Below are 180,481 nucleotides of genomic sequence, written 5' to 3'. Positions count from 1 at the left end.
CTCCCCCCCCCCCCCCCCCCAGCTACTGCCCTCCCCCCCCCCCCCCCCCCCCAAACCCCCCCCCCCCCCCCCCCCCCCCCCCCCCGGCGGGCCGGGCCGCCCCCCCCCCCCCCCACGGCCGGGTCTCCTGGCGCTCCCGGTTGACCCGCGCGGACATGAGGTTCGCGCCGTACTTCTTCATCGCGCCGTTCTTCGTCCTGTTCGGTGTCTTCGGGGCGTTCCCGCTGGTCTACACCGGCTGGGTGTCGCTGCACGACTGGCACCTGATCGGTGAGCACACGTTCGTCGGGCTCGACAACTACACCGCGCTGTTCTCGGATCCGGACTTCTGGAACGCGCTGAAGAACACCGTCGGCATCTTCGTGATCGCGACCGTCCCGCAACTGATGGTCGCGCTGTCGGTGGCCAACCTGCTGAACCGCAAGATCCGGGCCCGCACCTTCTTCCGGATGGGCGTCCTGATCCCCAACGTAACGTCGGTCGCGGCGGTCGGCATCGTCTTCGGGCAGTTGTTCGCCCGCGACGTCGGCCTGGTCAACTACGTGATCACCGCCTTCGGACTGGACGCGGTCGACTGGCAGGCCAACTGGTGGTCCAGTTGGATCGCGATCGCCGTGATGGTCGACTGGCGCTGGACCGGCTACAACACGCTGATCCTGCTCGGCGCGATGCAGGCGATCCCCAAGGACCTGTACGAGTCGGCGTCCCTGGACGGGGCCAAACCCTGGCAGCAGTTCTGGCGGATCACGGTCCCGTTGCTGCGCCCGACGCTGGTGTTCACCGTCATCATCTCCACGATCGGAGGCCTGCAGTTGTTCACCGAGCCGGTGATCTTCGGCAACGGACGGATGCTCGGCGGCACGCTCGGGCAGTTCCAGACGGTCACCATGTACATGTACGAGACGGCGTTCCAGCGCTTCCAGTACGGGTACGGCGCCGCCATCGCGTGGTCGCTGTTCGGGCTGATCGTGATCTTCTCGCTGATCAACCTGCTGATCGTCCGGCGGGCCGCCCGGTGAGCGCGATGAGAGCCGCCTCGATCCGGCTGTGGCGCACCAGCCCGGCGACGTACCTGGCGCTGATCGTCGCCTGCGCGCTGTCGATCTTCCCGATCTACTGGATGGTCGTCGTGGCCACCCGCTCCAACGACGTCATCAACGACGTGCCGCCGCCGCTGCTCCCGGGCGGTGAGCTCGCCGCGAACGTCGGCCGGGTGTTCGCCAACGAGCACGCGGCGTTCGCCTACGGCCTGGTGAACTCGGTGGTGATCTCGAGCGTGGTGACCATCTCGGTGGTCTTCTTCTCCACCCTGGCCGGCTTCGCGTTCGCGAAACTGCGGTTCCGCGGCCGCAGCGGTCTGCTGCTGCTGATCGTCGGCACGATGATGGTGCCGGTCCAGCTCGGCCTGATCCCGCTGTACATGCTGATGGTGAAGATCGGCTGGAACGGCCACCTGCAAGCGGTGATCGTACCGTTCCTGGTGAGCGGTTTCGGCGTCTTCATGATGCGCCAGTACGCCGCCGAGGCGATCTCCGACGAATTGGTGGAAGCCGCCCGGGTGGACGGCTGCTCGACCTTCCGGATCTACTGGAACGTCGTACTGCCCGTACTGCGACCGGCCGCCGCCGTACTCGGCCTGCTGACCTTCATGCAGACCTGGAACGAGTTCATCTGGCCATACGCCGTGCTCGACGCCAACACCCCGACCGTACAGTTGTCGCTGAGCCTGCTGGCGACGGCGTACTACACCGACTACGCACAGGTCTTCGCTGCGACGGCGCTGGCCACCCTGCCCCTGTTCGCGGTGTTCATCCTGTTCGGCCGCCAGATCATCGGCGGCATCATGGAAGGTTCGATCAAGTCGTGACAACTGACAGCCAGACCGAGCCCGGTACCGGACTGGAGTTCCCGACCGGGTTCCTGTTCGGTGCCGCGACCGCCGCCTACCAGGTGGAGGGCGCGGCGACCGCCGACGGGCGCGGGCCCTCGATCTGGGACACCTTCTCGCACACGCCGGGCCGGGTGCTGGGCGGCGAGACCGGCGATGTCGCGATCGAGCACTACCACCGGTACCGCGAGGACGTCGCGCTGATGGCCGACCTCGGGCTGCAGGCGTACCGGTTCTCCATCTCCTGGCCCAGGGTCCAGCCGAACGGCCGCGGCGGCCTCAACCAGGCCGGTGTCGACTTCTACTCGCGGCTGATCGATGAACTGCTGGCAGCCGGTATCGAGCCATGGCCGACCCTGTACCACTGGGACCTGCCGCAGCCGCTCGAGGACGCGGGCGGCTGGCCCGAGCGGGACACGGCCGAGCGGTTCGCGGACTACGCGGGCGCGATCGCCGCAGTACTGGGCGATCGGGTGCGGCAGTGGACGACCTTGAACGAGCCCTGGTGTTCGGCCTTCCTGGGCTACGGCTCCGGCGTGCACGCACCGGGTCGGCAGGATCCTGCTGCGGCGGTACAGGCGGGGCATCACCTGATGCTCGGGCATGGGCTGGCTGCCGGCCTGCTGCGGTCCGCCGGGCATCAGGTCGGCGTGACCATCAACCTGTACGACGTAGTACCGGCGAGTGAGCGGGCGATCGACCTGGACGCGGCCCGGCGGATCGACGGGCTGCAGAACCGCTTCTTCCTCGACCCGGTGCTGCGCGGGTCCTATCCGGCGGACGTGGTCGCGGATCTCGGCCCGGTGACTGACTTCGCGCACGTACGGGACGGGGATCTGGCCGTCATCTCCACGCCGCTCGACGTCCTGGGCGTGAACTACTACACCCGGCACGTGGTGACCGGCGAGGCGACCGGCGGCGACGATGGTCACGGCGGAGGGGGCGGCGCTTCGCCCTGGCCCGGTAGCTCGCAGGTGGGCTTCCTGAAGGGGGATCTGCCGGTCACTGCGATGGGATGGGAGATCCACGCCGAGGGGCTCACCAGCGTCCTCGAACGGGTCGCCCGGGAGTATCCGGCAGTACCGCTCTATGTCACCGAGAACGGCGCGGCCTTCGCGGACGTACCGGACGCGGACGGTCTGGTCCGCGATCCCGACCGGGTCGGCTACCTGGACGGCCACCTGCGGGCGTGCCGGACGGCGATCGACGCAGGGGTGCCGTTGCGCGGCTACTTCTGCTGGTCGCTCTTCGACAACTTCGAGTGGTCCTGGGGCTACTCGCGGCGGTTTGGCCTCGTCCACGTCGACTACGCGACGCAGACACGCACCCCGAAGAGCAGCGCGTATTGGTACGCCGATCTGATCCGAGGCAGGCTAGCTACATGACCGAACCCCGTCCCACCATCGAAACCGTTGCGGCAAGGGCGGGGGTGGGGCGGGGGACCGCTTCGCGGGTGGTCAACGGGTCGTCCCAGGTCAGCCCGGCGGCCCGGGCGGCGGTGCTGAAGGCGATCGACGAGCTGGGGTACGTACCGAACCGGGCGGCCCGCAATCTGGTCACCCGGCGTACCGACTGCGTGGCGCTGGTGATCTCCGAACCGGGTGAGCGGCTCTTCACCGAGCCGTACTTCGCCGGCATCGTCCGCGGGATCAGCTCGGCGATGGCCCAGACCCAGCTGCAGCTGTGGTTGTCGATGGTGCAGAGCGCGAGCGAGCGAGAGCGGACCGGCCGCTTCCTGACCAGGGAGCACGTCGACGGGGTGCTGATGCTCTCCCAGCACGCGGACGATCCGTTGCCGGCTCAGGTCCGGGCCAACGGGTTGCCGTTGGTGCTGTGTGGGCGGCCGCTCGCGGGGCCGGACAACCGGCCGGTCGGGGACATCGCGTTCGTCGATGCCGACAACGCGACCGGCGGGCGGCAGGCGGCGCAGTACCTGGTGAATCAGGGGCGGCGCCGGATCGCTTGTATCGCTGGACCGCAGGACATGTCTGCCGGGGTCGCGCGACTGCTGGGGTTTCGCGACGTCATCGGCGAGGACCTGGTCGAGTACGGGGACTTCAGTGAGGACAGCGGCGCGAAGGCGATGGCGGCCCTGCTCGATCGGGCGCCGGGGCTGGATGCCGTTTTCGCTGCCTCCGATCCGATGGCCTTCGGGGCGATGCGGGTGCTGAAGGCGGCCGGCCGGCGGATACCGGAGGATGTGGCGGTGATCGGGTTCGACGGCTCGCCTGGTGGCCGGCACTCCGATCCGCCGCTGACCTCGGTGTTCCAGCCGACCGAGGAGATGGGGCGCGAGATGACCCGGCTACTGCTCGCTCAGTTGAGCGGGGAGCAGCCGGCGGAGGCTCAGGTCATCGTCGAGACCAGGCTGGAGCTGCGGGGCAGCGCCTGAGCCCGGCCGTTCGAGGCAGCGCCTGGGCCCGGCTGTTCGAGGCAGCGCCTGGGCCTGGCTGGGGGGCTTGAGCTGGTCAGGCGTAGGGGTCGGTGATTTCGCGGAGCTTGGTGAGGGCCCGCCGGAGCTGGGCTGCTTGGGTGGCGCCCAGGTGGGCGATCCATTCGGCCTCGATCTCGGCGACCTCGGCTGCGGCGATGGGGATGGTCCGGGCGCCGTGCTCGGTGATCTGGACGAGCCTCGCGCGGGCGTCGCTCGGGTCGGGGACGCGGCGGACGTAGCCAGCCTTCTCCAGTTGGTCGACCAGGAAGCCGGCGGTCTGCTTGGTGACCTGGGCCTGCTCGGCGAGCTCGGTCAGGCGGGTGCCGTTCGGGCCGATTCGCTGGAACACCCGGGCCTGGGCGGGGGTGATGTCGTAACCCGCGTCGGCGAGCCGCTGGAAGACGCGATTCTCCAGCGACCGGTAGGGGATGAACAGCAGCAGTCCGAGATTCAGCTCGTCGTCCGGCACCTGACCATCTTGACTGGTAGTCAGAGAAGCTGTCTAATTTGGTCAGAGAGGCTTACTGGTTTCCTGGGGTGGAGCGATGGAGAGCGAACAGATCTGGCGGTACGTCGATGTCGAGCGCGCAGCGCTGGCCGACCTGCTCGCCGGGCTGACCGAGGCCGAGTGGTCGACGCCGTCGGTCTGCCCGGGCTGGACGGTCCGCGACGTCGCCGCCCACGTGATCTCGTCACCGCAAGCGCGGGTGCTGCCGGTGATGGGCGGGATGGTTCGCGCGCGGGGCGACTTCAACCGGTTCGTGTTCGAGGAGGCGCGGCGGGCGGGCGCGAAGTACTCGGGGGAGGAGATCGTCGCGCAGTACCGGCGGTTCGCCGGGTCGCGCCGCCGGCCGCTCGGTACCACCGTCGTCGACCCGCTGCTCGACGTATTGATCCACACCCAGGACATCGTGCTGCCGCTCGGGCGTCGTCATGAGATGCCTGCCGAAGCTGCGGTGGTCGCGGCCGACCGGATCTGGGCGAAGTCCTTTCCCTTCAAGGCTCGCAAGAGGTTGAGCGGCTCGCGATTGGTTGCCTCCGACATCGATTGGTCGGTGGGTTCCGGCGCGGAGATCAAGGCTCCGATCGCCGAGTTGCTGCTGTTGCTCAGTGGGCGGCAGCCGGAGCGGCTTCAGCGTCGTTGAGTGGGGTTTTCCTGGCTGGGTACGGTGGAGGGGCCGAGGAAATGACCCCATGACCCCGACGAACCAGGTGCTGAATGATGAGCGCTCTCGCGCAGGAACCGACCAGTGGTGTGGCCGGTTGGGCCATCGGCCTGATGGAGAAGCTGGGGGCTCCGGGGGCGGGGCTCGCGGTGGCGCTGGAGAATCTGTTTCCGCCGTTGCCCAGTGAGGTGATCCTGCCGCTGGCGGGATTCGCGGCCAATCGCGGGGATCTGGGGTTGATCAGCGCGATCTTGTTCACGACGCTCGGGTCGGTGGTGGGGGCGCTGGCGTTGTACGGCGTCGGCGCCGGGCTGGGCAGGACGCGCACGCGGGCGCTGGCGGCGCGGCTTCCGTTGGTCAAGGTCGAGGATGTCGACAAGGCGGAGGCGTGGTTCGACCGGCACGGCGCCAAGGCGGTGCTGATCGGGCGGTTGGTGCCGGTGGTGCGGAGTCTGATCTCCGTGCCGGCCGGGGTGGAGCGGATGACGGTGCCGTTGTTCGTCGCGTTGACGGCGCTCGGGAGTGCGGTGTGGAACACGGCGCTGATCGTCGCGGGGTATGCGCTGGGCGAGAAATGGCATGTCGTGGAGTCGTCGGTGGGAGTGCTGCAATACGTCGTACTGGGTGGTGCGGCGGCCGCGGTGGGCTGGTTCGTGGTTGTCAAGGTGAGGGCCAGACGTTCACCTGCTGAGAAAGTCAAGTAGCTCGCTCGACTTTGGTTAGGCTCGAGATCTCACTGCCGAACCTCTCAGGAGTTGGGTCCCGATGCCCTCAACCGTCTTCGAGCCGCGGATCGTGCCGGATCCGCCGGTCTGGCCGCAATCCGTCGTCACCGTGGTGGGGAACCCCAAAGCCGGGTCCCGGACGGCGGCGGCGGCCGCGTCGGTGGCCGAGTTGCTTGCTTCTGAGCTCGGTACGCCGTACCGGATCGACGAGCTGATCGACCTCGTCACGTTCGCGCCGGCCATCTTCCAGGGGGAGAGTGCGGCCGACGTCGATCGCGAGGCGTTGGACAGCGCGATCGAGTTGGTGTCGTCGGCTTCGGTGATCGTGCTGGCTACGCCTGTTTACAAGGGGAGTTATACGGGGTTGCTGAAGAGCTTCCTCGACGTACTGCCGCATCTGGCGCTGGCTGGGTCGGTCGTCGTGCCGGTCACTGTGTCGGCGGCGCCCAGCCACAAGCTGCTGGCTGATCTGCATCTTCGCCCGGTCCTCGCCGAACTCGGCGCCAGCGTGCCGACGCCGCCGGTTGCTTTGGAGGAGAAGGACTTCGAGGACCTGCAGCTTCCGGTGTCCGCTTGGCTGCGTAGGCACGCTGGACTGGTGCAAGCGACCACCATCGCTCTCCAGCCAGTAGCCGAACCGACCCCCGCCAAATAACACCGTCCGCACCGCGCTGCGCGCGGTGCGGACGGTGGGTGGGGTGTGTGGTGTCCGCCGGGTGGGTGTGTGGCTGGGTGGAGTGCGAGGTGCTCGCGGGGGTGAGTGTGTGGATGGGGCATGAACTGGAGTCCTCGGACAGGGGTGCTGTCGGCGGACCCAGTCCTGCGCGAGGCGCCGGCGCAGGGGTCAGTCGGCGCGGGCGGCGGCCTCGGCGGGTCTGGTGGAGAGGGACTTGGTGGCGGGGATGAGGGTGGAGAGCATGGTCAGGGTGAAGGCGATGGCGATGATGGCGAGGTAGATCCAGATGGGGCCTGAGGGGGTTGCTGAGGTGGAGACTGCGGAGGCGTAGGGGAGGAGGGTGGCCAGGGCTACCAGGGTGCCCAGGACTATGCCGGAGAGGGCTACCAGGATGCCTTCTGTGGTTAGCATTCTGAGGACTTGGCCTCGGGTGGAGCCGGTCAGGCGTTGGAGGCCGAACTCGCGGCGGCGGCGGACCGTGGCCGAGGCCAGGGTGTTGACCACCGAGACTGCGGTGTAAGCGATCAGCATGCCGACCAGGAGGTAGTTGATCCAGGCCTGGGTCTTCAGGTCCTCGTTGTTGCCGGCGATGAGAGAGTCGCGGTTGGCTACCTGTACGCCGGGAGTCGCGGCGGCGAGCTTGGCCAGGGCCGGGCCGATCGAGGCGCCGGGCTCGGCGCGGACGAGGATCTGCGGGCGAGGCGATCGGTGGTGTGGGCGGCGACCAGGTCGGCGGGAAGGACGATGCTCTCGTACCCGCGTTCGGCTGCGAAGGTGGCGACAACGCGGAGGTCGACGGAGGCTCCGTCGCCAAGCGTCATCTTGATCGACGTACCGACCGGGCGCTTGATCTTGTTGGCTACCAGGTCAGGGAGCGCGACCGTGTTGCCGGTCAGCCCCTCGAGGGAGCCGGTGGTCAGACGTACTGGCGCAGTACCGTCCGCGCCCTGAGGTGAGACGCCTTGCAGCAGGGCGCCGTCCTCGTCGAAGGGCGCGTTCCGCGGCTCGTCGATGACGCCGAGGCTGGTGACGTAGGCGGACGCGCTCGCCACCCCCTTCAGTGCCTGGACCTGGGGGAGAAGCGACGGTGAGAGACCCGAAGCGGTGGAGACGAGGACCGCGTCGGCCCGCAGGTCCTTGGTGAAGGCCTTCGAGGCCGCGTCCACGTTGGTGGTCTGCATGTAGATGTTTGCGGTGGCGATCCCGACGGCCAGCATGACCGGCATCACCGCGGCCGACATGGCGACGGATCGTGCTGTCACGTTGAGGATCGCGAGCCGTCCGTTGACCCGGCTCACCGCGTACAGCGGCCAGCGGAGGATGCCGAGGATCAGCTTGGTGACCAGCGGGCCGAGCACTGCGAGGCCGATCGCCCAGCAGAGCACCGCGGGACCGGCGGTCGCACCGGCCAGCGGTCCGCTCATCACGGCGCCCGTCACGATCATCAACGCGAGACCGCCGCCGACGAAGAGCAGGCCGATCACCAGCCGTACCCAGCTGAACCACTTGGTCTGCAGCGAGGACTCGACCAGCGCCTCGACCGGCCGGATCTTGGCCGACCGGCGCGACGCCATGAACGCCGCACCGACCGCCGCCAGTACTGCGGCTCCCGCACCGGCCGCGAACGGGATCAGACCTTGATAAAAGGTCACGTCGGGTGACGCCACCCCGTTCTTCGAGAGCTGATCGAAGAGGAAGCGGCCAAGCAGCGCACCGGGAATCACACCGGCCAGTACCGCCGGCAGCGAGACCAGCATCGCCTCGCCCAGAATCATCCGGCGGACCTGGCCCGGCGTGGTCCCGATGCTGCGCAGCAAGGCGAACTCACGCTGCCGGTGCTGCGCGGCCAGGGCGAGGGTCGAGGCGACGACGAACATCATCGTCATCGTCGCGATCCCACCGAACGAGCCGGCGACCGAGATCAGAATGGTCTTCTTGGCCGCCGCGTCCGGGTGCTCGACCTGGCCGCGGTCGATGCCGATCAGTGCGGACACATCGGCGGTCTTCTCGATCTGCTTGCGCAACGCCTTCAGATCGGTGCCAGGGGCAACGAGTACGCCGAGGGAGGAGAACTGGCCGGGCCGGCCGGCCAGGCGGCTCGCGTCCTCGTCGGCGAAGAAGGTGTTGCCGGCGGGGCCGGAGGCGATTCCGTCGACGGTGAAGGCGGACTGCCGGCCGCCGACCAGCAGGTTCACCTTGCCACCGAGCTTCGCGTCGAGGTCCCGCGCGGTCGTTGCGTCGATGACGACAGCGCCGGGGCGAGGCGCAGTACCGGCGGTGAGGTGGAAGGGGGCCAGCGTGGCGGCTGACCAGTTGTGGCCTTGACCTTTGGTGAAGCCTTGGCCCTGGGGGACCGGCGCCGGGAAGGTCTGGTCGCCGATGACGTCGGTGACGCCTGGCAGGGAACGGATCTTGGCGGCGACCGAGTCGTCGACGCCGACCTGCTCGGTGAGGTGGGTGACGTCTTCCTTGCCCGGACGGAGGTGGGTGAGCTTGCCGGTGACGACGATCGGCGCCGCGGCCAGGCGTTCGGGGGCGACGTTGGAGCGGATGCCGGTCTCCATCAGGCCGCCGCAGGCGAGCACGATGGCCGTGCCGAAGATGACGGCGACGAAGGTGGCGATGAAGCCGCTCTTGCGGTAGCGCAGGGTACGGACGGCCAGGCGCATCATCGTGCTGCCCCGGCGGCTTCGCGAGCTGCCTGGGTGGCGCTGGCGGCTTCGGCGCGGGCTGCCTCGGCGGCGCGGGCTGCGCGGGCGCCGAGGTGGGTGAGGCGGTCTGCTACCTGCTCGGCGGTCGGTGAGAGCAGGCTGCCGGCCAGTACGCCGTCGGCGAGGAAGACCACCTGGTCGGCGTACGAGGCCGCGACCGGGTCGTGGGTGACCATGACGACTGTCTGGCCCTGGGTGCGGACTGGCTCGCAGAGCAGGTCGAGGACGTCGGCGGCGGTCTGGGTGTCCAGTGCGCCGGTCGGCTCGTCGGCGAAGATCACTGCTGGCCGAGCGACCAGGGCGCGGGCAATGGCGACGCGCTGCTGCTGGCCGCCGGACAGTTCGCCAGGGCGGCTCTTGTGCTTGCCGCTGAGGCCTACCCGGTCCAGTACCTCGCGGACGGCGGCCTTGTTGGTGCGGCGGCCGTCGAGCTCCTGCGGCAGCGTGACGTTCTGCCAGACCGTCAGAGCCGGCAGCAGGTTGAACGACTGGAAGACGAAGCCGATCCGCTCGCGGCGCAGTTCGGTGAGCTGCCGCTCGCTCAGGCCGGCCAGCGGTACGTCGTCGATCGAGACCGTACCGGCGGTCGGCCGGTCGAGTCCCGCGGCGCAGTGCAGAAAGGTGCTCTTGCCGGAGCCCGACGGGCCCATCACGGCGGTGAAGGTGCCCCGCGCGAAGCTGATGGTGACGCCGTCCAGCGCAGTCACGGCGTTGCCGCCCTTGCCATAGACCCGTCGTACGTCCTGCAGCACGACCGAGTGGTTCGATCTGGTGAGTACTTCCTTGTTGCGCCTCATGGCTGACCCCTTGTAGCTGTCCCGACTGACGAGATCGACGCTACGGAGACGTGGACGCCGTCCCCAGGGAGTTGGGCAGCCTGCGGGGGTAGTGCTAGGTCCCCTCTTTGCGGAGGAGGTAGTCGCGGAAGCCGGCCCGCACCTGGTGCACCAGTGGCTCGGTCCAGTCGGTGCCGTCGGCACTGAAGTGGCCAGTGAGTACGCCGTCCGTCCTGGTGCGGACACGGATCGCCAGGGCGTCGGCCAGCCCGGTGTCCTTGGGACCTGCGGCTGTAGCGACCTCCGCTTTGACTGTGCCGAAGGTGAAGCCGGTGGGCCATTGCTGGGGGACGTACTCGAAGAACGGGGTGCGCTGGGGGTCAGTGACTGTCTCGTAGATCGCTGAGGCTGGGTAGCGGGCGTAGCGGCTGCAACCGACTACGGCGTCCCGTACTGCGGGTATGTCGGCGGCTAGTGAGCCGGTGACGCGGGGGATGGCCAGGTAGGAAGGGACGATGCAGGGGCCGAGCAGGTGCTGCCAGGCCGGGCGGTCTCGCTTGCCGAAGAGGGTGGTGAAGGCCAGGGTGTCGCCAGGGCCGACGTGCGGGTCCATGCCGTGGGCTAGTGCGGCTAGGTAGGTGACCAGAGGGGTGCTTCGGTGCTGCTTGGTCAGGACGTCGACGGCGGCAACCTCTTGGGTGCTGAGCAGGGCGTCGCGAAAGGCCAAGGCGCTGGCGGGCGGGGCGGAGGCGGACGGGGCCGCCGGCTGCGGCTGCGGCTGCGGTTGCGGTGAGACCTTGGCGTCCCGGATGCGGGAGTGCCACCAGGCGGCGGCTTCGGTGCTGGTACGGCGTACCTGGTCTGTCTCTGCTGCCGTGTAGTCGGCGTACTGGGCAGGTGGTGGTAGCTCTTGACCGGTATAGAGGGCGGCTAGCTCGGTGACTGTCTCCCAGAGGGTTACCGGGTCGGAGACCATGTGGTGCAGGTGCAGTGCGAGCTGGTTGCCGGCTAGGCGCAGTCTGATCGGGCGGGCGATGTCTACCGGGGCATGCGAGCTGACCTCGTCGACGAGTTCCAGGGATGAGCGGGGCTCGGGGTGAATGAGTTGGAGGCGGTCGTCGCTGACCTCTGTGCGCAGTACCTGATGGCGCTGCTGTAGTCGCTGGAAAGCCTCAGCTAGTCGGTCGGCGTCCAGTTGGTCGGCGAGCGTCAGCACTGTGTTCATCGTGAACCAGGGGCCCTTGGCGAAGCCGGGGCGCTTCTCGTCCATCTCCAGGGCGAATGTCTGCCACAGCGAGGTCGGGTGAGTCACAGCAGCGCCTGCGAGTAGTCGGGGACGTCTGCGGCGACCAGTGCTCTGTGCAGGTCCTCCAGTACCTCCACAGCGAACCCCTTCTGCTGCCACTGCTCGAACGAGATGCCGAAGCCCAGTTCGATCCACAGGTCGGCATTGCGCTGCTCATGTGGGCCGAAGGGCTCTAGCAAGACGGTCGGAGTCGCAGACCACAGCGAGTCGAGCAGTGTGCCTCCACCAGGCTTGCTCACCGTGGCGAGCGCTTGGCGGCACAGGTCGAAGGAGCCGTGGTGCCCTGTCCGCTGGTGGAAGGTGGTCGGCTTCCCTGCTTCTACCTCGCCGAAGGGCGGATAGCCGTCGTCGAGCCACGGGTGCCACTCGGGGTCGATCATGAAGTAGCGCACGCGCTCGGTGGAGAGGTCCCGGTCCTCGTAGGCGACTACGTCCAGCTCGAAGCCGGCCTGGAGCAGGTCGTCGGCCCGCTCGCGGTAGGTCCCCATGCCCCAGCCACCACCGTGCACCAGCAACCGCTGATCCCTGTGCTGCCAGGACACGGGTTCATCCCGGCTGACCGGGATGCTGCAGGGGATCGTCAGGTTGTCGGCGTCCGCGAGCCAGATGTGCCGCACCGGCAGCGTGGTCGGCCCGGCCTTGTCGAAGGACGGGGACTGGACCGAGTCGACATGGCACACGTCTACGGGCACTTCGCCGTACTGGGCGATGTACCGCTCGACCAGTGGGAGCCAGAAGCCGGAAAAGACCACGAAGCGGGTCACTCCCCGCGCCTGCCAGCCTGCGAGGAGGGCGGTGACAGCTGTCTCCTCCGTGGCGACCGAGGCGTCGCGGGCGAGCTTCTGGCCGGCCAGGGCGATCCGGAAGTCGCGGTGGAAGGCCTGCTTGGAGCGGGCCGTGGTCGCGAGGGTCTCGGGCGGCATCAGGCGCTCCAGCACGGAGACGTTCGCCGGACGGCCCTGCTCCTTCAGGCGGTCGGCCAGCAGGAGACCAGGCACGTGGACTCCGAGCGCCACACCAGAGGTGAGGATTTCGATCACAGGCGGTCCAGCTCTTTGGTCAGGTGCCGCAGGACCAGCTTCACCGTCGCATCATGGTCAGGCCCCTCGTAGCCGCGCGGGGTGCCCTCGATCAGCATGATCAGATACAGGTAGATCCGGTACAGCCCGAGCGTCTCGCCCAGCTCGATCTCGCCGTACCCGGCGAGCAACTCGGCATCCACCGACGAGCTGAACAGCGTGAGCGAGACGAACTCGGCCACCGGGTCACCCCAGAACGCGCGCTCGCCGTCGACCAGCCCGGTGATCCGTCCGTCCTCGACCAGAATGTTGCCGTCCCAGAGGTCGAAGTGGATCAACCGCGGACTCCGTACCTCGTCCAGCCGGTCGAGGCGACTGAGGACGAGCTGGCGGATCTGCTCGGCCGGCCGTGGCAGCTCCACCGCGAACCGGCTGGCATCCGCGAGCAGGTCGTCGACCATGGACAGGAATGCCTGGCTCCAGGTTGCGACCAGACCCTTCTGCGGGTAGCCGAAGCCCGGGCCGGTCACCTCGTGCAGCGTCGACACGATGCCGCCCAGTTCGCGCCGCAGGGCGGGACGCTCATCGGCCGGCACGCCCTGCATCGTCGTACCGGGGAGGGCAGTCATGAGCAGGTAGTCGTCACCCGTGTGCACGACCTCGGGAACGGGCGCCTTGCCGCGGGCGGCCTCGTAGAACAAGGCTTCGGTGTGAATCAAGTCTTGTTCATAAGTCAGAACGGGAGCGCTCGGATCGGGCGAGACCTTGAGGATCAGGTCGGGGCCGATCCGGTAGACCGTGTTGAAGGTGCCCTCGGTGAGTTCGGTGATCTCGGCGTGCGGGCCGCTGGGATCGACGCCGGCTTCCTTCAGGACTTGGTTCAAGGCAATCCGGTCGAGTTGGCGTTTGTTGCTCATCGGGTTCCCTTGCGGCGGCGGGCGTCGGAGTAGATCTCGTCCATCAGGGCGATCCGCGGCGTGGCCGCGTCCAGGTCGTCGGTGGTGCTGTCGAGGATCCGGGTGAGCTGGCGTTCGTAGTAGGAGATTGCCGGGAAGCCGATCACCTGGCGGTCGCCGTCGGTGGGGGTGACGATCAGGTTGAGCGGGATGGCGGCGGCGACCGGGCGGAGGAAGTTCCTGAGTTTGATCGTGGCGTGTTCGAAGGTGAAGACGTGGTCCGAGAGGTGCTGCTCGCCGACGTCCGCGGTCAGCGTCGCCTCGGCACCGGTCGCCCAGCGCAACGAAGCCTCGAAGGAACGGTCGACGCCGTTGGGTCCGTCGAAGTCCGACCTGCCCTCAGCGGTGATCGCGTCCAGCCCGATGGTCGCCTGGACTGCCTGCAGCCAGTAGCTCGCCGTGTCGAAGAAGATGCCGCCGCCGAGCTCCGGCCGATCGCGATACCCGCCGGGAGCCGGTACTGCGAACCTGATCCGGGTCTCCATCTTGACCAAGGGACCATAGATCTCGTCGTGAACAAAGTCGTGAACCGTCTGCTGCCACGGGTGGTCCGCGGTCGCGACCGCCTCATAGACCTTCACGTCCGTGGCGGCGAACGACAGCTCGGCCAGCTCCTCGGCGGTGAGGCAGAGCGGCTTCTCCACGATCACGTGCTTGCCGGCGACCGCCGCGCGCACGGCCCAGCGGTGGTGGGCTGAGTTGTGCAGGGAGATGTAGACGGCGTCGATCGACGGGTCGGCGAGCAGGGCCGCGTAGCTCTCGTGCACCACCGGGATCCCGTGCCGGCTGGCGTATTCCTTGGCGCGCACCGGATCGCTCGCGGCGACTGCGCCGATCGCGATCACCGGCGAGCCTGGCGCGTCCGGTGCCCTGACGCAGGCGCCCTGCTTCAGCAGCGTGCGTTCGGCGATCCCGGTGGCTCCGATCAAGCCGATCTCAAGCGGCATCGGTCATCCCTCGTGGTGTCAGGCCGACCGAGATCAGTTCGGTCAGCAGGCGTTGCCGCCATCGGTGGATCTCACCGGCGGCGCAGAAGATGGCGACGTGGACCCGCCCGCCAGGGGCCGCCAGGGTGCTCCCGTTGAGCACCGTGACGCCTGGCTGTGCGGTTCCGGCGTACCGGATGGTGTCGAAGGCCCGGATCAGGTCCTCGACGGACTCGCCGGGGGCGAGGTTGAGTTCGAGCTGCCAGAGGTGGCCGGTGAGGCCGTGCTCCCTGGCCTGGCGGTCGAGGTGGATCGCGAGCAGGCCGAGTGATTGCCTGGCGTTGATCTCCAAGACGGGGATCACGGTGCCGTCGTCGAGCAGCATGGAGTCGATCCCGACCGGGCCCCAGTAGCCCGCCTCGGTGAGGGCGGGCATGACTTCGGCGACGGTTTCGGCGTACCAGCCCTGGTCGATCAGCGACGGGGTGGCGGGGCTGGAGCCGAAGTGGCGGAAGCCGCGGTTGGTCATCTGCTGGATGCCGAGGAACTCCCAGCTGCCGTCGGGGTCGAGGTGGAGATGGCCGGAGAAGTCGTGTTGCTTGCGGAACTTCTCCTGTACGACGAGCTCGACCCGCAGGCCCTGGTCGACCTGCTTGCGGAGGACTCGCTCGATCGCCTTGAGGACGCCGGGGGAGTTCGCTTCGAGCAGCGCCCGGCCGGAGACGCCGTACGGATCCTTGATCAAAGCCTTGAAATCAAGGGCGGTGACGGCGTCGACCAGTTCGTCGGTACTGCGAACCAAGCGGCCGGCACCTGGCAGTCCCAGGCGCCGGACCAGTTCGTTGGACCAGGTTTTCGAGTTGACCTGAGCAACCACATCCGGTGCCGGAAGCAACTGTTTGGCCAGCGTCCAGGTCTCCGGCAGGACGGCGTACGGCGCGATGGTGGCGCCACGGAGCTGGGTCATGATCGTCTGGTCGGCCAGGATGTGCCGCTCGATCGGGCCGGGGCCGGGGTCGCCGAGGGCGAGGTGGTCGAACCGCAATCCCACGTCTGTAAGGCCTTCTCGTACCGCCGTCGACATCGGGCGTCTGGTGATCAGCAGGTCACCGGGGTCGCAGAAGCCGGCGAGCAGCTCGTCCATGGCGTCGACGGCCGGGTCGCTGCCGCTGTTGCCGATCGCCGGGAGTGCGGCCAGATCGGTCGGCCGCCATCGGGACTCGGCGTCGAACGTACCCAGCCGCACTACGAGATGCTCAGTCATCGCACCGGGGCCGCCAGGTTGGCGACGAAGGTACTGAACTGGCGGACCGAGCGCAGATCGTCCAGCTGCAGGTTCGGGTAGTCGAGCTCGAGGTCGAACTCGTCCTCGATCGCCAGCAGGAAGGTGATGGTCTGCAGCGAGTCCAGGCCGTACTGCTCCACCAGGTCGGCCTCCGGTCCGATCTCCCCGGCGGTGATGCCGTTGTCGAGGACCTTGGCCAGGACGTTCTTGACGCGTTCTTCGATCTCCACCTCAGACTCCGTTCAGATAAAGGAGAATGCACTTCGAGCAGACCGGCATCATGCCGTTCTCGGACATGATCCGGCGGACCTCTTTGAAGGACTGGCTCTGCCACAGCTCCGTCACCGACTGGTCGTACAGGTTGCCGACCACGAACTCCGGGAAGAACTTGCAGGAGCTGACGGCGCCGTCGGCGTGCACCTCCATCCGGTTGGACACCGCGAGGCATTTGCTGCGGTGCTGGGCCGGGCGCGACGTACCGAGGATGAAGTCGTCGACCTCGTCGTCCTCGAGCTGCGGCTGGTAGCGGAGGCGGACGTTCCAGGCGCGGGAGGCCAGGCGGGCCATCGAGTCTTTCAGCGCCGGCAGCTCTTCCTCGGGCAGCTGGTAGGTGTACGAGTGCCAGGTCGGCTTCTTGGTGTCGGTGCTCGGGTTCAGCCAGGAGAACGTCTTCTCGTACAGGGCGTCCATCGAGTCGGCGACCTGGGGGCTGATGTACCAGGGAAACTGGAAGTAGACCGTGTTGACGCCGAGTTCCTCGGCCCACTCCATGAACTCGTACATCTTGTGCACGGTGACGTGGCTGACCATGCAGGACAGCGACAGCTCGCCGTCCCACTCGCCCTTGCGCTTGAGGTCCAGCATCAGCTGGATGTTCTCCATCGTGCGCTTGAAGGTGCCGCGGCCGCGGAGTGCCTCGTGGTCCTCGCCGAGGCCGTCCAGGCTGACCAGCAGGTTGAGGTTCTCGCCGATCTTGAGCAGGTCGTCGAGCTTGCGCTTGAAGAGCAGGCCGTTGGTGCACATGTTGACGGTCCGCGGGTACTTCACGAGGAGGTCCGCGACCTGGTCGAACTTGGTGTGCATGAGCGGCTCGCCGCCCCAGAGGAAGAGCTTCGAGCGGACGGGTGCTGTGGTGCGGAGTACGTCCTCGACGACCTCCAGGTCGAGTTCGGTCTTCTGCTTCTGGATGCTGAAGTCGCGGAAGAAGCCTTGCTCGTTCCACTGGTAGCAATGGGTGCAGCGCAGGTTGCAGCGGTAGGTCAGTTGCAGGCTGACCTCCTGCGGCAGCGGTGCGGCGTAGCTGGGGTCGAGCAGGAGGTTCTTGCGTGCCTTGGAACGGATGGACACGGTGTGTTTGATGTCCGCGAATTCCTTGGTGTTCAGGGTTCGCGTCGTAGTGGGGCGCATACGATCTCCCTCAGGCTTGGCTTGAACGTCGGATCGACAGCACGCTGGCTCCGGTGATCGCACCTCCTGTCGCTAGCACGAGGACGAGACCGGTCGAGGTCCCGAGCTGTCCACCCAGTACGCCGGCCGCGAACCCGCCGGTGAGCGCGCCGAGCGGGATGGTGGAGGAGGTGACGGTCCGGGCAGTCGCGTGGACGGTGCTCTGGAGGTCGGCCGGGGTGACGTTCTGGCGGACGCTGGTGGTCAGTACGTTCCAGACGGGCGACCAGATCGACGCGCAGACGCGAATCACCACGAGGACAATCGCCGGCGCAAACACCAGACTGACCGGAATCGCCAACCAGAACACACCTTCCAGCCCGGTCAGCAGGAGGGTGCGGTGCGTGCCGAACCGGTCGACGAGGCGGTTGGCAGCGAACGCACCCAGCAACCCACCGATGGACCCGGCTGCAATCAACAACCCACCCTGCAGGCTGGACAGTCCGAGCGCGCGATAGGCAAAGAGCAGCAGCACAGCGTCGACCATGCCGGTGCCGAAACTACGCACAGCCGCGCCGATCACCAACGGCTTCAAGACCTCGTGGTCCATCACAAACCGCAAACCGACAGCAATCCGCCGCCGCATCGCCTGCGGCGATGCGACGGCGGGGGATAGGGCGCGGGCTTCAGGCGAGGTGGCCTGGAGCCCGGGGCTGGGGTGCCCCGCTTCGCTTCGCTCGCGGGACGGCGCGGCGCCGGGCGTGGCGGTCGGTTCGAGGGTTTGGATGCGGGTTCGGGTGAGGGCTGAGGCTAGGAAGGGGAGGGCGCTCAGGAGCAGGCCGTAGTACGGGCCGGTGAGTTTCAGGGAGAGGCCGGCTAGGGCGGGGCCTGTGAGTTTGGAGAGGCTGTCGGAGCTTTGGAGGCTGGCGTTGGCGGTTACCAGGGCTCCGGGTGGGACTACGACTGGGAGGTAGGACTGGCCGGCTATGTCTACGAAGACTGTGGCTATGCCGGCTAGGGCTACGACGATGAGGAGTTGGGGGATGGTGACCCAACCCGCCAGGGCGGTCAGGGGGATGGTGGTGAAGAGGGCGAAGCGGGTTAGTTCGCCGGTGATCATTACCTTGCGGCGGGGGAGGTGGGTTAGGGCGGCACCGGCTACCAGGCCGAGGGTGGGGTAGGCGAGCCAGCCGATGGCGGAGAGGATGCCTACCTGGGCAGAGGTTGCGTCGAGGGTCAGGATGGCGATGCTGGGGACGGCGAAACCGGTTAGGCGGTCGCCTACGAAGCTTGCGGTTTGGCTGGTCCAGTACCAGTTGAAGTCCGCCTTGGGCGGAGCTGTCCCCACGGTTGTCCGCATCGCACCTCCGACTCCCCAGCGGCCGTTGTGTGCCTTACCCGCTTAGTTCAAGCTCTGAAATAAGCGGCTCGGCACAACCTAACCGGGTAAGTCGCGAGTCTCAAGCCCTCCGTCACATCTCGATCGCAGACAGTCGCGAAGTGGGAGAAGCCTTCATTTTCTGGGAGTCAGAGCTCGTCGGGGGATCCGATCGGCTTCTTCCGCTCCTGCTGGAGCTGGATCTCGATCCGTGACTCGGCCGCCGTCGGCCGCCACATCTGTTCGAACGGACCCATCATCGAAGCCCCGATCCCGCGCCGGCGCGACCGTGCCGCGGCCCAGGCGAGCAGGACCAGAAACCCCGCCACCACGGCAAGACTCAGGAACAGAATCCAGATGTCGTCGATCGCTCCCACCTCCGTTCGATGGACGTGGGGGAGCCGCCGATCGTTCCCCGGGCTAGACCGGTTTGACGGCCGGTGCGTTCAGCAGGGCGGCCAGGCCGGTGGTGTAGCCCTGGGGGGTGACGTCGCCGAGCAGCAGGCGTTGGAGGACGAAGCCGGGCACCATACCGAAGAGGGCCTGGGCGATCAGCTTGGGATCGGCCTCCGGGTCGACTGTGCCGTCGGCCTGCGCGCGCCGGGCGACCGCCTCGAAGTTCGACCGCAGCATCCGGTACTTCGAGGAGGCCGTCACCATGATCGCGTCGTTGTGCAGCGCCTCGGCCCAGGCCTGGATGGCGACCCGGGTCAGGTCGTTGTCCGGCATCTCGGCGATCCGGAGCACGTGTTCGAGCACTGCCCGCAGCGCGTCGACCGGGGTGACCGGGTCCGGGGAGTTCAGGATGCCTTCGAAGAGCTGGTCGATCGTGCTCAGCGCGTCGTCCGCGATCGCCGAGACGATCTCCTCCTTGCTCTTGAAGTAGCCGTAGACCGCGCCGGCCGAGAGTCCGGACTCGCGGATCACGTCCGCCATCGTCGTCTTGTGGAAGCCCTGGTCCATCACGCACTTGCGCGCGGCCAGGACGATCTCGCGCCGGCGGTTGGCGCGGTGTTCCTCGGTGACCTTCGGCATGCCGCCAACATAAAACGAATGTCCGTTCTTGACAACTGAGGGGTGATCCCGGCAGGCTCGGAACCAATAAAGAACGATCATTCGGTTTGAATGAGGAGCTGAGCCGCGATGTCCGAGCACAAGGCTGTCCCCGAACAGACCAGCCGCGTTCCGGTGGCGGCGGTCGTCACCTTGCTGACCGCGATGCTGACCGTCGTGCTGATCGCGTTCGCCTGGCCGGCCGCGCGGTCGCAACCGCGCGACCTGCCGATCGCCGTCGCGGGTCCGGCGCAGGCCGCCGCGCAGGTGAAGGGTGGACTCGAGCAGGCGATGCCGGGCGGGTTCGAGATCGACTCGGTCGCGGATCGGGCGGCCGCGGTCCAGGCGATCAAGGATCGTGATGTGTACGGCGCGATCGTGCTCGATCCGCAGGCGCCCGAGGTGCTGACGGCATCGGCCGGCGGCCCAGCGGTGGCCCAGATTCTCACCCAGCTGTCGACCAGGCTCGCGGCTGAGAATCCCGGCGTACGGATGAAGGTGACCGATGTCGTCCCGCTGCCCAAGGATGACCCGCGCGGGGCTGGTTTGGCTGCCGGTGCGTTGCCGCTGGTGCTCGGTGGCATCATCGCCGCGGCCGTGCTGACCCAGCGGATCAGAGGCGGCGGCCGCCGGGTCGCGGGGGCGCTCGTCTTCGCTGTGACCGGTTCGCTGGCGCTGGCGGCCGTGCTGCAGTTCTGGCTGGGTTCGCTCGAGGGAACCTACCTTGCCAACGCGAGCGTGATCGGCTTGTCGATCGGTGCGATCTCGCTGACGCTCCTGGGCCTGGAGGGGTTGTTCGGGTTCGTCGGCCTGGGCGCTGGCAGCGCAGTGATGATGCTGCTCGGCAACCCGCTCTCCGGGCTCACCAGTGCGCCGGAGATGCTGCCGACCGGCTGGGGTTCGCTCGGCCAGTTCCTGCCGCCGGGAGCATCCGGTACCGCGTTGCGCTCCGTGAGCTTCTTCGACGGCGCGGGCTCGGGCCGCTCATTCCTGGTGCTCGGGTGCTGGCTCGTGCTGGGGCTGCTGCTCTGCGGATTGGCGGCGACCCGGAGTCGGGGACGGAGTGTCGTACGGGCCCGGCACGAGGCCTCGCCGGTTAGCGTCTGACTGATGTCGGCGCGGTGACCGGATTGTTACGAACCGGTCTCCGCGCAACGGCGTCACGGCGAGGACAACGTTGTCTCTCAACCATTGACTTCACTGGTCTGAGCCTCCTACGGTCACGGAAAGCCCAGGGGGTTTGAGCGGTGGTACCGGGATGACAACGATTGCCCGAAGGTGGACGTGATGGCCATGAAAAACGGTTTCAAGACCGCAGGTGTGCTAGCTGTCGGCGCGCTCCTGCTGGGGGTGTCGGCCTGTAGTCAGGGGTCGACGACCAAGACGCCGGATGCCGGCGGTAGTCAGAGTGCGGGCCCGGCGAACATCAAGATCGCCTACCAGCAATGGGGCCCCGGCACCACGATGAAGAACTTCCTCACCGGCGCAAAGGCCGAGTACGAGGCGGCGAACCCCGGTTCGAAGGTCGAGATCCTCCCTATCGTGGCGAGTGAGAACGACTACTACACCAAGCTGCAGCTGATGATGCGCTCGCCGAACACGGCGCCGGACATCGTCTACGAGGACACCTTCCTGATCAACTCCGACATCACCGCGGGGTACCTGAAGCCGCTCGACGACTACATCAAGAACTGGGCCGACTGGAGCCAGTTCGAGGACACCGCCAAGGGCGCCGCGAAGGGTCAGGACGGCAAGACCTACGGCATTCCGGACGGTACGGACACCCGCGCCCTCTGGTACAACAAGAACTTGTTCAAGCAGGCCGGCCTGCCGACCGACTGGCAGCCGAAGAACTGGGACGACGTGCTGAACACGGCGCGCACGCTGAAGCAGAAGCTCCCCGGTGTGATCCCGATGAACGTGTACTCGGGCAAGCCGATGGGTGAGGCTTCGGCCATGCAGGGCTTCGAGATGCTGATGTACGGCACCAAGGACCCGCTGTACAACTACGACTCGCAGAAGTGGGTCGTCGGCAGCCAGGGCTTCAAGGACTCGCTGAACTTCATCAAGACCGTCTACACCGAGGGCCTCGGCCCGTCGCCGAAGCAGGCGCTCGACCCGAACATGGGCAGCAAGGTCGGTACCGAGCTGCTGCCGGGCAACAAGCTCGCGATCGCGCTGGACGGCTCGTGGATCTACGGCAACTGGCTCAAGACCGGCGCCAAGCCGTGGCCGCAGTGGGCAGACGTGATGGGCCAGACCGCGATGCCGACCCAGGACGGCGGCGGCAAGGGCAAGGTCAGCCTCTCCGGTGGCTGGACCTGGGCGATCCCGGCCAAGTCGAAGTCGCCGGACGCGGCCTGGAAGTTCATCCAGTCGCTGCAGACGCAGAAGAACGCGACCAAGTACGCCACCGACGGCGCGCAGATCGCGGTCCGCAAGGACGTCGCCGCCGACGCCGGCTACAAGTCGTCGTCGAAGAGCACCCAGTTCTTCACCGACCTGGTCTCGGTCACCGTCTACCGGCCGGCGCTGCCGGAGTACCCGAAGGTCTCCAACGAGATCATCACCGCGATGGAGGCCGTGATGACCGGGCAGTCGTCGCCGGAGGACGCGGCCAAGAACTACGACGAAGCGGTCGAGGGCATCGTCGGCAAGGACAAGACGACCGCCGGCAACTAAGCAGAAGTTTTCCGAAAGGGTTTCCCCTGTGACGACAACTGCTCCCGCCGTGCCCGCTCCGATCGGCAGCAAGCCTGCCGATCAGAGCGGGCCACCGCGCGGCGCCAAGCTGTTCAAGATGTTGCCGTTGGCACCGGCCATCGGGCTGATGCTGGTCTTCCTGGCCGGCCCGATCCTGTACTGCGTCTACGCCGCGTTCACCAACATGGCGCTGACCGGGACCGGGGCGGCGAACGTGAAGTTCGTCGGGCTGGACAACTTCCGCAAGGCCTTCGGCAGCCACGCCTTCACCAACTCGATCTGGCTGACGCTGGTCTTCACGCTGATCTCCGCGATCATCGGCCAGAACACGCTCGGTCTCGGCCTGGCGCTGCTGATGCGCCGCTCGACCAAGCTCGTCCGCAGCTTCGTCGGTACCGCCGTGATCGGCGCGTGGGTGCTGCCGGAGGTGGTGGCGGCGTACCTGCTCAGCGCGTTCTTCAACACCGACGGCACGCTGAACGTGATCCTGCACAAGGTCGGGCTGCCCGGCCAGGACTGGTTGTACGCGGCACCGATCATCGCCGTCTCGATCGCCAACATCTGGCGGGGTACGGCGTTCTCGATGCTGGTCTATTCGGCAGCGCTGAGCGAAGTACCGAAGGAGATCGAGGAGTCGGCCGAGATGGACGGCGCGACCGGTTTCCGGCGGCTGATCTTCGTCACGCTGCCGATGATCAGCCGGGCGATCATGACGAACCTGATGCTGATCACGCTGCAGACCCTGAGCGTCTTCGGCCTGATCTTCGCGATGACCCGAGGTGGTCCTGGCACCAAGAGCCAGACGCTGCCGCTGTACATGTACGAGCAGGCGTTCAGCTTCTCGCAGATCGGCTACGGCACCGCGATCGCGCTGGTGATGCTCGCGATCGGCGCGGTCTTCTCGCTGATCTACCTACGTGGACTGAATGCGGAGGCCGCATGATCCCGCGCGACCGGATCAACAAGTTGACCGCGAACCTGATCCTGCTCTTCCTCGGCGTGCTGTTCATCCTGCCGTTGCTCTGGGTGCTGTTCGCGTCGGTCAACCGGACGGCGGGGCTGCGGGTCGAGTTGCCCACCAGCCCGACCTTCGCGAACTTCAAGGCGGTGCTGAACGTCACCACGACGTACCGGCCGGTCCTGAACGGGATCGTGCTGTGCGGCGGGTCGGCGTTGCTGACGATGCTCTGCTCGGTGCTCGCGGCGTATCCGCTGTCCCGCTTCAAGACCAAGTTCAACCGGCCGTTCCTGCTGACCGTGCTGTTCTGTACCGGCTTGCCGATCACCGCGGTGATGGTGCCGGTCTACGGACTGTTCGTGCAGCTCAACCTGGTCGACACGCTCGGCGGCACGATCCTGTTCATGGCGACCTCGTCGCTGCCGTTCGCGATCTGGCTGACCAAGACTTTCATGGACGGCGTGCCGATCTCGCTGGAGGAAGCGGCCTGGGTGGACGGCGCCAGCAACATGCAGGCGCTCCGCCGGATCGTCCTGCCGCTGATGTGGCCGGGCATCGCGGTGGTCGGCATCTTCACCTTCATCGGCATGTGGGGAAACTTCTTCGTCCCCTTCATGCTGCTGCTGTCGCCGGAACGCCTGCCGGCCTCGGTGAGCATCTTCACCTTCTTCGGCCAGTACGGCGAACCGAACTACGGCCAGCTGGCCGCGTACTCCCTCATCTACACGTTGCCGGTCCTGCTGCTCTACCTGCTCCTCAGCAGGAAGCTCGGTGGCGCCTTCGCCCTCGGCGGCGCCATCAAGGGCTGAGCGCAACCCCTGCACCTCCCGGCCCGGCGGGTCGTGGAGGTGCAGGGACCAGTGCTGAGGGCGTACGGTCGGTAACCATGAGCAATGCCGTGACGAGGGCACGGCCGGAGGCCGGAGGTCGCACGTCTGCTGTGACCATGCTGGTCGCCGTGGTCGGCGTAGTGATCACGGTTGCGCTGTTCGCGGCAGGGCAGCGCGCGTGGGAGTACCGGAGCCCTGCGTCGCACCTGGTCCTGGAGACGGTCGACGCCTGTGTCGCGGTGCTCTTGTCGTACCTCGTGTACGGCCGCTTCCGGCGCAGTGGCAGCCGGCAGGACTTGTTGCTGCTGCAGGGATTCGCCTTGCTGGGCGTGGCTAATGCCGGCTTGGCACTGACCTTGGCCCAGACGGACTGGGTGGGTGTGCTGGGGCTGTGGTTGCCCCCGCCGCTCCGGGTGCTGGGCACGTTGCTGATCGCGGCGGCCGCGCTGCTTCCACACCGCTCGGTGCGGTCGGCGTGGCGACGGTGGCTGGCCGCGCCGCTCCTCGGCGTGGTGGTGGTCATCGCTCTCGTACTGCTGTGGCAGCGCGACAACTTACCCGGGACGGACCAGGTGGAGGCCGGGTATCGTCCCCCGATCAGCAGTCATGGTCACCCGGGTCTCCTGATCACGCAGATCGTCACGCTGCTCGCCTTCGCCGCCGCAGCCGTGGCATTCACGGTTGAGGCGCGCAAGCGGGACGACGTACTGCTGCGCTGGCTTGGGCCGGCCTGCGCGTTGGGTGCGTTGGCCAGAGCGAACTACCTGATCTTCCCGGCGAGCGGGCCGGACTGGGTCTACAGCGGCGACGTACTCCGTACCGGCTGCTACCTCCTGTTACTGATCGGTGCCGGCCGGGAGATCAGCCGCTACTGGGCGGCGCAGGCCGTGGCGGCCGTGGCCGAGGATCGGCGCAGAGTTGCGCGGGAGATGCACGACGGTGTCCTGCAGGAGCTGGGCTACATCCGCTCCGAGCTGGCCGCGTTCGCCTCGGTGGACGAGCAACGCGTCGACCGGATCCTCGCCTCGAGCGACCGGGCGCTGGACGAGGCGCGTCAGATGCTGGTCGCGCTCGGCCGGGCCGGCGACGAGCCACTTGCCGACGCCCTGGAACGCGCGCTCGAGCAGATCGCCGAGCGGTACGGCGTTGCGCTGGCGCTGGAGCTGGACGTTTCGATCGCGGCTGATACCGAGCAGCGGCATGCCCTGGTCCGGGTGGCTCGGGAGGCCGTCCTCAACGCCGTACGGCATGGGCAGGCCGAGCGGATCCGCGTGCGGCTCGAGCAGGACGGCGAGGGCCGGCTGCTGGAGGTGACCGACGACGGGACGGGGTTCGAGCCCGCCGGCCGGACTGCCGGCCAACCTGGTTTCGGGTTGATCAGCATGCGCGAACGCACGGAGGCCTTGCCGGGCGTATTCCGGATCGAGTCGAAGCCGGAGGGCGGAACGACGGTGCAGGTCAGATGGTGAACCCCGAACCTCGCCGGGTGGTGATCGCCGACGACCACCCGCAACTGCGCAACCAGATCCGGACCGCCTTGGAGGCAGGCGGTTTCGAGGTCTGCGCCGAGGCCGCGAGCGGTCCGGAGGCAGTGCGGCTGGTGCAGGAGCACGATCCGGACGTGGTGCTGCTGGACGTGCACATGCCGGGCAACGGCATCAGGGCGGCGACCCAGATCGCCCAGTTGCGGCCCGAGGTGGCGATCGTGATGCTGACCGTATCCCGCGACGACTCCGACCTGTTCGACTCGCTCCGGGCCGGCGCATCGGGCTACCTGCTCAAGGACACCGACCCGGTCCGGTTGCCTGCCGCGTTGCGTGGGGTGCTGTCCGGCGAGGCGGCGATCCCGCGGTCGCTGGTGGCCCGCATCCTCAACGAGTTCCGGACGCCTGGCCCTTCCAGGTTCGGTCGCCGGCCGAAGGTGGCGGCCCGGCTCACCTCCCGCGAGTGGGAGGTGATGGAGCTGCTGGCCGATGGGCTGAGCACCGACGAGGTGGCCCGGCGGCTGTTCCTGTCGCCGACCACCGTACGGGTGCACATCTCGTCGGTACTTCGGAAGCTCCGGGTCAAGGACAGGCAGGCCGCGATCGACCTGCTGAGTGACGATTCGTCGTGAGGGCGGACTGCCGCCTCCCCCCTTTCTCCCCCCTCCTGGCCGCCCTCACGCCGTCTAGTTGCGCAGCCCCAGGCGCGCTGAGTCCCTGCCGTCGTTGTCGTCGATGATGCTGATGCCGATCTGGTAGCTGCCGTTGGCGGCGTAGCGGTGGCTCCCGGTCACCGCGCCCCGCCCCGAGGCGGCGAGCGAAGTGCTGCCGTCACCCCAGCGGACGAAGGCCGTGTGCGTGTCCGCCGTTCCCGGATCGCTGTACGGCGCGCTCACCGAAACCGCGAGGGCGCCGAGCCGGGTACTGAGCGGGTGCCCGAGACTGGGTGCGACGTTGGCCGCCGTCCAGCCGAACGACTCGGTGCCGGTCGCGCGCTTGTCGTCAGTCGCCCGGACCACGACGATGCCGGACGCGTCGTCGGCGCTGGTGTACGACCAGGACCAGGTGCCGTCACCGTGGTCGGTCACAGTTCCCGCCCCGCTCGCCCGGGTGACGGTCAGTTTCCGGATGCCCTCGGTGAACGATCCGTGGGTGGTCAACGGCGAGCCCTCGTCGCCGTCGGCGTCGGCGGGCAGGCCGGTCGGGACCGGCCGATCGGCCGTGACCGGCACGTGGCCGGCCACCGTCGTCAGGCCGGCCCCGTCGCTGCCGCTCGGGTGATCGTTGTCGCCGGCGTGCATGATCCCGGCGAACACCAGGGCGGTCACCGTCATGACCACCGCCAGTGCTGCGTGCCGGGTGAAGAAGACGCGCTCGGACATCGAAGACCCTCCGTAGGTACGGTGCACACCCCTCCGCGTGCACCACCTGCCGTAACGCTAAGTAGTGAAGGCCGGGTCGGCCTAGGGGCAAAGGTCCTCTTGAGCGTTCAAATAACTAAACGCCTGCGATCTGTTCGCAGATGGCCCAGGCAGAGCTGCGCAGAACGGCGGCCGTCTCTTCGGGCAGGCCCTTGACCGGCAGGTCCAGCAGGGTGGGGTCTTCCTGGAGGAGCGAGATCAGGAAGACACAGGCAGTGAGGTAGCTGCCTGCGAGGGCCGGATGAGAGTTGTCGGTGTCGTGCAGTGACGGCGTCGGATGGGCCGCCTGGAACTGCTCCCAGACGAGGCCGGCCGGGATGAGGATGGTGCCCAGCTCCGCCGCGATGGTGGCGTAGGCGGTGGTGAAGGGCGCTTGCGGCTGGTTCTTGCGGGACCAGGTCATGTACAGGGCGGTCTGGGCGCCGACCTCGGTGATCGCGGTGTGGAAGTCGCGGATGTTCTCGTGCATCCGGCCCGGGTTCTTCAGCGGGAGGGTGCTCTGCTCCTGCAGGACGACCGTGTCGTAGTTGCCAGTGGCAAGTTCGGCCAGGGCTTTCCCGGCGTTGAGGTGCTGACGCAGCGAGGCGCCCCCGGCCGACATGAGCTTGTGGTCGATGGCGAGACCGCGTGCGGCGGCGAGGGCGGCGATCAGGGCCGGCAGGTTGTTGCGCGAGGTGAAGCTGTTGCCGATGAACAGGATCCGCATCCGGTCAGGATCGCAGTTCGTCCAGGCGGGCGGTCAAGAAGGCAGCCTCGGTGGTGTTGTCGGTGAAGGCCAGGGCTTCCTCGTACGCCGCTGCGGCTGCGGCCGGCTGGCCCGTTTGGCGGAGCAGGTCGGCGCGGGTCGAGGCGTAGTACGGGTAGGTCGCCAGGGCGGGCTCGTCGGACAGGGAGTCGAGTACTGCGAGTGCTGCCGCCGGGCCGTCGGTGTAGCTGAGGGCAACTGCTCTGTTGAGCGACACGACGGGGGAGGGCCAGCGGGCGAGGAGTAGGTCGTAGAGGCCGAGGATCTCGGGCCAATCGGTCTCTGCCCACGTACGAGCTTCGCTGTGTACTGCGGCCACGGCAGCCATCAAGGCGAAGCGGCCGACCCGGGACGGGTGTTGCAGGGACGTGGTGACCAGCGCCAGGCCCTCGGCGATGAGAGCCTTGTCCCACAGGGAGCGGTCCTGCTCGGGTAGGAGCACCAGAGCGTCGCCGGAGACCCGGGCGGACTCCCGGGCGTGGGTGAGCACGAGTAGACCGAGTAGGGCGGTTGCCTCGCTGCTGTCCGGGAGCAGGAGGTGGACCATCCGGGCCAGGTCCAGGCCGCGGCGGGTCAGGTCATGCCGGATCAGTTCGTCGCCGAACTTGGCGGTATGGCCGGCCGAGTAGACCAGGTGGATGACATCGAGGACGGCGTCGATCCGCTCGGGCAGGTCGGCGATACGCGGGATCCGGTAGGGGATGCGCGACTGGGAGATCTTCTGCTTGGCCCGGGTGATCCGCGCCTGCATGGCCGACTCCTTGACCAGGAAGGCCTTGGCGATCTCGGCGGACGACAGACCGCAGACCAGCCGGAGGGTGAGCGCCACCCGTGCTTCCTGAGCCAGGGCAGGGTGACAGCAGGTGAAGACCAGCCGCAGTCTGTCGTCAGGGAAGCCATCGGAGGACTCCACCGGCTCAGGGAGGAGCAGCGGCAGTTTGCGCTGGGACACCTCCGCCCGCCGGCGATGCTCGAGCGCCCGGCGGGTGGCGACCGTGGTCAGCCAGGCGCCGGGCCGCCGGGGGATGCCCTGCTCGGACCAGTGCACGAGCGCCTTGGCGTACGCGTCCTGGACACAGTCCTCCGCCAGGTCGAGGTCGGCCGCCACCCGGGCGGTGGTCGCCAGGACGTTGGCCCACTCCTGCTGATGGGCCTGTTCGACCGCCCTGGCGACCTCGCTGCTTGTCATGTCAGTTGATGATCGGCCGTACTTCGACCCCGCCCATCGGCGACGGCACCTGCTTGGCGATGGCGAGCGCCTCGTCCAGGTCGGCGGCCTCGATCACGTAGTACCCGCCCATCACCTCCTTGGTCTCGGCGAACGTGCCGTCGGTCACCACGAAGCCGCCGTTGCCGTCCGAGCGGATGGAGGTCGCCGTGTTGCTCCCGTCGAGTTGGGCGCCGCCCACCACCGCCGCCTGGTTGGCCTGCACGAACGCGCCGTGATTGACGTGGTTCTGCTCCGCCACCGACGGGTCGGCGGCGTCCCAGAGCGCCTCGTTGTCGTAGATCATCACCAAGTACTTGCCCACAGCTTCGACCTTCCGTCGTCGGACCGGTGGAACTCCACCGCTATCACATCGATGCGCGAGACCGCTCCGGATCGACAATCGGCCCGAAGTTTCTTTCACCGGCCAGCACGTAGGGTGGCTCCATGCCGCTGAACTATCCGCTTGCTGAGCAGACGTTGGACAACGGTCTGCGGGTTGTTGTCAGTTCTGACCGGAACGTGCCGATCGTGTCGGTGAATCTCTGGTACGACGTGGGGTCGCGGCACGAGCCGCCGGGGCTGACCGGGTTCGCCCACCTGTTCGAGCACCTGATGTTCCAGGGTTCGCGCAACGTCGAGTCGGGGCAGCACTTCTCGCTGCTGGAGAGTGTCGGGGCGAGTCTGAACGCGAGCACCTTCTTCGACCGGACGAACTACTTCGAGTCGCTGCCCAGTGGCGGGCTCGACCTCGCACTGTGGCTCGAGGCGGACCGGATGGGCTACCTGCTCGACGCGGTCAACCAGGACAACCTCGACAACCAGCGCGACGTGGTGAAGGAGGAGAAGCGGCAGAGCTACGACAACCGGCCGTACGGCGACTCGTACGAGCGGCTGGTCCGGCTGCTCTTCCCGGAGCACCACCCGTACGCGCACATGACGATCGGCTCGATGGCCGACCTGGACGCGGCGGCGGTCGAGGACGTGCACGCGTTCTTCCGCAAGTACTACGGCCCGAACAACGCCGTCCTGACCATCGTCGGTGACGTCTCCGCCGAGGACGCGTTCGACGCGGCCAAGCGGTACTTCGGGCACCTGCCGGCCATCCCGACGCCGCCGCCCGCACCGGACGGCACGGTCGGCCCGCTCGACGGGGTGTTCCGCGACGACGTGGTCGACGACGTCCCGTCGGACCTGATCACGATGATGTTCCGGCTCCCGGTCGACGGGACGCCGGAGCTCGACGCCGCGGCGCTGGCGCTCGACGTGCTGGCCGGCGGGCAGAGCGGCCGGCTCAACCGGCGCCTGGTCCGCGACGAGCAGATCGCCCAGTCGGTCTCCGGTGGCGCGCTGCCGCTGATCGGTGGCGTCTCGTTCGGCACGCTGACCGGGATCGCCTCGGAGGGTATCGACCTGCAACAGGTCGAGGACGCGCTCGTCGAGGAGGTCGAGAAGCTCGCCAAGGACGGCATCACCGAGGACGAGCTGGCGACCGTGCAGGCACAGGCCGAGCGGGACTGGCTGGAGCAGCTGGCCACCTGTGGCGGCCGGGCCGACGAGATCTCGCACCACGCGTTGCTGTTCGGCGACCCGAGCCGGATCAACACCCGGATCGACGAGCTCCGCGCGGTGACGGCGGATCAGGTCCAGGCGGCGGCGAGCAAGTGGATCCGCGCCGGTTCGCGCGCGCAGGTGACGTACCGACGGCAGACAGAGGCAGCAGAAGCAGCAGAAGCAGCAGGGGAGCAGGAATGAACAGCCAGGCCTTGACCACACCGCCGGCAGTCGCACCGCCGCGCCCGTGGCGCTTCCCGCTGGCGACCAGTACTACGACCCGCTCCGGCACCCCGGTCCACGTGTTCGACCGTCCCGGCCAGTACGTCGCCACCGTGCGCGTCACCGTCGCCATGCCGCTGGCTGTCGAGCCACGCGAGCTGGAGGGCGTCGCGACGATCATGTCGCGCACGCTGGACGAAGGCACCGAGCTGAAGTCGGCCAACGAGTTCGCGGCGGCCCTTGAGCGGCACGGCGCGGCATACGGGGTGGATGTCAGCTCGGACGCGCTGCACGTCGAGATCTCGGTCCCGACGTCGCAACTCGCGCCGGCCGTCAAGCTGCTCGCCGAGGCCGTCACCCGGCCGGCCTTCAACCAGGCCGACGTCGGGCGGCACGTGACGATCCGGCTCGGCGAGATCAACCAGGAGCGGGCCAACGCGGGCTACCGTGCTCGGGAGGCGTTCGCCGCCAACCTGTTCGACCAGTCGTCGCGCAGGTCCCGCCCGACCGCCGGTACGCCGGACACCATCCGGCCGCTGACGAACGTACAGGTGGCCGAGTTCTACCACGCCAACATCGGTCCGGCGCGGGCCCAGATCCTGTTCGCGGGCGACGCGACCGGGGTCGACGTGGCCGCGGTGATCGACGATGCCTTCGGTGACTGGACCTCAGACGCCGGTACTGCGATGGAGACCCCCGAGCCGCTCTACATCGCCGGGAACAAGCTGGTGCTCGTGGACCGGCCCGGCTCGGTGCAGAGCCAGCTGCTGATCGGTTGCCCAGGGCCCGATCGCCGCGAGGACATCTGGGGCGCGGCCGCGGTCGCCAACCATGTCGTCGGCGGCACGATCACTTCCCGCGTGGACACCGTGCTGCGCGAGGAGAAGGGCTACACGTACGGCACCCGGACCAGCTTCACCGCGCCGCGCAAGGGCGGCACGTTCAGCCTGGGCGGCGCAGTCCGTACCGAGGTGACCGGCGCCGCGATCAGTGACGCCCTGAAGATCCTGCTCGACGCCCGCGACGGACTGACGGCCCAGGAGGTCCAGGACGCGCAGGACAGCCTGATCCGTACTGCGCCGCTGCGCTACGAGCAGGCCGACTCGATCGCGCAACAGGTCGGCAGCAACATCGCCGCCGGGGTGCCGCTCGACTTCGCCGATACCTACCTGGCCCAGATCGCCGCAACCACAGCAGAGACGGCCACCGAGGCCTACCGCCGGTACGTCGGAGCCAACGGCCTGCTGGTCGTCGTCGTGGGGGAGGCGAAGGAAGTCCGTGGCCAACTCGCAGGCCTCGGAATCGGCGACATCACCGAGCTGAGCTGAGATCCTCTGCTCGGGGCCAAGCCTCTTTGACCCCGAGCAGAGGAGAACATCAGGTATGCCGGATGACGAGGAGTACCCGCCGGAGGGCTGGCCGCGGCAGTCGCAGTACGTGTACCCGCAGCCGCTGAACCAACGACCGCAGGACAACTCCGCCGCGACCATGTCGATGGTGCTGGGCATCGTCGGGCTGGGTACCTGCCTGGCTTTCCTGTCGCCGTTCGCCTGGGCCAAGGGCAGCCAGGCGCTCGAGGAGATCGACGCGAACCCGGGCGTGTACGGCAACCGCGGGATGGCGGTCGCCGGCCGGATCACCGGCATGATCGGCACCGCCCTGCTCGGCCTCGGGCTGCTCGCCGGCCTGGTGATCGCGGGCGTGCTGCTCGCCTCCTAACCCTGACCGGAACGATCCGGTCAGTCGCTTGCTTTCGATCCTGACAACGTCGGCATCTCGCCGAACCCTGGTGAACCAGGCTCCGCGGATTTAGCGTGTGCCGGGTCAGACTCACTTCAGGGAGGGGATCCGCTCGTGAGAGACGTCCGTAGATCGTTGTGTGCGGCCACCGGCGCCATCGCGCTGGTGGCCGGCGCGCTGGCAGTTCCGGTCACCGCCGGCGCCGGTACGACGGCGGTTGCCGGTGGCACCACGGAGTACACGGTGTTGCTGCAGACCGGGGCCGACCACGCCCAGGCGCTGGCCGCGGTACAGGCGGCCGGAGGCTCGGTGGTGAAGGAGAACACGAACCTGGGCACGATGACGGTGCTCGCTGCCGCGTCCGGGTTCGTCACCAGGGTGTCCGGAGTTGCGGGCATCGAGGGCGCGGCGCGCACCCGCCCGATCGGCCAGTTGCCGCAGGCAAGGCCGATCACGGTCGAGCAGGAGCACCTGAACGCCGTTGCCAAGGGCAAGAGCGCCACGGCGAAGAGTGCGGCCGCGAGCCGGACCGCCGATCCGCTCGACGCCCAGCTCTGGGGCCTGCGGATGATCCGCGCGGATCTGGCGCACGCCAAGCACCCGGGCAAGAAGGCGGTCAAGGTCGGCATCCTGGACTCCGGGATCGACGCGCGCAACCCCGACCTGGCGCCGAACTTCGACTGGAAGTTGTCCCGCAACTTCGTCACGGACATCCCGGAGATCGACGGCCCGTGTGAGTTCCGTGGTTGTGTCGACCCGGTCGGCTGGGACGACAGCGGGCACGGCACGCACGTGGCCGGCACCGTCGGTGCCGCCCTCAACGGCGTCGGTGTCTCCGGTGTCGCGCCGGGGGGCTCGCTGGTCGAGATCCGCAGTGGCCAGGACGGCGGCTTCCTCTTCCTCGGGCCGGTGACGGACGCGCTCACCTACGCCGGTGACGTCGGGCTGGACGTGGTCAACATGTCCTTCTACGTCGACCCGTGGCTCTACAACTGCACGGCCAACCCGGCCGACAGCCCGGAGGCGCAGGCCGAGCAGCGCACCGTCATTAGCACGATGACCCGGGCGCTCAACTACGCGCACAACAAGGGCGTCTCGCTGGTCGGGTCGCTCGGCAACAACCACGAGGACCTCGGCAAGCCGCGGACCGACATCTCCAGCCCGGACTTCGGCGACGTCGCGCCGTACCCGCGGCCGATCGACAACGCGACCTGCGTCGACCTGCCGGTCGAGGGCCCGCACGTGATCGGTGTGTCCGCGCTCGGGCCGTCGGGCAAGAAGGCGGACTACTCCAACTACGGGCTCGAGCAGATCGAGGTGTCGGCGCCGGGTGGCTGGTTCCGCGACTACTTCGGGACGCCGCAGTACCGGACGAACGAGAACCTGATCCTGTCGACCTACCCGGTCAACGTCCTGCAGAACGCGGCGACGCCGCTTGTCGACGCGGCGGGCAACATCACCCCGGCAGGTGTGGCGGGCGGAGTACAGAAGCAGTGCCCGGCCGGTGTCACCGACTACACGAAGTGTGGCTACTACAACTGGCTGCAGGGGACGTCGATGGCGTCGCCGCACGTGACCGGGGTGGCCGCGCTGATCGTCAGCGAGTACGGCAAGAAGGGTTCGCACCACTCGTTCGGGCTGGCACCGGACAAGGTGCGGAAGATCCTGCTGGACAGCGCCCAGGAGCGGGCCTGCCCGACGCCTCGCCTGCAGACGTACGTGAACGAGGGGCGGTCGACCGAGTTCGACGCGCTCTGTGAGGGGCCGCGGACGTTCAACGGCTTCTACGGCAACGGCATCGTCGACGCGTACGCGGCGGTGACCAGGTACTGAGCAACAAGACCGCGGGCCCGGCACATCTGGTGTGCCGGGCCCGTCGTTTGTCTACTTGGGGATGAGCAGACAGGTGGTGCCGCGGTCGCCCCGGCTCCAGGCGGTCTCGTTCGGGTGCAGGAAGAAGACGTTCGACGGCTTGTCCGGTATCTGCTTGAGAGCCTTGAAGCGGTCCGTGCACCCCTTCTCGGCAGCAGCCTGTACGGCGGCCAGGCCGGGCCACTCGCCGGCGGGGAGCTCGAAGATCGCGAACACCTTGCCACCGTTGGGCTGGTCGCAAGGCTGGACCTTGATGTCCTTGACCACACCCTCCTCGACACCGGTGATGCAGTCACCGACCCGGAGCTTGTCCGGCCGCGTGTTCACCGTCGTGGTGACCTGACCGGAGGCGTCGCGGTCGGGCTCGCTGTTGCTGGCGATCAGTCCGATGACGATGAGCCCACCGAGGACGACCCAGAGGCCGCTGATCACCAGACCGGCGATCGCCAGTCCCTTGCCGCGCTGCCCGCGCTTGGGGATCTGGGTCAGCGCGACGATGCACAGGATGATGCTGATCAGCACGATGCCGAAGATGCTGAGGATGAACCCGATGATCGCCGGTGTGCTGGTCCCGCCCGAACCGGGCGGCAGACCGCTCTGCCCGGGGTAGGGCTGGTAGCCCGGGTACCCACCTGGTGGCGGCGGGTAGCCACCCTGCGGCGGCGGATAGCCACCTGGCGGGGGATAGCCGCCCTGAGGCTGGCCGCCGCCTGCGGGCGGCTGACCTGGGTTCTGTGGGGGTGGTGTCGGGTCCATGGACGGAATGTAGACCCGGCCAGGGACAAAACTCGGGAGCTACCTCCCGGCTAGCCCGAGATGTAGTTGGAAAGTTGCTCGCGCTCGAACTCGAGCTCGCCGATCCGGGTCTTGACCACGTCGCCGATGCTGACGATCCCGCTCAGCACGCCGTCGGTGACGACCGGGACGTGCCGGATCCGCTGATCCGTCATCAGCCGCATCAGGTTGTCGACCAGGTCGTCCGGCCCGCAGGTGTGCACCTGCTCGGTCATGATCGCGCTGACCCGGACGTCGCCCGCGTCCGGCGTCCGGTGCAGGAGCCGGACGATGTCGCGCTCGGAGACGATGCCGGCCACGGAGCTGCCGTCGGGGCTGACGACCAGCGCGCCGACGTTGTGCTCGGCCAGCAGCGCGAGGAGTTCGGTGACGGTGGCTTCTGGGGAGATGGTGACGACCTGGTTGCCTTTACCGCGCAGTACGTCGTTGATCTTCACGGAGCCTCCTGGTGATGGAGTGAGCCCAATACCCAAAGGTAGCGAATAGAACCAGTGAGCGGCAGGTCTGGCACAATACAGCCAGTGACCTGGCGTGAGGACCTGTCCGTACTGCGGCATCGCGACGTCCGGGTCTTCGTCAGCGCCCGCTTCATCTCGATGCTGGGCTCCTCGATCGCCCCGATCGCGCTCGTCTTCGCGGTCCTGGACGTCTCCGACGCGGCCAGCGCCGTCGGCCTGGTGCTCGCCGCCCGGAGCATCCCGAACGTCGTCTTCCTGCTGCTCGGCGGGGTGATCTCCGACCGGCTGCCGCGCAAGCTGGTGATCATCGTCGCGAACTCGGTCAGCGGGCTGACCCAGGCGCTCGCGGCCGGACTCGTGCTGTCCGGGCACGCTCAGATCTGGCAGCTGGCCGCGATCGAGGCGGTGAACGGGATCGCCGCGGCGTTCGTGATGCCCGCGATGACCGGCATCCTGCCGTCGATCGTGGATCGCACGGAGCTGCCGCAGGCGAACGCGGTCTCCGGTTTCGCCCGCTCGATCGCGTTGATCGGCGGCAGCGCGGTGGCCGGCGTGATCGTCGGTCTGACCAGTCCCGGCATCGGGCTGGCCGTCGACGCGGTGACGTTCGGCCTGGGCGCGGTCCTGATGTCCAGGCTGTGGCTGGCACCGATCGAACGGTCGGAGACGTCGGTGCTGCACGACCTGCGGGTCGGCTGGACCGAGTTCGTCTCCCGGCAGTGGGTCTGGACCGTCGTGGTGGCCTTCCTGGTGCTGAACATGATCTTCTCGGCCTGCTACTCGACGCTCGGCCCGGTGATCGCCGACGACACCTTCGGCCGGGTCGGCTGGGGTGCGGTGAGCGCCTGCTTCGGCGCCGGATTGATTGCCGGCGGCATCGTGATGATCCGGGTCAAGCCGAAGTACCCGGTCCGGATCGGCATGTTCGGCATGCTGGTGATGGTGCCGATGTACCTGGTACTGGCGCTCGCGCCGTACACGGCCGCGGTCGCGGCGGTGGCGTTCGTGGTCGGCGTCGGGTTCGAGATGTTCGGGATCGGCTGGGAGACCGCGCTCGGCCAGCACATCCCGCTCGACAAGCTGTCGCGGGTCTCGTCGTACGACATGCTCGGCTCGTTCGTCGCCGGGCCGATCGGTCAGCTGATGGTCGGGTACCTCGCTGCCGTCACGAGCGTCAAGCTGGTCGAGCTGTACGGCGCCGGCCTGCACCTGGCGATCGTGGCGGCCACGCTGCTAGTGCCGTCGGTATGGCGGCTGCAACGCCATCAGACCGTGCAGGACCGGCTGCCTGGTCAGCAGCAGGTCCAGGACTCGATCTAGGCTGTCAGGCCTTCACGGCCAGGGCGGCGGCGTAGGCAGTCAGGCCGTCAGGACTTCACGGCGAGGGCGGCGGCGATCAGCCGGGACCAGTCGCTGAGGTCGTCGACCGGCTGCTCCGGGCGCCACTCGACCGACGGCACGATGCCCGGCTCGAGCACGGTCAGGCCGTCGCCGAACAGGGCGAGGATCTCGTCGTCGGTGCGCCACCGGCCGCGGCCGAGCGAGCCCTGGAGCAAGGCCTGCATCTCGGCGCTGCGCGGGTCGTTCTCGCTGCGGAAGTGGCTGATGAAGAAGTAGCTGCCGGCCGGCACCCGGTCGTACCAGAACCGCACGACGCCGGCCGGGTCCTCGTCGTCGTTCAGGTGGTGCAGCACCGCGCTCAAGATGATCGCGACCGGCTTGTCGAAGTCGATCAGCGCCCGGGTCTCCGCGCTGTCGTAGATCGTCTTGGGGTCGCGCAGGTCGGCCTGGAAGACGGCGGTGTTCTCGTTCTCGGCGAGCAGCGCGCGGCCGTGCGCGAGCACCACCGGGTCGTTGTCGACGTAGACGACCTTGGTCTCCGGTGCGTGCCGCTGCGCGACCTGGTGCACGTTGTCGGCCGTCGGCAGCCCGCTGCCCATATCGATGAACTGCCGCACCTTCGTGGTCCGGACGATCTCCCGGACCGCCCGGATCAGCGCGCCACGGTTGTCGAACGCGATCGCCTGCGAGCCGGGCAGGCCGTTGATGAACTTGTCCCCGAGGGCCCGGTCGACGGCGAAGTTGTCCTTGCCGCCGAGCAGGTAGTCGTAGGTCCGCGCGATGCTCGGCCTGGTCGTGTCGACGCCCGGAATCACGACGCCTTCGTTACCTGCTTCGCTCATCGCGGCATGGTCCTTCCGATACGAACTGTTCGACGGTGAACACTTTATGCGATCTACCCCAGCCGGCGGAGGACTTCCTCGTGCAAACGGCCGTTGGTCGCCACGGCGTTGGGACCGTTCGGGCCCGGGGTGCCGTCGACGGAGGTGAACTTGCCGCCGGCCTCGTCGACGATGATGGACAGGGCCGCCATGTCGTACAGGTTGAGCTCCGGCTCGGCGGCGATGTCGACGGCGCCCTCGGCGACCAGCATGTACGACCAGAAGTCGCCGTACGCGCGGGTCCGCCAGGCCGACTCCATCAGGTCCGCGAACTCGTCCTTCTTGCCGAGCTTCTCCCAGCCCTTCAGCGAGGAGTAGGAGAGCGAGGCATCCTCGACGGTCGAGACGTCGCTGACCCGGCACGGCTGGGCGGACATCAGCGCGCGGCCGGTCCACGCGCCGTCGCCGTACGACGCCCACCAGCGCCGGCCGAGCGCCGGCGCGGAGACGACGCCGACGACGACCTGGTCCTCGATCATCAGGCTGATCAGGGTGGCCCAGACCGGTACGCCGCGGATGTAGTTCTTGGTGCCGTCGATCGGGTCGACCACCCAGCGTCGGACGCCCCAGCCGGTGGTGCCCTCCTCCTCGCCGACGAAGGCGTCCCGCGGCCGGGCCCGGGCCAGCGTCTTGCGCATCACGTCCTCGACCTTGCGGTCGGCGTCGCTCACCGGAGTCAGATCCGGCTTGGTGGCGACGTGCAGGTCGAGCGCCTTGTAGCGGTCCATCGTGGTGGAGTCGGCGTCGTCGGCCAGGATGTGGGCGAGCCGCAAGTCGTCGGTGTGCGAGGGCATGCCGGAAGGCTAGCCGGGCGGCGGGCCCGTACTAAGGCCTGGGTAAAGATTGCGGCTAGGTCTCGGTCCGGTTGAACCATCTCGGGTGATTGAACGTGCCACTAGTGTCTGAGAACACAACGACTAGCTGGAGGCCTCATGTTCGAGCGCTTCGGGGATCTGCCGCTGCACGTGCTGGTGATCCACCTGACGGTGCTGGTGCTGCCGGTCGCCGCGCTCACCGCGATCGTCTACGCGGTGGTGCCGAAGTGGCGCTGGTTGCTCCGCTGGCCGACCCTGGTGCTCGGGGTCGGGTCGCTGGTCTGCGCCTTCGTGGCGAAGGAGAGCGGCGAGGCGTTCGTGGCCGCGGTCCCGCAACTGCAGCCGCTGGTCAAGATCCACCAGGACCGGGGCGATCTGCTGTTCTGGTTCGTGCTGGTCTTCGCACTGGTCGCGGTGGCCGCCTTCCTGCTGCTCACCGGGCCATCCGCGCTGGCGAGCGGAAAGGGTGCCAAGGCAACCAAGAGCCGCCCGCTGGAGCTGATCACCAGCGCGGCGATCGTGGTGATCGGCGTGATCGTGATCATCCAGACGATTCGGACCGGCGACGCCGGCGCGAAGGCAGTCTGGGACGGACAGCTCCCGCCGAAGTAGCCAGTACGCCGGCGCGCGGCTGTCCGGAGTACGGGCTAGGTGGTCTCCAGGTCGCGGCCTTCGCGGCTGGCGAGGAGACGGCGGAAGGAGGCGACTCGTTCCGCCTCGACGCGACCCGCGGCGACTGCTTCGTCGAGGGCGCAGTTCGGCTCGGTCTCGGAGTGGGTGCAGCCGCGGGGGCAGTCGTGCGTCTCCTCGGCCAGGTCGGGGAACGCGTTGATCAGCTGATCCGGCTGCACATGCGCCAGCCCGAACGACCGGATCCCCGGCGTATCGACGATCCAGCCACCCTCGGGCAGCCGGAGCAGCAACGCGCTGGTCGATGTGTGCCGGCCGCGACCGGTGTTGTCGTTGACGACGCCGATCGCCCGGTTCGTGCCGGGCACCAACGCGTTCACCAGCGTCGACTTGCCGACGCCCGAGTGGCCGACCATCATGCTCGTCCGGTCGTGGAGCTGCTCTCGCAGTTCAGTGAGATCGCCGTCGATCTGGGTGGCGACGGACTCGACGCCCAGCGGCCGGTAGATCGACAGCAGCGGCCCGGGATCGGCGAGGTCGGTCTTGGTCAGGCAGAGCAGCGGGCGCATGCCGGCGTCGTACGCCGCGACCAGGAAGCGGTCGATCAGCCTGGTCCGCGGTTCCGGGTTGGCGACCGCGACAACGATGACGAGCTGGTCCGCGTTGGCGACCAGCGGCCGCTCGACCGGGTCGTCGTCATCGGCGGACCGGCGCAGCAGTGTCTTGCGGGGGAGCACCTCGACGATCCGGGCCAGCGTGTCCTTGTCGCCGCTGGAGTCGCCGTCGAGCTTGACCAGGTCGCCGACGATGACGCCCTTGCGGCCGAGCTGCCTTGCTTTCATGGCGGTGACGACGCGATCCGACTCGCCGACCCAGCAGGTGTAGCGGCCGCGGTCGCGGGTGATGACGAAGCCGATAACGGCGTTGTCGTAGGTCGGGCGGTCCTTGGTCCGCGGCCGGGTGTGGCGCTTGGGCCGGTCGTACTTGGCTTCCTCGTCGTACTTCGACATCAGTTCACCAGCGCCGACCAGAGCTCGGGGAATTCCGGCAGGGTCTTCGCGGTCGTCGCGATGTTCTCGATCTCCAGACCGGGGACGACCAGGCCGAGCACGGCGGCGGCGTGTGCCATCCGGTGATCGTGGTACGTGCCGAAAAGCCCACTGTGCAAGGGTTTCGGCCGGATCTCGAGGCCGTCGGGGGTCTGCGTCACGTCGCCGCCGAGCGCGTTGAACTCGGTCTCCAGCGCGGCCAGCCGGTCCGTCTCGTGGCCGCGCAGATGGGCGATGCCGCGCAGGTACGACGGCCCGTCGGCGAACGCGGCGATCGCCAGCAGTACCGGCGTCAGCTCGCCCACCTCGCTCAGGTCGAGGTCCAGGCCTTCGATCCGGCCGGTGCCGCGGACGGTCAGCTCGCCGTCGGTGAGCGTGACCTCGGCGCCGAAGCGGGTGAAGATGTCGGGCAGTTGACCGCCCGGCTGGGTGGTCTCGGCCGGCCAGCCGGTCACGGTCACCTCGCCACCGGTGACGATGGCGGCGGCCAGGAACGGCGCCGCGTTGGACAGGTCGGGCTCGATCGCGGTGTCGAGCGCGCGAATGGGGCCGGGGGCAACGAGCCAGCGGTTGGGCTGGCTGTCGTCGACCTGGACGCCGCGCTCGCGCAGCATCGCGACGGACATGTCGAGGTGCGGCTGCGACGGGACGGGTTTGCCGTCGTGGATGATGTCGACGCCTTCGTCGTACCGGGCGCCGGCCAGCAGGAGAGCCGAGACGAACTGGCTCGATCCCGAGGCGTCGAGGGTGACCTGGCCGCCGCGGACGGAGCCGGTGCCGCTCACGGAGTACGGCATCCGGCCGGTGCCGTGGTCCTCGATCTGTACGCCGAGAGCGCGCAGCGCGCCGAGGATGACGTTCATCGGGCGTTCGCGGGCGTACGGATCGCCGTCGAAGGCGATCTCGCCGTCAGCCAGCGCGGCCACCGGCGGGACGAAGCGCATGACCGTGCCGGCCAGGCCGCAGTCGACGCTCGCCGGGCCCTTGAGGGAGCCGGGGGCGACGGTGACCAGGCCGTCCTGCTCGGTGATGCCGACGCCGAGGGAGACCAGCGCTTGGCGCATGAGGTTGGTGTCGCGGGCCACCAGCAGCCCGGAAAGGGTGGATGGACCGTCGGCGATCGCGGCGAGCACGAGCGCCCGGTTGCTGATCGACTTCGACCCGGGCACGGTCACCCGGCCACGGACCGCCACCGTCGCGGAAGGTGCCGGCCACCCCTGCTGCGCTGTCATCTCACTCCCAGCTCTCCGAAGATTCCGCCCCGAGCCTATCGGTCGGGCATGCCGGCCGTACGCGGCGGAACCTCACGAAGTCAGGTTCGAGGCGGTCGCAGCCCCGAACTCGGGCCGGCCCGGAGGTGAGTCCGGCCTTGCCGAGCCGGGTCAGCCGCAGGGCAGGTCGGCCTTGGCTCAGCCGAAGGGGAGTTCTGCCTTGGCGGCGTGGGCGGCCAGCTTGGCCTCGCGGCGGGCGGTGCGGGCGAACTGCTTCGCCTCCCGCTTCGCCAGCTTGGCGCCGCGCTTCGTCTCGCGTTTGGCCGCCTTGGCTCCATGCGTGGCGCGCCAGGCGACGCCCGGCTTGCCCTCGGTGTCGACGGCGGCGAGCAGCAGCCCGCCCATGATGCCCAGGTTCTTCATGAACTGGACCTTCTGAGCCGCCTTCGCGGCCTTGTCGGTCTCCTGCCAGAACGAGTGCCCGGCGAGCGTCGTCGGCACCAGCGAGCCGGCCAGCAGTATCGCGCCGAGCCTGCGGCCCTTGCCGCTGGCGAGCGCGAGGCCGCCGAGCACCTGGGCGGCGCCGTTTAGCCGGACGAGGTTGACCGTGCTCTCCGGGATCCGGTCGCCAACCTGCGCCGGGGTGACCTTCTGGATCAGCGGGACGAACCGGTCCGCGACCGGTTGAGCCTTCGCGACATGCGGCTCCGGGTCCCGGATCGCCTTCGCGCCCTGGACGACGAAGATGGTGGACAGCAACGGCCTGGCCAGTGCGCGCACGACAGTCATGGCTCCTTCTTACCTGGTCCGACAATCCCGGTGGGGCACCAGGTGCCCGTGTGTCTTGTACCCAGCCTGAATCCGTTTGTGCGATCCAGGCTTAGATCGCGCAGCCGTCCGGGCCGCAGGCGGCGTCGTCGGTGCTGCCCGGAGTCGTGATCAGCGTCACCGCCGGACGGTCCGCGGCGGCCCGCCGGATCGCCTCGGTGAAGACCTCGACCGGCTGGGCGCCGCTCACGCCGTACTTCTGGTCGATCACGAAGAAGGGGACGCCGTTCGCGCCGTACGCGAGCGCCTGGGCCTGGTCGGCCGCCACGTCGTCGGCGTACGCCGTACCGGCAAGGACCTCGGTGACCTGGTCCTCGGGGAGGCCGGTCTCGACGGCGAGCCTGGTCAGCGTCGCGTGGTCGCCCATCGGGAGGCCGTCGGTGAAGTAGCCCTTGAGGAAGCGCTCCTTGAGCCGGTCCTGCGTGTCGGCCGGTACTTCGCCCGCCTCAGCGAGCTCCAGCGCGAGGTGGAGGACGCGGTGGGCGTCCAGCGTGTTCGCCGACTTCGCGTCCTCGAGGTGGAAGTCCAGCCCGACCGCGGCGGCGCTCTTGGTCACGTGCGCGTTCGCCTGCTCGCCCCACTCACGCCCCCGGCCGTACTTCTCGCCGAGCCGCAGCGCCAGGTCGCGGGGGTCGTCGTTGGTCGACGACGGGTCCAGCTGGAAGCTGTGCCAGACGACCTCGGCCTGCTCGCCGGAGGCCGTCAGGGCCTGTTCCAGGTGCCGCTTCCCGATGTAGCAGAACGGGCAGACGACGTCGGACCAGATATCTATGCGCATGAAGCTGAAAAACAGTCAGTACTGCCGCTGTATTCCCAAGAACGCCCGGCCCCGAGGATCCGGGACCGGGCGACTTGGGCTGGAAGATGGCGAGTGCCCTGAGTCGGACGCTCGTGCACATCTCCGGCGCCCAGGCACGCACCTCGCGGCACTGGTGAAGCGTCCACGATGCTTCGCATCGAGGACGCTCCTCCAGCACCGCGATGCACGCACCTGACCACCGGAGCTGAAGCACGATCGTCCGACTCAGGACACTAGCGGTTGGTGGCGGCCTGCTCGATCAGCTTGGTCACCGGGGTGGGCTCGGACAGCATCACCAGGTGGGACGCGCCCTGGACCTTGACGGTCTTGGCGCCGGCGCGCTGGGCCATCCAGGCCTCGGCCGCGGGGGCGATGGCGCGGTCCTTCGACGGCAGGATCGCGTACTTCGGGAGGTCGGCCGGGGCGGACTTCTTGATCACCTCGGTGAAGGCCGACGCCGCGATCGGACGCTGGGAGGCGCCGAGCAGCGACTGCTCGCGGTACGGCAGGTCGTCGGCGAAGACGGTGCGGAAGGCCTCGGGCTTCATCGCCAGGTCGACGCCACCGGCGTACGAGATGACATCGGTGGTGTCGGGGCCGATCTCGCTGCCCGGGAACTGGGAGTTGAGTCCGCCGACGGTCTCACCGGCCTGCGGGATGAAGGCCGCGACGTACACGAGGGCCTTGACGTCCGGGGTGGAGGCGAGCTCGGTGATGATCGCGCCGCCGTAGGAGTGGCCGACCAGCACCTTCGGGCCGGGGATGCCGGCCAGTACGCCGGTCAGGTACTTGGTGTCGCTCTCGGGACCGCGCAGCGGGTTGGCGGGGACGACGACCTTGTAGCCGTCGCGCTGGAGCTTCTCGCTGACCTTGTTCCAGCTGCCGCCGTCGGCGAAGGCGCCGTGGACCAGGACGATGGTCGGCTTGGGCTTGCTCGGGTTCTTGTCGGTGTTCGCGGTGGCGGCGGTGGCGCCGGTGGCCAGCAACGCGAGGCTGGCGACGGCTACGAGGGTACGGCGAAGGGGATTCATGATCTGTTACTCCTGTTGGGTGTGAGGATCAGAGCGCGGAGGCGATGAAGGCGGCGACGGTCTTCGGCTGGGAGACCGAGACGGCGTGCGAGGCGTCGACCTCGATCGTGGTGCCGCCGGCGCGCTTGGCCATCTCGCGCTCGCCGTCGGGGTGGATGGCCTGGTCGCCGGTCGCGATCAGGAAGTGGGTGGGCAGGCGCTTCCAGCTGGCCGCGGGGGCCGGCTCGCCGAACGCGGCGGCGGCGATCGGGCGCTGCGAGCGGCCCATCACATCGGCCTGCGCGGCCGGTACGTCGGCCGCGAACAGCTGGTGGAACTTGTCGGTCGCGATGCTCAGCCAGGTCTCTTCGCTGCCGTCCGTGGCCGGCAGGTTGTGCGGTGCGAGGCCGGTACCGAAGTCGGTCGCGGGGAAGCTCTCGTTCAGGCCGCCCAGGGTCTCGCCCTCGTCCGGTGCGAAGGCCGCGATGTAGACCAGGCCGGTGACGTTGTCCGCCTCGTTGGCCGCGGCGGTGATGACCGCGCCGCCGTAGGAGTGGCCGACCAGGACGACCGGGCCGTCGATCTCGCGGACCTGGGCGGCCAGCCGGCTGCCGTCGCGGGCGATGCCGCTCAGCTCGTTGGCCGGCGCCAGCGTGTTGATGCCGCGGGCGGTGAGGTCGGCGACGACCTCGTTCCAGCTGGACGCGTCGGCGAACGCGCCGTGGACCAGGACGACGGTGGTGGCTTTCTCGCTCATCTTTGTTCCTCGTTCTCTTCCGTAGGATTTCCAGCACCGCAATAGAACCCCGGATCGGTGCGCCCCCGAATCGACCGAACAGCGGAAGTCGGATGAACTCTCCGGGCGGGTCAGCTCACCCGGTGCACCCAAATCTCATGCGTTTGGGGGAGACGCGAACCGTTCGAGCACCAGCCGGGTCAGCTGCACCCGCGAGTTGACCCCCAACTTCCCGAACGCCGCCCTCAGGTGGGTCCCGACCGTACTGGCCGACAGCACCAGCTCATCCGCCGCCGACCGGTTCGTATGACCCTCAGCCACCAGCAAGGCCACCCGCCGTTCCATCGGCGTCAGCGCTTCCCACCCCAACTCCGGCCGCTGCTGCACCGCAGCCCACCTCCGCCGCCGTACGCCGGCCGCCTGAAGTATCGCCTGCACCCTGGTCGCCGGTGCGGCCGCACCGAGCTCGGTGAAGGTGGCGAGCGCACTCTCCAGCGCGGCAACAGCCTTCGCGCGCTCCCCGTGCTCCAGTTCGACTCTGCCGTGCAGGGCCTCCGCGCATGCCAGCAACAGCGGCCGCGGCGAGCTCCGCAGGTCGTCGACCACGTCAGCCATTCGGGCCCGGGCAGCAGCCACGTCCTCATCCACCGTGGCGTGGAAGGTCAGGTCGTTCCAGCAGCCGGCCAGCTGGGCCGTGGACCGGAACGTCACAGTGGGGCTCGCCTCGGCCTGGCTTGCCAGGAGCTCAGCTGCCCGGGTGGCGACCTTCACGTCCGAGGTACTGGTGGCCGCATTGAGCAGGAGGGTGTGGCGCTCGGGGTAGTCGAGCGGGGCGTCCAGCAGCCTGGTCGCGGCGGAGGTGTCTCCGTCGGCCACCTCCAGCAGCGCGCGGATCTGGTCGTCGGTGGCTTGTTCGCGGGCCTCGGAGAGGCGGCCCTTGAGCAGGGCCACCAGGGCGAGGATCTGGCGGGCGGGGGTCTGTGACGAGAGGTCGAAGACCTGCGGGCTCCAGCGGAGGCAGGCGTTCGCGGCATCGGCGGCCGCGGCGAGGTTGCCAGTGGCAAGCTCCAGGCGCGCGCGCAGCACCGACAACTGCGGGGCGAGCCAGGAGTCGCTCGTACCGATCAGCTCCTTCAGCCGGGAGAGGGCACCGGCCAGGTCGTCGAGCTGCGCCCGGCAGAACAGTTCGTCGAGCTCGATGAGCATGGCGGGCAGACTTCCGACATCGTCGCCGGTCGCGGCTCGTGCCGCGCGGTAGAGGCCGTACGCCTCCACGTACCGGCCGACTGCCTTGGCGCGCTCCGCCTCGGCCAGTTGCTGTACTCCGGCCGCGACCGGGTCGGTCGTCTCGAACGGCTCTTCCAGCCGAGCCAGCACCCGGTATGCCCGCAACCTGGCGGCGAATGGCGCCGAGGCGCCCGGCACGTCCAGCTCGGACAGCCCTAGCCTCCCAGTGGCCCACATGTGCGGCATCAGTCGCAGCCGGATCGCCGCGCGCAGGTCGGGGGAGACCGGCCCCCGGTAGAGCGCAGTACCGCCCAGCAGGTCGTTCGCGAACGCCTCAGCGGCCGCGAACTGCCGTCCACCGAGCAGTACTTCGACCACGTCCTCGCCGACGTCACCACGAATGGCATCGTCGACAGGTGTGAGCTCGAATGTCTGCTGGATCACGCTGATCGCCGTGATCGACATGGTCTCCAGCAGCTCGTGGGCGGCCTTCCGGAGAGTGCTGATGGCACCGAGGTCACCAGTGGCGGCCGTGGCCAGGATGTGCGGTGCAGCAGCTGACGCACCCCGTCCGTTGGCGAGCAGCTGATCCGCGATCGCCCGGTGCAGAGCCCGCTGGGCCGAAGGTGGCACCTCGGCCAGTACTGCGGACCGCAGCAGCTCGTGCCGGAAGCTCAACGTAGAGCTCCCGTCAGCCAGCAACCCGGCGCGCATGGCCTCGTCCAGCGCGCCGGCCAGCCTGGCGATCGGTTCACCCATCAGCAGGGCGACATCGTCCAGCTGGAACTCGCTGCCGAAGACAGCCGCCGTACGAAGCAACGCCTGGCACAGTTCCGACGTACTGCTGACACGTCGCCGCACGCCCTCCACCAGGCCGTCCGGCAGGTCGGCCAGGTACAGCCCGGCGACCAGTTGCTCAGCCAGGAACGGCACACCCTGTACGCCGCTCAGCCGGACCGACAACGCGGGGTCGACCCGCGTGCCGAGCCGGTCGGCCGCCAGCTCCAGGACGGCCTCCGTGCTCAGCGGAGCCAGCTGGATCGCGTGGACCGGTACCTGGTCGCGGACGGCGTCCACGAGCTGGTCGAACAGGCCACCCGGCGCAGGGCGGGTAGCGAGCAGCCACATCACCTTCGCGCGGCTCAGCCGGGCGATGACAACCCGCAGGACGAAGTTGGTCAGCGGGTCGGCCCACTGGGCGTCGTCGAGAACGATCAGGGCCGAGACGCCGTCCAGCCGCTTGCCGAGCAGGTCCGCGAGCCGCTCGCCCAGCCAGAGCGGTTGAGCGTTGAGGGAGGCCAGCTCCAGGAAGTGTTCGGTACTGATGAGCGGCTCCGGGCCGGACCGGAGCGCAGGAGCCAGGGACGCGAGCGGGCTGAGCTCATCCGTCTGGTGGGCCGCAGCCTGGGCTACCAGCAAGCCGTGCCGCTCCGCCTGCTCCACGAGAGCCCGCACCAGGGCAGACTTGCCGATGCCGGGCTCGCCGGTCACCACCGTCAGCGACGCGTCGCCACTCTCCGCAGCGCGCATGGCCGCCAGCAGTTGCCCCAGCTCGGCTGAGCGCCCCCGCAGCGGTTCCATTGCCACTTTCTACCACTAAGGGAAGGAAGGAAAGCGGAGAGAGAAGGAACTAAGGGAAGGAAGGAAAGCGGAGAGAGAAGGAGGCGGCGTCCTAACCACACCGCCGTAGCGCGAGTAGAGCGTAGGTGCGGGCGCAGTGGAGAACTTCAGCCAATGGAACGTGCTCGTCGGTTGCATGGGCGTAGCGGACGTCCCCTGGGCCGTACTGCAACGTGGGAATACCTGCAGCCGCGTACTGCCGCAGGTCCGACCCATAAGGCCCGCCCTTAACTTCCGGCACGTCAGGAGCACCCGCAGCCGTTGCCGCCTGCAACGTGTGGTCCAGTAGCGGATCGCCCTCTGGGAGCAGCCCGGACGCGAACACCCCACCGGGCCAGCTGACCTTGACCGGGTGCTCGCGCAGCCAGGCGTCGCCCTCACAGGCCTCGGCTACCGCCTGCTCGAACGCCCGCCTGGCGTCAGCGACCGGCTCGCCCAGGCGTACGCCGTACCGGCCCTCTGCGACGAGTAGGTCGGGCACAGTGCTGGCCCAGTCGCCCGCCTGGACCGTGCCGACCGACAGCGGGTTGGCGAGGTCGAGGTGTTTGAGCAGGGGGTGCGGGTCCCGGTTGCGCTCGACCTCCAGCCGTACCAGCGCCTCCTGGATGAGGGCGAACTTCTCGATCGCGCTGACCCCGCGAGTACGGGTCGAGCCGTGCGTCGCGAGGCCAGGGACCTCGAGGCGGAAGGTGAGGGAGCCCGCGTTCGCCGGGATGACGCCACCGGCGGTCGGCTCGGCGATCAGGCAGGCGTCGCCGGTATGCCCGCGCTTGAGCGTCCCGAACGCGCCCAGCCCGCCGTCCTCCTCACCGACCACGGTGTGCACGGCCAGCGGCCTCCGCAGCGTGACTCCGCTGGCGGCCAGAGCGGCGACGGCGCCGATGATCGCGGCCAGCCCGCCCTTCATGTCGCAGGTACCGCGGCCCCACATGATCCCGTCACTCACCCGCCCCGAGAACGGATCCCCATCCGGCCAGAGCGCAAGATCCCCGACCGGCACCACATCGACATGCCCGTTCAGGATCAGCGCGGGAACGGCCCAGGCCGGGTCCGGCCGACCATGGCCCTCGCAATTGGTGACCGTGCTGCCGCCGAGCAAGCCGACGCAGCCCCATGCCTCGGAGCGGTCGACCTCCCAGCCGGGGAAGTCGGGATCCCCGGTGATCGCGGGCAGGTCGAACTGCCAGTGGTCGACGTCCATACCGAGGCCCCGCAGCCGCGCGGCCACCCAGCCCTGGATCTCGTTCTCGACCGCCGTGCCGTCCACGCTCGGGATCTGTACCAACTCCCGCAGGTCCGCCACGATCCGCGCGTCGTCGACCGCGGCCAGCACGGCTTGCTCAGTCTCAGAGGTCATCGTTCGGTCTCCCGATCCTTCGGCCGGCGCGGGCCGGTGCCGCCGGGGCCAGGCCCGGCCGAACCATACACGCGCCGGACCGCCTTCGGTACCACCGATCACCCGTCAACCGAACTACCCGATCGGAGCGCGAAGTCCACCCGACGAGCCGACAGGAACCAATCGTGATCACTGTCACTCTTCGTGATGTCGGTCCGGTCCGGATCGCGAACGAGCTTCCATCGGATCCCCTGACGGGGAGAGGAGAACGACCACCATGCGGAACAAGAAGAAGATCATCCTGGCGGCCGCCGCGGTCGTCGTCATCGGCGCAGGCTCGGCCTTCGCCTACTGGAGCACCACCGGTTCCGGCACCGGCACGGGCAGCACGTCCGCCGGCGGCAGCGACCTCACCATCGCGCAGACCACCGTGTTCACGCCCTTCTACCCGGGCGACTCGGCGCAGACCATCAGCGGCACGGTCACGAACAACGCGGCCAACAGCGCGTACGTCAACTCCGTCACGGTGAGCATCGCCAGCGTGTCCCAGGCCGTGGGCGCGGTCGGCAGCTGTGACGCCAGCGACTACACGCTCGCCTCGCCGGTCATGTCGGTGGCTTCCGACATCGCCGCAGCCGGATCCCATGGCTTCACCGGCGCGACCTTGAAGTTCAACAACAAGGCCGCGGCCAACCAGGACGGCTGCAAGGGCGCGACGGTCAACCTCGCCTACGCCAGCAACTAGCCCCGCGTCTTCCCGGGGCCGGGCGCAGCGTCGCCCGGTCCGGGAACGCGGCAGTTCGTCGTCCCCTCGTGTCATGCCAGCCGAAAGGAGTGAGGTGCAGATGTCGCCCCGGCGCGTGTTTGCGGCCCTTCGGTCTGCCCATGCCGTCACAAAGCTCGTCCTCGCAGGGCTGTTGGTGTTGCTGGCCGCGGCCGGAGTCGCGTACGCCGCACAGCCGGCCAAGCCCGGTATCACCCTCGGGATCTCACCCGCCGGCCAGTCCATCACCCGCGGCCAGGCCGCCACCTACACCGTGGCGATCACCTCGACCGGCGGCTTCACCGGAACGGTGGCGCTGACCGCGAATGGGGTGCCGACCGGCGCATCGGCTGCGCTCAGCCCGTCATCGGTCACGCTGACCTCCGGCAGTACTGGCACCTCGACACTGACTGTCAGCACCACGGCGAGTACGCCGATCGCATCGGGAACGATCACCGTCAAGGGCGCTGCCGCCGGCAACGTGAACGGCACGGTCTCGGCCGGCCTGACGGTGAATCAGCCGTTGTCGAGTTCGCTGACGATGACCACGACGCCGGCCTCCGTCACGATGGCGCCCGGCTCCACCGCGGCGTACGACGTGCAACTGGCCCGGACGAACCTGCCTGCCGCCGTCACGTTCGCGGTACAAGGAGGTCTTCCCGCCGGCGCGACAGCTGTCTTCACGCCGAACCCGGCAACCGGGAACACCGCCACTCTGCAGGTCACCACACCCGCTACGGCGCCCAACGGCACCTTCACCTTGCGGCTCGTGGGCTCCGGCCCGAGCCCGAGCGGCACCACGCAGTACGCGTACTCGAGTGTCGACCTCGTCATCAGCGCGAACGGCAAGCCGTTCACCATCTCGGGGAACCTCACCGAGCCGCTGGCGCCGGGCATCTCCCGTCCGCTGAACCTCATCCTGACGAACCCGAACAACAAGCCACTGGCCATCTCCAACCTGACCGCGACAGTGCAGTCGGTGACGCGGACGGCGTACGCGATCGCCCACAACCAGCCGTGTACCGCGGCGGACTACGCGGTCACGCAGTACAGCGGGCCCTATCCGCTCAGCGCCCCGGCCAACAGCAGTAAGTCCTTGGCCGACCTCGGCGTCGCCCTGTCCGCCAGGCCGAAGGTGTCGATGCTCAACACCGCGCTGAACCAGGACGGCTGCAAGGGCTCCACCCTCACACTCGCCTACTCCGGCTCAGGTCAGGGGAGCTGAACCCATGATCCGCAGACGCTTGCTTCTCCTGCTCGGTGCAACAGTGGCCCTGCTGACGGCGACTGGAGTCGCGCTGGCCTTCTGGGGCGCGTCCGGCACCGGTACGGGCAGTGCACCGACCGGCACCCTGGACCTGCCGACCAATGTCGCCGCTGAAGCGACACCCGGCAGTGGCACGGTCGCCGTCAGCTGGACCGCTTCGGCCCAGTCGACCGGGTACTACGTCACCCGCATCCGCAACAGCGACAGCTCGACAGCCGCCGCGTGCGGTACGTCTCCTGCAACACCTACGGCCGGTACGTCGTGCAGTGACCTCGCTGTGGCAGACGGGATCTACCACTACGTAGTCACCGGCGTGCTGGCCAGTTGGACAGCAGTGAGCGCCCCGAGTGGGAACGTCACGGTCAACAACACCAGGCCCGCGGTCACGGTCAACCAGGCAGCAGGCCAGGCCGACCCGACCAGGATCGCGCCGATCAACTTCACCGCCGTCTTCGACGCCGTCGTCACCGACTTCACCAGCTCCGACGTGACCGTCACACCCGGTACTGCGACAGCGGTCGTCACCGGGAGCGGTACGGCGTACAACATCGCAGTCAGCGGGCTGACTGGTACCGGCAGTGTGAGCGTGTCGATCGCAGCGAACACCGTGCACGACGCAGCGGGCGCCGGCAACACCGCCTCGACCAGCACCGACAACACGGTCCTGTACGACGTAACCGCGCCGACCACCGCCGCACCGGGGGCCACAGCCGCCGTCACCTTCGGCACCAACCCACTGTTCGTCAACAACGAGGTAGTGACCCTCACCGCCGCAGCGACTGACACCGACTCGGGTGTCGCCTCAGTCACCTACTACTACTGCGCCGGCTCCACCGGCGCTTGCACCAGCGCGAACTGGACCGGCATCGGCACCTCCACAGCCTCAGCAACCAACTTCCCGGTCCCCACTGCCGCACCACTCGCGGCAGACGGCCCGTACCGAGTAGTCGCAGTAGCCACCGACGCAGCCGGCAACACCAGCACACCCAGCGCGGCCACGCCGATCACCGTGGACACCACGCCACCAACCGTCACCCGCCCGACTGTGAACGGACACTCCTGATGATGAAGCCCTGGAAGAGCAAGCTGGTGTGGCTGATCGGCGCCGTCGTCGCGACGCTGGTCGGCGTCACCCTCAGCATCGTCGGCGGACCGGCAGCGTTCGCCGCCACCAGCGGCGTCACCTTCGTCGGTTCGTCGCTGACAGCAGGGGCCACGGCCAGCTGGGAGATCGGCTTCACGACCGCCAACGGCAACGCCGGCGATCTCGCCGCCGGCAACACCGTCATCGTGACCTTCCCCGCCGCATTCACCGAGCCAGGCACTCCGGCCGTGACGCTGATCAGCGGGTTCACGAGCTGTACGGCCACGGCGTCGACGAGCGGTGACGTCGTCACGATCCTGCTGGCCGGTAGCACCTGCGCACACACAAAAGGCACTGCGGCCAAGCTCTCGATCGCAGGGATCACCAATGGGTCAGTGGGCACCTATCCAGCCGCCAATTTCAGCGTTGCGACCTCCAATGACGGCACAGCCGGTTCGCCGTCAGCCGCCATCGTCCTGAGCGCGGGGGCACCAGCGCAGTTGGCCTACACCACCGCGCCACCGGCCACCGGTACCTCCGGCTCCCCACTGGCCACCTTCCGGGTTTCCGTCAAGGACGCGGTCGGCAACACGATCACCACCGGGGCCGGCTCCACCGACACCATCACGCTGAGCATCGCCAGCGGTCCGGCGGGAGGAACGATCGACTCAGCACCCGCGACGTACACCAACGTTGCGGCCGCGGCCGGTGTCGCGGCCTTCAGTGGGGTGTTCTTCACCACTGGTGGGACCTACACGCTGACCGCAACGGACACGAGTCGCACAGGGATTACCACGGCGACCAGTGGCTCGATCGTCATCAGCGTGCCGGCCGGGAGCAAGCTTGCCTTCGCACAAGGCCCGTCTTCCGCCTCGGCGGGGTCGGCGATCTCGCCGGCCATCACCGTTCAGGTGCAGGACTCGAGCGGCAACGCTGTCGCCGCTTCCGGGATCAGCGTCACGCTGGCCGTGTCCGCGGGCGTGATCGACGCCGGGGCCACGGCGACCACCAACAGCGCGGGGCGGGCCACCTTCAGCGGCGTCATCATCAACACGGCAGCCACCGGGCTCACCTTGACGGCGTCGGCGAGTGGGCTGACCTCGTCCCCGGCGTCGGGCGCCTTCAACGTCACCGTTGCCGTGAGCAACGGAGCTGCGTTGACCAGCGCCGTGAGCGACGGCAGCGGGTCGGGGGTGAAGACGGTTTCGTACTACCGCTGCTCCGGCTACACCGGCGCGTGCACGAGCGCCAACTGGACGCTGATCGGCTCCTCGACAACGGCAGCAGGGAACTATCCGGTGACCTGGACCAGTCAGCCCGCCAACGGACCGTACCGGCTGGTGATCGTCGGCACGGACAACGTGAACAACGTCAGCCAGGCGAGCGCCTCGATCCCCGTGACTGTGGCCAACTAGTGCCCCGAGTCCGAAGTTCTTTGACGTGAGCGGCGCCCAGGCACGCACCTCGCGGCAGCGGAGAAACGGCCACGATGGAAAAACATCGAGGCCGCTTCTCCGCCACCGCGATGCACGCACCTGGACACCGCTCACTGTCAAACAACTTCGGACTCGGGGCACTAGCTGTTCCTCCGCCGCGCGGAGGAACAGCTAGCCAGTGGCCTACGGTGTGAGCCGGTGCAGGTCGCGCGGGAACAGCGTGACCTCGCGGACGTTCTCCGCGCCGGTCAGCCTGGCCACGAACCGTTCCAGCCCGATCGCGAACCCGCCGTGCGGCGGCATCCCGTGCTTGAACGTCTGCAGATACGACCGGTACGCCGGTGCGTCCGCCGACTCGCCTCGCGCCTCCAGGGCCGCCACGTACTCGCTGTACCGGTGCAGCCGCTGCCCACCAGTAACCAGCTCAACCCCCTTGAAGAGAAGGTCGAACGAGTTGGACCAACGCGGGTCTGACGGCTGCGGATGCGTGTAGAACGGCCGCTTCACCATCGGGTATCCCTCGACCGCGACGAACTCGCTGCCGTGCTCGCGCAACGCCCACTCACCGATCGCGCGCTCGTCGGCCGGCGCAAGGTCGGGCTCGTCCGGGCTCGCGCCGGCCAGCTTCAGTGCCTCGCTGAAGTGCAGGACGGGCACCTCCGTGGGGATCTCCGGCAGCTTGACGCCGAGCCGCTCCAGCGCGCCACCGGCACGCTCGCCGACGGCTCCGAGCATGTCGGAGATGACGTTCCGCAGTACGGCGAGAACGTCGCGGTGGTCCTGGATGAAGCCGAGCTCGGCGTCGAGCGAGACGTACTCGGCCAGGTGCCGGACCGTGTCGTGTGGCTCGGCGCGGAACACCGGGCCGACCTCGTAGACCCGCTCGAACACCCCGACCATCGTCTGCTTGTAGAACTGCGGCGACTGCGCCAGGTACGCCGGCCCGCCGAAGTAGTCCAGGGCGAAGACGTTGGCGCCGGACTCGGTCGCGGTACCGACGATCTTCGGGGTCTGGATCTCAGTGAAACCCTGCCCGTCGAGGGAGCGCCGGTAGCCGTGCAACGCGGCCGCGGCGACCTCCCACCCGGCCCGGACAGCCGGGTGCCTGAGGGCGACCGGCGCGTTGTCCAGTACTACGTGCAGCCCGGCCCCGACCGTCGGGCGCCAGAGCTCGATGGGCGGCGTCTGTGCCGGTTCGGTCAGCGGCTCGATGACTGGGTCGACGATCTCGGCGCCACCCGGTGCTTGCGGGTTGGCGGCGACGGTACCGGTCACCTGGACGACGGTCTCCTCGCCGAGTTCGTCCAGCTGGGCTTGGGTTTCGGCCGTCTTGACGACGATCTGGCTCAGGCCGGAGCGGTCCCGCAGTACCAGGAAGCTGACGGCCGCCAGCCGTCGTCTTCGATGGACCCAGCCGGCCACCGTGACGGTCTGGCCTACTGCTGAGGGGATCTCGTGGTTGAGAATGCGCATCGCTGTATTCACCTCCGTTGGTTTTCTCGAACCCCGGAGGTGTGGGCGAAGGGGAATCTCGCGGTGCCACCACACCTTCACCGGGTCGTCGTCTGACCCGGCCTCTTGCGTTTCATTCGCTCAGGAGTGTCTTCACGCCCGCCCCGCGCATCGCCTTCCCAGCTTCCGGCGACTCTCTCTGGCGCGAGGTGATGGCCGCTACTCGGTTCCTTCACCACGAACGGCTCCAGGGTAGTTCGCCGCTGGAGCCGCACGCAAAACCAATTCAGCGCTTGACCTTGCCCGGGGGGATGACGACGGTGTCGGTGTCGTGGCGGGCAGGTGTGGTTGCGGTGACGGTGACCGTGTTGGCGGCTCCCGAGCCCGGCCAGGCTGCCCACTCGGTGTTCAAGGGCAACTTGTAGTTGGCGGTGGTGCAGGTGGCGCGGCGTACGTCCGTGGTGCGGGAGCAGATCCAGCCGCGGTCGAACCGGGGGAGGAGAGCCAGGTTGCGGCCCCAGGAGATCTCCAGGGTGACTCGCCCGGTGGTGCCGCTGATGGTCAGGAAGCGGTTGTAAACAAGGGGGTTCGGGTCGTGTCGCGGATCCGGTGTGACGATCCGGAGCAGCGACTCGTCCAGTTGCGGGCCGGGGAGTGTTTCGGAGTCGGTGTCGAAGAGCAGGCCGGCCGTGGCCGATACCGAGTACGTCCGAGCTGCCGAGCTGCCGTCCGGTACTGCGAATGAGCCCGGCAGCGGAGCAGGATGCGACGGGTTGGTGGCGGTGCAAGTGCGTGCTGATGGCGTGCACTTCCAGCCGGCCGGGTTCCCGGCGATCGGCCAGGACAGCGACGAGCCGTACTGGATCTTGACCGTCACGCTCGGCCGGGCGCCGGGCGCGATGACGATGGTGCGGAAGTACTCTTCCGGGTCGGTCTTGCCGGCGACCAGCTTCAGCAGGTTCTCGTCGAGGTGCGGCTTCGGCGCGGGCGGCGGAGCGGCGAGGGTTTCGGAGTCGTCGTCGTACAGGCGGCCGGCCTTGGCCGACACGGTGAAGGTGCGCTGCGCGGCCGTCCCACCCTTGGGGTCCGCGAACGAGATCGGCAGCGTCGCCGGTGCCGCAGGGTTGGTGGCCGTGCAGGTGCCGGTCGCCTTCACGCAGCTCCAGCCCGCCGGGTTGCCGCTGACCGGCCACAGCAGCGCCGAACCGTGCTTGATCTTGATCACGACGGGTTTGGCGTTGGCCTCCGGCACCTTGATGGTGATCAGCCAGGGCGAGTTCGCCGACTCGAGGCTCGCGCCGGACTGGTACGACGCGTCCGGCACGCCGCTCGCCCCGTAGGGCCGGCCGTACGCGACTCCGCCCGGTGCACCGCCGCCGGGCGGCATGCTGATCGTCAGCAGCCCCTCGTCGAGGATCGGCGTGGTCGGCTCGGGCGGTGTCGGCGCCGGGGTGGTCGGCGCGCTGGTCGGTGCCGTCGTCGGCTGGGTCGGGTCGGTCGAGTCGACTGGTTCCGTCGGCTCAGGCTGGGGCTTGGTGGTCGGTGGGACGACGGGAGGCTTCACGGTCGGCGGCTTGGCCGATGGTGGCTTCGCGGTCTGGTTGGCCGGCGGGGGCTGGGTCGGCTGCAGCGACGGTGGCTGGCTGATGACTGCCTGGGGCGTGTCGTTGCCGGTGAGCGCCATCGCGGCGATCACGGCGGCAACGGCGACCACTACGACGGCGCCGGCGCCGACCGCGGTACGGGTGCTGTTTTCTGTTGCCTTGCGCCAGCCGGTGACCAGGAAGCCGACGAAGCCGACCTTGACCCCCGAGGCGGCGGCCAGGTAGCCGAGGCCCGCGGTACCGAGTAGTGCCGGGGCGAGCAGCGCTGGTAGTGCGCTGTTGACCTCGACGAGCTCCAGGTAGACCGCAGTGCACTTGGCGCAGTCGTCCAGGTGCTCGCGGACGTTCTTGTTCTCCCGCTTGGTGAGGCCGCCGCGCACGTACGCGCCCAGGCGCTCAGTAGTCCAGCGGCAGCGGTCTCCGGCGACATCCGCCAGGTGCTGCTGCAGGTAGGCCTGCCGCAGACCCTCGCGGGCCCGGTAGGCGAGGGCAGAGACGCCATTGGCGGTCAGGCCGAGCATGGGGGCGATGGTGGCCGGCTTCTCGCCCTCCACCTCGGTGTGCCAGAGCACTGCCTGCCAGCGCTCGGGCAGGGAGGCGAAGGCCTTGGCGGCCGCGCCACTCTCGAACCCGGTCACGGTCGGGTCGTCGAACCCCTGCGGCTCCCGCTCGTACGCCGCGATGTCGTCCGTGGTCTGGACCTTGCGGCCGGAGCGGATCCGGTCGACGTGCACCCGCCGGACGGTGGTCAGCAGGTATGCCCGGAAGGAGATGTCCGGGCCGCCGCCATTGCGCAGGGCATCGAGCACCTTGGCGAAGGCGTCGCTGGCCAGGTCGTCGGCGTCATTGGCCGGTACCAGCTGGCGGGCCATCCGCTCGGCGGCGTGGTGGTGGCGGGCGAACAGCTCGCCGTACGCCTCGAGGTCGCCGGTGCGGACGCGCGCGATCAGCTCCGCGTCGCTCGGCCCTTCCGGCGTCTCCATCCGTGCTCCCCCTGGGTTTGTCACTACATCGTCACCGTCTGTCAGCTAGTTGCCGGGATCAAGGTTCCCACGAGGGACGGATCCGCGCACCTAATGATGACGACGGCGACTGCTGTGAGGTTACGCGAAAAAAGATCCGGAAATCCGCGTCATGAACTCGTCATCAGGCTGTCTCACCTCCAGTACGACGCTTCCGGCCACCCGGTCGGGAGACGAAGGGGCCACCCGAGGAGGGGACATGTCGCTGTTCGCGGACATCCGCAGACGGCTCGACCTGCGTCCCAGCCGGTCCCTGAACCTGGCGGGGTCGCTCGCCCGGGACCGGCCGGAGGCGTCGTCTGCAGAGCAACCGTGCGGAAGGAGGGAGCCGCACGGCACCGCTGGCATCGACCGCAGCGCCTATCTGGCAATCGCAGAGGCGCTGCGTGACGGTGCCGATGTAGTGCCACCGAGTGACGAGGTCGGCCGCCAGTTGGCGGAGGACGGAGTCTCGCTGCTCGAGGCACTGGATGGGCTGGGTGCGCTGTACCGCTCGATCGCCGGGGGCGAGCCTGCCTTCGAAGCGGTACGCGCACTCAGTTCCAGCTGGGCCGAGGCTTCACTCATCTATCTGCACTCGCTGTCCTGCGAGGACCCGCTGACCGGGCTGTCCAGCCTGGCGCACCTGCGGTCCCGGCTCGGCGAGATCTACCGGGAGGCTGAACTCCGTGGAACTTCCGTACCGGCGACCCACGCACTGGTGGTGGTCGAGCCGCTCCACCCGGGCGGCATCACGCCGCTGGAGCGCGAACTCCGGCTCATCGACGTCGCGGAGTGCCTCCGGATCGTGTTCGCGGGCGGTGACGTACTGGGCCGCCTCGGCGCACGCCGCGCGGCGGCGCTCGTCGGCCGCGAGCCGAACCTGCCGGACCAGGTCGAGACGGTACGAGCCCTGATCACCCAGTGGCGGCTGGACAGCGACGAGCCGCAGCTGGCCCGGGTGTGGATCGAAGGACTTCCGGCGGGCGAGCAGTTCGCCGGCCGGGTGCTGGACGAGTTGGCACGACCCGCATAGGACTTGCGTCCGGTCGCCAACAGGGGGACGACCGGACGCAGCGAACCGGTGGCGGATCGCCTATCACGGGGTAGGCGATCCGTCGCCGCTGTCCTTGCGGCCGCGTCTGGTAGTACCGGATTTTGTCGGTGCTGCTGGTTAGGCTGTTTCGCATGTGTGGTCGCTATGCATCGAGCCGTGATCCTGCCGATCTGGTCGTCGAGTTCGAGATCGACGCCGGCAACGTGAAGGAGTCCGTGCAGGAGCTGCCGGACAACTACAACGTCGCGCCGACCGACGAGGTGATCGCGGTCGTCGAGCGGAAGAACCGGGAGAACCCCGACGAGACGGTCCGCAAGCTGACGACGGTCAAGTGGGGCCTGGTGCCGTCGTGGGCCAAGGACACCTCGATCGGCAGCCGGCTGATCAACGCCCGGATGGAGACGGTCGCGGAGAAGCCCGCCTTCAAGAAGGCCTTCGCCGTCCGCCGCTGCATCCTGCCGGCCGACGGGTACTACGAGTGGTACACGGCCGAGGAGAAGGTCAACGGCAAGCCGGTCAAGCAGCCGTACTTCATCCGCCCCGCCGACGGCGGAGTGCTCGCGATGGCCGGGCTGTACGAGATCTGGCGCAACAAAGCAGTAGCCGACCCCGACCGCGACGACGCCTGGCTGTGGTCCTGCACCGTCCTCACCACCACAGCCACCGACGACCTGGGCCGCATCCACGACCGCATGCCGTTGTTGGTCGAGCCCGACCGCTACAGCGCCTGGCTGAACCCCCTCTCCTCAGACCCCGACGAGCTTCTCGACCTCCTGGTCCCCGCAGCCCCCGGCGTCCTGGAGGCCTACGCAGTCTCCAAAGCAGTAAGCAACGTCAAAAACAACGGCCCCCACCTCATCGACCCCCTCCCACCCGACGGCACCGACCCCATCGACAAGCCGGACGAACCCGAGGAGATCACGCTCTTTTGACCTTCCCGGAGTACCTCTACGCACGCGTCGCCGAGGGCGTCGAAGGCTTCGCCGGGTTGGACGTCGACGACATCTACGCAGTCTCGCTGTACTGCTGGTGCAACGACGACGATCTCCGTCAGCCTGCTCTCGTCGTCGGCCACAACTCCGAGACGCAGGTCGCGGCGGTCCTCTCCACGGCCGGCTACCGGCCCGAAGCGGACGAGGCTCGCTGGAACTACGCGTACTGGCTCCAGGACATGCCGGTCGTCGTCGGCGACCCCGATGATCCGACCGGGGTCAGGTTGGCCCGGGAGTGGATCGAGCAGGCCGGGCTCTGGTACTCCGACGAGCAGGAAGAGGCTGACTTCGACACGACGCTGGAGTTCGGTGGCGTGATCGTTCAGCGCTTCTGGGACGAGTGCCTTCGAGTCGCCCGTCGGTTACACGACGACGGGGTGATCACGAAGGTCTTCGGCCGTTCGGTACCGGTGATCGTGCACGACCTGGAGTACGAGGAGTACCACGTCGACGCGGCCCTGGCCGCCAATCCGCCGGAGCTGGTCGCGGACTACATCGCCTGGATCGAGTCGCTGGGCAGCTGACCCCACCGCCCCCGCCAGCGACTCCCCACAAACGGCTGATCGCCCGCATCCCACCCCCACCAACCCCACCCAAGCAACCTGAGCCTGAGCACCCGGTAGCTGAGGGGGTTAACCCCCTCAAATTGTGCGGTGGTGATGTGGGCGCAGACGGTGGGGTGGCAAGGCGGGCGACGGCGCGGAGCGGCCCAGTGGCTGTTGACCGGTCGTACCGGCCGGCGACCAGGGGTGTGAGCTGGCGCGCGGGGCGGCTGGGGAATGACAGGATGGGGGTGTGACCGATGAACGGATTGTGGCTACTCCGCATGGTGAGGCTCGGATTGTGGCGCATCGGGCTCGGCGGCCGGTGGCTACGTTGGCGCTCGGTCATGGGGCGGGTGGGGGGATCGAGGCCGGGGATCTGGCCGCGTTGGCGGCTCGGTTGCCCAAGCAGGACATGAACGTGTTTTTGATCGAGCAGCCTTGGCGGCGGGCGGGGAAGAAGTTGGCTCCGGCGCCGAAGGTGCTCGACGAGGCTTGGATCGCGATTATTGGGCAGCTGCGGATCAGGACGCCGTTGGTGTTGGGCGGGCGCAGCGCGGGAGCGCGGGTTGCTTGCCGGACAGCGGCTGGGTTGGGGGCTTCCGGCGTACTGGCGTTGTCGTTTCCGCTGCATCCGCCGGGCAAGCCGGACAAGTCGCGGGTCGATGAGTTGCAGGGGTCGCGGCTGCCGACGTTCGTCGTACAGGGGGAGCGGGACCCGTTCGGTACGCCGGAGGAGTTCCCGCCGCTGACCGAGATGGCCGTGGTGCCGGACGGTGACCACTCGTTCAAGGTGCCGAAGCGGGCCGAGCTGACCCAGGACGAGAGTTTCGAGCTGCTGGTCGAAGCTGTGTTCGAATGGGTGACCCGGGAGATCTCCGGCTGAAGCCGCCCTTGCAGCCGCCCTGAAAGTCGCCCTGAAAGTCGCCTGGCGGGCTGGGAATGACCCGCCGGCCAGGCGTGTTGTGATGAGCATGACGGCGATGAGTCTGGCTCCTGCGCGGAAGACCGCGAAGACACCGGTATTCTCGATAACGATGCCGACTCCCACGACCACCGAGACACCCGAGCAGCGGACCGAGCGCTTCGAGCGCGAGGCGCTGCCTTTCCTCGACCAGATGTACGCCGCAGCGATGCGGATGACGCGTAACCCGTCCGACGCCGAAGACCTGGTTCAGGACACCTTCGCGAAGGCGTACAGCTCGTTCCACCAGTTCACGCCCGGTACCAACCTGAAGGCGTGGCTGTACCGGATCCTGACCAACACGTTCATCAACGGATACCGCAAGCGGCAGCGCCAGCCCACGCAGTCGCCGACCGAGGAGATCGAGGACTGGCAGCTCACCGCCGCCGAGTCGCACACTCCCGGCGGGCTGAAGTCGGCCGAGGCGGTGGCGCTGGAGCACCTGCCCGACTCCGACGTGAAGTCGGCGCTGCAGTCGATCCCCGAGGATTTCCGGCTGGCCGTGTATCTGGCCGATGTCGAGGGGTTTGCCTACAAGGAGATCGCCGACATCATGGGGACGCCGGTCGGCACCGTGATGTCGCGGTTGCACCGTGGCCGGCGCCAGTTGCGTGAGCTGCTGGCCGACTATGCCCGGGAGCGGGGCCTGATCCCCGCGTCAGACGATGCGCCGGCGGACGGTTCCGCGGCGGCGGCCGAGGAGAAGAAGTCATGAGCTGCGGCGAGAACCACGATGTGGACTGCAGCGAGATCCTGGAACGGGTCTACGTGTTCATCGACAATGAACTCGAAGGCGCGAGCACCGAGGAGATCCAGCAGCACCTGGACGAGTGCGGGCCCTGTCTCGACCAGTACGACATCGAGCGCTGCGTGAAGAAGCTCGTCCACCGCTCCTGCGGCGACGACCACGCCCCCGACGCCCTCCGCCAGAAGATCCTCCTCCGCCTGACCCAGATCCGCATCGAAAGCACCACCACACTCGCGGACTGACCCCCGAGGCCCGGCCGGACGCTTGTCCACCGGGCCTCGCTCTTTGCCCGGCCGCCTGCCCACGGGCGTTCCCAGCAGGCCGCCCGCTGGCTCAGGGCTCCCGTCGGTGTTCGGTGAGGAGTGTCTGGGCGATGGCTTCGTCGTGGGGGAAGTCGTGTAGCGATCTCGCTGCTTGGCGCCAGGCCGTGGTGGCTCCGGTTGGGTCGCCGGAGGCTAGCCGGATGCGGCCGAGCTCGATCAGCAATAGTCCTTCGCGCTGCTGGTTGCCGAAGGAGCGCGCCAGCCTCAGCCCCGCCTCCGCCTGCTCCGCCGCTGCCACGGGGTCGCCCAGGGCCAGATAGCTGGTGGCGAGATGCTGGAGACACTCGGCCTGGGCGTTGCCGTCCTCCAGTTGGGCGAAGATGTCGAAGCTCTTGCGCTCCATCTCCATCGCCGCCTCGTGATGACCCGCCTCCATGTACGCCTGCCCCGCGATCTGGAGCCGCTTGGCCAGCGACCGCGGATTACCCGACTTCTCCGCCAGCACCAGACTCAGGTCGAACGATTCGCGGGCCAGCTCGTACTCCCCACGCCGGCTGTGCAGCCGCCCGAGCGCGAGGTGGCTGATCCCGACGACGGTCTGGTCGCCGATCCGCAGGCTCAGGGCGAGCGCCTCCTCGGCCCACTCCAGCGCCTCGTCCAGCCGGCCCATCAACTCCAGCACGTAGCTCAGCGAAGTACAGCATCGAGCCTGGCCGGGGAGATCCTCGATCGCCTGGAACATCCGCAGGCTGGCACGTAGGTGATCGAGCGACGGGTCGAGGTCGCCGCCCTCGGCATCAGGGATCGCCAGGTCGTGCTCGAGCCAGGCGGCCAGCCGGTCGTACCCGAGGTCGCCGGCGATGTCGCGGGCGAGCCGGTCGATGGTGCGCATCTCGATCCACCGGGACCGGGCTTCGACGTAGCCGAAGAGGGCGATCGCGAGCTCGGGCACGAGCCCACGCAGCTCCGCCGACGCACTGGCCTGCTGGACAAGCGCGAGGATGTTGGCCCGCTCGTGATCGAGCAGAGTCAGAGCAGTCTGTACGTCGGGAAGCACCGGGACCGCCCGGGCGGGCGGGCTCGCCAAGGCATGCCGGCGACTCTCGGGATGGGTGAGCTGCTGACTGCGCCAGGCCACTGCGGTGTAGTGCTGGAGCACCCGGGCCAGCGCGTCGGTGCGAGCGCCCTGGGACAGCGTCTGTCCGGCGCGCTCGCGGGCGTAGGTGCGGATCAGGTCGTGCATCCGGTACCGGCCGGGCACTCCGGACGAGAGCAGGTTGAGGTCGACCAGCCGCTCCAGGATCTGCTCGGCCTCGTCGTCGGAGACGTCGAGCAGCTGCGCTGCCGTGAGCGCGCTCAGGTCCGAGCCGTCGGGCAGGCCGAGCAGGCTCAGCGCCGCCGCTGCCCTGCGATCGAGTCTCTGGTTGCTGTTGGCAAGGAACTCGGCCGTGCCGGCGATGTTGGCCCGGACCCCCGACTCACCGGTGCCGAACTCGTCCAGCCGGCGATGTTCGTCTTTCAGCTGCCGCACCATGTGCTCGATCGGCCAGCTCGGCCGGGCGGCGAGCCGGGCGCCGATCAGCCGGACCGCCAGCGGCAGCCGCCCGGTCAGCTGGGCGATCGAACGAGCCGCGGCATCCTCGGCGGTGACGCGTTGGCGGCCGGCGATCGTGGCCAGCAGCTCGACCGAGTCCTCCTCGGAGAGCGGGGCCAGCGCGATGTGCCGGAATCCGGGCAAGGTGGTCAGCGCCCGCCGGCTGGTCGCGATGACGGCCGAGCCAGGTACGCCGGGGAGCAACGGCAGTACCTGGCTTGCGCTGTTGGCGTTGTCGAGCAGGATGAGGATTCGCTGCCCTGCCAGGCGGGACCGATAGAGACCGGCCAGCTCATTGATGCCGGAGGGGAAACCTCGGTCGTCGTCGAGGCCGAGTGAACGGAGCAGCTGGCTCAGCGCGTCGACAGGGCTGAGCGGAGTACCGGGTCCGTAGCCGCGCAGGTCGAGATAGAGCTGACCGTCCGGGAAGTTGTCGCCGACGAGGTGAGCCACATGCACCGCCAACGTGGTCTTGCCGACCCCACCCATCCCGGTCACCGCCGCCAACTGCACCTTCTCCGGCTGTGTCGCCGCGAACACCTTCACCAGCTCCGCAACCTCGCCGGCCCGCCCGGCAAAGTCCGACAGCGTAGGCGGCAACTGCCTCGGCAGCACCCGCCCCACGTCGCCGCCCGCCTGCCCAACCGCCACCGCACTACCCAGCAGCGACCCCGCACCACCCGCAGCCCCAAAACCCTTGGCGCCCGCCCGTGAACCCTGGGCACCTGCCTTGGCAACGTTCAGCAGCCGGTCGACCTGCTCGGCTCTCAGTCCGAGGGCAATCCCCAACGCCTCGATCGTGTCGACCCGCGGCCGCCGCCGCGTCCCGCGCTCCAGCAAGCTGATCGCCTGCTCACTCAACCCGGCCCTCTCCGCCAGCCCAGCCTGCGTCAGCCCGGCCGCAACCCGGTACTCCCGCAGCAACCCCGCCAACGTATCCACAGTCAGCCTTCTGAACCGTTCCCCGAAACGACCTGCTGCTTGCGAGGAAGATTGTCGGCCTCGGACAGAACACCTTCCGCCTCGAAGATCTCGATCGCCCGCGACCGGGTCTGCCGGGCCGCGGCAGGCTTGGCGGTCGCGTCCTGGATGGCGGCCAGGTCGGCGAGCAGGAGGGCTCGCCGCTGGCTGTCGCTGTTGTTGTAGAGCTCGTTCAGCCGCAACCCTTCCCGGACGTTCCGCTCCGCCTCCGGGTAGTTGCCGCGGGCGAATTCCAGCTGGCCGAGGTAGTGACGGGACTCGGCCAGTCCGGGTGGATCGTCGATCCGGGTGTAGATCGCGAGGGCGGCGTCGAGATGCTCGACAGCGGTGTCGTACACCCCTGCCGCCAGGTAGCTGTTTGCCGCGAGCTTGTGGCGGCGACCCAGTGAACGCTCGTTGTCTGCCAGCTCGATACTGGCGCGGAAGGCAGCGCGCGCTTCCTCCCGCCGCCCGACCCGGTTGTAGAGGATTCCGAGGGCGAGGTGGCTGGTGCCGAGCGGGTTGCGTTCACCTGCTTCGGCAGCCAGTTTCAGGCCACGCTCACCCCACTCGATCGCTTCCTCCACCCGATCGAGACGTTCGCAGACATGGCTCAGTGACGAGCAGCAGCGGGCCACCCCGCCGAGGTCCTGCGCTGCCTCGAAATGCTCCAGAGCGCGGAGCAAGCGGGCACGGCTCTGGTCCAGATGGCCCAGCTCGCTGTCCGGGATGGCGCGGTCGTGCTCCAGCCAGCCCCACGTCACCAGGTCGTCCGTCGGCGGGCCCGAGGCCAGTACGAGGTCGAGGAGGGTCCGCATCCGCAACCAGTACGCGCGGAGCTCCAGATAGCCGAACAGGCCGAGCGCGAGGGACGGACCGTACCGGCGGGCGAGTCCCGGCACCGCCGAAGCCACCTTGTACAGAGCGAGGATCGAGTCGTACTCCGCGTCGAACCAGGCCGGCGTATCGGTGAGGTTCGTGAAGGCCGGTACGCCGGTGGGGTCGAGCGGCCCGACTGGTTGCCGCGGGCTCCAGGGATGGGTGAGCCGTTGTGCCTGCCAGGCCGCCGCGGTGTAGAACCTGAGACCGCGCTCGATCGCGGCGGTGCGCTCGGACTCGCGGTCGCGGACCGCGAGACGCTCGCGGGCATAGGCGCGCAGCAGGTCGTGCATCTGATAGCGCAGCGGACCCAGCGAATCGAGCAGATGCAGGTCGACGAGGCGTTCGAGGCGCTTCTCCGTCGCCCGCAGATCCAGATCCAGCAGCCGGGCGACCAGCGGGACCGAGATCTCCGGACCGTCCGCGAGGCTCAACAGGTCGAACGCGGTGGCGGCATCGCGGTCAGCGGCCAGCGGACTGGCGATCAGCTCGTTCAGCGAGGAGGCGAAGGTCGCCCGGACACCGGAATGGTCGAGCCCGAGCTCGTCCAGGCTTCGGCGCTCGTCCTGCAGCTGATCGACGAAGTGCCGCAGCAACCACTGCGGACGCATGGTCAGCCGGGCGCCGATCAGCCGCAGCGCGAGCGGCAGGCCACCGGTGAGCTCGGACAGCTCCAGGGCGGCGTCCAGCTCAGAATTCACCCGCTCTTCACCTGCCACGCCGGCCAGCAGCCGCAACGACTCCGCGGAGGTGAATGTCGGCAGCCGGACAATCAGACTTCCCGGCAGCGTGGCGAGGAACCTTCGGCTGGTGATCAGAGCCGCCGAACCGTTGCCGCCGGGCAGCAACGGAGTGATCTGGTCGACCGAGCTGGCGTCGTCGAGCAGGATCAGCATCCGTCGCCCGGCCATCCTGGACCGGTACAGCCTGGCCATCTCGTCGAGCCCGTCCGGAACCGCCTCCTGCCGGACGCCGAGCGAGCGGAGCAGCTGTCCGAGTGCCTCGACCGTGGTCAGCGCGACGCCTGGATCGTGGCCGCGAAGCGCGACGTAGAGCTGGCCGTCGGGGAACCGGTCCGCGCTCAGATGCCCTGCGTGCACAGCCAAAGCGGTCTTCCCGACGCCGCCCATGCCGGTGATGACCAGGCAGACGGTCGAGCTCGCCGCGCCGGCCAGGGCGTCGAGCACCTTGCTCAGTTCGCCTTCCCGGGCGGTGAAGTCGGCAACGGTCTGGGGCAGCTCCCACGGAACCTGCGCGGCGGGCGAGGCAGGCAGGGCCGGCGTGCCCGCCGTCCGGACAGAGTCCAGCAACTCCTGCTCGGCTTCGGTGGTGAGCTTCAGCGCGGTACTGAGCGCGTGGACGGTCTCGGCTCGCGGGCGGCGCCTGGTGCCGCGCTCGAGCAGGCTGACGGCCTGCTCACTGAGGCCCGCGAGCTCGGCCAGCGCCGCCTGGGTGTGGCCCGCGGCGAGCCGATGGCGGCGCAGGAGTTCGCTGAACTCGACTGCCATCGCCACGCACCTCCCCGTCGGCCGAATCCACCCTGTATCCGCTTGGCCAACTCTAGGGAAGATCGCCGACAGTGTGCTTGCGGTTATCCACAGTTGGGACCGGACGGCCCGCGGAATCGGGGTCAATGGCGCGGTACATAACAATCAGTACAGGTTTGGTGACAAAAGCATTCCGGTGAATAGCGAAGAGTGTCGAAGCGGGAACACTGAGTACAGGGAACCAGTGCGGTCAAAGGTCTTGTTGTGACATGTGACCAAACTGCAAAGACCCCGGTTTTCACCGGGGTCCTCGCTGTCCGTAGTCGCCTGACTCAGGCGTTGGGGCGCTTGCCGTGGTTCGCGCCCTTCTTCTTACGTGCGCGACGCTTGCGGCCGGTCTTGCCCATTTGAAAGCCTCCTTGTAACAACTGCAAAGAGTCACAGTCTCTCATACCACGAGGGTGTGTTCACCACAGTGCGACGGGTCACGGTCTGGCTTACAGTGTTTCGGCACACGTCAGGCGATGCAAACTTTAGGTACTAGTCAGCGAAGCGCTGTCTGCCCCCTGCACCCGCACATCCCCTGTGGGTTCGAGACTACGCCGCTGATCGGAGGTGACCTAAGATGCTTGATGGCAACTGGGACTGGTGACCAACCGCGAAGGCACTCTATGACGCCAGCCATACACCGAGCGGGACTGCGCATCCTCGTCTCGGCTGTCGCCGTTGTGGCGATCGCGGTTTTCGTCATGGCAGCGTTCACCCTGTCCAGCTACCTGACGGTGGTCGGCCTGTGCCTTCTAGTACTCATCGGTAGTGCTCTTCGCTCGCCCCACGGTCCTACCCAGGGAGCCTCCCTGGCGTCGATCGTGCTCATCTCGGTCTACGTGATCGTGGGACCTGCTGCCGCTGTCGTGGTGGCCGGGATCGGCTCGCTGATCCAGGCCAGGCGGGTCCCGTTGATCAAACGGGTTTTCAGTAGTGCGCAACGAATTCTGTCCGCCGCGGGTGGCGCGCTGGCCTTCATGGCCGTCGACGGCCCGGTCGGGCGGGTTGCTCTGGAGCACGTACCACGAGCCATCCTGGCCGTGACCCTGACCGGCCTGGCCCACCAGGTGGTCAACGCAGTACTGATGTCGTGTGTGCTGTCGCTGGAACGGGGGCCGGCGGTGGTCAGGGCGTTCTTCAGGGAAGTGGTCGTGCCGACCGCCCTGCCGATGCTGGGCTACGGCTTCCTCGGCCTGATCCTGGCCTTCATGTGGCTCGGCGGCCTGGGCATGATCGCCGGTCTGCTGACTCTCGTCCCGCTGATCGTCGCGCGCTGGGCGCTGTCCCAGGACGCCGTCGAGCGGGCCGCGCAGGCGGCGACGATGCGCGCCTTCATCCAGCTGATCGAGACCAAGGACCTGTACACCCGCGGCCACTCCGAGCGGGTCAGCGAAGGGGCCGGCATGCTCGGCCGCCATCTGAGGCTGTCCGAGGACCGCCAGCAGGCGCTCGAGCACGCGGGGCTGCTGCACGACGTCGGCAAGGTCGGCGTCCCGACCAGCATCATTCGCAAGCCCGGCCGGCTGGACGACGCCGAGATGGACGCGATCCGGCTGCATCCGGCCCGGGGCGTCGAACTGATCGGCAACATCCCCTTCCTGGAGGAAGTGAAGTCCGCGGTCCTGCACCATCACGAGAAGTTCGACGGTTCGGGCTACCCGGCCGGGCTGAGTGGCACCAACATCCCGTACTTCGCGAGGATCATCGGCATCGTGGACGCCTTCGACTGCCTCACCTCGACCCGTTCCTACCGGCCGGCCCGCGGCATCGAGGAAACGATCGCCATCCTGGTCCAGGACCGCCACACCCACTTCGACCCAGCCTTGGTCGACGCGTTCGTCGAGGTGATCGAGCAGCAGGGCTGGAAGCCCGCGGCGGCCGACCAGCCGGCGCCGAACGGGACGATCGACGCGGCGATCGACCACGACGACCTCAGCCTCGGCAGCGGCGGCGGAGCGACCGGATCGGCGGCCGGACCGGCATGACGATGGCGGGCGAGACCGATCGGCTGGACCTGAGAAACTTCGGCAGTGGCGTGGTGATCGTGCTCGCCGGTGCCGTGCTCGGCGTGGCCGCGGTCGTACTGACCGCCCGGCGCGGAATGACCGAGTGGCCGGCCGCGCTGACCTTCGGTGGCCTGATCGCCGTCGGGGAGATGGTGCAGTTCCGGGTGGACCGGACCCGCAACCGCGCGCCGATCGCCACCAGCGCTGCCCTCGGGTACTGCCTGTTGCGCGGGCCCGAGGTCGCGATCCCACCCGATGTCGCTCAGATCATCGCGGTCACGGCGGTGGCGACGGCCGCCGGCGTCCTGCCCCGGGTGGTCGCCGGACTGGCGTGGGACGCGGTCGTCTCGAGCCGGCGGCTGTTGTCGGTCGGCGCCGCCGCGGCGGTGTTCGCGGCCATTGCTCCGACCGACCTGGCCTGGAACGGCTCCTGGCGGCACGCGCTGCCGCTGTGCGGGGCGATGATCCTGGCCGTGCTGTCGGCCGCCGTTCTCGACGCCATCGTCGGAGCGGGCCAGGCCACCGAGCGACACAACAAACCGTTCCCGGCGGCCTTGCGGGACGAGTTCGGCGTGATGGGACGGATCGGGATGGCGATGGCCATCAGCGGCATCCTGCTGGCCTCGGGCACCTCGCTGGCCGGGCTGTGGGCGCCACCTCTCGTTCTTGTTCCGTTGCTGCTCACCCAGTTCGCCTTCCGCCGCTATTCGTCGGCTCAGCGGACCTATCGGACGACGGTTCGGTCGATGGCTCGGAGTACGGAGATCGCTGGGTTCAGCAGTCCGGGGCAGAATGCGCGGACTGCGAGTCTGGCGGTGGCGATCGGGAATGACTTGGGGTTGACGCCGGCCCGGATGGAGGCGTTGGAGTATGCGGCGCTGCTGTCGGGGGTCGGGCAGTTGGCGCTGGCGGATCCGTCGCCGGGTGGGGCGTCGTTGCTGCGGAGCCGGGAGGAGCGGCAGCAGGCTGCAGAGATCGGGGCTTCGATCATCGAGCGGTCGGGGGTGCTCGATCATGTGGCCGAGATCGTGCGGCATTCCAACGACCCTTATCGGCAGGGGCGGGCCAGCAACCCGGACATCCCGGTCGAGAGTGGGATCGTCAATGTGGCTCTCGCCTACGAGCAGTTGGTGGGGGAGGGCAGCGGCCAGACGCCGGGCAAGGCGATGGAGAACATCGGGCTGGGCATCGGCGCGGAGTACGACCCGGTGGTGGTCGAGTCACTTCGCCGGGTGGTCGGCCGGGGGTTCCGGTTCTAGGTCTGACCAGCTGGGCGGCCGGTCGACGGGGATGTGGCCGGTGGCTCCCATTCCGGAGTACAGGAGCAGGCCGGCGCCTGCTGCGATGAGGACGTCGCCTGGGCTTACTGCCTGGCCTAGGCCGGGTAGGGCGACCGGTACTACGTCCCCGAGCCAGTGGAGTCGGGTGGAGGCATCGACCAGTTCGTGGCGCGGGTCCTCGGTGAAGCCGGTGATGCCGGCGCGGGCGAGGGTTGCCGGTGATACAGGCATGGCGCCGTTGAGGGCGACTACTAGTGCGTTGCAGGCGAAGCCGGCGGCTAGTAGGGCTACGCCGGGCCGCCGGAGGTTGAGGCGGAGGAAGACGGCTATGCAGACGGCTGAGCCGACCAGGCCTACGGGGTAGGCGACACCGCCGGTCAGAGAGCCCAGGACCTGGCCAGTAGCCGCTGCGGCGAGCCAGTGCAGGCCGGAGAGCGTGTTGTCGGCCAGATCCGTCAGATGCCCGCCGGTCAGCAGCGCTGCCCCCGCGGCGAGCAGCATGACGAGCAGAACCAGCAACATCCTGCTGATTCTGCCCGTCATGTGCTGTCAAATCGGCGTACCCGACTCCTTAGCGTGTCGGACCAACCACTATCTGTTGTACTACGCCTTGGCAGGCGCCGCGCCACCGTCGTCGAGCAGCTCCGGCAGGTCCTTCACGCCGGGATCGCCCGCGTCGGCCAGGTAGTCGGTCGGGTGGGTGGAGTCCGCGCCCTCGGCCACCTTTAGCGCCCGCAGGATCAGCGTCAGCACGACCGTCACGACCAGGTTGATCGAGACCGCGGTGAGCCCGATGTAGACCTGCTTCTCGGTGAACGGGAAGTTCGCCAGCGAACCGCCGAAGTGCTTCTTGGTCGCCGGGTTGATCACGTTGTACGCCGAGATCGTGCCGAACACCATCGCCACCGCCCAGCCGGCCAGCAGCGCCCAGCGGTGGAACCACCGGGTGAACAGGCCGACCACGATCGCCGGGAAGGTCTGCAGGATCCAGATCCCGCCGAGCAACTGCAGGTTGAGCGAGATGGTCTTGTCCATCCCGAGCACGAAGATCAGCGCGCCGAACTTCACCAGCAGCGAGGCCAGCTTGGAGACCTTGGCCTCCTGCGCCGGGGTCGCGTCCTTCTTCAGGAAGTCGCGGTAGATGTTGCGGGTGAACAGGTTGGCGGCCGCGATCGACATGATCGCCGCCGGCACCAGCGCGCCCACCGCGATCGCCGCGAAGGCGATACCGGCGAACCAGGCCGGGAATTCCTGGTCGAACAGCCGCGGAATCGCCAGTTGCGGGTTCGCCAGGCCGTCCAGGCCCTTGATGTTGACCTTTGCGGTGATCGCCATGAATCCGAGCAGGGCGAGCAATCCGAGCAGCAGTGAATAGGCCGGCAGGATGGCCGCGTTCCGGCGGACGACGTTTCGGTTCTTGGTGGACAGTACCGCCGTCACGGAATGCGGATACATGAACAGCGCCATCGCCGATCCGAGCGCCAGCGTCCAATACGCGGAGTATCCGGATTCACCAGGAATGAAGGCGCCGGTCGGTTTTCCGGTGGCCGGGTTCGGCGTCGCCATCTTCTGCTTGGCGGCGTCGAAGATGGTGTCCCAGCCGCCGAGCGCGTGCGGCAGGTAGATGATCGCGACGGCGATCACCAGGTAGATCAGGCCGTCCTTGACGAACGCGATCATGGCCGGCGCGCGCAGGCCGGACGAGTACGTGTAGGCCGCGAGGACCGCGAACGCGATCAGCAGCGGCAGGTCCTTGGCGAGCGTGTTGCTGCCGCCCAGGCCCATCGTCTCGAAGACCGCCTGCATGCCGACGAGCTGCAGCGCGATGTACGGCATCGTCGCCAGGATGCCCGTGATCGCCACGGCCAGTGAGAGTCCGCGGCTTCCGTACCGGCCGCCGACGAAGTCTGCCGGGGTCACGTACCCGTTCCGGTGCGCGACCGACCAGAGCCGGGACATGAAGATGAAGATGATCGGGTAAACCACGATTGTGTACGGCACCGCGAAGAAGCCGCTGATCGCGCCGGTCGCGTACATCGCGGCCGGTACGGCGACGAACGTGTACGCCGTGTAGAGGTCCCCGCCGAGCAGGAACCAGGTGATGAAGGTGCCGAAGCCACGGCCGCCCAGACCCCACTCGTCCAGGCTGTCCAGCTCGCCCGACCGGCGCCAGCGCGCGGCCATGAAGCCCATCACGGTGACGGCGGCGAAGATGACGATGACGATGATCAGCTGGACCCAGTCGACCTTGGTGTTCATCGCTCGCCCTCCTTGCGGCTGGACCCGGCATCGAGGCCCGTCTCGGCCCGTCGCCTGCGCTCCTCGCGGGTCACCAGCTGGTACGAGATGCTCACCGTGATCGCGGAGATGAAGACCCAGAGCAGCTGGTACCAGTAGAAGAACGGGAAACCCCACAATCTGGGTTCGTCCTTGGCGTAGGTGGAGACTAGGAGCGGTACGACCACTGAGGCCGCCAGCAGTACGCCGGCGATCCAGTACGCGGGTCTGACCGCGGCAAGTTTGGACACAGCAACCTCCTCGGGGACACAAGGGCGCGGTGAACGCTACCGCTCGCCGACATACAGCGACTAGACCTTCAGGGTGGGGCATGGATACTGATGCGGCTTGGAACCTGCGGCGGGGCGTCCTTTCCGTGTTGTTCCTCCTGGTTGTTGCTCTGCCCCTGTATCCCGAGCTGTACGGGCTGGACGAGGTCACTCCCTTCACCCAGCTGGTCTCTTTCCGTCCTCAGCTGCTGGTTCTGGTGCTGGTACTCGGGCTGGCGATGCTGCTGCGCTGGAACTGGCGGATCGCGGCCGGTCTGGTGATCCTGCTGGCCCTCACCGGTGGCGCGCTGGTAGCGCCCCGGCAGTTCTCCGAGCCGACGCCGCCACCGGCCGGTACGCGGGCGCTGACCGTGATGGTCGCCAATGTGCTGGGTGGGGGAGCGGATCCGGGTGAGGTGGCGAAGCTGATCAATACCCACCGGCCGGACATCGTTTCGTTGCCGGAGGCACAGGTCGACGTACGGCAGGAGATCGAGTCGCATCTGTCGGGGTTGCGGTACTACGGGTACACGCAGCAGGCCAACGCCGAGGTCGAGAGCGCCACCAGCGTGCTGGTCTCGGCCGACCTGGGCAACGTCCACTTCGACTCCGAGAAACTGGACACCGGCAGCGTCAGCTCACAACAGCCCGGTACCACTTCGAAACCGGGCGCGGGTGATCCGGGTGCGGTGACGATCGGGCCGGTCCAGCAGACGACAACTCAGTTCGGGCACATCATCATCACCGGCGGCAACCTGGGGAAGCTCCGGCTGATCGCGTACCACGGGTATCCGCCGCTGCCGAAGGACGTGACGATCTGGAAGCAGGACCTTCAGGTCGTCAAGCACTGGTGCGCGGCGGGATCCCCGACGGTGGTGGCGGGCGACTTCAACGCGACTGTCGATCACGCGGACTTCCGGTCCGCTCTGGGCCGGGGCTGCAAGAGCGTCGGCCCCAGCGTCGGCGAAGGCTTCCAAGGCACCTGGCCCGCCAACCGCCCGGTCCTCTTCCGCACCCAGATAGACCACGTGGTCATCTCCGACGACATCCTGCCAGGCAAGTTCCAGACGTACGAGGTAGAGGGCTCCGATCACCGCGCCGTGATCACGACGATCGCCGTACCGAAGTGAAACGCATCTACCTGGTGACGCATGCTGAGGCTCAGCATCATGTTGATGGGGTGGTTGGGGGGTGGTACGACTCGGAGTTGACTGGCCGGGGGCGGTTGCAGGCTGAGCGGATCGGTGAGGTGCTGGCCAGCAGGATCAGGTCGCAGGCGGTTGAGGTTCACTCGTCGGATTTGCGGCGCGCTCGGCAGACGGCGGAGCGGATCGCTCGCCGGTTCTCGGTCAGAGTACGGGCTGATGCTCGGCTGCGGGAGAGGTCCAACGGGGAGGCGGACGGGCGCCCGCAGGCGTGGCTCGACGAGCGGCGGATTCCGCTTCCGGAGTACGGGGATCGGCTCGGTCATCACGACGGGCCGGCTGGTGCGGAGACTCGGCTGGCGCTGGTCGAGCGGCTGTACCCGGCGCTCGACGACATCATCGACCGACCGGTCGACAACCAGATCGTGGTCTCCCACGGCTCAGCGTCGAGCTACCTGATCGCCGCCTGGATCGGGATGCCGATGGTGTCGAGCGACCGCGGCTTCTTTCCGCTGAAGTCAGGCAGCATCACCACCCTGGTCCGCAACGACACCCACTTCAGCCACCAAGTCGTCACCCTCAACGAAACCCAGCACCTGCAAGACCTGGCGTGATCACTCGCCTGTTTCGTTGACCGTCCGGCACCAGAGGTCGGTGGTGTCTTCGTCGCCCCACTCGGCGGGGTTGGGGATGATCTCCAGACCGGTGGCGGGGATCTCGACGCCGAACGTCGTCTCGACCCAGTGACGGTAGGGGAGGTTCACGACCTCGCGGCCGGGCTCGGGCACCGGCGGCTCGGACCAGCCGTCGTTCCAGCAGATCTCGTCGTAGCCGATGGCGAGCAGGCGAAGGAAGTCCACGGCGTTCTCGCCCAGGACGCACATAAGCAGCGATCCGCTCCCGGAGGCCAGATGGACGATGAGATCCCGCCCGTCGGGTGCGTGCCACAGAGCAGCCATCGAACCGTCACCACCGGTTCTGCAGAACGGCCACACGACCGGTACTCCATCGCGCACGGGAGCGACCCAGCCGGCTAGCCGATCACCCACCTCGTCGCTGCTGTTACCGCGAATGAGGAGGTATGAGCCGGGCCCGTTGAACGGGTCGTGCGACAGCGAACCCCAGAGTTCGCCGTCCTCGTCCGTGTGGACGAAGCCGTTGAGATCCACCCATTCGAACAACATCCGCAGCGGATCCGGTACGCCGATGGCCGGCGGAACCCTCGACATCGTCACTTCCGCAAACCGGCCCATCCCCGAGACGCTACGGCCCGCGCCAACCACCTGTCGACCGGTCCGGTCAGGGCCTGCTCCTGCTTAGGCGACGTATACGAGATAGGGACGAAAGCGGAAGGCGGTTTCGGGGTCTTCGAGGACTTCGAGGCGGAGTACGAGGTCGCTGCGGCCCTCCTCGGCGGTCCAGAGGTCGACCAGACAGTCCCAGCGGTCGCCTTGCCACCTCGCGACCGAGCTGTCCCAAGTCGTCTCCGGCAGCCGGCTCAAGGTGACCCGTCCATAGGCTTCGACATTCTCGCGACATCGCTTCGACCGGTCCTTGGAGAGGGGATCGACGTTCTCGATGCCGTGGCCGATGCGGACGTCTCCTCGGACGAGTGAGTCGACGATCGCGCCGAGAGTCTCCCGCCATGCGTGCGGTACGGCGGTCTGCACGTCTTCCTTCACTGGCAGTACCTCCTCAACCATCGGAGTCCCTGCGGTCGGCGAGGTTGATCCAGTATCGGCGTACGGGGCGGTCGTCTTTGTGGAGGATGTCGGCGAGTACTCCGCCGTGGTGCTCGATGGTTTTGGTGGATGCGAGGTTGTCGGCGAGGCAGACGAGCATCACTCGGTTCATGCCCAGGCTGCTTGCGTGGTTGAGGATTTCGCCCAGGGCCCAGGTGGCGAGGCCTCGGCCGCGGGCGGAGGGGCGGATGCCGTAGCCGATATGGCCGTGTTGTTCGTGGAGCTGGTGGCGGAGGGCGATACCGCCTTGTACCTGGTCGTTCTCGACGATCCATCGGACTGTTGCGTTCGTCTGTGCGCCCAGCCGGGCGACCCAAGCGGCGAACCCTTCGGCTGACTCGACGTCATCGGAGGCGCCCACGCCGAAGCCGTCCTCATGAAGCCCCGGACCCCACTCCGCATGCCCTTCCAGCCACTCGGCATGCAACCGGACAGTCGGTTCGATCAGTTGCCGCGACACCCCACCAACCTACCGCCCGCAGGTGGCGCGACACCCCGCCAAGCCGACCGCACCGCGTGGTACTGGTGCCAGCCTCAGGTCAGGTGATTGGCACTGGGATAGGCCTGGCCAGCAGACGGTCCAGCGCGTCGGTGATGAAGCGCACCGGCTCCGGCACTGCACCGCTGACCCGCATCGCAACGATCGCGTCCGGTCGCACCAGCATGACCCCCTCATCGGCCAGCCACGGCACAGAAACCCGGTACGCCGGTAAGCCAACCTCGGCCGCCGCCGCAAGCCACCGCTCGCCCCCAGCACCCAGACCACCGCTCCCAACACCCAGACCACCGCTCCCAGCACCCACAGCACCGCTCCCAGCACCCACACCACCGCCCCCAGTGCCGAGGCCGCCGCTCCCTGCGACGACGCCACCGGTCCCGGCGCCCACGCCGCCGCGCCCGGCGCCCGTGCTACCGCCACTGCTCTCGACAGTCATGTGGTTGCTGGGGGCGCCTACTAGGAGGGTCCAGTGGGAGGCGACCAGGTCCAGCGTCGATACCCCGTCGGCCCACGCGTGGGGGACTCGGGAGCCGGGGGAGCCGTCTAGTGCTGCCGCCAGGTCGGTAGCGGACGGTAGTACTGGTTGGGGGTTGATGATGGCGGCCGAGTCGTAGCGCTGGCCGAGGTGCACGACTGGGGCTGCCCAGACCCCCGCCGCCGCTCGTGCTGCGTCGGCTTCTGGTCCGCGACCCCAATGCAGTTGCGGGTCGCCTAGCCGGCGCATTGCCTGGTCGACCGTCGTCGCGGCGACTGGTTCGCGCTCCTGGGCGTAGGTGTCGAGCAGGGCGACGCCTGCCTCGCCGTGGTGGACGGCGGCCAGCTTCCACGCCAGGTTGTGGGCGTCGGCGACGCCAGTGTTGAGGCCGAACGCGCCCAGCGGGGAAACGGTGTGCGCGGCATCCCCAACGAGGTACACCCGCCCGACGGCGAAGCGATCGGCCAGCGAACTCCGGGGTCGCCAGGGAAGTACGCTACGAATCTCCACCTCGAGATCCGGATCGCCCACCGCCGCCCGGATGATCGCGACGCAGCGCTCGGGTGTGAAGTCCTCGGGCCGTTCGCCGGCGTCGACATCGCAGGCCACGTGGAAGACCCAGGTCAACTCGCCGTCCACGGTGACCAGCAGGCCGGGCGCGTCCGGCGTCGTGATCGTGCAGGTGCCGAACGACATCCCCTGCAGGTGAGGCCGCAGATCGGTGCGGAACAGGATGTTGATCATCGACTTGCCCAGGTCACCCGTTCCGGACGTACCAACACCGAGCGCAGTCCGTACCGCGCTATGCCCACCGTCCGCAGCCACCACTCGCGAGCACCGCAGCGTGTAGCGACCCTCCAGCCCCTCCAGCTCGACGTCGACCCCGTCGGCGTCCTGCGTGATGCCGACCAGGTTGGTCGACCAGCGCAGGTCCGCGCCACGGCGTACCAGGTCGGCCGCCACCACGGCGTCGAGCCGGTCCTGCGCGCAGACGCCGCGCAGCTTGAACGGCGTCACATCCAGTTCGCCGGCGGGCGGACTGGGCATGGGCACGGTCGCCACGTCGCCCGCGCCCATCTCGACGACGGTCCGCGCTACCGCCTTGCCCACCGCGCCGGCGCCCTGGAGGTCGACCGCGACGGCGTCCGCGGCCGCGTCGAGACCGAGTTCGCGGAGGATCTCGACCGTACGCGCGCCGACACCGGTGGCACGCGGGTGGATCGACGGCCCGGATCGGCGTTCGACCAGCACGGCCGGTACGCCGTGATGGACGAGCAGCGCTGCGGCGATCAGCCCGACGCTGCCGCCACCGACGACTAGTACCGGCACTTCTGGATACGATGTATTCGTCATGGCTACAGCGTAGCCATAAGCTAGGATGGCGTGTCAACGAGGAAAGGAACCCGCTCGATGACCGACCCCGCGCCCTCGTCGGTGTGGACCAGGCAGCGCCCGCAACCGGCCAGACGCGCTCCCGGCGTCGACCAGTACGTCGCGGCCGCCCTGGCCGTCGCCGACGCGGAAGGCCTGGACGCCGTCTCGATGCGCCGCGTCGCCGGCGACCTCGGCTCCGGCACAGCCACCCTCTACCGCTACATCACCAACCGCGACGAACTGATCGACCTGATGATCGACGCCGTCTACGCCGAAGACCCGCTCCCCGAGCCGCCACTTCCCGGAGACACCGATCGGCCGGACGGGGATGCCGGCAGCGCGGGGGACTGGAGCGCTGGCCTGGCCGCGGTTGCGCACGCGTTGCGCGCGACCCTGCTGCGGCACCCGTGGCTGGCGGGTGAGCTGACGGGCAGGCCCTCGCTCGGTCCCAACTCGTTGCGCCGGTCCGAAGCCGCACTGCGCGCCGCCGTCGCGCTCACCCCCGATATCACCGCGGCCTCGCAAGCGCTCAGCACCATACGCGCGTACGTGCTGGGCTCGGTGGCCGGCCAGCAAGCCGCCCTCCTCGCCGAGCAACGCTCCGGCCTGACCAAAGAGGAATGGCAACACAGCCACGGCCCGTACATCACCCAGATCCTCGCCGCCGGCGAACACCCCATGCTCGCCCGCCGCATCCACGAAGCCGAAGAACCCGACCCCGACCTCGACTTCACCTTCGGCCTCGACTGCATCCTCGACGGCCTCGCGACCCGGTTCGACCGCTGACCCATCCGCACCGGGGGCGAAACTGTCGGAGGGGCCTGCGACGCTGATCGAAGACCAGAGGCTCCTGGAGGTTCGAATGTCGGTGTCGTACCAGCTGGTGATCGACTGCAGATCACCCGAACCGCTCGCTCATTTCTGGGCGGCGGCCTTGAACTACGTCATCGCCCCTCCACCGGCAGGCTTCGACTCGTGGGACGACTTCTACCGATCGATCGGCGTACCAGAGGCAGAGCTCGGTACCGGCGCCGACAGCATCGAAGACCCGAACGGCGAGGGCCCGCGGATCTGGTTCCAGATCGTCCCCGAGCAGAAGTCGATCAAGAACCGCCTCCACCTCGACATCAACGCAAGCGGCGGCCGCGGCTCCTCCCTCGACACCAGGCGCGACCGCGTCGAGGCCGAGGCAACTCGCCTCGTAGCCCTCGGCGCAACCCGCCTGCGCACCATCGCCGAACCGGGCCTGGACCACTACGCCATCGCCATGACCGACCCAGAAGGCAACGAGTTCGACATCAACTAGCAGGCGATCTCAGCCGGGCCGACCGTGGTCTGGCTCAGTCCGGCACGCTGGACCAACGGAGGTAGCCGTCGTCCACACCCGCCAGCTGCGGCGGGAGCCGCTTCTCCGGCGGGACGGCTCCGCTCGCGTACGCCCGGAGAGCTGGACGACCGTCGACGAGCGCGCCTGCGATCTCCTCAAGCATCTGACCAACGCCGGACCACCACGGTGCCGACTCCATGCCACCTTCCGGGTACCACTCCCAGACACACCCGAATCGCTCGCCGTCGCGCAGATCGACGTACAGCAGACCCGCGTCCCACGCGTCCGCGATGGGCAAGAAGCTGTCGAGCCATTCCGTTGTCGGCCGCCCGGCCGGCTCACCCTCGCCCGCCCGAGGACCTGCCCCGTAGACCCGCCGCTGGATCTCCTGCTCCATCTGCCGCCTGGACAGCATTTCCATCACCGGTACGAGGTTGTAAAGCGTCGGAATGAGCGACCCCCGAACCGCCCGATGCTCCGTACCGTTGGCCAACTCCAGCAGCTCGACCAAGTCCCCCGGAAGCGGCCGGTTGACGGCAGCCTGAAGGTAGCGAAGATCCACAGCCGTCGCAGGCGGATTGATCATGGCAGCCATCGCCGGATGGTTAACAGCAAGCCAGCCGGTGATCCGGGCCCAGGACACGGCAACAGTCATAGAAACGATCAGATCCGATCCTCAGCAACAGCAGGCGCACAACCAGCCCGAACCCTACGCAACATCATTGACAATCCATCCGTCCCACTGCGACGGCCACTCTGTGCTTGACCTGAGCATTCAGACGTTGGCGAAACACTCAGGTGGAGCACAAGGTCGCCCGTATCTGCGTTATCGCGGACGTCAGAGCCCATCTGCATCCGCCACACCGCTGGGGGCACCAGTCGGTCGACCACCATGCTCGGCTGCGCCGGGCCGGCGTGCGATCAACCCATCTACATCCAGGTCACCACCCGGGCTGAACCTCAACGGTCGGCCGACCACAGCACGACGCGGCGCCGGGCTGAGCCCGTGTCAACAACAGCACCCGCAGCGCCGGGCTCGCCACCCAGCGCCGTCACCAAGTGGGTGACGGAGGAACCCGCGCTCGGGGGTGGGTGGGAGCTAGCGAACGCGGACGCGACGGAGGAGCGGATGGCGGAGCAGGCGTGGGGAGTCGGTTGGTCAGGTGGTGGTGGCGGCGGGGCGGTAGATGTAGGGCTGGGAGCCTCGGACGGCTTCGGTGAGCAGCAGGAGCATGTCGGCTCGGGCTTCGATGGGGCGGCCGAAGAGTTCGTCGTCGCCGGGGATGGGGAAGCCTTTGACGCCGATTGCGAGTTGGCTGAGCAGAACGTGCAGGACGCTGCGGGCGTTGAAGACGTTGGGGGTCGGCCATTCGGGCAGGGTCTCGTGCATCAGGGGCTGCTGGGCGGCGGTGGCCGCGACGGGCTTGAGCCAGCGCTCCAGTTCGTCGCTGGTCAGCATGTTGCGGTGGAGGATCGTCATCACCGCGTGCGCCACCCGGTCATGCTCCTCGTGCACCCACCGGTACTGCGTTTCCTTCACGATCCGGTCAGCCAGTACGTCGAGCAGTGCCCGAAGCACCCCAGCGTCGCAGTGCCGTGAGCGTGCCAGTGCGCCGATGGCGTCGGCCCCATGCGCCACGGCATGCGCCCACCCGCAATCGGCGACATACCCACGCAGGTCGCGCTCGCGCAGCAACCACGTGGCCAGCCGGTCGCCCCAGCGCATCACCACCTCGTCATGGACGAGGAACTCGGCGTTGTCGCGGTGGATCACCTCCGCCAGCGTCAGCGCGGTGAACGAGCGCCGGAACACCGTGTCGGTGCCGTCCTCCCCGAGCCCGTAGGCGAGTCCGGCGCAGAGACCGTCACCGAATCCAGGCAGCAGGTCGTCGTAGACCCCGCGCTCGAGCCAGGTGGCCAGGGTCGGATAGGCCAGCGCGTCCCGCACCTGCGGGTTCGTACTGGCCAGGCCCCGGACGAGCTCCTCGGTGAGGTCGGTCAGCGCACGGTCGCGGGGTACCGCGTAGTCCGCGGCCATCACGTCCTGCCAGTACGTCGACTCCACCAATGCATCCTTTCACTTGGACCTGCTCAATCAACACCCATCCACCCCATCCTGTCGAGACTGCCCACGCCCGACATCGGCAACCACCCCGTACCCACCCCGGCCAGGCCCACCAGCCCGCAGTACCACCCCGCCAGGCCCACCAGTCGGCAGTACCAGCCACAGCCCATGCCCTAGGCTCAGGGCCGTGCCGTCTTTGAGCGATGTGGCGCGGAACCACACGACGCTGGACCAGGCGGACCTGGACCGGCTGCAGTTGCTGGTGTCCGACTGGCAGATGCTGGCCGACCTGTCCTTCGCGGACCTGGTGCTCTGGCTGCCCGACACCGAAGGGCTCGGCTTCTGGGCGGGTGCGCAGATGCGGCCGACCACCGGCCCGACGGCGTACCTGGACGACATCGTCGGCAGTTTCGTGCCGCGCGACCGCCGCCCGCTGCTCGACCAGGCCTACGACACCGGCCGGATCTGCCGCGAGGGCGACCCCGAATGGCGCGACGACGTGCCGGTCCGGGTCGAGACCATCCCGGTACGCCGCGGCGCCCGGGTGATCGCCGTGATCGCCCGCAACACCAACCTGCTGGGCGTCCGGACGCCCAGCCGGCTCGAGATCGCGTACCTGCAGAGCGCGACCGACCTGGCCCGGATGATCACCGACGGCATCTTCCCGTACGGCGGGGAGCGGCTGCTCTCCACCACGCCCCGGGTCGGGGACGGCTGCATCCGCGTCGATCGTCACGGCATGGTGACGTTCGCGAGCCCGAACGCGTTGTCCGCGTACCGACGGATGGGACTCGTCACCGACCTGGTCGGCAGCCGCTTGAAGGACATCACCGGCGAGCTGATCCACAGTGGGCAGAAGGTGGACGACGTGCTCGCGTCGGTGCTCACCGGCCGGGCCGCCAAGGAGATCGAGATCGAGAACTCCGACGCGACCCTGTTCCTGCGCGCGATCCCGTTGCGGGCCGAGGGCGAGCACGTGGGCGCGCTGATCCTGCTCCGCGACGTCACGGAGCTGCGGAGCCGGGAGCGGGAGCTGGTCACCAAGGAGGCGACCATCCGGGAGATTCATCATCGCGTCAAGAACAACTTGCAGACCGTCGCCGCGTTACTGCGAATGCAGGGAAGGCGCATCACCGTGCCGGAAGCGCAGTCCGCGCTGGCCGAGGCCGTCCGCAGAGTGGGATCGATCGCGATCGTGCACGAGACGCTGTCGGAGTCCTTCGACGAGCACGTCGACTTCGACGACGTCGCCGACCGGGTGGCCGCGATGGTCGCGGACGTGTCGACGATCTCGGCCGAGGTGACGATCAGCCGGACCGGCACGTTCGGCGTACTGGACTCCGAGATCGCGACCCCGCTGGCGATGGTGCTGACCGAGCTGATGCAGAACTCGGTCGAGCATGCCTTCGGCAGCAGGTCGACGGAGAACCCGACCGGCACCATCGAGCTGGCCGCCCAGCGAAGCGTCGGGCGGCTGCGGGTGGTGGTGACCGATGACGGCAAGGGACTGCCGGCCAACTTCGACTCCGAGACGTCCGGCAACCTGGGGCTGTCGATCGTCCGCACGCTGGTGATCGGCGAACTCGACGGACTGCTCGAATTCCACCCACGCACCGACGGCCCGGGCACGACGGTAGTCCTTGACTTTCCGGTCAAGGAGTGAAGAGCGTCCTGAGTGGGAATTTCATGCACATCTCCGGCGCCCAGGCACGCACCTCACGGCACTTGAGCAGCATCCACGATGCTCCGCATCGAGGACGCTCCTCAAGCACCGCGATGCACGCACCTGGACACCGGAGCTGAAGCACGAAATTCCCACTCAGGACGCTGTCGTAATTTCTGAACAGCCGTGGCGAGAAGTCCACAGTTCTTCAGAAACAACGCGAGGTTTTTACCGTCGTACCGCTAGAAATCGAAAGGCCCCGCGGATCCCGCGGGGCCTGCGTCGAAACTCGGGTCAGGCAGTGCGGATGCGAGCGCGGGCGTTGCGGCGCTTCAGAGCGCGTCGCTCGTCCTCACTCAGACCGCCCCAGACACCGTGGTCCTGGCCGGCTTCCAGCGCCCAGGCGAGGCACTGTTCACGCACGTCGCAGCGACGGCACACCTGCTTGGCCTCCTCGATCTGCATGATCGCGGGCCCGGTGTTGCCAATGGGGAAAAATAGTTCCGGGTCCTCATCGAGGCAAATGGCCCGGTGGCGCCAATCCATGGCGGATCCCATCTCTCTCAGTAGTTTGGTGACGCTGACGGCCTGGTCTGTGCCCAAGTCAGCGCGCCTGTACTCGCACGGGGGTGGTGCGGAGCGTTGTGAACGTTTTCACGAACGACTCCATGTTCCCAATCTAGTGTGATCGAAACAAGGGTTCTGGAGTTGTCGATCCGATCACAACACTCTCTTAACACTACGAACCGGTGCACAGCGGTTCACCACGTCCGGAAACCGGACGAGTCAACCTCGGTGCGATCACCCGTTCACTGCAAGTAACCGATCCAACAGCCCTGGGGTTACGCAAAACTTCAATCCCTGTGGGGCTGAGGTTCGTCGACCCTTGAGCTCCCGGGGGAAGAGGGTCGTCGTCCCGGTTGCTCTCCGGCCGGGCGCACTCCTGCTCCGCGCCCAGCACTACGCTGGAGCTCGTGCCGACCGAAACGACGCCGTCCACAGCTCCGCGCCCGCTCAAGTTAGCCGCGGCTGTGGTCGCAGCGGAAGGCCTTGTGCTCGCTGTTCTGGGAATTGTTGAAGCAATAACCATCGACAGAGACCGGCTGGTGCTCGGTCTGACCACCGCCGGCTTCCTGCTCCTGTACGGCGCCGGCCTGCTCTTCGTCGCCCGCGGGCTCTACCGGACCTCGCCCTGGAGCCGCGGTCCGGCCGTCTTCGCCCAGCTGATCCAGCTGTTCATGGCGTACAGCTTCTGGGGCGGCTCGACCAGGTTCGTCTCGGTGATCCTGGCCGTCGCCGCGGTCGCCGTCCTGGCCGCCGTCTTCCAGAAGCCGTCGATGGACGCCCTCAACCGCGAGCCGGGCGACGAGGACCATCCGGTCCTCTGACCGACTACTCCTTGAGCAGGCCTGCCCGCAGTTCGGTGAGCGTGCGGGCCAGCAGCCGGGAGACGTGCATCTGGGAGATGCCGATCTCGTCGGCGATCTGCGACTGGGTCATGCCCCGGAAGAACCGCAGCGTCAGGATCCGCTTCTCGCGGGTGTCCAGCTGGGCCAGCAGCGGCTTGAGCGACTCCCGGTACTCGACGCTCTCCAGCGCCTCGTCCTCGCCTCCCAGGCCGTCCAGGACCGTCGTGGCGTCCGCCTCGTTCTGGTCCGGGGCGTCGAGGGACAGCGTGTTGTAGGCGTTCGCCGACTCCAGGCCCTCGATGATCAGGTCGGCCGGCAGCCCCAGCCGCTCGGACAGCTCCCCGACCGTCGGCGCCCGCCCCTGTTCCTGCGTCAGCTCAGCGGTCGCCGCCGTCAGCGACAGTCGCAGCTCCTGGAGCCGGCGCGGCACCCGGATGGCCCAGCCCTTGTCCCGGAAGTACCGCTTGATCTCACCCAGGATCGTCGGCGTCGCGTAGGTGGAGAACTCGACCCCACGGTCGGAGTCGAACCGGTCGATCGCCTTGATCAGGCCGATCGTGGCCACCTGGACCAGATCGTCGTACGGCTCGCCGCGGTTGCGGAAGCGCCGGGCGAGGTGCTCCACCAGTGGCATGTGCAGCGAGACCAGGGCATCGCGGGCCTGCGTGTGGACCGGATCTCCTGGTGCCGAACCGCCCATCGCCGAGAAGTAGGTGGCGGTCTTGGTGCGTAGGTCGGGTTCCTGGGGCTCGCTCTCCAGGGGTCGATCCTCTGTCACGCCTTCTCCGACGTGGTGGCGGACGACGACACCGTGATGGTCAGCCGCCCGTCGACGGTCTCGGCGGCGGCATACTCCACCAACGCGGTCAGCACCGTCCAGCCGAACGAGCCGGTGTCCGGCTTCCAGCCGTTCGGCACGGTGGCCGTCGTGGAGACCGTCAGCTGTGGCGGGGCGATCTCGAAGAGCAGGTCCAGGACGCCGTCGGAGGCCTGCGGGAGCAGCAGCGCGCAGGCCTCGTCCACCGCGATCCGCAGATCGTCGATCGCGTCCACGGTGAAGTCGTTGCGGGCCGCCAGATTGCCGACGACCGACCGCGGCACCGCTATGTAGGCGCTGTCCGCGGGAATGCTGAGGCGGACCTCGGCGGATCGTCCGTTGCTGCTCACAGTGCTTTGCCTCCCAGGCGCGCTGAACCGATGGGCGCCGGGCCCATCGAGTTACATCTTCCACTCTCCGGCCCAAGATATGCACCGGCGGCTGGTTACGGGTGCTCGTGCTCCGAACGCAGCCGGGTCAGGAAGGTCTTGGTGCGCTGGTGCTGCGGGTTGCCGAGCACGTCGGCCGGGGCGCCGGACTCGACCACCACGCCACCGTCCATGAAGACGACCGTGTCGGCGACCTCGCGGGCGAAGGACATCTCGTGGGTGACGACGATCATCGTCATCCCCTCCGACGCCAGCTCGCGCATCACCGACAGCACCTCGCCGACCAGTTCGGGGTCGAGTGCCGAGGTCGGCTCGTCGAACAGCATCAGCTTGGGCTGCATCGCCAGTGCTCGCGCGATCGCCACCCGCTGCTGCTGTCCGCCCGACAGCTGCGCCGGGTACGCCGCGCAGCGGTCGGCCAGCCCGACGCGCTCCAGCAACTCGACCGCACGCCCGCGGGCCGCCTTCTTGGACTCACCCTTCACCTGCACCGGCGCCTCGGCGACGTTCTCCACCGCGGTCATGTGCGGGAACAGGTTGAACCGCTGGAAGACCATCCCGATCTCGCGCCGCTGGGCCGCGATCTGCTTGTCGGGCAGCCGGTGGAGCTTGCCGTCGCGTTCGGCGTAGCCCATCAGGTCGCCGTCGACCCAGATCCGGCCGCCGTCGATCGTCTCGAGCTGGTTGATGCAGCGCAGGAAGGTGGTCTTACCCGAGCCCGACGGGCCGAGCAGGCAGACCACCCGGCCCTCGTCGACGTCGAGGTCGATGCCCTTCAGCACCTCGTTGTGGTGGAACGACTTGCTTACATTGACCGCGTGAACCAAAGGCTGGGTCATCAGGCGCCTCCCGCCCCGGCCGGGCGGGCGGCTCGCGGAGCCTTGGTCCCGAAGCCCTTGCCGAAGTGCCGCTCGAGGAAGTACTGGCCGACCATCAGCACGCTGGTCGCCGCCAGGTAGTACAAGGTCGCGGCGACGGCGATCGGGAAGGTCTTGTAGTAAACGCTTCCGATCGACTGCAGCTGGTAGAACAGCTCGGTCGTCACCGGTACTGCGATCAGCAGTGAAGTGTCCTTGAGCATCGCGATCGTCTCGTTGCCGGTCGGCGGCACGATCACCCGCATCGCCTGCGGGAGCACGACCCGGCGCATCGCCTTGCCACGGCTCATCCCGAGCGCCTCGCCGGCTTCCAGTTGGCCCTTGTCGACGCTGAGGATGCCGGCCCGGGCGATCTCGGCCATGTAGGCCGCCTCGGACAGACCGAGGCCCAGTACGCCGGCGACGATCCCGGTGAAGACCTGGTTCGCGTCCAGCGTCAGGAACCGCCAGTCACCCGACATCCCCAGCCACTCGATGATCTTCCAGTCGAACGGGACACCGAACGACAGCCCCTGCTTGAACAGGATGCCGAGGGTGGCCATCGTGAACAGCAGGATGTACCGCGGCACGCTCCGGAAGAACCAGGTGAACAGCCAGGCCACCCCGGACAGGATCGGGTTGTCCGACAGCCGCATCACGGCCAGCAGCACGCCGCCGCCGACCCCGACCACCATGCTCAGCACGGTGACCAGCAAGGTGCCCTTGACCAGGCCTTCGAGCACCGGCGACTGGTTCATCGCCTGGAAGACGAACTTCCAGTGGAACTCCTTGTTGGTCACCACCAGGTGCACGAACATCGCGAACAGCACCGCGAGCACGGCGATGGCGACCCAGCGGCCCGGGTGCCGGACCGGGACGGCTTCGATCGCGCCCGGCCGGTCCGCCGCCTCGGTGGCGGGCAGATCGACCGGACGCGAGTCGTCGGTACCTGACGTCATCTCAGGGGTTCACGGCGAAGTCGGTGATGGCGCCCGACTCGTTGCCCCACGTGCTCAGGGCCGCCTTGTAGGAGCCGTCGGCATCGATCGCCTTGAGCGCCTTGGCGAGCGCCGCGGCGAAGTCGGTCTCGGCCTTCGGTACGACGTACCCGTACGGCGCGGCGTCGTAGATGTCGCCGAGCGCCTCGACCTGGCCCTGCGACTGCTTGGCCGCGTACAGCACGACAGGGGAGTCGGCGAGCATCGCGTCGGCCTTGCCGGTGGCGACGTCGGCGGTGGCGGCGTCCTGCTTCTCGCGGATGATGAGCTTGATCTCCGGCTTGCCGGCGGTCTTGCACGCCTTCTGCTTGACCGGGATGTCGTCCTCGAGCTGGGTGGTGCCCTTCTGCACGGCGACGGTCTTGCCGCAGGCGTTCGCCGGGTCGACCTTCTTCGGGTTGCCCGCGGCGGTGGCCCACTGGGTGCCGGCGTTGAAGTAGCTGACCATGTTGACCTGCGCCTTGCGCTTGTCGTTGATCGTGAACGACGAGATGCCCAGGTCGTACTTGCCGCTCTGCACGCCGGTGATGATGGTGTCGAAGCCGGCCGGCTGCCAGTCGACCGTGACGCCGAACTTCTTCGCGACGGCGTCGAACACGTCGACGTCCATCCCGGCGACGGTCTTGCCGCCCTGGAGGAACTCGTTCGGCGGGTAGGTCGCGTCCACGCCGACGGTGATCTTGCCGGCCGTCTTGATCTTGGCCGGCAGCGCCGCCGCCAGTGCCGGGTCCGTGGAGCCGCCGGTGGTCGGCTGGCTCGACGACGAGGTGCTCGTCGACGGGGAACTACCCGACAGGCTGTCCGAACCGCATCCACTCGCGGACAGCACCACGACCCCACACACGGCAAGGGTCATACGCAGAACTGACATCTCTAGGCCCTCCAAGGCAGCTTTTTCCGCATCTTGGCACAGCCCCAGAGGTTCTGCGCACTGATCCGACCTGAATGGAGACCCGATCGTAGTGATGCTCACCGCAGAGCCCGGCAAGCCCTCCTGCCGTGGTACCGGTCGTCAGCCGTTGAACACACTACGTGACCATTCTGGTGACTCCCAGTTTGCAGGAAGTTGCAGTCGGCAACGGTTCCGATGCCGCGCCGGTGGTGTTAGACAGCTTGAGAAGGAATCTCACGAACAAGAATCGGGGTAGTGCAGATGTTCAGCAGCTCACGAAGAGTTCTCGGTGGGATCATGCTCGCGCTCGCGGTGCTGGTGTCGGGCCTGACGGCGGTGACGCCGGCCCAGGCCGACCCGAGCTCGCAGGTCCTCAACTGGAGATGGGGCTACTACGGCACTGGCTCGCCGTGCACGATCAGCATCTCCATCGGACGCTACTCGGTGAACGGCAAGGTGAATCTCCGCGGCAGCTTCAACGGTTGCAGTCCGCGGTCCGGTACCGACGGCCTGGGAGTGCTGACGGTCATCTCGGACGCGCCGGTGAAGCGGCTGGGCGGCTCGGTGAGCGAGGCGGTCTGCTGGCACGACAACTACTGCACGAAGACCGTCGGAATCCCCTTCAGCGGCACGAAGACGTACTGCGGCCACGTCACCTTCTCCGACGACGGGTACTTCCGCCGGCACGGCCAGGATCCCTACCTCTACGCCTGCGCTGAAGTAAGCCGCTGACCCACGGTCCGGGCCGGTCCCGTACTACGGACCGGCCCGGCCACCGTCAGGTCGGTTCGACGTGGGTCGGGTCGAGTACCCGGCGAAGGAAGGTCCGGGTGCGCTCCTGTTGCGGATTGCCGATCACCTCGGCGGGTGGGCCCTGCTCGACGATGACGCCGCCGTCCATGAAGACCACCCGGTCGGCGACCTCGCGGGCGAAGGCCATCTCGTGGGTGACGACGAGCATCGTCATCCCGTCCAGGGCGAGCTTGCGCATCACCGTCAGGACGTCGCCGACCAGTTCGGGGTCGAGCGCCGAGGTGGGTTCGTCGAAGAGCATCAGGGCCGGGTCCATCGACAGGGCGCGGGCGATCGCGACCCGCTGCTGCTGCCCACCGGACAGTTGCATCGGGTACGCGAAGACCTTGTCGTTGAGGCCGACGCGATCCAGGTTGCTGCGCGCGATCTCATCGGCCGTCGACGCGTTGCGCCGCAGTACCGTCGTCTGGGCCACTGTGCAGTTGGCCAGTACGGACAGGTGCGGGAACAGGTTGAACTGCTGAAACACCATCCCGATCCGGGCCCGCGCGGCGTCCAGATGACAGTCCGGGTCGGTGATGTCCTCCCCGGCGACGGTCACGCGGCCTTGCTCCGGTACTTCGAGCAGGTTGACGCACCGCAGCAGCGTCGACTTGCCGGAGCCGGACGGCCCGATGACGCAGACCACCTCACCTTCCTCGACGGTGAAGTCGATCCCGCGCAGCACGTGGTTGCTGCCGAAGGACTTGTGCAGGTCGTTGATCTCAACCAGTGCCATCAGCGCGCCCTCGCAGCCTTCGCCTCGAGCCGGCGGACCAGGATGCCCAGCGGCAGGGTGATGATCAGGTAGCAGATGCCGGCCACGATCAGCGGCGTCAGGTTCGACTCGCTGTTGGCCAGCTCGCGGCCGAACCCGGTCAGCTCGTTGGCCGAGGTCGAGACCCCGATGATGAAGACCAGGGACGAGTCCTTGACCAGCAGGATCAGGTCGTTGGCCAGCGCCGGCAGCACGATCCGGAACGCCTGTGGCAGCACGATCTTGCGCAGCGCCAGGCCGGGCGGCATCCCGAGCGAGCGGGCCGCCTCGACCTGCCCCTTCGGCACCGCCTGGATGCCGGCCCGGATCACCTCGGCCATGTACGCGGCCGCGACGATGCCGAGCGCCAGCCAGACCACGCCGTACGGGTCGAAGGGAATCGTCATCCCCTCGAACGCGAGCGGCAGCAGGCTGAACGCGATGAACACCACGATGGCCGGCAGGCCGCGGAAGAACTCGATGTACGCGGTCGCCAGCCACCGGTACGGGCCGACGGAACTGAGTCGCATCAGCGCCAGGACGGTGCCGCCGACCAGGCCGATGACGAAGGCGCCCGCGGTGTACTCGAGCGTCTTCAGCAGCGCCTCGGGCAGTCCCTCGGTGAAGGCCGCCTTGATCAGCGCCGGGCGGAAGAAGACGTCGCCGATCTGCTTCCAGTTGGCCGAGAAGATCGCGACCACGACCAGCACGACCAGGACGCCGTACTGCGCCAGCCGCCACCGCTGCGAGCGTTGCCGGGGGCTCAGCCCCCGCCGGGGTACGGCGGGGGCGTGGTCGGGCGCGCTCACTTCTTCGGCTCGGTCTTGAACCACTTCTTGTAGATCTCGGTGTAGCTGCCGTCGGATTTGGCCTTCTTCAGCAGCTCGTTGAACTTCTCCACCAGCTTGGTGCCGGACGGGTCGTCCTTCTTGGCCGCGAAGCCGTACTTCTCACCGGTGTCGAACTCCGCGACCACGGCGGTGTCGGGGTTCTCCGAGACGAACGGGTAGAGCACGCCGTTGTCGTTGATCGCGGCGTCCACCCGGCCGGACTTGACATTGTTGGTCTGCAGCGTCAGGTCGGCGAAGACGAGCACGTCGTACCCGTTGGCGGCCTTGTTGTCGTCCGCGTAGTCCTTGCCGGTGGTGTCGGCCTGGACGCCGACCTTCTTGCCCTTCAGGTCGGCGAGCGACTTGTACGGCGAGTCCTTCTTCACCAGCAGCACCTGGGTGGCGTCCATGTACGGGTCGGTGATCGCCAGCGCCTTCTGCCGGTCCGCGCGGATCGTCATCGCGCCCATCCCCATATCGCACTTCTTCGCGGCGAAGGCGGCGCCCGAGGTGATCTGCGACCACTCGATGTTGACCACCTCCTGCTCCACGCCGAGGTCCTTGGCGACCAGGTCGAGCAGGTCGTAGTCGAAGCCGACCACCTTGGTGCCGTCCTTGAACTCGAACGGCTTGTACGGCAGGTGCGTGCAGACGGTCAGCTTGCCGGACTTGACCAGCGTGATGCCGGCCTCCTTGGCCTTGTCCGAGCTGCCGCCACCGCCGCCGGAGTCGTCGCCACCGCAGGCGACCAGGGAGAGGGCGAGAACGGCGGCCGAGGCGGCTGCCACCGTACGGCGGCTCGTGCGCAGAATCTGGTTCATCGCGAGTACTCCTCGTGCCGGTTGTGGAAGGTTCGCATCCTGGCACAGCAGGCAGTCACCTGACGGGTGCAAACGGTGGACGAGACTCGATCGTCACCCGCGGTACTGCTGTGTGGGAACCCTCACAGATAGGACCAGTGTGTCCTGTGGTTTACTCGTAGCGACGGGTGACCCCCTGGCAACGGCGCCGTTCGACGCACCCTCGATCGAACGCTCGCTCCTGCATGTCTTCTGCCTGCATTCCGAAGTGAAGGGTCTCTTGCCATGGTCGCCGAAGTGGTTCCGTCCGCCCCGCAGCCCGATCGGTACGCCGGTGATCCGGTCTTCGAGCTGCATCTCGGCGGCAAGATCGAGGTGACGTCCTCGGTCCACGTGAGCAACGCCGACGAGTTGTCCCGCGCCTACACGCCGGGCGTCGCCCGGGTCTGCACCGCGATCGCCGAGGACCCGGCGCTGGTCCGCAAGTACACCTGGAAGTCCAACGTGGTCGCGGTCGTCACCGACGGCACCGCGGTACTCGGACTCGGGAACATCGGGCCTGCCGCGTCGCTGCCGGTGATGGAGGGCAAAGCCCTGCTGTTCAAGGAGTTCGGCGGCGTCGACTCGGTGCCGATCGCGCTGGACTGTACCGATGTGGACGAGTTCGTCGAGACGGTCGTCCGGCTGGCGCCGACCTTCGGCGGCATCAACCTGGAGGACATCTCCGCGCCGCGCTGCTTCGAGATCGAGCGCCGGCTGAAGGAACGCCTCGACATCCCGGTCTTCCACGACGACCAGCACGGTACCGCGGTCGTCGTACTGGCCGCCCTGCGCAATGCGCTGCGGCTGACCGGCAAGTCCATCTCCGACATTCGCGTGGTGATCTCTGGCGCGGGTGCGGCCGGGGTCGCTTGCGCGCGGATCCTCTTGCAGGCGGGCGTCGGCGACCTGGCGGTGGTGGACAGCAAGGGCGTGCTGCACGAGGACCGCCCGGACCTTAACCCGGTCAAGCTTTCGCTGGCGCAGGACACCAACACGGGCGGTATCTCCGGCCGGCTCGTCGATGCGCTCGACGGCGCTGACGTCTTCCTCGGCGTCTCCGGCGGCACCGTTCCGGAGGAGGCCATCGCGCGGATGGCTCCCGGCGCGATGATCTTTGCTCTGGCCAACCCGAACCCCGAGGTTCACCCCGACATCGCGCACCGGCACGCGGCGGTCGTCGCCACTGGTCGCTCGGACTTCCCGAACCAGATCAACAACGTGCTGGCGTTCCCCGGCATCTTCCGCGGCGCCTTCGACGTCAACGCCAGCCGCATCACCGAAGGCATGAAGCTGGCCGCCGCCGAGGCGCTGGCCGACCTCATCCCCGCAGCCGAGCTCCGCGCCGACTACATCATCCCGTCCCCGTTCGACCCGCGCGTCGCCCCCGCCGTAGCAGCAGCAGTCGCCGACGCCGCCCGCCGCGACGGAGTAGCCCGCGACTGAGGTACGGGTTACTGGTTGGTTCAGGTCGTTCTAGGGTGAGGGACATGCTTGCTGCTTACGCTGCCAGGTTTGATGCGGATGACCCGATCTCTGCGCTGGAGGTGGGGGAGCGGCCCGAGCCGGTCGCGGCCGATGGCTGGGTGACGGTCGATGTGAAGGCGACGGCGCTCAATCACCATGACCTGTGGTCGTTGAAGGGTGTCGGACTGGCGGAGAAGAATCTGCCGATGATCCTCGGCTGCGACGCGGCCGGGATCGACCCGGACGGCAACGAAGTCGTGGTGCATGCGGTCATCTCGGATCCCGCCTGGAAGGGCGACGAGACGCTCGACCCCAAGCGGTCGCTGCTGAGCGAGGTGCATCAGGGCACGCTCGCCCAGAAGATCGCGGTGCCGGCGGCCAACGTCGTACCGAAGCCTGCCGGGTTGAGTTTCGAGGAGGCCGCGTGCCTGCCGACGGCTTGGCTCACGGCGTACCGGATGCTGTTCACGCAGTCGCCACTGAAGCCCGGGGACACGGTACTTGTCCAAGGCGCGGGTGGCGGGGTCGCGTCGTCGCTGATCACGCTCGCGCGGGCCGCGGGGCTGCGCGTCTGGGCGACGAGCCGGGACGAAGCCAAGCGGGCGAAGGCGGTCGAGATCGGGGCGCATGAGGCGTTCGAGTCGGGTGCGCGGTTGCCGGAGCGGGTGGATGCGGTGATGGAGACCGTAGGCCAGGCGACCTGGTCGCACTCGCTGAAGTCGCTCAAGCAGGGTGGCACGGTGGTGATCTCGGGTGCGACGAGTGGGCAGGCGCCAAAGTCGGCCGAGCTGAACCGGATCTTCTTCCTGCAGCTGCGGGTGCTGGGCTCGACGATGGGGACCCGGACGGAGCTGGCGCAACTGGTCCAGTTCATGGCGAACGCCGGCATCCGGCCGCACATCGACAGCACCTACGCGCTCGCCGACGCACGCGAGGGCTTCGCGAAGCTGAATGCAGGTGACGTCTTCGGAAAGATCGTCTTCACTGTCTGAATGGAGATCGAGATCCGCCGCGCGGTCGTCGCCGACGCGGAAGCCGCCGCCTGGTGCCACCTGACCTGCTGGCAGGAGGCGTACGCCGGACTGCTCGAGCCGGAACGGCTGGCGGAGCGGTTGGGTGAGGTCGACCTGCGCATCGCGCGCTGGGTCGAGCGGCTCGAGGACGGTGTGCTGCGCTGGGTTGCGATCAACCCCGATCCGGCGGCCGGCGTACGGGACCGGGTGATCGGGTTCGCTTCGCCGGGGCCGACGCGGGACGAGGACGCGCCGACGCCGTTGGAGCTCTACGCCATCTACGTGCGGGAGAAATGGTGGGGGAGCGGGCTCGGCCACCGGCTGCTGGACGTTGCCATCGGCAAGGAGGCGGCCAGCCTCTGGGTGCTGGCGGGGAACGAGCGGGCGCAGGCGTTCTACCGGCGGCACGGCTTCGCCGAGGACGGTACCCAGGTGGACGAGCCGTTCTTCGGCGTACCGGAGCTCAGGATGGTTCGTCCCGCGCAGTGAGCACCGGGCTTGCCCTGTCTTGATACACGATCTATGTTACATAGACAGTGTTGTATCAGCGGGAGGTGCTCCATGCACGGCACGGACCAGACTGCACGGCGGTTGCTCGACTCCTCGGCACGGTTGTCCCGCGATCCGCAGACGGAGATCGACTGGACGGCGCCGCTCGGCGACGGCTACGGGCTGAGTCCGGAGTGGAGCACGCTCTACGGCACCGCGTACTGGGATGACCTGACCGAGGCGCAGCGCGTCGAGCTGACCCGGCATGAGGCGGCGTCGGTCGCCTCGACCGGGATCTGGTTCGAGATGCTGTTGCAGCAGTTGATTCTGCGCGACATGTACTCCGTGAACCCGGCCGACCCGGAGTTCCAGTGGGCGCTGACCGAGATCGCCGACGAGTGCCGGCACTCGATCATGTTCGCGCAGCTGTGCGGGCGGCTGGTCGATGTGCGGTACCGGCCGGGGCGGACGGCCCGCGAACTCGGGCGGGCGTTCAAGACGGTGGCGGCCGGCGAAACGGCGTACGCCGCGATCCTGGTCGCCGAGGAGATGCTCGACGTGATGCAGCGCGACTGGATGCGCGATCGCCGGGTCGAGCCGATGGTCCGGACGGTCAACCACATCCACGTGGTCGAGGAGTCGCGGCACATGGTGTTCGCCCGGGACGAGACCCGTCAGCGGCTGGCCGGCGCTGGGGCGGTGCGCCGGTCGGTGAATGCGCTGGTCATCTCGCTGGCCGCGGAGATCATCATCAGCAGCATGGTGGGCCGGGCGGTCTACGCGAATGTCGGGCTGGATGCAGACCGGGCGGTTCGGGAGGCTCAGGGCAATGAGCATCACCGGGCGCTGTTGCGGTCCAGTTGCGCCAACTTGATGGACTTCCTGGGCGAGGTGGGGCTGCTGACGCCTGCGGCGAGACGCGTCTACCGGCGTACCGGGGTGCTCTGATGGCCTACGTCATCGCGGGGGACTGCTGCTCGGACGCGAGTTGCGTGGCGGTGTGCCCGATGAACAGCATTCATCCGTCGGGTGGTCTCGATGGGCTGTTCATTGATCCGCGGACCTGTATCGACTGTGGGGCTTGTGCGGACGTGTGTCCGGTCGGCGCGGCCAAGCCGGCTGACCAGGCGACGCCGGTCGAGGTGGAGCTGAATCGGTCGCACTTCGCGTCGACGCCGGCAGTGGATGCGCTCGACCTCGACACCTGGGAGCCGCCTAGCTTCACGGTATGGACTGGTGGGCCGCGACGGGTTGCCGTGGTGGGGGCGGGACCGGCGGGGATGTACGCGACGCGGGAGCTGCTGTTGCGTAGTACCGCCGAGGTGACCGTGTATGACCGGTTGCCGGTGATCGGCGGGCTGGCGCGTTTCGGCGTTGCGCCCGATCATCCGATGACCAAGCAGATCATCTCGACCTTCTCGCGGATCGTCGACCATCCCCGGGTGACCTGGCGGCCTGGTGCCGAGGTGGATGCGTCGCAGCTGGAGGGCCGGTACGACGCGGTGGTGCACGCGGTCGGCTCCTGCACCAGCCGCCGCCTCGGCATCCCCGGCGAAGATCTCGCCGGCAGCTGCCCCGCGTCCGATGTAGTTGCCTGGTACAACAACCGCCCAGGCTTCACCGACTTGCCGGTGGCTCTGCGCGGCCCCCGCGCAGTCATCATCGGCAACGGCAACGTAGCCCTGGACCTGGCCCGCCTACTAGTCAGCGACGCCGACCGCCTGGCCGGCCTCGACATACCGCCCGCAGTCCGCGCAGCCCTCGCAACCAGCGGCATCACCGAGGTGGTCATCCTTGCCCGCAAGGGTCCTGAAGCCGCCGCCTACTCCGCCTCGGCCCTCCGTGACCTACACACCCTCGAAGGGGTCGAGGTGGTGTTCGATCTGTCACCCGAGCTGGACGGGCCGCCGCTCCCTGGGCGGCGGATCGTCCTGCACTTCAACACCATGCCGACTGCGTGGGATCCGGCGACCGGGCTCAGCACCAGCCGGGGAGTCGTCGCGGCGGGCAATCTCTTCACCGCCATCGGCTTCGTTGGTCGGCCGGTTCCTGGGTTGCCGTTCGATGAGGCACTCGGGATCGTGCCCAACGAGGCGGGCGCGGTGCTCGGGCGACCTGGGCACTTTGTGACCGGGTGGATCAAGCGGGGCGCTCGGGGTGGGATCGGGGCGAACAAGGCCTGTGCTGAGGAGACTGTGCGGAGTTTGCTCACGGGGGCGGCAAATCTGGGGCTGGCGGGCGCCCGGATGTGACATTGTCCGGTCGTGACGTTTCATTGCTGAAACATTGCCGTCGCACCGGGGCAACGAGGCTGGCGCACGCTGGTCGTACCGCGGGAAACCCCCCGGATCGATCCGCCCGATCGATGAGCATTGAGCAGGAGTGCCCATGAGGCCGACCTTGACGGTGATCGCCGACCCCGCCGACCGCTGGATGATGCGTGCGGCATGCATCGGCCAGGCGCCGGCGTACGACGAGACCGCGAGCGCCTGGGAGCAGCGCAAGGCACAGGCGATCTGTATGACCGCCTGCCCGGTGATCGAGGAGTGCCGTGAGTGGGCCCGCCGGACCAAGTTCACCGGTACCGCCGCCGGCGAGAAGTTCCTCTCCGGCCGCCGCCGTGGCCGCCCCGGCCCGCAGGAGCGCCGCCGCCCGACCCCGATGGTCGAAGAGCAGCAGGCCAGCTAGACCTCTACCAGTTCCTGTTCCGCTGCAACCTTCGGGGTGCGGCGGAACGGTGATGTCAGGGTCTGTACGACGTACTGGCGGTTGTAGCTGAGTGCCCAGATCGCCAGCGCCAGGTAGATACCCGAGAGCACGTAGCGCCCGGTCTGCCCCGGTACTGCGAACTGCACCGCGAACAACCCCAGCAGCGTCCAAGCAGCCCAGCGCGGGAAGCGCAGACTCAACAGGACCGCCAGGCCGAGCACTGTCTGGGTAGCGGTCAGCAGGAACTCCTCAACCTGGCGACCGTCCAACGGCAGCGCAGCAGAGCCGCCACCGATGCCATAGGCGATCGGGAGGCTGCCGATGAGCAGCGTCCACTGGTTCACCTTGGCGGAGATCAGCAGGCCGAGTGCAGCCGCTCCCTTGCCCCGCCAGGCGAACAGGATCGCCACGATGAACTCCGGCGCCTCAGAGGCCAGCGGGGCCAACCACTGCACGAGCAGGAACTGGTCGATGCCCAGTGCCCGCCCACCCTCGACCAGCGAGTCAGCGAACGGCTCTGCCGACAGCAGGATGATCCCGGCCGACGCCAAGAACATCGCCACGACAGTGATCCGCCGCTGCACCTTGCCGAGTCCACCGATCCGCGCAGCCGGTCCGATGAGGTCCGGCTCGTGCCCGCTGTCGGTCGTGGCGGCGCGCCAGAGGTAGTACGCGAAGAAGGCCAGCAGGGCGATGCCCAGGAGCAAGTGGATCTGCCCGGTGATCGGGATGATGAAGGCGACGACGCTGGCGACGGCCAGGAAGCCCAGCTCGCGGCGGTAGCCCGATTCGAGCACCAGGGCCTTGATGGTGCGGCCGCTGCGCTTGCTGGCGACGTACAGGCTGATCAGTACGACGCTGGACCAGCCGAGACCGAGCAGTAGCCGGTTGGAGCCGGTCATGTTGGCGGCGGCATAGGCCACGTACTCCGGCTGGCTGCCGGCGGTGTGTGCGAAGTACAGGTCGACCGCGTACTCGGGGAGCACCGCGATGACCGCGAGCAGGGCGATCGCCAGGCCGCCGGAGATGTCGACCTCAGCCGCCTCGGCCGCCCAGGCCAGGACGAACGACGCCGCGACCACCCCGAGACCGAAGACAACGATGGCCAACGGAGCCGGCGGATGGACACCGCTGAGCCGCAGAACGATCGCCGGAACCGCCGCGAGAAGCAGCAGAAGGACGGGGCGGAGTGCTCTGATCACGATGTCCAGCCTGCCACCATTTCGATACTTTCGCAATTGCGCAAGTATGAGACCGTACTCACCCTCGGCCTGCCGAGTACCAGGGGACCTCAGGACAGGTCACAATGACTCCGCGATGAGCACACCCCCTGAACCCACCCGAGCCCAGCTCGACGCCGCCGCCAGCACGTTCGCGATGCTCTCGGCGCCGGTCCGGCTGCACCTGGTGTCCCTGGCAGCCCAGGGCGAGTACGACGTAGGCACGCTCGCCGACCGTGTCGGCGTCAGCATCGCCACCGCCAGCCAGCACCTCGGCAAACTCCGGCTGGCCGGCATCATCACCGCCCGCCGCGAGGGCCGCCGCCACATCTACACCGTCGACGACCCCCACGTCCTCAACATGGTCGACCAGATCTTCGAACACATCGCCCCCGACGGCTCCCTCGCCCCCGACCCACCCTTGCGGCGCCGCCCACCCCACACGGACTAGACGATGTGGCGCAGGTAGCGCTCAGGGGCTTCCAGGTAGGCCTTCCAGTTCTGTACCAGCAGTAGGTCGGACCAGGTCGACTCGCGGATGCCCCAGTCGCCGACCTCGAGGATTCTGGCGCCGGGGAGGGAGCAGACGATGGGGGAGTGGGTCGCGCAGATGACCTGGCCGCCGCCGTTGGCCAGTTCGTCCAGGACGCCTACCAGGGCGAGGCTGGAGGAGAACGAGAGGGCGGATTCCGGTTCGTCCAGGCAGTAGAGGCCGGGGCTGTCGAAGCGGCTGCGCAGTACCTCGAGGAAGCCTTCGCCGTGGCTCAGTTCGTGGAAGTTCGGATCACGACCGCCGGGGTTCTGCTCCAGGTAGGTGTAGTACCCGTGCATGGTCTCTGCCCTGAGAAAGAACCCCCACCGCGAGGACCCGGCTCCGCGGGTCAGCAGGATCTCTCGCGCCAGGGAGGACTCAGATGCGCGGGTCGTCAGCCTTGCACCGGTCGAGCCGCCCTCGGGAGACATGCCGAACGCGATGGCAATCGCCTCGACCAGGGTGGATTTGCCGGCGCCGTTCTCGCCTACCAGAAAGGTGACGCCGGGGCTGAGGTCGAGGCCGTCGGTGAGTAGTTGGCGGACGGCGGGGATGGTGTGCGGCCAGTCCGTGGAGACGCCGATGCCCTCCGCCGCGGCAACCCGGCGTACGGGATGGGTGGCGAAGGACATCTGCCAAAGCTAGCCGCCCTCAAGGTCGGAGGGGTTCAGTGCCAATGATGTGGCGCAGGTAGCGGTCGGGCGCGTCGAGGTAGGCGCGCCAGTTCTGGACGAGTTGCAGGTCGTTCCAGGCGGAATCGCGGATGCCCCAGTCGCCGACCTCCAGGATTCTGGCGCCGGGGAGGGCGGCGATGACAGGGGAGTGAGTGGCGCAGAGGACCTGGGAGCCCGACTGCGCCAGACGGTCGAGTACGCCGATCACGGCGAGGCTGGACGAGAACGAGAGGGCGGACTCGGGCTCGTCGAGGCAGTAGAAGCCGCGGCGGGTGAAGCGGTCGCCGATCAGGCTGAGGAAGCTCTCGCCGTGGCTCATCCGGTGGAACGCGATGTCCTCCGGGCCGCTGGGTCGCGGGTTGTCTTCGAGGTAGGTGTAGAAGCCGTGCATCGTCTCGGCGCGCAGGAAGAAGCCGGCCCGCGGAGCCCCGGCTCCCCGGGTGAGGTGGAGATCATCGGACAACGGGGACTCGGTCGCCCGGGTGGTCAGTCGCGCGCCGGTCGAGCCGCCTTCCGGCGACAGGCCGAAGGCGACGGCGATCGCCTCGACCAGCGTCGACTTGCCCGCGCCGTTCTCGCCGACCAGGAAGGTGACGCCGGGGGTGAGGTCGAGGCCGTCGGTGAGTAGTTGGCGGACGGCGGGGATGGTGTGCGGCCAGTCCGTGGAGACGCTGATGCCCTCCGCCGCGGCAACCCGGCGTACGGGATGGGTGGCGAAGGGCATCTGCACAAACTAGTACCAGGTGGGTTTAATCGTCTTCGTCGTCCAGCCTGGCGAGCCAGGTGGCGAAGCGTTCTATCGGGGTTTCGAATTCGGGGTTGAGGTCGACGAACTCGCGCAGGCGTTCGGCGAGCCAGGCCAGCGGGACTTCTTCCTCGCCCCGCCGGCTCTCGAGCTCCTCGATCCCTCTGTCGGTGAAGTACACGTCAGCTGAAGGCCTGCTTCATCAGCGTCGCCTGCTCGGCGACGTGCACGCCGTGCGAACCGACCGACGTCGCGGACATGGCCGGCCGGGACACCCGGTAGAACGGCTTGCCGCCCAGGTGCTCGGTCAGGTTCAGCGCCATGAACGGCCACGGACCCTGGTTGGCCGGCTCGTCCTGCACCCAGCGGATCTCCTGCAGGTTCGGGTACTTCGCCAGCTGCGCCTTGATCTCCTCGGCCGGCAGCGGGTACAGCTGCTCGATCCGCAGTACCGCCGTGCTGATCTTGTCCGGCTCGGCCTTCTTCCGCTCGGCCAGCAGGTCGTAGATGATCCGGCCCGAGGACAGGATGACCCGCTCGACGGCGGCCGGGTTCTGCTCGGCCTCCGCGTCGCCCAGCACCGGGTGGAACGTACCGCTGGTCAGCTCCTCCGGCTGCGACACCGCTGCCTTCAGCCGGAGCAGCTGCTTCGGCGTGAAGACGATCAGCGGGTTGTGCTCCTCCTGCAGCGTGTGCCGCCGCAGCAGGTGGAAGTACGACGCGGGCGTCGACGGCTGGGCCACCGTCATCGCGTTCTCCGCGCACAGCGCCATGAAGCGCTCGATCCGGGCCGACGAGTGGTCGGGGCCCTGGCCCTCGTAGCCGTGCGGCAGCAGCAGCACGACGCCGGACTTCTGGCCCCACTTCGCCTCACCGGCCGAGATGTACTCGTCGATGATCGACTGGGCGCCGTTCACGAAGTCACCGAACTGCGCCTCCCACAGCACCAGCGCGTCCGGCCGGGCCACGGAGTAGCCGTACTCGAAGCCGAGCGCGGCGTACTCGCTGAGCAGCGAGTCGTAGACGTAGAAGTTCGCCTGCTGTTCGTCCAGGTTCTGCAGCGGGACGTAGTCCTGGCCGTTCACCCGGTCGATGACCGCGGCGAACCGCTGGACGAACGTGCCGCGGCGGCTGTCCTGACCGGCGAGCCGGACCGGACGACCGGCGAGCAGCAGCGAACCGAACGCGGTGATCTCGGCAGACGCCCAGTCGACCGGGCCTTGCGTGATCGCCGCGGCCCGGCGCTGCAACTGCGGCATCACCTTCGGGTGCGCGGTGAAGCCCTCCGGCAGCGTGGTGTATGCGTCGGCGATCTTCTTCAGCACCTCGGGCGTGGTCGCGGTCGCGTCCGGGCCCTCCGGCTTGTCGGGGTAGACCGGGACGGTGACGTACGGCGCCGGCGTGTCGGGCTGGCTCTTCGCCTCCCGTACCTCGGTGAAGACCCGCTCGAGCCGCTGCTGGAAGTCGCGCATCGCCTGCTCGGCCTCTTCGACCGTGATGTCGCCACGGCCGATCAGGGCCTCGGTGTACAGCTTGCGGACCGACCGCTTCTGCTCGATCAGGTCGTACATCAGCGGCTGCGTGAACGACGGGTCGTCGCCCTCGTTGTGACCGCGACGGCGGTAGCAGACCAGGTCGATGACGACATCCTTGTTGAACGCCTGGCGGTACTCGAAGGCCAGGTCCGCGACCCGGATGCAGGCCTCGGGGTCGTCGCCGTTCACGTGGAAGATCGGCGCCTGGACCATCCGGGCCACGTCGGTGCAGTACATCGACGAGCGCGACGAGGCCGGCGAGGTGGTGAAGCCGACCTGGTTGTTGACGATCACGTGGATCGTGCCACCGGTCCGGTACCCGCGCAGCTGCGACAGGTTGAGCGTCTCGGCCACCACGCCCTGACCGGCGAACGCCGCGTCACCGTGGACCAGCACCGGGAGTACCGGGAAGGCAGCGCCCTGGTCGAGGATGTCCTGCTTGGCCCGGACGATGCCCTCGAGGACCGGGTCGACGGTCTCCAGGTGCGACGGGTTCGCCGCCACCGAGACCTTGATCTTGTCGCCGAACTCGGAGACGAACTCGCCCTCGGCGCCCAGGTGGTACTTGACGTCACCGGAGCCCTGAACGGTCCGCGGGTCGATGTTGCCGTCGAACTCGCGGAAGATCTGCCCGTACGACTTGCCGACGATGTTGGCCAGCACGTTCAGCCGGCCGCGGTGCGCCATCCCGATGGTGACCTCGTCGAGGCCGGCCCCGGCGGCCTCCTCGCACAGCTCGTCGAGCAGCGGGATGGTGGTCTCGCCACCCTCCAGCGAGAACCGCTTCTGGCCGACGTACTTGGTCTGCAGGAAGGTCTCGAACGCCTCGGCCTCGTTCAGCTTGGCCAGGATCCGGAGCTGCTCCTCGCGCGGCGGCTTGGTGTGCGGCCGCTCGACCCGCTCCTGGATCCACTTGCGCTGCTCGGGGTCCTGGATGTGCATGTACTCGATACCGGTGGTCCGGCAGTACGAGTCGCGCAGGATGCCGAGGATGTCGCGCAGCTTCATGAACCGGCGGTCGCTCTGCTCGCCGAAGGAGCCGGTGGCGAACTCGCGGTCCAGGTCCCACAACGTCAGCCCGTGGGTGGCGACGTCCAGGTCGGGGTGGCTGCGCTGCTTGTACTCCAGCGGGTCGGTGTCGGCCATGATGTGGCCGCGCACCCGGTACGCGTGGATCAGCTCGAGGATGCGGGCCTGCTTGCTGATGTCCTCCTCGTGGCTGTGCGGGAGGTCGGCGGCCCAGCGGATCGGCTCGTACGGGATCCGCAGCGACTGGAAGATCTCGTCGTAGAAGCCCTCGTCGCCGAGCAGCAGCCGGTGCAGCCGGCGCAGGAACTCACCCGACTGGGCGCCCTGGATGATCCGGTGGTCGTAGGTCGAGGTCAGCGTCATCACCTTGCTGACCGCGAGCTTGGCCATCGTCTCCTCGGCCGCGCCCTGGTACGCCGAGGGGTAGTCCATCGCGCCGACGCCGACGATGCAGCCCTGGCCGCTCATCAGCCGCGGCACCGAGTGCTGGGTGCCGATCGTGCCGGGGTTGGTCAGGCTGATCGTGGTGCCCTGGAAGTCGGGCAGCGCGAGCTTGTTGTCCCGGGCCCGGCGGACGACGTCCTCGTAGGCCATCCAGAACTGGGCGAACGTCATCGACTCGGCGGCCTTGATCGACGGCACCAGCAACTGCCGGGTGCCGTCCGGCTTCTGCATGTCGATGGCCAGGCCGAGGTTGATGTGCTCGGGCTGGACCAGCGTCGGCTTGCCCTCGGTCACGTCGTACGACGCGTTCATCTCCGGCAGCGTCTTGAGCGCCTTCACCAGGGCCCAGCCGACCAGGTGGGTGAACGAGATCTTGCCACCGCGGGCGCGGCGCAGGTGGTTGTTGATGACGATCCGGTTGTCGATCAGCAGCTTGACCGGCACCTCGCGAACGCTGGTCGCGGTCGGGACCGTGAGGCTGGTCTCCATGTTCTGCGCGGTCCGTGCGGGCGCGCCGCGCAGAATCCGCCGCTCTGCGTCCGCAGCGGTCGCGGGTGCGGGCTTGGGTTGCGCGCTGGTCGGCTGGTTCACCGTGCCTCCGGTCGGGACGCCGCCTCCGGCGGGCGCTGCCTTCTGTGGGGATGCTGCCGTCTGTGGGGATGCTGGGGTCTGCGGCTGCTTGGCGTGCTGCGCCGCTGTCGGCTGCTGGCCGGCGGCCGGCTGGGCCGGAGCCGGCGCGGCGGGAGCGGGGGCTGCTGCCGCTGCTGCCGCGGCGGGCTGGCTGGAGGACGGGGCCGCAGGCGCCGTACCGCGGCTGGGGGCCTCTGGCGTCTTGTTGTCCGACACCGCGTCCGGACGGGGAGCGTCGGCCGGGCTGGACGTCACCGGCTTCGCATCACCCGGGCTCTTCCCCTTGAAGCTGTCCGACTCGAAGTAAGCGATCCAGGCCGGGTCCACCGACTTCGGATCGGAGAGGTAGCTCTCGTACATCTCGTCGGCCAGCCATTCGTTCGCACCGAAGGCTGCAAAGGGGTCAGATGGTGATGGCTCGGTGGCCACTGGGCAGTTCGCCTCTTCCGATCGGGTCAGATACCACGGGTTATGTCTGTGGGAGTTATGAGGGACTCCCGAGGGCAAGGCTAATAGCTGCCGCAACAGATCCGCAGCCCGGGATCACCGGACCAGTCGATCGAGTGGTTGGCGCCCGCGCGGTTGACCGATCGAGGGCTGAAACACTGCCGTGGCAGGTGTTCCAGCGATTGGTTCGCCCGGCCCGGCCGCCGGGAACTGGACTGACGGTGGATTGACTGCCGGACCCGTTGCAGGGGTGGGGTTCCGGCGGACGTTCCGGTCTACCGGCGACGGTCCGGGGAGCCTTGCTGGCCACAGTATGCAGCCGGGTGATCGCCGGTGGTGAAGGGCTTCTCGTAGTACGAATGTGGCCAACGTCACTCACCGGATCAGTCCAGTTCTCATCGATTGGCCAGCCGGCGGACCAGTTTGAGCCCGGACCAGGTGGCATCGATCGCACACACCTTCACGTCCACCACGCCGAGCGGCAGGGCCAGTTCGCGGACCCCGTTCTCGTCCAGATCGGTCGGTACGCCGGAAGCGCGCTTCGGCCAGGCGACCCAGATCATCCCGGCCGTGGTGGTTCTCGGCAGGAGTAGGGGAAGCCGGGCCGCGAGCCGGGCGCGATCCGGGCAAAAGGCAAGGATCACGTCGTACTGCGCCCTGCCGGGGCGCGTGAGCAGCCTGACGGCTTGGGGCAGGCCTTCGATCGTGAAGCCGGGCGGGGCGTTGTCGAGCACCACCGTGTGCTCAGGCTTGATCCCGAGCTTCGCGGCAAGCGGCTTCCCGGAGTACCCCTGTGTCATACCGTCGATTCTGGCCCCTCGCGACCGGCCGTAGCGGCATACTGACCGAATGGCGTTGACGGATGAGGCGATCGTCAAGATCAAGGACATGATCACCTCGGGGGAGTTGAGGCCGGGCGATCGGCTGCCCAAGGAGGCGGACCTCGCGGCCCGGCTGGGGTTGTCGCGCAACTCGCTGCGGGAGGCCGTGAAAGCGCTCACCCTGGTCAACGTGCTCGACGTCCGGCACGGCGACGGGACGTACGTGACGTCGCTCGACTCCGCGCATCTGCTCGACGCGCTCAGCTTCATGGTCGACCTGCACCAGGACGACTCGGTCCTGCAGTTCTTCGAGGTACGCCGGTTGCTGGAGCCCGGCGTCGCTGCCTTGGCCGCCGTCCGCATCACCCGCGAACAGTTGGCCGACCTCCGCCTCCTGACCAGCGACCTGAGCGCCGACGCGCCGATCGACGACCTCGTCGCCAACGACATGCGCTTCCACCGGGGAATCGCGGAGGCCAGTGGCAACGCCGTCGTCTGCTCACTCCTCGACGGCATCTCCGGCGCCACCCAGCGAGCCCGCATCTGGCGCGGCGTCACCCAGGCCGGCGCCGTCGAACGCACCCTCGCCGAACACACCGCCATCCTCGACGCCATCGAGGCCGGCGACACCGACGCGGCCCGCGCCTGGATGACAGCCCACATCTCCGGCGTAGAAACCTGGCTCCGCAAAGCCCGCTGAACCCAACAGCCAAGAGCAACAGACAGTCCCCGCTGCCACAGTGGTTCAGGCGGCTGCTCGTTGGAGGCGTTCTTCGGCTTGAGCCAGTACTTGGGTGAGGGCGATTGGTTGGCTGTTCCAGAGGTGTTCCGCGCGGGCGTTGTGGAGGGCGGGCCAGAGGCTGGCGGCCCAGGCGACTTCTTTCTCCTCCGGTGTGAAGCGGCGCCGGCGTTCGGCTTCGTAGGCGGTGATGAAGGCTTCGGAACTCCGGATCGGTGCCAGGGTTGGGGTTTCGGCGCTGGCGAAGGCACCGCATGCGGCTCCGACGAGGGCTGCTTCCGGGAGCCACGCGATGCTGTCCCAGTCGTGTACGGCGTACGGGCCGGCTGTGCTCCGGCGGAGGTTCTGGGATTCCCAGTCGGCGTGGCCGAGGACGCGGGGGAGGTGGTCGGCCGCCAGGAGCCGGGCGCGGGTGCGGGTTGCGATCGCGACCAGAGGTGGAGGGAGCCGGGTGGCGAGGGGCCGGTTGTCGTGGCGTTCGTTCGGCGGCCAGCTGCCGGGGCCGGCGTGATCCCAGTTCACCCATTCGGGGTTCGGCAGCGGAGGTACCAGTTGAAGTTGTTCGATGATCGCGGCGAGTTGCGCGTAGAGAGCGGCTGACTTCTCCGCGAGCGCAGGGCTGTCCCCGCGGACCATCTCGCCGCCGGGCCGCCACTCCTCCGCGTGAATCGCGACGTCGTCGACGTAGGTCGCGCTGGTCAGAGGCCGCGCGCAGGGAAAGCCGGCGTCGGCTGCGTGACGCTGGGCCGCGACGCAGGTCTTGGCCCGTCCGGTCGGATCTCTTCGCGATTTGATCACCACCTCGCGGCCGTCGTCCAGGCGGAGGCCTTGTACTTCGGACATCTGCGACGATGCCATCAGCCGCTCCACGGGCACCGCCGCCAGCTCTTGTCGGCACCAGGTCACGAGCCAGGGGGCGAAATCGGTCGGGGCCATGGAGAGACACAACCACAGGTCTCCGAGGGGCGTGTCGAGAATCCGGAATTGGTTCCGACGTTGTGGGTGACAGGGCGGTTGGCGACTGAGTGGAGGATGGGATCGATGGATGAGAAGAACCCCAGTGCTGAGGTTCGGCCGGGAGTGTTTTTGCTGGAGTTGGTGCTGGTGCCGGTGAGTGACATCGATCGGGCGAAGGCGTTCTACGCCGATCAGGCCGGGTTCACCGTCGACGTGGATGTCAGGCCGGCCGAGGGGGTGCGGTTCGTGCAGCTCACGCCGCCGGGGTCGTACTGCTCGATCACGCTCAGCGAGGGCCTGCCGCAGGCAGAGATGCCGGCTGGGTCGTTGCGGGGGCTGCATCTTGTGGTCGCGGATATCGAGGCGGCGCGGAAGGAGCTGATCGGTCGGGGTGTCGACGTCGCGCCGGTCGAGGACCTGGGTGGGGTGTTCTATGCCTGGTTCGCCGATCCGGACGGGAACACGTGGACGCTTCAGCACATGCCCTGGCGCAAGTAGCTTGTTGCTTGGTGCAACTGATCGGAAATGGAGTTGAAGCGCGGGCGGGGCAGCGCCTACGCTTGTCATCGTCACATTGCCGGCGTCAGGGGTTCGGGTTGTCGAACTGAGATCTCTCTTCAGCAGCGGTTGATCGCCACCGATCGGTGGGCGGTCTCGTTCGAGATCTCGGAGCACACCCCATGTCTTTCTCTTTGACCTGTACTGACCTCTCTTTCGCCTGGCCGGACGGCGACGTGCTGTTCGACGGGCTGACCTTCGTGGCGGGACCCGTACGGTCCGGGCTGGTCGGGCGCAACGGCGCCGGCAAGTCCACCCTGCTGCGGCTGATCGCCGGACGCCTCACTCCGCAACGCGGGGCGATCCGGGTCAGCGGCGAACTCGGGTACCTGCCGCAGGACCTCACTCTCGACACGTCGCTGCGGGTCGACCAGGCGCTCGGCATCGACGGGATCCGGGCCGCGATCACCGCGATCGAGGCCGGCGACGCGACCGAGCAGAACTTCGCGATCGTCGGCGACGGCTGGGACGTGGAGGAGCGTGCCGACGCCATGCTCGGCAAACTCGGCCTCGGCGCGATCACCCTCGACCGCAGCGTCGGCGAACTGTCCGGCGGCGAGACCATCCTGCTCGGGCTGGCTGCTGAGTTGCTCAAGCGTCCCGACGTACTGCTGCTCGACGAGCCCACCAACAACCTCGACCTGCGCGCCCGCAAACACCTGTACGACGCGGTCGACGCCTTCCGTGGCGCGTTGCTGATCATCAGCCACGACCGTGAGTTGCTCGACCGGGTCGACCAGATCGGGGATCTGCGCAAGGGCGAGCTGACCTGGTACGGCGGCAACCTCACGGCGTACGAGGAAGCTGTCGCGGCGGAGCAGGAGGCGGCCGAGCGGATGGTCCGCGCAGCCGAGTCCGACCTGAAGAAGCAGAAGCGCGAACTGGCCGAGGCGCGGATGAAGATGGACCGCCGACGGGCGGCCGGTCAGCGTGCCTTCGAGCAGGGCGGCATCCCGAAGATCGTCGCGGGGAACCTGAAACGCAACGCGCAGGTGTCGGCGGCCAAGCACATCGGCATGCACAGCGACCGGCTCGACACGGCCGCGAGCGCGCTGGCCGAGGCGGAGGAGAAGGTTCACGACGACGACACGATCCGCGTCGACCTGCCGAAGACCACTGTGCCGGCCGGGCGGATCGTAGTACGGCTGGAAGATTATGTACTCCGAACCGGCCTGCACGCCGACCTGGAGATCCGCGGCCCCGAGCGCATCGCCCTGACCGGCCCGAACGGCGCCGGCAAGAGCACCCTGCTCCACGCCATCGCCGCGGACGACAAGCCGCTCGTCCCGTGGCGCCTGCTGCCCCAGCGTCTAGACCTGCTCCAGGACTCCTTGTCTGTGGTGGAAAACCTGGCCCTGCTGGCCCCCAGCACGGAGAACCAGTACCGCCGCTCCCGCCTCGCCCGCTTCCTCTTCCGAGGCCGGGCCGCGGACCAGCCGGTCAGCACCCTCTCCGGCGGCGAACGCTTCCGCGCAACCCTCGCCGCGCTGCTGCTCGCCGAGCCTCCACCCCAACTCCTGATGCTCGACGAACCCACCAACAACCTCGACCTGGCCAGCGTCGCCCAACTCCAAGACGCCCTGGCCTCCTACAACGGCGCCCTGGTGATCGCCAGCCACGACCTCCCCTTCCTCCGCGAAATCGGCATCACCCGCTGGCTCCACCTGGACCACAACGAACTAACCGAAATCGAACCGCTCTAGCTTTTCACCGAGGCAGTTCGGCGGCGCACAACACCTGTTCGGCGCCGAACTCCTCGAAGCGTTCGACCTCGACGAACCCCAACTTCTCCAGCAGCCGCAGCGACGCCACGTTGGCCGACTGAGTACCGGCAACAACCTTCTCGTCCGGTACGACGGTTGGCAGCCAGCGCAACACCGCACCAACCGCCTCCTGCGCATAACCCTTCCCCCAGTGCTCCGGCAGCAACAGATAACCGATATCGAGCGCCCTACCCATCGCCCCCGGCCAGTCGTCGTCTCGTCGCTTCAAGCTGACCGCGCCCACAAACTCGCCCGATGCGACTTCCCGAACGACAAACGACCCATGCGTGAGCCCGTACGGCGCCCGCACAGCTGCCTCGGCCTGCTCGCGCGACATCGCCCCACCCAAATACCTGTACGCCTCCACCGACGACAACAACCCGACCAGCCCATCCCGATCGAGTTCCCGCGCTTCCCGAAGTACCAGCCGCTCCGTCCCCAACTCCTCCACAGGCCACCTGTCCAACACCAGCTCAGCCACCCCAAGTCACCTCACAAGCTTGTCGTCGGCATCAACCAGGGCAGGTGCTCATGCGAGTAGCTGTTCGAGGGCGGGTGGGAGGGGAAGGTCCAGGGAGGCGAGGAAGTCGGCGGTTTTGACCTCGACGTAGATCTCGGAGTCGGGGAGGTCTTCGTCGTCTTCCCCGTCCTCGTCTTCGAGATCGAAGGTGTCATGGTCTTCGGCCAGGTAGGGGAGCAGTTCTGCTCGTTTGGATCCTGCGGCTGCCGGGTCCGCGGTGGGGGTGTGGTTGGTCCACCAGGTGGTGAGGGCGGTGGCTTCTCGGGTGGTGTCGGTGCGGGAGTCGTCGTCCTCGGACTCGAAGTACATGCGAGGGGTGTACCCGAGGTAGGCAACGCCGGTGCCGTCGTACTCCGGGCTGTACCTGACGACGGTGAAGTCGCTGTCGTGGATGTCAATCAGCAGCCAGGCGCCGGCCACCTCGACCGCCTGCTCCGGATCGTGCTCGGTCCATTGCTCACCGGCATACAGGTACGTACCGAAGAACCCCACGGTGTTTCCTCCCCAGGTCAAAGCTTCCGGGGCGAAACGATAGCGAGTGGAGTCGCACCCCTCACGTTGCGGTCGCCGGGAGGGCGGCGCCGTTGTGCTTGAAGAGGATCCACTCGAGTTGGCCGGCGTCGATATCGAGGCCCGTTTCGGAGAGTTCGCCGGACCATCGATGCACTGCTTCCACGTAGGCGGAGTATCGGCGGCTCCACAGGCGGCTTCCGGCGAGAGCACGAGTACTTGTGTTCAGAGTCCTGTTGAGAGTTCGAAGGACCCGGTCATCGAGAATGAGCGGCTGCCAGGATCGGTCCGGAACGTAGCCGGCGAAGGCGAACCACTTGGTGAAGAACGAGCGCCGAATTCCCGGCACTCGCCACGCCTGGTAGGCACGCTCCAACGAGCCGCCCTCCAGGGCATCGGCTGACCTCAGTCGCTCGGCGGCTGAGGTCAGCATCTGGTGGGTGGCTTCGGGACGCGCAAGAGCCCAACCGGTATGCCGAATTGTTCGACTGTCCATCCGTCCTGATCCCCAGGCCATGACCAGTACGAGTGCCTGGCGAATGCGCTCTCCCAGTGGGCCGGCCGGATTTCCACGGCATGCTGGTGGCGGGCACTGTACGCGTCGGCAAGCACAGCCAGGCCTGCTGGTCGGGCGGTCATACGAGGGACCATGCTCGGAGGATTTCGGAGATCACTTGGGGGTCCTTGATCCAGCGGCCGACGGGCATCTTGCGGCCGTCGCCCACTGCTGCGCGGACGGGTTCGTAGGGCAAGGAGTCGAGGGTTGAATCGGTGAGGAGGAGCAGCCAGCGGCGCTTGCTGCGAGGGATGGTGATCGTGTCGACGACCTGTTGCGGTGCTGCGAGCTCATAGTTGTCGTCGAGCTCCGAGAGTTGGCAGATGAGGTCGCCGGGTTCGGGTAGTGGGCCGGTACCGCTCCATTCGAACTCCTCGTAATAGAACCGTGGAGGGAAGAGCGAGGAGCGCCTGGCTCGGCGGCGTGCGGCACCGAGTGCTTTGCGGGCTGTTGGAGGTGGCGGTGCGGCAGCTTCGGACTCGACGAGCATCAGGCGGCTGATCTCTTCGTCGGCGTTGTTGTGAAGGTCTTGGATGAACTCCGTCAATGACTCGCGGGTTCGGCGGTCGTCGGTGACGACGACGGCTTCTCTCAACCTCTCGACGGCAGCGCGCGAGGCGTTCGCCGAGCCGATGGCGGCCAGCCGGCTGGTGACGAAAACCTTGGCATGCAGGCCCGGGAAACTGCGCACATCCACCCCCGCGTCCAGCAGCTCTCCGATCGCTGCTGGATCCGTGCCACCGGTTGCGACGGTCTTCGGCTCGGCGTCGACCACCAGCAGATCATCGCGGCGCAACGGCAGAAGATCCGCGCGGGTTACGTATGCCGCCGCCGCAAGCCTGTCCTCGCCGTGGTCGAGCAACGGCGTGAGCTCGCCCCAGACGTTCTCTCCAGCCAACACCCTGGCCATTCGGTCCCCCTCCAAGAGACCAGGATTCTCGCCTAACCAGAGGCAATGCGCGAGCGCGCGATCCACCCCCAGAGATTCAGCCGGGCGTGGGGGCGTCTTCGCGGAGGAGGTTGGCTGACTTGAGGTCGGACCAAACTGCTGCCGGTACTTCGGTACGCGCAAGGGCTGCGTTGGCGTGGACCTCGGTGGCGGTGCGGCAGCCGACGGCGATGCCGGCTACGGCGGGGTGGGCGAGGGGGAATTTGAGGGCTACCGCGGGGAGGGTGACGCCGTGGGACTCGCAGATGTCGGCTAGTTTGTTGGCCTTTTCGAGCAGGGCGGGCGGGGCCGGGGCGTAGTTGAAGGTGGCGTCGGCGGCTGGGCGGGGCTGGGAGAGGAGGCCGGAGTTGAAGATGCCGACGGCAACGACCTGGACGTCGTTCGCGACACAGGCCGGGAGGACGTCGTCGAGGCCGTCGGGGTCCAGCAGGGTGTAGCGGCCGGCGAGCATGATGACGTCGATGTCGACCTGCTCGACGAAGCGGGTCAGCATCGCGGTCTGGTTCATGCCGGAACCGATGGCGCCGATCACGCCCTGGTCGCGCAGCTCGATCAGCGTCGGGAACGCGGTGGCGACGGCCTCGTCGTAGTGGTCGTCGGGGTCGTGGACGAAGACGACGTCGAGCCGGTCGACGTCAAGGCGGCGCAGCGAGTCCTCGATGCTCTTGAGCACACCGTCGCGGGTGAAGTCCCAGCGGCGGCGGCGCTTGGTGACGACGGCGAAGCCTTCGTCGTCCGGAGCGGGGGTGTCGGCTTCGTAGATGATGCGGCCGACCTTCGAGGACAGCACGTACTCCGAACGCGGCTTGCCCGCGAGTCCGGCGCCGAGACGTTCCTCAGCCAGCCCGAGGCCGTAGTGCGGGGCGGTGTCGAAGTACCGCCAGCCCTCGTCCCACGCAGCCTGGACGGTCGCGACCGCCTCGGCGTCGGCGACGGGGGAGAAGAGCCCGGCGAGCGGAGCGCCGCCCAGCCCGATCCGGTTGTCATCCGCGAAAAGCTTCACGACCGAACCTCCGACGCCGAGCTCGAACCCGCACCCGGAGCTGCAGCCGCCCCCGCAGACGGAGCCGCAACCGCAGCTGCGGCCGGAGCAGCCGGGGCAGGGGGTGCTGGGAGGCGGAGGTTTTGCATGCCGCCGTCGACGGCGAGGGCGGTACCGGTGGTGGAGCCGGCCAGCGGGCTGGCCAGGTAGGCAATCGCAGCAGCGACCTCCTCGGCCGTCACCAGCCGGCCCATCGGCTGCCGGGCCTCCAGTGCAGCGCGCTCCGCAGCAGGATCAGTCGCCACATCCAGCAACCGCCCGACCCAAGGCGTATCCGCAGTACCAGGGTTGACGCAGTTGACGCGGATCCCCTCCCGCACATGATCCGCGGCCATCGCCATCGTCAACGCCAGTACCGCGCCTTTGCTCGCGCTGTACAACGCGCGGTTAGGCAACCCAGCCGTCGCCGCGATCGAGCACGTGTTGACGATCGCTGCAGCCGACGACCGCCGCAGGTACGGCAGCGTCGCGCGGGTGACCCGGGCGATCCCGACGACGTTCACGTCGAGCACCCGATGCCACTCGTCGTCATCGTTGCCCGCGACCGTCCCCTGCGCGCCGATCCCGGCGTTGTTGATCAGGATGTCGATCCCGCCGAGCTGCAACGCGGCGGCCGACACCGCGTCGCGGACCGAGCTGTCATCGCTCACATCCGCCGCGATCCCCTTCAGCGGCGCAGGCACGTCCGGCTTCAGGTCGAAGACGATCACCTCGGCGCCACGGCTCGCGAGCAGCGTGGCCGCGGCCAGCCCGATCCCTGAAGCTCCTCCGGTCACCACGGCCTTCAGACCAGCGAAATCCGTCACTTATCGCTCTCTTTCCTCAAGTCGGCCTTAGTCAGCTCAGTCCAGATCTTGCCAGCCGGGTACCGGTAGTCGGCCAAGGTGCGGGCGTCCATCTCGGCGCTGAACCCCGGCCGCAGCGGCGCGACGTAGTTGCCGTCCTTGATCACCACCGGCTCCAGGAAGTGCTCGTGCAGATGGTCGACGAACTCGATCACCCGGTTCTCGGTACTGCCGCTGACCGCGACCAGGTCGAACATCGACAGGTGCTGCACCAGCTCACACAGTCCTACCCCACCAGCATGCGGGCACACCGGTACGCCGAACTTCGCCGCCAGCAGCAAGATGGCGATGTTCTCGTTCACGCCGGCCACCCGGGCCGAGTCGATCTGGACGAACGACAGCGACTCCGCCTGCAGCAACTGCTTGAACACGACCCGGTTCTGCACGTGCTCGCCGGTCGCGACCCGGATCGGCGCGACGGCACGGGCGATCGCGGCGTGCCCGAGGATGTCGTCCGGGCTGGTCGGCTCCTCGACCCACCACACGTCGAACGGTTTCAGCGCCTCGATCCAGGGGATCGCGTCGGCGACGTCCCAGCGCTGGTTCGCGTCGATGGCGATCCGGATGTCCGGTCCGACCGTCTCCCGGGCCAGCCGCATCCGGCGGATGTCGTCCTCGAGGTTCGCGCCGACCTTCAGCTTGATCTGGGTGAACCCCTCGGCGACGGCCTCACGGCACAGCCGGACCAGCTTGGCGTCGTCGTACCCGAGCCAGCCGGGCGTGGTCGTGTACGCCGGGTAGCCCTGCTCGCGCAGCAGCTTCTCCCGCTCGGCGCGACCGGGCTGAGCGGCGTACAGGATCTCCAGCGCCTCGTCGCGGGTGAGGGCGTCGGTGAGGTAGCGGAAGTCGACCAGATCGACGATCTGCTCGGGGGAGAGGTCCGACAACAGCTTCCACAGCGGTACTCCGGCCCTCTTCGCGGCCAGGTCCCAGACCGCGTTGACGACCGCGCCGATGGCCATGTGCATGACGCCCTTCTCGGGCCCGAGCCAGCGCAGTTGCGAGTCGTGCACCAGCGACTTCCAGAACCCGCCGAGGTCGTCCAGCGTCGCGTCGACGTCGAGCCCGACGACGTGGTCGCGCAGCGCCTCGATTGCGGCGGTCTGCACCTCGTTGCCGCGACCGATCGTGAAGGCGAAGCCGTGGCCCTCCAGCCCGTCGCCGGCGTCGGTGCGGATGATCAGGTACGCCGCGGAGTAGTCCGGGTCGGCGTTCATCGCGTCGGAGCCGTCCAGGTCCAGCGACGTGGGGAAGCGGACGTCGTACGTCTCGACCTCGGAGAAGCGCGGCATGCAGAGACCCGTTTCTGGCAGTGATCCGATCTGTCCCGTAGATCCTATAGGATATGTGGGTCAGTGCACACCGGTTGACCTATTTAATTCACCTGCTCAAGAAAACGCAATGGATAGAGTCGGCGCGTGGCTGACGACGAGGCTGGCGGCAGAACCGGGCGCGACGCCGAGAGCGGTGCCGAGGACCGTGCCGGGGGTCGTGCCGAGGGTGGGGCCGGCGATGGGGTGCTGCGGCTGGGCGGGCGCAGTTTCGGGCCGGGGGAGTTCGCCGTGATGGCGATCGTGAACCGGACGCCCGACTCCTTCTTCGACGGCGGCGCGACCTACGCGACCGAGGCGGCGCTCGAGGCGATCGACCGGGCCGTCGCGGACGGCGCCGACGTGGTCGACGTCGGCGGGGTCAAGGCCGGGTACGGCGAACCCGTCAGCGAGACCGAGGAACTCCGCCGGACCGTCGACTTCGTGGCCGATGTGCGCTCGCGGCACCCCGAACTGATCATCAGCGTGGACACGTACCGAAGCGGAGTGGCCCGGCGCGTCGGCGAGGCCGGCGCCAACCTCATCAACGACACCTGGTCAGGCTCCGATCCCGAGCTCGCCGGCGCGGCAGCCGAGGTCGGCGCGGGACTGGTCTGCAGTCACGTCGGCGGACTCGCGCCGCGGACCGATCCGCACCGGATGGCGTACGACGACGTGGTCGCCGACGTCATCCGCACGACGACAGCCCTGGCCGAGCGCGCCGTCGCGGCCGGCGTCCGGCGGGACGCGATCGTGATCGACCCGACCCACGACTTCGGCAAGAACACCTGGCACTCGCTGGAGGTGACGCGCCGGGTCGACGAGCTGGCCGCGACCGGCTGGCCGGTGCTGGTGGCGCCGTCCAACAAGGACTTCCTTGGTGAAAGCCTTGATTTACCGTCTGGAAGAAGGGGGCCGGCGACGATGGCCGCGGTCAGCGTGATGGCCTGGTTAGGCGCCCGGGTCTTCCGGGTACACGACGTCGCCGGAGTCCGGCAGGCGCTCGACCTGATCGCCGTTCTGCAGCGGACGAAACAGCCCGCCTACACGCGAAGGAGCCTGGTGTGATGTATCGCTGGTCCGTCCAGGGCAAGGAGCTGACCGGCGAGGAGCTGATCGCCGCGTACGCCGTACCGGACCGCTCGTCGCGTCGATTGAGGGTCAACTTCGTCACGAGCATCGACGGCGCGGTGACGCTGGACGGGTTGTCCAGTGGGCTGTCGAGCAAGGACGACCAGAACGTGCTCGGGTTGTTGCGTCAGCTCGCGGATGTCGTGTTGGTCGGCGCCGGGACGCTGCGGGCCGAGCAGTACAACGGGCTGCGGTTGGGCAAGGCGCGTCGCGAGTGGCGTGCGGCGCAGGGCCTGCCGGAGAACCCGGTGCTGGCGGTTGTTTCGGCACGGCTCGATCTGAGTGCTGGTAGCTCGGTGTTCACCGAGGCGCCGGTGCGGCCGATCGTGATCACTTGCGAGTCGTCGCCCGCGGATCAGCGCAAGGCGTTGGCGGAGGTCGCCGACGTACTGGTCTGCGGTGATGACGCGGTCGATCTGACCAAGGCGGTCGACGCTCTGGTCGAGCGTGGGCTGCCGCAGATCGTGTGTGAGGGCGGTCCGCATCTGCTGGGGTCGTTGACTTCGGCGGATCTCGTGGACGAGATGTGCCTGACGGTCTCGCCGTTGCTGGCCGGGCCGGGGGCCCGGCGGATCACGGACGGGATCGCGTCGACGCAGGTCCACCAGCTTTCGCCGCTGCAGGTGCTCAATGGCGACGACGGCTATCTCTTCCTGCGGTACGGAAGGAACTGAGGGTGCCTGTCGTCGCGGCCGCGGTCTGCCCGCATCCACCACTCCTCATCCCCGAGCTCGCCTCCGGCGCCGCCTTCGAACTCGATCCACTTCGCGCCGCCTGCTTCGCCGCCGTCGATCGCCTGGCCGACGCGGACACACTGGTGATCGTCGGCTCGGGGCCTTCGACGGGCACCCGGTACGACGCGTCCGCCGCCGGCAGCTTCGGCCCGTACGGCGCCCCGCAGGTGACCGTCGGCGGCCCGGCCCCGGGCTCGGGCTCAGGCTCGGTGTCCGGTTCGGTTTCGGGCTCCGGTACGCCGGTACTGCCGCTGGCACTCGCCGTCGGCGCCTGGCTCGTCGAGCAGAGCAAAGCAGCCGACCTGCCGCGGACCTCGATCACCGTGGCCGCGTCGGCCACCCCGGCGGAGTGCCTCGCGCTGGGCCAAGAGCTTGCTCATGGCAACGAACGGATCGCCCTGCTGGTGATGGGCGATGGCTCAGCGCGACGCAGCGATCACGCCCCGGTACATCTCCACCCACGCGCCGAGATCTTCGACAGTACGGTCGCCGCCGCGCTGGAGCTGGCCGACACGGAGACGCTCGCCGCGCTCGACCCCGACCTCGCGACCGAACTCCACGCCGCCGGCCGAGCCCCTTGGCAGGTACTCGCCGGAGCGGCCTCAGGTCTCCGCGGGCAACTCGGCTACCACGCCGCGCCGTACGGGGTCGGCTACTTCGTCGCGAGCTGGGCACTTTAAGGGTTTCTGAAGCCTCCGGCGGAATCTGTCGGGTAGGGGCCGGTTCGAATCGGGCCGGCCTCCAGATTCCAAGGGGGAGAAGAGGATGCCTGACAAGGACAAACCGGTGGAGACGGGCAACTACCCGGCACCGGAGGACGGCGCGCAGGACCAGGTCGTGCAGACCCGGCTGCCGCAGTACGACGAGGATCTGGTGGACGGTGCGACGCTGGAGTCCGACTCATGACCGGCACGGTGCGGGACCTGCTCACCTGGGCGGCGGCGCAGGTGCGGACGATGGAGCATCCGCTCGGCTCGAACAAGAACCCGTACGCGGCCAAGGCGGGTCATGCGAACGGCCAGGCGTGGTGCGCGACGTTCCTGGTCGCGGGCTGGAAGGTCAACAAGGTGCCGCTGGTGGCGGGGACCGACACCGCGTTCACCCCGACGATGCAGGCCGGCTTCAAGAATGCGGGCCGGCTGTTCAACAGCCCGCGGGCCGGTGATGTCGGCTTCCTGTTCGACCGTGACCTGGGCCGGATCGCGCATGTCTTCTTCGTCGAGCGGGTCGAGGGTGACTTCGTCAAGACGATCGAGGGCAACACGAATCTGGACGGCAGCAGGACCGGCGTCGGGGTGTTCCGGCACAGCCGGCGCTGGACCGGGGGCGCGACGATGATCCGTGGGTTCGGCCGCCCGAACTACAAGGCGGTCGGCCGTGCGACTGCTGTGCGGCCCGGCGTGCCGACGGTGTCGCTGGCGAGGGTGATCGCTGCGGCCAAGAAGGACGCACCGGGTCCCGATGGTGCGACCTCGTTCCCGGCGGAGGTCCGGGTCGTGGAGGCCGCGCTGGTGGCCGAAGGACTGCTGTCGCCGGCCTTCGCCAAGGACGGTTCGTTCGGCACGGTCACGATCAAGGCGTACGCGCAGTTCCAGCGCAGGATGGGCTTCACCGGCAAGGACGCGAACGGCATCCCCGGCCCGGACTCGCTGAAGCGGCTGGGCCTCAAACACGGCTTCAAGTCCGTGGCGTAGCAGCGTCTCGGCTGTCGCGTGGCAGCCTCCGGGGCGTCGCGTGGGGGCTTCAGGGTTGTTGCGTGAGTACTTCGGGCCAGCGGGTCGCGGTGGCTGCCAGGTCATCGTGGCCCGCTTCGGCCAGCTGGTTGACGAGTTCGACCCGGGCGGCCCGCACCGCGTCGGCGGCTTGCTCGGCGGTCGGGTAGGGGCCCGACCAGTTGCAGACTGCGTCACCGGCGTACCAGTCGCCTGTGCGCGACCGCCGTACCTGGGAAGCCGCCAACCGATCCGCCGGCAACGCATCCCCCCGCTCAGCAGCCACCTGCACCACCGCATCCACGGCAACCACGTCCGCCGTCAGATCAGTCAGCGGCCGCAGCTCGACAGCATCAGTACGAACGAACTCGTACCCAACCGGCGCCTGCCCAGCAATCCACTCGAAGGCCACATCCGCCAACTCACCCAACTGCCGGGCAAGGTCCGCATCCGCAATCGTCTGCACTCCCACCAGCCGCGGATCAGTCGGCCGCAGTTCCCCCTGACACCGCCGCATCAACATCTCCTCAGCGGTCGTCTGCCGCCGCCCAAGAATCCGCGACAACCCGACAACATCAAAGTTCAACTCATCCGGCGTCCGCTTGACCCCAGCCTCAAACGGCTCCCCCTCCACCGTCCCACGAGTAGTCCAAGGCCCGACATGCCAACGCTCCAACACCATCCCCCGACCTTACCCACGCAAAGCACCCTCGCCCCCCACCACACCTCAACCACCCCACCCGACCCGCCTTTAGACTGGTGTTATCCCGACAACAGGTGCTCCGGGGCGCCCGAGGTGTGAGCCGAACTGGTGTGTGTAAAGGGCGGTAGGCGGGAGGGCCGCTCGCGAGTCCTGCGATCGAGGACCCACGTAGACCGCACCGGACCCGGGCCGGATCGTAGGGTGGGTGTATGACGTTCACCGCGCGGCGCCTCGCGGACATGGTGGAGGGGGAGGTTTCCTGGCTGTCTGTCCGTGCTGCGTCGTCGGTGCCGGGGCCTGGGTGGATCTCCTGCGAGGCGTTGGTCGGGGAGCAGGCGGCGGGTGGGGATCCGACGTACGGGTGGCGTAAGGCTCTGCTGGACGACTACGGGCGCGAGTATGCGATCGAGCCGCCCGTGCAGGTCGCGGCGATGTTCGTGTTGATGTGGTACGTGTCGGTGCCGGCGATTGTTGCGGGGATCTCGACGGCGTTGACCGGGGTTTCGCCGGAGGTGTCGGCTGCGTCGCTTGCCTTCCGCAAGCATCCGACCGCGCACTATCCGATGGAGGTGGCGTTGCTGTCGGAGCGGATCGTGGGGCTGGAAGAGGCGGCTCGGCAGGTTGAGGAGCACACCCGGGCGTTCACGGACAGCTACCGCCCCGGCGTGAAGATGAGTTCTCGGCAGAAGCGCGGTGCGGTCGAGGACGAACTGCGGGCGGCTCTCCGGCTGCCTGAGGAAGCGGTACAGGCGGCGACAGCGGCTGAGGCCTTCAGGATCGACCTGGAGCAGAAGGTGCGTACGTCGTGCTGCTTCGTCTATGCGCTTCCCAACGTCAACCCCTGCAGCGGTTGTCCGCGCATCAAAGTCTGAAGACAGACGGTACCGATCCCGCGCCGGTCACCAGGTCGGTCAGATAGCGGGCGACCAGCGGTACGAACTTGAAGCCCTCGCCGTGGAAGCCGGCCGCGACACTGATCGGTCCGCGCCGGTCGATGACGAAGTCCCCCCGCACCGTGTTGTCGTAGAGACAGCTGATCGCCTCGGACCGCGCAACATCCACGCCCGGAAACCACTCCCGCACATACCCGATCAGCGCCGCATCCCGCGTCGGCTCCACCTCGAAGTCCCGCTCGTCGAGCGAGATCACCGGCCCGGTCGCATGCAACCCGACCTTCACCCCGCGCCCCTCCTCGAACACCCCGTACGCCGGAGTCGCCGCCCGCCGATGCACGAACACCGGCCACTCAACCGACTCATCCAGCGCAGCAAAGAACCGCGGCTGCTCCTGCGACGCCACAATCGCCGGTACCTCGACAACCCCATCCAGCACGCGCCCCGTCCAAGGCCCAGCAGTCACCACCAACTGCCCAGCCCGTACTACGCCAGCCCCCGTCTCCACCTCAACCCCATCCCCGACAACCCGTACTACGTGAGCCGCGCACCCATCCCGGAACTCAACCCCCAACGCCACCGCCGACTCCCGGATCGCCGCCAACGCCTGCGCAGCCAACGCCCGCCCCGACCCCGGCTGATACAGCACCCGCCCGTCAAACCGCATCCCCGGCCAGCGCTCGCCAGCGGCCTCCGGCGTCAGTACCTCGTGCTCCACCCCGTGCCGCCCAAGCAACTCAGCAGACTCCAAAACCTGCTGCTCGGACAGACCATGGTCCACACCCCCGACCAGGTCGAGCATCTGCACGCCGGTCGCACTCTCCAGCTCGTGCCAGAGCTCGCGGGACCTTGCTGCCCGCAACAGCTCACCCTCATCATCGATCGCCAGCCGAAACAGCCTGGTGCCACCATGCGACCCACCCCGGACATGCCCGAGCTCGTACTGCTCCAGCACCAGCACCTCACGCCCGGCCACCGCCAGTGCACGGGCCGCGGCCGACCCCATCGCGCCGGCGCCGATCACGACCACGTCGAAGGTCTGCATGCGTCCTTCCTACCCGTCCGGATTCCGCTCACCACGGCCGGGGTTTCGCTCAAAGCGGAACGGGCACCGGCGGCTCGTCGCGCGGTCCAGGCGGGGCTGACCGAAGCGCTACAAAAGGGTGCTTGCCGTGCGCGCGAATATTGTCGGTGGCCGCAGGCACGATGTCGATCATGAACTCGACACAGTGTTGGACAGCTCCGGCCCCCGCTGTCACGTCATCGAGGGGTAACCCACTATCGGTTGAACGCGCCCAGGGGCGCGGTTAGGTTCGCTGACGTGAGCGCGTCCGGCGAGTTCCCGGCGGCGACCCCGATCGGCTCCCGCGTGGAGGCAGAGGGCTACGTCGCGATGGTGTGTTTCAAGCACGGTCCTCCGCTGCTGCACGGCGTCGAGCTGGAGTGGACCGTTCATCATGCGGATGATCCGCATCGGCCTCTCGACGCCGACCGACTCAGCAACGCCCTGGGCGTGCACGCCCCCCCGACCCTGGTCCCCGGCAGCCCACAGCTGCCACTCGGCCGGGGTTCTCTGGTCACCGTCGAGCCGGGTGGCCAGGTGGAGATCTCCGGCCAGGCCTCGGACTCCATCCCCAGGCTGATCGACGACACGACGGCCGACGCCGCGCAGCTCACCCAGCTGCTCGCCGCCCAAGGCCTCGTGCCCGGACGGCACGGGCTCGACGCCTACCGCCCACCCCGCCGCATCCTGACCGTTCCCCGGTACGCCGCGATGGAGCGGGCCTTCGCACAGCTCGGTCCGCATGGGCCGCGGATGATGTGCAGCTCGGCCGGTCTGCAGGTCTGCCTGGACGCAGGCGAAGCGGACCAGACCGCACTGCGCTGGCGAGCACTCCACGACTTCGGCCCAGCCCTGGTCGCCTTGTTCGCCAATTCGCGCGACCGTGAAGGCAGCGACACCGGCTGGGCCTCCGCCCGCACCGAGGCAACCTTCGGTACCTGCGCCCCGTTCACCGAGCCGCCGCCGCTCGACGGTGATCCAGCCGAGTCCTGGGCCCGTACTGCGATGGAGGCACCGGTTCTCTGCCTCCGACGAGGCGACAGCTGGGACGCCCCCGCCGGCCTCACCTTCGGAGCCTGGGCCGATGGAGCCCTGGACGGCACCGGCCTGGCGAGCGGCCCCGGACCAGGCGGCACCGGCCTCGGTAGCTCTGGTGCTGATGATCCGCTCGGCGACAGACCGACGTACGGGGACTTGGAGTACCACTTGTCCACGTTGTTCCCGCCTGTGCGGCCGCGTGGGTACCTGGAGGTCCGTTACCTCGATGCGCAGGACGGCGACGGCTGGATCACGCCGACCCTGCTGCTGTCCGCCCTGATGTCAGACCCGGCCGTTACCGACCAAGCACTGGCCGCTGCCGCACCCGCGGCCGGTCGCTGGTTCCCCGCGGCGCGGGAAGGGCTGCACGACAAGCCCGTCCTGCAGGCCGCGCGGGATCTGGTCGAGCTGGCCACCGCCAACCTGAGCCGGACCGGAGTCGATCAAGACCTGATCACCGAGGCCGGCGAGCGACTGCACTACATCGTCGACGACACCCAGAGAAGGCGAGCTTCATGAACCACCAGTTGTCAGATCTGACCGCCGAGGGGCTGCGGTCGTTCGTCGCCGAGCAGCTCGAGCGTTCGCGCGGCCGGACCGTCCAGCTGACCGACGCGGTCGACACCGACGACCTGATCCGGCAGCACTCGAAGCTGATGTCGCCGCTGGTCTGGGACTACGCGCACATCGGCAACCAGGAAGAGCTCTGGCTGGTCCGCGACGTCGGCGGCCGCGACCCGGTCCGGCAGGACATCGACGAGCTGTACGACGCGTTCATGCACGCCCGGGCCGATCGCCCGTCGCTGCCGTTGCTCGGCCCGGCCGAGACCCGGCAGTACGTCGTCGAGGTGCGCGACAAGGTCCTCGACGTGCTCGACCACGTGAAGTTCGGCGGCGACCGGGAGCTGGTCGACAACGGCTTCGCCTTCGGCATGATCGTGCAACACGAGCAGCAGCACGACGAGACGATGCTCGCGACGCACCAGCTCCGCACCGGCGCGCCGGTGCTCGATGCGCCGGCTCCACCGCCCGGACGACGACTGGCCAAGGCCGAGGTGCTCGTGCCCGGTGGCGTCTTCGAGATGGGTACTTCGATCGAGCCGTGGGCTCTCGACAACGAGCGGCCTGCCCATCCGGTGCACGTCGATCCGTATGTGATCGACACTGCGCCGGTGAGCAACGGCGACTACCTCAAGTTCGTCACTGGTGGTGGGTATCAGGATCCGCAGTGGTGGTCGGAGGCCGGGTGGGCGCATGTGCAGAAGGCATCGCTCGTCGCGCCGCGGTTCTGGGAGCGCGAGGACGGCAACTGGGTGCGGACACGGTTCGGGCATCGGGAGTTGCTGCCGCTCGACGAGCCGGTGATGCACGTCTGCTTCTACGAGGCCGAGGCCTATGCGAAGTGGGCCGGCAAGCGGCTGCCGACCGAGGAGGAGTGGGAGTTCGCTGCTCGCTTCGACCCGGCGACCGGGCGGACGCGCCGCTTCCCTTGGGGCGATGAGAGCCCGGGTCCGCAGCACGCGAACCTCGGTCAACGGCATCTGCGCCCAGCGCCGATCGGGGCGTATCCGGCCGGTGCGTCGCCGCTTGGCGTCGAGCAGCTGATCGGTGACGTCTGGGAGTGGACGAGCAGCGACTTCAAGCCGTACCCGGGCTTCCGCGCGTTCCCCTACGACGAGTACTCGCTGGTCTTCTTCGGCAACGACTACAAGATGCTGCGCGGCGGCTCGTTCGGCACCGACGAGATCGTCGCCCGCGGCACCTTCCGCAACTGGGACTACCCCATCCGCCGCCAAATCTTCGCCGGCTTCCGCTGCGCCCGGGACCCCCGTCCGGAGGAACTGCGCTGATGTGCCGGCACCTGGCCTACCTGGGGCCGCCCGTCTCGTTGGCATCGCTGGTACTGGAACCACCGCATTCTCTTTACCGCCAGAGCTGGTCGCCTTCAGACATGCGCGGCGGCGGCTCGGTGAACGCCGACGGCTTCGGCATCGGCTGGTACGCCGAACCTGACGCCGGCCGCGGCCCCGCCGTACCGGCGCCTGTGCGGTATCGGCGGAGTGTGCCGATTTGGGCTGATGAGTCGTTGCCGGGGTTGGCTGCGTCGATCAGTTCGGGGGCGGTGCTGGCGGCGGTACGGAACGGGACGGTGGGGTCGCCGCTGACGGAGAGCGCCGTTGCGCCGTACACGAAAGACCAATGGTTGTTCAGTCACAACGGGCTGATCAGCGGTTGGCCGGGATCGGTGTCCAAGCTGGCAGAAGCTTTGCCGGTATCCGAGCTGCTGACCCTCGATGCGCCGATGGACTCCGCGCTGCTGTGGGCGCTCGTACAGGACCGCCTGCACCTCGGGGCGCCGGAGGCGGTGGCGTCGGTGGTACGGGATGTCGCCGCCGTGGCGCCTGACAGCAGGCTCAATCTGCTGCTGACCGATGGGGAGCAGATTGTCGCCACCACCTGGACGCATTCGCTCTGGGTCCGCCGCACCACAGACTCCGTAGCCGTCAGCTCCGAGCCCTGGACCACCGAAGGCTGGGAAGAGATCCCGGACCGGTCTTTGCTCTTGGCAACTAAAAGCACGCTAGCCGTCACCCCATTGCTGGAAGGACGACAGTGACATCGCTGACCCCACCCCACCACCCCGGACAGGGGACTTCAATAGACATCCACCTGACTCCGGACTACGCCGCTCGTGCTCTGCGGGAGGATGCCCGGGACGGACTGACGGCCGAGCCGAAGTGGCTCGCGCCGAAATGGTTCTACGACGCGCGGGGCAGCGAGCTGTTCGAGGAGATCACCCGGCTGCCGGAGTACTACCCGACCCGCGCCGAGCGGGAGATCCTCGACGCCCGCTCTGGCGAGATCGCCGAGCTGACCGGCGCGCACACGCTGGTCGAGCTCGGCTCGGGCTCCTCGGAGAAGACGCGCTTGCTGCTTGACGGCTTGCGCGACCACGGCACGCTGACCACGTTCGTACCGCTGGACGTCTCCGAGTCGGCGCTGCGCGAGGCCGCCGCCGCGATCAACACCGACTACCCGAGCCTCACCGTGCACGGCGTCGTCGGCGACTTCACCGAGCACCTCGACAAGCTTCCCGGCGAGGCGCCACGCGTGGTGGCGTTCCTCGGCGGGACGATCGGCAACCTTCTGCCCGACGAGCGCGCGGACTTCTACCAGTCTGTCCGCGACGTACTCGAGCCAGGGGAGTGGCTGCTGCTCGGCACCGATCTGGTGAAGGACCCAGCCACCCTCGTCGCGGCGTACGACGACAGCGCCGGCGTGACGGCCGAGTTCAACCGGAACGTTCTGCGGGTGCTGAACCGCCAGCTCGGCGCGGACTTCGACGTGGACTCGTTCAGCCACCGCGCGATCTGGGACCCGGAGAACGAGTGGATCGAGATGCACCTCCGGGCCGACCGCGCGATGAAGGTGCTCATCCCCGAGATCGGCCTCGAGGTGGACTTCGCCGAAGGCGAGGAGCTCAGCACCGAGGTCTCCGCCAAGTTCCGCCGCGACGGCGTCGAGGCGGAGCTCGACAAGGCCGGCTTCACGAACGGCGCCTGGTGGACCGACTCCGAGGACCGCTTCGCCCTCTCCCTGTGGCAGGCGGTCTGATCACAGCCGCCTCGGCAGGCGGGTGCTGATCGTCAGGTTCAGGAGGACCAGGGCGACTAGGGCGGCGACGGTCTCGGCCAGCGCCTTGCCCGGGTCGCCCTGTGCCGTCTCCAGGGACAGGAACAAGGTGCCGACCACGGCTGCGCCGAGCGCCAACGAGGCCTGCTGAAAGGTGACCAGTACGCCGCTGCCGACGCCGGCCCGGTCACCGGGGAGGTCGGCCAGCACGATCCGGAAGAACACCGGGATCTGTGAACCCGAGGCGATTCCCCACAGGGCGAGTGCGGGCGCGAAGTCGAGCGCCGTGAGGTTCGGCCAGCCGCGCAGGACGGTGAAGCCGAGCACGACCAGCGCGATCAGGTGGATGGACGCGGCCACGTGGATGACCCGGCTGCCGAAGCGGCCGATCAGGCGCGGGCTGATGAGCGAGGCGAGCAGGTGGGTGACCGCGAGCGGCGCCAGGGTGAGACCGGCCTGGATCGGGCCGAAGCGCAAGGCCTGTTGCAGGGCGATCGCCATCACGAACATGAAGCCGCCGAAGTTGATCGAGAACGGCACGAGGAGTCCGAGACCGAGCCGTACTCCGCTGAAGCCGAACAGACTCGGTGGGAGCAACGGGAGCCGGCCGGCTCGTTCTTGCCGGCGCTCGACGAAGAGCAGGGTGATGGCGGCGACCGGGCAGACGGCCAGGCAGAGCCAGGACCAGAGTGGCCAGCCTGCTGCCCGGCCTTCGCTGAGTGGTACCAGGAGAGCGGTCAGGGTGATGGCGAGGAGGACGGTACCGGCGAGGTCGACGGGTGCGGGGCGGTCGGAACGGGTGGCGGGGACCGTGCGCCAGGCGAGGACGAACGCGATCAGGCCGACGGGACCGTTGACGAGGAAGACGGCCCGCCAGCCCGCTCCACCGATGTCGGCGGCGACGAGCAGGCCGCCGAGGATCTGACCGGCCACCATCGCGAGTCCTGCCATCGCGCCGTACAGGCTGAGGGCGCGGTTGCGGCGGTCGCCGGCGGTGGTCGCGTGGAGGGTCGCGAGGACCTGTGGGTTGAGAAGCGCGGCCGACGCGCCTTGCAGGATGCGGGCTCCGACGAGCACGGATGCGTTCGGCGCGAGTCCACAAGCGATCGAGCTTGCAGTGAAGGCAGTCATCGCGATCAGCAACAACCTCCGTCGCCCGAAGCTGTCGCCAAGGCGTCCACCAAGCACCAGCAACACGGCGAAGGCCACGCCATACCCAGCCACCACCAGTTCCAGCAGAGCCGGACCAGCCCGCAACTCGCTACCCATCGAGGGCAGCGCGACGTTGACGATGAAGAAGTCGAGAATCGGCAGCGCTGCACAGAGCAGCAAGGCCAGCAGCCCGCCACCCGAGAGAATGGTGGGAATTACAGAGGTCGGGCGTTCGGCAACATCGGTCATGTGGTTGACGATCGCTTGGTTGTCAGGGTGGTACCAGAGCGTCTTTATCCTGGTACAAGAAGTACCTTGTACCAGGATTCTTGATGCGGCATCGTGGTAGTCATGACGGATCAGCGGCGGGAGGAGCTGGCGAGCTTCCTGCGGAGCCGGCGGGAGCGGATCGCGCCGGAGGAGGTCGGGTTGCCGCGGGGGCGGCGGCGTCGGACTCCGGGGTTGCGGCGGGAGGAGGTCTCTCAGCTCGCGGCGATCGGGACGACTTGGTACACCTGGCTCGAGCAGGGTCGCGACATCCAGGTCTCCGCCGAGGTGCTGGACGCGATCGCCCGGACGCTGCGGCTCGACCAGAGCGAGCGGGAGCATCTGTTCGCACTGGCTGGGGCAATCGATCCAAGCCCGGCCGGCGCCTTCACGCCGGTCACCGACGCCCTGCGCGACCTGCTGGATCAGCTTGAGCCGCTGCCGGCCTGCGTACAGAACGGCCGGTACGACCTGCTCGCCTACAACCGCCCGTTCAGCCGGCTGATGTGCGACCTCGACGCGGTCCCGCCCGAGGATCGCAACGTGATCTGGCTCGGGTTCATGAACGAGCAGTGGAAGGCGACCCTGCCCAACCTGGAGCAGACGCAGCGCGCGATGGTCGCCAAGTTCCGCGCCTCGATGGTGGAGAGCCTCGGCGACCCCAGCTGGAAGGCTCTGCTCAAGCGACTCCAGACCGAGTCACCGGAGTTCAGCAAGTACTGGGACGACCACGAGGTACTGCGCCCCGGCAACCAGCTGAAGGTCTACCACCACCCGCTGGCCGGCGTACTGCGCCTGTCGGCGACCAGTCTCTGGACCGAGCCCGGCGCCAACCGTCCGCGCCTCGTCACCTACACCCCCGTCGACGAGGAGACCCGGGAGAAGTTGCACCTTCTCGCCGGGCCTCCTCCGCTGGTGACCGTCTAGCCCCGCCTGATCAACCCTGCCTGATCAGCCCTGCGACTTGATCAGGTCGTTGATCTTCCCGACATAGGCCTGCAGATCGGAGACCGGCTTCTTCCCGCTCAGGATCGGCTGGTACATCGCCGTCGTCAGGTCGCCGACCTGCGAGGCCCACTGGGTAGTGAAGCGAACGCCGACCGTCTTCTCTGCTGAGAGATCCGCTTTGACCGTGTCCACGACAGTGCTCTGATTTGCCTTGGTCAATGCGTTGAAATAACTCTCCTGCGCCGGCGTGTAGGCCGGCGGAGCGACCGGCGAGGCCGGCAGTACGGCGTCCCACACCTTGGTGTTGAAGTACTGCAGCACCTTGTACGTCGCGTCCTCGTCAGCCGTGTACTGCGGCGTGCAGATCCCCACCGAGTCGTACAGCGTGGCCGGCGTCGTCACCTGCGGGAACGGCGCGAACCCGTACTTGATCTTCGGCTTGTCCGTCTGGAACCCGGCCGCCAGCCACTGCCCGCCGAACATCATCGGCACCTTGCCGCCGGAGAACAGCGCCGGCACGTTCGACGCGTCGTACCCGGGCGGCGCCACCGCGCCGGACTTGATCGCCGCGGCGAGCTTCTCCACGCCCTCGACGTACTTGCCGTCGGCCTCCGCCTTGGTCGGGTGGTTCACGTCGTCGGTGAACGGTGCGCCACCAGCGGACACCGCGTACATCGACATCGTGAACGGCGCGTCCGCCGAGGTCAGCTGATCCGCGACCAGCCCGTACTTCGCTCCGTTCTTCCCGGCGAGCTTGCCGGCCGCCGAGTACATGTCGTCCCAGGTCCAGCCCGACTTGGGCTCCGGGATGCCGGCCGCCTTGAACGCGTCGGCGTTGTACCAGACGCCGTACGTGTTCATCAGCGACGGCAGGCCGCCCATCTGCCCGTCGCTCGTCTTCCAGTTCTTCATCGCCGAGCCGACGAAGTCGTCCGCCTTGAGGCCGCCGTCACCGCTGTCGACCCGCTTCGACCAGTCGACCAGCAGGCCCTGCGATGTGTACTGCTGCTCGGTGTCGTTGCCGCACCAGAACAGATCGGGCAGCTTCTTGGCCTGGGTCAGCGACGCGAGCTTGTCGCCGTACCCGCCGCTCGGGGTGTCGACGAGCTGCACCTTGACGTTGTCGTCCTTGAATCCTTCGAGTGCCTTCTTGATGGCGGTGTTCGTCTCGGGGGACTCCCACGTCATCACGGTCACGGTGACCGGCCCGTCGGACTTGCCGCCGGAGTCCGAGCCGCTGCAGGCAGCCGTTGCCGTCAGCAACCCGGCGCAGGCGAGGGTGGTGCCGATGATCGCTTTCACTGTTGTGCTCCTCAGGGGGTGAGTCACTTCTGCGTCGTGCTGCCCAGCGAGCCGAGGCCCTGGATGAAATAGCGCTGCGCGGCGAAGAAGAGGATCAGCGGCGGCAGCATGTAGAGCAGGTTGGTGGCCATGTAGTAGCTCCAGTTCGGCGTCTGCCCGGCGAACGGTGAGACGAACTGCGCCATTCCGACCGACAACGGCCACTTGTCGGCGGAGTACAGGTAGACCAGCGGATTGAGGAAGTCGTTCCAGGACGCCTGGAAGGCGAGGATCGCCATCGTGATCCAGGCCGGCCGGGTCAACGGCAGCATCACGCTGACGAAGATCCGCAGGTGCCCGGCGCCGTCGATCTTGGCCGCCTCGTCGATCGAGTAGGGGATGGCCAGGAAGTACTGCCGGGCCAGGAAGATGAACAGCGGGTTGCCGCCGAAGAAGGCCGGCACGATCAGCGGCAGCCAGGTGTCGTACCAGCCGATCGACTTGTACAACTGGAACAGCGGGATCAGGCCGACCACGCCGGGCAGCAGCATGCTGCCGACGAACAGGTAGAACCACACCTTCCGGCCGGGGAACCGCAGCCGCGCCAGCGCGTAGCCCGCCATCATCGCGGTCATGACGCCGCCGAGCACGCTCAGCACGGTGATGATCGTTGAGTTGAGCAACAGCCGCGGGAAGTGGATCGCCTGCGGGCCGTCGAGGAAGTTGCGCCAGTGGAAGTCGTGCGGCAGCAGCCTCGGCGGCACCTCGAAGACGGCGTTGCGGCTCTTCAGGCCGATCGTGATCATCCACAGCAGCGGGACGATCATCACCGCGCAGATGAAGAGCGCGGTCGCGTACCACGTTGTAGTGCGCAACGGCCTTCTGCCGGTACTACGCCGTGGCCGGTCGACGGCGCGGGTCAGGGCGGGCGCGACGGTCTCGGCGGGGTCAGTCGGGAGTGTTGTCACTGTACGTCCAGAGCGAGGAGAACTTCGCGGTCAGGGCGATCACGGCGATGATGACGATGAACAGCACCCAGACCTGCGCGGAGGCGTAGCCGAGCTGCGGAACCCTGCCCAGGTTGGAGAATCCGTTGTTGTAGATCGACAGCATCAAGACGCTGGTACTGAAGCCGGGCCCACCGTTGGTGAGGATCTTGGGCTGGTTGAAGGTCTGCAGCGCGGCCGTGGTCTGCAGGATCACCTGGAGCAGCATGATCGGGCTGATCATCGGCAAGGTGATCCGGAAGAACACCGAGTACGGTCCGGCGCCGTCGACGCGGGCCGCCTCGTAGAGCTCGGTCGGTACCGCCTGGAGCGCGGCCAGGAAGATGATCATCGTCCCGCCGACGCCCCACAGCATCACGATCACGATCGACGGCATCGACATCGAGGGGCTCTGCAGCCACAGGCTGGTCGGCAGATGCAGCTTGTCGAGGATCGTGTTCGCCAAGCCCACTTGGGGATTGAGGATGAACTTCCACAGCGTGATCGTCGCGACGGCCGGCAGTACCACCGGCAGGTACGCCAGGGTCCGGACGATCCGGACGCCGGCGAAGCGCTGGTTGCAGAACATCGCGAGCGCCAGGCCGAGGGCCAGCGACAGCGGCACGTAGAGGACCACCAGGTACCCCGTTGCCCGCAGCGACGGCCAGAACGCCGGATCGACGGTGAACAGCCGGCGGAAGTTGGCCAGCCCGACGAAGACGGGATCGGTCAGGCCGTTGTACTTGGTCAGCGACAGGTAGAACGAGCGGACCAGCGGATAGACGACGAAGACCGTGAAACCGATGATCGCCGGTGCGATGAACAGATAGGCGGCCTTGACGTCCGAGCCGGCGTTGCGGCTGAATCCACCGCGCCCGCCGCGACTCCGTCCGTCACGATTCATCCTGCCTCCTGGACGGTAACGTTTCCAAAGTTTACTGTGAGGTGACGATGCCGTGCCCTGAGAGGGAAGTCAACCCTGTGTCCGAAACGTTTCCAAGACCAGCCGAGTCCGCCCGGCCGACGATGATCGACGTGGCCAAGCGGGCCGGTGTCGGGTTGGGCACGGTCTCCCGGGTGGTCAACGGCGGAGCCGGTGTGCGGGACGAGACCGCCAGCCGGGTCCGCGCGGCGATCGACGAACTGGGGTTCCAGCGCAACGAGGTCGCCCGGGCGCTGCGGCCGGGCAAGAAGTCGTCGAGCCTGGCGCTGGTACTCGGTGACCTGACCAACCCGTTCTACGCGACGATTGCCAAGGCGTCGCTCGAGGTCGCCGGGCAGGACGGGTTCGCGGTCGTGCTCGGCTCGGTCGACGAGGACCCCGAGGGGGAGCGGCGGGCGATCCAGGAGCTGGTCGGGCGGCAGGTCGCCGGGTTGATGATCGTCCCTGATCAGGGCGACCATTCGTTCCTGTCGGGCGCCGGCGTACCGGTGGTGTTCGTGGACCGGCCGGCGCACGGGATCGAGGCCGACATCGTGATGGTCGACAACGAGGGTGGTGGCAAGCTCGCCACGGATCACCTGCTGCAGCAAGGGCATGAGCGGATCGCGATCCTGCTCGCTCCCTCGTACTACACGACCGGGCGGCGGTTGCGCGGATACCGGCGGGCTTGCCGGGCGGCCGGCGTCGAGGTCGACGAAAGCCTCGTCATCCAGCTCCCGGAGGGCACCGCGGAAGCTGCTGAGAAGGCGACCCGCGAGCTCATGCACCGCCCCGACCCGCCCACCGCGTTGTTTGCCTCCACCAACTTCCTCACCGAAGGCGTACTCCGCGCTCTCCGCGAGGTCGACGCCGAGCCCGCGGTCGTCGGCTTCGACGACTTCAGGCTGGCCGACATGCTCCCCACCCCGGTCACCGTCGTCGCCTCCGACATCGCCGAACTCGGCCGGATCGCGGCGCGCCTGCTGCTGGATCGGGCCGCGAAAGCGGACACCCGCCCACCACAGCGCATCGTCCTGCCTTGCCAGCTGATCCAGCGGGGCTCCGGCGAGCGTTCTGCCACCGGCAAAAAGTAGGCCCGTTCAGCTGGCGGATTGAGTAGCGTCGGCGAGGTGATCAGCCTCGTCGATGACCTGCCCGTGTACTACGAGTCCTTCGGCGCCGGCCGCCCGATCGTGTTCCTCCCCGGCTGGGGCAACGCCAATGGCGAAGGCCGCGACGTCCACGAGCCCATCTTCGCCAGCCATCCCGGCTGGCGCCGCATCTACCTCGACCCACCCGGCACCGGCCAGACCCCGTCCCGCCCCTGGATCAAGAACCAGGACGACATGCTGGATGTCCTCGCCCGAGCAGTCGACGACATCGTGGCCGCCGACCCGGCTCCTGCAACCGCCGACCCGGCTCCTGCAACAGGCGACCCGGCTCCTGCAACCGGCGACCCGTCGGCTGCGCCGTCGTTCGCTTTGGCCGGCACGTCGGCGGGCGCGCTTCACGCGCGGGGAATCGTCCACCGCGACCCGACCCGGATCCTCGGCCTGCTTCTCCGCGTGCCCGGCGTGATCGTGGATCGCGCCAAGCGGACCCTTCCGGCTGACGACCCGTCGGTCTGGGACGACGACTACCGCGCCGCCAACCAACGAAAACAAGCCTTGTATTACGACGTGGCCGAAGCCATGGCCGACCTGCAGTTCCTCGCCGCCATCCAGACCGACGTGGCGAAGTACAGCCTGAGCATCGACCCCCGGACCCGGCTGGATGCGCCGACGCTTATCGTCACCGGCCGCCAGGACGTGATGACCGGCTACGCCGACGCGTGGGGCCTCCTGGAGGACTACCCACGCGCGACGTACGCAGTACTGGATCGGGCCGATCATGATCTCCCCATCGACGACCACGGCTTGTACCAAGCCCTGGTCGACGACTGGCTGACTCGGATGGATCAGAAGTTGGGCCAGGCCCAGCCGAGGTAGGAGTTGAAGTAGGGGAGTTTGGCCAGGCCGATCTTGCCGTTGACGCTGGTGGCCCAGAAGTAGCCGTCGCCGCGGGAGACGCCGACGTGGCCGTAGGGGGCGGCCAGGTCCCAGAAGACCAGGGCGCCCTTGGGTGCGTTCAGGTCGCGGTGGGCGACGCCGCGGGCGACCGCGTCGTTCCAGTCGGCCTTGGCCGAGGCCCAGATGCCGGTCTTGCCGTAGGAGTTCTCGGCGGCCATTTCGCAGTAGCCCTGGAAGGCGGTCGAGCCGTTGCGAGCGGAGTACCAGTTGATCGCGTTGTCGGCGCGCGGGTTGCTCGCGCACAGCGGGGCGACCAGGCCGCTGCTGCCGGTGTTGACGTACGAGTCGGAGATGAAACCCTTGCCGGGGACGTGATCCCAGACCAGGCTCCGGCCGTACTTGCCGGTGACCGGCTCGCCGTAGAGCTGGCAGTCGATCTGGACAGCGCCGTTGGGCTGGGTGCCGACCGAGCCGAAGGTGGTCGCGTTGCCGGAGCGAATCGTCACCCCGAGCCCTGAATCGGTGACGACGGTGCCGGTGGCGGCCTGGGCCGGCAGCGCCGCGCCGCCGAGGACGGCGACACCGCCGAGAAGAGTGGTAACTGTGAGCCTGGCGAAGGTACGGGTGAGGGCGGTCCGCATGGTCGTGGCCTTTCTGGGAGTGATCTGTCGCTCGGAGTGGGCGGATCCTTGGCGATCTGGCACTGCACCCCACAGAATCAGAGCGTCACGGAGTTGTCGCAGTAGGCAACGAAAGCGAGTAACCGAAACCAGGTAGTCTCCGTGAACTAGTGACACTGGGGAGTTCGCCGTGAGGCCAGCGCAGGCGAGGTACGTGATCGGCAGCCGGATGCGAGAGCTGCGAGAGGCTGCCGGGGTGCCGCTCACCCGCGCGGCGGTGTTGTCCGGCTGGGACAAGGGCCATCTGTCGAGGGTCGAACGCGGCCACACCAAGCCCAGCCGTGAACTGATCGAGTGGTACGACGATTCCTTCGGCGCCGGCCGTGCCCTGGTCAACCAGCTGATGGAGCTCGATGCGGCCGTACGGGCCGGCAAGGACATGTCGATGCGCGACCTGCGCCGTCGCGACTCGCTCCCACACCCGACGCTGCTGGGTGGGTCGGTACCGGCCGACCATCATCCCGAGGACCGGGCGGAGCTCGTCGGCGAGACCGTGCCGGACGGCACCCGGGTGATCCGCGATGAGGAGTTCGAGAAGACCTGGGAGATCCGCAACAGCGGCGAGAGCAACTGGCACGACCGCTGGCTCACGAGACAAGGAGCAGCCGGTACGCCGGGGTGGCTCCGCTCGCCGTCACGCGCCCGACTGCCGGACGCCGTACCGGGTGAGGTCGTGACGGTGCGAATGCGGCTGCAGGCGCCGTCCCAGGTCGGCGCGTCCACGGCTTATTTCAAGGTCACCGACGAAGCCGGCCGGCTCTATTACCCAGGCCTGGAATCCCCGCCGGTGTACTGCACGATTTTCACCGTCTACGAGTTGTAGCTCCCACCTCACCACCTTGTTACCTCCCACCTCACCACTTTGTTCTTGCGTGTTTGCCCTTGAGGTTGGGCCAATGGGTGTCGCCGACGGTGCCGGGCCGAATACGTTGACGACTTCCCGTCCGCCTGACACAGGGAGATCTCAGCGTGCCCAGCCCCCGCAAACTCGCGGCCGCCGTTGCCGTCGCATTGCTTGCTCCGTTGCTGACGGCCACTACCGCCGCCACCGCCACCGCCGCCTCCGGGCCCAAGGATCCGGCCGTGCCGGCGATCCCGCAGCGTTATCTCGACCAGCCGATCAACTGGTCGGTCTGCGCGTTCGACGCCACCATCAAGCGGAACTACCCGCAGGCCCCGACCACCAACTGCGCCAAGGTCAACGTGCCGATGGACTGGGCGCACCCGGACGCGCACCCCGACATCCAGGTCGCCATCTCGTACAGCAAGGCCACCGGTACTTCGAAAGGCCTGCTGACCAGCAACCCCGGCGGACCCGGTGGCGCCGGCCTCAACCTGACCGCCAGCCTGGGCGTCTCGAAGCCGCAACTGTTCAGCGACTTCGACCTGTTCGGCTTCGACCCCCGTGGCTTCGGCACGAGCACGCCGCTGCGGTGCCTGGCCTCGGCCGAGGACATCGCGGCGCTGCCGGTGACTCCCGACTACAAGGAACGCACCAAGCTGACCCACCAGGTGGAGGTCGCCGAGGCGAAGTTCTACGCCGACGCCTGCTCCGCGACCGAGTTCGGCCAGTTCGTCAGCAGCCAGCAGACCGTCTACGACATGGACTTTCTTCGGGCCTTGTTCAAAGCCCGGCAGCTGAACTTCATCGGGTACAGCTACGGCACCTGGCTCGGCGGCTGGTACGCCGACACCTACCCGTCGAAGGTCGGCCGGTTCGTGCTCGACTCGAACATGGACTGGACCCACACCCAGTGGGACAACGTGAACTTCGACCCGTTCTCCGGCCAGCGTCGCCGCGACACCCAGTTCTTCCCGTGGATCGCCCGGCACGCCGACCAGATCAGCGGGTTGGGCAGTACGCCGGCTCAGGTCACTGCGAAGTACAACGGAATCCGCGCCTCGCTGACCACGCTGGTGAAGGCGGGGGAGAGCTCGGTCCGCGGGGACAATCTCGACGGGTTGATCTACAGCGCGATCTACAACAACACGCGTTTCATCCGGGCGACGCTGGACGTTCTGGTGCACGACGAGTTCACGAAGGCGCCGACGGCGTCGGGCAAGATCGAGCTGGCGCAGGTCGACGCGGCGTGGGCGCGGCTGTCGCCCGAACTGCAGAAGTTCGACACGCTGGCGGCACTGCGGACCCGGTACGGCGTGACGCCGGCTCCCACGGCGAGTGCTGTCGCGGCGACGCAGGTTGACACCTTGCGGTCGATCATCGCGGACGCCAAGGTCTCGGCGGCTCGCGCCAAGTCGGGTGACGAGCTGGTCAACGTCGGAGCGATCAGCACGACGGTTCGCTGCAACGACACGGCGTGGAGCAAGGACACCAGCTTCTACCTCAAGGAAGCCGATCGGATGGCGAAGAAGTACGACTTCTTCGGCTATCTGAACGGCGTCCCGATGTGCGCCTTCTGGAAGTACGCCCCGCAGGACCGCAAGCTCGACCTGACCGGGTCGCCGCGAATCCTGATCGTCCAGAGCGAGATGGACCCGGCGACCGCCTATGAGGGTTCCCTGCGCACCCACAACGACACCAAGAACGCCACCCGCTTCGTGGCGATCGACGACGAAGGCCAGCACGGCCAGTACATCCTCGGCAACCGCTCCTCCTGCGCCGAGCAGATCGGCGACCGCTACATCTTCACCGGCGAACTCCCCGCCAAAGACCAGTTCTGCGGCACCACCCCGCTACCGGGCGACCTCTCCGTCTACCCCGTCAAGGGCCCAGTAGACGGCAAGTCAGTCCACCTCCCGAAGTCAAAGACGACCGGCCCCAAGGCAAACCCACTGCTCCAGCAGGTAATGGATACCGTCGCAGCCAGCACACTGCGGTAAGTACGGAGTACTAGCTGCCGGGCATCTCGTAGTACGAGGTGCCCGGCAGTTCAGCTGTTGTCTTCTGCTTCTATTTCGGCGTCGATTTCTGCCTTGCGTTTGATCCAGCGGTCGCTGAGGCCTTCGACCTCTTCCTGGATGAACTCGACGAAGCCGATGGTCGCGCGGATTCGGCGGCTCGCTTCGGTGCGGGCGCCGACGTACGGGAGCATCTGGCGCAGGATCTCCTCCCAGCGGCTGAGGCCGCGGTCCTGGCTCATCATCGACTGGTACCAGAAGTCGTCCATCACCACGTAGACGTCGCGCCGGCTGCCCGGCTCCCGCTCGCGGCTGGCCAGCCGGAGTTGCAGCAGGTAGTTCACCGCGCCGGAGATGGCGGCAGGGCTCGCCTTGAGGCGCTCGGCCAGCTCGGCGGCGGTCAGCCGGCCGTCCTCGCTGGCCAGGATGGCGGTGAAGGCCCTGGCCGACATCCGCGGCCAGCCCTGCTCGGCCAGGGTGTTGCCGAACTGCTCGGCGTACCGCTGGACAGCCGCTTCGTCTCGCTCCATCGCTGCACTCACCGCCCCATCATCTCCTCCCGGCACCCAAAAACCTGACGCGTGAGAATCCTGTTAGTAAGATTCACAAACTTCTGAATGAAGTGTACGTTATGAATCATGACATCAGCCATAGTGGTCTCCGGACTGCACAAGTCGTACGGCAGCACGCACGCCCTCGACGGTCTCGACCTCGATGTCGCGACCGGTGAGGTGCATGGCTTCCTCGGCCCGAACGGCGCCGGGAAGTCGACCACCATCAGGGTCCTGCTCGGCCTGCTGAAGGGCGACGAGGGGGACGTGTCGCTGCTCGGCGGCGACCCGTGGCACGACGCCGCGAAGCTGCACCGGCGGCTCGCGTACGTCCCTGGTGACGTGAACCTGTGGCCGAACCTGACCGGCGGCGAGGTGATCGACCTGCTCGGCCGGCTCCGCGGCGGGCTGGACCCGAAGAAGCGCGACGACCTGCTCCGCCGCTTCGACCTGGATCCGACCAAGAAGGGCCGGACCTACTCGAAGGGCAACCGGCAGAAGGTCGCGCTGGTCGCGGCCCTCGCCTCGGACGTCGAGTTGCTGATCCTCGACGAGCCCACCTCCGGTCTCGACCCGCTGATGGAGGAGGTGTTCCGGCAGTGCATCGAGGAGGAGCGGCACCGCGATCGCACCGTGCTGCTGTCGAGCCACATCCTGTCGGAGGTCGAGGCGCTCTGCGACCGGATCAGCATCATCCGGCGCGGCAAGGTCGTCGAGACCGGCACGCTCGGCGACCTGCGGCACCTCACCCGGACGTCGATCCAGGCCGAGCTGGCCTCGTCGCCGAACGGGCTGGCCAAGCTGCCCGGAGTACACAGCCTTGATGTCGAAGCCAATCGGGTGCGCTGTGAGGTCGACACCGCGCAGCTCGACGGGTTGATGAAGCAGCTCGCGGCGAGCGGGATCAAGAGCCTCGTCGCCCAGCCGCCGACGCTGGAGGAGCTCTTCCTGCGGCACTACGAAGACGACGCGGCCCCCTCGCAGGACCCTGTGGCGGCGTCGCGATGAACGACTTCGCTGGTACTTCGACCCTGATCCGGCTCGCGCTGCGGCGGGACCGAGTGCTCCTTCCGGTCTGGATCCTGGTCTTCGTCTCGATGGCCGCGGGTTCGGCCAAGGCATCGATCGACCTCTACCCGGACGTCGCCTCGCGCGTCGAGGCAGCCAACACCTCGAACTCCTCGCCGGCCCTGGTCTCCTTGTACGGAAGGATTTTCGACCCCTCGTCGCTCGGCGAGCTGTCGCTGTTCAAGCTGACCGCGTTCGGTGCCCTGCTGGTCGGACTGCTCGGGGCGATGCTGGTGGTCCGGCACACCCGGGCCGAGGAGGAGAGCGGCCGGCTCGAGTTGCTCAGCGCCGGAGTGCTCGGCCGGTACGCCGCGTTGACCTCAGCGCTGGTCGTCTCGGCGGGAACCGTAGTCGTGCTCGGCCTGCTGACCGCGCTCAGCCTGATCGGTACCGGCCTCCCGGCCGCCGGCTCCTTCGCCTTCGGGCTCACCTGGATCGTTGCCGGGCTCGCCTTCGCCGGCGTGGGCGCATTGGCGGCGCAGCTGACCGAAGGCGCCCGTACGGCCAACGGCATCACTGCGGTCGTGCTGGGCGTCAGCTACATCCTCCGGGCGGCCGGCGACTCGGCCTCCGACGGCGGTACTGCCTGGATCTCCTGGTTGTCGCCGATCGGCTGGGCCCAGCAGATCCGCGCGTACGCCGGCGACCGGTGGCTGGTCGCGCTGCTTCCGCTGGCCTTGCTGGGCCTGCTGGTCACCGCTGCGTTCGCGTTACTGCGCAGACGCGACGTCGGCGCCGGCCTGGTCCGGCCGCGGCCGGGGCCTGCGACGGGTGCGGCGTCCCTGCGGTCACCGCTCGCGCTGGCGTGGCGGCTGCATCGCGGTTCGCTGTACGCCTGGGGAGCCGGCTTCCTGCTGCTCGGCTTCGTGGTCGGCAACATCGCCTCGAACGTCGAGGGCTTCGTCACCAGCGACAGCGCCCGCGACATGGTGGAGAAGCTCGGTGGCGTGAACGGGATCACCGACGCCTTCCTCTCGACCGAGATGGGTATGCTCGGCCTGCTGGCTTCAGCCTTCGGCATCCAGGCGGCGCTCCGGCTCCGCTCCGAGGAGACAGCCCTGCGCGCGGAGCCCTTGCTGGCAACGGGTGTCAGCCGCTACCAGTGGCTGGCCAGCCATGTACTGATGGCACTGCTCGGTACCGGAGTACTGGTCCTCGTAGGCGGCCTCGGCTCCGGTATCTCCAGCGGCGCCTCACTAGGCAACATGGGCCGGCAGGTGCCGCGCATGCTGGCCGCGGCAGCCGTCCAGCTCCCCGCCATCTGGCTGGTCACTGCCCTGGTTGTCCTGCTCTTCGGCCTGGCCCCGAAGTTGGTCATCGGAGCGTGGGCTCTCTTCGGCGCCTTCGTGCTGATCGGCCAGTTCGGTCCGTTGTTCGACCTGCCCCAAGGCCTGATGGACGTCTCGCCGTACGCCCATACTCCTCGTCTCCCGGGCGGCGACTTCTCGGCTACTCCCGTCGTTGTCCTTGCTGCGATAGCCGCCGCTCTTCTGCTGACCGGCGCGACCACCTTCCGCCGCCGAGACATCGGCTGAGGCTTGGCGCTGGTCTGAGGGGTTCAGCGCCAGCGGCCCGCCCTGGGGTACTCCCCGGGGCGGGCCTTCTTCGCGCGTCTACGATCACGGGGTGGAACTGGCGCTGAGTGAACGGTCCGGATCGTTCGTGGACTTCTGGACCGAGCGGCATCTGTGCGTGCTCAGCACGGTGCGCAGGGACGGTACCGTGCACGCGACGCCGGTCGGGGTGACGGTCGATCTCAAGACGGGGATCGCGCGGGTGATCTGCTCGGGCGGTTCGCACAAGGCGCGGCAGATCCGGGCGGCCGGATCGGAGGGCGCGGCGGTCGCGGTCACCCAGTTCGAGGGCCGGCGCTGGTCGACCCTCGAGGGCCGCGCCGTGGTGAGCGACGACCCCGAGCGGGTCGCCGACGCCGTACGCCGGTACGCCGAGCGCTACCGCCAACCTCGCGTCAACCCGGAACGTGTAGTCCTGGAAATCACCATCACAAAGGTCCTCGGCAATGCCTGACCCCCTCACCGTCGTAGGCATCGGCGCCGACGGCTGGCCCGGCCTCTCACCCACCGCCCAACAAACCATCACCACCGCCGAAGTCCTCCTAGGCAGCACCCGCCAACTAGCCCTGATCCCCACCATCACCACTAGCGGGGGGCAGGTGCGGGTGGCTTGGAGTTCGCCGTTGTCGGAGTCTTTGACTGGGTTGCTGGCGACTCATCGGGGGCGGCGGATCTGTGTGTTGGCCAGTGGGGATCCGACGTTTCATGGGATCGGGACGACTCTGACCAGGATGCTGGGGGCTGACGCGGTGCGGGTGATTCCGCATCCGTCGAGTGTTTCGCTGGCTTGTGCGCGGTTGGGGTGGCCGCAGGATCAGGTACAGGTGATCAGCCTCGTCGGGCACCCGCTCGAACTCGTCCAGCCGCACGTTCAGCCGGGACGCCGGCTCGTCATCCTGAGTTGGGGTGCGCAGACGCCGGCCGAGGTTGCCGAGTTGCTGGTCCAACGCGGGTACAGCCGGAGCGCGTTCACGGTGCTCGAGCAGTTGGGGTCGGGGGAGGAGCGCATACGTAATACCAGGGCAGCTGAATGGAGCGGCGAGGTCGACGCGCTCAACGTCATCGGGGTGCTCTGCGAGGCGGATGCCGGGGTGGAGTTGTTGTCGACGGCGCCGGGGTTGCCTGATTCGGCGTACGAGAGTGATGGGCAGTTGACCAAGCGCGAGGTCCGCGCGGTGACGTTGTCGCGGCTGGCGCCGGTACCGGGGCAGTTGCTGTGGGACGTCGGCGGCGGCGCGGGCAGCATCGCGATCGAGTGGCTGCGGCATCACCCGGCCTGCCGCGCGGTAGCGATCGAACAGAACCCCGACCGCGCCAAACGCCTCGACCGCAACGCAGCAACCCTCGGAGTCGCCGTCCGTACCGTCGTCGGCGCCGCCCCTGCCGCTTTGGAAACCCTGGAGTCACCGGACGCCGTGTTCGTCGGCGGCGGCGCGACCGTCCCCGGCGTGATCGAGACCTGCTGGCAGGCCCTGCGCCCCGGCGGCCGCCTCGTGGTCAACGGCGTGACGCTGGAGACCGAGGCGCTGATCGCCCGCTGGTACGCCGAACTGGGCGGCGACCTCGTCCGCCTGGCCGTCCAGCGAGCCTCCGCGGTAGGTACGATGACCGGCTGGCGCCCCGCAATGCCCGTCACCATCTGGAGCGTGACCAAATGACCGCCCACCCCCGCAGCGCGACATCGCCATCCCGTGCATGCAGGAGCGTGGCTACGTGACTGTGCATTTCATCGGTGCCGGGCCGGGGGCCGCCGATCTGATCACAGTGCGCGGGCGCGACCTGATCGCCGCCTCACCCGTCTGCCTGTACGCCGGTGCGCTGGTCCCTCTCGAATTGCTCGACCACTGCCCGCCCGGCGCCCGCAAAATCGACACGGCCGACCTGAACCTCGACCAGATCATCGCCGAACTCGCCGCCGCCCACGAGTCCGGCGCCGACGTGGCCCGCCTCCACTCCGGCGACCCCTCCGTCTTCAGCGCCATGGCCGAGCAGATGCGCCGCCTCGACGCCTTGGAGATCCCGTACGACGTGACGCCCGGCGTACCGGCGTACGCGGCCGCCGCCGCCTCCCTGGCCCGTGAGTTGACCGTCCCCGAGGTCGGCCAAACCGTCATCCTCACCCGCATCGGCGGCCGAGCCACCGCCATGCCGCCCGGCGAAGACCTCGCCACTCTCGGCGCGAGCCAAGCAACCCTCGTCCTGCACCTGGCCGTCCAGCAGATCGACCGCGTAGTCGACGAACTGACCCCCAACTACGGCGCCGACTGCCCGGTCGCCGTAGTAGCCCGAGCCTCCCGCGACGACGAACTCATCCTCCGCGGCACCCTCGCCACCATCGCCGCCCAGGTCCACACCGCCGACATCCGCCGAACCGCCGTCATCCTGGTCGGCAAGGTGCTCGCAGCAACAGCCTTCCGCGACAGCCACCTGTACTCGACCACCCGAGACCGTGCCTGATCACCTCCGCCTTGATGCCAAAGGCCCGGCCAGGTGAAGGTCCTGCTGCTGGGCGGTACCGGCGAGGCACGGCGGCTCGCGGAGGTACTGGCTGCCGAACACGACGTGGTGTCGTCGCTGGCGGGGCGGACCGGGGATGCGCGGCTGCCGGTGGGGGAGGTGCGGCAGGGTGGGTTCGGCGGGGTGGAGGGGCTTACTGCGTGGTTGGCCGAGCACGGCGTGGAGGCGGTGGTCGATGCGACGCATCCCTTCGCCGCAACGATGACTGCCCACGCAGTAGCAGCCACCAGCGCCCTAGACCTTCCTCTGCTCGTACTACGCCGCCCCGGCTGGCGCGAGCAGCCCGGCGACACCTGGCACTGGGCCGGCGACGCTGCGGCTGCCGCAACCCGTCTCCCTGAGCTCGGTCAACGAGTCTTCCTCACCATCGGGCGGCAGGGCCTGGCTGCCTTCGCTGATACCGGCCTCTGGACGCTGGCGCGCTGTGTAGACCCGCCTGACCCGCTGCCCACCTGGTGCGAGTTGCTGCTGGACCGAGGCCCGTACGTGCTGGCCGCCGAGCTAGAGCTACTACAGTCGCGGCGCATCGACGTACTGGTCACCAAGAACAGCGGAGGCGACATGACAGCCGCCAAGCTGACTGCAGCGCGCGACCTCGGCATCCCAGTCGTACTGATCGAACGCCCACCCCTCCCACCCGGTATCGCTGTGGCGGAGACGACAGACGAGGTGCGGGCCTGGCTCGCCCAGTGATCAGCCTGGGCCAGGGCCGCCGGTAGATTGTCGTTTCATGGGAATCCAGATCGCGCCGAGCATCCTCACTGCCGACTTCGCCCACCTGGCTGACGAGGCGGCGGCGGTGTCGAACGCGGACTGGCTGCACGTGGACGTGATGGACAACCACTTCGTCCCGAACCTGACGCTGGGTCTGCCCGTCGTCGAGTCGCTTGCCAAGTCCGTCGCGCAACCGCTCGACTGCCACCTGATGATCGAGGACCCCGACCGCTGGGCCCCCGGTTACGTCGAGGCCGGCGCGTCCAGCGTCACCTTCCACATCGAGGCCTGCCGCGCCCCGATCCGTACCGCCCGGGAGATCCGTGCCAAGGGCGGCCGCGCCGCGATGGCGCTCAAGCCCGCCACCCCGATCGAGCCCTACGAGGACATCCTCGCCGAGTTCGACATGATCCTGATCATGACGGTGGAGCCCGGCTTCGGCGGCCAGAAGTTCCTCGACGTCTGCGTCCCGAAGATCCGCCGCACCCGCGACCTGGCCGCCAAGCACGGCCTGGACCTCTGGATCGAGATCGACGGCGGCATCTCCACCGAAACCATCGAGCGCTGCGCCGAAGCCGGCGCCGACGTCTTCGTAGCCGGCTCAGCCGTCTACAACGCCGACGACCCCAACACCATGGTCGAAAAACTCCGCACCCTGGCCACCAGCGTCTCTAACCACTGAGGGGCCTGTACTTCGTGCAGCGACGACCAGGTACCACCGCCAACTGGGTCGACTCCATGGGCGGCCCGCTGATCGTCGTACCGGTGTCTGCTCTGGACAGCTGGCGTGGCTGCACCGAGCAGGGGGCGATCATCGGCGATGGATCGGTGGTCGACGACTACGACCGTGCTTGCGGGATCGACGACTGGGCTGGGGTGATCGCGGTTGGCGAGCGACAGGCGTTGGTCCTGGGCGACGCCTCCTACACCAGCTGTTACCTGCCTGAGCATCGGGCCTTCATCCGGTGGAACGCTGCCGGTTCCGAGTCGGCGTTGTTCGAGGCTGCTGCGGCGGTGCTGGCTGACGAGAGTACGCCGTGGGTCGACTGCGGTGTGTGGGAATGCGACGGCCCGGCCGTGCTGATGGACTCCGCCGAAGCCGGTGCCGACCTCGGAGTGCCCTATCCAGACGGCCGAGGTACGCCGTCCGAGGCCTCGGTGCTCGTGGAGGCGGGGCGGTGGCGGGTGTGGGCCGTCGACGTCAGCGGGGAGAGTGCAGACGTCGGTGTGGTGCGGCTTTTGCCCGTGTAGGAGAACCGCTCGTCTACGATGCGGAGTGGTTGCCAGGTGTCTAGCGAGGAGTGCAGGGATGAGTGAGCACAAGCCGGTGGAGAGCTGGTTGACCGACATGGACGGGGTGCTGGTTCATGAGGAGCGGGCTATTCCGGGGGCCAGTGAGTTCATCGGGTCGTTGCAGGCTTCGGGGAAGAAGTTTCTGGTACTGACCAACAACTCGATCTTCACGCCGCGGGATCTCCGGGCGCGGTTGCTTGCCGGGGGCATCGATGTGCCGGAGCAGGCCATCTGGACGTCAGCGCTGGCCACGGCTCAGTTCCTCGACGATCAGCGGCCCGGCGGTACGGCGTACGTGATCGGTGAAGCGGGGTTGACGACCGCCTTGCACGAGGTCGGCTATGTACTGACCGAGCGCGCGCCGGACTACGTCGTACTGGGGGAGACGCGGACGTACTCGTTCGAGGCGATCACCCGGGCGATCCGGCTGATCGCCGACGGCGCGCGGTTCCTGGCGACCAACCCCGACCCGACCGGCCCGTCGACCGAAGGGCCGTTGCCGGCCACCGGATCGGTCGCCGCGCTGATCACCCGGGCGACCGGTGTCGCACCGTACTTCGTCGGCAAGCCGAATCCGCTGATGATGCGCAGCGCCCTGAACCGGATCGAGGCGCACTCCGAGACCTCGGTGATGATCGGCGACCGGATGGACACCGACATCATCAGCGGTCTCGAAGCCGGCCTGCGCAGCATCCTGGTGCTGTCCGGCTCCACCGGCGAGCACGAGGTCGAGCGCTTTCCCTACCGCCCGACCCGGATCGTCGAGTCGATCGCCGACGTCGTACCGCTGATCGCCTCAATGTCCTGAGCAGGACACCAGCCGGAACGTGTAGCCACGAGCCTTCAGCGTCCGCAGGATGGTCGGCAGCGCGGCAACCGTCTGGCTGCGATTCCCGCCGCCGTCATGCAGCAGAATGGTCGAGCCGTTGCGGACCGATGCGAGGACGCGACGACTGATCACCTTGGCGCCCGGCCGGGACCAGTCGCGGGGATCCACCGTCCACAGCTTGATCGTCTTGCCGAGCGCGGCCGCCCGTCGCCTGACCGTGGTGTTCACGCCACCGTACGGCGGCCTGAGGCAGCGTGGCTGCGACTTGGTCTGAGCCCGGATGTAGCGGTCCGCGCTCTGCACCTGGGACCGGAAAGTTGCCGCAGGCACCTTGCGCAGATCCGGGTGCGAATAGGTATGGTTCTGGACGCTGTGCCCCTGCTGATGAACCTTGCGCGTGACGGCCGGGTACTTCCGCACGTTCTGCCCGATCTCGAAGAACGTCGCCTTCACTCCGTACCGCCGCAGGATCGCGAGAATCTGAGGCGTGTACGTCGGCCCCGGCCCGTCGTCGAAGGTGATGTACACGTACTTCGTCCCTACCGCGCCCCGGGACGCCGCCTGAGCCCCGACCCCGGGTTGCCGGGCCTCGGACTGCGGACCGCACCCCGTCGTGATCCCCAGCATCGCGATCAGCCCGACCGCCAGCAGCAATCGGGTCATCCGACCGGGCCAGGCAGCCATCCGAACCCCCAGGCGTCGTATGTCTCCACCATGGGCCGCCGGAGTGGATTTGGCTAGAGCACCTGCGAAAGGAACTGCTGCAACCGCGGCGACTCAGCCGCCGTGAACAGCTTCTCCGGTACTCCGGACTCGACCACGACCCCGCGATCCATGAACGCCACCTGGTCAGCCACCTGGCGCGCGAACCCCATCTCGTGGGTCACCACGATCATCGTCATCCCCGCGCCGGCGAGGTCGGCCATCAGCCCGAGGACACCCTTCACCAACTCCGGGTCGAGCGCCGACGTCGCCTCGTCGAACAGCATCACTTCAGGCTTCATCGCCAGCGCCCGGGCGATCGCGACCCGCTGCTGCTGGCCACCGGAAAGGTTGCCCGGTCGTGCCGACTCCTTCTCCTTCAGCCCGACCAGTTCGAGCTGCACCCGGGCCGCCTCGACCGCGCCGTCGGCGGTCAGCTTCTTGATCTTGCGCAGCGGCAGGGTGATGTTCTCCAGCACCGTCTTGTGCGGGAACAGGTTGAAGTGCTGGAACACCATCCCGATCCGCCGCCGCAGCTCGTCGGGGTTGCTCCGCAGTACCGACTCGCCGCCGAGCTTGATGTCGCCGGCAGCCGGTTCGAGCAGCCGGTTGGTGGCCCGAAGCAGGGTCGACTTGCCGGAGCCGGACGGGCCGATCACGCAGGCGGTCTGGCCGGCCGGTACGGCGAGGTCGACGCCGCGCAGTACCTTGTTGTTGCCGAAGGCGAGCTCGATGCCGGTGAGCTCCAGGCTCGCCGCGGCCTCAGCGAATGTCGGCATGGGCGAGCTCCTCGACCTCGAGATCGGCGGGACGGCCTTCGCGCAGCCGCTTGTCGAAATAGTTGACCAGGTGGGTCAACGGCACGGTGATGATCAGGTAGAAGATGCCGGCCAGCAGCAACGGCGACAGGTTGCCGTTGGTCGCCGCGGCGTCCTGGCCGATCCGGAACAGCTCTCGCTGGCTGGCGAGCAGGCCCAGGAAGTACACCAGGCTTGATTCCTTGATCAAGGCAATGAACTGGTTGACCAACGCTGGCAACACTCGCCGGACGCCTTGCGGGATGACGACCAGCCACATGCCGGAGCTGTGCGTGAAGCCGAGCGCCCGCGCTGCTTCGAGTTGCCCTTTCTCGACGCTCTGGATGCCGGAGCGGAAGATCTCGCCGATGTACGCGGCCGCGATCAGCGACAGCGCGAGAATGCCCAGCGGGTACGGGTTCGGGCCCCACCAGTGCCGGGTGATCGGGGACAGGCCCTGGCCGATCAGCAGGATGGTGAGAATCGCCGGCAGGCCGCGGAAGATGTCTGTGTAGATCTTCGCCGGCCACCGCAGCCACCACCTGCGGGACAGCCCCATGACCGCCACGACCATGCCGAGCACAGTGCCCAGCACGACCGAGGCGGCCGCGAAGATGAGCGTGTTGACCAGCCCGACCTTCAGCATCTCGGGCAGGACTGCCTTCATCGACCCCCAGTCGAGGAAGGTGTCGTTCAGGGTGGACCAGATGTCCATCAGCTAGCTGCTGGGGCGGTGAACTTGACGGTCCCGCTGCCAGGCTTGAAGGTCGCCGGTACTGCGCGGCCGGGGTAGTACTGCTCGACCAGCTTCGTCCAGGTGCCGTCGGCGATGACCTCGTCGAGCGCCTTGTTGACCGCCTCGCGCAGCTTGTCGTTGCTCTTGGCCACGGCGAACGCGGTCGGCGCGGAGCTGAGCTCCTTGGCGGCCAGGATGACCACGCCGCCGCCCTGCTCCTTGGCCATCTTCTCGCCGATCTCGGCGGGGGAGATCCAGGCGTCCGCGGTACCGGCCTTCAGCTGGCCGACGGCCGCGTTGTAGTTCGGGACGCGGACCGGGTTGAGGTTCTTCTGGGTCGCGTAGTCGTCCTGCACGGTGCCCTGGACGACGACCACCCGCTTGCCCTCGAGCTGGTCGAACTTCGTGATGCCGGAGTTCTTGGTGGTGTTCAGGCCGAGGTAGCCGAAGTCGTAGCCATTGCTGAAGGCAACCGTCTTCTTGCGCGCCTCGGTGATCGTGATGGACGAGCTGCCGAGGTCGAACTGGCCGCCGTTGACCTGCGAGAGCAGCGCCGAGAAGTCGGTCCCGACGAACTCGGGCTTGAGGTTCAGCTTCGCCGCGACCGCGGTGATCAGGTCGTTGTCGAAGCCGGTGAACTTGCCGTCCTTGACGTAGACGTTCGGCGGCGCGTCGGTGAGCGTGCCGATCCGCAGCGTGCCCTTCTGGAGCAGGCCCAGATCGGGGCCGGAGGCATCGGACTTGTCGTCGCTGCCACAGGCCGCGAGTGCGATGGCCAGGGTGATGGCTGTACCGACGGCGGCGAGGCGGCGGAAGGCGCTGGTGGCGCGCACGGGGTGTCTCCTTAGAACGGTCGGGAACTTGTGGGGTTGGCCCACTGCACGACGCTAACGCCGCCGGCGACCGGCGAATTCCACGCTGACACGGGATGAGACAGGACCGGAATGTCTAGCTTCGGCGTGGTATATGTGCTGCCCGGGAATCCTTGCGCCAGGCAACTACTGGTGGTGGCCGTGCGGAAGATCACACTCTCAGTGGGCGGCACGGAGGGTGCGCATCTTGGCGCGGGCGCCGCAGTTGTTCATCGAGCACCAGCGGCGCCGCTGGCTGCGGCTGGTGTCGACGAACAGCAGGGTGCAGTCGGGGTCCTCACACTCACGAATCGACCCCGCATCAGGACCGGACAACAACTCGATCCCATCCCGAGCAACAACAGCCAGTACTTCCGAAGCCGACGGCTGTGGATCCCGTCGACCCAACGCTTTCGGATCGAGGGCTGTAGCCCGAGTGATCGCGAGCGCCGGGGCGGGGGTCTCGTGGGCTGCCCGTTCGTTGACGAGTTCGACGTCCGCTCGGCGCAAGGGGCCGCGGTCGAGGGTTGCCATCGTCAACACGTACAGGGCTTCCCGTAGTACGCGGGCTGCTTCCAGATCTGCCTCGTCGGTGGAGATCGAGCCCAGACCGGCCAGCTCCACCCAGCGCGCGAGGTCGTCCGGGGTACGGAGGCGTTCCAGCTTCTCCGTACTCCGCTTGCCGAGCGTACCGACGAAGTTGAGTGCGATCCGTCCGCCGATGAACGGGAAGGCGTCGGCCATCAGCTCGCCTGGGCGCGCACGCTCGCGAGCTCGTACAGGAGGCTGTTGATAGGGGTCGGCGTCCCCGTCGACCGCCCGAGCCGCACGACCGCACCGGTCCACGCCTCCAGCTCCGACGGCTTGCCAGAGTTGATGTCGCGCTGCAATGAGGTCGTTCCCGCCTCCGGCAGACTGTCGAGGAACGCGAGCGTGTTGTCGACGGCATCGCCCGGCAGTTCCACACCGGTCGCCTTCGCGACCTGCTTGATCTCGTTCATGCTGTCGACGATCACGTGCCGGATGCCCGGGCGGCTGCGCAGTACCCCGTACGGCGCATCGGCGAGCGTCGCGACCGCGCCGAACGACCCGAGCGCCAGAAACTTGCTCCAGAGCGCGACCCAGACATCGTCCGGTACTACCGCGGTGAGGCCCGACTCCTGCAGCGCATCCCGCAACCGCTCGACCCGCTGGCTCTGCTTGTTGTCCCACTCGCCGAACGTCAGCTTGCCCAGCCCACCGATATGCCGCACCCGCCCCGGCCCATCCAGAAACGCGACCACCTCAACCGCGCCCGGCAGCACCGCCTCCCGCCCGACGACATCAGCAACCTGCTGCGGCGCCTCCACCCCGTTCTGCGTCGTCACCACCGCCGTATTCGGCCCCACCAGCGGCCCCAACGACGCAATCGCCCCTTCAAGCTGCCAGGTCTTCACCCCCAGCAACACATAGTCGACCTGCCCGATCTCCGCCGGATCATCAGTCGCCATCACCGTCTCCAGCGCGAAATCACCCGCAACGCTCTCGACCGCGAGGCCGTTCTCCCGCAGCGCCGCAAGGTGCTCGCCGCGCGCAATGAACCGCACCTCATGGCCGGCCTGCGCCAACCGCCCCCCGAAGTAGCCACCAACGCCACCCGCACCCAGCACAGCCACCTTGATCGTCATGCCGTCGATGTTACCGGTTTAACAGGTAACAGCAAGGCGGGCTCCGAGCGGTTGCCATGCCCGGGGTAGGTCAACTGACTGTGCGGACGACCGCGGCTCCGGTCGACCGCGGCCGAGCTGGGCAAAGACCGAAACCTGTCGAACGACTGTCCGAAGCGACACGACGGCGCCGATCCCGTGGCCATCCGACGGAAGCGGACGGGCCGAGCCGCACCGAATCCTGGAGCCTGCCGCGGGATGCGTGCTCGACACGTACCGAGGCGATTTCGAGGAGGGCCCGTCAGGCCTGCTACTGGGCCGAGGAGCACCTCTCCGCCCGGGTGTGAGACCGACCCCTGCGCTCGTACCGCACAACGACAACCGTTCAAAACAAGGAGAAACCATGCGCAAACGTCGTATCTTCCAGGCCGCCGTTCTCGGCGCGACCGGGATCGCCGTCATCGCCGGCGTGACCACGCTGGCATCGGCCGCACCGTCCCCCCAGACCGCGGCGGCCGCCGCGGTCTCGTACCCGGTCCGGGGCCCGAAGCCGACGATCGTCCTCGTCAACGGGGCCTGGTCGGACGCGGCCAGCTGGGGCAGGGTGATCAAGCCTCTCCAGGCTGCCGGCTACCCGGTCGTCGCCCCGCCGACGGCTCTGCGCAGTCTCTCGGGCGATTCCGCCTACCTGGCTTCCTACCTCAAGACCGTCCAGGGCCCGATCGTCCTGGTCGGGCAGTCCTACGGCGGATCCGTCATCACCAGTGCCGCCACGGGCAACCCGAACGTCAAGGCGCTGGTCTACATCTCGGCCTTCGCGCCGGACACCGGTGAGAGCGCCGGGAGCCTGACTGCGCGATTCCCGGGCAGCCACATCAGCAACGATCCCAACGCGCAGCTTCCCACGGCTCTCAGCCCCGTCCCCGTCCCCTTCCTCACACCCGACAACAAGCCCGAGATCGTCCTGTACGCCAAGGCGGCTCAGTACCGGGACCTGTTCCTGAGTGACCGCGTCACCGTGGCCGCTGCCGCGGAACTCGCCGCCACGCAGAGCCCGATCGCCTTGACGGCACTGGGCGAGACCACCTCCGGGGAGCCGGCCTGGGAGAAGATCCCCTCGTGGTACCTCGTCTCCACCGCCGACCACCTGATCCCGCCGGCCGCCGAGCGCTTCATGGCCGCCCGCGCGCACTCCCACGTCGTCGAGGCCAACACGCCGCACGCGGCACAGGTGACCAACCCGGGCATCGTCGTCAGCCTCATCGAACGGGCCGCCAGAGCCACCCGGTGACCTCCACCGGACGACATCGCCGGTCGACCCCGGCGGTGTCATCCGGCCCGTTCCGGCGATCACCGACCAGGTCGCGAACCGCCCGGTCGTTCCGGTGTCCGATCGAAGGAATCAGCATCAGGTCCGCCGCGCCACGCGCTGGGCGAGCTGCCATAGGCGCGGGAGAAGGCCCGGCTGAAGGCGGCCTCGGAGATGTAGCCCACGCGGGCCGCGATCCGGCCGACCGGGTCGGCCGTGCCGCGGAGCAGGTGCGCCGCGTGGCCAAGCCGGCAGCGCTGAACGTACGAACCGGGCGTTTCCCCGACCGACTCGGCGAACCGCGTCGCGAACGCCGAACGTGACAGCGACGCGAGCCGCGCCAGCTCGTCGACGGACCAGTCACGACCAGGGTCTCGGTGGACCGCGGTGAGGACCGGCGCGAGCACCGGGTCCATCGCTGCCGTCAACCAGCCGGCGTGGCGCACCTCGCCGGACGCGGCCCACGACCGCAGCGTCCAGATGAAGAGCAGGTCGAGGGCTCGGGACACCATCACGCGGGCGCCGGGTGCCGAGCGGATCACCTCGGACACGAGCAGCTCGCTGATCGGCCGGAGCCAGGCCTTGGATTCCGCGTCGCCGCGGATCACGATCGCCGGCGGCAGAACGCCCAGCAGCGGCGCGGCGACAACCGACTCGACGAGGAACTCCCCGGTCACCCAGCTGGCTGTCGGTGTCGCCCGGACGATGTGGGCATCACCTCGTGCGAGCAGCACCAGGTCCCCAGCACCCAGTTCTACGGTTTTTTCGCCCGCGACCTCGACACTGATCCCGCCTTCCTCGACGAGATGCAGCAACCTGGCCCCGACCGGGTGCCGCTCACAGCTGCTCGATTGGCGCAGCACCTCGCCACCCTGCAGGTGAATCGCCTGCAGCACGTCCGAGAGCGCATCGTGCGCACCGTACGCCGGCGGCTGTGGAGAATCGGCAAAGTCTTCCGGATCTTCGGCCATGTTTTCGGTCCATCCTCCTTCTAGGCTGCGACACAGGATGCGTGAACAGTTCCGCACGAGCGGCCTCAACGCTCAGGACCGAGGAGCCAGGACCAGATGACATCGGATCATTTCACCTTATACGATCCATCCTCGGATGATCCAGTTGCGGATGGTACGGTTGGCCGGTGTCTTCGAAGAGCGACCACCGCGGCGCGTCGCCGCTACCCGACGCCGGCTCGGCGAGCGGGGACCTGACCTGGCTGGCCCACCGGGCGGCAGCAGCGCTCGGCGAAGCGTTCAACGCGGTCTCGCGGGATGCGGGGCTGACCGATCTGCGCGACTGGCTTGTGCTCGAACTGATCAGCACGGGTCCGGAGCGGACGCAGCTGGAGATCGCGGCCGAACTCGGGGTCGACAAGACCACCTTGGTGTCGATCCTCGACCGGATGGAACGCGACGGGCTCGTCGTCCGCAACCTTTCCGCCCATGACCGGCGCGTGCGCATCCCCCAGGCAACCGCGAAGGGCATCGAGGTGAAGGACCAGGTCGCCATCGCTCGAGAGACAGCGATCATGCGCCGGCTGTCCTCGATCCCCGCCCGCGACCACGCGAAATTCCACGCGATGCTGTGGAGCATCGTCCACGATCAATGACAGCCCGGGGGGAGTGTGATCCAGTGGGCGAACTTTTTGAGCACACTGGTGTCGATCTCCTCGTCGGACGTGGTGTGGCGCTCGAACGCATCCGTGCCTTCCTCGATGCCACAGACCGTGGTGGAGCGCTGCTGTTGTCAGGAGCGGCGGGGGTGGGCAAGACCGTGCTGCTCGATGCGGTGGCGGAGGTGGCGGTCGCGAACGGCTCGCGGGTCCTGCGTGCCTCCGGCGTCGAGTTCGAGGCCGACGTCAGCTATTCGGGACTGAACCAGATCCTTTTCCCTCTCTACGAAGCGTTCGGGGACCTCGAGAAGCCGCATGCCGATGCGCTGCAGGTCGCTTTGGGCTTCGGCAGCGGAGCGCCGCCGGAACGGCTCGTCGTGTCGAACGCGACGCTCATGCTCCTGCGCTCCGCGGCCAAGGCCAGCCCGTTGCTGCTGATCGTCGACGACCTGCCGTGGCTCGATCGGGCCAGCGCCGCCGTACTGGGCTTCGTCGCACGCCGGCTCAATGGCACCCGGGTCACCTTTCTCGGCGCCATGCGCTCGGGAAGTGAGACCTTCTTCAACGGCGGTGGCCTGCCCGAGTACGAGGTGCCGCCTCTGGATGGAGAGTCCGCACAGTTGCTGCTCCACAGCCGATTTCCGGCACTGGCCGCTCGAGTGCGTCAGCGCCTGCTGTCGGTGGCCGAGGGGAACCCGCTGGCGCTGCTCGAATTGCCCACCGCGCTGAGCGGGGAGCAGCGTTCGGCCCTGGAAACCCTTCCCGCGGTACTTCCACTCAGCCAACGCCTCCAGGCGCTGTTCGTGTCCCGGGTGTCCACCCTGTCCCTCGCCGCACGGCGGCTGCTGTTGCTCGCGACGCTGGAGGGAACCGGCGATCTCGCGATCCTGCAGGCGTCAGCGCGGCAGGCCGGCTATGAATCCGACCTCGAAGACCTCGCCTCGGCCGAGCAGGATCGGCTGGTGTCTTTCGACGAGGGCACCCGCCGGCTCGTCTTCCGGCACCCCTTGATCCGCTCGGCGGTCGTGAGTGCCTGCACCAGTACTGAGCGCCGGGCGGCACATCGAGCGTTGGCCCAGGTGCTGGTGAGCCACCCCGAGCGGCGGGCGTGGCATCTCGGCGAAGCTTCCGTCGAGCCGGACGAGCAGGTGGCCGGACTGCTCGAACAAGCGGCGCGGCGGATCGCGGCCCGCGGAGACGCCGTCGGTGCGGTGGCGGCACTGGTGAGGGCTGCCGACCTGAGCCCCCACGACACCGATCGCGCCCGCCGGCTCGCCGAGGCCGCCTACATCGGCGCCGATGCGACCGGGCAGCTCCGCAACTCCTCAGAACTGCTCGAAGGCGCCCGTTTGGCCGATCCGGGCCTGATGGGCTCCCTCCACTTCGCGGCCGCCGCCGTCTTCTTGATCATCAACGGCGACGGAGACATCGACACCGCCCACCGGCTGCTGGTCGGCGCCATCGAGGCCGGCACCCACGACTACGACGCCCAGGACGGCGCCCTCATCGACGCGCTCCACCTGCTACTGCTGCTCTGCTTCTTCAGTGGTCGCGCGGAGCTGTGGGAGCCTTTGTACGCAGCGCTCCGACGGCTGCGACCGGAGCCGCCCGCCCTGCTCTCAGTGGCTGCCAAGACCTTCTCCGACCCGGTCCGTTCCGGTGCCGGAGCCCTGAACCAGCTGGAATCGGTTCTCAGTGACCTGCAGACGGAGACCGATCCCGGCTGGATCGTTCGGGCCGGCACCGGCGCGCTCTACGTCGATCGACTGGCAGCCGTCCGGGAGCCGTCGTGGCGAGTTGTTCTCCAAGGGCGAGACGGCGGTCCGCCGCGCCGGCACATCGGCGGGCTGATGCACCTGTGCCTGGATGACTACCTCACTGGCAGGTGGGACGAATGCCTGGAACTGGCCGACGAGGGAATCCAGGTGTGCCAGGAATCCGGATACCCCTTCTTCACTTGGTACTTCTGGTACTGCAAAGCTGTCGTCGCCGCGGCCCGCGGCGACGACGAAACGGTCGACTGCTTGACCGACCGGATCGTTCGCTGGGCGACACCCAGGGGAGTGGGGGCGGCACTGCACTACGCCCGGCACGTCCGCACCGTCGCCGAATCCGGCCGCGGTGACTTCGAAAGCGCATATCGGAACGCGACGGCTCTGGGCCCCGCCGGTACGTTCGCCTCCCACGTGCCGCATGCGTTGTGGGTGGCGTTGGACGTCGCCGAAGCCGCGGTACGGACCGACCGGCACAGCGAGGCCGCCGCTCACGTACGGGCCATGCAGGAGGCCGGCATCGGCGCGCTGTCTCCGCGGCTCGGCCTGCTTGCCGCCGGTTCGGCGGCGTTGTGCGCCACCGACGACGACGAGGCGGTGCGCCGGTTCGAGGAGGCGCTGGACAGACCAGGCATCGAAAGGTGGCCGTTCGATCTGGCCCGGGTGCAACTCGCGTACGGGGAACGGCTGCGACGCGCCCGGGCCAACGCCGACTCCCGGGAGCCGCTGCGTCTGGCGTACGAGGCCTTCAGGCTGCTCGGCGCCGAGCCCTGGGCAGACCGGGCCGCCAAGGAACTGCGGGCCACCGGATGGGGGACACCCAAAACCACCGCGAGCGGAGAAGTGCTCACGCCCCAGGAACGGCAGATCGCGGATCTCGCGGCGTCCGGCTTGAGCAACAAACAGATCGCCGAGCGCTTGTACCTCTCGCACCGGACCATCGGCGCGCACCTGTACCAGATCTTTCCCAAGCTCGGGGTCAACTCCAGGGCCGCACTTCGCGATGCGCTCGCGGCGCTGGAGAAGTGACCGGGCCGGGAGCGAGTCTCAGTGGGCGGGTGCCTTTGGGGCTGTTGACGGCGGCCGCGATGGCTTGGGCTGCGAGGGCGACCTCGGCGGCTGTGAGTTCGTGTTCGGCCAGCTTGGCGTCGACGCTGTGGATCAGGCCGGGGTATCGGTCTTCGTAGGCTTGAACTGTCTGGGCGTCGTCGGGGTGGATGGTGTGAACGTGCGGGCCGGTCTGGGGGAGCAGGAAGCCGGGGACGATGATCGTGGTTTCGATGCCGAACTCGGTCAGTTCTTGGGCGTAGGTGGCGGCGAGGTGGTCGATCATCGTGATTGCTTCGGTGTGCAGGGCGAGGTAGGGCGCGCTTTCGGCTTGGTGGTTGGTCGGTACTACCCAGATCAGGAGTCCTTCGTGTCGTTCGCGCATCTGGGGTAGTACGGAGCGGTTGATGCGCTGGGTGGAGAGCACGTGGGCGTCGTAGATCTGGGCCAGTTGGTAGGGGGTGAAGGATTCGAGTGGTCCGCGGGGTACGGGGCCGACGGTGTGGACGACCGCGTCGATTCTTCCGCTCTGCGTCAAGATGTTGGCGACCGCGGTCGAGACTGAGCGCTGGTCGGCCACGTCCAGCGGAATGGGGCGTGGGCCGTGGTCGCTCGGCTCGGCTCGGTCGGCCGGGTTGAGCCCGGCGTACACGGTGTGGCCTGACTCTGCCAGCGCGTTGACGGTGGCAGCTCCGAGGTCGCTGGAAGCCCCGGTAACAAGGACGATCTGAGACATGGGGCTCCTCGCTGCTCTTCCGGCTGTCCCATCAGTGTCGGCGTGACGGAATCCGTCCGTATAAGTCGAACGACTGTCAGTGAGACCACGAATCGGATGGTCTTCCGACAGAAGCGGCTCCCCGGTGATTTCGATGAGGCTGTCGAAGAGCGCCAGAAGGCGAATTCCTCTCGAAGAGCGCGGAGTCATCGCGCAAGAAAGGCCAGACATGGCAGCGAGTTTCGGGCAAACACCGGGCGAGACGGTGGACGTCGGCGGAACGCCGTTCGCGTACCGCGAGGTGGGTCCGGCCGGCGGCGTGCCGCTGGTGTTGCTGAACCACATCACCGCGGTGCTGGACGACTGGGACCCCGCCGTGGTCGACGGCTTCGCGGCTGAGCGACGCGTCATCGCGGTGGATCTGAGGGGCGTCGGCGGTTCCGGCGGCACCACCCCCGACAGCATCGAGGCGATGGCCGCCGACACGATGGCCTTCCTGGAGTCCCTCGGGCTGGCCTCCGTCGATCTGCTGGGCTTCTCCCTGGGTGGCATGGTGGCTCAGGCGGTTGTCCAGCAGCGACCCGATCTGGTCCGGCGGATCGTCCTGGCCGGCACCTCGCCCGCCGGTGACGAAGGGCCCGCCGGCTGGGGCGCCGGGCTGCAAAGCGCTTTCGGGAAGTCGGCAACTGAAGGCAAGCACCCCAAGCACTACCTGTTCTTCTCGCCGACGTCCCGCAGCCAGGCCGCCGCGGACGCGTTTCTCGCTCGCCTGGACGAGCGTACCGAGAACCTCGACACGCCCGTGACGGACGAGACGATCGGTGCCCAGCTGACCGCGGCCACGAAATGGGAGCAGGGCACCTCGCCGGCCGGCCTGGCCGACGTGGACCAGCCCGTCCTGGTCGTCAACGGCGACAACGACGTCCTGGTGCCGACGATCAGCTCGTTCAACCTCGCGCAACTGCTGCCCAACGCCACGTTGAGCATCTACCCGGACGCCGGCCACGGCGCGATCTTCCAGCACCACGCCCTCTTCGTTCAGCAAGCCCTGGACTTCCTCCGCGACTGACCGGCCAAACCCAGAAGAGTTCTTCGCGAAGAACTCTTCTGGGTTAGGCTGTGCCTCATGAGTGATCAGACGCCGGCGGGCGACATCGTTCTGGATGTGGCTGCCTTGCGGGTGCTCGCTCACCCGATGCGGCTGACTTTGCTGGAGCACCTACGGCAGCGTGGTCCTGCGACGGCGCGACAGCTCGCGGAGCATTACCAGATCGACTCTGGTGCAGCGAGCTACCACCTGCGGCAGTTGGCCGACGGGGGTCTGATCGAAGAGGACACCCAGCGTGGTACCAGGCGCGACCGCTGGTGGCAGGCCCGGCATCGGTCATCGGTACACGATCCTGCACGCGGTGGTCCTGAGGAGCGAGACGACAGTCGCGGTTACCTGCACGCGGTACTGCTTGCGTACAGCGAACAGTTGCGCCGGTTGGCGTACACCGCACCGCTGCTGCCCGACGAGTGGTATGAGGCGTCAACGTTCAGCAACTACACGCTGCGATTGACCCCGGCCGAGCTCAACGAACTGAAGGCAGAGCTGGCTGCGGTCGTCAACAAGTACCGCCACCACGACGAAGCTGGAACGCCAGTAGCCCTTCAGCTGCACGGGTTTCCCCTGCTCGAGCCGGACGATGACGCCTAGCGGCACCACCCCCACGGCTGCCTACCGCGACAGCAATGTTCTGCGCTGGGCGTCGGCCTACACCGCATCAGTCAGTGGCGACGTCGTCTTCTTCCTGACCCTGTCCTGGGCCGTGACCCGGATTGCCGGCCCGGCCCAGGTCGGCGCGGTGCTGGCCGTCGGAGCCGTTCCCCGGGCACTACTGATGCTGGTCGGCGGCGTGATCGCCGACCGCTACGGTCCGCGCCGAGTCGTGATCGGCAGCGACTTCGCCCGATGCGTGATCATCGCCTGCACTGCAGCGTTGATCCAGTTCACTGCGGGCGGGCTGCCAATCCTGTACGCCGTTGCGCTGGTCTTCGGCGTGATCGACGCGCTGTTCATGCCTGCCGTAGGCGCTCTGGCCGGCCGGCTCACCGATCCAGGACAACTCGGCCGGGTGCAGGGACTGCGCGTGCTGGCGGTCCGGGTCAGCAACGCGGTCGGTCCAATGATCGCCGCGATCGTGTTGACTGCCGCCGGAGTCGCCGCCGGCTTCGGTCTGGCCGGGCTGCTGTTCAGTCTGTCCTTCGGTCTCCTCCTTGCCGTCCGCCTGAACCGCGGACAGACCGCCGAGCGTTCGACCGGCTCACCGTTGGACGATCTTCGAGACGGGCTGCGGTACCTACGGAGAAACCGCCAACTGGCGCGCCTCGTCGTGGTGGTCGGGCTGAGCGAGTTGTGCTTCAGCGGTCCGGTAGGAATCGGTCTGGTCCTACTGACCGCCGAACGACACTGGGGTCCGGCCATCCTCGGCTGGGCCCTGAGCGTGTTCAGCATCGGAGGTGCAGTCACCGGAATTCTGCTAACCGCCCTGGCTCACGTCCCGCGAGCGGGGGTCGCGCTCGTGGGCGCGCTGACAGCTACCGCCGTTCTGATCGGCGCCCTAGGCCAGGTCACTGCGGCCAGCGCTCTGATCGTCGGTTCCGCCGCGCTCGGAACGATCAGCGGCGCGGCGATGGCTATCGGCAACGCCTTACTCCAACGCACGACCGAACCTCGCTATCTCGGCAGGGTCGGCTCGGTAACTTCGCTGTGCACCCTCGGCCTAAGCCCCCTGCTCTACCCGGTCAGCGGCCTCATCGCGGCTGCCTGGGGAACAGGCGTCTTCTTCGCCGGATGCGCCTTGGTGTGCCTGCTGGCCGGGTTCACCGCCGCGACGGCCAAAGCAATACGCGACTCCGAACTCTGATGCCACCACCGAAGCAGGCGCCGGTTGGGCGGAGTCGGGGTGGGGCATCTACGGGTATCAGGATGTGACCCAGATCCTGGTGGAGTTTCGGGGCCGTGGCACACTCGTAGTACGAGTGAACCCACTCGCGTGCTCCGGGGTCGGTGTAATTCCGAGCCGGCGGTTATAGTCCGCGACCCGGTCGAAGCTGTATCTCGGCCGGTTGACCTGGTGGAATTCCAGGACCGACGGTGAAAGTCCGGATGGGAGGCGCACGCGGTCGGCGGGTGCGCTCCGACGTCCGGTCGCGGCTGAAATTTCAGCCGCTCCCGAGCGACGGGTCCGCGCGTGCGCCGGTTGTCATGGCCCCGGTGTGCGTCCGTGACAACGAGGGACCCGTCAGTGAAGAACGCTTCGCCGATCGACATCGCCTGGATGCGTCGTGCCGTCGAGCTCGCCGCGCGTGGCGTCGGCAGCACCCATCCGAACCCGGTCGTCGGTTGTGTCATCACCGGCCGTGACGGTCACCCGGTCGGCGAGGGCTTCCACGCCTACCCGGGCGGTCCGCATGCCGAGGTCGAGGCGCTCCGGATGGCCGGTGATCGCGCTCGCGGCGGTACGGCGTACGTGACGCTCGAGCCCTGCAACCACACCGGCCGCACCGGGCCGTGCTCCGATGCACTGATCGCGGCCGGCATAGCGCGCGTCGTGTACGCCGTACCGGACCCGAACAAGCAGGCAGCCGGCGGCGCGGAGAAGCTCCGGGCCAAGAACATCCAGGTCGAGCAGGGCGTGCTCCAGGACGAGGCCGAAGCGGTCAACCACGTCTGGCTGCACAGCGTCCGCCAGGGCCGCCCGTTCGTCACCTGGAAGTTCGCCACCACCCTCGACGGGCGCTCAGCCGCCAAGGACCGCTCCAGCAAGTGGATCACCGGCCCGCTAGCCCGCGCCGACGTGCACAAGAAGCGCGCGGAATGCGACGCGATCGCGGTCGGCACCCAGACCGTACTGACCGACGACCCCGAACTGACCGTCCGCGACGAGCAGGACAAGCCCGCCGCCCGGCAACCGCTGCGAGTCGTCGTCGGCGACCGCGAGATCCCGCTGACCGCGAAGGTCCGCAACGACCGCGCCGAGACCCTGATCCTGCCCACCCACGACCCCGCCGAGGTACTCCGCCAGCTGGACGACCACCAGATCCGGCACCTCTGGCTCGAAGGCGGCCCGACCCTCGCGGCTGCCTTCCTACGCGCCGGCTGGGTCGACCAGATCGTCGCGTACGTCGCACCGGCGCTGCTCGGCTCCGGCTTCTCCGCCATCGGCGACCTGGGCGCGGAATCGATCGACCAGCTAAAACGCTTCAACCTTGCGGACGTGACTCGCCTGGGTGACGACGTCCGGCTCACCTTGACTCCCCTGGGAGGGAAATAACCATGTTCACCGGCATCATCGAAGAGCTCGGTACGGTCGAGGCGCTCGACCTGTTGGACGGCGACGCCGCCCGGCTGACCATCCGTGGGCCGAAGGTGACCGAGGACGCCGGCCACGGCGACTCGATCTCGGTGAACGGCTGTTGCCTCACGGTGGTCGAGCACGGCGACGGCACGTTCACCGCGGACGTGATGCGCGAGACCCTGCAGCGCACCAGCCTGGGCGGTGCCGAGAAGGGCTCCCGGGTCAACCTGGAGCGCGCGGTCACCGCCCACGCCCGGCTCGGCGGACACATCGTCCAGGGACATGTCGACGGCACCGGTACGATCGCCAGCCGCGAGCCGGCGGAGCACTGGGAGGTCGTCCGGATCGCGGCGCCCGCGGAGATTCTCCGGTACGTCGCGGAGAAGGGCTCGATCGCCGTCGACGGCGTCTCGCTGACCGTCACCGACGTGGACGACAGCACCGGCACCTTCGGGATCAGCCTGATCCCGACCACGCTCGAGCTGACCGTGCTCGGCACCAACAAGATCGGCGACACCGTCAACCTCGAGGTCGACGTGATCGCCAAGTATGTCGAGCGCCTGCTCACCGCCGGCCGCGTCTCGCAACCCCGGTCGGCGGCAGAGCTTGCTGGAGGCAACGAATGAACTTCTTCGACTGGTTACTGCACTCGCAGGTCACGATCGGCGGCTCGCCGGTGCTGGTCCGCGAGATCGTCGGCAACGTGTTCGGCCTGGCCAGCGCCCTGTTCGGGATGCGCCGGCTCGTCTCGGCGTGGCCGGTGGGCATCATCGGCAACGTCTTGCTGTTCACGGTTTTCGTCGGCGGGCTGTTCGACACCCCGCAGGACAAGGACCTCTGGGGCCAGGCCGGCCGCCAGGTGTTCTTCGCGCTGGTGAGCCTCTACGGCTGGTACCGGTGGTACCAGACCCGCCACGCAGGCGCCGCGAAGGGTGTGCAACCGAAGTGGGCGACAACCCGTCAGCGGATCGAGTTGCTCGGCGTGGCAGTCGTGCTCTACGCGATCGCCTACCCGGTACTGAAGGCGCTGGGCTCGTGGGGACCGCAGTGGGACGCGTGGATCCTCACCGGGTCGATCCTGGCGACGTACGGGATGGCGCGCGGGTACGTCGAGTTCTGGCTGATCTGGATCCTCGTCGACGTGGTCGGCGTACCGCTGCTGGTGCAGGCGAAGTTCTACCCGTCCGCGACGATGTACGTCGTCTACGGGCTCTTCTGTGTCCTCGGATTCGTCTCTTGGTGGCGGATCCAGAATCGTGAGACGGCCGCTGCGGCCACTCCTGAGCCAGTGACGGTGGGCTGACCGATGGGCGAGGTACTGAAGCTCGACACGATCGAGCATGCGATCGACGAGATCCGGGCCGGACGGCCGGTGATCGTGGTCGACGACGAGGACCGCGAGAACGAGGGCGACCTGATCTTCGCGGCCTCCAAGGCGACGCCGGAGCTGCTGGCGTTCCTGATCCGGTACAGCTCCGGCGTGGTCTGCGTCCCGATGGAGGCCGCCGAGCTCGACCGGCTAGGCATCCCGTTGATGACGCCCCACAACCGCGAGCGGCTGCGCACGGCGTACACGATCTCGGTGGATGCCCGCGACAACGTCACGACCGGCATCTCGGCGGCGGACCGGGCGCGCACCATTCGCGTGCTGGCCGACTCGGCCTCCGAGTCGTACGACCTGGTACAGCCGGGCCACATCTTCCCGCTGCGGGCGCGCGAGGGCGGCGTACTGGTCCGTCCCGGGCACACCGAGGCGTCGCTGGATCTCGCCCGGCTCGCCGGGATGCGGCCGGCCGCGGTGATCGCCGAGCTGGTCAACGACGACGGCACCATGAAGCGTGGCGGGGACCTGCGGACCTTCGCTGATGAACATGGCTTGGTTCTCGTCTCGATAGAAGACCTGATCCGTTACCGGCGGCGGACCGAGAGCCAGATCCAGCGGGTAGCGACGACGACGCTGCCGACGCGGTACGGCGATTTCGTTGCCCACGGCTACCGGAACACGATCGACGGTACCGAGCAACTGGCGCTGGTCCGTGGCGAGATCGGCGACGGGCCGGTCCTGGTGCGGTTGCACTCGGAGTGCCTGACGGGTGACGTGTTCGGCTCGCAGCGGTGTGACTGTGGTCCGCAGCTCGACGAGGCGATGCGCCAGGTGGCGGCCGAGGGTGGCGTCGTCGTGTACCTGCGTGGGCACGAAGGGCGTGGCATCGGGCTGCTGCACAAGCTGCAGGCGTACGAGTTGCAGGACGCCGGCCGGGACACGGTCGACGCCAACCTGGATCTCGGCTTGCCCGCCGACGCCCGCGACTACGGGACCGGCGCGCAGATCCTGGCCGACCTGGGCATCACCTCGGTGAAGCTGCTGACGAACAACCCGGCCAAGCTGTCGGGCGTACAGGGCTACGGCATCGACGTCGTCGAGCGCCGCGGCATCACGATCGACCCGACCGAGCACAACCTGCGGTACCTGTCGACCAAGCGTGACCGGATGGGCCATCACCTGCCGGACGGCAGCGACGGACACCAGCCCACTGGTACTGACGAGAACGGAGCCGGCTGATGTCGGGCAGTGGAGCACCCACCATCGAGATCCCGCAGGCTGAGGGGGTCCGGGTCGCGATCGTCGCGGCGCAGTGGCACCCGAAGGTGACCGATTCCCTGGTCGCGGGCGCGGAGCGAGCGCTCGCCGACTCGGGAGTGACCGATTTCAAGGTGATCCGGGTGCCCGGGTCGTTCGAGCTGCCGGTCGCGGCGTTGCACGCGGCCAAGGCCGGGTACGACGCGGTGGTCGCGCTGGGCGTCGTCATCCGTGGCGACACCCCGCACTTCGAGTACGTTTGCCAGGCGGCGACCGAGGGCCTCATGCGGGTCGCCGTGGATACCGGCGTACCGGTCGGGTTCGGGTTGCTCACGTGTGACAACGACCCGCAGGCGCTGGACCGGGCCGGTTTGCCGGACAGCCGCGAGGACAAGGGGTACGAGTCGGCCCAGGCCGCGTTGTCCACGTTGCTCGCGACCCGGGCGTTGGCGCACTAGCGGCTGACAATGGTTTCGGTCCGCATCCACGACAGCTTGTCGGGGTTGCGGACGTAGTACAGCCCGGCGATGAGGCCGTCCTCGATGCACAGCGCCATCACTCCGTCCAGCTCGCCGTCGAGCCGCAGAACCATTGCCGGGCTGCCGTTGACGTAGACCGGTTCGGTTGAGATCTGGTGACCGACGCGGCCCAGGCCGGCGGTGAGCAGACGGGCGACCTTGTCGGCTCCCAGAACCGGCTTCGGAACGGCCTGCTTGATCCCACCGCCGTCGCCGAGCAGGACGACGTCGGGGGCGAGAATGTCGACCAGGTCCTGCAGATCGCCGGTCGCGATCGCCCGCTGGAACGCCTCGATGGCGCTGCGTGACTCAGCCTGGGAGACCGCGCCGCGGGGCCGGCGGGCGGCGACGTGGTTGCGGGCGCGGTGGGCGATCTGGCGGACCGCGACCTGGGTCTTGCCGACGGCTTCCGCGATCTCGGCGTACTCGAGATCGAACACGTCGCGCAGGACGAAGACCGCTCGCTCGGTCGGCGTCAGCGTCTCCAGGACCAGCAGCATCGCCATCGAGACGCTGTCGGACAGTTCGACGTCCTCGGCGACGTCGGGGCTGGTCAGGAGCGGCTCGGGCAGCCAGGAACCGACGTACGACTCCTTGCGGCGGCCCATCGCGCGCAGTCTGTTGAGTGCCTGGCGGGTGGTGATCCGGACCAGGTACGCGCGCGGCTCCCGCACCGTCTCGTGGTCGACCGCTGCCCAGCGCAGCCAGGTCTCCTGCAGCACGTCCTCCGCGTCCGTCGCCGAGCCGAGCATCTCGTACGCGACGGTGAAAAGCAGGTTGCGGTGGGCAACGAACGCCTCGGTGGCGGAGTCCATCGGCGTACTCCTGTCTGTTCTGGCCGGTCGGGGTCAGCCACAGGACACCGCCCGGTACCGCGCTGTGACACGTCCACCCAGTGGTCCACGTCACGTCCCCATACCGTCACAGCAGACCACCCCGGCGGTGCCTTGTGTCCGACAAGACAACCACTTTGGAGCGTGCACGATGAAACAAGCTCGCGTTGACCTCGCCGCCAACCCCGTCTCGGGGAAGCTGATGAAGCACTTCATCGCCATGCACCGGATCCTCACGGACTCGCCGTTGCCGGCCGCCACCCAGCACCTGGTGACGCTGCGCGCCAGTCAGATCAACGGCTGCAGCGTCTGCACCGACATGCACGCGAAGGACGCGTTTCATGGCGGTGAAACCCAGGACCGGATCAACCTGGTCGCGGCCTGGCGGGAGGCAGGCGTGTTCAGCGAGGCCGAGCGCGCGGCGCTTGAACTGGCCGAGCAGGGCACCCGGATCGCTGACGCGGCCGGCGGCGTGAGCGACGAGGTGTGGGCGAACGCCGCCAAGTACTACGACGAGGACCAACTCGCCTCGCTGGTGTGCCTGATCAGCCTGATCAACTCGGCCAACCGCCTCAACGTCCTGGTTCGGCAACCCGTAGGCAACTACCAACCAGGCCAACTCGCCTGACCCCGCCGACCCCGCCCGGCCCCGCCCGCCCCCTGATCCCGCCCGACCCCGCCCGACCCCGCTGACCACGCTGACCCCGCCCGACCCCGCTGACGCCGCTGACGCTGGCGGGTCAGGCGGTGCGGGTGTGGCGCATTTTCCAGTTGCTTACCCAGGTTTCGCCGTTGTCGGTGGAGAAGAGTTGTTCCCAGGCGGCGTGGGTGGCGCCTGGGGTCCAGACGAAGCGGACGTCGATCGGTTGGCCGTTCCATTCGTCGGGGCCTTCGAAGACTCCGAGGCCATCGTTGCTGAAGGCACCGATCACGGGAGTCTCCAGGGTGCCACGGAGGCTGTTGATCCAGTGGATGGACCAGGTCCCCGCAGTCGGGTTGTAGAGGCGCAGCGTCGCGCCGCGGAAACCCTCGGTCGGGAACCAGCCTTCGTCGAAGCTCACCGCGCCGTCGAAGTACGAGTAGACCTTCATCTTCGAGTCGACCTCGTACCACGACGCGGACTCGCCCAAGGCCGGCCGGCGGCGTTCGTTGTGCATGTCCCACTCGCCGACCAGGAAGTCGAAATCGCTGGTGGGCTTGGGGATGTCGACCCGCGGCGGCTCGGTCGAGCGCCGGGTGAAGTCCATCCTCCAGTTCACCTCCCAGGTCACCCCGCCGTCCTCGGAGAACGACTGCTCCCAGTGCGCGGTCGTCTCGGTGATGTCCGACCAGGCGTAGCTGACCAGGATCGGCTTGCCGTCGAGCTCCTCCTCGCCGGTCAGCCAGCAGGACTTGCCGTCCTCGGCCCAGCGCCCCTTCACCGGCGGATACAGCTCCATCGTCGTGCTGTTGATCCAGTAGATGGTCCAAGCCTTGGTCAAAGGGTCGAACAACCGCACGGACATCCCGTACGACGCTTTGCCCGGGAACTGCATCTCGTCGATGCTGATCGCCCCGTCGAAGTGGGTCCGCGCGGTACACGTGCCCTCGTAACTTTGCCAGTCGTCGCTTCCGACGAAGACTTTGTTCAAGGTCTGATGCCGGACATCGAAGTACCCGTCGAGGAAGTCGAAGTCGCTCGTCAGCTTCGGAAACATCCGGCTGAAGGTCATCGACCAGTTGCTCTCCCAGGTCGCGCCGCCGTCGACGGAGAAGGCCTGCTCCCAGACCGGCACCTCGCCCTTCGTCCACCGGAACCGGACATCCACGGGCTGCCCGTCATGCGTGTCCGGGCCCTCAAGGATGCCGACGCCGTCCGCCCCGAAGCCGCCGTACACGGGCGGCTCCAGCACGCCGCGCTTGCTGTTGATCCAATGGATCGCCCACGCGCCGGCCTCCACGTCGTACAGGCGAACCGTCATCCCGTCGAAGTCCTCGGTCGGGAAGAAGGTCTCGTCGATGCAGACGGCGCCGTCGAACAGCGTGTACGCCTCGGCCGTACCCGCGTACTCGCGCCACTCGTCGCTGCCGGTCAGCGGGGAGATGAGCTGGCGATGCTGCACCTTCCAGGAGCCGACGAGGAAGTCGAAGTCGCCGGTGACCTTGGGGGCGTCGAGCGCCGGCGGCTCGGTCGATCGGCGGGTCAGGTCCATCGTCCAGTTGGTCTGCCAGGTCTCGCCGTCGTCTTCGGAGTACGCCTGCTCCCAGTGCGCGGTCGTCTCCGTGACGTCGGACCAGCGCAGCCGGACGGGGATCATCCGGTCGCCGAGGTCGTCCTCGCCGTACAGGGTGCAGACCCCGTCCGACCAACCGCCGCGGACCGGCGGCTGGAGCTTGCCCGTCTTGCTGCTGACCCAGTAGACCGTCCAGATCTTCTCGGCCGGGTCGTACAGGCGAAGTGACATCCCGTACGCCGCCTTGCCCGGGAACCGCGCCTCGTCGACACTCACCGCACCGCCGTGGTGGGTGCGGCCGGTGTGCGTGCCGGCGAACTCGTCCCACTCGCCGCTCGAGGTGAGGACGCGATGGACTACGTCGAAGTGGCCGTTGAGGAAGTCGAAGTCGCCGGTGACCTTGGTGAGTGTGCTCATGTCCAAAGCCTCTCGCCTATACCTGACAGTGAGTGGCAGTGATTAGGACTAACCTCTCGATATGCGCTCGAGCCGGCTTCTCCAGATCCTTCTGCTGCTGCAGACGCGGCGGCAGTTGACCGCGCGCGAGCTCGCCGAGGAGCTGGAGGTGTCGCTCCGGACGATCTACCGCGACGTCGAGGCGCTCGCGGCGGCCGGCGTACCGGTCTACGCCGATCAGGGGCGCGCGGGCGGGTACCGGCTGGTCGACGGGTATCGCACCAAGCTCACCGGACTCAACGAGGGGGAGGCGGCGGCGCTGTTCCTGGTGGGGATGCCCGGGCCGGCGGCGGCGCTCGGGTTGACCGAGCAGACGAGTTCGGCCGAGTTGAAGCTGCTCGCGGCGCTGGCTCCGGATCAGCGGGATCGCGCCGGGCGGCTGAAGAACCGGTTCCACCTCGACATGCCCGCGTGGTACCGGGATGCCGAGGAGTCGCCGTACCTGTCCGCGGTCGCGTCGGCGGTGATGGAGGACCGGCGGATCAAGGTGCTGTACCGCCGGTGGGAGGCGCCGCGCGAGGTCGAGCGGACGCTGGAACCGTACGGGCTGGTCCTCAAGAACGGCACCTGGTACGTCGTCGCCGCGGCACCCGGCGGCGTGCGGACGTACCGCGTCTCCAACATCCTGCAACTGGCCCCGACCGACGAAACCTTCACTCGCCCTGACGGCTTCGACCTGGCGAAGCGCTGGCAGGAGCATCTGGACCGCTTCGAGTCCGAACGCCTCACCGGCGAAGCCCTGATCCGCCTCTCACCCCGCCTCGTCGCCAGTCTCGCCGACCTCTCCGCAACCCTTCTCCTGAAGGCGATCGCCGACACCGACGCCCAGCCGGCCGCCGACGGCAGCATCACCGTCGCGGTCCCGATCGAATCGGTACCCAACGCCGCGACTCAACTGATCCGCTTCGGCAGCTCGCTGGAGGTGCTGGAGCCCGCCGAGTTGCGCGCCGAACTCAAACGACTGGCGGAGTCGGTCGCCGCGCTCTACTGACCAGCTCGTGCGGTACGGCGTACTGCGTGTTCCCGTTGTAGCCGGTCACCGTCGTCGCCATCGTCAACGAGTTGAGCAACGCCTCTTCCACCGCTTCCATCGTCGCCTGGAACACCCCCTTCAACTCGTACTCCCGCATCGCCGGCGCCCGACTGGTGCTGAACGCGATCGCATAATCCCCACTCCCCGGCGAAAAGTCCGACCCCACCCGCCCCATCCCAAACACCGCCCGCCGAGCGACACGACCCAGTTGCCGGGCGTCGAGCGGCAGATCGGTGGCGACGATGATCACGCAAGAATTCCCCTCCGGCACCGGCATCTCCACCGGCGGCACCACCGGAGTCCCAAGCACAGTCAAAGTCCCCGAAAAGTTCGCCTGCACCAGCACCCCAACCACCCCATCTGCGACCTGGCGAGACGCAGTACCGATACCTGCCTTGAAGCCCAAGGCAACCGTGCCGGTTCCCGCTCCGACGTTCCCCTCGGCAGGAAGCTCTGCCGAGGCGGAGTCGAGGGCCGCGAAGACGTGCTCGGGGGTGATCGGACGGGAGCGGATATCCGACAGGTACCCGTCGTTGGTCTCACCGACGACCGGATTGAGGCTGATCGCCGCCGGATCCCGAGCCAGCAGCCAACTGACGAGCGCATCGGCCACCCGAAACACCGAGAGCGTGCCGGTCAGAAGTACCGGCGTCTCCAAAACCCCAAGCTCCTCCACCTGCGTCGACCCCACCAACTTCCCATACCCATTCCCAACAGCAATCGCGCCCGGCAGCCCCCCGGCATACCCAGGCTGCCCATCTGTATACCCAGGCGGCACGACCGCCGTGACCCCCGTGTTCACCGATCCGCCGACCAGCGTGCTGTGGCCGACCAGTACGCCGGGAACGTCGGTGATCGCGTTCAGCGGACCAGGCGGCAAGGAGCCGGGGACGACGCCCAGGGCGCGGATTCTCATGCCGCCATCGTCGGGCAGACCGGCGTCCCGTAGTACCGGAAAGTCCGGAGGGCGAGACCTGGGCGGGAGGGGTGTGGGGGCGACCTCTAGGGTGGTGGGGCGATGAAGACCTTTGATGAACTCTTCGCCGAGCTGGGCGAGAAGGCGCTGAACCGACCGGAGGGCTCCGGGACGGTGGCCGCGCTGGATGCCGGCGTGCACACGATCGGGAAGAAGCTGGTCGAAGAGGCCGCCGAGTCCTGGATGGCCGCCGAGCACGAGGGCAAGGAACGGGCCGCGGAGGAGCTGAGCCAGCTGCTCTACCACGCGCAGGTGATGATGCACGCGCTCGGCCTGACCCTCGACGACGTGTACCGACATCTGTAGGAGTCCCGCACAGAGCCGGTTCACCTCTCACAGATTGGCCTAGTCATGCTGCGCGTCGCAGTACCCAACAAAGGCTCGCTGAGCGAAGCCGCCATCTCCATCCTGTCCGAGGCAGGCTACCGGCAGCGCCGGTCCACCAAGGACCTGTCGCTGACCGACCCGGACAACGGCGTCGAGTTCTACTACCTGCGCCCGCGCGACATCGCCGTGTACGTCGGTGAGGGCACCCTCGACGTCGGCATCTCCGGCCGCGACCTGGTGCTCGACTCGCACGCCGACGCCGACACCATCCTCGAGCTCGGCTTCGGCGGCTCCACCTTCCGGTTCGCCGGCCGCCCCGGCGTGGCGCAGTCGGTCAAGGACCTGCAGGGCAAGCGGATCGCCACCAGCTTCGCCGGCATCCTCGGCGACCACCTGACCGAGAACGGCGTCGACGCGTCCGTCGTCAAGCTCGACGGCGCGGTCGAGTCCGCGGTACAGCTCGGCGTCGCCGACGTGATCGCCGACGTCGTCGAGACCGGTACCACGCTGCGCCAGGCCGGCCTCGAAGTGTTCGGCGACGTGATCCTCAAGTCCGAGGCCGTGCTGATCCGCCGTCACGGGGTCGAGCAGCCGGCCGGGCTGGAGCAGCTCGTCCGCCGGCTCGAAGGCGTCCTGGTCGCGCGCAACTACGTGATGATGGACTACGACATCCGCGCCGAAGCCGTCGAGGCCGCGAACGCGGTCGCGCCCGGACTCGAGTCGCCGACGGTCTCGCCGCTTCATCGCGAAGGCTGGGTCGCGGTCCGGGTGATGGTGCTCCGGGCCGACGCACAGCGGATCATGGACCAGCTCTGGGAGGTCGGGGCGCGCGCGATCCTGACCACCGACATCCACGCCTGCCGGATCTGAGCGCGATGACCCCGAAGGCCCCGGCGCCGAAGGTGCTGTGGACGTTCCATCCCTGGGCCATCGCCGTGATGGCCGGCGTGATGGGACTGTCGATCGTCGCCGTCTTCGGGGTGATCTGGTTCCGTCTGTCGCCCGAGTCCCGCGACACCTTCAGCCTCTTCCAGCAGCTCACCCTGCTCGCGTTCTTCGGCACGGTGCTCTACCTGCTGTACCGGATGGCGACGGTCCGCGTCACGGCGTACGAGGACAGCCTGCGGGTCCGCAACGTCTTCCGCACCTACCGCTACCCGTGGAAGGACGTGAAGGCGTTGCGTTTCCGCGCGGGCGACCCGTGGCTCCAGCTCTTCGACACCGAAGGCAACCGCCTGGGCATCCTCGCGGTCCAAGCCTCCGAAGGCGCCCGGGCAGGCCGGGCCGCCAAGGAGCTGGCGGCCGTGGCCCGCTCGCACGGAGCCGGCTAGATACTCACCCTGAAGCTGGTGGAGTGTTCGTCGCCCGGCTTCAGCACGACGAGGTCGTCGCCGCTGATGAAGGCGTCGGGCGGACAAGTCATCGGCTCGACGGCCAGGCCGACGCGGTCGAGGGCGTTGGCCGTGTAGAGCTGCATCCACCTGGTATCGCTGGTCAGGCGGGCGGAGTTGCCGGTGGCAGGGTCGGTGAGGCGGACTTCCCAGGTCGCCGGCAGGTTGGTGAAGGCGTTGTCGATGTCAAAATCCTGTACTTCCCGAGCCTGACCGAAGTCGTACCGCGACCCGGCGACCGGCGCGAGTCCGACCGGGCTCAGCCGATCCGGGGTGACCTGGAGCCAGTCGCCGGCTGTGAATTCGAGCTCGCACTGGTCGATCTGGACGCCGACGGTGAGGTATGGATGGCAGCCGTACCCGTACGGCGCGTCGCCGGCGCCCACGTTGACCGCCCGAGCCGTGACGGTCAGGCCGTTGGTCGCGTCGAGCTGGTAGGTGAGGGTCAGGTCCAGCTGATGCGGGTACCCCGGCTGCCCGTGCAACCGGTAGCTCGTCTCGACGACCGACTCGTCGCTGCCGTCGTCGGCGCGCTCCCAGTTGGCCCAGCGGGTCAGGCCGTGGATCGCGTTCTGGCGGGCCGGCTCGGTCAGGTACAGCTGCTGGTCGACGCCCTGGAACGTGTACTTCCCATCCGTGATCCGGTTCGGCCAGGGGAACAGGTGCTGGCCGATGCCCGCTCGCGCGGGTTGGTCCTCTGGATAGCCGAGTAGCACTTCGCGCCCGGCGTACGAGAGTCCCCGCAACCCACCTCCCACGCTCACCACGGTCCCGGAGTACTCCCCGGCGCGAATGGTCCACTGCTCACCCGACGGCAGAACGCTCATACCCCCATCTTCCCGCACGCGCCGTGCTCAGGAGGCGGCGGAGTCATGGGGGAGATTGACGGACTTGGTGATGAGCTCGAGGGCTGGGTCGTGGGGGAGGGTGGGGTTGCCGTCGACGATCAGGTTGGCGCGGGTACGGGTGTTCTCGGTGGCGAAGTGATCGCGTTCCCAGCGCATCCAGTCGAGCCAGCGGTCGCGCAGTGCCTCGCCGTCGCGTTCGATGCCACGGTCGAGGCGGATCTCGTTGGTCGTCTCGATCCAGATCTTCAGCGACTGCCAGCGGTCGGCGTCGCGGTCGCAGGAGGTGACGCCTTCGACGATCAGGAGCTCGACGGTCGCCGGTACCAGATGCAGCTCCGCGTATGCACCGACAGCCCAGTCGTAGCGCCGGTACCGTCCCTCGCGGCCGTCGGCGAGGCGGCTGAGCACGTGGTCCCGCAGGAGCGCGAAACCCTGTACTGCGCCGTCCCAGCCGGCGTACAGGTCGTCCATGTGGAGCACCCCGGTCCGCAGGCCGCGCGCCTCCGCACGCGCGGCGAAGCGGTCGGCCAGGGTGCTCTTGCCGGATCCAGCCGGGCCGTCGATGCTGATCAGCCGGGTCTTCCCGAGTCGGGCAGGAGCCGCCTGGACGTGGTCGAGCAGGCTGTCGATGGTCACCGGCCGCCCGTCAGAGGGCCGGTCGGGCCGCGGCTGGCCGGCCGTCTGGTTGGTCAGGGGCAAGGTGTTGAGGGAGTCGCTGGTCAGGCGATTAGTTGATTCCATGGCGCTTCAGGATGTCCTCGATCTCGTCGAACTCCGACGATTCCTGACCCTTCGCCGCCCTGGGGGCTTTGGAAGGCTTCTGGGTCTTGGCGGGCCCGCCGGCGGTGGCCGGGGCGGGGCCGCTGGCGGTCAGTTCACCGATCGCGTCAGAGGCCGGCCGGGTGGCCGACTGGGGCTTGGGTGCCTTCTCCCTGTTCCCACTCCGGCCCTTGGCCAAGCCGGAGACGACGTAGAGCACGACCGAGACGCCGAACAGCGCCACGCCCGCCCATACGGTGGGGGAGAAGATCAGGTGCGCGACCCAGCTGCTGACAGACTTCACCACGTCCCAGAGCAGCTCGAGCAGCCCGGTCAGGTACAGCGAGACCGGGAGCAGCGACCAAGCCACGCCACGGACACCCGAAGCGAGTCCGCGGCGCCGCCAGGCGGCCCACGAACCGATCAGGCCGAGCAGCGTGAGGCCGACACAGAACGGCAGCAGCGTCAGATCGTTGAAGTCAGGCACATCTCCAGGCTCGCACAAGTCCGCCCGGATCCAAGGGGGGAAAGGCCCTGACACCACCCTGAAACGCCCCCCGGCCGACTCCCGTGCGGAGCGGCCCCGGGGTTGCGTACCGTCCCGGGGTACGGGTTTGCTGTTCGTCCACGACGAGTGGGTCACCACGACGGGAGATGCCGATGACGTCGCACCCGCTGACCAAGGTCCATCGCATGTTCGAGCTCGTCGAGCCGCTCGCCACGGTCAGCTTCTCCGACGTGGTGACCGAGGCGTTCCGGGCCCTCGGTCTGCGCAACTACTGGGACGGGTACTTCGCAGGCCGCGCCGCGCCGCGCCGCTGGGCCTGGCGCCGGCCGAGGTGGTGCACGCGGCCTTCTACAACTTCGCTGACGGCGAGGTGGCCCGGCACATCCCCTGGGTGTGGGCGAAGACCACCCCGGAGGAGGCGATAGCCGTTCGCGAGCAGGGCAGCGCCACCACACTGAGGCAACGGATGGGGCAGCTCGCCGACTCGCCCGGACTGGTGCGGGCCACCGACCTCGCCACCCGGGCAGCGATCAGCGCGCCCACCGAAGGCCGGGTCCTGTACGCCGGCCTACGCGCTCGCAGTACCTGAGGAGCCGGTGGCCAGGCTCTGGCACGCGGCGACGCTGCTCCGGGAGCACCGCGGGGACGGCCACAATGCTGCCCTTGCCGCTCACGGAATCGGTGGCACCGAAGCTCACGTCCTGATGGCTCTCTCCCTCGGGATGAGGCCGGAGGAGTTCGACCGGCTCCATCATCTGCCGAAGGCGCAGCTCGCCGCTGTCATCGACGGGCTGCGCGACCGCGGCCTCGTGGACGCCGCCGGCGGATTCACCGACGCCGGCCGGGAGACCCGGGAGCGGATCGACGCCCTCACCGATGAGCTGGCGGCGCCGGCGTACGAAGTACTCAGCGTCGACGAACTCGACGAGCTGGTCGGATGGCTCGAGCCGATCGCCGCAACGGCCCAGGCCGGTGATCACTGAGGTCTAGCTGAGGTCCACTGTCATTCGCCGGTCAGTGCCTGTTCCGTACTCCGGGTGCCGGCCGGGGATGTGGATGGAGTGCTCGCTGATCCGGGCCCGGTACAGCCGCCGGACCTCTGGATCACGCAGTTCCGCCGCGGTGAACTGCTTGAGTCCCGGGAACCGGGTCCAGACAACCGTGTCGAGGCATCCCTCCAACTCGTCGTCCGGGACCACCTCTGCCCGGGCGATCAAGTAGACCGCCTCCCCGCTGCCGATCTCCGCCGCGGAGTCGAACACCACCATGCTGACGTCGGGGCGCTCGGCAAGGTTGCGTGAATGGTGTGATTCGAAGGACGACACCCAGTAGACGATCGAGTAGCCATCCGGCGAGAAGTACAGCGGAGACACCCGCGGGCGACCGTCGGGGTCCACGGTTCCGAGAACCAGGTACCGATTGCTGTCGATCAAGTGCTTGGCCAACGTGGCGGGTCCCATACCGGAGAATCTAACTGCGCCAGGGGCCGCTGCCCGTTGCTCGGTAAGGCGCGGGGGACAATGGGCGGGTGCAACCAGAACGCAAGCTTGCCTTCACCGGGTTCGATGATGATGACGGGTCGGCTGATCCTGCGCTGGGTCAGGCGCTGATGGACCGGGATCACGGGGCGATTCTGGCGGCGTTGACGAAGGCGCGGTTGCTGGTGCCGGTGGTGGCGATGCTGGGGGAGGTCGAGTACGACGAGCGCGGGCTGGCGCATGACAAGACTTCCGACATGGCCGTGGCGCTGCTCAAGGGGCAGGACGGGCGAAACGCGCTGCTGGCGTTCACGAGCACCGAGAGCCTGAAGCTGTGGAGCCCTGAGGCCCGGCCGATGCCCGCGCTGGCGCAGCTGGTGGCGACCGCCGCGATCCAGGAGGGCGCCGCCGCGATCGTCCTCGACGTCGCCGGCCCGGCGCCCGCCGTGGTGGAAACAGACGACGTACGCCGGATAGCCGCCGGCCTCCAGGTGGTCAGACTGGAAGACGGCGGCTACGGCTGGATCTCAACCGGCGACTGATCAGCCGGCGGGGGAGTTGACGGCTTCCATGGGCTTGGGGCGCATTGCCAGACGGCCGGCGATGCCGGTGACTGGGAGGACCAGGAGCAGGACGAGGACGATCCAGCCGAGCAGAACCCAGATCGGGCCGGACGGGATCGGCCAGCCGCGGGTTGCGATGGCGATCGGGAAGACGCTGAAACAGGCGGCGACCAGCCCGAGTACCAGCCCGAGAGCCGCGATCACCAGGTTCTCCAGGTAGAGCATCTTCGACACCTGCTTGCGCGTCGACCCGGTCAACCGCTGCAACCCGAACTCACGCCGCCGATCCAGCACCGCGACGGCGATCGTGTTGATCGAGGCGATCGCCGTGTAGGCAATCGCGATCGCCGCCAGCAGGTAGGCGATCCAAGCGTCGATCCCGAGCCCGGCGTCGTACTCCGCGGAGAGCAACGACCGCCCGCCCACCGTGATCCCCGGCCATCCCTGCAGATCCACAGGCTCAGAGGTCCTCAGCAGGACCTGTGAAGGCAACCCAGCCGTGGTGTGCGCCGCCAACAGGGCCGACGGCAACAAGATCGACTCGTATCCCGAAGTACCGTCGACCAGCGCCACGATCTTCACCTTGACCAGCGCATCGTCACCCAGCCGCACACCGATCTGATCCCCGAGACCAACCTTCAAGTGCTTGGCCGCACCCGGCGGCAGCGCGACCGTGTCACCGGTGAGTTGATCCAGCGACCCAGCACGGACTTTCCCCTTGTAGACAGGCCCGTTCAGCCCGAGCAACGGCCACGGATCGCTCGTGTGAGTGGTGTCGTACGGCTCCTCGATCCACCCTTTGCTCCGAACCAGCTCCGACGCCGCCGTAACCCCCGGCGCACTCCGCACCTGCTCGAACAGCCCCGCCGGAATCCCGCCCACATCGCCCGTGATGACGGTATCGGCGATCAGATTGTCCGTGTACGCCTCGACCGCCGCCTTCTGCTGCGTCGTCTGCGAGTAGATGTTGCCCAGCGCAATCGCCGTGGCCAGCGTGATCGGCACCAGAATCGCCGCGAACTGCACGGCCCGGACCCGTAGGTTGATCGCAGCCAGTACGCCGTTCGTCCCGGCCCGCCGCTCGAGGAACGCCGTGATCCGAGGGGTGAGCATCGCTCGAATCACCAGCGGACCGAGCACGGCGACCGCGATCGACCCGGTGAGCACCGCCGGCCCACCGATCGCGGCGGCGTTCGTCGGACTCATGAAGATCGTCGACATCCCGACCCCGACCTCGCCGCGGCGAACACCGCCCCGATGATCAGCCGCACCCGAGCGATCACAACCGGCGGTACCGCAGCCTCCGTCAGCGCTTGAATCGGCCTGATCCGGGCCGCCCGTCCAGCAGCGAACCCAACCGTCAGCCGGAGGATCACCAACGTCAGCACGGCCGCCCCCGCGAACGGCAGCGGTCCCTGATCGAACCGCAGCGCCGACGGTACGACGCCGTTCCCGCTCAGCATCCCGAAGATCCAGCGACCCATCGTCCGACCCAGCAGCAACCCGCCGACCAGCGCGAGGATCGCCACCAGCATCGTCTCGGCGACGACCATCTTGCGCACCTGGCCAGGCGTCGCGCCACTGGTCCGCAGCAACGCGAGCTCCCGGCGCCGCTGCCGGACGGACAACCCGATCGTCGCGGACACGACCAGCGCCATCACCACGGCGACCATGCCACCGAACACGCCCGACAAGATGATGAGCGGAAGACTGGTCGCGATCCCGGCGAACTCCGCCGCGCCCCGCTCGTCCCCGGTCAACGCCGACACACCCGCCGGCAACTCCAGCCGCTTGACGAGCTCTGCCGCCGAAGTACCGGCTGCTGGAAACACCCCGATAGCGTCGACCCGAGCCGGAGAGTCGACAACGGCGAAGAAGATGGACGGTATGTCGACGTGGTGTTGAGCCGAGGCAACCCCAGCCAGGACGAAGTCCCGAGCCGTGCCATCCACGATGACTTTCACCTTGTCACCGGGCTTGGCGCCGCGCGTCAGTCGGTTGTCGAGGATGACCTGCCCGGCCGCGGGGGCAGTACCGGAGATCAGCTTGTACGGCGTAAGCGCGGCAGCAGTCCATGGGTGGCCGGCCAGCACAGCGATGCCGGATGTGGCGAGGCTCTTGCTGGAGGCAACGACTGCCGGGAATGAGACGTCCGGGATCGCTTGTGCGACTCCTTCGACCCCGGCGAGCTTGGCGACCAGGGACGGGTCGACGCCGTGGCGCTCGGGGTACGCGACGGACCCCGAGCCGTTCGGCGGGTGGTAGGCGGGCCGGCCGGTCACGATGATCGGCGCGTTCGCCAGGCGTTGAGGTGCGGCGTCGAGCCGCAGCCCGGTCTCGAGCAGCCCGCCCGCGGCCGACATCAGCGAACTGCCGAGCAGCACCGCGACGAAGATCGCGAGAAAGGCCGCGGTACGGAACCGCAAGCTGGACAACGCGAGCCGGATCATCGGAGCCCCCGGGAGTCAGTAGGCGGAGCCGGCGACCGGCTGGCCAGAGCATCGCCGGAGCGGCCTGGGCTGCGGCCGTCCGGGCGGGCGGAGCGGGACAGCTTGGCGAGTTCCGCAGCGACGGTCTCGGCGGTCGGGGCGGGAGACTCGGAGACGATGTGGCCGTCGACGAGGAAGACCACGTTGTCGGCGTACGAGGCCGCGACCGGGTCGTGCGTGACCATCACGATCGTCTGTCCGGAGGCGCGAGCCTGGTCGCGCAGCAGCGACAGCACTTCCAGCGCGGTCTGGGTGTCCAGCGCACCGGTCGGCTCATCCGCGAAGGTGATCGCCGCCGAACCGGCCAGCGCGCGAGCGATGGCGACCCGCTGCTGCTGGCCACCTGACAGCTCGCTCGGCCGGTGCTTGGCGCGCTCGCTCAGCCCGACCCGCCGGATGACCTCGGTCACCCACCCCTCGTCCGGTGTCCGGCCGGCGAGCGTCTGCGGCAACACGATGTTCTGCCGGACGGTCAGCGCCGGCATCAGGTTGAACGCCTGGAACACGAAGGCGACGTGCTCACGCCGGAGTTCGGTCAGCGCGGTCTCGTCGAGGCCGCGCAACGGCGTACCGGCCAGATGGACCTCGCCCGAGCTGGGCTCGTCCAGTCCGGCGGCGCAGTGCAGCAGCGTGCTCTTCCCGGAACCGGACGGACCCATCACCGCGGTAAAGGTGCCTTGGGCAAAGGAGTAGCTCACCCCGCCCAGCGCGGTGACCGCGCTGGGCCCGGAGCCGTACACCTTCTGTACTTCGCTCAGCTCAACCGGAGCATTCATCGGGCGACCCGAAGGTCGAGCTGGGACCTGCGGTGGTACGACTCGTTGCTCCACCACAAGACGCCGACCGCCAGCCCGAGGCCGACGTCGGACCAGAGCCACCACGGCCAGTCGAGGTGGCCGAAGGCGGCGAGCACGACCCAGATCACGAACTGGATCGCGCAGACCGCGAGCCAGCCGACCGCCGCGATCCGCAGCGCGAGGGTCAGGCCGGTCGGCGGTACCGCGTCGTGCAGACCGGCCAGTACCTCCCGCAGCTCGCCGCGACGGTGGGACGCATTCAGCAGCCGGTGCCGGTCGGCAGCCTGCTGCGCGGACACGATTCCTTGCCGGGCGGCGCTCTCGATCTTGGCGTGCGCCGCCTGCTTGTCGGTGTAACTGAGCTCCTGCTCGTCGGGTGAGACCAGCGGGCCGAGGGTTGCCGTCAATGTGTTCATGGCAAATAGCGTATGGGTTGAACAGTTTCACTTTGGATGGTCTTGGAACCCGTTTCACCGGTGGTGCTAGGTCCCCTGCGCGCCGGGTGCCTGGCCTTCCTGTCTCCAGCGGCCGAGTGCGGAAAGATGGGGGTATGACTGAGGAGCCGGCGCAGCTACCGCCCGGCCTCGCCCTGTCCTGGGGCGTGCACCCGGTTCAGCGCCGCGGCCCGAAACCCGCGCTCACGGTCGACCAGATCGTCGCCACCGGGATCGAGTTCGGCGACGCGCAGGGCTTCGAGGCCATCTCGCTGCAGAAGATCGCGGCGCACCTCGGCGTCTCCACCAACGCGATGTACCGCTACCTGTCCTCCAAGGACGAGCTGATCGTGCTCGTCGCTGAGAAGGCCTGGGGCCGCGCACCGGAGCACATCATGCAGGCATCAGGCTGGCGTGAAGGAGCCCGCGCGTGGGTCAAGGCGCAGGTCGACCGGTACGCCGAACGCCCGTGGCTGCTCGACGTCCCCATCCGCGGCGCCCCGGCCACACCCAACCTGCTGCATTGGGTGGAGACCCTGCTGACGGTGATGGAAGACACCGGCCTGAGCCAGCACGACGCCCTCGGCTGCGCTGTCCTCTTCGACGGCTACGCGCGCAGCTACGCCAACCTCGCCCGCCAACTGGGAGCCAGCGACTCGGCCCCGGTCGAGTCGGCCGCCGTCGGCGCC

At 68.2% G+C, this 180,481-nt stretch carries 185 protein-coding genes, 1 pseudogene and 1 riboswitch (1 of these 187 running past the window's edge); of the genes and pseudogenes, 92 read left to right on the top strand and 94 right to left on the bottom strand.

Features of this window, described 5'->3' with window-relative positions:
- Positions 1-155: 155 nt before the first annotated feature.
- From ACIA12_RS30710 to ACIA12_RS30695, 4 genes are read left to right on the top strand one after another with little or no spacing between them, the layout of a single operon-like run.
- Positions 156-1,019, top strand: coding sequence for a carbohydrate ABC transporter permease (locus tag ACIA12_RS30710; RefSeq protein WP_396370666.1), 864 nt, complete (start codon positions 156-158; stop codon positions 1,017-1,019).
- Between the two features lie 5 nt (positions 1,020-1,024).
- On the top strand, positions 1,025-1,867 hold the full coding sequence (locus ACIA12_RS30705) for a carbohydrate ABC transporter permease (RefSeq protein WP_396370665.1): 843 nt from the start codon (positions 1,025-1,027) through the stop codon (positions 1,865-1,867).
- Positions 1,864-3,273 (top strand): GH1 family beta-glucosidase, encoded by a 1,410-nt coding sequence (locus tag ACIA12_RS30700; protein WP_396370664.1) that lies wholly within the window; start codon positions 1,864-1,866, stop codon positions 3,271-3,273. Before ACIA12_RS30705 ends, ACIA12_RS30700 begins: the two co-directional genes overlap by 4 nt.
- Complete coding sequence (locus ACIA12_RS30695; protein WP_396370663.1) at positions 3,270-4,280, top strand: LacI family DNA-binding transcriptional regulator; 1,011 nt, start codon at positions 3,270-3,272, stop codon at positions 4,278-4,280. Before ACIA12_RS30700 ends, ACIA12_RS30695 begins: the two co-directional genes overlap by 4 nt.
- 76 nt (positions 4,281-4,356) lie before the next feature.
- Here the strand turns inward: ACIA12_RS30695 and ACIA12_RS30690 are convergent, their stop codons facing one another.
- Positions 4,357-4,791: a MarR family winged helix-turn-helix transcriptional regulator gene (locus tag ACIA12_RS30690; RefSeq protein WP_396370662.1), complete on the bottom strand. Its 435-nt coding sequence runs from the start codon at positions 4,789-4,791 to the stop codon at positions 4,357-4,359.
- Positions 4,792-4,867: 76 nt separating this feature from the next.
- Between ACIA12_RS30690 and ACIA12_RS30685 the strand changes: the two genes are divergently transcribed.
- From ACIA12_RS30685 to ACIA12_RS30675, 3 genes are all read left to right on the top strand, one after another.
- A complete protein-coding gene (locus ACIA12_RS30685) occupies positions 4,868-5,467 on the top strand; it encodes a maleylpyruvate isomerase family mycothiol-dependent enzyme (RefSeq protein WP_396370661.1) in 600 nt (199 codons plus the stop codon).
- A 77-nt stretch (positions 5,468-5,544) separates the two neighbouring features.
- A complete protein-coding gene (locus ACIA12_RS30680; RefSeq protein ID WP_396370660.1) occupies positions 5,545-6,192 on the top strand; it encodes a DedA family protein in 648 nt (215 codons plus the stop codon).
- A 61-nt stretch (positions 6,193-6,253) separates the two neighbouring features.
- Positions 6,254-6,868: an NADPH-dependent FMN reductase gene (locus tag ACIA12_RS30675; protein ID WP_396370659.1), complete on the top strand. Its 615-nt coding sequence runs from the start codon at positions 6,254-6,256 to the stop codon at positions 6,866-6,868.
- A 189-nt stretch (positions 6,869-7,057) separates the two neighbouring features.
- Here the strand turns inward: ACIA12_RS30675 and ACIA12_RS30670 are convergent, their stop codons facing one another.
- The 13 genes from ACIA12_RS30670 to ACIA12_RS30610 form a co-directional block, all read right to left on the bottom strand.
- Complete coding sequence (locus tag ACIA12_RS30670) at positions 7,058-7,420, bottom strand: ABC transporter permease (protein WP_396370658.1); 363 nt, start codon at positions 7,418-7,420, stop codon at positions 7,058-7,060.
- 77 nt (positions 7,421-7,497) lie between these two features.
- Positions 7,498-9,561, bottom strand: a complete 2,064-nt coding sequence (locus tag ACIA12_RS30665; protein WP_396370657.1) for an ABC transporter permease — start codon at positions 9,559-9,561, stop codon at positions 7,498-7,500.
- The gene (locus ACIA12_RS30660; protein WP_396370656.1) at positions 9,558-10,397 is read right to left on the bottom strand and encodes an ABC transporter ATP-binding protein; all 840 of its coding nucleotides are present in this window, start codon (positions 10,395-10,397) and stop codon (positions 9,558-9,560) included. Before ACIA12_RS30660 ends, ACIA12_RS30665 begins: the two co-directional genes overlap by 4 nt.
- A gap of 94 nt (positions 10,398-10,491) precedes the next feature.
- On the bottom strand, positions 10,492-11,688 hold the full coding sequence (locus ACIA12_RS30655; protein ID WP_396370655.1) for a condensation domain-containing protein: 1,197 nt from the start codon (positions 11,686-11,688) through the stop codon (positions 10,492-10,494).
- Positions 11,685-12,722: a hypothetical protein gene (locus ACIA12_RS30650; RefSeq protein WP_396370654.1), complete on the bottom strand. Its 1,038-nt coding sequence runs from the start codon at positions 12,720-12,722 to the stop codon at positions 11,685-11,687. The genes ACIA12_RS30655 and ACIA12_RS30650 overlap by 4 nt, the downstream gene beginning before the upstream one ends.
- Positions 12,719-13,618: a phosphotransferase family protein gene (locus ACIA12_RS30645; protein ID WP_396370653.1), complete on the bottom strand. Its 900-nt coding sequence runs from the start codon at positions 13,616-13,618 to the stop codon at positions 12,719-12,721. Before ACIA12_RS30645 ends, ACIA12_RS30650 begins: the two co-directional genes overlap by 4 nt.
- Complete coding sequence (locus ACIA12_RS30640; RefSeq protein ID WP_396370652.1) at positions 13,615-14,604, bottom strand: Gfo/Idh/MocA family protein; 990 nt, start codon at positions 14,602-14,604, stop codon at positions 13,615-13,617. The genes ACIA12_RS30645 and ACIA12_RS30640 overlap by 4 nt, the downstream gene beginning before the upstream one ends.
- A complete protein-coding gene (locus ACIA12_RS30635) occupies positions 14,594-15,847 on the bottom strand; it encodes a hypothetical protein (protein ID WP_396370651.1) in 1,254 nt (417 codons plus the stop codon). The genes ACIA12_RS30640 and ACIA12_RS30635 overlap by 11 nt, the downstream gene beginning before the upstream one ends.
- Entirely contained in the window at positions 15,844-16,098 is a 255-nt protein-coding gene (locus ACIA12_RS30630; RefSeq protein ID WP_343964522.1) for an acyl carrier protein, read from the bottom strand. Before ACIA12_RS30630 ends, ACIA12_RS30635 begins: the two co-directional genes overlap by 4 nt.
- Before the next feature lies 1 nt (position 16,099).
- Positions 16,100-17,275 carry a radical SAM protein gene (locus tag ACIA12_RS30625; protein ID WP_396370650.1) on the bottom strand — a complete coding sequence of 392 codons (1,176 nt, stop codon included), beginning with the start codon at positions 17,273-17,275 and terminating at the stop codon, positions 16,100-16,102.
- A 10-nt stretch (positions 17,276-17,285) separates the two neighbouring features.
- Positions 17,286-18,614, bottom strand: coding sequence for an MFS transporter (locus ACIA12_RS30620; RefSeq protein WP_396370649.1), 1,329 nt, complete (start codon positions 18,612-18,614; stop codon positions 17,286-17,288).
- A gap of 167 nt (positions 18,615-18,781) precedes the next feature.
- The gene (locus ACIA12_RS30615; protein ID WP_396370648.1) at positions 18,782-19,009 is read right to left on the bottom strand and encodes a hypothetical protein; all 228 of its coding nucleotides are present in this window, start codon (positions 19,007-19,009) and stop codon (positions 18,782-18,784) included.
- Between the two features lie 43 nt (positions 19,010-19,052).
- Positions 19,053-19,667 (bottom strand): TetR/AcrR family transcriptional regulator, encoded by a 615-nt coding sequence (locus tag ACIA12_RS30610; protein ID WP_396370647.1) that lies wholly within the window; start codon positions 19,665-19,667, stop codon positions 19,053-19,055.
- A 108-nt stretch (positions 19,668-19,775) separates the two neighbouring features.
- Here ACIA12_RS30610 and ACIA12_RS30605 point away from each other — a divergent pair, with 108 nt between their 5' ends.
- The 6 genes from ACIA12_RS30605 to ACIA12_RS30580 all read left to right on the top strand — a co-directional run bounded on the left by ACIA12_RS30605 (position 19,776) and on the right by ACIA12_RS30580 (position 26,292).
- Complete coding sequence (locus tag ACIA12_RS30605; RefSeq protein WP_396370646.1) at positions 19,776-20,792, top strand: hypothetical protein; 1,017 nt, start codon at positions 19,776-19,778, stop codon at positions 20,790-20,792.
- A 180-nt stretch (positions 20,793-20,972) separates the two neighbouring features.
- Positions 20,973-22,367 (top strand): extracellular solute-binding protein, encoded by a 1,395-nt coding sequence (locus ACIA12_RS30600; RefSeq protein WP_396370644.1) that lies wholly within the window; start codon positions 20,973-20,975, stop codon positions 22,365-22,367.
- A 28-nt stretch (positions 22,368-22,395) separates the two neighbouring features.
- Complete coding sequence (locus ACIA12_RS30595; RefSeq protein WP_363828475.1) at positions 22,396-23,331, top strand: sugar ABC transporter permease; 936 nt, start codon at positions 22,396-22,398, stop codon at positions 23,329-23,331.
- Complete coding sequence (locus tag ACIA12_RS30590; RefSeq protein WP_396370643.1) at positions 23,328-24,155, top strand: carbohydrate ABC transporter permease; 828 nt, start codon at positions 23,328-23,330, stop codon at positions 24,153-24,155. The genes ACIA12_RS30595 and ACIA12_RS30590 overlap by 4 nt, the downstream gene beginning before the upstream one ends.
- Positions 24,156-24,232: 77 nt before the next feature.
- On the top strand, positions 24,233-25,645 hold the full coding sequence (locus ACIA12_RS30585) for a sensor histidine kinase (protein ID WP_396370642.1): 1,413 nt from the start codon (positions 24,233-24,235) through the stop codon (positions 25,643-25,645).
- Positions 25,639-26,292: a response regulator gene (locus ACIA12_RS30580; RefSeq protein WP_396370641.1), complete on the top strand. Its 654-nt coding sequence runs from the start codon at positions 25,639-25,641 to the stop codon at positions 26,290-26,292. Before ACIA12_RS30585 ends, ACIA12_RS30580 begins: the two co-directional genes overlap by 7 nt.
- Positions 26,293-26,346: 54 nt before the next feature.
- Here the strand turns inward: ACIA12_RS30580 and ACIA12_RS30575 are convergent, their stop codons facing one another.
- The 4 genes from ACIA12_RS30575 to ACIA12_RS30560 all read right to left on the bottom strand — a co-directional run bounded on the left by ACIA12_RS30575 (position 26,347) and on the right by ACIA12_RS30560 (position 29,358).
- Positions 26,347-27,042 (bottom strand): hypothetical protein, encoded by a 696-nt coding sequence (locus ACIA12_RS30575; protein ID WP_396370640.1) that lies wholly within the window; start codon positions 27,040-27,042, stop codon positions 26,347-26,349.
- Positions 27,043-27,157: 115 nt separating this feature from the next.
- Positions 27,158-27,787, bottom strand: a complete 630-nt coding sequence (locus ACIA12_RS30570; protein WP_396370639.1) for a hypothetical protein — start codon at positions 27,785-27,787, stop codon at positions 27,158-27,160.
- Between the two features lie 4 nt (positions 27,788-27,791).
- Positions 27,792-29,015 (bottom strand): RNA polymerase sigma factor, encoded by a 1,224-nt coding sequence (locus ACIA12_RS30565; RefSeq protein WP_396370638.1) that lies wholly within the window; start codon positions 29,013-29,015, stop codon positions 27,792-27,794.
- A 1-nt stretch (position 29,016) separates the two neighbouring features.
- Complete coding sequence (locus ACIA12_RS30560) at positions 29,017-29,358, bottom strand: YciI family protein (RefSeq protein WP_396370637.1); 342 nt, start codon at positions 29,356-29,358, stop codon at positions 29,017-29,019.
- A gap of 122 nt (positions 29,359-29,480) precedes the next feature.
- Between ACIA12_RS30560 and ACIA12_RS30555 the strand changes: the two genes are divergently transcribed.
- From ACIA12_RS30555 to ACIA12_RS30540, 4 genes are all read left to right on the top strand, one after another.
- On the top strand, positions 29,481-30,788 hold the full coding sequence (locus tag ACIA12_RS30555; protein WP_396370636.1) for a M16 family metallopeptidase: 1,308 nt from the start codon (positions 29,481-29,483) through the stop codon (positions 30,786-30,788).
- Positions 30,785-32,137: a M16 family metallopeptidase gene (locus tag ACIA12_RS30550; RefSeq protein ID WP_396370635.1), complete on the top strand. Its 1,353-nt coding sequence runs from the start codon at positions 30,785-30,787 to the stop codon at positions 32,135-32,137. The genes ACIA12_RS30555 and ACIA12_RS30550 overlap by 4 nt, the downstream gene beginning before the upstream one ends.
- Positions 32,138-32,192: 55 nt before the next feature.
- The gene (locus tag ACIA12_RS30545) at positions 32,193-32,528 is read left to right on the top strand and encodes a DUF4190 domain-containing protein (RefSeq protein WP_396370634.1); all 336 of its coding nucleotides are present in this window, start codon (positions 32,193-32,195) and stop codon (positions 32,526-32,528) included.
- 135 nt (positions 32,529-32,663) lie between these two features.
- A complete protein-coding gene (locus tag ACIA12_RS30540) occupies positions 32,664-34,382 on the top strand; it encodes a S8 family serine peptidase (RefSeq protein WP_396370633.1) in 1,719 nt (572 codons plus the stop codon).
- 51 nt (positions 34,383-34,433) lie between these two features.
- On the opposite strand, the gene ACIA12_RS30535 is transcribed toward ACIA12_RS30540, so the two are convergent.
- Together ACIA12_RS30535 and ACIA12_RS30530 are read right to left on the bottom strand one after the other, a co-directional pair.
- Positions 34,434-35,177 carry a hypothetical protein gene (locus ACIA12_RS30535; RefSeq protein ID WP_396370632.1) on the bottom strand — a complete coding sequence of 248 codons (744 nt, stop codon included), beginning with the start codon at positions 35,175-35,177 and terminating at the stop codon, positions 34,434-34,436.
- A 50-nt stretch (positions 35,178-35,227) separates the two neighbouring features.
- Positions 35,228-35,653: a CBS domain-containing protein gene (locus ACIA12_RS30530; protein WP_396370631.1), complete on the bottom strand. Its 426-nt coding sequence runs from the start codon at positions 35,651-35,653 to the stop codon at positions 35,228-35,230.
- Between the two features lie 84 nt (positions 35,654-35,737).
- Here ACIA12_RS30530 and ACIA12_RS30525 point away from each other — a divergent pair, with 84 nt between their 5' ends.
- Complete coding sequence (locus ACIA12_RS30525) at positions 35,738-36,994, top strand: MFS transporter (RefSeq protein WP_396370630.1); 1,257 nt, start codon at positions 35,738-35,740, stop codon at positions 36,992-36,994.
- Between the two features lie 47 nt (positions 36,995-37,041).
- Here ACIA12_RS30525 and ACIA12_RS30520 read toward each other — a convergent pair whose 3' ends face one another.
- Both ACIA12_RS30520 and hisN read right to left on the bottom strand, forming a co-directional pair.
- On the bottom strand, positions 37,042-37,857 hold the full coding sequence (locus tag ACIA12_RS30520) for an SAM-dependent methyltransferase (RefSeq protein ID WP_396370629.1): 816 nt from the start codon (positions 37,855-37,857) through the stop codon (positions 37,042-37,044).
- A 53-nt stretch (positions 37,858-37,910) separates the two neighbouring features.
- The gene (gene hisN / locus ACIA12_RS30515) at positions 37,911-38,690 is read right to left on the bottom strand and encodes a histidinol-phosphatase (protein ID WP_396370628.1); all 780 of its coding nucleotides are present in this window, start codon (positions 38,688-38,690) and stop codon (positions 37,911-37,913) included.
- Positions 38,691-38,828: 138 nt separating this feature from the next.
- Here hisN and ACIA12_RS30510 point away from each other — a divergent pair, with 138 nt between their 5' ends.
- A complete protein-coding gene (locus ACIA12_RS30510) occupies positions 38,829-39,323 on the top strand; it encodes a DUF2231 domain-containing protein (protein WP_396370627.1) in 495 nt (164 codons plus the stop codon).
- 35 nt (positions 39,324-39,358) lie between these two features.
- Here ACIA12_RS30510 and rsgA read toward each other — a convergent pair whose 3' ends face one another.
- From rsgA to ACIA12_RS30470, 8 genes are all read right to left on the bottom strand, one after another.
- Positions 39,359-40,351, bottom strand: a complete 993-nt coding sequence (rsgA, locus tag ACIA12_RS30505; RefSeq protein WP_396370626.1) for a ribosome small subunit-dependent GTPase A — start codon at positions 40,349-40,351, stop codon at positions 39,359-39,361.
- A complete protein-coding gene (gene aroA / locus ACIA12_RS30500; protein WP_396370625.1) occupies positions 40,351-41,622 on the bottom strand; it encodes a 3-phosphoshikimate 1-carboxyvinyltransferase in 1,272 nt (423 codons plus the stop codon). Before aroA ends, rsgA begins: the two co-directional genes overlap by 1 nt.
- Positions 41,623-41,799: 177 nt before the next feature.
- Positions 41,800-42,390 (bottom strand): DoxX family protein, encoded by a 591-nt coding sequence (locus ACIA12_RS30495; RefSeq protein WP_396370623.1) that lies wholly within the window; start codon positions 42,388-42,390, stop codon positions 41,800-41,802.
- Between the two features lie 91 nt (positions 42,391-42,481).
- Positions 42,482-43,207: a DsbA family oxidoreductase gene (locus ACIA12_RS30490; RefSeq protein ID WP_396370622.1), complete on the bottom strand. Its 726-nt coding sequence runs from the start codon at positions 43,205-43,207 to the stop codon at positions 42,482-42,484.
- 254 nt (positions 43,208-43,461) lie between these two features.
- Entirely contained in the window at positions 43,462-44,259 is a 798-nt protein-coding gene (locus tag ACIA12_RS30485; protein ID WP_396370621.1) for an alpha/beta hydrolase, read from the bottom strand.
- A 28-nt stretch (positions 44,260-44,287) separates the two neighbouring features.
- On the bottom strand, positions 44,288-44,995 hold the full coding sequence (locus tag ACIA12_RS30480) for an alpha/beta fold hydrolase (RefSeq protein ID WP_396370620.1): 708 nt from the start codon (positions 44,993-44,995) through the stop codon (positions 44,288-44,290).
- 135 nt (positions 44,996-45,130) lie between these two features.
- Positions 45,131-47,782: an ATP-binding protein gene (locus ACIA12_RS30475; protein WP_396370619.1), complete on the bottom strand. Its 2,652-nt coding sequence runs from the start codon at positions 47,780-47,782 to the stop codon at positions 45,131-45,133.
- Positions 47,783-47,873: 91 nt separating this feature from the next.
- Positions 47,874-49,178 (bottom strand): ArgE/DapE family deacylase, encoded by a 1,305-nt coding sequence (locus ACIA12_RS30470; RefSeq protein ID WP_396370618.1) that lies wholly within the window; start codon positions 49,176-49,178, stop codon positions 47,874-47,876.
- Positions 49,179-49,434: 256 nt separating this feature from the next.
- On the opposite strand from ACIA12_RS30470, the gene ACIA12_RS30465 reads away from it, so the two are divergent.
- From ACIA12_RS30465 to ACIA12_RS30450, 4 genes are all read left to right on the top strand, one after another.
- A complete protein-coding gene (locus ACIA12_RS30465) occupies positions 49,435-49,902 on the top strand; it encodes a hypothetical protein (protein ID WP_396370617.1) in 468 nt (155 codons plus the stop codon).
- Positions 49,903-50,002: 100 nt separating this feature from the next.
- Positions 50,003-51,145 carry a hypothetical protein gene (locus ACIA12_RS30460; protein ID WP_396370616.1) on the top strand — a complete coding sequence of 381 codons (1,143 nt, stop codon included), beginning with the start codon at positions 50,003-50,005 and terminating at the stop codon, positions 51,143-51,145.
- A gap of 4 nt (positions 51,146-51,149) precedes the next feature.
- On the top strand, positions 51,150-52,250 hold the full coding sequence (locus ACIA12_RS30455) for a hypothetical protein (protein ID WP_396370615.1): 1,101 nt from the start codon (positions 51,150-51,152) through the stop codon (positions 52,248-52,250).
- Complete coding sequence (locus tag ACIA12_RS30450) at positions 52,250-53,686, top strand: hypothetical protein (RefSeq protein ID WP_396370614.1); 1,437 nt, start codon at positions 52,250-52,252, stop codon at positions 53,684-53,686. Before ACIA12_RS30455 ends, ACIA12_RS30450 begins: the two co-directional genes overlap by 1 nt.
- A 204-nt stretch (positions 53,687-53,890) precedes the next feature.
- Here the strand turns inward: ACIA12_RS30450 and aspS are convergent, their stop codons facing one another.
- Positions 53,891-55,180 (bottom strand): aspartate--tRNA(Asn) ligase, encoded by a 1,290-nt coding sequence (gene aspS / locus ACIA12_RS30445; RefSeq protein ID WP_396370613.1) that lies wholly within the window; start codon positions 55,178-55,180, stop codon positions 53,891-53,893.
- Between the two features lie 265 nt (positions 55,181-55,445).
- The gene (locus tag ACIA12_RS30440) at positions 55,446-57,746 is read right to left on the bottom strand and encodes a sigma-70 family RNA polymerase sigma factor (RefSeq protein ID WP_396370612.1); all 2,301 of its coding nucleotides are present in this window, start codon (positions 57,744-57,746) and stop codon (positions 55,446-55,448) included.
- Between the two features lie 238 nt (positions 57,747-57,984).
- Here ACIA12_RS30440 and ACIA12_RS30435 point away from each other — a divergent pair, with 238 nt between their 5' ends.
- The 6 genes from ACIA12_RS30435 to rsrA all read left to right on the top strand — a co-directional run bounded on the left by ACIA12_RS30435 (position 57,985) and on the right by rsrA (position 62,309).
- The gene (locus ACIA12_RS30435) at positions 57,985-58,800 is read left to right on the top strand and encodes a hypothetical protein (protein ID WP_396370611.1); all 816 of its coding nucleotides are present in this window, start codon (positions 57,985-57,987) and stop codon (positions 58,798-58,800) included.
- Between the two features lie 152 nt (positions 58,801-58,952).
- Positions 58,953-59,753 carry an SOS response-associated peptidase gene (locus tag ACIA12_RS30430; RefSeq protein WP_396370609.1) on the top strand — a complete coding sequence of 267 codons (801 nt, stop codon included), beginning with the start codon at positions 58,953-58,955 and terminating at the stop codon, positions 59,751-59,753.
- A complete protein-coding gene (locus ACIA12_RS30425; protein ID WP_396370608.1) occupies positions 59,750-60,337 on the top strand; it encodes a hypothetical protein in 588 nt (195 codons plus the stop codon). The genes ACIA12_RS30430 and ACIA12_RS30425 overlap by 4 nt, the downstream gene beginning before the upstream one ends.
- 271 nt (positions 60,338-60,608) lie before the next feature.
- Positions 60,609-61,241 (top strand): alpha/beta family hydrolase, encoded by a 633-nt coding sequence (locus ACIA12_RS30420; RefSeq protein WP_396370607.1) that lies wholly within the window; start codon positions 60,609-60,611, stop codon positions 61,239-61,241.
- A 151-nt stretch (positions 61,242-61,392) separates the two neighbouring features.
- Entirely contained in the window at positions 61,393-62,034 is a 642-nt protein-coding gene (locus tag ACIA12_RS30415; protein ID WP_328327375.1) for a sigma-70 family RNA polymerase sigma factor, read from the top strand.
- On the top strand, positions 62,031-62,309 hold the full coding sequence (gene rsrA / locus ACIA12_RS30410) for a mycothiol system anti-sigma-R factor (RefSeq protein WP_396370606.1): 279 nt from the start codon (positions 62,031-62,033) through the stop codon (positions 62,307-62,309). The genes ACIA12_RS30415 and rsrA overlap by 4 nt, the downstream gene beginning before the upstream one ends.
- 91 nt (positions 62,310-62,400) lie before the next feature.
- Here rsrA and ACIA12_RS30405 read toward each other — a convergent pair whose 3' ends face one another.
- From ACIA12_RS30405 to ACIA12_RS30395, 3 genes are all read right to left on the bottom strand, one after another.
- Entirely contained in the window at positions 62,401-64,866 is a 2,466-nt protein-coding gene (locus ACIA12_RS30405) for an ATP-binding protein (RefSeq protein WP_396370605.1), read from the bottom strand.
- Between the two features lie 2 nt (positions 64,867-64,868).
- Positions 64,869-67,271, bottom strand: a complete 2,403-nt coding sequence (locus ACIA12_RS30400) for a tetratricopeptide repeat protein (protein WP_396370604.1) — start codon at positions 67,269-67,271, stop codon at positions 64,869-64,871.
- Between the two features lie 311 nt (positions 67,272-67,582).
- Positions 67,583-67,657, bottom strand: a complete 75-nt coding sequence (locus ACIA12_RS30395) for a 50S ribosomal protein bL37 (protein WP_369759046.1) — start codon at positions 67,655-67,657, stop codon at positions 67,583-67,585.
- Positions 67,658-67,921: 264 nt separating this feature from the next.
- Here ACIA12_RS30395 and ACIA12_RS30390 point away from each other — a divergent pair, with 264 nt between their 5' ends.
- Both ACIA12_RS30390 and ACIA12_RS30385 read left to right on the top strand, forming a co-directional pair.
- Entirely contained in the window at positions 67,922-69,283 is a 1,362-nt protein-coding gene (locus ACIA12_RS30390; protein ID WP_396370603.1) for an HD-GYP domain-containing protein, read from the top strand.
- Positions 69,280-70,563, top strand: coding sequence for an HD-GYP domain-containing protein (locus tag ACIA12_RS30385; protein WP_396370602.1), 1,284 nt, complete (start codon positions 69,280-69,282; stop codon positions 70,561-70,563). Before ACIA12_RS30390 ends, ACIA12_RS30385 begins: the two co-directional genes overlap by 4 nt.
- Here the strand turns inward: ACIA12_RS30385 and ACIA12_RS30380 are convergent.
- The 3 genes from ACIA12_RS30380 to ACIA12_RS30370 form a co-directional block, all read right to left on the bottom strand.
- A complete protein-coding gene (locus ACIA12_RS30380) occupies positions 70,525-71,106 on the bottom strand; it encodes a DUF5317 domain-containing protein (protein WP_396370601.1) in 582 nt (193 codons plus the stop codon). The genes ACIA12_RS30385 and ACIA12_RS30380 overlap by 39 nt on opposite strands.
- Before the next feature lie 81 nt (positions 71,107-71,187).
- Positions 71,188-72,843: a monocarboxylate uptake permease MctP gene (mctP, locus tag ACIA12_RS30375; protein ID WP_396370600.1), complete on the bottom strand. Its 1,656-nt coding sequence runs from the start codon at positions 72,841-72,843 to the stop codon at positions 71,188-71,190.
- Positions 72,840-73,112, bottom strand: coding sequence for a DUF3311 domain-containing protein (locus ACIA12_RS30370; RefSeq protein ID WP_396370599.1), 273 nt, complete (start codon positions 73,110-73,112; stop codon positions 72,840-72,842). The genes mctP and ACIA12_RS30370 overlap by 4 nt, the downstream gene beginning before the upstream one ends.
- An 80-nt stretch (positions 73,113-73,192) precedes the next feature.
- Here ACIA12_RS30370 and ACIA12_RS30365 point away from each other — a divergent pair, with 80 nt between their 5' ends.
- Positions 73,193-74,260 carry an endonuclease/exonuclease/phosphatase family protein gene (locus ACIA12_RS30365; RefSeq protein ID WP_396370598.1) on the top strand — a complete coding sequence of 356 codons (1,068 nt, stop codon included), beginning with the start codon at positions 73,193-73,195 and terminating at the stop codon, positions 74,258-74,260.
- Positions 74,257-74,889, top strand: coding sequence for a histidine phosphatase family protein (locus ACIA12_RS30360; RefSeq protein ID WP_396370597.1), 633 nt, complete (start codon positions 74,257-74,259; stop codon positions 74,887-74,889). The genes ACIA12_RS30365 and ACIA12_RS30360 overlap by 4 nt, the downstream gene beginning before the upstream one ends.
- Here ACIA12_RS30360 and ACIA12_RS30355 read toward each other — a convergent pair whose 3' ends face one another.
- The 4 genes from ACIA12_RS30355 to ACIA12_RS30340 all read right to left on the bottom strand — a co-directional run bounded on the left by ACIA12_RS30355 (position 74,890) and on the right by ACIA12_RS30340 (position 78,344).
- On the bottom strand, positions 74,890-75,528 hold the full coding sequence (locus tag ACIA12_RS30355; RefSeq protein ID WP_396370596.1) for a hypothetical protein: 639 nt from the start codon (positions 75,526-75,528) through the stop codon (positions 74,890-74,892).
- A 63-nt stretch (positions 75,529-75,591) separates the two neighbouring features.
- Positions 75,592-75,978, bottom strand: coding sequence for a hypothetical protein (locus tag ACIA12_RS30350; protein ID WP_396370595.1), 387 nt, complete (start codon positions 75,976-75,978; stop codon positions 75,592-75,594).
- Positions 75,971-76,477 (bottom strand): GNAT family N-acetyltransferase, encoded by a 507-nt coding sequence (locus ACIA12_RS30345; RefSeq protein WP_396370594.1) that lies wholly within the window; start codon positions 76,475-76,477, stop codon positions 75,971-75,973. The genes ACIA12_RS30350 and ACIA12_RS30345 overlap by 8 nt, the downstream gene beginning before the upstream one ends.
- A 79-nt stretch (positions 76,478-76,556) precedes the next feature.
- Positions 76,557-78,344 (bottom strand): FAD-dependent monooxygenase, encoded by a 1,788-nt coding sequence (locus ACIA12_RS30340; RefSeq protein ID WP_396370593.1) that lies wholly within the window; start codon positions 78,342-78,344, stop codon positions 76,557-76,559.
- A 57-nt stretch (positions 78,345-78,401) separates the two neighbouring features.
- Here ACIA12_RS30340 and ACIA12_RS30335 point away from each other — a divergent pair, with 57 nt between their 5' ends.
- Entirely contained in the window at positions 78,402-79,151 is a 750-nt protein-coding gene (locus ACIA12_RS30335) for a TetR/AcrR family transcriptional regulator C-terminal domain-containing protein (protein ID WP_396370592.1), read from the top strand.
- 76 nt (positions 79,152-79,227) lie between these two features.
- Entirely contained in the window at positions 79,228-79,671 is a 444-nt protein-coding gene (locus tag ACIA12_RS30330) for a VOC family protein (RefSeq protein ID WP_396370591.1), read from the top strand.
- A gap of 34 nt (positions 79,672-79,705) precedes the next feature.
- On the opposite strand, the gene ACIA12_RS30325 is transcribed toward ACIA12_RS30330, so the two are convergent.
- Entirely contained in the window at positions 79,706-80,347 is a 642-nt protein-coding gene (locus ACIA12_RS30325) for an SMI1/KNR4 family protein (protein ID WP_396370590.1), read from the bottom strand.
- 504 nt (positions 80,348-80,851) lie between these two features.
- Positions 80,852-81,757, bottom strand: coding sequence for a DUF2785 domain-containing protein (locus ACIA12_RS30320; protein ID WP_396370589.1), 906 nt, complete (start codon positions 81,755-81,757; stop codon positions 80,852-80,854).
- Positions 81,758-81,944: 187 nt separating this feature from the next.
- On the opposite strand from ACIA12_RS30320, the gene ACIA12_RS30315 reads away from it, so the two are divergent.
- Complete coding sequence (locus ACIA12_RS30315; protein WP_396370588.1) at positions 81,945-83,420, top strand: sensor histidine kinase; 1,476 nt, start codon at positions 81,945-81,947, stop codon at positions 83,418-83,420.
- A gap of 294 nt (positions 83,421-83,714) precedes the next feature.
- Here the strand turns inward: ACIA12_RS30315 and ACIA12_RS30310 are convergent, their stop codons facing one another.
- Positions 83,715-83,966, bottom strand: a complete 252-nt coding sequence (locus tag ACIA12_RS30310; RefSeq protein WP_270137079.1) for a WhiB family transcriptional regulator — start codon at positions 83,964-83,966, stop codon at positions 83,715-83,717.
- Between the two features lie 428 nt (positions 83,967-84,394).
- On the opposite strand from ACIA12_RS30310, the gene ACIA12_RS30305 reads away from it, so the two are divergent.
- On the top strand, positions 84,395-84,808 hold the full coding sequence (locus ACIA12_RS30305) for a hypothetical protein (protein ID WP_396370587.1): 414 nt from the start codon (positions 84,395-84,397) through the stop codon (positions 84,806-84,808).
- Between the two features lie 4 nt (positions 84,809-84,812).
- Here the strand turns inward: ACIA12_RS30305 and ACIA12_RS30300 are convergent, their stop codons facing one another.
- From ACIA12_RS30300 to ACIA12_RS30280, 5 genes are all read right to left on the bottom strand, one after another.
- Positions 84,813-85,607 carry an RNA polymerase sigma factor SigF gene (locus tag ACIA12_RS30300; RefSeq protein WP_396370586.1) on the bottom strand — a complete coding sequence of 265 codons (795 nt, stop codon included), beginning with the start codon at positions 85,605-85,607 and terminating at the stop codon, positions 84,813-84,815.
- Positions 85,604-85,996 carry an ATP-binding protein gene (locus ACIA12_RS30295; protein ID WP_396370585.1) on the bottom strand — a complete coding sequence of 131 codons (393 nt, stop codon included), beginning with the start codon at positions 85,994-85,996 and terminating at the stop codon, positions 85,604-85,606. The genes ACIA12_RS30300 and ACIA12_RS30295 overlap by 4 nt, the downstream gene beginning before the upstream one ends.
- 95 nt (positions 85,997-86,091) lie before the next feature.
- Positions 86,092-86,874 (bottom strand): amino acid ABC transporter ATP-binding protein, encoded by a 783-nt coding sequence (locus ACIA12_RS30290; protein WP_396370584.1) that lies wholly within the window; start codon positions 86,872-86,874, stop codon positions 86,092-86,094.
- Complete coding sequence (locus tag ACIA12_RS30285; RefSeq protein WP_396370583.1) at positions 86,874-87,851, bottom strand: amino acid ABC transporter permease; 978 nt, start codon at positions 87,849-87,851, stop codon at positions 86,874-86,876. Before ACIA12_RS30285 ends, ACIA12_RS30290 begins: the two co-directional genes overlap by 1 nt.
- Before the next feature lies 1 nt (position 87,852).
- On the bottom strand, positions 87,853-88,761 hold the full coding sequence (locus tag ACIA12_RS30280; protein WP_396370582.1) for an ABC transporter substrate-binding protein: 909 nt from the start codon (positions 88,759-88,761) through the stop codon (positions 87,853-87,855).
- A gap of 276 nt (positions 88,762-89,037) precedes the next feature.
- On the opposite strand from ACIA12_RS30280, the gene ACIA12_RS30275 reads away from it, so the two are divergent.
- Positions 89,038-89,514 carry a hypothetical protein gene (locus ACIA12_RS30275; RefSeq protein ID WP_396370581.1) on the top strand — a complete coding sequence of 159 codons (477 nt, stop codon included), beginning with the start codon at positions 89,038-89,040 and terminating at the stop codon, positions 89,512-89,514.
- Positions 89,515-89,560: 46 nt separating this feature from the next.
- Here ACIA12_RS30275 and ACIA12_RS30270 read toward each other — a convergent pair whose 3' ends face one another.
- From ACIA12_RS30270 to ACIA12_RS30260, 3 genes are read right to left on the bottom strand one after another with little or no spacing between them, the layout of a single operon-like run.
- Positions 89,561-90,313: an amino acid ABC transporter ATP-binding protein gene (locus tag ACIA12_RS30270; RefSeq protein ID WP_396370580.1), complete on the bottom strand. Its 753-nt coding sequence runs from the start codon at positions 90,311-90,313 to the stop codon at positions 89,561-89,563.
- The gene (locus ACIA12_RS30265; protein WP_396370579.1) at positions 90,313-91,140 is read right to left on the bottom strand and encodes an amino acid ABC transporter permease; all 828 of its coding nucleotides are present in this window, start codon (positions 91,138-91,140) and stop codon (positions 90,313-90,315) included. Before ACIA12_RS30265 ends, ACIA12_RS30270 begins: the two co-directional genes overlap by 1 nt.
- Positions 91,137-91,982 (bottom strand): ABC transporter substrate-binding protein, encoded by an 846-nt coding sequence (locus tag ACIA12_RS30260; RefSeq protein ID WP_396370578.1) that lies wholly within the window; start codon positions 91,980-91,982, stop codon positions 91,137-91,139. Before ACIA12_RS30260 ends, ACIA12_RS30265 begins: the two co-directional genes overlap by 4 nt.
- Before the next feature lie 264 nt (positions 91,983-92,246).
- On the opposite strand from ACIA12_RS30260, the gene ACIA12_RS30255 reads away from it, so the two are divergent.
- The 6 genes from ACIA12_RS30255 (at position 92,247) to ACIA12_RS30230 (ending at position 97,657) form a co-directional block, all read left to right on the top strand.
- Positions 92,247-93,446: an NADP-dependent malic enzyme gene (locus ACIA12_RS30255; protein WP_396370577.1), complete on the top strand. Its 1,200-nt coding sequence runs from the start codon at positions 92,247-92,249 to the stop codon at positions 93,444-93,446.
- 44 nt (positions 93,447-93,490) lie between these two features.
- Positions 93,491-94,459, top strand: coding sequence for a zinc-binding dehydrogenase (locus ACIA12_RS30250; RefSeq protein WP_396370576.1), 969 nt, complete (start codon positions 93,491-93,493; stop codon positions 94,457-94,459).
- Complete coding sequence (locus ACIA12_RS30245; protein WP_396370575.1) at positions 94,460-94,969, top strand: GNAT family N-acetyltransferase; 510 nt, start codon at positions 94,460-94,462, stop codon at positions 94,967-94,969.
- A gap of 72 nt (positions 94,970-95,041) precedes the next feature.
- Positions 95,042-95,917 carry a diiron oxygenase gene (locus tag ACIA12_RS30240; protein ID WP_396370574.1) on the top strand — a complete coding sequence of 292 codons (876 nt, stop codon included), beginning with the start codon at positions 95,042-95,044 and terminating at the stop codon, positions 95,915-95,917.
- The gene (locus tag ACIA12_RS30235; RefSeq protein ID WP_396370573.1) at positions 95,917-97,221 is read left to right on the top strand and encodes an FAD-dependent oxidoreductase; all 1,305 of its coding nucleotides are present in this window, start codon (positions 95,917-95,919) and stop codon (positions 97,219-97,221) included. The genes ACIA12_RS30240 and ACIA12_RS30235 overlap by 1 nt, the downstream gene beginning before the upstream one ends.
- A 136-nt stretch (positions 97,222-97,357) precedes the next feature.
- Entirely contained in the window at positions 97,358-97,657 is a 300-nt protein-coding gene (locus ACIA12_RS30230; protein ID WP_328327303.1) for a WhiB family transcriptional regulator, read from the top strand.
- Here ACIA12_RS30230 and ACIA12_RS30225 read toward each other — a convergent pair.
- Complete coding sequence (locus ACIA12_RS30225) at positions 97,654-98,880, bottom strand: sodium:proton exchanger (protein WP_396370572.1); 1,227 nt, start codon at positions 98,878-98,880, stop codon at positions 97,654-97,656. The genes ACIA12_RS30230 and ACIA12_RS30225 overlap by 4 nt on opposite strands.
- A gap of 115 nt (positions 98,881-98,995) precedes the next feature.
- Here ACIA12_RS30225 and ACIA12_RS30220 point away from each other — a divergent pair, with 115 nt between their 5' ends.
- Positions 98,996-99,349, top strand: coding sequence for a metalloregulator ArsR/SmtB family transcription factor (locus ACIA12_RS30220; protein WP_328327299.1), 354 nt, complete (start codon positions 98,996-98,998; stop codon positions 99,347-99,349).
- Here ACIA12_RS30220 and ACIA12_RS30215 read toward each other — a convergent pair.
- From ACIA12_RS30215 to ACIA12_RS30195, 5 genes are all read right to left on the bottom strand, one after another.
- Positions 99,346-100,062: an AAA family ATPase gene (locus ACIA12_RS30215; protein ID WP_396370571.1), complete on the bottom strand. Its 717-nt coding sequence runs from the start codon at positions 100,060-100,062 to the stop codon at positions 99,346-99,348. The two genes, ACIA12_RS30220 and ACIA12_RS30215, sit on opposite strands and share 4 nt — an antisense overlap.
- Before the next feature lie 19 nt (positions 100,063-100,081).
- A complete protein-coding gene (locus ACIA12_RS30210; RefSeq protein WP_396370570.1) occupies positions 100,082-100,828 on the bottom strand; it encodes an AAA family ATPase in 747 nt (248 codons plus the stop codon).
- Between the two features lie 25 nt (positions 100,829-100,853).
- Positions 100,854-101,030: a DUF6104 family protein gene (locus ACIA12_RS30205; RefSeq protein WP_396370569.1), complete on the bottom strand. Its 177-nt coding sequence runs from the start codon at positions 101,028-101,030 to the stop codon at positions 100,854-100,856.
- Position 101,031: 1 nt separating this feature from the next.
- Positions 101,032-104,916: a multifunctional oxoglutarate decarboxylase/oxoglutarate dehydrogenase thiamine pyrophosphate-binding subunit/dihydrolipoyllysine-residue succinyltransferase subunit gene (locus ACIA12_RS30200; protein ID WP_396370568.1), complete on the bottom strand. Its 3,885-nt coding sequence runs from the start codon at positions 104,914-104,916 to the stop codon at positions 101,032-101,034.
- Between the two features lie 413 nt (positions 104,917-105,329).
- Complete coding sequence (locus ACIA12_RS30195; protein ID WP_396370567.1) at positions 105,330-105,734, bottom strand: DUF3052 domain-containing protein; 405 nt, start codon at positions 105,732-105,734, stop codon at positions 105,330-105,332.
- Between the two features lie 49 nt (positions 105,735-105,783).
- On the opposite strand from ACIA12_RS30195, the gene ACIA12_RS30190 reads away from it, so the two are divergent.
- Positions 105,784-106,455 (top strand): FadR/GntR family transcriptional regulator, encoded by a 672-nt coding sequence (locus tag ACIA12_RS30190; protein WP_396370566.1) that lies wholly within the window; start codon positions 105,784-105,786, stop codon positions 106,453-106,455.
- A 45-nt stretch (positions 106,456-106,500) separates the two neighbouring features.
- Here ACIA12_RS30190 and ACIA12_RS30185 read toward each other — a convergent pair whose 3' ends face one another.
- Complete coding sequence (locus ACIA12_RS30185; RefSeq protein WP_396370565.1) at positions 106,501-107,352, bottom strand: hypothetical protein; 852 nt, start codon at positions 107,350-107,352, stop codon at positions 106,501-106,503.
- Between the two features lie 183 nt (positions 107,353-107,535).
- On the opposite strand from ACIA12_RS30185, the gene ACIA12_RS30180 reads away from it, so the two are divergent.
- Both ACIA12_RS30180 and ACIA12_RS30175 read left to right on the top strand, forming a co-directional pair.
- Positions 107,536-107,949 (top strand): VOC family protein, encoded by a 414-nt coding sequence (locus ACIA12_RS30180; RefSeq protein ID WP_396370564.1) that lies wholly within the window; start codon positions 107,536-107,538, stop codon positions 107,947-107,949.
- 182 nt (positions 107,950-108,131) lie between these two features.
- Positions 108,132-109,712, top strand: a complete 1,581-nt coding sequence (locus tag ACIA12_RS30175) for an ABC-F family ATP-binding cassette domain-containing protein (RefSeq protein ID WP_396370563.1) — start codon at positions 108,132-108,134, stop codon at positions 109,710-109,712.
- 4 nt (positions 109,713-109,716) lie between these two features.
- Here ACIA12_RS30175 and ACIA12_RS30170 read toward each other — a convergent pair whose 3' ends face one another.
- The 7 genes from ACIA12_RS30170 to ACIA12_RS30140 all read right to left on the bottom strand — a co-directional run bounded on the left by ACIA12_RS30170 (position 109,717) and on the right by ACIA12_RS30140 (position 115,486).
- Complete coding sequence (locus ACIA12_RS30170; RefSeq protein WP_396370562.1) at positions 109,717-110,253, bottom strand: GNAT family N-acetyltransferase; 537 nt, start codon at positions 110,251-110,253, stop codon at positions 109,717-109,719.
- Positions 110,254-110,301: 48 nt separating this feature from the next.
- Positions 110,302-110,784, bottom strand: coding sequence for a hypothetical protein (locus tag ACIA12_RS30165; RefSeq protein WP_396370561.1), 483 nt, complete (start codon positions 110,782-110,784; stop codon positions 110,302-110,304).
- 61 nt (positions 110,785-110,845) lie between these two features.
- Positions 110,846-111,343 carry a hypothetical protein gene (locus tag ACIA12_RS30160; RefSeq protein WP_396371174.1) on the bottom strand — a complete coding sequence of 166 codons (498 nt, stop codon included), beginning with the start codon at positions 111,341-111,343 and terminating at the stop codon, positions 110,846-110,848.
- A 94-nt stretch (positions 111,344-111,437) separates the two neighbouring features.
- Positions 111,438-112,268: a phospholipase D-like domain-containing protein gene (locus ACIA12_RS30155; RefSeq protein WP_396370560.1), complete on the bottom strand. Its 831-nt coding sequence runs from the start codon at positions 112,266-112,268 to the stop codon at positions 111,438-111,440.
- A gap of 76 nt (positions 112,269-112,344) precedes the next feature.
- Positions 112,345-113,310, bottom strand: a complete 966-nt coding sequence (locus tag ACIA12_RS30150; RefSeq protein WP_396370559.1) for an aldo/keto reductase — start codon at positions 113,308-113,310, stop codon at positions 112,345-112,347.
- On the bottom strand, positions 113,307-114,155 hold the full coding sequence (locus tag ACIA12_RS30145; RefSeq protein ID WP_396370558.1) for an SDR family NAD(P)-dependent oxidoreductase: 849 nt from the start codon (positions 114,153-114,155) through the stop codon (positions 113,307-113,309). The genes ACIA12_RS30150 and ACIA12_RS30145 overlap by 4 nt, the downstream gene beginning before the upstream one ends.
- Complete coding sequence (locus ACIA12_RS30140) at positions 114,152-115,486, bottom strand: L-fuconate dehydratase (RefSeq protein ID WP_396370556.1); 1,335 nt, start codon at positions 115,484-115,486, stop codon at positions 114,152-114,154. The genes ACIA12_RS30145 and ACIA12_RS30140 overlap by 4 nt, the downstream gene beginning before the upstream one ends.
- 273 nt (positions 115,487-115,759) lie before the next feature.
- On the opposite strand from ACIA12_RS30140, the gene folP reads away from it, so the two are divergent.
- From folP to ACIA12_RS30115, 5 genes are all read left to right on the top strand, one after another.
- Positions 115,760-116,572 (top strand): dihydropteroate synthase, encoded by an 813-nt coding sequence (folP, locus tag ACIA12_RS30135; protein ID WP_396371173.1) that lies wholly within the window; start codon positions 115,760-115,762, stop codon positions 116,570-116,572.
- A complete protein-coding gene (locus ACIA12_RS30130) occupies positions 116,572-117,309 on the top strand; it encodes a pyrimidine reductase family protein (protein WP_396371172.1) in 738 nt (245 codons plus the stop codon). The genes folP and ACIA12_RS30130 overlap by 1 nt, the downstream gene beginning before the upstream one ends.
- A gap of 2 nt (positions 117,310-117,311) precedes the next feature.
- On the top strand, positions 117,312-118,049 hold the full coding sequence (locus tag ACIA12_RS30125) for a class III extradiol dioxygenase subunit B-like domain-containing protein (protein WP_396370555.1): 738 nt from the start codon (positions 117,312-117,314) through the stop codon (positions 118,047-118,049).
- Between the two features lie 85 nt (positions 118,050-118,134).
- Positions 118,135-118,275: a hypothetical protein gene (locus ACIA12_RS30120; protein WP_396370554.1), complete on the top strand. Its 141-nt coding sequence runs from the start codon at positions 118,135-118,137 to the stop codon at positions 118,273-118,275.
- Positions 118,272-119,063, top strand: coding sequence for a hypothetical protein (locus tag ACIA12_RS30115; RefSeq protein ID WP_396370553.1), 792 nt, complete (start codon positions 118,272-118,274; stop codon positions 119,061-119,063). The genes ACIA12_RS30120 and ACIA12_RS30115 overlap by 4 nt, the downstream gene beginning before the upstream one ends.
- Positions 119,064-119,112: 49 nt before the next feature.
- Here ACIA12_RS30115 and ACIA12_RS30110 read toward each other — a convergent pair whose 3' ends face one another.
- Complete coding sequence (locus ACIA12_RS30110; protein ID WP_396370552.1) at positions 119,113-119,598, bottom strand: hypothetical protein; 486 nt, start codon at positions 119,596-119,598, stop codon at positions 119,113-119,115.
- Positions 119,599-119,993: 395 nt separating this feature from the next.
- On the opposite strand from ACIA12_RS30110, the gene ACIA12_RS30105 reads away from it, so the two are divergent.
- Entirely contained in the window at positions 119,994-120,656 is a 663-nt protein-coding gene (locus tag ACIA12_RS30105) for a hypothetical protein (RefSeq protein WP_396370551.1), read from the top strand.
- Here ACIA12_RS30105 and ACIA12_RS30100 read toward each other — a convergent pair.
- Positions 120,646-121,722 carry an FAD-dependent oxidoreductase gene (locus ACIA12_RS30100; RefSeq protein ID WP_396370550.1) on the bottom strand — a complete coding sequence of 359 codons (1,077 nt, stop codon included), beginning with the start codon at positions 121,720-121,722 and terminating at the stop codon, positions 120,646-120,648. The genes ACIA12_RS30105 and ACIA12_RS30100 overlap by 11 nt on opposite strands.
- A gap of 276 nt (positions 121,723-121,998) precedes the next feature.
- On the opposite strand from ACIA12_RS30100, the gene ACIA12_RS30095 reads away from it, so the two are divergent.
- The 4 genes from ACIA12_RS30095 to egtD are packed head-to-tail and all read left to right on the top strand — an operon-like array spanning position 121,999 to position 126,393.
- Positions 121,999-123,297: a glutamate-cysteine ligase family protein gene (locus ACIA12_RS30095; RefSeq protein WP_396370549.1), complete on the top strand. Its 1,299-nt coding sequence runs from the start codon at positions 121,999-122,001 to the stop codon at positions 123,295-123,297.
- Positions 123,294-124,628, top strand: coding sequence for an ergothioneine biosynthesis protein EgtB (egtB, locus tag ACIA12_RS30090; RefSeq protein WP_396370548.1), 1,335 nt, complete (start codon positions 123,294-123,296; stop codon positions 124,626-124,628). Before ACIA12_RS30095 ends, egtB begins: the two co-directional genes overlap by 4 nt.
- A complete protein-coding gene (egtC, locus tag ACIA12_RS30085) occupies positions 124,628-125,395 on the top strand; it encodes an ergothioneine biosynthesis protein EgtC (RefSeq protein WP_396370547.1) in 768 nt (255 codons plus the stop codon). Before egtB ends, egtC begins: the two co-directional genes overlap by 1 nt.
- Positions 125,392-126,393, top strand: coding sequence for an L-histidine N(alpha)-methyltransferase (gene egtD / locus ACIA12_RS30080; protein ID WP_396370546.1), 1,002 nt, complete (start codon positions 125,392-125,394; stop codon positions 126,391-126,393). Before egtC ends, egtD begins: the two co-directional genes overlap by 4 nt.
- On the opposite strand, the gene ACIA12_RS30075 is transcribed toward egtD, so the two are convergent.
- Entirely contained in the window at positions 126,394-127,812 is a 1,419-nt protein-coding gene (locus tag ACIA12_RS30075) for an MFS transporter (RefSeq protein ID WP_396370545.1), read from the bottom strand.
- A 102-nt stretch (positions 127,813-127,914) separates the two neighbouring features.
- Here ACIA12_RS30075 and ACIA12_RS30070 point away from each other — a divergent pair, with 102 nt between their 5' ends.
- On the top strand, positions 127,915-128,757 hold the full coding sequence (locus ACIA12_RS30070; RefSeq protein WP_396370544.1) for a helix-turn-helix transcriptional regulator: 843 nt from the start codon (positions 127,915-127,917) through the stop codon (positions 128,755-128,757).
- Between the two features lie 24 nt (positions 128,758-128,781).
- On the opposite strand, the gene ACIA12_RS30065 is transcribed toward ACIA12_RS30070, so the two are convergent.
- From ACIA12_RS30065 to ACIA12_RS30055, 3 genes are read right to left on the bottom strand one after another with little or no spacing between them, the layout of a single operon-like run.
- The gene (locus ACIA12_RS30065; RefSeq protein ID WP_396370543.1) at positions 128,782-130,080 is read right to left on the bottom strand and encodes an ABC transporter substrate-binding protein; all 1,299 of its coding nucleotides are present in this window, start codon (positions 130,078-130,080) and stop codon (positions 128,782-128,784) included.
- A gap of 23 nt (positions 130,081-130,103) precedes the next feature.
- Entirely contained in the window at positions 130,104-131,027 is a 924-nt protein-coding gene (locus tag ACIA12_RS30060; protein WP_396370542.1) for a carbohydrate ABC transporter permease, read from the bottom strand.
- A complete protein-coding gene (locus ACIA12_RS30055) occupies positions 131,008-131,949 on the bottom strand; it encodes a carbohydrate ABC transporter permease (RefSeq protein WP_396370541.1) in 942 nt (313 codons plus the stop codon). Before ACIA12_RS30055 ends, ACIA12_RS30060 begins: the two co-directional genes overlap by 20 nt.
- A gap of 77 nt (positions 131,950-132,026) precedes the next feature.
- On the opposite strand from ACIA12_RS30055, the gene ACIA12_RS30050 reads away from it, so the two are divergent.
- Both ACIA12_RS30050 and ACIA12_RS30045 read left to right on the top strand, forming a co-directional pair.
- Positions 132,027-133,061: a LacI family DNA-binding transcriptional regulator gene (locus ACIA12_RS30050; RefSeq protein WP_396370540.1), complete on the top strand. Its 1,035-nt coding sequence runs from the start codon at positions 132,027-132,029 to the stop codon at positions 133,059-133,061.
- 36 nt (positions 133,062-133,097) lie between these two features.
- The gene (locus ACIA12_RS30045; protein ID WP_396370539.1) at positions 133,098-133,955 is read left to right on the top strand and encodes an alpha/beta fold hydrolase; all 858 of its coding nucleotides are present in this window, start codon (positions 133,098-133,100) and stop codon (positions 133,953-133,955) included.
- On the opposite strand, the gene ACIA12_RS30040 is transcribed toward ACIA12_RS30045, so the two are convergent.
- Positions 133,925-134,617, bottom strand: coding sequence for a CHAP domain-containing protein (locus tag ACIA12_RS30040; protein ID WP_396370538.1), 693 nt, complete (start codon positions 134,615-134,617; stop codon positions 133,925-133,927). The two genes, ACIA12_RS30045 and ACIA12_RS30040, sit on opposite strands and share 31 nt — an antisense overlap.
- A gap of 169 nt (positions 134,618-134,786) precedes the next feature.
- Between ACIA12_RS30040 and ACIA12_RS30035 the strand changes: the two genes are divergently transcribed.
- Together ACIA12_RS30035 and ACIA12_RS30030 are read left to right on the top strand one after the other, a co-directional pair.
- Complete coding sequence (locus ACIA12_RS30035) at positions 134,787-135,479, top strand: NBR1-Ig-like domain-containing protein (protein ID WP_396370537.1); 693 nt, start codon at positions 134,787-134,789, stop codon at positions 135,477-135,479.
- 146 nt (positions 135,480-135,625) lie between these two features.
- The gene (locus ACIA12_RS30030; protein ID WP_396370536.1) at positions 135,626-137,497 is read left to right on the top strand and encodes an alpha/beta hydrolase; all 1,872 of its coding nucleotides are present in this window, start codon (positions 135,626-135,628) and stop codon (positions 137,495-137,497) included.
- A 50-nt stretch (positions 137,498-137,547) separates the two neighbouring features.
- Here ACIA12_RS30030 and ACIA12_RS30025 read toward each other — a convergent pair whose 3' ends face one another.
- Positions 137,548-138,057, bottom strand: coding sequence for a GbsR/MarR family transcriptional regulator (locus ACIA12_RS30025; protein WP_396370535.1), 510 nt, complete (start codon positions 138,055-138,057; stop codon positions 137,548-137,550).
- Between the two features lie 96 nt (positions 138,058-138,153).
- On the opposite strand from ACIA12_RS30025, the gene ACIA12_RS30020 reads away from it, so the two are divergent.
- The 9 genes from ACIA12_RS30020 to ACIA12_RS29980 all read left to right on the top strand — a co-directional run bounded on the left by ACIA12_RS30020 (position 138,154) and on the right by ACIA12_RS29980 (position 146,040).
- Positions 138,154-139,074, top strand: coding sequence for an ATP-binding cassette domain-containing protein (locus tag ACIA12_RS30020; RefSeq protein WP_396370534.1), 921 nt, complete (start codon positions 138,154-138,156; stop codon positions 139,072-139,074).
- On the top strand, positions 139,071-140,669 hold the full coding sequence (locus ACIA12_RS30015) for an ABC transporter permease (RefSeq protein WP_396370533.1): 1,599 nt from the start codon (positions 139,071-139,073) through the stop codon (positions 140,667-140,669). The genes ACIA12_RS30020 and ACIA12_RS30015 overlap by 4 nt, the downstream gene beginning before the upstream one ends.
- Before the next feature lie 91 nt (positions 140,670-140,760).
- Positions 140,761-141,162 (top strand): PPOX class F420-dependent oxidoreductase, encoded by a 402-nt coding sequence (locus tag ACIA12_RS30010; RefSeq protein ID WP_396370532.1) that lies wholly within the window; start codon positions 140,761-140,763, stop codon positions 141,160-141,162.
- Positions 141,155-142,366, top strand: a complete 1,212-nt coding sequence (gene cbiE, locus ACIA12_RS30005; RefSeq protein ID WP_396370531.1) for a precorrin-6y C5,15-methyltransferase (decarboxylating) subunit CbiE — start codon at positions 141,155-141,157, stop codon at positions 142,364-142,366. Before ACIA12_RS30010 ends, cbiE begins: the two co-directional genes overlap by 8 nt.
- 55 nt (positions 142,367-142,421) lie before the next feature.
- Complete coding sequence (gene cobM, locus ACIA12_RS30000; RefSeq protein ID WP_396370530.1) at positions 142,422-143,165, top strand: precorrin-4 C(11)-methyltransferase; 744 nt, start codon at positions 142,422-142,424, stop codon at positions 143,163-143,165.
- A gap of 33 nt (positions 143,166-143,198) precedes the next feature.
- A complete protein-coding gene (locus ACIA12_RS29995; RefSeq protein ID WP_396370529.1) occupies positions 143,199-143,918 on the top strand; it encodes a cobalt-precorrin-6A reductase in 720 nt (239 codons plus the stop codon).
- A 37-nt stretch (positions 143,919-143,955) separates the two neighbouring features.
- Entirely contained in the window at positions 143,956-144,621 is a 666-nt protein-coding gene (rpe, locus tag ACIA12_RS29990; RefSeq protein ID WP_396370528.1) for a ribulose-phosphate 3-epimerase, read from the top strand.
- Between the two features lie 14 nt (positions 144,622-144,635).
- Complete coding sequence (locus ACIA12_RS29985) at positions 144,636-145,190, top strand: Imm21 family immunity protein (protein WP_396370527.1); 555 nt, start codon at positions 144,636-144,638, stop codon at positions 145,188-145,190.
- Between the two features lie 58 nt (positions 145,191-145,248).
- The gene (locus tag ACIA12_RS29980; protein ID WP_396370526.1) at positions 145,249-146,040 is read left to right on the top strand and encodes an HAD-IIA family hydrolase; all 792 of its coding nucleotides are present in this window, start codon (positions 145,249-145,251) and stop codon (positions 146,038-146,040) included.
- On the opposite strand, the gene ACIA12_RS29975 is transcribed toward ACIA12_RS29980, so the two are convergent.
- The 6 genes from ACIA12_RS29975 to ACIA12_RS29950 all read right to left on the bottom strand — a co-directional run bounded on the left by ACIA12_RS29975 (position 146,029) and on the right by ACIA12_RS29950 (position 150,814).
- The gene (locus ACIA12_RS29975; RefSeq protein ID WP_396370525.1) at positions 146,029-146,724 is read right to left on the bottom strand and encodes a polysaccharide deacetylase family protein; all 696 of its coding nucleotides are present in this window, start codon (positions 146,722-146,724) and stop codon (positions 146,029-146,031) included. The genes ACIA12_RS29980 and ACIA12_RS29975 overlap by 12 nt on opposite strands.
- Positions 146,725-146,798: 74 nt before the next feature.
- Entirely contained in the window at positions 146,799-147,542 is a 744-nt protein-coding gene (locus ACIA12_RS29970) for an amino acid ABC transporter ATP-binding protein (protein ID WP_396370524.1), read from the bottom strand.
- Positions 147,526-148,275, bottom strand: coding sequence for an amino acid ABC transporter permease (locus ACIA12_RS29965; RefSeq protein WP_396370523.1), 750 nt, complete (start codon positions 148,273-148,275; stop codon positions 147,526-147,528). The genes ACIA12_RS29970 and ACIA12_RS29965 overlap by 17 nt, the downstream gene beginning before the upstream one ends.
- Positions 148,275-149,129 carry an ABC transporter substrate-binding protein gene (locus tag ACIA12_RS29960; protein ID WP_396370522.1) on the bottom strand — a complete coding sequence of 285 codons (855 nt, stop codon included), beginning with the start codon at positions 149,127-149,129 and terminating at the stop codon, positions 148,275-148,277. The genes ACIA12_RS29965 and ACIA12_RS29960 overlap by 1 nt, the downstream gene beginning before the upstream one ends.
- Positions 149,130-149,327: 198 nt before the next feature.
- Positions 149,328-149,891 (bottom strand): CGNR zinc finger domain-containing protein, encoded by a 564-nt coding sequence (locus ACIA12_RS29955; RefSeq protein ID WP_396370521.1) that lies wholly within the window; start codon positions 149,889-149,891, stop codon positions 149,328-149,330.
- Positions 149,891-150,814 (bottom strand): 2-dehydropantoate 2-reductase, encoded by a 924-nt coding sequence (locus ACIA12_RS29950; RefSeq protein WP_396370520.1) that lies wholly within the window; start codon positions 150,812-150,814, stop codon positions 149,891-149,893. Before ACIA12_RS29950 ends, ACIA12_RS29955 begins: the two co-directional genes overlap by 1 nt.
- Positions 150,815-151,196: 382 nt before the next feature.
- Between ACIA12_RS29950 and ACIA12_RS29945 the strand changes: the two genes are divergently transcribed.
- Positions 151,197-152,084 (top strand): alpha/beta hydrolase, encoded by an 888-nt coding sequence (locus ACIA12_RS29945; RefSeq protein ID WP_396370519.1) that lies wholly within the window; start codon positions 151,197-151,199, stop codon positions 152,082-152,084.
- A gap of 59 nt (positions 152,085-152,143) precedes the next feature.
- On the opposite strand, the gene ACIA12_RS29940 is transcribed toward ACIA12_RS29945, so the two are convergent.
- On the bottom strand, positions 152,144-153,073 hold the full coding sequence (locus ACIA12_RS29940; RefSeq protein WP_396370518.1) for a cupin domain-containing protein: 930 nt from the start codon (positions 153,071-153,073) through the stop codon (positions 152,144-152,146).
- A 167-nt stretch (positions 153,074-153,240) separates the two neighbouring features.
- Between ACIA12_RS29940 and ACIA12_RS29935 the strand changes: the two genes are divergently transcribed.
- Together ACIA12_RS29935 and ACIA12_RS29930 are read left to right on the top strand one after the other, a co-directional pair.
- Positions 153,241-153,708, top strand: a complete 468-nt coding sequence (locus ACIA12_RS29935) for a MarR family winged helix-turn-helix transcriptional regulator (RefSeq protein WP_396370517.1) — start codon at positions 153,241-153,243, stop codon at positions 153,706-153,708.
- 23 nt (positions 153,709-153,731) lie between these two features.
- Entirely contained in the window at positions 153,732-156,512 is a 2,781-nt protein-coding gene (locus tag ACIA12_RS29930; RefSeq protein ID WP_396370516.1) for an AAA family ATPase, read from the top strand.
- Here ACIA12_RS29930 and ACIA12_RS29925 read toward each other — a convergent pair.
- Positions 156,463-157,266 (bottom strand): SDR family NAD(P)-dependent oxidoreductase, encoded by an 804-nt coding sequence (locus ACIA12_RS29925; protein ID WP_396370515.1) that lies wholly within the window; start codon positions 157,264-157,266, stop codon positions 156,463-156,465. The genes ACIA12_RS29930 and ACIA12_RS29925 overlap by 50 nt on opposite strands.
- A gap of 208 nt (positions 157,267-157,474) precedes the next feature.
- Here ACIA12_RS29925 and ACIA12_RS29920 point away from each other — a divergent pair, with 208 nt between their 5' ends.
- From ACIA12_RS29920 to ribH, 8 genes are all read left to right on the top strand, one after another.
- A complete protein-coding gene (locus tag ACIA12_RS29920) occupies positions 157,475-158,314 on the top strand; it encodes an alpha/beta fold hydrolase (RefSeq protein WP_396370514.1) in 840 nt (279 codons plus the stop codon).
- A 57-nt stretch (positions 158,315-158,371) separates the two neighbouring features.
- Positions 158,372-158,944, top strand: coding sequence for a helix-turn-helix domain-containing protein (locus ACIA12_RS29915; protein ID WP_396370513.1), 573 nt, complete (start codon positions 158,372-158,374; stop codon positions 158,942-158,944).
- Positions 158,934-160,154, top strand: coding sequence for an MFS transporter (locus ACIA12_RS29910; RefSeq protein WP_396370512.1), 1,221 nt, complete (start codon positions 158,934-158,936; stop codon positions 160,152-160,154). Before ACIA12_RS29915 ends, ACIA12_RS29910 begins: the two co-directional genes overlap by 11 nt.
- 125 nt (positions 160,155-160,279) lie before the next feature.
- Positions 160,280-160,413, top strand: a riboswitch (FMN riboswitch).
- A gap of 122 nt (positions 160,414-160,535) precedes the next feature.
- Positions 160,536-161,564, top strand: coding sequence for a bifunctional diaminohydroxyphosphoribosylaminopyrimidine deaminase/5-amino-6-(5-phosphoribosylamino)uracil reductase RibD (ribD, locus tag ACIA12_RS29905; RefSeq protein WP_396370511.1), 1,029 nt, complete (start codon positions 160,536-160,538; stop codon positions 161,562-161,564).
- A gap of 2 nt (positions 161,565-161,566) precedes the next feature.
- Positions 161,567-162,214, top strand: coding sequence for a riboflavin synthase (locus tag ACIA12_RS29900; protein WP_396370510.1), 648 nt, complete (start codon positions 161,567-161,569; stop codon positions 162,212-162,214).
- Positions 162,211-162,891, top strand: coding sequence for a nicotinamide riboside transporter PnuC (pnuC, locus tag ACIA12_RS29895; RefSeq protein ID WP_396370509.1), 681 nt, complete (start codon positions 162,211-162,213; stop codon positions 162,889-162,891). The genes ACIA12_RS29900 and pnuC overlap by 4 nt, the downstream gene beginning before the upstream one ends.
- A gap of 3 nt (positions 162,892-162,894) precedes the next feature.
- Entirely contained in the window at positions 162,895-164,151 is a 1,257-nt protein-coding gene (locus ACIA12_RS29890) for a bifunctional 3,4-dihydroxy-2-butanone-4-phosphate synthase/GTP cyclohydrolase II (protein WP_396370508.1), read from the top strand.
- Entirely contained in the window at positions 164,151-164,627 is a 477-nt protein-coding gene (ribH, locus tag ACIA12_RS29885; protein ID WP_396370507.1) for a 6,7-dimethyl-8-ribityllumazine synthase, read from the top strand. The genes ACIA12_RS29890 and ribH overlap by 1 nt, the downstream gene beginning before the upstream one ends.
- Here the strand turns inward: ribH and ACIA12_RS29880 are convergent.
- Positions 164,624-165,502 carry an RNA polymerase sigma-70 factor gene (locus ACIA12_RS29880; protein WP_396370506.1) on the bottom strand — a complete coding sequence of 293 codons (879 nt, stop codon included), beginning with the start codon at positions 165,500-165,502 and terminating at the stop codon, positions 164,624-164,626. The two genes, ribH and ACIA12_RS29880, sit on opposite strands and share 4 nt — an antisense overlap.
- Before the next feature lie 220 nt (positions 165,503-165,722).
- Here ACIA12_RS29880 and ACIA12_RS29875 point away from each other — a divergent pair, with 220 nt between their 5' ends.
- Positions 165,723-166,148, top strand: a complete 426-nt coding sequence (locus ACIA12_RS29875) for a carboxymuconolactone decarboxylase family protein (RefSeq protein WP_396371171.1) — start codon at positions 165,723-165,725, stop codon at positions 166,146-166,148.
- Positions 166,149-166,260: 112 nt separating this feature from the next.
- Here the strand turns inward: ACIA12_RS29875 and ACIA12_RS29870 are convergent, their stop codons facing one another.
- Positions 166,261-168,150 carry a hypothetical protein gene (locus tag ACIA12_RS29870; RefSeq protein ID WP_396370505.1) on the bottom strand — a complete coding sequence of 630 codons (1,890 nt, stop codon included), beginning with the start codon at positions 168,148-168,150 and terminating at the stop codon, positions 166,261-166,263.
- A gap of 61 nt (positions 168,151-168,211) precedes the next feature.
- On the opposite strand from ACIA12_RS29870, the gene ACIA12_RS29865 reads away from it, so the two are divergent.
- Complete coding sequence (locus ACIA12_RS29865) at positions 168,212-169,180, top strand: helix-turn-helix transcriptional regulator (RefSeq protein WP_396370504.1); 969 nt, start codon at positions 168,212-168,214, stop codon at positions 169,178-169,180.
- Here ACIA12_RS29865 and ACIA12_RS29860 read toward each other — a convergent pair.
- The gene (locus ACIA12_RS29860; protein WP_396370503.1) at positions 169,143-170,138 is read right to left on the bottom strand and encodes a P1 family peptidase; all 996 of its coding nucleotides are present in this window, start codon (positions 170,136-170,138) and stop codon (positions 169,143-169,145) included. The two genes, ACIA12_RS29865 and ACIA12_RS29860, sit on opposite strands and share 38 nt — an antisense overlap.
- Before the next feature lie 102 nt (positions 170,139-170,240).
- Here ACIA12_RS29860 and ACIA12_RS29855 point away from each other — a divergent pair, with 102 nt between their 5' ends.
- From ACIA12_RS29855 to ACIA12_RS29845, 3 genes are read left to right on the top strand one after another with little or no spacing between them, the layout of a single operon-like run.
- Positions 170,241-170,504, top strand: a complete 264-nt coding sequence (locus ACIA12_RS29855) for a phosphoribosyl-ATP diphosphatase (RefSeq protein ID WP_396370502.1) — start codon at positions 170,241-170,243, stop codon at positions 170,502-170,504.
- 45 nt (positions 170,505-170,549) lie between these two features.
- On the top strand, positions 170,550-171,395 hold the full coding sequence (hisG, locus tag ACIA12_RS29850) for an ATP phosphoribosyltransferase (RefSeq protein WP_396370501.1): 846 nt from the start codon (positions 170,550-170,552) through the stop codon (positions 171,393-171,395).
- 5 nt (positions 171,396-171,400) lie between these two features.
- The gene (locus tag ACIA12_RS29845; protein ID WP_396370500.1) at positions 171,401-171,856 is read left to right on the top strand and encodes a PH domain-containing protein; all 456 of its coding nucleotides are present in this window, start codon (positions 171,401-171,403) and stop codon (positions 171,854-171,856) included.
- On the opposite strand, the gene ACIA12_RS29840 is transcribed toward ACIA12_RS29845, so the two are convergent.
- Genes ACIA12_RS29840 through ACIA12_RS29830 form a run of 3 tightly spaced genes read right to left on the bottom strand, consistent with a single transcriptional unit; the run spans position 171,853 to position 174,010 of the window.
- A complete protein-coding gene (locus ACIA12_RS29840) occupies positions 171,853-172,743 on the bottom strand; it encodes an aldose 1-epimerase family protein (RefSeq protein ID WP_396370499.1) in 891 nt (296 codons plus the stop codon). The two genes, ACIA12_RS29845 and ACIA12_RS29840, sit on opposite strands and share 4 nt — an antisense overlap.
- Positions 172,744-172,770: 27 nt before the next feature.
- On the bottom strand, positions 172,771-173,505 hold the full coding sequence (locus ACIA12_RS29835; RefSeq protein WP_396370498.1) for a uridine kinase: 735 nt from the start codon (positions 173,503-173,505) through the stop codon (positions 172,771-172,773).
- Positions 173,492-174,010 carry a hypothetical protein gene (locus ACIA12_RS29830; RefSeq protein ID WP_396370497.1) on the bottom strand — a complete coding sequence of 173 codons (519 nt, stop codon included), beginning with the start codon at positions 174,008-174,010 and terminating at the stop codon, positions 173,492-173,494. Before ACIA12_RS29830 ends, ACIA12_RS29835 begins: the two co-directional genes overlap by 14 nt.
- Before the next feature lie 167 nt (positions 174,011-174,177).
- On the opposite strand from ACIA12_RS29830, the gene ACIA12_RS29825 reads away from it, so the two are divergent.
- Entirely contained in the window at positions 174,178-174,456 is a 279-nt protein-coding gene (locus ACIA12_RS29825; RefSeq protein ID WP_396370496.1) for a hypothetical protein, read from the top strand.
- A pseudogene (locus ACIA12_RS29820) lies at positions 174,363-175,014 on the top strand (MarR family transcriptional regulator). Before ACIA12_RS29825 ends, ACIA12_RS29820 begins: the two are co-directional and overlap by 94 nt.
- A gap of 3 nt (positions 175,015-175,017) precedes the next feature.
- Here ACIA12_RS29820 and ACIA12_RS29815 read toward each other — a convergent pair.
- Complete coding sequence (locus ACIA12_RS29815; RefSeq protein ID WP_396370495.1) at positions 175,018-175,491, bottom strand: pyridoxamine 5'-phosphate oxidase family protein; 474 nt, start codon at positions 175,489-175,491, stop codon at positions 175,018-175,020.
- Between the two features lie 68 nt (positions 175,492-175,559).
- On the opposite strand from ACIA12_RS29815, the gene ACIA12_RS29810 reads away from it, so the two are divergent.
- Positions 175,560-176,051, top strand: coding sequence for an SseB family protein (locus ACIA12_RS29810; protein WP_396370494.1), 492 nt, complete (start codon positions 175,560-175,562; stop codon positions 176,049-176,051).
- Here ACIA12_RS29810 and ACIA12_RS29805 read toward each other — a convergent pair whose 3' ends face one another.
- From ACIA12_RS29805 to ACIA12_RS29790, 4 genes are read right to left on the bottom strand one after another with little or no spacing between them, the layout of a single operon-like run.
- Positions 176,052-177,293 (bottom strand): FtsX-like permease family protein, encoded by a 1,242-nt coding sequence (locus ACIA12_RS29805; RefSeq protein ID WP_396370492.1) that lies wholly within the window; start codon positions 177,291-177,293, stop codon positions 176,052-176,054. It abuts the gene before it with no gap.
- Entirely contained in the window at positions 177,275-178,522 is a 1,248-nt protein-coding gene (locus ACIA12_RS29800) for an ABC transporter permease (RefSeq protein ID WP_396370491.1), read from the bottom strand. The genes ACIA12_RS29805 and ACIA12_RS29800 overlap by 19 nt, the downstream gene beginning before the upstream one ends.
- Complete coding sequence (locus ACIA12_RS29795) at positions 178,519-179,337, bottom strand: ABC transporter ATP-binding protein (RefSeq protein WP_396370490.1); 819 nt, start codon at positions 179,335-179,337, stop codon at positions 178,519-178,521. Before ACIA12_RS29795 ends, ACIA12_RS29800 begins: the two co-directional genes overlap by 4 nt.
- Positions 179,334-179,774, bottom strand: a complete 441-nt coding sequence (locus ACIA12_RS29790) for a hypothetical protein (RefSeq protein ID WP_396370489.1) — start codon at positions 179,772-179,774, stop codon at positions 179,334-179,336. Before ACIA12_RS29790 ends, ACIA12_RS29795 begins: the two co-directional genes overlap by 4 nt.
- A gap of 134 nt (positions 179,775-179,908) precedes the next feature.
- Between ACIA12_RS29790 and ACIA12_RS29785 the strand changes: the two genes are divergently transcribed.
- Positions 179,909-180,481 carry the 5' portion of a TetR/AcrR family transcriptional regulator gene (locus tag ACIA12_RS29785; protein WP_396370488.1) on the top strand. It continues 150 nt past the right edge of the window, so the window shows 573 of its 723 coding nt (coding positions 1-573); it begins with the start codon at positions 179,909-179,911; the stop codon falls past the right edge of the window.

Source organism: Kribbella sp. NPDC051620 (genome assembly GCF_044453825.1).
Lineage (GTDB): Bacteria > Actinomycetota > Actinomycetes > Propionibacteriales > Kribbellaceae > Kribbella.
Note: the sequence above shows the minus strand (reverse complement) of the source record. Positions and strands in the feature narration are given on the sequence as shown.

Bases quoted from the DNA above. Each gene is read 5' to 3' on its own strand.
- ACIA12_RS30130 (WP_396371172.1), top strand. From the start codon at position 116,572: ATGTATCGCTGGTCCGTCCAGGGCAAGGAGCTGACCGGCGAGGAGCTG.
- ACIA12_RS30075 (WP_396370545.1), bottom strand. From the start codon at position 127,812: ATGACCGATGTTGCCGAACGCCCGACCTCTGTAATTCCCACCATTCTC.
- ACIA12_RS30220 (WP_328327299.1), top strand. From the start codon at position 98,996: ATGAGCACACCCCCTGAACCCACCCGAGCCCAGCTCGACGCCGCCGCC.
- ACIA12_RS29795 (WP_396370490.1), bottom strand. From the start codon at position 179,337: ATGAATGCTCCGGTTGAGCTGAGCGAAGTACAGAAGGTGTACGGCTCC.
- rpe (WP_396370528.1), top strand. From the start codon at position 143,956: ATGGGAATCCAGATCGCGCCGAGCATCCTCACTGCCGACTTCGCCCAC.
- ACIA12_RS30175 (WP_396370563.1), top strand. From the start codon at position 108,132: ATGTCTTTCTCTTTGACCTGTACTGACCTCTCTTTCGCCTGGCCGGAC.
- egtC (WP_396370547.1), top strand. From the start codon at position 124,628: ATGTGCCGGCACCTGGCCTACCTGGGGCCGCCCGTCTCGTTGGCATCG.
- ACIA12_RS30545 (WP_396370634.1), top strand. From the start codon at position 32,193: ATGCCGGATGACGAGGAGTACCCGCCGGAGGGCTGGCCGCGGCAGTCG.
- ACIA12_RS29975 (WP_396370525.1), bottom strand. From the start codon at position 146,724: ATGACCCGATTGCTGCTGGCGGTCGGGCTGATCGCGATGCTGGGGATC.
- ACIA12_RS29860 (WP_396370503.1), bottom strand. From the start codon at position 170,138: ATGAGAATCCGCGCCCTGGGCGTCGTCCCCGGCTCCTTGCCGCCTGGT.
- ACIA12_RS29920 (WP_396370514.1), top strand. From the start codon at position 157,475: ATGGCAGCGAGTTTCGGGCAAACACCGGGCGAGACGGTGGACGTCGGC.
- ACIA12_RS29945 (WP_396370519.1), top strand. From the start codon at position 151,197: ATGCGCAAACGTCGTATCTTCCAGGCCGCCGTTCTCGGCGCGACCGGG.
- ACIA12_RS30285 (WP_396370583.1), bottom strand. From the start codon at position 87,851: ATGACGTCAGGTACCGACGACTCGCGTCCGGTCGATCTGCCCGCCACC.
- ACIA12_RS29855 (WP_396370502.1), top strand. From the start codon at position 170,241: ATGAAGACCTTTGATGAACTCTTCGCCGAGCTGGGCGAGAAGGCGCTG.
- ACIA12_RS29890 (WP_396370508.1), top strand. From the start codon at position 162,895: ATGGGCGAGGTACTGAAGCTCGACACGATCGAGCATGCGATCGACGAG.
- ACIA12_RS30605 (WP_396370646.1), top strand. From the start codon at position 19,776: ATGTCCGAGCACAAGGCTGTCCCCGAACAGACCAGCCGCGTTCCGGTG.
- ACIA12_RS30290 (WP_396370584.1), bottom strand. From the start codon at position 86,874: ATGACCCAGCCTTTGGTTCACGCGGTCAATGTAAGCAAGTCGTTCCAC.
- ACIA12_RS30330 (WP_396370591.1), top strand. From the start codon at position 79,228: ATGTCGGTGTCGTACCAGCTGGTGATCGACTGCAGATCACCCGAACCG.
- ACIA12_RS29915 (WP_396370513.1), top strand. From the start codon at position 158,372: ATGAGTGATCAGACGCCGGCGGGCGACATCGTTCTGGATGTGGCTGCC.
- ACIA12_RS29875 (WP_396371171.1), top strand. From the start codon at position 165,723: ATGAAGCACTTCATCGCCATGCACCGGATCCTCACGGACTCGCCGTTG.
- ACIA12_RS29870 (WP_396370505.1), bottom strand. From the start codon at position 168,150: ATGAGCACACTCACCAAGGTCACCGGCGACTTCGACTTCCTCAACGGC.
- ACIA12_RS30535 (WP_396370632.1), bottom strand. From the start codon at position 35,177: ATGGACCCGACACCACCCCCACAGAACCCAGGTCAGCCGCCCGCAGGC.
- ACIA12_RS30155 (WP_396370560.1), bottom strand. From the start codon at position 112,268: ATGGCCAGGGTGTTGGCTGGAGAGAACGTCTGGGGCGAGCTCACGCCG.
- ACIA12_RS30015 (WP_396370533.1), top strand. From the start codon at position 139,071: ATGAACGACTTCGCTGGTACTTCGACCCTGATCCGGCTCGCGCTGCGG.
- ACIA12_RS30640 (WP_396370652.1), bottom strand. From the start codon at position 14,604: ATGCCGCTTGAGATCGGCTTGATCGGAGCCACCGGGATCGCCGAACGC.
- ACIA12_RS30575 (WP_396370640.1), bottom strand. From the start codon at position 27,042: ATGTCCGAGCGCGTCTTCTTCACCCGGCACGCAGCACTGGCGGTGGTC.
- ACIA12_RS30190 (WP_396370566.1), top strand. From the start codon at position 105,784: ATGGCGTTGACGGATGAGGCGATCGTCAAGATCAAGGACATGATCACC.
- ACIA12_RS30140 (WP_396370556.1), bottom strand. From the start codon at position 115,486: ATGCCGCGCTTCTCCGAGGTCGAGACGTACGACGTCCGCTTCCCCACG.
- ACIA12_RS30380 (WP_396370601.1), bottom strand. From the start codon at position 71,106: ATGTTGCTGGTTCTGCTCGTCATGCTGCTCGCCGCGGGGGCAGCGCTG.
- ACIA12_RS30590 (WP_396370643.1), top strand. From the start codon at position 23,328: ATGATCCCGCGCGACCGGATCAACAAGTTGACCGCGAACCTGATCCTG.
- ACIA12_RS30335 (WP_396370592.1), top strand. From the start codon at position 78,402: ATGACCGACCCCGCGCCCTCGTCGGTGTGGACCAGGCAGCGCCCGCAA.
- folP (WP_396371173.1), top strand. From the start codon at position 115,760: ATGGCGATCGTGAACCGGACGCCCGACTCCTTCTTCGACGGCGGCGCG.
- hisG (WP_396370501.1), top strand. From the start codon at position 170,550: ATGCTGCGCGTCGCAGTACCCAACAAAGGCTCGCTGAGCGAAGCCGCC.
- ACIA12_RS30105 (WP_396370551.1), top strand. From the start codon at position 119,994: ATGACGTTCACCGCGCGGCGCCTCGCGGACATGGTGGAGGGGGAGGTT.
- ACIA12_RS30120 (WP_396370554.1), top strand. From the start codon at position 118,135: ATGCCTGACAAGGACAAACCGGTGGAGACGGGCAACTACCCGGCACCG.
- ACIA12_RS30490 (WP_396370622.1), bottom strand. From the start codon at position 43,207: ATGCGCATAGATATCTGGTCCGACGTCGTCTGCCCGTTCTGCTACATC.
- ACIA12_RS30115 (WP_396370553.1), top strand. From the start codon at position 118,272: ATGACCGGCACGGTGCGGGACCTGCTCACCTGGGCGGCGGCGCAGGTG.
- ACIA12_RS30350 (WP_396370595.1), bottom strand. From the start codon at position 75,978: ATGGTTGAGGAGGTACTGCCAGTGAAGGAAGACGTGCAGACCGCCGTA.
- ACIA12_RS29925 (WP_396370515.1), bottom strand. From the start codon at position 157,266: ATGTCTCAGATCGTCCTTGTTACCGGGGCTTCCAGCGACCTCGGAGCT.
- cbiE (WP_396370531.1), top strand. From the start codon at position 141,155: ATGCCTGACCCCCTCACCGTCGTAGGCATCGGCGCCGACGGCTGGCCC.
- ACIA12_RS29805 (WP_396370492.1), bottom strand. From the start codon at position 177,293: ATGTCGACGATCTTCATGAGTCCGACGAACGCCGCCGCGATCGGTGGG.
- ACIA12_RS30240 (WP_396370574.1), top strand. From the start codon at position 95,042: ATGCACGGCACGGACCAGACTGCACGGCGGTTGCTCGACTCCTCGGCA.
- ACIA12_RS30510 (WP_396370627.1), top strand. From the start codon at position 38,829: ATGTTCGAGCGCTTCGGGGATCTGCCGCTGCACGTGCTGGTGATCCAC.
- ACIA12_RS30565 (WP_396370638.1), bottom strand. From the start codon at position 29,015: ATGACAAGCAGCGAGGTCGCCAGGGCGGTCGAACAGGCCCATCAGCAG.
- ACIA12_RS30645 (WP_396370653.1), bottom strand. From the start codon at position 13,618: ATGAGCAACAAACGCCAACTCGACCGGATTGCCTTGAACCAAGTCCTG.
- ACIA12_RS30400 (WP_396370604.1), bottom strand. From the start codon at position 67,271: ATGGCAGTCGAGTTCAGCGAACTCCTGCGCCGCCATCGGCTCGCCGCG.
- ACIA12_RS30325 (WP_396370590.1), bottom strand. From the start codon at position 80,347: ATGACTGTTGCCGTGTCCTGGGCCCGGATCACCGGCTGGCTTGCTGTT.
- ACIA12_RS30355 (WP_396370596.1), bottom strand. From the start codon at position 75,528: ATGGGCCGGTTTGCGGAAGTGACGATGTCGAGGGTTCCGCCGGCCATC.
- ACIA12_RS30455 (WP_396370615.1), top strand. From the start codon at position 51,150: ATGATCCGCAGACGCTTGCTTCTCCTGCTCGGTGCAACAGTGGCCCTG.
- ACIA12_RS30485 (WP_396370621.1), bottom strand. From the start codon at position 44,259: ATGAATCCCCTTCGCCGTACCCTCGTAGCCGTCGCCAGCCTCGCGTTG.
- ACIA12_RS30040 (WP_396370538.1), bottom strand. From the start codon at position 134,617: ATGCGGACCGCCCTCACCCGTACCTTCGCCAGGCTCACAGTTACCACT.
- ACIA12_RS30100 (WP_396370550.1), bottom strand. From the start codon at position 121,722: ATGCAGACCTTCGACGTGGTCGTGATCGGCGCCGGCGCGATGGGGTCG.
- ACIA12_RS29940 (WP_396370518.1), bottom strand. From the start codon at position 153,073: ATGGCCGAAGATCCGGAAGACTTTGCCGATTCTCCACAGCCGCCGGCG.
- ACIA12_RS30055 (WP_396370541.1), bottom strand. From the start codon at position 131,949: ATGAATCGTGACGGACGGAGTCGCGGCGGGCGCGGTGGATTCAGCCGC.
- ACIA12_RS30660 (WP_396370656.1), bottom strand. From the start codon at position 10,397: ATGAGGCGCAACAAGGAAGTACTCACCAGATCGAACCACTCGGTCGTG.
- ACIA12_RS30230 (WP_328327303.1), top strand. From the start codon at position 97,358: ATGAGGCCGACCTTGACGGTGATCGCCGACCCCGCCGACCGCTGGATG.
- ACIA12_RS30440 (WP_396370612.1), bottom strand. From the start codon at position 57,746: ATGGAGACGCCGGAAGGGCCGAGCGACGCGGAGCTGATCGCGCGCGTC.
- ACIA12_RS30430 (WP_396370609.1), top strand. From the start codon at position 58,953: ATGTGTGGTCGCTATGCATCGAGCCGTGATCCTGCCGATCTGGTCGTC.
- ACIA12_RS30610 (WP_396370647.1), bottom strand. From the start codon at position 19,667: ATGCCGAAGGTCACCGAGGAACACCGCGCCAACCGCCGGCGCGAGATC.
- ACIA12_RS30620 (WP_396370649.1), bottom strand. From the start codon at position 18,614: ATGCGGACAACCGTGGGGACAGCTCCGCCCAAGGCGGACTTCAACTGG.
- ACIA12_RS30665 (WP_396370657.1), bottom strand. From the start codon at position 9,561: ATGATGCGCCTGGCCGTCCGTACCCTGCGCTACCGCAAGAGCGGCTTC.
- ACIA12_RS29835 (WP_396370498.1), bottom strand. From the start codon at position 173,505: ATGGAATCAACTAATCGCCTGACCAGCGACTCCCTCAACACCTTGCCC.
- ACIA12_RS30215 (WP_396370571.1), bottom strand. From the start codon at position 100,062: ATGTCCTTCGCCACCCATCCCGTACGCCGGGTTGCCGCGGCGGAGGGC.
- ACIA12_RS30580 (WP_396370641.1), top strand. From the start codon at position 25,639: ATGGTGAACCCCGAACCTCGCCGGGTGGTGATCGCCGACGACCACCCG.
- ACIA12_RS29910 (WP_396370512.1), top strand. From the start codon at position 158,934: ATGACGCCTAGCGGCACCACCCCCACGGCTGCCTACCGCGACAGCAAT.
- ACIA12_RS30475 (WP_396370619.1), bottom strand. From the start codon at position 47,782: ATGGAACCGCTGCGGGGGCGCTCAGCCGAGCTGGGGCAACTGCTGGCG.
- ACIA12_RS30390 (WP_396370603.1), top strand. From the start codon at position 67,922: ATGACGCCAGCCATACACCGAGCGGGACTGCGCATCCTCGTCTCGGCT.
- ACIA12_RS30675 (WP_396370659.1), top strand. From the start codon at position 6,254: ATGCCCTCAACCGTCTTCGAGCCGCGGATCGTGCCGGATCCGCCGGTC.
- hisN (WP_396370628.1), bottom strand. From the start codon at position 38,690: ATGCCCTCGCACACCGACGACTTGCGGCTCGCCCACATCCTGGCCGAC.
- ACIA12_RS30245 (WP_396370575.1), top strand. From the start codon at position 94,460: ATGGAGATCGAGATCCGCCGCGCGGTCGTCGCCGACGCGGAAGCCGCC.
- ACIA12_RS30480 (WP_396370620.1), bottom strand. From the start codon at position 44,995: ATGAGCGAGAAAGCCACCACCGTCGTCCTGGTCCACGGCGCGTTCGCC.
- ACIA12_RS30070 (WP_396370544.1), top strand. From the start codon at position 127,915: ATGACGGATCAGCGGCGGGAGGAGCTGGCGAGCTTCCTGCGGAGCCGG.
- ACIA12_RS30260 (WP_396370578.1), bottom strand. From the start codon at position 91,982: ATGAACCAGATTCTGCGCACGAGCCGCCGTACGGTGGCAGCCGCCTCG.
- ACIA12_RS29965 (WP_396370523.1), bottom strand. From the start codon at position 148,275: ATGGACATCTGGTCCACCCTGAACGACACCTTCCTCGACTGGGGGTCG.
- ACIA12_RS30020 (WP_396370534.1), top strand. From the start codon at position 138,154: ATGACATCAGCCATAGTGGTCTCCGGACTGCACAAGTCGTACGGCAGC.
- ACIA12_RS30685 (WP_396370661.1), top strand. From the start codon at position 4,868: ATGGAGAGCGAACAGATCTGGCGGTACGTCGATGTCGAGCGCGCAGCG.
- aroA (WP_396370625.1), bottom strand. From the start codon at position 41,622: ATGACAGCGCAGCAGGGGTGGCCGGCACCTTCCGCGACGGTGGCGGTC.
- ACIA12_RS30585 (WP_396370642.1), top strand. From the start codon at position 24,233: ATGAGCAATGCCGTGACGAGGGCACGGCCGGAGGCCGGAGGTCGCACG.
- ACIA12_RS29865 (WP_396370504.1), top strand. From the start codon at position 168,212: ATGCGCTCGAGCCGGCTTCTCCAGATCCTTCTGCTGCTGCAGACGCGG.
- ACIA12_RS30110 (WP_396370552.1), bottom strand. From the start codon at position 119,598: ATGCGGCGGTGTCAGGGGGAACTGCGGCCGACTGATCCGCGGCTGGTG.
- ACIA12_RS30550 (WP_396370635.1), top strand. From the start codon at position 30,785: ATGAACAGCCAGGCCTTGACCACACCGCCGGCAGTCGCACCGCCGCGC.
- ACIA12_RS30235 (WP_396370573.1), top strand. From the start codon at position 95,917: ATGGCCTACGTCATCGCGGGGGACTGCTGCTCGGACGCGAGTTGCGTG.
- ACIA12_RS30465 (WP_396370617.1), top strand. From the start codon at position 49,435: ATGCGGAACAAGAAGAAGATCATCCTGGCGGCCGCCGCGGTCGTCGTC.
- ACIA12_RS29880 (WP_396370506.1), bottom strand. From the start codon at position 165,502: ATGGACTCCGCCACCGAGGCGTTCGTTGCCCACCGCAACCTGCTTTTC.
- ACIA12_RS29825 (WP_396370496.1), top strand. From the start codon at position 174,178: ATGCCGATGACGTCGCACCCGCTGACCAAGGTCCATCGCATGTTCGAG.
- egtB (WP_396370548.1), top strand. From the start codon at position 123,294: ATGAACCACCAGTTGTCAGATCTGACCGCCGAGGGGCTGCGGTCGTTC.
- ACIA12_RS29790 (WP_396370489.1), bottom strand. From the start codon at position 179,774: ATGAACACATTGACGGCAACCCTCGGCCCGCTGGTCTCACCCGACGAG.
- rsrA (WP_396370606.1), top strand. From the start codon at position 62,031: ATGAGCTGCGGCGAGAACCACGATGTGGACTGCAGCGAGATCCTGGAA.
- ACIA12_RS30555 (WP_396370636.1), top strand. From the start codon at position 29,481: ATGCCGCTGAACTATCCGCTTGCTGAGCAGACGTTGGACAACGGTCTG.
- aspS (WP_396370613.1), bottom strand. From the start codon at position 55,180: ATGCGCATTCTCAACCACGAGATCCCCTCAGCAGTAGGCCAGACCGTC.
- ACIA12_RS30680 (WP_396370660.1), top strand. From the start codon at position 5,545: ATGAGCGCTCTCGCGCAGGAACCGACCAGTGGTGTGGCCGGTTGGGCC.
- ACIA12_RS30310 (WP_270137079.1), bottom strand. From the start codon at position 83,966: ATGGATTGGCGCCACCGGGCCATTTGCCTCGATGAGGACCCGGAACTA.
- ACIA12_RS30600 (WP_396370644.1), top strand. From the start codon at position 20,973: ATGGCCATGAAAAACGGTTTCAAGACCGCAGGTGTGCTAGCTGTCGGC.
- ACIA12_RS29980 (WP_396370526.1), top strand. From the start codon at position 145,249: ATGAGTGAGCACAAGCCGGTGGAGAGCTGGTTGACCGACATGGACGGG.
- ACIA12_RS29970 (WP_396370524.1), bottom strand. From the start codon at position 147,542: ATGCCGACATTCGCTGAGGCCGCGGCGAGCCTGGAGCTCACCGGCATC.
- ACIA12_RS29900 (WP_396370510.1), top strand. From the start codon at position 161,567: ATGTTCACCGGCATCATCGAAGAGCTCGGTACGGTCGAGGCGCTCGAC.
- ACIA12_RS30520 (WP_396370629.1), bottom strand. From the start codon at position 37,857: ATGAGCGAAGCAGGTAACGAAGGCGTCGTGATTCCGGGCGTCGACACG.
- ACIA12_RS29845 (WP_396370500.1), top strand. From the start codon at position 171,401: ATGACCCCGAAGGCCCCGGCGCCGAAGGTGCTGTGGACGTTCCATCCC.
- ACIA12_RS29840 (WP_396370499.1), bottom strand. From the start codon at position 172,743: ATGAGCGTTCTGCCGTCGGGTGAGCAGTGGACCATTCGCGCCGGGGAG.
- ACIA12_RS30705 (WP_396370665.1), top strand. From the start codon at position 1,025: ATGAGAGCCGCCTCGATCCGGCTGTGGCGCACCAGCCCGGCGACGTAC.
- ACIA12_RS30625 (WP_396370650.1), bottom strand. From the start codon at position 17,275: ATGCGCCCCACTACGACGCGAACCCTGAACACCAAGGAATTCGCGGAC.
- ACIA12_RS30270 (WP_396370580.1), bottom strand. From the start codon at position 90,313: ATGGCACTGGTTGAGATCAACGACCTGCACAAGTCCTTCGGCAGCAAC.
- ACIA12_RS30695 (WP_396370663.1), top strand. From the start codon at position 3,270: ATGACCGAACCCCGTCCCACCATCGAAACCGTTGCGGCAAGGGCGGGG.
- ACIA12_RS29800 (WP_396370491.1), bottom strand. From the start codon at position 178,522: ATGATCCGGCTCGCGTTGTCCAGCTTGCGGTTCCGTACCGCGGCCTTT.
- ACIA12_RS30385 (WP_396370602.1), top strand. From the start codon at position 69,280: ATGACGATGGCGGGCGAGACCGATCGGCTGGACCTGAGAAACTTCGGC.
- ACIA12_RS30180 (WP_396370564.1), top strand. From the start codon at position 107,536: ATGGATGAGAAGAACCCCAGTGCTGAGGTTCGGCCGGGAGTGTTTTTG.
- ACIA12_RS30185 (WP_396370565.1), bottom strand. From the start codon at position 107,352: ATGGCATCGTCGCAGATGTCCGAAGTACAAGGCCTCCGCCTGGACGAC.
- mctP (WP_396370600.1), bottom strand. From the start codon at position 72,843: ATGAACACCAAGGTCGACTGGGTCCAGCTGATCATCGTCATCGTCATC.
- pnuC (WP_396370509.1), top strand. From the start codon at position 162,211: ATGAACTTCTTCGACTGGTTACTGCACTCGCAGGTCACGATCGGCGGC.
- ACIA12_RS30670 (WP_396370658.1), bottom strand. From the start codon at position 7,420: ATGCTGATCGCTTACACCGCAGTCTCGGTGGTCAACACCCTGGCCTCG.
- rsgA (WP_396370626.1), bottom strand. From the start codon at position 40,351: ATGTCGAAGTACGACGAGGAAGCCAAGTACGACCGGCCCAAGCGCCAC.
- ACIA12_RS30710 (WP_396370666.1), top strand. From the start codon at position 156: ATGAGGTTCGCGCCGTACTTCTTCATCGCGCCGTTCTTCGTCCTGTTC.
- ACIA12_RS30250 (WP_396370576.1), top strand. From the start codon at position 93,491: ATGCTTGCTGCTTACGCTGCCAGGTTTGATGCGGATGACCCGATCTCT.
- ACIA12_RS30635 (WP_396370651.1), bottom strand. From the start codon at position 15,847: ATGACTGAGCATCTCGTAGTGCGGCTGGGTACGTTCGACGCCGAGTCC.
- ACIA12_RS30210 (WP_396370570.1), bottom strand. From the start codon at position 100,828: ATGCCCTTCGCCACCCATCCCGTACGCCGGGTTGCCGCGGCGGAGGGC.
- ACIA12_RS30470 (WP_396370618.1), bottom strand. From the start codon at position 49,178: ATGACCTCTGAGACTGAGCAAGCCGTGCTGGCCGCGGTCGACGACGCG.
- ACIA12_RS29950 (WP_396370520.1), bottom strand. From the start codon at position 150,814: ATGACGATCAAGGTGGCTGTGCTGGGTGCGGGTGGCGTTGGTGGCTAC.
- ACIA12_RS30435 (WP_396370611.1), top strand. From the start codon at position 57,985: ATGTCGCTGTTCGCGGACATCCGCAGACGGCTCGACCTGCGTCCCAGC.
- ACIA12_RS29815 (WP_396370495.1), bottom strand. From the start codon at position 175,491: ATGGGACCCGCCACGTTGGCCAAGCACTTGATCGACAGCAATCGGTAC.
- ACIA12_RS30365 (WP_396370598.1), top strand. From the start codon at position 73,193: ATGGATACTGATGCGGCTTGGAACCTGCGGCGGGGCGTCCTTTCCGTG.
- ACIA12_RS30255 (WP_396370577.1), top strand. From the start codon at position 92,247: ATGGTCGCCGAAGTGGTTCCGTCCGCCCCGCAGCCCGATCGGTACGCC.
- ACIA12_RS30460 (WP_396370616.1), top strand. From the start codon at position 50,003: ATGTCGCCCCGGCGCGTGTTTGCGGCCCTTCGGTCTGCCCATGCCGTC.
- ACIA12_RS30570 (WP_396370639.1), bottom strand. From the start codon at position 27,787: ATGCGGATCCTGTTCATCGGCAACAGCTTCACCTCGCGCAACAACCTG.
- ACIA12_RS30495 (WP_396370623.1), bottom strand. From the start codon at position 42,390: ATGACTGTCGTGCGCGCACTGGCCAGGCCGTTGCTGTCCACCATCTTC.
- ACIA12_RS30280 (WP_396370582.1), bottom strand. From the start codon at position 88,761: ATGTCAGTTCTGCGTATGACCCTTGCCGTGTGTGGGGTCGTGGTGCTG.
- ACIA12_RS29955 (WP_396370521.1), bottom strand. From the start codon at position 149,891: ATGGCCGACGCCTTCCCGTTCATCGGCGGACGGATCGCACTCAACTTC.
- ACIA12_RS30195 (WP_396370567.1), bottom strand. From the start codon at position 105,734: ATGACACAGGGGTACTCCGGGAAGCCGCTTGCCGCGAAGCTCGGGATC.
- ACIA12_RS30340 (WP_396370593.1), bottom strand. From the start codon at position 78,344: ATGACGAATACATCGTATCCAGAAGTGCCGGTACTAGTCGTCGGTGGC.
- ACIA12_RS30415 (WP_328327375.1), top strand. From the start codon at position 61,393: ATGCCGACTCCCACGACCACCGAGACACCCGAGCAGCGGACCGAGCGC.
- ACIA12_RS30450 (WP_396370614.1), top strand. From the start codon at position 52,250: ATGATGAAGCCCTGGAAGAGCAAGCTGGTGTGGCTGATCGGCGCCGTC.
- ribH (WP_396370507.1), top strand. From the start codon at position 164,151: ATGTCGGGCAGTGGAGCACCCACCATCGAGATCCCGCAGGCTGAGGGG.